This window comes from Cellulomonas sp. T2.31MG-18 (assembly GCF_964266755.1).
Lineage (GTDB): Bacteria > Actinomycetota > Actinomycetes > Actinomycetales > Cellulomonadaceae > Cellulomonas.
Genome location: NZ_CAXWGW010000004.1, coordinates 114,805 through 290,952 on the forward strand (window position 1 = coordinate 114,805; position 176,148 = coordinate 290,952).

Genomic DNA, 176,148 nt, shown 5'->3' on the forward strand with positions numbered 1-176,148 from the left:
GTCAGCGGGTCCGCCACGGGGGCTCGCAGGGTTCATGCCCGGAGCATACGGGCGCACTTGTGGGGAGTCGACAAACTGCCCCGAACGCGTCGTCGGGCGGCGGAAGTCACGGCGGGCACCAGGCGGCCCTGCACGGGCTCCGCGTGGCCGGGTGCGGCGAGACGCCCTCGGCTATGGTCGCTGCATGGCACTCCTGCCTCGTCTCCGTCAGCTGATCCGACGCCCGTCGTCGGCATCACGCGTCGGAGCGCGTCGTCCGACCTCGAGCCAGCGTCGCGGCGACACCCTCCACGAGGACGCGCTGCGGTCCATGCTGGCGGACGACCCGAACAACGAGCGGGCCTTCCAGGCGCTCGCCGAGATCGTCCGACGCCGGGCGGCGGAGTCGGTCGCCGACCAGGACCCGCTGACGGCGCCGGCCGACGAGCAGGAGCGGCGGCACGCCGCCGACCTCGCCGTCTGGGCGCTCGCCGAGGAGTTCGCCGGCAACCCGCGCGGGTGGTACCCGCTCATCGAGCTGGCCCGGCTGTCGGTGCACGACGACCACGACGGGACCATGCGGCGCGTCGTGACGGCCGCCGAGCGCGACCCCTCCGGACGCGCCCTGGCCCAAGGCCTGGCGCTGCTGCGCGAGGCCGGTCAGCCGGTCGAGGCTCTCGGGCTCGGCGTGGGTCACTGGCGGCCGCGCGAGCACGATCCGGAGGTGGCGCGCGAGCTGGTGCTCGCGTCCATCGAGGCCGGGCGGCCGCTGGACGCCAAGCAGCACCTCGACGCGTTGTCGCTCTACCCCGACCAGGCAGCCGTGCAGGCGATGCGGGCGGAGCTCACGCAGGCGGTCGCCGAGGCGGAGCAGGCCCTCCCGGGCACCTGATCCCCGTGTCACGCCGCCCTGGCGCCCGTGCGGCTTGCCGGAGGCGCGGTCCGTGGTGCGCTGCCGCCGACAGCACCGCGGCCCGCCCGGATGCACCGGACGGGCCGCGGCGTAGGACGGGTACGGATCAGCTGTCGCCGCCAGTGGTGCCCGAGGTGCCGGCCGTCACGTCGTAGAGCCGGTACCGCTCGATGGCCTGGGCCGGCAGGGACGGGTCCACCGCACCCTCGGCGACCAGCTGCTGCAGCACCCGCACGGCGACCGACGGACCGTCGATCTTGAAGTGGCGGCGTGCGGCGGCGCGCGTGTCCGAGAACCCGAACCCGTCGGCACCGAGGGTGGCGTACCGGCCGGGGATCCACGCGCGCACCTGGTCGGGGACCAGGTGGTCGAAGTCCGACGTCGCGACGAACGGGCCCTCCGCACCGGCGAGCTTGGCGGTCAGGTACGGCACACGTGCCGGCTCGCCGGGGTGCAGGAAGGCGTGCTCGTCCGCGGCGAGGCCGTCGCGGCGCAGCTCGTTCCAGCTGGTCACCGACCAGACCGCGGCGCGCACGCCCCAGTCCTGGGCGAGCAGCTGCTGCGCCTCGAGCGCCCACGGGACGCCCACGCCGGAGGCGAGGATCTGGGCGCGCGGTCCGTCGCCCTCGGCCGGGCTGACCAGGTAGATGCCCCGCAGGATGCCCTCGACGTCCACGTTCTCCGGCTCCGCTGGCTGCGGCATCGGCTCGTTGTAGACGGTCAGGTAGTAGACGACGTTCGGGTCGCGCCCGTCGCTCCCGTCGCCGTACATCCGCTCGATGCCGTCCCGCACGATGTGCCGGATCTCGTACCCGTACGCCGGGTCGTAGTGGACGACGTGCGGCATGGTCGCCGCGATCACCGGCGAGTGGCCGTCGGCGTGCTGCAGCCCCTCACCGGTCAGGGTGGTCCGGCCCGCGGTGGCGCCGATCAGGAACCCGCGGGCCATCTGGTCGCCTGCGGCCCAGAACTGGTCGCCGGTGCGCTGGAACCCGAACATCGAGTAGTAGAAGTAGAACGGGATCAGCGGCTCGCCGTGCGTGGCGTAGCTGGTGCCGGTCGCCTGGAAGGCGGAGGCGGACCCGGCCTCGTTGATGCCGGTGTGCATGATCTGGCCGGACGGCGACTCCTTGTAGGAGAGCATCAGCTCGCGGTCGACCGCCATGTAGTGCTGCCCGAGCGTGTTGAAGATCTTGGCGCTCGGGAACAGGGCGTCGAGGCCGAACGTGCGGGCCTCGTCCGGGACGATCGGCACCAGGCGGGAGCCGATGGCCTTGTCCTTGACCAGGTCCTTGAACAGCTGGACCAGGGCCATCGTCGTGGCGACCTGCTGCGTGCCCGAGCCCTTGGCCAGCCGCTCGTACACCTTGGGCTCCGGCAGGACCAGCGGCTTGTACGTCGCGCGGCGCTCCGGGACGAAGCCGCCCAGCTGACGACGCCGCTCCAGCATGTACTGGATCGCCTCGTCGTCCGGACCCGGGTTGTAGTACGGCGGCAGGTACGGGTTCTCCTCGAGCTGCGCGTCGGTGATCGGCAGGTGCAGCGTGTCGCGGAGGGTCTTCAGCTCGTCGACCTTGAGCTTCTTCATCTGGTGCGTCGCGTTGCGGCCGGCGAACCCGGAGCCCAGGCCGTAGCCCTTGATGGTGTGGGCGAGGATGACCGTCGGCTGACCGGTGTGCTCGCGGGCCGCCTTGTAGGCCGCGTACACCTTGCGGTAGTCGTGGCCGCCACGCTTGAGCGCCCAGATGTCGTCGTCCGTCATGTTCTCGACGAGCTTCTTGGTCCGCGGGTCACGGCCGAAGAAGTGCTCGCGGATGAACGCGCCGTCCTCCGCCCGGTACGTCTGGAAGTCGCCGTCCGGGGTGACGTTCATCAGGTTGACCAGCGCGCGGTCCTTGTCGGCGTTGAGCAGGACGTCCCACTCGCGGCCCCAGATCACCTTGATGACGTTCCAGCCGGCGCCGCGGAACTGCGCCTCGAGCTCCTGGATGATCTTGCCGTTGCCGCGCACCGGACCGTCCAGCCGCTGCAGGTTGCAGTTGACGACGAACGTCAGGTTGTCCAGGCCCTGCGACGAGGCGAGCTGCAGCATGCCGCGCGACTCCGGCTCGTCCATCTCGCCGTCGCCGAGGAACGCCCACACGTCCTGCTGGCTGGTGTCCTTGATGCCGCGCTCGTGCAGGTAGCGGTTGGTCCACGCCTGGTAGATCGCCGACGACGGGCCGAGGCCCATGGACACGGTCGGGAACTCCCACAGGTCGGGCAGCAGGCGGGGGTGCGGGTAGGACGGCAGACCGCCGCCCGGGTGGGACAGCTCCTGGCGGAACCCGTCGAGCTGCTCGGCGCTCAGACGGCCCTCGAGGAAGGCGCGGGCGTACACGCCGGGGGAGGCGTGGCCCTGGAAGTAGACCTGGTCACCGCCGCCCGGGTGGTCCTTGCCCCGGAAGAAGTGGTTGAGGCCGACCTCGTAGAGCGTCGCGACGGACGCGTACGACGAGATGTGCCCGCCGACGGCGACGCCGGGCCGCTGCGCACGGGTCACCATCACGGCGGCGTTCCAGCGGATCAGGCGCCGGTACTGGCGCTCCATCACCTCGTCGCCGGGGAAGTACGGCTCGTTGTGCACCGCGATCGTGTTCACGTACGGCGTATTGAGCGAGGCCGGGATCGCGACGTTCCGCTGCCGGGCGTGCCGCAGCATGCTCATCAGCACGTAGCGGGCGCGGGGACCGCCCTCGGAGTCGATCAGCCCGTCCAGCGACTCGAGCCACTCCCCGGTCTCCTCGGGGTCGATGTCCGGAACCTGGCTGAGAAGTCCGCCGATGAGGGGACCCGTCTCGTCGATCGACGCCACCTTCGCTCCTTGCGCTCTCGTGCGCGCCGGGACGTTGGTCGCCCCGGTGCGCATCCGGTCCCTCCGCGGGTGGCGGCTGTGGCCGCGGCGCATCGGGCAGTGCCCCACATTCTCCGCCGTCCGTGGGCCGAAAGTCACACGAGGACCCGTGCAGCAGCGTGACGTCGGCGACACCGGGCGGCGCGCGGCGCCTGAGACCTCTTGTCGGGGCCAACCGGAGGTGCGTGGGCTAGCGTGTGCGGTCATCAGCAGGTCGGCCCGAAGGGAGCAGTCAGGTCGTGTCATCCACCGCGGACGACGCAGCCGCGCAGGCGGCGCATCTGGGTTTCATCTCCGGGCAGGTGATCCAGGAGTTCGGTTACGACGACGACGTCGACGAGGACCTGCGCCGGGGGCTCGAGGCCCTGACGGGTTCGGAGCTGGTCGACGAGGACTACGACGACGTCACCGACGGCGCCCTGATCTGGTTCCGGGAGGACGACGGCGACCTGACCGACGCCCTGGTGGACGCCATGACGGTGCTGGACGGTGCCGGACCGATCTGGGTGCTGACGCCCAAGGCCGGCCGCGCGGGTCACGTGTCGCACAGCGACATCGAGGAGGCCGCCACGACGTCGGGCCTGCACGCGATGTCGACCTTCTCGATCGCCCCGGACTGGTCCGCCACTCGGCTGGCGACCCGCGGCCGGGGTCGCTGACCGTTCCGCAGGGAAGCGGAGCGGCGACCACGGAGCGACGAGGGTGGGCCCGGCCGGTCTCGAACCGACGACCTCCGCGGTGTAAGCGCGGCGCTCTGACCAACTGAGCTACAGGCCCCGAGGACGCCACAGCCTAGCGGTGCCCCGGCTGGGCGATAGGTTGGCGGCGATGAGCGTCTCGAGCCCGCCGCCCCCAGGTACGCCGACGCTGGCGCAGGTGGTCCGCGCGCTCGACCGGCGGTACCCGCCTGGGACGGCACAGTCGTGGGACTCGGTGGGCCTCGTCGTCGGGGACCCGGAACAGGCCGTGCGGCGGGTGCTGTTCGCCGTCGACCCCGTCGCCGCCGTCGTGGACGAGGCGCTGGAGTGGGGCGCCGATCTGGTCGTCACCCACCACCCCCTCTTCCTGCGGCCCGTGCACTCCGTCGCAGCGACGACCTTCAAGGGGTCGGTCGTGCACCGGCTGCTGCGCAGCGGCGCGGCGCTGTACAACGCCCACACGAACGCCGACGCGGCCGCCGACGGCGTCGCGGACGCCCTGGCGGCGGCGGTCGGCCTCGTGGAGACCCGGCCTCTGGTCGCGGACCCGGGACCCGCGCTCGACAAGCACGTGGTGTTCGTGCCCGTGGGCGATGCGGAGCACGTGGTCGACGCGATGGCAGCCGCGGGCGCGGGAGCGTTGGGCGAGTACAGCCGGTGCGCGTGGTCGAGCACGGGCGAGGGCACGTTCGTGCCGTCCGGGGAGGCGCACCCGGCTGTCGGGGCACCGGGGGAACGGGCGCACGTCGTGGAGGCGCGGGTCGAGATGGTCGCGAGCCGCGACCGGCGCGCGGCCGTGGTGGCCGCGATGCGCTCCGCGCACCCGTACGAGGAGCCGGCGTTCGACGTGCTGGAGCTCGCGGCACTGCCGGGCGGCACGGGTCTCGGTCGGGTCGGGCGACTGCCCATCCCGATGAGCCTCGACGCCTTCGCACGAGCGGTCGCGGCGGCCCTGCCGGCCACACCCCAGGGTGTGCGGTACGCCGGTGCGCCCGACCTTCGCGTCGAGAGTGTCGCGGTGCTCGGCGGCTCGGGCGACAGCGAGCTCGATGCCGTCCGCGCGGCCGGGGTCGACGTGTACGTGACGTCCGACCTGCGCCACCACCCCGCCTCCGAGCAGCGCGAGCGCGCGCTGTTCGAGTCGCCGACGGGCGTCCCCGCGCTGGTCGACACCGCGCACTTCGCCTCGGAGTGGCCGTGGTTGCGCCGCGCCGCAGCGGCGCTCGAGCGAGACCTCGGCGCGGTGGGCGCTACCGTGAGCACCCGCGTCAGCACCCTGCGTACCGATCCGTGGACCGCCCGTGTGGACGGTCCGGCGCCGCTGGCCGGCGCACCCGAAGGAGACTCGTGACCACAGCCCCCGCCGCCGACCAGCACCGCCTCCTCGAGGTGCAGGAGCTCGACACGCGTCTGGACCAGAACGCGCACCGCCGCCGGACCCTGCCGGTGCTCGAGCGGATCAGCGAGCTGGCGGCACAGCTCGCGGACCTGGACACGGCGCTCGTCACGTCACGCACGGCGGCCGGAGACCTGCGCCGGGAGCTGTCGAAGGCGGAGACCGACGTCGAGCAGGTGCGCAGCCGGGCCGTGCGGGACCAGGCGCGCCTGCAGGCGGGCGCCGGTGCCAAGGACGCGCAGGCGCTGACCAGCGAGATCGAGAGCCTGGCCCGGCGGCAGGCCGACCTGGAGGAGGTCGAGCTCGCGGTGATGGAGCGCCTGGAGGCGCACACGGCCGCGCTGGCCGAGCTCGAGAAGGCGCACGCGGCGCTGGTCGAGCAGCAGTCCGCGTCGGCGGCCGAGCGGGAACAGGCGGAGCGCGAGCTGGACGACGAGGCAGGCCGGCTGCGGGCGGAGCGCCAGAACGCGGCGGCCGGCCTGGATGCCGGTCTGCTCGCGTTGTACGAGCGGCTCCGCGGGCAGCTCGGAGGTCGCGGGGCGGCGGCGCTGCGCGGCCGGCAGTGCGACGGGTGCCGGATGGAGCTCAACCCGCTCGACCTGGAGCGGATCCGGTCGGCGGCGGAGGACCAGGTGGTCCGGTGCGAGGAGTGCGGGCGGATCCTCGTCCGCTGACGGGTGCCGGCGCACGGCCCGGGCGCGGGGTGGCGTCGCCGCCCGACCGACGTCAGAGTTCCTCCGTGAGCTCCCTGCTCCCCGCGTCTGGGGACCCCTCGTCGTCCTCCGCGGCGGCCGGCACTCCGGCAGCCGACAGCTCCTCGGCTCGGCGCGCACCTCGCCCGTCCGGGGCGGGCGTGCGGTTCGACGAGGAGGAACCGGTCACCGTCGTGCTCGTGCGGCACGGGCAGACGGCGATGACCGTCTCACGCGGGTACTCCGGCTCGAGCGAGCCGGGACCGCCGCTGGACGAGACGGGCCGGCGCCAGGCGGCCGACGTGGCGGCGCTCGTCGACCGGGTCGGGCGGGACCTGTGGGGTGACATCGCCTACCCGAGCCGGGTGATCGCGTCGCCGATGGTGCGCACGCAGCAGACCGCGGCTGTGGTGGCGGAACGGCTCGGGCTGCACGTCGAGACCGACGCCACCTTCCGGGAGGCCGACTTCGGAGCGTGGCAGGGGCTGACCGCGGAACAGGTCGAGGAGCGGTGGCCGGGCCGGCTCGAGCCGTGGCACACCCTCGGCACGGTCCGACCGCCCGACGGCGAGTCGATCGCGGACGTCGGTGAGCGGGTGCGCGCCGGGCTGGACCGGCTCCAGGCGGCCGGCGAGGGTCGCACCGTGGTGGTGGTCAGCCACGCGGTGGCCATCCGGGCGATGCTCGGCGTGACGATGGGGGCCGCACCGGGGTCGTGGTCGCAGCTGCGCGTGGCACCGGCCTCCGTCAGCATCGTCCGGCTGTTCAGCGACAAGCGCGACGAGATCGCGGTGGCCGGGGTGCCGAGCGAGGGCTGGGCGCGCTGAGCGCGACCACTCCTTCTCGTGGAGCCTCGCGCGCCGCGACCGCGCCCGCCGCCCGCGCCCGTCGCCCGCCGTCGTGGGTACGCGTCCCGCACCGTGCCGGGCACCGGCCCGCCAGGTTGCCCCGGGACGGCCGGTGGACGCGCCCCCTGTCGCGCCACCGGCCGCCGTTCCGGCTACTCCTGCGCGACGGCGTCCAGCACCGGGAGCCGCGCCGCGCGCACGGCGGGCCAGACCGCGGCGACCACGCCGACGAGCACGGCCAGCACCAGCATCCCGGCCAGGCTCGACCCCGGCACCGAGAGCTGCGACAGCCCCTGGTCGGCGTAGAGCCGGGGCAGCGAGGCGGCCAGGCCGATGCCGACCGCGAGACCGATCACCGTGCCGCAGACCGCGGTCAGGACGGACTCCACGGTGATCACCCCCGACAGCTGCAGCCGTCCCAGACCCACCGCCCGCAGCAGCCCGATCTCACGGGTCCGCTCGATCACCGACAGCGCCAGGGTGTTGACGATCCCGAGGACGGCGATCGCCACCGACAGGCCGAGCAGCGCGTACAGGATGGCCAGCATCTGGTTGACCTGCGCCGCGAGGCCGTCGACGAACTGCTTCGAGTCCGTGACGGACACCACGTAGTAGGGGCGCGAGAGGTCGGTCAGCTGCGTCCGCAAGGCGTTCAGGTCCGCGCCGGCGGCCGCCTTGACCAGGACGGTCGTGTCCGGCTGCTGCGCGGCGGGCACCAGCGTGTCGACCACCGAGGGGGAGGCCCAGAGCGCCTGCCCGACGGCCCCCGACCGTGCGATCGCCCCGATCCGCAGGGACTTCTCGCCCAGCGGCCCCGTGACGGACACCGTGTCGCCGATCTTCCAGCCCTTGTCCTTGGCGAGCAGCTTGTCGGCGACGAGCTCGCCGCCGGTGAGGGCCTGTGTCACCGAACCCTCGGTCGACGACGGTCGCAGCAGCGACCCGACCATCGTCGGCGCGACGGCGACGAGCGCCTGCCCGTCCGTGCCCGTCGGCGCGCGACCCACGGCGGCCAGCACGTGCGTCCACGGGAAGCCCTCCGCCTGCTGCACGGACGGCAGCGCCCGCACCTTCTGCAGCAGCGCGGGTGCGACCGTGTCGCTCATGCCGGTCCGCAGCACGTAGTCCGCGCTGACCTCCGAGCTGACCAGCGATCCGACCGACGCCTGGGTGCTCGCCGCGATGACGGCGGCCGCACCGACCAGCGCCATGCCGATGGTCAGCGCTCCCGCGGTGTTGGCGGCGCGGCGCGGGTTCCGCACCACGTTCCCGCGGGCGAGCCGGCCGACCGGACGCAGCCACGCCACCGCGGGCGCGGCGAGCAGCCGCACCACGGCCGGCACGACGACCGGTCCGACCACGAGCGTCCCGATCAGGACGAACCCTGCCCCGACGCCCAGCAGGGTGCCGGCGGAACCGAGGTGCGGGCGGACGGCCGCCACCACCACGGCGGCCGCACCGGCGGCGACGAGAACCAGGCCGGCCCAGGCGCGCAGCCGCAGGGACCGCTCGTTCACGGTCACCTCGTCCCGCATCGCCTCGACGGGCGGGACGACGGCGGCGCGCCGGGCGGGCAGCGAGGCCGCGGCGACGGAGACGCCAGTACCGACCACCAGACCGATCAGCACGGTCGACGTGGACATCGGCACGCGGGTGGACAGCGTCATGTCCATCCGCTGCAGCACCACGCCGATCAGCTCGACCAGCCCGAGGCCGCCGAGGACGCCGATGGCCGAGCCGACCACCCCGACGAGGGCGGACTGTGTGAGGATCGACCCGAACACCTGCTGCGGCGACGCGCCGACGGCCCGGAGCAGGGCGAACTCCCGCATCCGCTGCCGCACGGACATGGTGAAGGTGTTCGCGATGATGAAGGCCCCGACGAACAGCGCGAGCAGCGCGAAGACGAGCAGGAACGTCGACACGAAGCCGAGCTGCTTGGAGATCTGCGAGCTGGTCTCCGTGCGCATCGCCGCACCGGTCAGCGCCTGGGCGTGGGCATCGCTCGCGACGGGCGCCAGGCGGTCCACCAGCTGCTGCTCGGTCAGCCCGGCCGACCTGTCGGCGTACACCTGGAACGACGACGTCGTCCCCGCCGGCGCGAACGCGGCCTCCTCCACGCTGGGGTCGAGCAGCACGATCGTCGCCCCGGCCATCGGCGCACCGAAGTCGACGGCTCCGACCACCGTCACGTCGTGGACGTCCCCGAGGAGCACGACCTTGGTGCGGTCACCGACGTGCAGGCCGGAGGAGTCCAGCGTGTGCCGCTCGACCGCGATCTCGTCGCGTCCGACGGGCGCCCGGCCGGTCAGCCCGGCGACCGAGGGGTCCCGGCGGTCGTAGGCCAGCGCGAAGCTGGGCGCCTGCGTGCTCCGGACGGCGGTGCCGCTCGCGCCGACCAGCGTGATCGGCCCGGACAGCGACGGGATCACCGCCTGCACACCGGGGACCCACTCCAGCGTGTCGGCGAGGGAGAGCGGGAGGCCGGGGGCGGCCGACCGCTCGCCGGACACGACGTTCGAGCCGTCGTCGGGCACCCGGACGTAGGCGTCGGCGGTGGTGGAGGCGCCGACGATCTCGTCGAACGTCGACGAGAGCATCTCGCGCAGCGAGAAGGTGCCGGTGACGAACGCGACGCCGAGGGCCACCGCGACGATCGACATGGCGAACTGCCCGAGGTGCGCACGCACGGCGCGCCAGGCGATGCGCCTCATGACCGCGACCGCGCGGCGAGGCCCTCGAGGCCGGCCAGCGTGTCCAGCACGCTGGCGGCGGTCGGGTCGGTCAGCTCGGCGACGAACAGCCCGTCCGCGAGGAACAGGACGCGGTGGGCGTACGAGGCCGCGCGCGGGTCGTGCGTCACCATGACGACCGACTGGCCGAGGGTGTCCACGCTGCGCCGCAGGAAGCCGAGCACCTCGGCCGACGCGTGCGAGTCGAGGTTGCCGGTCGGCTCGTCGGCGAAGACGACCGCCGGACGGGACACCAGCGCGCGTGCGCACGCGACGCGCTGCTGCTGCCCGCCGGACAGCTCGGCCGGCTTGTGGGTCAGCCTGTCCCGCAGGCTGACGGCGTCCACGACCTCGTCGAACAGGCCGCGGTCGACCGGCCGCCGCGCGATGTCCAGCGGGAGCGTGATGTTCTCGGCCGCCGTCAGGGTCGGCACCAGGTTGAACGCCTGGAAGATGAAGCCCACCCGGTCCCGCCGCAGCTTGGTGAGCCGGCGCTCGGACATCGCCGAGACCTCCTGCCCGTCCACGACCACCGTGCCGGAGGTCGGCCGGTCGAGGCCGGCGAGGCAGTGCATCAGCGTCGACTTGCCCGATCCCGACGGCCCCATGATCGCGGTGAGCTCGCCACGGCCCAGGTCGACGTCGATGCCGCGCAGGGCGTGCACCTCGGTGGACCCCGATCCGTAGACCTTGGTCAGCGCGCGGGCGGAGGCGATGGCGTCGGTGGCCGGTGCGGCCGCAGGCGCAGGGGAGAGCTCGGAGCTCGTCATGGGGGTCACGGGGCCATCCTTCCGGTGGCGGCGCCCGCGATGGATCCGGGAAGTCCCTGGACGAACCCTGAGATCGCCGTCGGCTACCCTGGTCAGCGCGGATGAGTCAGTCAGGCGGCCGCGTCGGGACTCCGCAGGGAGGCCCGCCGAGGAACGTCCGGGCTCCGTAGGGCAGGGTGGTGGGTAACACCCACCCGGGGTGACCCGCGGGACAGTGCCACAGAGAACAGACCGCCGGCCCCTCCGGGGACCGGCAAGGGTGAAACGGCGGTGCAAGAGACCACCAGCGCACCGGGCGACCGGTGCGGCTCGGCAAACCCCACCCGGAGCAAGGCCAGACAGGGAGCGTTCGAGGGCTGCCCGCCCGAGCTCCCGGGTAGGCCGCTGGAGGCGTGCGGCAACGTACGTCGTAGATGGATGGCCGCCACCCGGTCGCGGGAGACCGTGACCGGGCACAGAACCCGGCGTATCGACTGACTCATCCGCAGCACCCCCGGCCGCGACCGGCGGCGCACGCCGCCGCGCGGTGGACGCTGTCGTTCGCCGGCCATTCGGCGCGCGAGGATATGCGGGTGCACGAGCTTGCCGGCTGCCGGGTCGCGACGCCGAGCGGCGACGTCGGCGGCTACGTCACCGAGTACGCCGACGGCGTGCTGCGGATGCGTGCCGACGGCGCCCTGCCCGGCCTGCAGCCCGGCGACTCCATCGGGGTGACGGTGCTGGACCCGGTCCGGGGCGTGTGCTCGTACGCCGGCCTGGTGGCGGCCGTCGAGGCACGTGACGACGGTGCCGCGGTCGACGTCGTCGTCGTGGAGGACCTCGCCCGTCACCAGCGCCGGGCGGCGGCTCGGGCCGCCTACCGGTTCAGCTGCGTGGCGACCCTCGAGGGCGGGGCGAGCCCGGCGAGCCTGCGGGTCACCGTGCTCGACGTCTCGGCGACGGGCGCGCGCTTCATGGCGCCCGAGGAGCTGCACGAGGGTGCGACGCTCCGGCTGGGACTGCCTGTGGGCGAGGAGCTGGTCGACCTCCGGCTGCGCGTGGTGCGGCACGAGGTGTCCAGCAGCGGGACGCGCTACGGCGCGACGCTCGTCGACCCCTCGGAGCGCACCCGGGACGCGCTGTACCGGCTCGTGCTGCGGCTGCAGCGGGAGCAGGCCCGGCACGCGGCCGAGCACCGGTAGGTCCCGGGCCCGGCCGGCCGGGGTCCGCTCAGTGCGCCCGGGCAGCCAGCCGGGCGGCGCCGACGATGCCCGCCGCGTTGCGCAGGGCAGCCGGCACGATCGGCGCCCGCAGCGTCAGGCGGGGGAGGAACTCCTGGTACTTCTTGCTCACGCCGCCGCCGACCACGAAGAGGTCGGGCCAGAAGAGCTTCTCGACCACCGAGAAGTACCTCTGCAGGCGTTCGGACCACTGCTCCCAGCTCAGGTCCTCGCGGTCGCGCGCCGCGTCGGACGCGCGGACCTCCGCGTCGAACCCGTCGATCTCCAGGTGGCCGAGCTCCGTGTTCGGCACCAGCACGCCGTCGTTGATCAGCGCGGTGCCGATCCCTGTTCCGAGCGTGACGACGATGACGAGACCCGGCACCCCGCGTGCGGCGCCGTACTCGACCTCCGCGAAGCCTGCGGCGTCCGCGTCGTTGACGGCCAGCACGCGCCGACCGGTGGCCGCCCGGAGCGTCTTCTCGATGTCGGTGCCGATCCACGACGGGTCGACGTTGGCTGCGGACTGCGCGACGCCGTGCAGCACCACCGCCGGGAAGGTGACGCCGATCGGCACCGTCCGGCGCAGCTTGAAGGAGTCCACCACCTCGGCCACCGTGGCCGCGACCGCATCCGGGGTGGCGGGCTGCGGCGTCGGGATCCGCACCCGGTCTGCGGCGAACTCGCCCGTCCGCAGGTCAACCGGGGCGCCCTTGATGCCGGACCCGCCGATGTCGATGCCGAAGGCTGTGTGGATCTTGCTCTTGCCGAGGATCGAGGTGTCGCTCATGGCAGCGTCAGGATCTCCGCTCCGGTGTCGGTGACCAGCAGGGTGTGCTCGAACTGCGCGCTGCGCCGGCCGTCGGCCGTGACGACCGTCCAGTCGTCGTCCCACATCAGCCAGTCCGGGGTGCCGAGGTTGAGCATCGGTTCGATGGTGAACACCATGCCGGGCTCGATCACGGTGTCGTACGCCGGCGCCGCGTCGTAGTGCGGCACCACCAGACCGGTGTGGAAGGCCGGCCCGACACCGTGGCCGGTGTAGTCGCGCACCACGCCGTACCCGAACCGGGCTGCGTACCGCTCGATCACCCGGCCGATCACGTTGAGCTCGCGCCCCGGTGCGACGGCCTTGATGCCACGGGCGAGCGCCTCACGCGTCCGCTCGATGAGCAGCCGTGACTCCTCGTCCACGTCCCCCGCCCGGAACGTCGCGTTGGTGTCGCCGTGCACGCCGCCGACGTAGGCGGTGATGTCGATGTTGACGATGTCGCCGTCCTCGACGACCGTCGAGTCCGGGATGCCGTGGCAGATCACCTCGTTGAGCGACGTGCACAGCGACTTGGGGAAGCCGCGGTAGCCGAGCGTCGACGGGTACGCCCCGTGGTCGAGGAGGAACTCGTGCCCGACGGCGTCGAGCTCGTCCGTCGTCACACCGGGCACCACGTGGCGGCCGACCTCCTGGAGCGCCTGCGCCGCGATGCGCGAGGCGGTGCGGACGCGGTCGACCGTCTCCGGCTCCAGCACGTTGCTGCCCGTCCAGGGTCGAGGTCCCGGCCGACCGACGTACTCCGGCCGCTCGATGGATCCGGGGACGGTCCGGCGTGGGCCCAGCCGCCCCGGGGTCAGGGGGGCTCGTGACGCGTGCACCGGCGGCATACCTGGCAGTCTACGAAAGACGACCCCACCGCCGATCCCTCGGAGGGAGCCCGCCATGGCCACCGAGTTCTACTTCAACACCCAGACGCACGAGGTGGAGGAGGGACGGCACAGCGACTGGAGCGTGCTGATGGGTCCCTACCCGACGCGCGAGGCAGCGGCCCGGGCCCTGCAGACCGCCCACGAGCGCACCGAGGCGTGGGACCGGCAGGACGAGGCCGATCGCAGCTGACGGGTACGACCGCGGCTGACGCGTCCGGCGCTCAGGCGCCGAACTCGTGGTCCGCGTCCGGGAAGGCGCCGCCCCGGACGTCCTCGGCGAACGCGCGTGCAGCAGCACCCAGGGCGGCGCCGAGCTCGCCGTAGCGCTTGGCGAACCGGGGCGTCCACTCGGTCATGCCGGCCATGTCGACCCACACCAGCACCTGGCCGTCGCAGCCAGCCCCGGCGCCGATGCCGATGGTGGGCACGCGCAGCATCGAGGTGACCGACGCGGCCACCGGGGCGGGCACCATCTCGAGCACCACGGCGACGGCCCCCGCGTCGACCACCGCGACGGCGTCGTCTCGCAGCCGGTCGGCCCCGTCGTCACCGCGGCCCTGCACCCGCGGACCGCCGAGCAGGTTCTCGGACTGCGGCGTGTAGCCCAGGTGCGCCACCACCGGGATGCCGGCGTCCGTCAGCGCCCGGATCTGCGGTGCGACGCGGCGACCGCCCTCGAGCTTGACCGCGGCGGCACCGGTCTCCTTGAGGACGCGGACGCCGGTGGCGAGGGCCTGCGCAGGGCCCGCCTCGTAGGTGCCGAACGGCAGGTCCACGACGACGAAGGCGCGGCGGACCGCGCCGGCGACCGCTCGGCCGGCGACCACCATCTCGTCGAGCGTGACCGGCAGCGTGCTGGCGTACCCGTGCATGGTGTTGCCGATCGAGTCGCCGACCAGCAGCAGGTCGACGCCCGCCTCGTCGAAGATGCGCGCCGTGACGGCGTCGTAGGCGGTGAGCATCACCAGGCGCTCGCCGCGGTCCTTGGCAGCCTGCAGGTGCTGGACCCGCACGCGCTGCGGGGCGTTCACAGCTCGCGCCAACGGGTGGTGACGGGCAGGCGCCGGTCGCGCCCGAACGCCAGCGCGGTCACCTTGGGACCGAGCGGGTACTGCCGGCGCTTCCACTCGGCTCTGTCGGTCAGCTGCAGCACCTTGTCCACCACCTCCGGCGCGAAACCACGAGCGAGGAGCTCGGCCCGTCCCTCGGCGTTCTCGACGTAGGCGTCGAGCACCGTGTCCAGCAGGTCGTACGGGGGCAGCGAGTCCTGGTCGACCTGTCCCGGGCGCAGCTCCGCCGACGGCGGCTTGGTGATCGACGACTCGGGGATCGGCGGCACCTCGTCGGGCCGGAACACGCCGTCGAGCGCGGCGTGGTTGCGCCAACGGGCGAGGGCCCAGACGCGCGACTTGTCCACGTCCTTCAGGGGGGCGAAGCCGCCGACCGCGTCGCCGTAGATCGTCGAGTAGCCGACGGCCAGCTCGGTCTTGTTGCCCGTGGCGAGCACCAGGTGGCCCTCGGCGTTGGAGAGGGCCATCAGCGTGACGCCGCGGACCCGGGCCTGCAGGTTCTCCTCGGCGAGCCCCTCGAGGTGCAGCTGCCCCTGGAAGGCGTCCACCATCGGCGCGATCGGCTGCACGCGGTAGTCGGCGCCGATCCGTTGCGCGAGGTCCGCGGCATCGTCCTTGGAGTGCCCGCTGGAGTACACCGAGGGCATCGAGACGCCGACGACGTGCTCCCCGCCGATCGCGTCGGCGGCGATGGCGGCGCACAGCGCCGAGTCGATGCCACCGGACATCCCGAGCACCACGGAGCGGAAGCCGTTCTTGCGGACGTAGTCCGCCAGGCCCAGGACGAGCGCCCGGTACACCTCCTCGTCGGCGGTGAGCCGTGCCGCGCGCGGGCCCGGCACCTCGGGCTCGTCGTCCTCCGCCAGGTCCCAGAGGAGCAGGTGCTCCACGAACTGCGGCGCGTAGGCCAGCACCTGCCCGTCGCGCCCGACCACGAACGAGCCGCCGTCGAACACCAGGTCGTCCTGGCCGGCGACGAGGTTGACGTAGGCGACCGGCGCGCCGACCTCGTGCGCCCGACGGGCCGCCAGCGCCGTGCGGACGTGCCCCTTGCCCTCCTCGTACGGGGACGCGTTCAGCACGAGGAGCAGCGAGAGGTCCTCGTCCGCGAGGGCCGTCACGGGTCCGCCGTCCTGCCAGATGTCCTCGCAGATCACCACGGCGACACGTCGGTCCAGGACGTCCAGCACGCACACCTCGTGCCCCGGGGTGAAGATCCGGCTCTCGTCGAACACGCCGTACTCGGGCAGGTGGTGCTTGTCGTACCGGGCCAGCACCTCCCCGTCCCGCAGCACCACCGCCCGGTTGGTGGCCCGGACCGCGGCCCGAGCGGCGGCATCCGCCTGGGCGTCGTTGCGTGGGCCGAGCCGCCGTTCGCCGATGGTGCCGACCACCACGGTCAGCTCGCCCAGCCCCTCCTCGACGAGCCGGGAGGCGAGACGTTCGAGCCCCGCCTGGGCCCCGCGTCGGAAGGACGCCCGCAGCGCGAGGTCCTCGATCGGGTAGCCGGTGAGGGTCATCTCGGGGAAGACGACCACGTGGGCGCCGGCCTCGGCAGCGCGGCGGGACCAGGCGAGCACCGCCTCGACGTTCCCGTCGACGTCCCCGACGCACGTGTCGATCTGGGCCAGGGCGATGCGAGGTCGGGCCATGGCTGGGAGCCTATCGAGGGGTCCGGACGGTGACCGCCGCGCCGATGTGCCGGGGGCGGCTGCACGCCTGGTCATAGGGAAGGATGTGCCCCATGGACAGGCAGCAGGAATTCGTGCTCCGGACGGTCGAGGAGCGGGACATCCGGTTCGTCCGGCTGTGGTTCACGGACGTGCTCGGCATCCTCAAGTCGGTCGCCGTCGCGCCGGCCGAGCTGGAGCAGGCGTTCTCCGAGGGCATCGGGTTCGACGGCTCGGCGATCGAGGGCCTGACCCGGGTGTACGAGGCGGACATGATCGCCCGCCCGGACCCGTCCACGTTCCAGGTGCTGCCGTGGCGCGGTGAGCGGCACGGCACCGCCCGCATGTTCTGCGACCTGCTCACCCCGGACGGCGCACCGTCGCTCGCGGACAGCCGCCAGGTGCTCAAGCGCGCGCTGGACCGCGCCAGCGACAAGGGGTTCACCTTCTACACGCACCCCGAGGTCGAGTTCTACCTGTTCGAGGCGCCGGCCGACCCGGCGCAGACGCTCGTGCCGGTCGACCAGGGCGGCTACTTCGACCACGTCCCACGGGGCACCGCCCACGACTTCCGCCGGGCCGCGATCACGATGCTGGAGTCCATGGGCATCTCGGTGGAGTTCTCCCACCACGAGGCCGGCCCGGGCCAGAACGAGATCGACCTGCGCTACGCGGACGCGCTGACCACCGCGGACAACATCATGACCTTCCGCACGGTGGTCAAGGAGGTGGCCCTCGAGCAGGGGGTGTTCGCGTCCTTCATGCCGAAGCCGCTGTTCGCGGCGCCTGGGTCGGGGATGCACACGCACCTGTCCCTGTTCCAGGGCGACAAGAACGCGTTCCACGAGGCCGGCGCCGACCTCGAGCTCTCCAAGATCGGCCGGTCCTTCATCGCCGGACTGCTGCGGCACGCCGCCGAGATCACCGCGGTGACCAACCAGTTCGTCAACTCCTACAAGCGGCTGTGGGGCGGCGCCGAGGCGCCGAGCTACATCTGCTGGGGCCACAACAACCGGTCCGCGCTCGTGCGGGTGCCGCTGTACAAGCCGGGCAAAGGCAACTCGAGCCGGGTGGAGTACCGGGCGGTCGACTCGGCGGCGAACCCCTACCTGGCGTTCGCGGTGCTGCTCGCCGCCGGGCTCAAGGGCATCGAGGAGGGCTACGAGCTGCCGGAGGGTGCCGAGGACGACGTCTGGGAGCTGACCGACGCGGAGCGGCGTGCGCTCGGCATCGAACCGCTGCCGACGTCGCTCGAGGCCGCCATCGAGGTGATGGAGCGGTCCGAGCTGGTCGCCGAGGCGCTGGGGGAGCACGTCTTCGACTACTTCCTGCGCAACAAGCGCGAGGAGTGGCGCGAGTACCGCGCGCAGGTCACGCCGTTCGAGCTGCAGCGGTTCCTGCCCCTGGTCTGACCGATGACCGTCGGCAGCACGCACGGCCGGGGCGCGTCCCTCGCCGCCCGGCTGTCCCGGGCAGGCGTTGCCGACGTGCCACGAGGCGAGCGGCTGCTGACGGACCGGGCGCTGCTCGCCGTGTGGCCGCAGGCGCCCGACGACCTGCCGGAGCTGCTGGGTGCGGTCGCGGACCCGGACCAGGCGCTCCTCACCCTCGCGAAGGTGGCAGGTGCGGTCGGTCCGCACCCGGACCTGACGGAGGCCCTGGTCGCCGCCGTGACGGGGGCCGGCCCTGCGCGTGAGCGTCTGCTCTCCCTGGCCGGCGCGTCGGCGGCGCTGGGCGACGTCGTGGTCGCGCGGCCGGAGAGCCTGCGCGTCGTGCTCGACGACGCGCCGGGCGTCGACGTCGATGCCAGCTCCGTCCGCGCCGACCTGCTGCGCGCGGTGGAGGCGGACCCGTCCGCCGCGGTCCCGGTCGCCGGTCTGGCCGGTGCGCCGGGGGTCGACGCGATGCGTCGGGCCTACCGCCGGCACCTGCTCGGCATCGCCGCGGCGGACGTCACCAGCGCTGACCCGCAGAGCCGGTTGCCTGCGGTGGCGGCCGCGCTCGCCGACCTCGCCGGCGCCGCCCTCGAGGCCGGTCTCGCGCTGGCACGGGCGGAGTACCCGGACGGAGCGCCCGGCGTGCGGCTGGCCGTCATCGGCATGGGCAAGGGCGGCGGCCGGGAGCTCAACTACATCTCCGACGTCGACGTGGTGTACGTCGTCGAGCCGGCGGAGGGTACCGCCGAGGACGAGGCGATCGCGGTCGGTGCCCGGCTTGCCGCGGGGCTCGCACGGGCGTGCTCGACGCCCTCCGGAGAACCCGCGCTGTGGGCGGTCGACGCCGCGCTCCGCCCGGAGGGCAAGGACGGGCCGCTGGTCAGGACCCTGGCCAGCCACCGCGCCTACTACGAGCGGTGGGCCCGCACCTGGGAGTTCCAGGCGCTGCTGAAGGCACGGCCGGTCGCGGGGGACGTCGAGCTGGGGCGCGCGTACGTCGAGATGACGCAGCCGATGGTCTGGGCCGCCGTGCGGCGCGAGAACTTCGTCGAGGACGCGCAGGCGATGCGGCGCCGGGTGGAGCGCCACGTGCCCGCCGCGGAGGCGGACCGCCAGATCAAGCTGGGTGTCGGGGGTCTGCGCGACGTCGAGTTCACCGTCCAGCTGCTGCAGCTGGTGCACGGTCGGGCCGACGAGTCGATCCGCAGCGGCAGCACGCTGACCGCGCTCGCCGCGCTGGCCGCGGGCGGCTACGTCGGCCGCGAGCACGCCGCGCAGCTCGCTGCCTGCTACCGGTTCCTGCGGGTCCTCGAGCACCGCGTGCAGATGTGGCGGATGCAGCGGACCCACCTGCTCCCGCAGGCCGAGCCGGACCTGCGCCGGTTGGCTCGCTCGGTCGGGATGCGTACCGAGGGCGCCGAGGGTCTCCTCGAGCGGTGGCGGTCCGTGCGTCGCGACGTGCGGCGCCTTCACGAGGAGCTGTTCTACCGGCCGTTGCTCCCCGCCACCGCGCGGCTGTCCGAGGCGGACGTCACCTTGGCGCCGGAAGCGGCGCGGCACCGGCTGGAGGCGATCGGCTACCGGGACCCCGGCGGTGCCCTGCGGCACATCGCCGCCCTCAGCGAGGGGCTGTCCCGACGGGCCGCCATCCAGCGCCAGCTGCTGCCCGTGATGCTCGGGTGGTTCGCCGCGGGGCCGGACCCGGACGGGGGCCTGCTCGCGTTCCGCCGGCTGTCGGACGAGCTCGGCAGCACCCACTGGTTCCTCAAGCTGCTGCGCGACTCCGGCACGGCGGCCGAGCGGCTGGCCCGCGTGCTGTCGACGTCCCGCTACGTCGCCGACGCGTTGACGCGATCGCCCGAGTCGGTCGTCTGGCTGGACGACGACGCCGAGCTGGAGCCGCGCGACGCCCAGCGTCTCGCGGGGGAGGCCGACGCGATCCTGACCAGGTCGTACGAGCGCGTCGCGGCAGCCACGGCGCTCCGCGCGCTGCGCCGACGGGAGCTGGCCCGCACGGCGACGGCCGACGTGCTCGGCGTGACCACGGGGACCAGGGCGTCGCACAGCCTCACGGTGGCGGCCGACGCGGTGCTGGCGGGTGCCCTGCGGGTCAGCCGGTGGGAGGCACGTGCCGAGCGTGGCCTGGACGCGGACCCGACGCGGATGCTCGTGGTCGCCATGGGTCGCCTCGGCGGGCGCGAGATGGGCTACTCGTCGGACGCCGACGTCCTCTTCGTCCACGACCCGCTCCCGGGGGTCGACCCCACCCTTGCTCAGGACTTCGCCACCGGCGTGGCCAGCCAGCTGCGCGCCCTGCTCGGTGACGTCGGCCCGGAGCCGTCGCTCGCCGTGGACGCGGACCTGCGGCCCGAAGGTCGCAACGGGCCGCTGGTCCGCACGCTCGACTCCTATGCGGAGTACTACGGCCGCTGGTCCGCGACGTGGGAGGCGCAGGCACTGCTCCGAGCGCGACCGGTCGCGGGCGACGTCGAGCTCGCCGGGCGGTTCTGCGCCCTGATCGACCGCGTGCGGTACCCCGCCGGGGGTCTGGACCCGGCGGCGGTGCGCGAGGTCCGGCGCATCAAGGCGCGGGTGGAGGCGGAGCGGCTGCCGCGCGGCGTCAGCCCGGCACGGCATCTCAAGCTCGGGCGGGGCGGGATCAGCGACGTCGAGTGGAGCGCGCAGCTGCTCCAGCTGCAGCACGCGCACCAGGTCGAGGGCTTGCGGACCACGTCGACGCTCGAGGCGCTCACGGCCGCGACCGCTGCCGGTCTGCTGGCCGAGGAGGACCGTGCGGTGCTCGCGGCAGCGTGGGAGCTCGCCTCCCGGCTGCGCGACGCGAACGTGCTGTGGTCCGGACGCACCGACGGCCCGCACACGGACGTGCTGCCGCACGACCACACCGCGCTGTCCGGCGTCGCCCGCGTGATGGGGTACCCCGCCGGCTCCGGGGCGACGCTCGAGGAGGAGTACCTGCGCACCGCCCGGCGGGCCCGCGCGGTCGTCGAGCGGGTCTTCTACGGCTGACCGCCAGAGGTCCCGTTGATGCGCCGAGGTTTGGTGGTGTCGTCGCCGATCCTACGACTCGTTGGCGTGGTGACGTCAGACGCCGTATTGGTCACCGAAGTGCGATCCGAATGGGACGTCGACGGGGCAGGGTCGCCCTACAGTGAGGCGCGACAGCGGGACACGCGGGCTGGTTTGTGTCCGGTTCACCTGCGCCACAGAAGAGGGGGCCATCGTGCCTGCGTCGCGGTGCGACAACGGATTGAGGCGCGCACTTCTCGCCGCCATGTCATTCGCACTTGTCGTGGCCGCTGCCGTGGCTGGCGCGAGACCCGCGGAGGCGGGGTCCGGCATCGACGGTGTCTCAGTGCCGGTCGCAACGCCCGAGGCGGCGGACCTCTGGTACTCATGGGGTGGGGCAATGTCCTATATCCCCACCGTTCCCGTCGGCGCATCCTCCGTCAGGATCTCCTTTCCGCAGGACGTGCGCGCGACGGATGTCGATCCTGCTGCACTGGCACTGCTCGCGGGCGGGGCGGGGTCGTTCATGATGTGCCGGAACACGAAGGCCGGGCTGCACATGGAGGGATGGGACCTGGTGGTGGACCTGCCGACCATCTCGACGGCCCTGGCAGGGTGCGTCAGCGACGGGTGGTATGGCTTCGAGCTTGACGGCAAGGGCGCCGTCGACACGATTCATCTCTTTGCGGCGTTCCAGACGGAGCCGGTCAATTCCGCGAACCAGGTGAGCGTTGCTCTTGGGACCGTGAGCCCTTACCAGCGCACACGCTCGTACACCACATCGCCTGTGCATGCGGCTCCCGGCGTGACGATCGACATTCTCGCGGAGCCTCTGTTCTTCGACGCCTACCCGAATCGACCGCATGTTGACATCGTGGAAGGTAGCCAGCTCGTGGACGTGGCGGGGGCGGCGGTGCTGTCGGCCGATAGCAGCAGAATCGCACTCACGCTTCCCACTGACATGTCGCCGACCGCGACCGCCGTCCGGGTGCGGAACTACTCCTGGACCGGCCAAGCCGAGGACGTCGTGGTGCCGTTCGGCTCTCCGGTCCCTGATCTTGTCGATGGCTACGTCACCAGCGTCTACGAGGACTTGTTCGGCCGAGAACCAGAAGCAGCGGGACTTGCCGGCTGGGCCGCCACGCTTCGCGCCGGAACCCCCTACTCCGCCGTGGCCGATGCCATCACCTCGTCCGCGGAGTTCCGCAGCACCCTGATCGGGACGGTCTACCGAGACGTCCTGCACCGCTCACCGGAGCCCGGCGGTCTCGCCTCCTGGTTGGGGGCGATGAACGTCGGGATGCGTATCCAGGACATGGAGGCCGGGATCCTTGCGTCCCCCGAGTGCTACGCCACGTCGGGCGGCTCGGCCGAGTCCTGGATCAGATGGCTGTACTGGATCGTGCTAGGCCGCACCCCGACCGACTCGGAGATCGGCGGTTGGAGCGCCGCGCTCGGACGGGGTGTCTCTCGCTTCGACGTCGCCAAGGGATTCGTCTACTCGACCGAAGGTCTTTCGCGGGTGGTCGACGGGTACTACGTGGACTATCTCCACCGGCACGCCGACCCCGGTGGCGTGGCTGGTTGGGTGCGCGCGATCCAGAGCGGCATGCGCAGCGAGCAAATCGTCGTGGGAATCGTCGGAAGCGCCGAGTACCGGCAGAACGTGCCGCGCGCCTGAGGCCCACGCGCGGCGACGATGCGACGTTGCGATGGTGTTGCCGAGCAGGGAGAGGTACGTCCGCACGACCCGCCGTTCTGACGGCAGTGCCAGCGGGCTGGGCAACGGTCGGTCCCGGGCGTGCCGCACGAGTCGGGACGCACGCCGGCCCGGGCACCACGAGGGTGACCGGGCCGGCGGTACCGCTGGTCAGGGGCTCACGGGAGCAGCCGTGGCCCCTGACGATCAGACGTCGTAGTAGAGCTCGAACTCGTGCGGGTGCGGCCGCAGCCGGATCGGGTCGACCTCGGCGGACCGCTTGTAGTCGATCCAGGTCTCGATCAGGTCCGGCGTGAACACGTTGCCGGCGGTCAGCCAGTCGTGGTCCGCCTCGAGGTTGTCGAGCACCTCGGGGAGCGAGCCCGGCACCTGCTGGATGAGGGCGTGCTCCTCCGGGGGCAGCTCGTACAGGTCCTTGTCGACCGGCTCCGGCGGCTCGATCCGGTTCTGGATGCCGTCGAGACCGGCCATCAGCATCGCCGAGAAGGCGAGGTACGGGTTGCTCGACGGGTCTGGGACGCGGAACTCGATGCGCTTGGCCTTGGGGCTCGAGCCGGTGACCGGGATACGGATGCACGCGGAGCGGTTGCGCGCCGAGTAGACCAGGTTGACGGGAGCCTCGAAGCCCGGCACCAGGCGGTGGTAGCTGTTCACCGTCGGGTTGGTGAAGGCCAGCAGCGACGGCGCGTGCTTCAGCAGGCCGCCGATGTACCAGCGGGCGAGGTCGGACAGGCCGCCGTAGCCCTTCTCGTCGAAGAACAGCGGCTCGCCGTCCTTCCACAGCGACTGGTGCACGTGCATGCCCGAGCCGTTGTCGCCGAACAGCGGCTTCGGCATGAAGGTCGCCGTGCGGCCGTTCTGGTGGGCGACGTTCTTCACCACGTACTTGAACAGCTGCACCTTGTCGGCTGACTTGGCGAGGGTGTCGAAGCGGTAGTTGATCTCCGCCTGACCCGCGGTGCCGACCTCGTGGTGCGCGCGCTCGACCTGCAGGCCGAGCTCGTCGAGCAGCAGCGAGATCTCGTCGCGGATGTCGCCGAACTGGTCCACGGGCGCGACGGGGAAGTAGCCACCCTTGTAGGGCGTCTTGTGCCCGAGGTTGCCACCCTCCTCCTCGCGGCCGCTGTTCCACGCGGCCTCGATGGAGTCGATGAAGTAGAACCCGGCGTCCTGGCGCGTCTGGAAGCGCACGGAGTCGAAGATGTAGAACTCCGCCTCCGGCGCGAAGAAGGCGGTGTCCGCGATGCCGGTCGAGCGCAGGTACGCCTCCGCCTTGGCGGCGATCTGGCGCGGGTCGCGGCTGTAGGGCTCGTCGGTGTAGGGGTCGACAATCGACATGTTGATGTTCAGCGTCTTCTCCACGCGGAACGGGTCGACGTAGGCCGTCGTCACGTCCGGGATCAGCTTCATGTCCGACTCGTGGATCGCCTGGAAGCCGCGGATCGACGAACCGTCGAACATCTGACCGTTGACGAAGAAGTCGTCGTCGACGGACGCCGCGGGGACGTTGAAGTGCTGCATGACGCCGGGCAGGTCACAGAACCGGACGTCGACGAACTTGACGTCCTCGCTCTTGATGAACGCCAGGACTTCCTCTGGCTTGCTGAACATCCGCTGCTCCTCGGTTGAGTCCAGCCCGTGTGCTCGGGCCTGCGCAGAGGCTAGGCGCACGTGATGACGCGCCGGTGCCACGTCTGTTTCGGCGGTGTTACGTGACGGCGCCCGGTGTGACCGCCGTGCGACGACCCGGACGGTCGTCCGGGACCTTTCTCCTAGGCTGGCGGCGTGGCGCGACGTGAGGACATGGGCCCGTGGCTCGAGGGCGACGCGGTTGCGGGGGCCGGTGCCGGCACCAGGCTCGGGCTGCCCGTGTCCGGTCCGGGATCGCCGGCACGGACCGGGCGCCGGGCGCTCGCGCTGGCTGTGGACTGGCTCGCCTGCCTGCTGATCTCGGGGGCGTTGTTCCCCGGCCCGCAGGCCGCGGCCTTCTCCCTGGTGCGCGGCGACCCCGTGGCCACGCTCGGCATCTTCGCGCTGGAGAACCTGCTCCTGGTCGGCACGGTCGGCCACACCCTGGGGCACCGGCTGTGCAACCTGCGCGTCAGGACGGCGCCGGTCGTCAGGCCGGGACCGGACGCCGACGGCCCGACCCGGTCAGGCAGCGGCCTCGACGTCGGTCGCGCACCAGGGCTCCTGCGGGCCGCCGTGCGGACCGTCCTGCTGCTCCTCGTGATCCCCGCCGTCGTGCAGGACGGCGACGGCCGGGGCCTGCACGACCGCGCGGCCGGAACGGTGATCGTCCGGCGCTGAGCCGGTCGGTCAGCGCCCGCGCAGACCGCGCCGGTCGGGGCGCATCCGGGTCGGGTCGATGCCCTTCGGCATCGGCAGGCGCATCCCGCCCAGTGCGGTGAGCCGCTTGCTGACCTCGGCGACCTCCGCCTTGGTGAGCTGGGGACGCAGCTTCTGCACCGCGCGGGGGAGCTTGCGCAGCGGCACCTGGCCGGGCTCGTCGCCCATCTGCATGAGGGTGATCGGGGCACCCGAGATAACCCGCGCGGTCCGCTTGCGCTCCTGCTCGAGCAGCTTGCCGGCCCGGCTCGCCGGCCCCTCGCTGACCAGCACGACACCGGCTCGGCCGAGCCCGCGGAACACGAGGTCCTGCGTGCGGGGGTCCACCGCCACGGGCTCCTCGGTGAAGGTCCAGCCCTTGCGGATCGTGCCGAGCGCGGCGCGCGACGCACCGGGCTGGCCTTCGATCTGGGTGTAGGCAGCCGTCTCCGCGCGCCTCGCCAGCACGAACATGGCGCCCAGCGCCGCGAACGGGATGCTGAGCACGAGCATGTAGACCAGCGAGTGCACGAGCAGGCCCACCACGAGGCCGATCGCGACGATCCCGAAGAACACCGCGAGGATCAACCAGGTGATCGCCGGGTCGTGCTTGCGCGTCATCTGGTAGGCGGTCCAGACCTGGGTGTACCAGCGGACCTTCTTGGGGGCGGTGTCGGTGGTGCCGGCGGCGCCCTTGGCAGGGCGTGACGGCGGTGTGCTCGCGCGGGCCATGGGACGCGAGTCTACCGACGGCCGAAGGGCCTCCTGCGCAGCGGAGCGGGTCAGCGACCGGCGGTGCGGGCGAGCACCGAGGCCGCCTCCTGGCGCGCCGTCGTGGGCTCCGCCAGGTGCTCGAGACCGGCCGGGACGGTCGCGCCGCGCCGCGCCAGGGCCTGGGCCCACAGTCGCCCGGCCCGGTACGACGAGCGCACCAGAGGGCCGGCCATCACGCCGGCGAAGCCGATCCGGCGCGCCTCGTCGGACAGCTCGACGAACTCCTCGGGCCGCACCCACCGGTCCACCGGGTGGTGCCGCACCGACGGCCGCAGGTACTGGGTGATGGTGATCAGGTCGCACCCGGCCTCGTGCAGAGCGACCAGTGCCTCCCGCACCTCGTCCGTCGTCTCGCCCATGCCGAGGATCAGGTTGGACTTGGTGACCAGCCCGGCCTCGCGGGCCGCGGTGAGCACGGACAGCGACCGCTCGTAGCGGAAGCCGGGCCGGATGGTCTTGAAGATCCGCGGCACCGTCTCCAGGTTGTGCGCGAGCACCTGCGGGGCGGAGCCGAACACCTCGGCGAGCCGCTCCGGCCGCGCGTCGAAGTCCGGGATCAGCAGCTCGACGCCCGTGCCGGGGTTCACAGCACGGATGCGGCGCACCGTCTCGGCGTAGAGCCACGCACCGCCGTCCGGCAGGTCGTCACGGGCGACGCCCGTGACCGTGGCGTACTTCAGGCCCATCGCCTGCACGGACTCGGCCACCCGGCGCGGCTCGTCGGCGTCGAAGGGCTCCGGCCTGCCCGAGTCGATCTGGCAGAAGTCGCATCGCCGGGTGCACGTGCCGCCTCCGATGAGGAACGTCGCCTCGCGGTCCTCCCAGCACTCGAAGATGTTGGGGCAGCCGGCCTCCTCGCACACCGTGTGGAGTCCCTCACGGCGGACGAGGTGCTTCAGCTCGTCGTACTGCGGACCCATCGTGGCGCGGGTGCGGATCCACTCCGGTTTGCGCTCGATCGGCGTCTCCGCGTTCCGGGCCTCGACCCGCAGCATCCGGCGTCCCTCGGGTGCGATCGTCACGAAGGTCAGACTAACGCCGGCCTCGGCCGTGCCTTCCCGCGGTCCGCGGCCCGGACCCGTCGCAGGGACCTGGGTCCCGCGCACCCCGCCCCACCTCACGACACGCTGGGGAGGTTGGGCGCGGCGTCAGGGGAGGCCGAGCGGGGGGATCGCCCGGAAGGAGGCACGCATGCGCGTCTTGGTGTCGGTGTCGTCGCGCCACGGCGGTACGCGGGAGATGGGCCAGGTGGTCGCCGCGGTGCTGCGCGACGCGGGTCACGACGTCGCGGAGATCGGTCCGGACGAGGTCGAGGACGTGGCCGGCTACGACGCCGCGGTGCTCGGCTCCGCCGTCTACGTCGGCCGTCTCGCGCTCGGTGTGCGTGACCTCGTCGACCGGCGCGCCGGGCAGCTGCGGGAGCGACCCGTGTGGCTGTTCTGGTCCGGCCCTGTCGGAGAGCCGGCGACGGCCCCGGTGGTCCCGGACGACGTGACGGAGGTGGCCAAGGCCGTCGGCGCCCGTGGTGTGCGGATGTTCGCGGGCCGCCTCGAACGCGCCGAGCTGAACATCTCCGAGCGCGCGCTCGTGGCGCTGGTGCACGCCCAGCCGGGCGACTACCGCGACCTGGAGGAGGTCCGCGACTGGGCGCTCGGCATCGACGAGGAGCTTCGGGCGCTCGCGCGGGACGCCGACAGCGACGCCTTCTGAGGCGGCGCCGACCGGTGGTCCGGAGCGGACCGCCGGGCCGAGGCGGTCGCACCAGGCGACGATCTACCCCCGTGCGAGAGCAGGCGCCGCGAGGAGCGGCTCGAGCACGGTGACCAGGTGACGGCCTACCAGGAGGGTCACCTCGTCGATCGTCACGGTGCGACCGGCCTCGGCCGAAAGGCTGGTCACGTCGGCGTCCGCGATGCCGCACGGCACGATCCGGTCGAACTGGTGCAGGTCGCAGCAGCAGTTCAGCGCGAAGCCGTGCATCGTCACTCCGCGGGCCACCCGGACCCCGATCGCCGCGACCTTCCGCTCGCGCCGGGCCGACGGCGTACCGGCTGGATCGGCCGGGAACCACACGCCGCTGCGCCCCTCTACGCGGACCGCGGTGAGACCGAGGTCCGCACAGGTGCGGATGAGCGCCTCCTCCAGCGCACGGACGTACGCGACGACGTCGACCGGCTCCGCCAGCCGGACGATCGGGTAGCCGGTGAGCTGACCAGGTCCGTGCCAGGTGATGCGGCCGCCGCGGTCGACGTCGACCACCGGGGTGCCGTCGACAGGGCGGTCCGCCGTGGCGGTGCGCTTGCCGGCGGTGTACACCGGCTCGTGCTCGACCAGGAGGACCGTGTCCTCCTGGTCCCCGTCGGCCACGCGGGCGTGCACCTGGCGCTGCAGGTCCCACGTCGGGACGTAGGGAGAGAGGGTGCCACCGAGGTCCAGGGGTTCGAACCGCATGCGGGCAGGCTAACCCGCGCCACGCGCCGGACCGTGCGCGGGTCCCCGTAGGGTGGGCGGATGGAGTCCTTGCGGGTCGGTCTGGTCGGTTACGGCGGCTCGGGTCGGGGCATCCACGGGCGTCTGCTGCGGGAGCTCGGGCAGCGGGTGACGTGCGTGGTGACCCGCGGACGGGCGGAGCAGGTGCACGCGGACTGGCCCGGTGCCCGCGTGGTTCCGGACGTCGCCTCCCTGGTGCAGCACGCCGCCGAGCTCGACCTGGTCGTCGTCGCGAGCCCGACGGGCGACCACGTCAGCAACGTCGCGCCGCTGCTGCAGGCACGGCTGCCCGTCGTGGTGGACAAGCCGCTCGCACCGAGGGAGCACGAGGCGGCGGAGCTGGTGCGGCTGGCCAACGAGCTGGGTGGACGGCTGACCGTGTTCCAGAACCGACGGTGGGACGCCGAGCAGCTCACGCTGCGCGCAGTGCTGGCCGCCGGGGAGCTGGGCCGCGTGCACAGGTTCGAGCGCCGGTGGGAACGGTTCCGACCGCAGCCCCAGCACCGCTGGAAGGAGCAGGACGTCCAGGCGGGCGGTCTGCTGCTGGACCTCGGTGCGCATCTTGTCGACTCCGCGATCCAGCTGTTCGGCCCCGCGGTCTCCGTGACGGCGGAGCTCCGCACGCTGACCACGCCCGCGTTCGACGACGTCTTCCTGGCGCTGACGCACGCCCCGGACGCCGATGGGCACTCGGTCATCAGCCACCTGCAGGCCGGCAGCCTCGTCGGTGCACCTGGCCCGCGTACCCGGGTGCTCGGTGACGAGGCTGCGTACCTCGTGACGCACTACGAGGGCGAGCCGACCCCGTTCGAGCTCCTCGACCTGTCCGTGGGCCGCCCGGGCTTCGAGGGCTGGCTGGTGCGCGGCAACGAGCGGACGCCGGTCCCGCGGGCGCCCGGTGGTCATGGGGACCTGTACCGGGACGTGGTCCGTTGGGTGACCGACGGAGGCCCGCCGCCGGTCGACCCGTGGGACGCCGTCCGCACCGCACGGGTGCTGGACGCCGCGCTCGTGTCGGCGCGCGAGCACCGGGCCGTGCCGCTCGCCTGAGCTCGAACCCTGTGGACGAATGGCTCCGTCCCGGTCGGCGCTTCGCTTTCATGTCGGCGTGCCGGACATGCCCCCGATCGACGTCGACCGTGCCCTGACGACGCTCGGACTGCTCGCGACGGGCGGGACGGGCACGGCCGGCGGGTGGCTCGCGCGGCGACCCGAGGACGAGTCGCCGGCGTTCGAGCTGCTGGTCCTGATGGCGGCCGTCGACGAGCGGCTGGTCGACCGCGTCGAGCGGTTCGTGGGTCTCGAGCACCCGCACCTGGGTCAGGTGCGGGCCGTGACACCGATCGATCCCGGCCGTACGGGCGTGCTCGTCGACCACGTCGTCGGGGTCAGCCTCGGTGCGATCCGGCGTGCGCGCGCCCCGATGACGGACGGGGAGTGCGTGACGCTGCTCGTCCCCTTGTGCCAGGCGCTGTCGGCGCTCGACGCCGCCGGTCTGGCGCACGGTGCCGTGGAGGCGGACAACGTCGTGGTCCAGCCGGACGGTCGGCCCGTGCTCGTCGCACCACGACCGGGCCTGGTGGGCACCGCGCTGCCCGGAGACGACCTGCCACGGCTGCTCTCGACGGTGGTCGGCGTGATGCCCGAGGAGGACGGTGCCCTGCTCGCGGGGCCCGCGTCCGTCCCGCGGCTTCGACCGGTGCTCGACCAGCTGCTGGCCGGCGGGTGCTCGGCGAACGAGGTCGTGGCACGGTGCTTCGCCACCGCGGAGCCCGAGGCCGTGCGGCTGCCGGACGCCGCGGCGCTGGCGGGTGCCTCTCTCGCAGGGATGCGGCGTCCGTTCCCGGTGTCGGCAGGGACGGAGCGCCGACCGTTGCCGCGCGAGTCGGGCGCCACGCGGACCGCCCGACGTCGACGGACTGCCCCGCGGTCCGCGCGGCGCCGAGTCACCGTCGCAGTCGCCGCCGGCGTGCTGCTGGTCGTCGCCGTCGGGATCGGCCGGCACGTCCTCGCGCACCCCCCGACGGCAGATGCCTCGACGACTCGGGAGCCCTTGCTGGACCGTAGCGACCCTGCCGGGGCGGCAGCAGAGCTCACCCGGCGCAGGGCCGACGTGCTGCGATCGGGTTCGGCCGAGCGGGTGGCGGACGTCGCGGTGACGGGCGGGCCGGCGGCTCGTGCCGACTCCGAGGTGATCGCATCGCTCGGCGTGGGCGGTGCCGAGGGGCTCAGCGCGCGCGTCGACTCCGCCTCGGTGACCGGGACGCCGACGCAGGACGAGGCCGACGTGTCGGTCAGCTCGGCGACGTCCGGCTACGTGGTCCTCGGGGCGGACGGACGACGGAGCACCGCCGCTGCGGCGGCACCCCGAACCGTGCTGCTCCACCTGCGGTGGACGAACGCCGGGTGGCGGGTGTGGTCCGTCAGCCAGCCGGGAGCTGCGCCCTGAGCCACGAGGCGGCCGTGGCGATGTCGGGGTGCTCCGGCAGGAAGCCCGACGCCGCGAGAGTCGTCGGAACAGCTCGCACCGAACCGAGGACCTCGGGGGCGAAGTCGCCGAGGATCAGCCGCAGGGCCCACGCCGGTGCGGGCAGGACCGCGGGCCGGTGCCACTCCGCCGCGAGGGCGGCGACCACCTCGCGGTTGCGCGCCGGCTCCGCGACCAGGTTCGCCGGCCCCGCGACGTCGCTGCTCAGCAGGTGGGTGATCGCCCGGACCTCGTCGAGCAGGGTGATCCAGGCCCAGAACTGCCGTCCGGAGCCGAGCGGACCGCCCAGCCCCCACCGGATGAGGGGGAGCAGCCGCCCGAGCGCCCCGCCGTTCGGGCTGAGGACGATGCCGGTCCGCAGGTGGACGACCCGCACGCCCGCGTCCGTCGCCGGCTGCGTCGCCGCCTCCCAACGGCGCACCACCTCGGCGAAGAAGGTGCCGCCGAACGGCTCGGCCTCGCTGAGCACGTCGTCACCGCGGTCGCCGTAGGCGCCGATCCCGGAGGCCTGCAGCAGGATCCGCGGCGTGTCCGGGTTCGCGGCCAGCGTCGCGGAGATCAGGCCGGTGGTGCGCAGCCGCGAGCCGATCACCTGACGCTTACGAGCCGCGGTCAGCGGTCGGCTGCCGACGTTGACGCCGGCCAGGTTCACCACCGCGTCGACGCCGCGCAGCAGCGCCGGGTCGAGACGGCCGCCGTCCGGGTCCCACGGCAGCTCGTCGGGGCCGGCGGGGCGTCCGCGGACCAGGCGGAGCACCTCGTGGCCCGAGTCCACGAGGTGGGGGAGCAGGGCGGTGCCGATCAGCCCGTGCGAACCGGCGACGAGGACGCGCACGCCCTGCTCCTCCCTCGTCCGTCGGTTCCTACAGCCCCACCTCGGCCTCGAACGCGCCCTCCTCGATGCGGCGCTTGATCGCCATCAGGTAGCGGGACGCGTCCGCGCCGTCGACCAGCCGGTGGTCGTACGACAGGCACAGGTAGCACATCGAGCGGATGGCGATGACGTCCGCGCCGTCCTCGCCAGCGACGACGACGGGGCGCTTGACGATCGCGCCGGTGCCGAGGATCGCCGACGTGCCGCCGGGGACGATCGGCGTGTCGATGACGGCACCGCCGGAACCGGTGTTCGTCACCGTGAAGGTGGCCCCGCTCAGCTCGTCCGGGCCGACCTTGTTCGCCCGGGTGCGACCTGCGAGGTCGGCGATCTTGCGCGCCACGCCCGCGAGGTTCAGGTCACCGGCGTCACGGATCACCGGCACCACGAGCCCACGCTCGGTGTCCACGGCGATGCCGACGTTCTCGCTGCCGTGGTAGGTGATCTGGTTGCCCTCGAGGACCCCGTTGACCTTCGGGTAGGCCTTCAGCGCCTCGACGGCGGCCAGCACGAAGAACGGCAGGAACGTCAGGTTGACGCCTTCCCGTGCCTTGAACGAGTCCTTGGCTCGTGCGCGCAGCCGGGCCACCTTGGTGACGTCGACCTCCACGACCGTGGTCAGCTGCGCCTGCGTGTGCAGCGCCTCGACCATCCGCTCGGCGATGATCTGCCGCAGCCGGCTCGCCTTCTCCGTGGTGCCGCGCAGCGGCGAGACGGCCGGGACCGTCGCGGCCGCCGCGGGGGCGGGCGCTGCTGCTGCAGCGGCCGGCGCTGCAGCTGGTGCGGCGGCCTGCTCCGCGGCACGCCGCGCTGCCTCCGCACGCTCCGCCTCGGCACGGGCCGCGGCCTCCAGGACGTCCTCCTTGCGGATGCGGCCTCCGACCCCGGTGCCACGCAGTGCTGCCGTGTCGACGCCCTTCTCGGCGGCGAGCTTGCGCACCAGCGGTGTCAGGTAGGCGCCCGACGCCGTCTGCTCCACCGCGGGGGCGCTGACGGCGGGAGCCGGTGCAGCCGGGACCGGTGCCGGGGTCTGCACGGGTGCAGCACTCGGGACCGGTGCGGCACTCGGAGCGGGCGCGGCACTCGGAGCAGGTGCGGATGCCGGAGCCGAGGGCTCGGGTGTGCCGGCGACAGGTGCGGCTGCGGGCGCCTGCGCACCCTCGGGGCCCGCGGGAGCCGCTGCAGGCGCACCGGCGCCGCTGCCGATCACCGCGAGGACCGCGCCGACCTGCGCCGTCTCGTCCTCCTGGACCAGGATCTGCTGGACGGTGCCGGCGAACGGCGACGGGACCTCGGTGTCCACCTTGTCGGTGGAGATCTCCAGCAGCGGCTCGTCCACCTCGACGGAGTCGCCGACCTGCTTGAGCCACCGCGTGACGGTGCCCTCGGTGACGGACTCGCCGAGCGCCGGCAGCCGCACCTCCTGGCCCGGACCACCGGTCGACGGAGCCTCCTCGGCCGCCGGCGCCGCGGCCGGCTCGGGGGTGCCGGCAGGCGCCGACTCCTCGTGCTGCTCCGCCGGCTGCTGCGGCGGCTCCTGTGCCGTCGGCTGCTCCGCGGCGGGCTCCTCGGCCGGCGCCTGCGTGGCACCCTCACCGGCGTCGCCGCTCGGTGCGGGGGCCGACCCGGTGCCGTCGCCGATCACGGCGAGGACCGCGCCGACCTGGGCCGTCTCGTCCTCCGGGACCAGGATCTGCTCCACGACGCCGGCGAACGGCGACGGGATCTCGGTGTCCACCTTGTCGGTGGAGATCTCGAGCAGGGGCTCGTCGACCTCGACGCGGTCGCCGACGTTCTTCAGCCAGCGGGTGACGGTGCCCTCGGTGACCGACTCACCGAGTGCGGGAAGCTGCACGTTCTGGGACATGACGACTCCGGTCTCCTTCGACTCTGCTCAGTTGTGCGCGTGCAGCGGCTTGCCGGCCAGCGCGAGGAACGCCTCGCCGATGGCCTCGTCCTGCGTCGGGTGGGCGTGCACCAGGGAGGCGACGTCCTCCGGGTAGGCCTCCCAGTTGACGATCAGCTGGGCCTCTCCGACCAGCTCACCGACGCGGGCCCCGATCATGTGGACGCCGACCACCGGGCCGTCGACCTTCCGGACCAGCTTCACGAATCCCTGGGTCCCGAGGATCTGGCTCTTGCCGTTGCCGCCCAGGTTGTACTCGAGCGTCACGACGTTGTCGGCGCCGTAGAGCTCGCGCGCCTTCGCCTCGTTGACGCCGACGGAGGCCACCTCGGGGTTGGAGTAGGTGACGCGCGGGATGCCGGACTCGACGATCGGCGCGGGGTTGAGCCCGGCGATCTCCTCGGCGACGAAGATGCCCTGGGCGAACCCGCGGTGCGCCAGCTGCAGCCCGGGAACGATGTCGCCGACGGCGTAGATGTTCGCGACACCGGTGTGCAGCCGCTCGTCGGTGAGGACGAAACCGCGGTCCACCCGCACGCCCTGCTCCTCGTAGCCGAGGCCGGAGGTGGCCGGTCCACGGCCCACGGCCACCAGCAGCACGTCGGCGTCGAACGTCTTGCCGTCCTCGAGCCACACGTGCACGCCGTCGTCGTTCTGCGTCACGCCGGCGAACCGGACGCCGACGGAGAAGTTGATCCCGCGCTTGCGGAACGCGCGCTCGAACGCCTTGCAGACGGCCTCGTCCTCGTTGGGCACCAGGTGCGGCAGTGCCTCGATGATCGTCACCTCAGCACCGAACGACTTCCACACGCTGGCGAACTCCGAGCCGATGACGCCGCCGCCCAGGATGATCGCGCTCTTCGGGATCCAGTCCAGCTGCAGCGCCTGGTCGGACGTGATCACCCGGCCGCCGATCTCCAGCCCCGGCAGCGAGCGGGCGTAGGAGCCCGAGGCGAGCACGATGTGCTCACCGGTGAGCGTGCGGTCGCCGACCTGGACGGTGTTCGGACCGGTCAGCGTGCCCCAGCCCTGCACCACCTCGATCTTGCGCGAGGACACCAGCCCCTGCAGGCCTTTGTACAGGCGGGAGATCACGCCGTCCTTGTACTGGTTGACCTCGCCCATGTCGATGCGCTCGAGCGTCGCGTGCACGCCGACGTGCGCCCCGTCACGCGCCTCGTCGGCGACCTCGGCTGCGTGCAGCAGCGCCTTGGTGGGGATGCAACCGCGGTGCAGGCACGTGCCGCCGACCTTTTCCGCCTCGACGAGCGCCACGCTCTTGCCGAGCTCCGCAGCGCGCAGGGCAGCGGCGTAGCCGCCACTCCCTGCGCCTAGGACGACGATGTCGAAAGCGTGGGTGTCGGCCACAGGCTTGCTCCTCGGTTGACAAGGGATCTAGGTCCAACGTCCATCTTGTCATCACCGACCCTGGTGATCGAACCGGCGTCGGACCCGTCCTGGTGTGATCCCTGAGACATTCGTCCCATGTGTTTCTACCACCGGGAACGCCCGAAGTGCGCGCGTTGCGCCGTTACGCTCGCCGCATGGCCTGGTTCCGTCGATCTCACCCGGCGCGCGGCACGGGACCTGCGACGGCGCCCACCGACCGCAAGGCGCGCGAGGCGACGGTGGCCTACCTGCGCGAGTTCGTCGCGACCCGGGTCGGCGTCGAGGCGTACGTCGAGCCGGCGACCCACGTGACCCCGAGCACCGTGATGCTCGTGGCGACGGACGGTGAGTGGACCCGGCGGCGCGTCCCCGACGCTCGTGCGGCGGGCGCGATCGCCCGGGAGCTCGGTATCCCGGTGTACGACGTGCAGCGAACGGGGTATCCGCAGCGCATGCGGGACTGGACCTCCCGGACCAGGGCGGCGCAGCGCCGCGGCGGCGACCAGCCGGCGGAGCGTCCGGGCAGCTGATCGGCCGCCGTCCGCGTGCCGCCCGGACCTCACCGGCCGGCGCGTGCCTCGATCAGCGCCAGGAGCGTCCGGATCCCGGCGCCCGTCCCGCCGAGCGGTGTGTAGCCGTGCGGTTCGCGGGAGTTGAAGGCGGGGCCAGCCACGTCGAGGTGCGCCCACGGGGTGCTCCCGACGAACTCCCGCAGGAAGATCCCCGCCGTCAGCATGCCGCCGAACCGCTCGCCGATGTTGGACAGGTCGGCGACCTGCGACTTCAGGCCTGCGCGGAGCTCGACGGGCAGCGGCATCGGCCAGAACGGCTCGCCGGACCGGTCCGCGGCCGCCACGACCTCGCCACGGACCTCGTCGGAGCCCATCACCGCCGACACCCGGTCGCCGAGCGCGACCACCTGGGCACCGGTGAGCGTGGCGATGTCGAGCACCACGTCCGGCTTCTCCTCGACGGCCGCCACCAACGCGTCCGCCATCACCAGCCGGCCCTCGGCGTCGGTGTTGAGCACCTCGACGGTGGTGCCGCCCCGCATCGTCAGCACGTCCGAGGGGCGCTGCGCGGTGCCGGAAGGCATGTTCTCGGCGACGGCGAGCCAACCCGTCACCGCGACCGGCAGCCCGAGGCGCGCTGCCGCCAGCACGGTGTGCAGCACGGCGGCCGCGCCGGCCATGTCGGACTTCATGCCGACCATGCCCTCCGCCGTCTTGATCGACAGCCCGCCGGAGTCGAACGTGATGCCCTTGCCGACCAGGGCCACGTGGCCGCGCGCCCGGGACGGTGCGTAGGTCACCTTCACCAGACGGGGAGGTCGCACCGATCCCTGACCGACGCCCAGGATGCCGCCGAAGCCACCGGCGGCCAGGGCCTTCTCGTCCAGGACCGTCACCTTGACGCCCTTGACCTCCCGCCCCGCGGTGCGTGCCGCATCGGCGAGCGCCGCGGGGTAGAGCTCGTTCGGCGGCATGTTGACCAGGTCGCGCGCGGCGTGGACGGCGGCCGCGAGCACCTGCGCACGGTCCAGCGCGGCTGCGGCCGCCTTGTCCTTCGCCAGCCCGGTGACCACCTGGATCTCGGCGACGGGCGACGCGGCGGACGCCGCGGTGGCCGTGCCCCGGTAGCGGGTGAAGGTGTAGGCGCCGAGCAGCGCACCCTCGGCGACCGCGGCGACCCGTGCGACGTCGTCCGCGGGCAGCGCCAGCGCGACCGAGCCGACCCCGGCGAGCTCGCGGGTCGCTGCCCCGGCCGCGCGGCGCAGGGCCTCGGCGTCCGGAGCCGCCGTCCCCGTCCCGGTCAGGACGAGCACGCGAGCCGACAGCCCCGTCGCCGGGACGCGCCGCACCTCACCCGTCGCACCCGTGATGCCGAGCGCCCGGGCGTCCGAGGACAGCGCGGCGCGCAGCTGCTCGGGCAGCCAGTCGGCGCCGAGCAGCTGGGGAGCGCCGTTACGCTCGGCGGTGGCGACCACCAGGGCGTCGACGGACAGGCGTGCGGGGTCCTTGCCGGTCAGCGAGATCACCCCCGCATGCTAGTGCGGGCGTCGCAGCGGTCCCCGTCCTGAGGACGGGTACCGTGAGCCGCCGTGAGCATCCCTCTGGTCGTCCTGCTGGGCGCGCTGTGCCTGCTCCTGGCCTTGTGGGCGGGCTGGTACACGGTCCGCGACCGGCCGGTGGTCGCCCGGCAGCTGCTCGCTGCCGCCACGGTCGAGCTGGTGCTCCTGGTCCAGGCCGCGATCGCGGGCGCGCGCTGGTCCGGGGTCGCGGCCCACGTCTCGCCGGGGTTGTTCTGGACCTACGTGGCCGTGCAGCTGTTCGTCCTGCCCCTGGCGGCGACCTGGGCGTTCGCCGAGCGGACCCGGTGGAGCTCCGTGGTGCTGCTCGCGGCAGCGGTGACCGTCGGCGTGATGGAGTGGCGGCAGTGGCAGATCTGGAGCGTCGCATGAGGCGCACCTCGACCGGACCGGGCCGCGCCCTGGTGGCCGTGTACGGCGTGCTCGCGCTGTCCGCCACGGCACGTGCCGTGTTCCAGGTGGCCACCAAGCTGTCGCAGGCGCCGGTGGCCTACCTGCTCTCGTTGTTCGCGGCGCTCGTCTACATCGTCGCGACGGTGGCGCTGGCCACGTCGCGGCGGCGGCTCGCCTGGGCCGCCGTGCTGACCGAGCTGACCGGCGTGCTGGTGGTCGGCACCGTCTCGCTCGTCGCGCGCCAGGAGTTCCCTGATGCGACCGTCTGGTCCGCGTACGGGCAGGGCTACGGCTACGTCCCTTTGCTGCTGCCCTTCCTGGGCGTGCTTTGGCTGGTGCGCACGGGTCGTGGCGACGCCCGATAGGTTGGGGCCGTGTACCGGCTGCTCTTCGACCTCGTCCTGCGGCGGCTGGATCCCGAACGGGCGCACGCCTGGAGCTTCGCGCTGATCCGTGGCGTCTCCGACCTGCCTGGCCTGCGGTGGCTGGTCGGCCGGGTGCTGGGCGGACCGTCAACGGGCGCGCTGACCCTGTGGGGTCGGCGATGGCCGTCCCGGCTGGGGCTGGCGGCGGGCTTCGACAAGGACGGGCACGGCGTCCTCGGCATGACGATGCTCGGCTTCGGGTTCGTCGAGGTCGGCACCGTGACCGCGCAGCCGCAGCCGGGCAACGAGCCGCCCCGGCTCTGGCGCGTGCTCGACCAGCAGGCGTTGCGCAACCGGATGGGGTTCAACAACGAGGGGTCGGCGGTGGTGGCCGAGCGCCTGCGCCGGCTGCGTGCGACCCGTCGCGGCCGGGCCGCGGTCATCGGCGTCAACATCGGCAAGTCACGCGTGACGCCCGTCGAGCACGCGGCGACCGACTACGCGACCAGCGCCGGCCGGCTGGCGCCGTACGCCGACTACCTGGTGGTCAACGTCTCGTCGCCGAACACGCCCGGCCTGCGGGACCTGCAGGCCGTCGACGCGCTGCGACCGGTGCTCGAGGCGACGCGGGTCGCCGCGGACGAGGCGACGGTTCGCGCGGGTCGGGCACCGTGCCCGCTCCTGGTGAAGATCGCGCCCGACCTGTCGGACGACGACGTGGACGCCGTGGCCGAGCTCGTCGCGGAGCTCGGGCTTGACGGCGTGGTGGCCGTCAACACCACCATCGCGCACGACCTCGGACCCGGTGGGCTGTCCGGACCGCCGCTGCTCAGCCGCGGCCTCGACGTCGTCGCACGGTTGCGCGACCGTCTCGGGCCGGAAGCGGTGATCATCGGGGTCGGTGGCATCAGCACCCCGGCCGATGCGCGGGAGTACCTCGCGGTCGGCGCGACGCTGGTGCAGGCCTACACCGGCCTGATCTACCGCGGTCCGTTCTTCGCGGCGCGCATCTGCCGGGCGCTCGGCGCCGACGCGAGCCGGTCGCGGACGGAGGTCTGATCCGTGCGACCACGGTGGCAGTGGCAGCTGCTCGACGACACGGGCGTGGAGCTGGACCGGCCCTCGAGCCCCGTCTTCACGGCTCGGTTCGACGCCGAGACGTGGCTCGGCGAGCACTGGCGCGGATTGTCGGCGCAGGGTGCCCGGACGGCGCGACTGCTGCACGAGGGCGAGCCGGTACCCCCCGACGTCCCGCTGCCGGCCGTCTGACGGCCGTCGTCCGACGCCGTCCGGCGTCGGGACGGAGCGCCCGCGTCAGGCGGGGTACTGCCCGTGCTTGACCAGGGCCTTCGGCAGTCGGGTGGGGCGCAGCTGGAAGGCCCGCAGGGCGGCGTACATCGCCAGCCCCTTCGGGATCGCGGCCACGCCGAACTTGGCGACCAGCTTCTTGCGCAGGCCGCGCCACAGGACGTAGCCGTCGATGAAGGCGGCGATGACGTACACGTAGAGCGCGAGCGTCACGATCGTGAAGAACGCGGCGTTGATCCGCGCACCCACGGCGGCGAGCACCAGGAACGCCGCCGCGACCGGCATGAAGAACTCGCCGAGGCTCCACCGGGCATCGACGTGGTCGCGCGTGTAGCGGCGGACCGGCCCGCGGTCCCGAGGCGGCAGGTGGCGCTCGTCGCCCGTCTGCATGGCCTTGTACTCGAGGTCCCGCTGGACGCGTGCCTTGGTCCGGGCGTCCTTGGCGGCGGCCTTGCGATCGGTCGGCACGAGCGGGCGCTTGTTGGCCGCCTCGGCCTCCTTGCGGGACGGCGTCGGCCGACCCTTGCCGCTGCCCACACCCGGGTCCGTGGCGGAGGGCGCGCGCGTTGCTGCCGGTTCGGCGTCGCGCTGGTCCTTGCTGCGTCCGATCACCCCGCAAGGGTAGTCGAGTACGGTGGCGGCTCGTGACCTCCGACGTGCCTCCCGCACCCTCCGCAGACTCCTCGACCAGGGCGGAGCACGTGCCCTCCGCGGAGCGTGTCGCCGCGCTGCGGGCGCGGGTGCACGACCTGTTCGGTGGGCTGCGGAGCGACCTGGAGGCGCTGGTCCGCATCCCCAGCGTCTCCAACCGGGAGTTCGACCAGGCCTTCGTCGAGCAGAGCGCCGAGGCCGTCGCCGCGCTGCTGCGGGGCGCCGGGCTGGAGGACGCGACGGTGCTGCGCGTGCCGGGGGGCGCTCCGGCGGTGGTGGGTCACCACGCCGCTCCGGCCGGCGCGCCCACGGTGCTGCTCTACGCGCACCACGACGTGCAGCCCGTCGGCGACGTGGGGGAGTGGCAGACGGCGCCGTTCGAGCCGACGGTGCGCGGCGACCGGCTGTTCGGTCGCGGGGCCGCGGACGACAAGGCGGGCGTGGTGGCGCACGTCGGCGCGCTGCGCGCGCTGGCCGGTGAGCTCGGCGTCGGCGTGACCGTGTTCGTCGAGGGGGAGGAGGAGGTCGGCTCCCCGACGTTCCTCGAGTTCCTGCGCACGCACCGGGAGGCGCTCGCGGCGGACGTCGTCGTCGTCGCCGACGCGACCAACTGGAAGGTGGGCGTCCCGGGGTTGACGACGTCGCTGCGTGGTCTGGTGTCGGCGGTGGTCGAGGTCGCCGTGCTCGACCACCCGATCCACTCGGGGATGTACGGCGGACCGGTGCTCGACGCCCCGACGCTGCTCGCGCGGCTGATCGCCACGCTCCACGACGTCGAGGGCGCCGTCGCGGTCGCCGGCCTGCTGCAGGGCCCGGACCCGGTGGTCGACGACGACGAGGACACGTTCCGCGCCGACGCCGGACTCCTGGACGGCGTGCGGCTGGCAGGCAGCGGGCCGATCACCGCACGCCTGTGGACCAGGCCCGCGCTGGGCGTGATCGGCCTGGACGCACCGCGGGTCGCCACCGCGTCCAACACGATCGCACCGCGTGCGTCGGCGTTGCTGTCGTTGCGCGTGGCCCCCGGTCAGGACCCGGACGCCGCACTCGCGGCGCTCGAGCGGCACGTGCGCGAGCACGCCCCGTTCGGCGCCCCCGTGACGTTCACCGCCGTCGACCGCGGCCGAGCGTTCCAGGCGCCCGCCGACTCACCGGCGATGCGGACCGTGCGTTGGGCGCTCGGCGAGGCGTGGGGCGCCGAACCGGCCGACATCGGCGTCGGCGGGTCGATCCCGTTCATCGCCGAGCTGCTCGAGGCGTTCCCCGACGCGGCGATCCTGGTCACCGGTGTCGAAGACCCGGACAGCCGTGCGCACGGCCCGAACGAGTCGGTGCACCTGGGTGAGCTGGAGCGTGCGGTGCTGGCCGAGGTGCTGCTGCTGGAGCGGCTCGCCGGACGGTGACCCGTCGCTAACTGCCCACCCGGGCTCAGACGGGCGGGTGCGGGTCGTACTGGATGCCGCGACGGACCCGTCGGGCCATCTGCGGCGACTCCAGCCGGGCGACGAGGTGGAGCGCCATGTCGATGCCCGCCGACACCCCGGCCGAGGTGACGACGTCGCCGTCGTCGACGAACCTCGCCTCGGTGTCGGCGAGCACGCTGGGGTCGAGGGCGGCCAGCTCGTCGAAGGCGTCCCAGTACGTCGTGGCGGGCCGGCCCGCCAGCAACCCGGCCGCGGCGAGCACCAGCGCGCCGGTGCACACGCTCGCCATCAGCGGCGTCGTCGCGCGCATCTGCCGCACCCAGGCGAGGTGCTCCGGGCTCGCTGCGAGGGCATGGGTGCCGCGCCCGCCGGGGTAGACGAGGACGTGCAGGGGACCGAGCTCACCGGCGGGCAGGTCGGGGACGAGCGAGAGACCGTGCGCGCAGCGCACGCCCGCCCCGTCGAGGGAGAACGTGACGACCTCGGGGTGCAGCTCCGAGTGCGCCGCCCACCATGCCAGCACCTCGAAGGGGCCGACGACGTCGAGCTCCTCCGCACCGTCGAAGACGAACAGCCCGATCCGCAGCGGGTGCCCGGTGCCCACGTCGACCTCCGTCAGTAGCCCGGCAGGGCCAGCATCTGGTCGAGGGCGACACGGGCCCAGTGCGCGTCGTCCGGGTCGACCACGATCCGGTGCGGCACCCGACCTGCCGCCAACGACTCCAGCGCCCAGGTGAGGTGCGGGAGGTCGATGCGGTTCATGGTCGAGCAGAAGCAGACGGTCGAGTCGAGGTAGTGCACGGTCTTGTCCGGGTGGGCCAGTGCGAGGCGCCGGACCAGGTTCAGCTCGGTGCCGATCGCCCACGAGGTTCCCGGGGCGGCCGCGTCGAGCGCCTTGATGATGTACTCGGTCGAGCCGACCATGTCGGCCGCCTCCACCACCTCGTGCTTGCACTCCGGGTGCACGATCACCGTCGTCGCCGGGTCTGCCGCGCGGACCGCCGCGACGTTCTGCGCAGAGAAGCGCCCGTGCACGGAGCAGTGCCCCCGCCAGAGGATCATCCGGGCGTCGCGCAGCTGCTGCGGGGTCAGGCCGCCGCCCGGCTTGCGGGGGTCGAACACGACGCAGTCGTCCAGGCTGAGACCCAGCTGCCGCACGGCGGTGTTGCGGCCCAGGTGCTGGTCCGGCATGAACAGCACCTTGCCGGTGCCGTCCACGCCACCGACCCGGTCGAAGGCCCACCACAGGGCGACGTGCGCGTTGGACGACGTGCAGACGGTGCCGCCGTGCCGGCCCGTGAAGGCCTTGATCGCCGCGGTGGAGTTCATGTAGGTCACCGGCACCGTGGACTCGGCGACACCGGCGTCGGCCAGCACGTCCCAGGCGTCCTCCACCTGGTCGATGGCGGCCATGTCGGCCATCGAGCACCCGGCGGCGAGGTCCGGCAGCACCACCTGCTGGTGGTCGGCGGTCAGGATGTCGGCCGACTCCGCCATGAAGTGCACGCCGCAGAAGACGATGAACTCCGCGTCCGGCCGGGCGGCGGCCTCACGAGCGAGCTTGAACGAGTCGCCCGTGACGTCCGCGAACGCGATGACCTCGTCGCGCTGGTAGTGGTGGCCGAGGACGAAGGCGCGGTCCCCGAGCTGCGCGCGGGCCGCGCGCGCCCGTTCGACGAGGTCGGGGTCGCTCGCGGCCGGCAGCGCGCCGACGCACTCGACCCCGCGCTCGGACTGCAGGTCCGAGCCGCGGCCGAGGAGCAGGAGAGCGGACGGCATGGGCTCGACGAACGCACCACGCTCGGGCGTGACCAGGCTCATCGGCCGATCTTCCCATACCGCCGGGCGGCCCCTCGAGCAGGTCCGGTTGCCGACGTGCCACCATCGCGGCGTGCGCGTGCTGCTGGCTCCTGACAGCTTCGGGTCCTCCCTGACGGCCCGGGAGGCGGCGGAGGCTCTGCGGACCGGGTGGTCGGCGGGGGCCCCGCACGACGAGGTCTCCACCTGCCCGCTGGCCGACGGCGGTCCCGGCTTCCTCGAGACGATCCACAGCTCGCTCGGGGGCCGGCTGATGCCGGTCACCGTCACCGGGCCGTTGGGAGCTCCGGTGCCCGCGGTCGTGCTGCTCGTGCCGGCGCACGACGAGGCGCGCAGCACCGCCTACGTCGAGACGGCCCAGGTGATCGGCCTGCCGCTGGTGCCGTCGGACCAGCGCGACCCCGGCCGGACGACCACCCGAGGGGTCGGGGAGCTCCTGACGCACGCCCGTGCGACCGGCGCGGCACGGGTGGTGGTGGGTCTGGGTGGGTCCTCCACCAACGACGGCGGAGCCGGGATGCTCGTCGGCCTCGGGCTGCCGGACGAGGCGGGCCGGCTCGGCTCGGGCGGTGCGGCGCTGGCCGGGCTTCTCGCCGAGGACGTCGCCGGGCTGCCCGAGCTGCGCCGCGAGTGGGCGGACGTCGAGCTGGTCGCCGCGTGCGACGTCGACGTGCCCCTCCTCGGTCTGCAGGGTGCGAGCGCGGGCTTCGCTGCGCAGAAGGGGGCGTCGGTGCAGCAGGCGCAGGAGCTCGAGGCGGCGCTGGCCCACCTGTCCCGGCTGGTCGGCGAGGCTCTGCGGCGCGACGAGCGCCCCGACCTGCTGTCCGGCGCTGCGGGGGCCGCGCGCCTCGCGGCGGTTCCGGGTGCCGGGGCGGCCGGTGGTCTGGGGTTCGGTCTCGCCGCGCTCGGAGCGCGACTGGTGCCCGGTGCGGCTCTGGTCGCCGACCAGGTCGGCCTCGCGGGCCGGATCGCGGAGGCGGACGTCGTCGTCACGGGCGAGGGCCGCTTCGACTGGCAGTCGTTGCACGGCAAGGTGGTGTCCGAGGTGGCAGCCCGGGCGGTGCCCTTCGCGGTCCCGGTGGTCGTCGTCGCCGGCGAGGTGCTGGTCGGCCGGCACGAGCTCGCCGAGGCCGGTGTGGCCGCCGCCTACGCGGTCGCCGGCGCCCCGGGGGAGGTCGAGCGGGCGCTCGCCGATCCGGCCGCCACCTTGGCGGCGCGCACGCTGAGGGTGGCGCGGACGTGGTCGCCGACGCCACGCTGAGGTGCGGCGGTGGGCCGGCGCGGCGCGCCGCGGAGGGCGTCGTACGCTGACGGGGAACATCAGCGCGCAGCCCGGTGTTGCGCGGAAGGTCGAGGCCGAGACCGGCCGCGCCGAGCACGCACCCTTTCGGGAGACAGCATGACCGAGACAACCCAGACCGCGACGCACGGCGTCCAGCTGACCGACGTGGCTGCCGCCAAGGTGCACAGCCTGCTGGAGCAGGAGGGTCGCGACGACCTGCGCCTGCGCGTGGCCGTGCAGCCCGGTGGCTGCTCCGGCCTGATCTACCAGCTCTACTTCGACGAGCGGATCCTCGACGGCGACGCCGTCAAGGACTTCGGCGGCGTCGAGGTGGTCGTCGACCGCATGAGCGTGCCGTACCTCGAGGGCGCGACGATCGACTTCGCGGACACGATCGAGAAGCAGGGCTTCACGATCGACAACCCGAACGCCGGCAGCTCCTGCGCGTGCGGCGGCTCCTTCAGCTGATCGGCGCACCAGCGGCTCGACGGGCCCGGCACCTCGCGGTGCCGGGCCCGTCTGCGTCCGCCCTCAGGCTGGTCGCTCGTCCGTCACGCCCCGCCGATCCGTACCGTCACGGCGAGCACACCGTCGTCCGTGCGCTCGGTGCGCACCACCGTGTGCCCTCGCATCCGTGCCCAGGCCGGGACGTCCACCTCGGCGGCGGGATCGGTCGCGAGCACCGTCACCAGCGTGCCGGCGGCAGCAGCGCGCGCGACGCGGGCCAGCCGCACGATCGGTGCGGGACACACCAGCCCGCGGGCGTCGACGACCTCACCGGTCTCGGCAGCCTCGGTCACAGTCCCACCACGCCGGCGCGGTCGCGCAGCTGCCCCACGACCTCGGGGACGACGTCGCAGAACCGTTGGACGTCGTCCCGTGTGGTGCCGCGAGGCAGGGCGATGCGCACGTTCCCGTGGGTGAGCACCCCCATGGCGGCGAGCACGTGGCTCGGCTCGAGGGCGCTCGAGGTGCAGGCCGATCCCGAGCCGACGGCGAAGCCGCGCGCGTCGAGCTCCCTCACCAGAGACTCTCCGTCGAGGTAGAGGAACGAGAAGGTCACCACGTGCGGCAGCCGGTCCGTCGGCTCTCCCACCACCTCGACGTCGGGCACCTGGGTCGCGACGCGGTGGCGGATCACGTCCACCAGCTCGCGTCGAGCGGCATCAGCCCGGTCCCGGTCCGCGACCGCGGCCTGGAGCGCCACGGCTGCGGCGAGGGCAGCCGGGACGCTCACGCCGCCGGGGAACCACCGGTCCTCGTCCTCCGGGCGGTCCGGCGTGCGACGGACGCCGCTGCGGGTCACGAGCACGCCGATCCCGCCTGGACCGCCGAAGTCGGCCGCCCCGGCGGCCAGCAGGTCCCAGTGCGGCCCCACGTCGACGTGCCCGAGGCTCGACCCGGCGTCGACCAGCAGGGGGACGCCGGCCGCTCGCGCCGCGGCGTGCACCGGCGCCACCGGCTGCAGGGTGCCGACCTCACCGTTCGCGTGCTGGAGCGCCGCCAGCGCGACGCCGGGCTGGGCCAGGGCGCCGATGAACGCGTCCTCGTCGACCCGTCCCGACCGGTCGACGGGCACCGTCACGCGCCGGCCTCCGGAGCGGGCCGCGACGAAGTCGGCGGCGTTGAGCACCGCGGCACGTTCCACGGCACCGGCCACGACGTGGGGTCCGGCCCGACGTCGCCCGAGTGCGACGTCCCGGACGGCGGCGTGCAGGGCCTCCGTGTGCGACGGAGCGAGGGCGACCTCGTCCGTACGGGCGCCGACCACGGCCGCGATCGCCTCGCGGGCACCGTCCAGCAGCAGGCGGGCCCGGCGACCCTCGGCGTGCAGCCTCCGCGGGTCGGCCCAGCCCTCGTCGATCGCGGCGACGAAGGCCTCGCGCGCGACCGGCAGCAGCGGCGCCTGTCCACCCGCGTCGAGCACCACCCGAGACGTCGTGTCGTCCACGACGTGCACGGTAACGGGGTTCGAAGCCGCATCGATCATGCTGACACGGCGTCGTCATATCGCGTCGCCGGGCACGACGAGGGCCCGCCCGCGCGCTACGCTGCACGCGTCGAAAGGACCAAGGTCCCAGGTGGCCGTCGTACGCGCGCCGTGCACCCACCCGGAACCGTGAGTGGAAGGTTGCCCGTGCACCCGGAAAACCACCGCCGGACGCGCCGCAGGGCCCTCGTGGGCACCGGGCTGGTGCTCACGGCAGCGGTCGCCCTGAGCGGCTGCTCGGACACCGTGTACCGAGGCTGGCTGCCCGGCAGCACCCAGCACGAGGTCACGGACCAGACCGGTCGTGTCGCCAGCCTGTGGCGCGGCTCGTGGATCGCGGCCCTGCTCGTCGGCCTGCTCGTCTGGGGTCTGATCCTGTGGTGCGTCGCGGTGTACCGGAAGCGCAAGGCGGACAGCACGCTGCCCGTGCAGCTGAGGTACCACGTGCCCCTCGAGGTGATGTACGTGATCCTGCCGATCGTCATGGTCGGCGTGCTCTTCTACTACACCAACCGCGACATGACGGCGATCAACACCAAGACGGGCGACGCCAAGGTCCACGTCCAGGTGATCGGCAAGCAGTGGAGCTGGGACGTCAACTACCAGGACGCAGGCGTGTACGACAGCGGCCAGCAGGTCCAGGACCTGCAGGCGCCGGGTGCGCTCGAGACGCCGGTGACGATCTGGCTCCCGGTGGACGAGAAGGTGCTGTTCACGCTGAACTCGCGCGACGTCATCCACTCGTTCTGGGTGCCGGCGTTCCTGTACAAGCTCGACGTGATCCCCGGACGGACCAACCAGTTCGAGGTGACGCCGAAGACGGTGGGCGAGTACCGCGGCAAGTGCGCCGAGCTCTGCGGTGAGTACCACTCGCGGATGCTGTTCAACGTGAAGGTCGTGACACGCGCCGAGTACGACGCGCACATCGCCGACCTGAAGGCGAAGGGCCAGACCGGTCAGCTCGGGCTCGACGTGAGCCGGGCGCAGGACCTCAACAGCGTGGGGAGTGCAGGCTGATGGTGGCGACGACCGAGCTGATCCCGGGCCTGGCGCCGCGTCGGCAGACCCTGGGCCGGACCGTCGTGAAGGTGATCACCTCCACCGACCACAAGACGATCGGGTACATGTACCTGATCACGTCCTTCGTGTGGTTCATCGTGGGCGGGATCCTGGCGCTGCTGATCCGCAGCGAGCTGTTCGCGCCCGGGATGCAGGTGTTCTCCACGCCGGAGCAGTACAACCAGGCGTTCACGATGCACGGCACGATCATGCTGCTGCTGTTCGCGACGCCGTTGTTCGCCGGTTTTGCGAACGTGCTGATGCCGCTGCAGATCGGCGCCCCGGACGTCGCGTTCCCGCGGCTGAACATGTTCGCGTACTGGCTGTACCTGCTCGGCGGCCTGATCGCGGCCGCGGGCTTCCTCACCCCGCAGGGCGCCGCCTCGTTCGGGTGGTTCGCCTACGCCCCGCTGTCCAACCAGGTGTACTCGCCCGGGGTCGGTGGCGACCTGTGGGTGTTCGGCCTGGCGCTGACCGGTTTCGGCACCATTCTCGGTGCCGTCAACTTCATCACCACGATCGTCACCATGCGGGCCCCCGGGATGACGATGTTCCGGATGCCGATCTTCACCTGGAACACCCTGGTGACGTCGCTGCTGGTGCTGATGGCGTTCCCGCCCCTGGCCGCGGCCCTGTTCGCGCTCGGTGCCGACCGGCGGCTGGGCGCCCAGGTGTTCAACCCGGACAACGGCGGAGCCATCCTCTGGCAGCACCTTTTCTGGTTCTTCGGGCACCCGGAGGTGTACATCATCGCGCTGCCGTTCTTCGGCATCGTGACGGAGATCCTGCCGGTGTTCAGCCGCAAGCCGGTGTTCGGCTACAAGGGCCTGGTCTACGCGACCATCTCGATCGCCGCGCTGTCCGTCACCGTGTGGGCGCACCACATGTACGTGACCGGCGCGGTGCTGCTGCCGTTCTTCTCGTTCATGACGATGCTCATCGCGGTGCCGACCGGCGTGAAGTTCTTCAACTGGATCGGCACCATGTGGCGCGGCAAGCTCACCTTCGAGACGCCGATGCTGTGGACGATCGGCTTCCTGGTGACCTTCCTGTTCGGCGGGCTGACGGGCGTGATCCTGTCCAGCCCGGCGCTGGACTTCCACCTGTCCGACACGTACTTCGTCGTGGCGCACTTCCACTACGTGGTCTTCGGCACGGTGGTGTTCGCGATGTTCGCCGGCTTCTACTTCTGGTGGCCCAAGTTCACCGGGAAGATGCTGAACGAGCGGCTGGGCAAGATCCACTTCTGGCTGCTGTTCATCGGCTTCCACACGACCTTCCTCATCCAGCACTGGCTGGGTGTGCGGGGCATGCCGCGCCGCTACGCGGACTACTCGCCGGCGGACGGGTTCACGTGGATGAACCAGGTGTCGACCATCGGCGCCGCCATCCTCGCGATCTCGACGCTGCCGTTCCTGTACAACGTCTACACGACGTGGCGGAACGCGCCGAAGGTCGCCGTCGACGACCCGTGGGGGTACGGCAACTCGCTCGAGTGGGCCACCAGCTGCCCGCCGCCGCGCCACAACTTCGTCTCCCTGCCGCGGATCCGCTCGGAGCGTCCCGCGTTCGACCTGCACCACCCCGAGGTCGCCGCGATGGACCACGTCGAGCCGGAGCCCGGTCTGCTCGACTGGGAGGCGCAACGCACGGGCAACCCGGGCGACGCCCGCCGGCGTATGGCCGAGGGCACCGCGCAGCCGGAGCAGTCCAGCACAACGGTGATCGACGACCTTCAGGACCCGGAGGCTGACCGGTGAGGTTCGAGGCTCGACTCTTCGCGCTCGGTGTGCTCTTCTTCGTGCCGGTCGGGCTGGTCTACGCCTACTTCAGCCACGGGGAAGCGGTCGGCACCGTCGGGATCCCGCTGCTGGGTGGCCTGGTCGGGATGATCGGGGCGTACTTCGCCCTGCTGTCCCGCCGCATCGACCCCCGCCCCGAGGACGACGAGCTGGGCGAGGTCTCGCAGGGCGCCGGCGACCAGGGCGTCTTCAGCCCGTGGTCCTGGTGGCCGCTGGTGATCGGCGCTGCGGCCGCGCTGGCGTTCCTCGGTCTCGCCGTGGGCTGGTGGCTGCTCGCGATCGCCGTCCCCGTCGGAGTGATCGGCCTGGTCGGCTGGGTCTTCGAGTTCTCCCGCGGTCAGCACGCCCACTGAGCGGTCCGGGTCCCGAGTCAGCCGGGCAGTCGCGTCGCCGCTGCGACGAAGATCGGCACGTGCCGCACCGTGCCGCGCACCGGCTTGGGGTCGACGTACGCGGTGACGAGCCGGTCGACGTGCAGCCCCGCGACCCCGCACCACGACGAGACCTGCTCGTGGCTGAACCCGTCGTGACCGTCGAACGACGGGTGGTCGGCGTGGTAGAGACCGCCGTCCGGCTCCAGGTCGGCCACGACGAGCCTGCCGCCCGGGCGTAGCAGACCGGCGACGGTCCGCAGCAGGTGCGGGACGTCGCGCACGTGGTGCAGCGCCATGGCGCTGTAGGCGACGTCGAGCGGCCCGAGGACGGCGGCGTGCGGCGCGGCTTCGGCGATGGACAGGTCGATCCGTGCGGTGCGGACGTGCGTGCCGCAGCCGACCGCCGTGGCGGCGGCCGAGACGTTGGCGCGGGCCAGCTCCAGGGCGTCCTCGTCGACGTCGAGGAGAACCAGCTCGTCGAAGAGGTCCACCAGGTGGGGGCTGACTCCGCCGGCCCCCGAGCCGATGTCCAACCCGCGTCGACGGTGGCCGTCGCCGAGCACCACCCGGATGTGGGCGGCCAGTGCCGCGCTGCGGCGTGCCCGGCGGTCGGCGTCGGGATCGTCCGTCGGCGGCTGAGCGGGCCGGGGCGCGGGGGGACCGCCGGGCTGGCCGCGGTGCGCCGGGAGGTCGGTCGTCATGTCCCGCGACCCTAGCGGGCCGTGGGACGGCGACAGGGATCGAGCCCGGCCGGGTATGTGCCCCGGCCGGGCTCGATCGTCGTCCTGCGCCCGCGCACGTCCTCGCGGGGAGTGCTCGTCGTCAGGCGGGCAGGATCAGGCTCGTCGCACGGGCGCGGGCCAGGCGTGCCGCGGCGTCCGTCCAGTTGACGATGTTCCACCAGGCCTTGACGTAGTCGGCCTTCACGTTGACGTAGTCGAGGTAGAAGGCGTGCTCCCACATGTCGAGCACCACGATCGGGATCACGCCGAGCGGGAAGTTCGACTGCTGGTCGTACAGCTGGAACATCACGAGCTTCGAGCCGAGCGTGTCCCAGGCGAGGATCGACCAGCCGGAGCCCTGGATCCCGACTGCGTTCGCGGCGAAGTGCGCCTGGAACTTCTCGAAGGAGCCGAAGAACTCGTCGATCGCGGCAGCCAGCTCACCGGTGGGGCGGTCGCCGCCGTCGGGAGAGAGGTTCTGCCAGAACACCGAGTGGTTGACGTGCCCGCCGAGGTTGAAGGCGAGGTTCTTCTCGTGCAGGTTCACCGCGGCGAGGTCGCCCGAGTCGCGGGCGGCAGCGAGCTTCTCGAGGGCGGTGTTGGCGCCCGTCACGTAGGCGGCGTGGTGCTTGTCGTGGTGCAGCTCCATGATCCGCCCGGAGATGTGCGGCTCGAGGGCCGCGTAGTCGTAGGGGAGGTCCGGGAGCGTGTAGTCAGCCATCGATCAGTGCCTTCCGTGCGTCGGACCGCGGTCGGTGCCGCGGGTGTGCGCGCGACGGCGGGCGTCGCCGAGGGCGGCGACCACCGTGCGCCTGTTCCACTCTCGCGCAGGAACCGTGATCCTGCCCGAGGTTCTGCTGTCGGCGTCCAGCGACGTGCCGCGGGACACCGGTCAGTGCACGCCGGCGCTGATCTGGGCGGCCTCCTCGGCCGGTTCCAGCACCGGATGGGCACCGTGCTCGTGGGCCGCGGCCAGCTCGCGGGGGGTGACGGGCTCGACGCGGTCCTCGTAGAACAGCTGCGACAGGCGCTGCCGTCGGCGGTCCGCCGCGTACCCCTTGCGGCGCACACCGCGCGAGTCCTCGGCGGGCGCGATCTGCAGCGGGCGGACGGGCTCCTGCTGCACCCGCAGCCAGCGCTCGTCCTCGTCGAGGGGCGCGTGCACCTCGATGTACTCGCCGCTGGCGAACCGGACGATGCGGCCGGTCTCGTGACCGTGCAGCACCAGCTCGCGGTCCCGGCGCTGCAGGCCGAGGCAGATGCGCTTGGTCACCAGGAACGCGATCGTGGGTGCGACGAACAGCATGACGCGGAAGGTCCACGTGATGTCGTTGATCGACAGGTGGAACTGGGTGGCGATCAGGTCGTTCGAGCCGGCCAGCACCAGGACGAAGAACGCCGTCAGCAGCGAGACGCCGAACGAGGTCCGGAACGTCGCGTTGCGGGGCCGGTCGAGCAGGTGGTGCTCGCGGTGGTCACCGCTCGCGTACGCCTCGACGAACGGGTACAGCGCCAGCGCCCCGAGCAGGATCCCCGGCAGGATCATCGCCGGGATGATGATGTTGAGCGGCACCGTGAAGGAGCCGAGCACCACCTCGGCCTGGCCGGGCATCAGTCGCAGGGCGCCCTCGAGGAAGAGCATGTACCAGTCGGGCTGGGCGCCGGCGGAGACCGGTGACGGGTCGTACGAGCCGTAGTTCCACACCGGGTTGATCTGCATCGTCGCGCCGAGCAGGGCGATCACGCCGAAGACGACGAAGAAGAAGCCGCCGGCCTTGGCGACGTACACCGGGAACAGCGGGTAGCCGACCACGTTGGTGTTGGTCCGGCCGGAGCCGGGGAACTGCGTGTGCTTGTGCAGGAACACGAACGCGAGGTGCAGCCCGACGAGGGCGAGCAGCAGGCCGGGGATCAGCAGCACGTGCACGGTGAACAGGCGGGGGATGAGCGCCGTCCCCGGGAACTCGCCGCCGAACAGGGCGTACGAGGCGTAGGTACCGATGATCGGTACCGCCAGGGTGATGCCCTGGGCGATGCGCAGGCCGTTGCCCGACAGGACGTCGTCCGGCAGGGAGTAGCCGGAGAACCCGGCAGCCATCCCGAGCACCAGCAGCGTGAAACCGATCACCCAGTTGATCTCACGTGGCTTGCGGAAGGCACCGGTGAAGAAGATGCGCATCATGTGCGTGACGATCGCGGCCATGAAGATCAGGGCGGCCCAGTGGTGGATCTGCCGCATCAGCAGGCCGCCGCGCACCTCGAACGACAGCCGCAGCGTCGAGGCGTACGCCTCCGACATCCGCGTGCCCTGCAGAGCCGTCCACGGTCCGTTGTAGGTGACCTCGTTGGTGCTCGGGACGAAGAACATCGTGAGGAACACGCCCGAGATCAGCAGCGTGATGAAGGAGTAGAGGGCGACCTCGCCGAGCATGAAGGACCAGTGGTCCGGGAAGATCTTGCGCGCCAGGCCCTTGACGGCGACCGCGATGCCGGTGCGCTGGTCCAGCCAGTCGGCGGAGGCCGCCGCCGGACCCTGCGAACCGCGGGTCGCCGTGCGGCGGGATGTGGTCGTGGAGGTCGTCGTCACCGCAGCCGCTCCCAGAAGCTCGGACCGATGGGCTCGTGGAAGTCGCTCTGCGCCACGAGGTAGCCCTCGCTGTCCACCGTGATCGGCAGCTGCGGCAGGGGCCGCTTCGCGGGGCCGAACACCACCTTCGCGCCGTTGGCCACGTCGAACGTCGACTGGTGGCACGGGCACAGGAGGTGGTGCGTCTGCTGCTCGTACAGGGCCACGGGGCAGCCGACGTGGGTGCACACCTTGGAGTAGGCGACGATGCCGTTGTACGACCAGCCCTTGCGGTCGTCGGCCTCGTGCAGGTCCCGCGGGTCCAGCCGGATCAGCAGGACGATCGCCTTGGCCTTCTCGTCCATCGGGTCCGCGGCCTTGTCCAGGCCGTCGGGGATGACGTGCACCACCGAACCGATGGTGACGTCCGCCGCGCGGATCGGCCGGCCGGAGGGGTCGGACGTCAGGCGCAGCCCCTTCTTCCACATCGTGTGCTTGAACGTCGAGACGTTCCAGTTCCCGCCGATGTTGCCGATCAGGGGAACCACGATGGTGAGCGGGAACAGCGCGAGGGAGCCGATCATCGCGCTCTTGAGCAGGCCTCGCCGGCTCAGCCCGGAGTCGGCGGCGCCCGCCTCGAGGTTCGCGATCGCGCCCTCGCGCACGGCCGGGCTCGACTCCATCCGGTGTCGTTCCTCGACCCGCTCGTGGTCGTTCATGATCGACTTCGCCCACTGGATCGCGGCGGTGCCGATGCCGAGCAGCGCGAAGGCGAGCGCGAGCCCGAGCGTCATCGTCGACCGCTGGATGCCCCCGGCGTCGGTCCCGGTCGGCAGCGCGAAGTACGCGACGAGGAACCCGATGGTGCCCAGCGTCGACAGCCCGAACAGGGCGAGCACGATGCGCTCGGACGTCTTGTTGGCCCGCGGGTCGAGGTCGCCACGGCGCGGCCGGTGCGGCGGCAGGCCGGGGTTCTGGAACCGGTCGGGCAGTTCCTCGGGTGCCGAGAGCTCGTCAGAGCTGCCGCTGTACCTGTCGATGGTGCTCACGAGGACTTCGCTCCGATCCAGACGGCTGCGCCGATCAGCAGCCCGATGCCGACGACCCACGCCCACAGGCCCTCGGTCACGGGGCCGAGGCTGCCGAGGCTCAGGCCACCCGGCTGCGTGCCGCCCTGCTGACGGATGAAGGCGATGATGTCCCGCTTCTCCTGCGACGTGATGTTCGCGTCGTTGAACACCGGCATCGACTGCGGGCCGGTCAGCATCGCCTCGTAGAGGTGGGTGTTGCTGGTGCTCCACAGGTTGGGGGCGAACTTGCCCTGGCTCAGGGCACCACCGGCGCCGACGGCGTTGTGGCACATCGCGCAGTTGGTGCGGAAGATCGCCATGCCGTTCGCGGGGTCACCCTTGCTCGCGTCGACCTGCTCGGCGGTCGGGATGGCCGGGCCGGGGCCGAGGCTCGCGACGTAGGCCGCCAGCTGCGAGATCTGCTCCGGGGTGAAGACGACCGGCTTGCGCTGGGCCTGCGGGCCGCTCATCGCCAGCGGCATGCGGCCGGTTCCCACCTGGAAGTCCACCGCTGCCGCACCGACGCCCACCAGGGACGGAGCCGCGTTCGTGCCGGTGGCGCCCATGCCGTGGCAGGTGGCGCAGTTGGCCGCGAACAGCTTCTCGCCGTTGGTGACGTCGTTCGCCGATGCTGCCTGCGGTGCTGCGCTTGCCGGAGCGGGTTGCAGGGCGGCGTAGAGCCCGCCCACGAGCAGCAGCGCCAGCAGGAGCAGCACCACCGGCGCGCGCCGGTCGTGCCTGCGGGCCGCGAGTGCCTTCACTGATGGGTCCTCGTCTCGCGTGGGGGAACGGGTGTCACAGGTGCACCAGCGGTCACTGGAGCAGGTAGATGATCGAGAACAGCGCGATCCAGACCACGTCGACGAAGTGCCAGTAGTACGACACGACGATCGCGGTGGTGGCCTCGTGGTGGCCGAAGCTCTTCGCGGCGAACGAGCGCCCGAGCAGGAACAGGAACGCGATCAGACCACCGATCACGTGCAGGCCGTGGAAGCCGGTGGTCAGGTAGAAGACGGAGCCGTAGGGCGTCGAGGAGATGGAGATGCCCTCGTGCACCAGGGAGGCGTACTCGTAGACCTGGCCGCCGATGAACACCGCGCCCATCAGGTACGTCAGCGCGATCCACTCGTTCAGGCCCCAGCGGTTCACCTGCCACAGCGCCCCGGAGCGACGGGGCTGGAAGCGCTCGGCGGCCCACACGCCCATCTGGCAGGTCACGGAGGACAGCAGCAGGACGGTGGTGTTGACCACCGCGTAGGGCACGTTCAGGTGCGCCGCACCCTCGGCGAACACCTTCGGGACGGCCGCCCGCGTGGAGAAGTACATGGCGAAGAGCCCGGCGAAGAACATCAGCTCGGACGCGAGCCACACGATCGTGCCGACCGACACCGGGTTCGGGCGGTTGACGGTCACATGAGGTGTGGTGCGCGGGGCAGCCGTGGCGGTCGACACCGCGCCATTATGGCGGATCAGCGCTTCGCATGGGTCCTAAGGCCCACGACGGATGCCCGCAAAGTGTCACCTCGTCAGAATCCGGACGATGCCCGGGACGCGGCCGGACGGCGGAGCCTGCGATCGGGCGGGCGTGCCAAGATTCGCCTATCCCGCACGACGACGAACGAGGACGGCCCATGAGCAGCGTCGAGCCTGAGAACGAGGAGACCGTGACCGGTCCCCGGATCCTGCTGTACAGCGACGACATCGACGCCCGCGGTCAGGTGCGGCTCGGCGTCGGCCGTCGTCTCGGGCGCGGCGAGCCGGACATCGAGTGGCTCGAGGTCGCCACCGCCGAGGCGGTCTACGGGGCCGTCGAGGCCGGCGGGCTCGACCTGGTGATCCTCGACGGCGAGGCGGACAAGGTCGGCGGGATGGGTGTCGCGCGCCAGCTCAAGGAGGAGGTGTACGACTGCCCGCCCGTGCTGGTGCTGACCGGCCGCCCGCAGGACGCATGGCTCGCCTCGTGGTCCAACGCCGACGCGGTGATCAGCCGCCCGCTCGACCCGGTGCTGCTGCACCGTGCCGTGCAGTCCCTGCTGACGGGCAGCGCGCTCGCCCGATGACCGAGACCGCCGCGACCTTCACGTGGCCGGACGTCCTCGCGGAGCTGATCGCGGGCCGCGACCTCGGCGCCGACCAGACGCGCTGGGCCATGGGCGAGATCATGCGCGGCGAGGCGCCGACCGCGTGCATGGCGGGGTTCCTCGTCGCGCTGCGCGCCAAGGGCGAGACCGTGGAGGAGCTGACCGGTCTCGCGGACGAGATGCTGGCGCACTCCCAGCGGTTCGTCGTACCCGGTCGCTCGCTCGACATCGTCGGGACCGGTGGCGACCGCGCGTTCACGGTCAACGTGTCCACGATGGCCGCGCTGGTGATCGCCGGGGCGGGCGTCACCGTGGTCAAGCACGGGAACCGGGCCGCGTCCTCGGCGTCCGGGTCCGCCGACGTGCTGGAGGCGCTCGGCATCCGCCTCGACCAGCCGCTGGACCGGGTCGGTCCGATCGCCACCGAGGTGGGCATCACCTTCTGCTTCGCGGGGCTGTTCCACCCCTCGATGCGGCACGCCGGACCGGTGCGCCGCGCTCTGGGCGTGGCGACGGCGTTCAACTTCCTCGGTCCGCTGACCAACCCGGCGCAGCCGCAGGCCGCCGCGATCGGCGTGGCCGATGCGCGGATGGCCCCACTGGTCGCCGGCGTGCTCGCCACCCGGGGGACCGACGCGCTGGTGTTCCGGGGGGAGCGCGACGGTCTGGACGAGCTCGCGGCTACCGGCCCGTCGCGGGTCTGGGAGGTGCGCGACGGCGTCGTGACGGAGAGCGTCGTCGACTGGGTGGCGGACCTCGGCCTCGCGCCCGTCACGCTCAGCGACCTGCGTGGTGGCGACCCGCAGCACAACGCCGGCGTCGTCCTGGAGCTGCTGGACGGCAAGCGCGGGCCCGTGCGCGAGACCGTGCTGCTCAACGCGTCGGCCGGCCTGGTCGCCGACGGCACGCTGCCCGGCACCGCCGACGGCACGCTGACCGAGCGCTTCCGAGCGGCCATGGGCCATGCGGAGCGGTCGGTGGACGACGGCTCCGCAGCCGGTGTGCTGGACCGCTGGCGCAAGGTGGGCGTCTGAGCGGACGGCTCTGCGTCCTAGGCGCTGGCTCGTGCACGTCCGGCCGGTGTCAGGTCGGCCGGCCGCGGTACGGCCCGCGGTGAGGTGCGGAGCTCAGTCCTCGAGGCCGAGGGCGAAGGCCTTGTCCAGGTCGTGCTCGGAGTAGGTCCGGAAGGCGATGTACGTCTGCGTCCGCAGGACGCCTTCGACCTTGCTCACCTTGTCCGCGATGACGTCCGCCAGCTCGTCGTGCTCCCGCACCCGCACCATGGCGATGAGGTCCACCTCGCCGGTGACGGAGTAGACCTCGGTCACCCCGTGGATCTCCGCGATCGCGGCTGCGACCTCCGGGATCCGGGCTGCGTCGGTGTCGATGAGGACGATCGCGGTGAGCATGTCGTCATCATGCCGTGCGACGGGCGCCCTCCGCCGCACGCGAGCGCGTCGGACGGCCGGGCGGTCTCGCGCCGCCCGTCGCGGCCTCGGTGAGGTCGCCGACGAGGGTCTGGTCGCCGGTCGGCGGCACGGCGAGCGCGACCGCCACTGCCGCCGCCGCGTCCCGGACGGCCTGGGCCGAGGGGAGGGGGCACGACCACTCGTCGGAGATCTCCACGAGCCGGACCCCGGGCTGCTCGAGCCAGGCGAGCAGCAGGTCCGTCTCCTCCGGGTGCGCGGCGCCCGCCGGCGCCACGGGAGCGTCGACGTGCTCGCCGGTCGCCTGCAGGGTGGCGATCGCCGGGCGCGGGTCGGCACGGCGATCGACGTGGGCCGTCCCTGCGAGCCGTCCGTGGCGGACGAGCACGATCTCCCAGCCGTGGTCGTCCGTCCGACGGGCCGCGACCAGCTCGGCGCACCGGGCCAGCGGCGTGGTGCGCTGCACGCGGGTGGCGCCGCGCAGGTAGGCCGTCAACCGGTCCCGCTCGGCGGCTGCCTCCTCGAACCGCTCCTGTGCGACCAGGTTGCCGATGCGGGTCCCGACGTGGCGGACGACGGCACCGGGGTCTCCCGTCATCGCGGTGCGCAGGGGCTCGGTCGCAGCGGCGTACTGGGCCACGTCCTGCGAGCCGATGCAGGGCGCACCGCACCGGCCGAGCTCCGCCAGCACGCACGCGGACGCGTCGGGCGCTGCGACCGCGGGCAGCCGGCGGGTGCACCGGCGGACCGGGAAGGCCTCGTGCAGCGCCTCGACGGCGAGCTGCGCGGCGGCACCGGAGGCGAAGGGGCCGAGGTAGGCGGCTCCCGGCTCGTCCCGCACCTGGCGCACCACCGAGAGCCGCGGGAACGGCTCCGACGTCAGCCGGACCCATGGCATGCGCTCGGGGGAGCGCGACCGCCGGTTGTACCGGGGGGCGTGCTCGGCGATCAGCCGGAGCTCGCGCACCCGGGCCTCGAGCGGCGTGGCGCAGACGACGGGGTCGACGCGTACCGCCAGCCGCACCATCTCGGACATGCGCGCACGCCGTTCGGCGGAGGTGAAGTACGTGCGGACCCGGCGGCGCAGGGAGGTGGTCGAGGTCCCGACGTAGAGCACCTCGTCACGCGGACCGCGGAACAGGTACACGCCCGGCTCGTCCGGCAGACCGTCCGCCAGCGTCCGCTTGCGACGGACGTCGGCCGGCACCGGGTCGGCGGCGTCGGCCAGGTCCTCCAGATGGGTGACACCGAGCGGCCCCAACCGGCCGAGCAGCGCATGCAGCACGTCCACGGTCGCCCGTGCGTCGTCGAGCGCGCGGTGGTTCGGCGTGGTCGTGGCCCGGAACAGCGCCGCGAGGGAGGAGAGCTTGTGGTTCGGGGCCTCGTCCCGGGTCACCACGCGACGGGCGAGCCGGACGGTGTCGACCACGCGGAACCCGGGCCACGCATGTCCCGTCGCCGAGGCGGCGGCCCGCAGGAACCCCACGTCGAACGGGGCGTTGTGCGCCACCAGCACGGTGCCCCGGGCGAACTCGAGGAACGACGGCAGCACCTCCTCGATGCGCGGTGCGCCGATCAGCATCGACGTCGTGATGCCCGTCAGCACCTGGATGTAGGGCGGCACCGGACCGCCGGGGTCGACGAGCGTCTGGAGCTCGCCGAGCACCTCGCCGCCCCGAACCTTGACGGCGCCGATCTCGGTGATCGCGCTGTCGCCCGGGCGGCCGCCGGTGGTCTCCAGGTCCACCACGACGAACGTGACCTCGGCCAGCGGGGTGCCGACGTCGTCGAGCGTCGGCTGCGTCGCCGTGGTCCCGGCCGGACGCGGGCCGACGGCCGCGGGACCGGCCCACAACGGTCGCGGGCGGTGGTCCGTGTGCATGGCCGGCACGCTAGCCAGGGGCACCGACAGCCCGCCGAGGCGCGCCGGAAGGACGTGTCGGTGGCTCTCGCTAGCGTCGCGCCATGATCATCGACTGCGACGCGTGCACGGCGGGCCCCGCCGCGTGCGCCGACTGCGTGGTGACGTTCCTGATGGTCCCGGCCGGAACGCCGGCGGGCGTCGGGGGCCCGGTCGAGCTCGACGCCGGCGAGCGTGCCGCTCTCGACGTGCTGGCCGCCTCGGGGTTGGTGCCGCCGCTCCGCATCGACCTGACCGGCTGAGCGCACGGCACGTTCAGCCGTGCACCGGACCCTCGTACAGGGCGTCGACCTCGTGCGCGAAGTCCTTGAGGACCTCGGCGCGTCGCACGCTGAGCTTCGGGGTCAGGTAGCCGTTCGCGATGGTGAGGTCGCCCTCGAGGATGCGGTACTTGCGGATCGACTCCGCGCGCGACACCGCCTGGTTGGTCCGCGCGACGGCCTTGTCCAGCGAGGCCAGCACGTCGGGATCCTTGGCCGCGTCCTGCAGGGACATCGCCGGCTTCCCGTGCGCGGCGAGCCACCCCGGGACCCCTTCGGCGTCGAGCGTGATGAGGGCTCCGATGAACGGTCGCTGGTCGCCGACCACCACGACCTGGCTGACCAACGGGTGCCCGCGCAGCCTGTCCTCCAGCACCGCAGGCGCGACGTTCTTGCCGCCGGCGGTGACGATGATCTCCTTCTTCCGGCCCGTGATCCGCAGGTAGCCCTCGTCGTCGAGGGCGCCGAGGTCACCGGTGCGGAACCAGCCGTCGACCAGCGCCGCGGCCGTCGCCTCGGGGTTGTTGTGGTACCCGCGGAAGACGCCGATGCCGCGGACCTCCACCTCGCCGTCGGCCGCGATCCGCACCGACGTGCCGGGAAGGGCGGGCCCCACGGTGCCGATCTTCGACCGGTCCGGCAGGTTCACGGTCGCCGGCGCGGTGGTCTCGGTCAGCCCGTACCCCTCGAGCACGTGCAGCCCGGTACCGCGGAAGAAGTGCCCCAGCCGCTCACCGAGCGGTGCGCCGCCGGAGATCGCCCAGCGCGCCTGGCCGCCGAGCGCCGCCCGGATCCGCCGCAGCACGAGGAGGTCGGCCACGAGGTGCTGGAGCTGCAACCACCGGCTCGGTCCGCCCGGGGTGTCGAGCGCCCGGGAGTAGACGATCGCCGTCTTCGCGGCGCGCTGGAAGATCTCGCCCTTGCCGCCGGTCGCCGCCTTCTGCTCCGCCGAGTTGTAGACCTTCTCGAACACTCGCGGCACCGACAGCACGAAGGTGGGCCGGAACGCCTCGAGGTCGGGCAGCAGCGTCTTGGTGTCGGCCGTGTGCCCGAGCGTCGCTCCCGCCGCGACGGTGAGCACGTGCACGAACCGCGCGAACACGTGCGCGAGCGGCATGAAGAGCAGGGTCCGTGAACCGTCGCCCTGCACCACCACGTTCAGCTTCTCGACGGCGTTGACCGTGAGCTCGTAGAAGTTGCCGTGCGTCAGCTCCGCACCCTTGGGGCGGCCGGTGGTTCCCGACGTGTAGATGATCGTGGCCAGGTCGTCCAGGTGAGCGAGGTGGCGGCGCTGCTCGACCTCCTCGACCGGCACCTGGGCGCCCTCACGCACCAGCGCGGCCATCGCGTCGTGGTCGATCACCAGCACGTCGCGCAGCTGCGGCACCTCGGCGCGGACCTGGTCGACCAGCTCGGCGTGGGCGGCGGTCTCCACCACGAGGAACGAGACGGTGGAGTCGGAGAGGATCCAGTGCACCTGCTCGGCCGAGGACGTCTCGTAGACCGGCACGGTGACGGCGCCCGCCCGCCAGATGGCCCAGTCGAGGAGCGACCACTCGTAGCGGGTGCGGGACATGATGCCGACCCGGTCGCCCGGTTCGACGCCGCGGGCGATGAGGCCCCGGGCGACGGCGGTGATCTCGGCGTCGAGCTGGAGGGCCGTCCTCGTGGCCCACGGACCGCCGTCCGGTGACCGCCGCTCCATGAGGACCCGGTCCGGCGTCGCCGCGACGCGCTCCGCGAAGAGGTCGTTCAGGTTCCGCGACCGATCGACCTCGACCACGAGCGGGGTGGAGGACTCGTCCATGCTGACTCCAGTGGCAGACGACGACGTGTATCGCGAGGATACGGGACGTTCGACCCCCTCTCTCGGGCAGACCTGGCACTTGCCGCGGGGGGCCGCACGTCGTCGACGGCAGGCTGCGGCTCGCCCCACCTCGCGGGCGCTAGCGTGGGCCCGCGCATCGGGACGTCGGTGCGGACGGACGAGGGAACGGGCACCACATGCACGCCATCGGTGTGGACATCGGCGGGACCAAGATCGCTGCGGGCGTCGTCGACGACGACGGTCGGATCCTGGCGCAGACCCGGCGGGACACGGACCCGACCGATGCGGCCACCGTGGACCGGGGTGTCGTGGACGTCTGCCGGGAGCTGATGGCCGACTACGAGGTGGGTGCGATCGGGCTCGCCGCCCCCGGGTTCATCGGCGCCGACCGTGCGACGGTGGGCTTCACGCCCAACCTCCCCTGGCGTGACCACCCGCTGCGCGACTCGGTCGCGACCGCCCTGCGGACCGACGTACCGATCGTCGTCGAGAACGACGCCAACGCTGCCGGCTGGGCCGAGTACCGGTTCGGGGTTGCCGACGGGGTCACCGACATGGTGACGCTCACGCTGGGCACGGGGCTCGGCGGAGCCATCGTGTCGGGCGGCCGCCTGGTGCGCGGTCGGTGGGGTGTCGCCGCGGAGATCGGCCACCTCCGTGTGGTGCCCGACGGGCACGTGTGCGGCTGCGGGCAGCGCGGCTGCTGGGAGCAGTACGTGTCCGGCAGTGCGCTGGTGCGGGACGCCCAGGCGATCGCGCAGCAGCGCCCGGACCGAGCGGCCCGGCTGCTCGAGCTCGCGGGTGGGAAGTGGCGCAAGATCGCGGGCGTGCACGTCACGCAGGCCGCCGAGGAGGGCGACGAGCTGGCCATCGAGCTGCTCACCGACATCGGCCGGTGGGTCGGGCAGGGCGCCGCCTCCGTCGCGGCGCTCCTCGACCCCGAGCTCTTCGTGGTCGGCGGTGGGCTGTCCGCGGCTGGGGATCTGGTGATGGCGCCGGCGCGCACCGCCTTCGTCGAGCACCTGTCAGCGCGCGGGTATCACCCGGAGGCCAGCTTCGCCATCGCCTCGATGGGCAACGAGGCCGGAATGGTGGGCGCGGCGGACCTGGCGCGCCTCGAGTCCTAGCGGTTCGAGTCCCTCAGACGACGGCCCCGGAGTCGTCGTCCTCGTCGCGCCGGTGCGGCATCCGCCAGACGAGCACGGCGAGGCCGGCGGCGAAGACCGCGGCCGCAACCGCGAGCAACCAGCCGGGCGCGTCGGGCCAGGCCAGCACCAGGACGACGAAGAGCACCGGTACGCCGATCGTGGCCGTCCACGCCAGGGTGAGCAGCGGGTCACCACCGAGCACGGGTCCGGGGTCCGGCGGGACGAAGTGGTCGGCGGCGTCGACCGCGGCCTCGGCCGCGTCCTGCTGGGCGGTACCGTCCCAGTCCCGCCCCGTCATATCCGCGGGTCCGAGCGGTTCGTGACCGTCGGTCGTGCGGTGCTCCCGGGCCGCACCGGTCCCGCGGGTGTCCGCTCCCAGCGGGTCCCCGGGCGGGTCGGTGGGTGCGGCCGGCGCGTCGAGGTCGGCGAGCTCCGCGACGATCTGCGCCCAGCGTGCGTCGACGGCGGCCTGGTCCGGCTCGCCGGCGTCGGCGTCGTCGTCGGGACGCTGCGGCATGGATGCACTCTAGAGTCGGACCCAGCAGTCGGCGTGGTGCCCCAGGGCATCGCGACAGGGACGTCGAGCTGCGCCGCTGCCCGGTCGAGGAGTTGAGCGTTGTTCTACTGGTTGATGAAGCGCATCTTCGTCGGACCTCTGCTGCGCCTGGTGTACCGGCCGTGGGTCCGTGGCGTGGAGAACGTGCCGACGGATGGTCCGGCCATCCTGGCGAGCAACCACCTGGCCGTGATCGACTCGTTCTTCCTGCCGCTCGTCCTGTCGCGCGAGATCGTCTTCATCGGCAAGCAGGAGTACTTCACGGGTCGCGGCGTGAAGGGACGGCTGACCGCAGGCTTCATGCGCGGGGTGGGGACCATCCCGGTGGACCGGGGGGGCGGCAAGGCGGGGGAGGCGGCGCTGCGCACGGGACTGCGCCGGCTGGGTGAAGGCGGCCTCTTCGGGATCTACCCCGAGGGCACGCGGAGCCCCGACGGCCGCCTCTACCGGGGGAAGACGGGTGTGGCCCGGCTGGCGCTGGAGTCCGGCGCTCCGGTGATCCCCGTCGCGATGGTCGGCACCAACATCGCCCAGCCGATCGGTCGCACCATCCCCAAGGTGATGCGGATCGGCATCGTGATCGGCGAGCCGCTCGACTTCAGTCGCTACCAGGGCATGGAGAACGACCGCTTCATCCTGCGCTCGGTCACCGACGAGATCATGTACGCCCTGATGAGCATCTCTGGCCAGGAGTACGTGGACGTCTACGCGGCGACCCAGAAGGCGCGGATCGCCACCGGCCACCCGGCGGTGACGGGGGACGCGACGGACCACCTGCCGGCCGCTCCCGGCGGGCGTCCGGTGCCCGACGTCCAGGTACCGGTCGAGCCGCCGACCGCGGAGCCCGGTCAGTAGGATGGCCGGCGCGCCTGGCGCGTCCCCGTGCAGCCTGCTGCTGCAGACCCGTGCTCGATCGAGAGGTGTTCCCCCATGTCGGTCCGTCGCGTCGCCCTCCTCACCGCAGGCGGCTTCGCCCCGTGCCTGTCCTCGGCCGTCGGCGGGCTGATCGAGCGCTACACGGAGATCGCCCCCGAGATCGAGATCATCGCCTACCAGCACGGCTACTACGGCCTGCTGCGCGGGGAGAAGATCGTGGTGGACGAGGAGGGCCGCAAGAAGGCCGGCATGCTGCACCGCTTCGGCGGCTCGCCCATCGGCAACTCCCGGGTGAAGCTGACCAACGCGAAGGACTGCGTCAAGCGCGGCCTGGTCAAGGAGGGTGAGAACCCGCTGCACGTCGCGGCCGAGCAGCTCAAGGCCGACGGGGTCGACGTGCTGCACACCATCGGTGGCGACGACACGAACACGACGGCCGCGGACCTGGCCGCCTACCTCGCCGAGAACGACTACCCGCTCACGGTCGTGGGGCTGCCCAAGACGATCGACAACGACGTCGTACCGATCCGCCAGTCCCTGGGCGCCTGGACCGCCGCCGAGGAGGCGGCCGGCTTCGCGGCGAACATCATCGGCGAGCACCGCTCCGGCCCCCGGATGCTGATCGTGCACGAGGTGATGGGCCGTCACTGCGGGTGGCTGACCGCCGCTGCCGCGTCCGAGTACCGCAAGTGGCTGGACCTGCAGGAGTGGGTGCCGAGCCTGGGCCTGACGCGCGAGCGCTGGGACATCCACGCCGTCTTCCTGCCCGAGCTGGCCCTCGACATCGACGCCGAGGCCGCGCGCCTCAAGGCGATCATGGACACCCAGGGGAACGTGAACATCTTCCTGTCCGAGGGCGCGGGGATGAACGAGATCGTCGCCCAGAAGGAGGCCGCGGGCGAGGAGGTCGCGCGGGACGCCTTCGGTCACGTCAAGCTCGACACGATCAACCCGGGCCAGTGGTTCGCCAAGCAGTTCGCCGCGAAGCTCGGCGCCGAGAAGGTCATGGTCCAGAAGTCGGGCTACTACTCGCGCGCCGCGGCTGCGAACGCCGAGGACCTGCGCCTCATCAAGTCGATGACGGACCTCGCGGTCGAGTGCGCCCTGCGCGGCGAGGCCGGCGTGATCGGTCACGACGAGGAGAACGGCGACCGTCTGCGCGCGATCGAGTTCCCGCGGATCGCCGGCGGCAAGGCGTTCGACGTCACGCAGCCCTGGTTCGGCCGGCTGCTGGCGGACATCGGCCAGCCGCTGGTCGCAGCAGGTTCGCACGCATGAGCGTGGAGCCGGACCCCGGGGTTCTGGAGGGTCTGGACGCCTGGGAGGGCCTCTCGGCCGAGCAGCAGCCCTCGTGGCCGGACGCCACGCGGCTGAGGCAGGTGCGCGAGAAGCTCGCGACCCTGCCGCCGCTCGTCTTCGCGGGCGAGGCCGATGCGCTGCGCGCCAAGCTCGCCGCGGCGGGCCGTGGCGAGGCGTTCCTGCTCCAGGGCGGGGACTGCGCCGAGATCTTCGCCGAGGCGACCGCGGACCGCATCCGCCACAAGATCATGACGGTCCTCCAGATGGCCGTCGTGCTCACGTACGGCGCCAGCCTGCCCGTCATCAAGATGGGCCGGATGGCCGGTCAGTACGCCAAGCCGCGCAGCGCCGACACCGAGACGCGCGACGGCGTCACGTTGCCGGCGTTCCGTGGGGACATCGTCAACGGCTACGCGTTCACGCCAGCCGACCGCACCCCGGACCCGGAACGTCTGCTCGAGGCGTACCACACGTCGGCGTCCACCCTGAACCTGATCAGGGCGTTCACCACCGGTGGCTTCGCCTCGCTCCTGCGTGTGCACGAGTGGAACCGCGGCTTCACCGCCAACCCGGCGTACTCGCGCTACGAGGAGATCGCGGCCGAGATCGACCGGGCGATCCGGTTCATGGCTGCCTGCGGTGCCGACTTCGACGCCCTGCGGGCCGTCGACTTCTACGCCAGCCACGAGGGTCTGCTGCTGGACTACGAGCGGCCCCTGACGCGGATCGACTCCCGCACCGGCCTGCCGTACGACTGCTCGGGCCACTTCCTGTGGATCGGGGAGCGCACCCGCAAGCTGGACGGTGCGCACATCGACTACTTCTCCCGCGTGCAGAACCCGCTCGGGGTCAAGCTCGGCCCGACGACCACGGGTGACGAGGCGCTGGCGCTGATGGACCGGCTGAACCCGAACGGCGAGCCGGGCCGCCTGACCTTCATCACACGGATGGGCGCGGGCCTGATCCGCGACCGGCTGCCCGCCCTGGTGGAGAAGGTGACGGCCGACGGTCGGCCGATCACGTGGGTCTGCGACCCGATGCACGGCAACGGCATCGTCTCGTCGTCCGGCTACAAGACGAGGCGGTTCGCCGACGTGATCGACGAGGTCGCCGGCTTCTTCGAGGTGCACCGGGCCCTCGGGACGGTCCCCGGAGGGCTGCACATCGAGCTGACCGGCGACGACGTCACCGAGGTGCTCGGCGGCACCGAGGAGATCGACGAGGAAGGGCTGTCGCGGCGCTACGAGACCCGCGTCGACCCCCGGCTGAACCATCAGCAGTCGCTCGAGCTGGCCTTCCAGGTGGTGGAGCTGCTCCGCCGCTCGTGATCGCCGCTGGTACGCCGAGGCCCCGTTTCCCTGGTGGGGAGCGGGGCCTCGTCGTAGTGGTGGACCGTCGTCGGTGAGGGTGGCCCGGTCCGGCAGCGGCTGGGTCAGACCACGGACAGCGTGATCGTGGAGCCGCGCGGGGCCGTCTTCCCGTTTCCGCCGGACGGTGTCTGGTCGTAGACGGTGTTCAACGGGTGCGCGCCCAACGGATAGGTGACCGCCACGGTGAAGCCTGCGTCCTGCAGGGTCTTTGTCGCCTTGTCGGCCTTCATCTGGATCACGTTGGGGACCGGAAGCATCTCCTGACCCTTGCTGACGGTGACCTGGACGGTGTCCCCGCGGTGTGCCGTGCTGCCCGCCTTCGGCGACTGGTCCATCACGGTGCCGGCCGGCACGGTGTCGCTGAACGCCTCGCTGGCGGCCACCTTCAGGCCGTCGGCGGCGAGCTGTGCGGTGGCCTGGTCGAGGGTCGCACCGACGACGGTGGTCACCGTCACCGGTGCCGGCCCCTTGGACAGGGACAGGGTCACCGTGGTGCCGCGCTTCACCTGGGCCTTCGGGTCCGCGGCGGCACCGTCGGGCAGCGTCGCCGACAGCACCGACCCGACCGCAGCGGTGTCGTGCCACTGCTCCGGTCCGTAGGCGACCGCGAGGCCGGCCGCCTTCAGGGCCTTCTCGGCATCCGCCTGCATGGCACCGACGACGCCGTCGGGGATCGTGACCAGGTCGACGCCGCGCGAGACGGTGTAGGTGACGGTGCCGGCCTTGCGCACCGGCTGCCCGACCGCGGGGTTCGACCTGAACACCTGGCCGGCCGGAGCGACGTCGTCGTAGGCCTCGGTCCGGACGCCGTGCAGACCGTGGCTCGCGAGGACGGCGAGCGCCTGCTGCTCCGACTGGGCGGTGATCGGCGGGACGGTCGTGTAGGCGCCGGGCCCCTGCTCGACGTACCACCAGCCGCCGTACGCGATGCCGCCGATCAGCAGCACCGCGAGCAGGAGCGCCGGCCAGCGGCGCCACCGTGACCGCCGTTGCGCGGCGACGTCCGTCGCAGCCGGCGACCCCCCGGACCCGCCGGCGGTCGGGCCGGGCGCCGCCGTCCCCAGCCCGATGGGCAGGGCGACGGTGCTGCCCGCCCCGTTGACCGTGGCCAGGGTCGTGGTGACCTGCTCGTCGCGGCCGGCCGCGACGCCGAGGCGACCGCCGCCCTCGCCCTCGCTGCCGAACCCGCCCAGTGCCGACGCCAGGTCCTCGTCGGAGCTCTCCGGCGCGTGCTGCGTCGGGAGGGCGGGGGACACGTCCGCGTGCCGGCCCAGCACCGCCGGGTCCAGCGCGGCGCGCGTGCGCCGCAGGAGCGCCAGGGCAGCACCCGCGTCGACGGGCCGGTCGGCCGGGTCACGGGCCGTGAGCGCCGCGACGAGCTCGTCGACCTCGCTCGGCAGCCACTGCACCAGGTCGGACGGCGCCGGCACGTCGCTGTTCACGTGCTGGAACGCCACCTGGATCGGGGTCGCGCCGGTGAAGGGCTGGCGCCCGGTGAGCATCTCGTAGAGCAGGATGCCCGTGGCGTACACGTCCGTCCGGGCGTCGCTGGCGCCGCGGACGACGAGCTCGGGAGCGAGGTAGGCCACGGTCCCCAGCACCGTCCCCGTGGTGGTGGACGTCACCTCCGTGACCGCGCGCGCCAGACCGAAGTCGGCGAGCTTGACGCGGTCGTCCTCGGCTGCCAGCAGCACGTTCTCCGGTTTGACGTCCCGGTGGACCAGGCCGTTCCGGTGCGCCGCGGTCAGCGCGTCGAGGACCGCCTCGCCGATCCGCAACGCCTCACCCACGGTCAGGGCACCCTGCTCGCCGATCCGGCGGCGCAGGTTCACGCCCGTGACGAGCTCCATCGTCAGGTAGCTCGTCTCGCCGTCGACGCCCTGGTCGAAGACGCTGACCAGGCCGGGATGGGCCAGCCGTGCCGCGGTGCGGGCCTCCCGCCGGAACCGGGCGATGAAGTCCGCGCCGGACGCGCCATCGGCCAGGTGCGGGTGCATCACCTTGAGCGCGACGTCGCGGTCCAGGCGGCGGTCGACCGCCACGTAGACCGTCGCCATGCCACCGCGGGCGAGGCGGGAGACCACCTCGTACCGCCCGTCGACCAGGCGGCCGACGAGCGGATCGGTGACGGTGGCTCCCACGGTGGCGAGTCTACGGGCGCGTTCCGCGGCCCCGGGGGAGGCGTGCAGCGCGGGCGCGGTCAGCGGAAGCGCGTCATCAGGGTCTGGACGTTGGCCACGTAGCGGCGCGTGTCGGGGAACATCCCGCTCTTCTGCACGGACGTGAGCCCCTGGTAGTAGCCGGCGATGGCGCTCGGCAGGTCCGGGGCGGTGCGGACGAGCGAGCGCAGGATCAGCACGCCGGCCGTGACGTTGTCCTTGGGGTCAAGCAGGTTGAGGGACCGGCCCGCCATCTGCGACGCCCACTCGCCCGACGACGGGATCACCTGCATGGTGCCGATGGCATTGGCGGGCGACACGGACGTCTGGTCGAACCCCGACTCCTGGTAGGCCACGGCGAGCGCGAGCGCCGGGTCCACACCGAGGGTGCGCGCGGTGGATGCCACCAGGGCGCGCATCTGGGCGGGCGAGGGCACGCCGGTCGCGAGCAGCGCGGCCTTGTTCACGTTCGCCGCGCCGACGACGACGGCCGGGTAGGTCCGGCCGGCGAAGGTGTCGCCGACCAGCGGCTTCGCGGTGGCGACCGTGGCGCCCGGCACGTCCAGACCCTGCCCGATGCGGATCAGCCCGCGAGAGTCCAGCCCGTTGGCCGCCGCGACGGCCGCCACCGTGGTGCCGAACCGGGAGGCGATCGCCGACAGGGTGTCGCCGGCCGCGACGGTGTACCGGCTGACCGAGGTCGGGGCGCTGACGGCCTTGACCGTCGGGACGGTCGCGACCGTCGCCGAGACCGTGGCCACCGCGGCAGCCGGACCGCCGCTCGCGGACGGGATGGTCAGGACCTGGCCGATCCGGATGAACGCCCGTCCGTCGAGGTGGTTCGCGGCGACGATGGCCGCCACCGAGCTACCGGTGCGCGCGGCGATGTGGGACACCGTGTCGCCCTTGACCACCGTGTACGTGGTGCGGACCGTGCCGGTGGTCGCCGGGGCCACGGCGCGGGGTGCCGGGCCGGGCGACGCGGCAGCCGCGGACCCGGGGATGCTGAGGACCTGCCCGGCGCGGATGCGCGAGGCGTCGGCGAGCGCGTTGGCCCGGCTGATCGCCGCCACGCTGACGCCTGCACGCTGCGCGATGTGGCTCACGGTGTCGCCGGTCCGCACCGTGTACTGCGTGTCGGCGTGGGCGGGCGCGGCCACGGCGACCGTGACGGCGGTCAGCGCGAGGGTGGCTCCCGTGCCGGTCGCGGCACGTCGGCGTGCCGTGGCACGCGCTGTTGCTGTGTCGGTCATGGCGAAGGACCCCCGGCGACAAGATGGTCGGCGCCCCGTGACGCCTGTGACAGATGTGACAGATGTGCACGCTAGTGGAGGGTGAGCCGGTGTGAAAGGTCGAGGTCCGAAGCGTCCCGGTTCGCGGCGTCAGAAGGGTCGCGAGGCAGCGTCACGCGCTGCTCGCCACCTCCGCTCTCGTAGGCTGACCTCGTGACTGACGCGCCTGCTGCGCCCGACGACCTGGTCGACGAGTGGCTGACCCTTCCCGACGTGGCCGACCGGCTGGGAGAGGACGTGGCCAAGGTGCGGCGCCTCGTCCAGGAGCGGCGGCTGATCGCGGTCCGTCGCGGGGAACCGCCCGTCCTCTGCGTCCCTGCACGCTTCCTCGTGCCGGGTCACCTCGCCAACCCGGCCAACGCCGGCGTCCCGGGCACCGGGGCGGCGTGGACCGTGCTGGCGGCGCTGCAGGGCACCTTCACCGTCCTGGCTGACGTCGGTTTCACCGACGAGCAGGCGATCGTCTGGCTGTTCACGCCGACGGACGAGCTGCCCGGCACCCCGATGGACGCCCTGCTCGCAGGACGCAAGACGTTGGTCAGGCGGCTCGCCCAGGCCGAGCTCTGAGCGCGTCCGCCGCGGGCACCCGTTCGGCGCCACGGCGCGGGGCCGGCCTCCTCAGCGCCGACGGTCGACCGCCTGCCGCGCCAGCTCCACCAGGTGGGAACGGGCCGGTTCGCGCCAGCCGCTCGACTCGATGAGTCCGAAGGCACGCCTCGACAGCTCGTCGATCAGTCCTTCCACCTGGGCGGGTGCCCCTGAGGCGGCGATGGCGTCCGCCAGCTGCGACGTCCGCGACGCGTCCATCGTCGCGTCGCCCAGATGCTCCGTGAGCATCCGGCGGGTCGTCTCGTCCCCGGAGGCGAGGGCACGGGCGACCAGGACCGTCCGCTTGCCCTCTCGCAGGTCGTCACCGGCCGGCTTGCCCGTCACCGCCGGATCGCCGAAGACACCGAGCAGGTCGTCGCGCAGCTGGAACGCCTCGCCCAGCGGGAGGCCGATCGCCGCGCAGCGGTCGAGAGCAGCGGCGTCGGCGCCCGCGACCGCCGCGCCGAGCAGCATGGGCTGCTCGACGCTGTAGCGCGCCGACTTCGCCCGCAGGACCTGCCACGCGCGGCGCTCGATCGCCGCGGGGTCGTCGCCCCAGGGCTGGACCTGTGCGGCCAGGTCCAGGTACTGGCCGACCGTCACACCCGACGTCATGCGGGAGAAGAACGAGCGGACGGTAGCCGCGTCCGCCTCGGGCAAGGGTTCGACGGCTTCGGAGAGCTCGGCGTCGCAGGCGACGAGCGCGAGGTCGCCGAGCAGGATCGCGGCGGACATCCCGTACCGGTCGCCGTCGCCGGCCAGGTGGAGCAGCGCGTGCCGCGCCGCGAACGCCCGGTGCGCGGTCGGGCATCCGCGCCGGGTGTCGGAGTCGTCCATCACGTCGTCGTGGAACAGCGCCGCCGCCTGGAAGAGCTCGAGGGCCGCGCCGACGCGCAGGGCGCAGAGCTCCTCAGGGCTGCCCGTGACGCCACCGTGCGCGCGCCAGGACCAGTACGCGAACGCTGCCCGGAGGCGCTTGCCACCGCCGAGCATCGTGCGCAGACCCTCGACGAGGGGCGCCGCCTCGTGCCCCGTCTCGGCCAGGTCGGCCTCGAGCCGGTCGAGGTGCGCCCGCAGCAGGCCGTCCACCTGGCGCCGCACGTCCTCGTCGTCGAGCAGGGGCGGTGCCGAGGCGCTCACCAGGTCAGCGTAGGGGAGCGGCGACCCGCCCCGGGCGGCTCAGACGTGCACGCGGCCGCCGAGCGTGAGCGTGCGCACGCCGTCCCGGTCGAGCACGCCGACCAGGACCAGCTCGGTGCCGTCGGAACGGGAGAACGAGCTCTGAGCCGCGAGCCCGGGGTCGGGCTGGGCCGGCGGCGCCTCGTGGAAGCCCGCGGCGAGCAGCGGCCCGCGTACTGCCGCCAGCAGTCCCGCCGCGTCCTGGGCGCTGCGCAGGTTCAGGCTGATCTGCGTCAGGCCGCCGTCGATCGGCTGCGCCGACGAGACGAGCACGGTGGCCCCGTCCGGCACGGGGACCAGCTGGGTAGGGAAGCCCTTCACGAGGGCGCCGACGCTCGTCCCGCTGCCCGCCTGCTCCGTGAGCAGCGGTTCGGTCGGCGAGGGAGACGATGCGCTGGAAGGTGACCCGAGTCGTGCCGGCGCGCTCGACGCGCACCCGGTCAGGGTCAAGGCCGTCGCGATCAGCGCACCGGCCACGACGATCCTCCGGGCCCCGGGCTGGGGTCCCGGGGCGGTCGTGTGAGGCACCGGGACAGGCTACGCGGCGGGCCCACCGGGTACCGCCGCGAGGCGTCGCAGGACGCCGGTCCGGCGGGGCCGCGACACGTCCGGGGCCGAGCGCTGCGCCGCCGTGCGAGACGACCTTGACACCTGTGCACGACGGGGTGGCCGCCGAACCCTGTGGACAGAGCGTGGTCAGCTGGCGGGCCCGGTGTGGGCTGACCGCATGAGCCTCTCCACCCTGCGCGTGTCCGAGCCCCGTGAGCTCTTGGCGCTGATCCCGCACCAGCTCGGCTTCCGCCCCGCGCACAGCGCCGTCGCCATCAGCCTCCGTCCGCCGCGCGGGCAGGTCGGCCTGGTGATCCGGGTCGACCTGGCCGACCTCGCCGAGCGAGCCGACGGCCCACGCCTCGCTCGGGCTCTCGTCTCCCACCTGGACCGGGACGGTGCGGACCGCTGCGTCCTGGTGCTCTACACCGGCACGGATCCGAGGAGCGGCAGCGAGCCCGCCGTCGCCCCGGCCGTCGAGCACTTCCGGGAGGCCGCGGCGGCGCCCTTCGGCGAGGTACCCGTGTGGGTGGTCACCGATCGCGGCTACCTCGCCCTCGACTGCGCCGACCCCTGCTGTCCCGTCGGGGGGCGTCCGCTCGCGGAGCTGGACGCCACGCAGGTGGGCGCGCAGATGGTGCTCGCCGGTTCGGCCGTCGCCGGTTCCCGGGACGACGTGGCGAGGATCAGGTCGGCCGGTGCCGAGGCACGGAAGGCCGTGGCGCGGGTGCGGCGCCGATGGGTGGCGAGACGGGCCGCCGCGACGTCGGACGCGGCGCTGGAACGATGGCGGCTGGACAGCGTCGGGGCCTGGCGACGTGCGGTGGCCGAGGCCGGCGACAGCACCGTGCGGATCGGTGGTTCCGCGCTCGGGCGCCTCGAGGCCGGTCTGGTCGACCCGCGCGTGCGGGACGCGGTGCTCGTGGCACTCGTCCCCGGGACGGGGTCGCTGCCCGAACGCTCGGTCACGGGAGCGCGGACGTCGGCGGAGGCGGATGCCGGTCTGGCGGACGCGCTCGCGCTGGTGGTCGATCCCAGCCTCGGTGTCAGACCGCCCTCCGGTGCCACGAGGATCCACGAACGCGCGCTCGAGCGCGTGGTGGCGCACGGAGAGCGTGGGCACCAGGAACCGGCGCTGACGTTGCTCGCGCTGCTCGCGTGGTGGCGCGGCGACGGTGCGCGGGCTCAGCTCCTGCTCGCGCGAGCCTTCGAGAGCGATCCGGCGTACCGCCTGGCACACCTGATCGACGATGCCGTCGCCCAGGGGGTCCCGCCCGGATGGGTCCGCGCCGAGGCCTGATCCTGCCGGGCGCGACGCCGCGGGACCGGCTCGTCGTCGGGTCGGTGAACCGGTACCGTCGCCGCAGGTGGCGCGGTGGCCGCCGGTGTTCCGAGGAGGGCGCATGGCGATCGTGGTCGGGTACCTGGCGACGACGGAGGGTCGGGCAGCGCTCGAGGCGGCGGTTCGGGAGTCCCACCTGCGCTCCGAGCGGATCGTCGTGGTGGTCAGCACGCGGCAGGACGAGCCACCGGCGCAGCGCGCCGAGGTGGAGCAGGCGCTCGCGGCAGTCGACCGCCAGCTGGACTCAGACGGCGTGGAGCACGAGATCAGGTTGTTGGACGGTGGCGACGTCGCGGACGACCTGATCGGCACGGCGGAGGAGACCGGCGCGCACCTGGTGGTGATCGGCCTGCGTCGCCGGAGCCCGGTAGGCAAGCTGATCCTCGGCGCCAACGCGCAGCGTGTGCTGTTCGACGCGCCGTGCCCCGTCCTCACCGTGAAGCCCGACCCCGCGTAGACGCCCGATCGTCGGCCGTGGCGATCGTGTGGTTCCGGTGGGAATCCTCGGGGGGCTCCGGCCGTTGGACTCGGAGGCCGCAGGTTCGCCGCCGTCGATCGCCGCCATGAGCGCGGTCACCGGGCCGTGCCCGACGACGGTGGTCGGTACAATATCCATCTGTCTCCACGGATCCGTGACTCGCGGCGCTGCCGCTGAAGTCGCCGAAAGGTCGTTCGTGTCGCCCCAGACCCCGCATCCCGCGCTCCCTCGCGAGTTCGAGCACCCTGCCCTGCAGCAGCTGGTGCGTAACGGCCGTACCCATGGAGCCGTGGACGCCGTCGAGCTGCGCACCGCCTGCGAGCAGGCGGACGTGCAGGACGCACGGCGCCTGAAGGCGGTGGTCCGCGCGCTCGGCACCGTCGGTATCGAGGTTCGCCACGAGCCTCCCGCTGCTGCTCGGCGTGCCGTGGCAGCCACGAGCGCCAAGACCCGTCCTGCCGCGACCGCGACCGTCGATGCCGACGCACCGAAGCCGGCCCGCTCCCGGGCGGCGGGGAAGAAGCCGGCGGCAGCCAAGGCCGCTCGGCCGGTCGCGCCCGTGAAGTCCGCGCCCGCCGACGAGGTGGACGAGGACGAGATCGAGGAAACGGACCTCGAGCCGGGCGCCGAGCTCGAGGTCGGCGACGTCGAGGACATCGCGGTGGAGGTGACCGAGGTCGACGCCGACGAGGTGCCGGCGGAGGTCGTCGCGGACGAGGAGGACGACTCCGAGACTGCAGCACCTGCCGCTGCCGCCGAGGAGGAGACCAGCGAGGACAGCGGCTTCGTCTACTCCGACGCGGACGACGACGACGCGCCGGCCCAGCAGGTCGTCACCGCAGGCGCGACCGCCGACCCGGTCAAGGACTACCTGAAGCAGATCGGCAAGGTCGCTCTGCTGAACGCGGAGCAGGAGGTGGAGCTCGCCAAGCGCATCGAGGCAGGTCTGTTCGCCGAGGAGCGCCTGAACTCCGGCATCGAGATGGATGCCAAGCTCAAGCGCGACCTGCAGTGGATCGCCCACGACGGCCGCCGCGCCAAGAACCACCTGCTCGAGGCGAACCTGCGTCTCGTCGTCTCGCTCGCCAAGCGCTACACGGGCCGCGGAATGCTCTTCCTCGACCTGATCCAGGAGGGCAACCTCGGCCTGATCCGCGCGGTCGAGAAGTTCGACTACACCAAGGGCTACAAGTTCTCGACGTACGCCACGTGGTGGATCCGGCAGGCGATCACCCGCGCGATGGCCGACCAGGCGCGCACCATCCGCATCCCGGTGCACATGGTCGAGGTGATCAACAAGCTGGCACGGGTGCAGCGCCAGATGCTGCAGGACCTCGGTCGCGAACCGACCCCGGAGGAGCTCGCCAAGGAGCTCGACATGACGCCCGAGAAGGTCGTCGAGGTCCAGAAGTACGGCCGGGAGCCCATCTCGCTGCACACGCCGCTCGGCGAGGACGGCGACAGCGAGTTCGGCGACCTGATCGAGGACTCGGAGGCCGTCGTCCCGGCGGACGCCGTGAGCTTCACGCTCCTGCAGGAGCAGCTGCACCAGGTGCTGGACACGCTGTCCGAGCGCGAGGCGGGCGTGGTGTCGATGCGGTTCGGCCTCACCGACGGCCAGCCCAAGACGCTCGACGAGATCGGCAAGGTCTACGGCGTGACGCGTGAGCGGATCCGCCAGATCGAGTCCAAGACGATGTCGAAGCTGCGGCACCCGTCGCGGTCGCAGGTGCTGCGGGACTACCTCGACTGACGCGTACGAGCGAGCACGACGGAGGCCCGGAACCGGATGGTCCGGGCCTCCGTCGTGCCGGCCACCTCCTGAGCCTCCTGGGCGCGGACGGCGTCTGTGCGCCGACATGGCACGAGGCCCGGACCGTGATGGTCCGGGCCTCGTCGTCTGTGGTCGAGAGGCCTGCTCAGGCCGCGGTCAGGCGGTTGCCGCTCCCGCCCCCGCGCCGTGCTCGGCGAGGAGTCGGTCGGTCTCGTCCTGGACGTGCGTCGCCACCGACGCCAGCTTGTCCGCGTGCTCGCGCGCGTGGTGCGCGCAGAACAGCAGCTCGCCGACGGGCAGCAGGACGCGGACGTAGGCCTGGGCACCACACCTGTCGCAGCGGTCGGCTGCGGTCAGCGGGGCGTGCGTCTGGGTCGCGTTCACAAACCCATAGAACCATCCCGCGACAGGATCCATACCGCCGGGACCGGGTGGTTCGCTCATCGCGTACAGAATCGACCGAGGATGTGACCGAGGCGTGACGTCACCGTGACGCCGAAGTGACGTGTGCCACATGACGGACGACGACGTACCGGACTCCGAGACGGTCGGCGCCGGGCGATCCGGGCGCTGCGCGTCACGGCGGGCCTGAACGGGGCCGTCGGAGGCCGCAAGTACCATCGCCCCCGTGACGACCGTCTCCTCGCAGTCCGGCTACACAGCCCGGCACCTGTCCGTGCTGGAGGGCCTGGAGGCCGTCCGCAAGCGTCCTGGCATGTACATCGGCACCACGGACAGCCGCGGGCTGATGCACTGCCTCTGGGAGATCATCGACAACGCCGTGGACGAGGCGCTCGGCGGCTTCTGCCGGCACATCGAGGTCGTGCTGCACGCCGACTCCTCGGTGGAGGTGCGCGACGACGGTCGCGGCATCCCGGTGGACGTCGAGCCGAAGACCGGACTGACCGGCGTCGAGGTGGTCTTCACCAAGCTGCACGCCGGCGGCAAGTTCGGTGGTGGGTCCTACGCCGCGTCGGGCGGTCTGCACGGCGTCGGTGCCTCCGTGGTGAACGCCCTGTCGGCGCGGCTCGACGTCGAGGTGGACCGCCACGGTCGGACCCATCTGATGACCTTCCACCGCGGCGAGCCGGGCCTGTTCGACGACTCGGCCGGACGCGGTCCCGAGTCGCCGTTCCAGCCCTTCGTCTCCGGCTCCGACCTGGCGGTGACCGGCAAGGTGGGCAAGGCGGTGACGGGGACGCGGGTCCGGTACTGGGCGGATCCGCAGATCTTCCCGTCCACGGCGGCGTTCTCCTACGACGAGCTCGCGACGCGGGCCCGGCAGACGAGCTTCCTGGTCCCCGGGCTGGAGATCGTGCTCCGCGACGAGCGGGGGCTTGTCGGCACGCCGGGGGAGCACGGCCCGCACACCGAGACCTTCGTGCACACCGGCGGCGTTGTCGACTTCGTCGAGCACCTCGCACCGGACCAGCCGGTGACGGACATCTGGCGCCTGGTGGGCTCGGGAGACTTCGTCGAGACGGTGCCGGTGCTGGACGAGCGTGGGCACATGGTGCCGCGCGAGGTGACCCGCACGTGCGACGTCGAGGTGGCGGTGCGGTGGGGCACCGGTTACGAGACCGACGTGCGCTCGTTCGTCAACATCATCGCCACACCCAAGGGCGGCACCCACGTCGCCGGGTTCGAGCAGGCGCTGCTGAAGACCCTTCGGGAGCAGGTGGCGGCGAACGCCCGACGGCTGAAGGTGTCCAGCAAGGACACCACCGAGCGGCTCGAGAAGGACGACATCATGGCCGGGCTGACGGCGGTGGTCACCGTCCGGCTGGCCGAGCCGCAGTTCGAGGGGCAGACCAAGGAGGTGCTGGGCACCGGTCCGGTGCGGGGGATCGTGGCGAAGGTGGTCGCCACCGAGCTGGGCGCGATGCTCACATCGACGCGCAACCCCGCCAAGACGCAGGCCGCGACCCTGCTGGACAAGCTGGTGGGCGAGATGCACGCCCGCCTCTCGGCGCGCAAGCAGAAGGAGATCAGCCGGCGGAAGACGGCGCTGGAGTCGTCGTCGCTGCCGCCGAAGCTGGCCGACTGCCGGATCGACGACGTGGCGCGGTCGGAGCTGTTCATCGTCGAGGGCGACAGCGCGCTCGGCACCGCCAAGCTGGCACGCTCCAGCGACTACCAGGCGCTGCTGCCGATCCGGGGCAAGATCCTCAACGTCCAGAAGGCCTCGGTCTCGGACATGCTGAAGAACGCCGAGTGCGCGGCGATCCTCCAGGTGGTCGGTGCCGGGTCCGGTCGGACGTTCGACCTCGAGGCCGCGCGCTACGGGAAGATCATCCTGATGACGGACGCGGACGTGGACGGCGCCCACATCCGGACGCTGCTGCTCACGCTGTTCTTCCGCTACATGCGGCCGCTGGTGGCCGACGGTCGGGTGTACGCAGCGGTGCCTCCGCTGCACCGGATCGAGCTGCTCGGCGGTCGCCGGGACGATCCCGAGCGGTACGTGTACACGTACTCCGAGGCGGAGCTGGCGACCACGCTGAAGAAGCTGGACCGCGCCGGGAAGCGGTACTCGCCGGACATCCAGCGGTACAAGGGCCTCGGTGAGATGGACGCGCAGCAGCTGGCGGAGACGACGATGGACCCGAGACGGCGGACCCTGCGCCGGGTGACGGTCGCGGCCGCCGAGCGCGCCGAGCAGGTGTTCGAGCTGCTGATGGGATCCGAGGTCGGCCCCCGCAAGGACTTCATCGTGGCCGGCGCCGACGCCCTCGACCGCAACCGGATCGACGCATGACCGCATGCGTCTGCCACGATAGGTGCCCGTGCCCATGACCCCCGTCCTCGACCTGCAGTCCGTGACCATCGTCAGAGGCGCGACCACCATCCTCGACGAGCTGTCGTGGACGGTGCAGGAGGGTGAGCGCTGGGTCGTCCTGGGCCGCAACGGAGCCGGCAAGACGACCCTGCTGCAGGTGGCGTCGGGCCGGATGCACCCGACGCAGGGCTCGGTCGACGTGCTGGGATCACGGCTGGGGCGGGTGGACGTCTTCGAGCTGCGGCCGCGGATCGGGCTGTCGAGCGCGGCGCTCGCGGAGCAGATCCCGTCGGGAGAGACCGTGCGTGACGTGGTGCTCACCGCTGCGTACGGCATGACCGGCCGGTGGAAGGAGAGCTACGAGGACGTCGACGAGGCCCGTGCTGCCGACCTGCTGACCGTGTTCGGCGTCGACCACCTGGCCAACCGGTGGTTCGGCACCCTGAGCGAAGGTGAGCGCAAGCGCGTGCAGGTCGCCCGCTCGCTGATGGCGGACCCCGAGCTCCTGCTGCTGGACGAGCCGGCCGCCGGCCTCGACCTCGGCGGCCGGGAGGAGCTGGTCGGTGCGCTTGCGGAGCTCGCGCGGGACCACCGGTCCCCGGTGCTGGTGCTGGTGACGCACCACGTCGAGGAGATCCCGCCCGGCTTCACGCATGCGCTGCTGCTGCGTGCGGGCAAGGCCCTCGCCGCGGGGCCGCTGGCCGAGGTGCTCACCGCGGCGAACCTCTCGGCGGCGTTCGACCTCGACCTCGACCTCGACCACACCGCGGGGCGCTGGAGCGCCCGTGCGCTCGTGGCGGAGGAGCACACGGGCGCCCACTGACGCGCACGTCCGAGCACCGAACCCACCGACGGGTGGGCCCCGGCCGCCTAGGATCGACTGTGCGGCACCCGGCACCGCCGGGCGCTCGTGGGCGCCGAGGGGGTTGCTGTCATGAGCTGGCTGTGGTGGATCGGCATTGCCCTCGTCCTCGGCATCCTCGAGATGGTGTCCGTGGCCCTGGTGCTGGTGATGCTGGCCGGCGGCGCGCTGGCCGGGGCGCTGGCAGCCGCGCTGGGTGCCTCGCTCGGGCTGCAGGTCGTGGTGGCCGGCGTCGTCTCGGCGCTGCTGCTCGCCACCCTGCGGCCGTGGCTGCTGCGGCACTGGCGCAACCGGGTGCCGCTCACCGAGACCAATGCGACCGCGTACGTGGGTCGCGCCGCCCAGGTGGTCTCGCCGGTGACGGACACCGAGGGCCGGATCAAGATCGGCGGGGTGGTCTGGACCGCACGATCCGCCTCCGGCGCCCGTATCGAGCCCGGCGAGGACGCCGTGGTCGTCCGCATCGACGGCGCGACAGCGCTCGTCGAACCTTCCGACCGGGCGGCAGGGTCCGGGTCGGACCGCGATCGTCAGACTCCCACCCGCCCGTGACAGCAGCCTCGCTCACCAGCCAGGTCGATCCAGGAGGATCCATGAACGGCACCAACCTCGGCCAGGCCGCACTCATCGCGGTGGCGGCCCTGGTGGCCATCTTCTTCGTCACGGCGCTGTTCCGGGCCGTGCGGATCGTGCCGCAGGCATCGGCGCTCATCATCGAACGTCTGGGTCGCTACTCGCGCACCCTCGAGCCCGGTCTGCACCTGCTGATCCCCTTCGTCGACCGGGTGCGAGCATCCGTCGACCTGCGTGAGCAGGTGGTGACGTTCCCGCCGCAACCGGTGATCACCTCCGACAACCTGGTGGTCGGCATCGATACGGTCATCTACTTCCAGGTCACGTCGCCGAAGGACGCGGTCTACGAGATCTTCGACTACATCCGCGGCATCGAGCAGCTGACCGTCACCACGCTGCGCAACGTGATCGGGTCGATGGACCTCGAGCAGACCCTGACCAGTCGTGACCAGATCAACGGACGGCTCAACGGGGTGCTCGACGAGGCCACCGGCCGGTGGGGGATCAAGGTCAACCGCGTGGAGCTGAAGGCGATCGACCCGCCGGCGTCCGTGCAGGGGTCGATGGAGCAGCAGATGCGCGCCGAGCGCGACCGCCGCGCGACCATCCTCACCGCCGAGGGTGTCAAGCAGTCGAAGATCCTCACGGCGGAGGGTGAGAAGCAGGCGGCGATCCTGCGGGCCGAGGGCGAGGCGCAGGCCACGATCCTGCGGGCCGAGGGCGACGCACGAGCGATCCTGCAGGTGTTCGACGCGGTGCACCGTGGCGACGCCGATCCCAAGCTGCTGGCCTACCAGTACCTGCAGGTGCTCCCGAAGGTGGCGGCGAGCCCCTCGAACACGATGTGGTTCCTCCCCGCCGAGCTGTCGGGCGCGCTCGGTGCGCTGTCCCGGGCGTTCGGCGGCCCGGCCGTCCCGCCCGCCGAGGGGCCCGCGGGCACCGGTCGGCCGCAGGACTACAACTTCGTGCCGCTGAGCGCCGAGCTGCCGCCCGTCTCGCTGCCCGATCCCAAGGAGGCCCTCGCAGAGGCCCGTCGCGAGTCGGCGGCAGCGACCGCGGACGCCACCGGTGCCGGCGTGATGTCCGGCGTGCCGTTCGACCCGGACGCGGAGGCCGGGCAGCGACCCGGTAGCGCTACGCCCCCACGCACGGCGCCCGGTGCTCCGCTGCCGACCTCGGAGCCCGCCGGCGGCGAACCGGCCGGTGGGGGGACAGAGCTCGGGGGCGAGCGGACCGAGGACGACCCGCGGCCGTAGCCGCCGGGGACCGCTCGCGGCCGAGGAGCAAGGTGACCTGAGAGGTTGCTGAGTGAGTGCTCACTCACTTAGTGTGACCGGCATGACCTCTGCAGAGCCGCACGCGACCGGGCCGGCCGTCGAGCGGAACCGCCCGCGCCGCGCCGCGCCGCTCCCGCCCGACGAGCGGCGGCAGGCGATCCTGCGAGCCGTGCTGCCGGTGGTCCGCGAGCGCGGGGCGGACGTGACCACACGGGAGCTCGCCGAGGCGGCCGGCGTGGCCGAGGGGACGCTGTTCCGGGTGTTCGAGGACAAGGCGAGCCTGGTGCGGGAGGCCGTCGGTGCCGCGGTGGACCCCTCCGACCTCTTCGAGCTCATGGACGGGATGGATCTCGGCACCCCGCTGGAGGACCGGCTCGACGTGCTCGTCTCGTCGTGGCTGCGCCGGATGCAGGACGTCATGCTCTGGATGACCCTGCTGCACCAGCTCCGGAAGGAGGTGGCCGGCCTGCACGGCGACGGGCCGCACGGGCACCAGGAGTGGGCGCGCCGCCAGGGCGAGTTCGCCACGGGCTTCCGCGAGCGCCTGCGCCGGCTGCTGGAGCCCGAGGCGGACCGGCTCGCTCAGCCGGTGCCGATCGCCGCCGGCCTGCTGGAGGTCGCCCTGATCGGCGCCGCGGCGCGGACCGCCGGCGCCGCCCGCACGGGTCAGCACGTGGACCCGCTGCCCACCGAGGCCCTCGTGGAGTTCGTCCTGAACGGCATCCTCACCTGCCCGGGCCGCGCGCGGCCCGCTCCTCGGCCCTGACCGAGCACCGCACCACCCCGACCCAGCCCGCACGGCACAGCCCATACCCAGGGGGAGTCCTGCATGTTGATCCGACTGCTCCGCGAGCACCTGCGTCCCTACCGGGGCGCGGCCGTCGCGGTGCTGCTGCTCCAGGTGGCCCAGGTGGTCGCCACGCTCTACCTGCCCTCGCTCAACGCCGACATCATCGACAACGGCGTCGCGAAGGGTGACACCCACGAGATCTGGCGGCTCGGCCTCATCATGGTCGCCGTCAGCCTCGCCCAGGTCGTCTGCTCGATCGGCGCCGTGTACTACGGCGCCCGGACCGCGATGGCGCTCGGCCGGGACCTGCGCGGACGGCTGTTCGCGCAGGTGCAGTCCTTCTCGCAGCAGGAGATGGGCAAGTTCGGCGCCCCGACGCTGATCACCCGCACCACCAACGACGTGCAGCAGGTGCAGATGGTGGTGCTGATGTCGTTCACGCTCATGCTGATGGCCCCGATCATGCTGGTCGGCGGCGTGATCATGGCGCTGCGGCAGGACGTGGTGCTGTCCGGGGTGCTGCTCGTGGTGGTGCCCGTGCTCGTCGTCATCGTCGCGCTGATCGTCAGCCGGATGGTGCCGTACTTCCGGCAGATGCAGGGCCGGATCGACGCGATCAACCGCGTGATGCGGGAGCAGCTGACCGGCGTCCGGGTGATCCGGGCGTTCGTCCGCGAGCGCCGCGAGGCGGAGCGGTTCGACGTGGCCAACACCAACCTGTTCGAGGCCTCGCTGCGCACCGGCCTGCTGATGGCGCTGATGTTCCCCGTGGTGATGTTCGTGATGAACGCGACCACCGTGTCGGTGCAGTGGTTCGGTGCCCGGCGGATCGATGCGGGCGACATGCAGATCGGCGCCCTGACCGCCTTCATCACCTACATCATGTTCATCCTGATGGCGGTGATGATGAGCTCGTTCATGTTCGTCATGATCCCCAGGGCGATGGTCTCGGCCGAGCGGATCGCCGAGGTGGTCGACACCCCGACCACCGTGGTGCCGCCCCTCGTGCCGGTCCCGCTCCCGGGCGGGGTCGCCGGACGGCGCCTCGAGCTGCGGGACGTGGAGTTCCGCTACCCGGGCGCGGAGGACGCGGTGCTCCAGGGCGTCGATCTGGTGGCGGAGCCCGGGCAGACGACGGCGATCATCGGGTCGACCGGCTCGGGCAAGACGACGCTGCTCAACCTGGTGCCGCGGCTGTACGACGTCACGGGTGGCCGCGTGCTGATCGGTGGGGTCGACGTGCGCGACCTCGCGGCCGACCAGCTGTGGGGGCAGATCGGCCTCGTGCCGCAGAAGCCCTACCTGTTCTCGGGCACGGTGCGCTCCAACCTGCAGTTCGGCACGCCGGACGCCGACGACGACGCCCTCTGGCACGCCCTCGAGGTGGCGCAGGCGCGCGACTTCGTCGAGGCGCTCGAGGGTGGTCTGGACGCGCCGATCGCGCAGGGCGGCACCAACGTGTCGGGCGGGCAGCGACAACGGCTCGCGATCGCCAGGGCCCTGGTGCGACGACCGGGCATCTACCTGTTCGACGACTCGTTCTCCGCGCTCGACTACGCGACGGACGCGGCGCTGCGGACGGCGCTCGTGCCGGAGACGCAGGACGCGACCGTGCTCGTCGTCGCGCAGCGGGTGGCCACCATCCGCAACGCGGACCGGATCGTCGTCATGGACGAAGGACGGGTCGTGGGCGTCGGGACGCACTCCGAGCTGCTGGAGGGCAACCCGACCTACCAGGAGATCGTGTACTCCCAGCTGAGCGTGGAGGAGGCGGCGTGAGCGGGCAGACGCAGGACCGGGCGCCCGTGGCACCGCCGCGGCGCGGGCCGATGGGCGGGCACGGCCCGATGGGGATGGGCATGCCGGGGGAGAAGTCGAAGGACTTCGGCAGCTCGGCGAAGCGGCTCGCGCGGCGGCTCGGGCCCGAGCGGGTGCGGCTGACCGGCGTGATCGTCCTCGGCGTGCTGTCCGTCGCGGCCGCCGTCGCAGGCCCCAAGCTGCTGGGCCGTGCGACCAACGTGATCTTCGAGGGGCTCGTCGGACGCCGCCTGCCCGCCGGGGTGAGCAAGGAGCAGGCCGTCGCCGCCCTGCGTGCGCAAGGGCAGGGCAAGGTCGCGGACATGCTGGCGGCGATGACGCACGTCGTGCCGGGCCAGGGCGTCGACTTCACGAGGCTGGGCAAGATCCTCGTCGTCGTCATGGCGGTCTACGTCGCCTCGTTCCTGTTCGGCTGGGTGCAGGGCCGGCTGACCGCGCGGATCGTGCAGAACACCGTGCTGAGGATGCGCGCGGACGTGGAGAGCAAGCTCTCCCGGCTGCCGCTGTCGTACTTCGACAAGCAGCCGCGCGGCGAGCTGCTGTCCCGGGTGACCAACGACATCGACAATGTCGCGCAGACGATGCAGCAGACGCTGTCGCAGCTGATCACCTCGGTGCTCACGGTGGTCGGCGTGCTGGTGATGATGCTGACCATCTCGTGGCAGCTGACGCTCATCGCGCTGGTCACCATCCCGCTGACCATCGGCATCGCCGGCGCGATCGCCGCGCGGTCCAAGCCGCAGTTCATCCAGCAGTGGCGGTGGACCGGCGAGCTGAACGCCCACATCGAGGAGATGTTCACCGGCCACGCGCTGGTCACGGTGTTCGGTCGGCAGAAGGAGGCGGCCGCGACGTTCGAGGACCGCAACGGCAAGTTGTTCGACTCCTCGTTCCGGGCACAGTTCATCTCCGGGATCATCCAGCCGGCCCTCGGGTTCGTCGCGAACCTCAACTACCTGCTGGTGGCCGTGGTCGGGGCGCTGCGCATCACGTCCGGCGCGATGACGCTGGGCGACGTCCAGGCCTTCATCCAGTACAGCCGGCAGTTCAGCCAGCCGATCACGCAGATCGCCTCGATGGCGAACCTGCTGCAGTCCGGCGTCGCGTCGGCCGAGCGGGTGTTCGAGCTGCTGGACGCGCCGGAGCAGGGGCCCGACCCGGTCCCCGCTGCGACGCTGCCGACGCCGGTGCGCGGCCGGGTGGCCTTCGAGCACGTGTCCTTCCGGTACGACCCGGAGACGCCGTTGATCGACGACCTGTCCCTGGTGGCGGAGCCGGGTCAGACGATCGCGATCGTCGGCCCGACGGGCGCCGGCAAGACGACGCTGGTCAACCTGCTGATGCGGTTCTACGAGGTGGACGGCGGGCGGATCACGCTCGACGGAGTGGACACCCGGACGCTGACGCGGGACGAGCTGCGCTCGCAGATGGGCATGGTGCTGCAGGACACCTGGCTGTACGAGGGGACGATCGAGGACAACATCGGCTACGGCGTGGACTCCGCGACGCACGAGCAGGTGGTGGAGGCGGCGGCCGCCACGCACGTCGACCGGTTCGTGCGGACCCTGCCCGACGGCTACGCGACGACGATCGACGACGAGGGCGGCACGGTCTCCGCCGGTGAGAAGCAGCTGCTGACCATCGCACGGGCGTTCCTGTCCGACCCGACGATCCTGATCCTCGACGAGGCGACCAGCTCGGTGGACACCCGCACGGAGGTGCTGGTGCAGCACGCGATGAACGCGCTGCGCGCCGGGCGGACGTCGTTCGTCATCGCGCACCGGCTGTCGACCATCCGGGACGCCGACCTGATCCTGGTGATGGAGCACGGCGCCATCGTCGAGCAGGGCAGCCACGAGGAGCTCCTCGCGGCAGGCGGCGCCTACGCCCGGCTGTACGCCAGCCAGTTCGCGGCGGCGACCAGTCCGGTCGACTGACGCCGTCACGGTGGACGCGAGAGGGGCCCGGTCGGCGGACCGGGTCCCTCTCGCGCGTCCGCCAGGGATGTGGGCGCCGGCGCGCGGGGCACTAGGCTGCCCGCGTGGCAGTCGCATCGTTTCGACCTGAGGACGGGACGGTCCCTCGCCTGCGTCGCGACCGGCTGACGGTCACGCTCTACGGCTCGTTCGTCACGTGGGGCTGGCTGCTGTACAGCTTCAACCCGAGCGTGCCGCTGCTGGCCCACGAGCGCGGGCTCAGCTCGGCGCAGGCCGGCCTGCACGGCACCGCGATGGCGCTCGGCGGGCTGGTGGCGGCCGTGCTGGCACCGCGCTCGGTCCAGTGGTGGGGGCGGCGCACCGCCGTCGTGGCGGCCGGGGTGACCGTTGCCGTCGGCGTCGTCGGGCTGGTGCTGGGGCCGGCGCTGGTGTGGACGCTGCTGGCGATGCTGGTCCTGGCGACGGGCGGCAACGTGCTGATCGCGTCGAGCCAGGTGGGTCTGGCCCTGCGGCACGGACGGGTGGCGACGGCGGCGATCACCGAGGCGAACGGCGTGGGATCCGGGGTGGGGCTGTTCGGTCCGCTCGCCGTCGGTGCCGCGGTGGCAGTCGGCTGGGGATGGCGGCCGGCCGTGCTGGTCACCGCCGGGATCGCCCTGGCGGGAGCGGTCTTCGTGCTCCGGTTGCCGAGCTCCGCCGCGCTCAGCACGCGCGGCTCGCGGTCCAGGGCGCCGTCGTCGGACGGGCCCGTGCTCCCGCTCACCGCACCGGTGCCGGTGGCGGTCGGAGCGGAGGCCGGGGCGCTGGACGAGGAGACCTTGCTGCTGACCCACGACGAGCCGGCGGTGCTGCCGAGCTCGGCCGTGCTGCCGCCGAGCGCCGTCCCGCACGTGCGCTACCGCCCGGCGGCGGCCGCGCTGCTCTTCATCGTCTCCCTGGTGGCCGCCATCGCCATCGAGAACGCGACGACCTACTGGGCCACCGCCCTGCTGATCGACCGCACCGGCGCCCGTGCCGGCATCGCGACGGCTGCCACCGCCGGGCTGGTCGCGGGCATGACGGCGACGAGGTTCGTCGTCGGGCCCCTGTCGCTGCGGATGCGGCCTGCGGTGCTGCTGACCGGTGCCTTCCTGGTGGCGATCGCCGGCTGGGCCGTGGTGTGGAGCACGACGTCGACCGCGGTCGCGATGGCGGGACTGGTGCTGGCGGGACTCGGGTACGGAGCGCAGTACCCGCTGTCGATCGCGTTGATGCTCGGTGCGTCGCCCGGCCACGGTGACCGGGTGCAGGGCTACGCCACCCTCGCGGGCGGCGCCGCGATCGGGGTGGCCCCCTTGCTGCTCGGTGCGCTGGCCGACGCCTTCGGCATGCACACGGCCTTCGTCATCGTCCCGCTGCTGGCCTGCGCCGGGGCAGTCGCCGCGGCGCTGGGCGGCCGTGCGCTGCGTAGGGCCGAGGGCTGACAGGATCACGGTGTGCTGCACCCGGAGCTGCTGACCGTCGAGGACCCCGCCGATCCACGGCTGGACGACTACGTCTCCTTGACCGACGTCGCGCTGCGGTCCCGGCACGAGCCGGCCAAGGGGCTGTACATCGCGGAGAGCTCGACGGTGCTGGCCCGGGCGCTGGCCGCCGGGCACCGGCCCCGCTCCGTGCTGGCCGCGCCGCGGTGGGTGCCGGAGGTCGAGCGGATGCTCGCGGACGCGCCCGGCGCTGCGGATGCCGCGGTGCCGGTGTACGTCGCCGCCGAGCCCGTGCTGGAGGCGATCACCGGGTTCCACGTGCACCGGGGGGCGCTCGCCGCGATGCACCGCCCGCCGTTGCCCACCGTGGACGACGTGGTGGCGGGTGCGCGCCGGGTGGCGGTGCTCGAGGACATCGTCGACCACACCAACGTCGGTGCGGCGTTCCGCTCGGCCGCCGCGCTGGGGGTCGACGCGGTGCTGGTCACCCCGCGGTGCGCCGACCCGCTGTACCGGCGGTCGGTGCGGGTGTCGATGGGGACGGTGTTCCAGGTGCCGTGGACGCGGGTCGACCCGTGGCCGGACGGTGTCGCCGCGTTGCGGGCCGCCGGCTTCGTCACGGCGGCGCTGGCGCTGGACGACTCCGCGATCAGCCTCGACGAGCTGGTGGCGGACCCACCGGACCGGCTCGCCATGGTGCTCGGTGCCGAGGGGGACGGGCTGAAGGCGCGCACCGTCGCGGCGTGCGACCTGGTGGTGCGCATCCCGATGGCGGGCGGGGTGGACTCGTTGAACGTCGCGGCCGCGGCGGCCGTGGCGTTCTGGGCGACGCGGGTCGGACGTCCGGCGTAGCGACCCCGCCGCCCGTCCGGATCCGCACGCCGGTAGGGCGAGCGGGTGCCGCGGTGCCCGTGGGGCTCAGCCGAGGGCGAGCCCGTCGACCACCTCGACGCCGGGAGCGGACGCCAGCAGCGCGCCCGGGAGCAGCAGCTTCGAGCGACGCAAGCCGCTGCCGATGATCACCGGCTCCCCGCTCTCGGGGTGCGGCTGCTGCACCGACGCGTCAACGAGCACGCGGTACTCGGGCGGCAGGCCGAGAGGCGTGATGCCGCCGTACTCCATCCCGGAGTCGGCCACCGCCCGGTCCATCGGGAGGAACGAGGCCTTGCGCACGTCGAGCAGCCGCTTCACGGCGTTGTTCACGTCGGCACGGGTGGTGGCGCGCACGGCCGCCGCCGCGATGCGCTCGTCGCCCGCGCGCCGTCCGGCCACGAGCACGCAGTTCACCGACGCGGAGAGCGGCAGGCCGTACGCCTCGGTCATGGCGGCGGTGTCCGCCAGGTCGGGGTCGATCTCGGCGACCCGGACCTCGTCCGCGACCTCGGGACGCGTCGACGCCCAGGACGTGAGGGCCGCGGCCGTCGAGGGTGCGAGCAGGTCGGGTCGGTCCAGGGCGCGCAGCCAGGTGAGCGAGACGGTGGCCATGGCGGGAGGGTAGCCGCCCGGTTCAGCGCTGGTAGGTGCCGACCAGGACGGCACGGGCGATCGTGTGGAACACGAGCGCGCAGCTGGCGGCACCGGGCGGGGTGTCGGCCGCGAGGCCGAGGTCGGCAGTGTCCAGCGCGTGCACGACGAAGTAGTAGCGGTGCACCTGGTCACCGGGCGGTGGGGCGGCACCGACGTACCCGGGGACACCGTCGTCACCACGCAGCTGGATCGCGCCGGAGGGGAGGCCGTGGCCGTCAGGACGGCCCGCGCCGCGGTCGAGAGACGTGACGTCGGCCGGCACGCCGAGCACGGTCCAGTGCCACCAGCCGGCGACGCCCGGGGCGTCGGGGTCGAAGCAGCTGACGGCGAAGGCGGCGGTCTCCGGTGGGAAGCCGGACCAGCTCAGCTGCGGCGAGACGTTGTCGCCACGAGGGGTGTTGGTCGCGGCGTCGGGCAGTCGGGCGCCGTCGGTGACGTCGTCCGAGCGCAGCGTGAACGCCGGGACCTGCGGGAGGAGGGCGTAGGGATCGGGCGCGACGGGCCGGTTCAGGGAGAGTGCCACGGTCCCATGGTGGCCGGTCGGTGGACGGTCCGCGCGGTGGCGCGGCGTCGGGGCGTCGGGGGTGTCCACAGGGGCTGAGCAGGCGGATTGACACCCAGGTCGGGACGGCGTGTACTGGTGCTGTTCGAACACACGTTCGAACGCATGACCGGCTGCAGTGCTGCACGCGGTCGGGAGGAGGAATTCTGACATGCCAGTCGCCCAGGATCGCGAGGAGCGGGCGGCTCGGGCCCGCGCCGCGCTGGCGAGGGCGGAGCTGCGCACCGGTGCGCGCAGCGTGCTCGGCATCGGTGGCGGGGTCGCGGCCGACGACGAGGGCCGTCCCGTGCAGCCGACGGCCTCGTTGCTCACCACCGAACGGCCACCGATGGACGTTCCTGCGGAGCTGGCGCCGGTGCTCCCCGGCGGCCTGCGCCGCGGCGACACCACGGTGGTGACGGGGTCGACCTCCCTGGTGCTGACGATGCTGGCGCACGCCTGCCGGCACGGGGCGTGGGCGGCTGCGGTGGGACGGCCGGACCTGGGGCTGCTCGCTGCCGCGCAGGCGGGGGTGGACCTCGCGCGTCTCGCGATGGTGCCGGACCCGGGAGCACAGGCGGCGACGGTGGTGGCGGCGCTGCTCGACGGGATCGACGTGGTGGTCGTCGGAGCGGCGGCGGTGCTCACCGACACCGAGCGGCGGCAGCTGTCGGCTCGCGCCCGGGAGCGCGGCACCGTGCTGCTGCCCACCTGTGCCTGGCCGGGCGCGAGCACCGTGCTCTCCGTGCGCGAGCTCGGCTGGACGGGTGTCGGGGCCGGCGAGGGTCGTCTGCGCTCGCACCGGCTGCGGGTGCAGCGCTCCGGACGTGGTGGGGCCGCGGTGCCGCGCTCGCTGGACGTGGTGCTGCCGCTGGGCGCGCCCGATCCGGACGGGCCGGTGCCGGTGCGCAGCCCGGCCGTGGTTCCTGCGGGTGCCGGCACCGAGGAGCGGACCGACCTGAGGCTGGTCGGATGAGCACCCGGACGACGGTCGTGTGGGTGCCGGACTGGCCGGTGGTGGCAGCCGCCGCGGTCGCGCAGGTGCCGGGGCACGTGCCCGTCGCCGTGCACGACGGGCGGGCGGTGACCGCCGTGTCCGCGCTGGCACGTGCGGAAGGTGTGCGGCGGGGCATGCGCCGCCGCCAGGCGCAGGGATGCTGCCCCGAGCTGGTGCTGCTGCCCGCGGACGACGCGCGTGACGTGCGGCTGTTCGAGCCCGTGGCCGCAGCGGCGCAGACGGTGGTCGCCGGCGTCGAGGTGGCCCGGCCGGGACTGCTGCTGCTGCCGGCCGGTGGGGCCAGCCGCTACCACGGCTCGGAGGACGTGCTGGCGGCACGGCTGGTCGACGCCGTGGCGGCCGGCACCGGGTACGAGTGCGGCGTCGGCACCGCCGACGGGCTGCTCGCCGCCGTGCTCGCCGCCCGCACCGGGGCCGTCGTGGAGCCCGGTGCCTCGCCGGTGTTCCTCGCGGCGCACGGGGTGGGTGAGCTGGTGCACGCCGCCGTCACCGACGAGCAGGCGACCGCGGTCGGCGAGCTGGTGGACCTGCTGCACCGGTTGGGGCTGCGCACGCTCGGTGAGCTGGCGGCGCTGCCCGCGGCGGCGGTGCACGCGCGGTTCGGCCGGCTCGGCAGCTGGGCGCACCTGCTGGCACGAGGCTCGGACGAGCGACCGCCGGTGCGGCACCGGCCCGAGCCGGACCTCGAGGTCAGCGCCGAGCTGGACCCCCCGCTGCACCGGGTGGACGCGGCGGCGTTCGCCGGCCGACGGCTGGCGGAGCAGCTGCACGAGGACCTGGTCAGGCGTGGCGTCAGCTGTGGACGGCTGCAGATCGCCGCACGTACCGACGAGGGTGTTGACCTGGTGCGGACCTGGCGCACCGATCTCGGCGGATGGGGCGGGCTGACGCCGGCGCGCATCACCGACCGGGTGCGCTGGCAGCTGGACGGCTGGCTGACCGCCACCGCGGTCGCCACGGCACGTGACCACGCCCGGGACCGGTACCGCGGCCGGGCGGGCACGGTGCCCGACGGCCTCGCAGAGCCCGGCAGCCAGGTGCACGGGCGATCGTGGTCGGACCGGCAGCGCGACGACGAACCGGCACCGGACCTGCCTGGGACGGACGACGACCGACCCGTGGGCCTGGTCCGACTGACCCTCACCGCGCTGGACGTCGCCGCCGCCGGCGCCGAGCAGGGGCGGCTGTGGGGTGGTCCGTCCGGCGGCGACCTGCGCGCGCACCGGGCGCTGGACCGGGCGCAGTCCCTGGTGGGCGGCAGCGGGGTGCTCACGGGGGTGCTGCAGGGCGGCCGGGACGTGCGGGAGCAGGTCCACCTGCAGCCCTGGGGCGAGCACACCGTCCCGCACCGGGCGGCGGACCTGCCGTGGCCGGGCAGGTTGCCCGAGCCGGCTCCGGCCAGCGTGCCGGCGGAGCCGGTGCCCGTGCGGCTCGCCGACCCCGCCGGTCTGGAGGTGCGGGTGGACGAGCGGGCCCGGATGAGCGGGCCACCCGCTCGGGTGCACTGGCCGACCGACGGCGCCGGGACGGTGGTGGGCTGGGCGGGGCCGTGGATGCTCACCGAGCGGTGGTGGCAGCACCCCGACCGTCCTGCGCAGGTGCGCGTCCACCTGCAGGTGACGCTCGAGGACGGCCGGGCGCTGCTCCTCGCCGGTGCGGGGGACGGCTGGGTGTGCGAGGCGACGTATGACTGAGCGGTACGCCGAGCTGCACGCCCACTCGGCGTTCAGCTTCCTGGACGGCGCCAGCCAGCCGGAGGAGCTGGCCGCCGAGGCGGCCCGGCTCGGGCTGACCGCGCTGGCGCTCACCGACCACGACGGCCTGTACGGCGTGGTGCGGTTCTCCCAGGCGGCCCGGGCCGTCGGGCTGCCGACCGTGTTCGGCGCCGAGCTGCACCTGCCGGCACCGGACGGTCGCCGCCACCCGCGCGAGCGCACCCGTGCCACCCCCGGTCGACCGGTGCTCGACCCGCCGACCGGTGTGCCGGACCCTCGGTCCACCCATCTGCTGGTGCTCGCCCGGGGACCGGACGGCTACCGGGCGCTGTCGCGGGCGATCGCCGAGGCGCACCTACGCACCGGGGTCAAGGGTGCCGCCGACCACCGGCTCGAGGAGCTGGCGGCCGTGGCGGACGGGCAGTGGCTGGTGCTCACCGGCTGCCGCAAGGGTGCGGTACGGCGGGCCCTGTCCGGAGGAGACCCGTCCGGGGTGACCGGGGTGGCGCCGGGGGGACCGGCGGCAGCCCGTGCCGAGCTCGACCGGCTGGTGGCGCTGTTCGGACGTGACAACGTCGCTGTCGAGGTCACCGCGGCCCACGACGCGTACGACGACGACCGGGCCGACGCCCTGGCCGCGCTCGCGGCCGACGTCGGCCTGCCGCTGGTCGCCACCGGCGGGGTGCACTACGCCACACCGCGCGACGGTGACCTCGCCGCCGCACTGGCCGCGGTGCGGGCACGCTCGTCGCTGGACGACCTGGACGGCTGGCTGCCCGGTGCACCCGCCGCGCACCTGCGTTCCGCGGCAGAGATGACCGTGCTGCACCGTCGGCACCCCATCGCGGTGCCGACGGCCGCGGCGCTGGCCGCCGAGTGCGCGTTCGACCTGTCCCTGGTCGCCCCGAAGCTGCCGCCGTACCCGGTGCCGCCCGGTCACACGGAGGCGAGCTGGCTGCGCGAGCTGGTGCGACGCGGGGCCGCGGAGCTGTACGGGCCGCCCGAGGCGGAGCGGGTGCCGGGCGCCTACGCCCAGCTGGAGCACGAGCTGCGCGTGATCGAGGACCTGGGGTTCCCGGGCTACTTCCTCGTCGTCTACGAGCTGGTCGACTTCTGCCACCGCAAGGGGATCCTCGCGCAGGGCCGAGGGTCGGCTGCCAACTCCGCGGTCTGCTACGCGCTGCGGATCACCGCCGTGGACGCGGTGCGGCACGGGCTGCTGTTCGAGCGGTTCCTCGCTCCCGAGCGGGACGGTCCGCCGGACATCGACGTGGACATCGAGTCGGCGCGTCGCGAGGAGGTGATCCAGCACGTCTACGCCATGCACGGGCGCACCCACGCCGCCCAGGTGGCCAACGTCATCTCCTACCGGCCGCGCTCGGCGGTGCGGGACGCGGCCCGGGCGCTGGGGTACGACGTCGGTCAGCAGGACGCCTGGAGCACGTCGATCGAACGCTGGGGGAGCCTGCGCGGACCGCAGGCTCCGAGCCCGTGGTGGACCCTGTCGCGGTCGCAGCCGGTGGCGGCCGAGGCGGTCGCCGGAACGGTGACGGCGGACGGCCACGACGTGGTCCCGGCGCAGCGGCCACCGTCGGCCGCGGAGCTGGAGGAGATCCCCGACCAGGTGATCGACCTGGCCGAGCGGTTCCTGCGGCTGCCGCGGCACCTGGGCATCCACTCGGGCGGGATGGTGATGTGCGACAGGCCGGTGATCGAGGTGTGCCCGGTGGAGTGGGCCCGGATGGAGGGCCGCACCGTGCTGCAGTGGGACAAGGAGGACTGCGCCGACGCCGGGCTGGTGAAGTTCGACCTGCTCGGCCTGGGCATGCTCACCGCCCTGCGGCTGGCGTTCACGCAGGTGCGCGAGCACGAGGGGATCGAGCTCGACCTGCACGGGCTGCCGCACGAGGACCCGGGCGTGTACCGCCTGCTGTCCGCGGCGGACACCGTCGGGGTGTTCCAGGTGGAGTCCCGCGCCCAGATGGCCACGCTGCCGCGGCTGGCGCCGAAGAGCTTCTACGACATCGTCGTCGAGGTCGCCCTGATCCGTCCCGGACCCATCCAGGGCGGATCGGTGCATCCCTACATCGAACGAGCCCGAGGACGGCAGAAGGTCGACTACCTGCACCCGCTGCTGGAACCGGCGCTGTCCAAGACGCTGGGCGTACCGCTGTTCCAGGAGCAGCTGATGCAGATGGCCATCGACGCCGCCGGGTTCAGCGCCGCGGAGGCGGACCAGCTGCGACGCGCGATGGGGTCGAAGCGGTCGATGGAGCGGATGGAGGCGTTGCACGCGCGCCTGCTGGACGGCATGGCCGAACGAGGGATCGACCGCGGGACGGGTGAGCAGATCTTCGACAAGCTCAAGGCCTTCGCCGACTTCGGGTTCCCGGAGTCGCACGCGTACTCGTTCGCCTTCCTGGTGTACGCCAGCGCGTGGCTGAAGATGTACCACCCGGCCGCGTTCTACGCGGGTCTCCTCGCGGCCCAGCCGATGGGGTTCTACTCACCGCAGAGCCTGGTGGCGGACGCGCGCCGGCACGGCCTGCAGGTGCTGCGGCCGGACGTGCAGGCATCGGACGCGCTCGCCGTGGTGGAACGGCTCGGACCCACGCCCGCGGAGGGCGAGCCGCCGCTGGTGCCGCGGCCGAGCGGCACCGACGCGATGGCCCCCGTGGGGGAGCGGATCGGTGCCGATCGCTCGTTGGCCGTCCGCCTCGGCCTGGCGTCCGTGCGGTCGGTCGGTACCGAGGTGGCCGAAGCGCTGGTCGCCGAGCGGTCGGCGAACGGCCCGTTCGCCGACCTGCGCGACCTGGTCCGTCGGGTCCGGCTCAGCACCGCCCAGCTCGAGGCGCTGGCGACCGCCGGCGCCCTCGAGTGTCTGGGGACCACCCGGCGGGAGGGACTCTGGGCGGCCGGCGCGCTGGCCCAGGAGAGCCCGGACACCCTGCCCGGGGTCAGCGTGGGCGTGACGGCCCCGACGCTGCCCGGGCTGGAGGCGGTCGAGGTGGCGACCGCCGACGTGTGGGCCACCGGTGTCTCGGTGGACTCGTACCCGACGCAGTTCGTCCGTGAGGGCCTGGACGCTGCCGGGGTGCTGCGGGTGGAGCAGGTGTACCGCGACCCGGTGCCGACCGGACGCGTGGCGGTCGCCGGCGTGGTGACCCACCGGCAGCGGCCGGGCACCGCGGGCGGGGTGACGTTCCTGTCCCTGGAGGACGAGACCGGGCTGCTCAACGTCATCTGCTCGGCGGGGCTGTGGCAACGGTTCCGCCGCGCGGCGAGGACGTCCAAGGCGCTCGTCGTGCGCGGTCGGCTGGAGCGGGCCGACGAGACGACCAACCTGGTGGCGGAGCACCTGAGCCCGTTGTCGTTGCGGGTGCGAACCGCCTCGCGGGACTTCCGGTGAGCCGCCCGCCGGCGGTCCGGCGCCCGCTGCCGGCGGTCCGGCCGCAGGACAGCGACCTGCGTCGCTACTGCTCCTTGACCGGCTCGTCGTCCTCGATGTGCTCCGCCTGCTCCACCGGACGCGCCTCGGCCTCCGCCTCCGCCTCGTCGACCATCGGCGGGTCCATCGTGCGCAGCTTGCTGAACACCGCCCAGCTCACCGCCACGAGCGGCACCGCGATCACGGCGCCGAGGATGCCGGCCGACAGCGTGCCGGTCGCAACCGCGATCGCGACGGCCACCGGGTGCAGCGACACCTGCTTGCCCATCACCAGCGGCTGGAGCACGTGGCCCTCGAACTGACCGATGCCGGCGATGCCCAGGCCGACGATGCCGGCCTGGATGGGACCGAGCGCGGCCAGCGCGACGATCATCGCCACGGCCATCGCCGTGGGCGCCCCGATCAGCGGGATGAACGCGCCCATCAGCACCAGCACGGCCAGGGGCGCCGCGAGCGGCACCTGCACCACGGTCAGCAGGATGAAGGCGAGCAGCCCGTCCACCAGGGCGATGATCACGGTGCCCCGGGTATACCCCGAGAAGGTGTACCAACCGGCCCCGCCGGCGGTCTGCCAGCTCTCGCGCACCCGGGCCGGCAGCTGGTTGAGGAACCAGGTCCACATGTCCGCGCCGCGAGCCAGGAAGAAGATCGAGCAGAAGATCGCCAGGGCCAGTGCGGTGAACACCTCCACCACCGACGTGGCGCTGGCCGCGGCCTGCCCCGCCAGCTGTCCGGCGTGGTCCTGCACCCACTTGACCCCTTGGTCGATCCACGCCGCGGTCTGTGCGTTGGTGACCTGGAACGGCAGCCGGCCGCTCTGCAGGAAGTCGATGATCTGCTGGATGCCCGTGCCGAACTGCTTCGACAGCTGCTGCCACTGGTTCGCGACGGAGTAGACGACGTACGTCAGCATCCCGACGAACACCAGGATGCCCGTCAGCAGCGAGAGCGCCGTTGCCAGACCGCGCGGCATGATGCGCGACATCGCGCTGACCAGCGGCCGCAGCACCGCGGTGAACACGAAGGCCAGGAACAGCGCGATGAACACGAGCTGCACCTTGGAGGTCGCGAAGAACACGACGGCGATGGCCGCGACCAGCACGAGCAGCCGCCACGACACCCCGGCGGCCTTCTGCAGCCAGCGCGGCGCGGTCTCGTCGTCACCGGTGACGTGCGGGTTGTGCCGGCCTCCCGCGACGCGCCGCGCAACGGGGCTGACCTGGGACGGCGGGATCCGCGGGCCCCGGTCGCCGGTGCTCGTGCTGTCCGTCATGAACCCCCCTGGAGGTGCGCCGAGGCTCTGCGCGGCCGGCTGCGATGCCGCAAGTCTGCACCGCCCTCCGGATGCGGGGGCGGCAGACGCTCCGTGCTATCTTTACCGCCGCACCCGGGCGCCGAGCGCTCGAGGTGTCCACCTGTCCGGGTGGCGGAATGGCAGACGCGCTAGCTTGAGGTGCTAGTGCCCGTATAGGGCGTGGGGGTTCAAGTCCCCCTCCGGACACTCGTTGAGACAGCGACCATCAAGGGCCTGAACCGCGCCACGTGCCGGTCCAGGCCCTTCGTGGTTCCGGCACGCCGCCCCGCCTCGCCTCGCCCGGGCCGGCCGCCGCGCCGCCCGTGCGTCCCCAGGCGTTCACCTCCCGCCTGTTCACTTCTGCCCGTTTCGGTGCGACCGTGGGCGGCGTCGTGTGCAGTAACGGCCCCTCTTGCTGGATGAGGAGACACCTGTGACTCGCGTCTCGAAGCATCGGATCGTCTCGGCCGCCATGGCGGCGGTCGCTGGGCTGGCGCTCGTCGCGCCGGTCACCTCGGCGTCGGCGGCGCCGCCCGCCCCGGCCGACGAGCGGCGCCCCGCGGTGGCGTCGGGCTGCGACCTGGGCAACGGCGTCAAGCACGTCGTCAGCCTGGTCTTCGACAACGTGCACCTCGCGCGGGACAACCCGGACGTCCCCTCGGACCTCGAGCAGATGCCGCACCTGATGGCCTTCCTGCAGGGCAACGGCACGCTCATGTCCAACGTGCACACGCCCCTGATCGCCCACACGGCCGACGACTCGTTGTCGATCTACACCGGTCTGTACGGGGACCGTCACGGGCAGCCGGTGACCAACTCGTACCGGACCTACAACCCGGACGGCAGCAGCGACCCGGCGGGTTCCTTCGCCTACTGGACCAGCCCCGTGTACGACACCGCGCCGACACCGTCGCCGGGTCACGACACCACTCCGACGATGGTGTACTCCGACACCCCGGGCTCGACCGGCACGAGCCGGCAGACACCCGCCCCGTGGGCGGCGTTCACCAAGGCCGGCTGCTCCGTCGGCGACTTCTCGACGGCGAACATGGTCCTGGAGAACACCAAGCTGGACCTGCCGACCGTCTTCGGCGCCGGTTCGCCGGAGGTCGCGCAGTACACCGCGAACCCCGACAGCTACAAGAACCAGGAGACGGCGGACTACGTCGGCGTCGCCCTGCACTGCGCATCGGGTGACCGGCTGTGCGCGGATGCGACGGCCGTGAAGTACGGCCAGACGGCACCGTCCCCGAGCGCCGTCGCCGACACGCTGCCCACCGAGCCAGGCGGGTACGCCGGCTTCAGCGCGCTGTTCGGGCACAAGTACGTGGCGCCGGTGCTCGGCGCGGGCACGGCGAACCTGACGAGCCACGGCTACCCCGTCACGGACTCGCAGGGCCGTCTGACCGACCTGGACGGCAACGCCCTGATCAACCAGTACTCCCACACGCCGGGGTTCCCCGGCTTCAACCCGACGGCTACCCAGTCGCTGGCCTACTTGGCCGACATGCTCGAGGCTGGCGTCCCGGTCACCTACGGCTACATCTCGGACCTGCACGAGCGGAAGCCGGGGACCACCGGTTGCACCACCGCGACCGCGACGGCCGCCGGCAAGCCCGTCGGACCGGGTGACGCCTGCTACGTGGCCAACGCCAAGGCCTACGACGCGGCGTTCGCGACGTTCTTCGACAGGCTGACAAAGGACGGCATCACCAAGGACAACACGCTGTTCCTGATCAGCTCGGAGGAGAACGACCAGTTCGCCGGCGCCAACGTGGGGCGCGCGACGGTCCCGACGCCCGCCGGGTGCGACGGGGTCACGGTCCCGTGCACGTACGCCGCCGGTCAGATCGGCGAGCTCCAGACCAACATCAAGGCCTTGCTCTCGACGACCGCAAGCGCCGGCACGCCGTTCCAGATCGAGCCGCAGGGTGCGTCGATCTACGTCGACGGCCGTCCGTCGCCGTCGGCGCCGGCCGTGCGGCAGCTCCAGCGGGACACCGCCGCGATGACGGCGGACAACCCGTACAGCGGCGCGACCGGTCAGAAGATCGTCACGTACCAGGCCGGCGCCGTGGAGCAGCGGATCCTGCACATGCAGACCGCCGACACGCTGCGCACCCCGACGTACTCCCTGTTCCCGGTGCCGGACTACTACTTCTCCACGACCGGTCCGAACGTGAGCATCAACCCGAGCTACGCCTACGACCACGGGTACTACTCACCGAACATCGACATCACGTGGGCCGGTCTGGTCGGTCCCGGCGTCGCGGCCAAGGGTCTGGACGGCCCGGCCCCGGCCGACGGCAACCAGGCGCACGACCCGAACTCCACCCGGACGGTGCCGCAGGCGAGCACGGTGGGCACGTGGGTCGAGGAGGTGGACCTGCGCCCCACCCTGATGTACCTCGCCGGCCTGCATGACGCCTACACCAGTGACGGGCGGGTGATCTCCGAGCTGCTGTCGCACCCGACCACGGCGCTCGTGGCGACGCAGGGGCTGGCGTCCGCCTACCACGCGATCAACTCGTCGGTCGGCCCGCTCGCCACGCTCACGCTGAAGGCCGACTCGGCCGCGCTGGCCAGCGGCTCGGCGACCGACGACGCCCGCTACCAGGCGACGGAGGCGGCACTCACCCGGATCCTGCGGGAGCGTGACGCACTGGCGACGCAGATGAAGGCGGTGCTGGACGCGGCGGCGCGCGGGGAGGACCGCGCCCGGGGGCCCGAGCTGGCGTTCGGCACGTCGCGGAGCCTCATGGCCCGCGCGGACAACCTCCTGCGGGAGGTGGACCGGCTCGGCTGAGACGGTCCGGGAGGCGCGGCCGGTTCAGCACGGCCGGTTCAGGCGGTCGGCTTGAACCCGTTGACCGTCGACCCGAGCCACGTCAGCGCCGTCGGCACCGCATCGGCCCACACGCTGATGCGGTGCCCGGCGCTGATGTCCACCTGGGACTGGATCGACAGCGGCGCGTGGGCGGCCTTCAGCATCTCGGCGCTGCTCGAGTAGGAGAGGGAGTCCGCCTTGCTCGTCTGCAGCCACAGCGCGACGGGTGGGGGTGCCGTGGTGGCCAGCGAGACGAGCTGGTACCGCTTCGCCGCCGGGTCGCTCGGGTGGAACGGCACGTAGCTGTTGCCGAAGATCGGTGCGAAGTACCCGCCGAGGATCACGCCGGCGCCGAAGACGTCCGGGTGCAGCATCGACGTCATCGCGGCGCACCAGCCACCCGAGGAGAACCCGAGCGCCGCCCAGCCGGTGCGGTCCCGGGACACCCGCAGCAGCGTCGCGAGGTGCTGGGGGACGTCGTCGGCGAGCCACGTCTCGACCTGCGGCTGACCTGTGCCTCCGTTGACGCACTCCGTGTCGGCTCCGGCCGGGAACTCGAGCTGCGGCGCGACGACGACGACGTCCGAGATCTTGTGCTGGCCGGCGAGCGAGTCGAGGGACGGTACGAGGTTGACGCCCTGCATCCACACGTCAGGAGCTCCCGGGTAGCCGTGGAACGCCATGATGACCGGGTACGTCTTGCGGGCGTTCGCCGGGTCCTCGTAGCCGACCGGAAGGCTGACCATCACCCGGCCGCTGAGACCGCTGCGCGATCCGGTGAACGTGAACGTCTGGACGCGCTGCCCGGGCGAGGGGAGCGGTGGCAGGCTCGCGACCGGCACCGGGCTGCCGAGACCGGGCCCCTTGGGCGTGTCCTGCAGCGCGGCCTCCGCACTCGTGCCGCCCGAGCTCTGCCGCACAGTCGACGTCCCGCCGGTCCCGAAGAGGTCGCCCCAGCTCGCGTACCACCCGTTCTGGTTGTTCATCACCACGGCGACGGACAGCAGCACGAGCGCGCTCACCCCCAGCTGCGTGAGCAGGCGGGTCACGACGGTGGCGACGGTGCGGCGGCGCGCGGGCAGGCGCACCGCTCCCCAGACGAGCGCGGCCACCGTCAGCACGAGGACGACCAGGAGGAACGGCAGACCAGTCAACGACATCAGCAAGTCCCGAGCAGGAAGGGCGTGAGGGCACGAGCGGCACGAGCGACCGTCCGGACGGGCGACCTCCGGAAGGCTACGGGTCCCGAGCCGTCCCCGACCCTCTCGCCGGCGCGTGCCGGGTGAGGACTCGGTGCACGCTCGGTGAAGTGTGGACGTCCAGCTCCGGGCCGCCTCGCGCGCCGACGACTGTCGCCGCTATACGACGAAGGTCCTCGGACCGGCCTCTGACCAGGCACTGCCCGGTGCGAAATCGGTCGGGGTCGGGGCAGCGCAGCGGCCGGACGACTCAGAGGCCAGGTTCGTCGGCCGATCGGCAGGGTGATGCCGCCGCAGGGGAGGCCTCGAGCACCTGCAAGGGAGCACCATGTCGTCCACCGCGTCCGCGTCCTCGTCCCGCCTGCACGGCGCCGTCCGGTGGTGGACCGACCGCGGTGTCAGCACCCGGATCCTGACCGCCGTGCTGGTCGCCGCGTTCGTCGCGCTCGCGGTGGGGCTCGTCGGCATCGTCTCGATGGCGCGCAGCAACGCCGCGACGGCCGAGCTGTTCCGGAACCACGTCCAGGGCGTCGAGCAGGCCTCCACCCTTCGCCGCGCCATGGTGCAGATGCGGCTGGACGTCAGCGACCAGGCTCTGGCCCTGGGGGCGACGGAGAAGAAGGAGGACGAGCGCGCGGTCGCGGACGACGAGAAGGAGGCGACCGACGCCCTCGCGGCCCTGAAGGCCCTGGATCTGTCGAGCACCCAACGTGGGTACGTCGCCGACGTCGAGCAGCAGCTCGCCGCGTACGTCGCCGTCCGGGACGGCAAGCTCCTGCCGGCGGGCCGTGCCAACGACATCGCCACGTGGACCAACACGAGCAACGACCAGGCGACGGCGATCGTGATGGCGATGAACGCCGCGGTCACCAACCTGGTGGCGGACGAGAAGGCGGCCGCGCAGGCGGCGACGGATGCCGTGGCGGCCGAGTACCGGACCAGCCGGCTGCTCATGCTCGGCGCGCTGGCGATCGGCCTGAGCGCAGCCGTCGCCCTGGGCCTGTTCGTCGCCCGCGGCATCGTGCGCGGCCTCGGCCGGGTGAAGGCGGTGTGCACCGCGCTCGAGCGCGCCGACCTCACGGTGACGACGGGCCTGACCTCGCACGACGAGGTCGGGCAGATGGGCCACGCGCTGGACGCGGCGATCGCCACGCTGCGGCTGACCGTGGGGACGATCGACGCGTCCTCCACCTCGCTGGCGAACGCGACGGAGCAGATGGCGGCGTCCGGCGAGCAGATCGGGTCCAGCGCCGAGGAGACGGCTGCGCAGGCCGGCGTGGTGTCCGCCTCGGCGGGCGAGGTGTCGCGCAACGTGCAGGCGGTGGCGGCCGGGTCGGAGCAGATGGGCGCGTCGATCCTGGAGATCGCGCAGAACGCGACGGAGGCGGCGCGGGTGGCCGGCCAGGCGGTCGCGGCGGCTGCGGCGACCACCGAGACGGTGACCCGGTTGGGCGACTCCTCGCGCGAGATCGGCAACGTGGTGAAGCTGATCACCTCGATCGCGGAGCAGACCAACCTCCTGGCCCTGAACGCCACCATCGAGGCGGCGCGCGCCGGTGAGGCGGGCAAGGGGTTCGCGGTGGTCGCCGGGGAGGTCAAGGACCTGGCGCGGGAGACGGCCAAGGCGACCGAGGACATCGCCCGGCGCGTCGAGGCGATCCAGGCGGACACCGACGGGGCGGTGACCGCGATCGAGGAGATCACCGCGGTGATCGGTGCGATCAACGACTACCAGACCACCATCGCCGCCGCCGTGGAGGAGCAGACGGCCACCACCAACGAGATGAACCGGGGCGTCACCAAGGCCGCCACCGGGGCCGAGGCGATCGCCGCCACGATCTCCGGCGTGGCCGACGCGGCCGACCTGACGACCCAGAACGTCACACAGGCTCAGCAGTCGGTCACCGACATCGCCCGCATGTCGGTGGAGCTCCGCGAGCTGGTCGGACGGTTCACCGTCTGACGTCCGCGCCTGACGCCCGACCGCGCGGCCGGGTCTCGGGTCAGGCGCCCCCGGTCGGCACGCCGCCCGACGGCAGCTCGCCGGAAGGTGCCGTGCCGGAGGGCAGCTCGTCGGAGGGCGCGTCGACCGCCTCGACCTCGCCGTCGTCGTCGGCTGCGCGGCCGTCCCCGGACCGGCGCACCAGCAGGAACGCCATCGCACCGAGGAAGACCACCAGGCTGGTCCAGTCGTTCAGGCGCAGACCCAGGAAGTGGTTCGCGTGGTCGACGCGAAGAGCCTCCACCCAGGCGCGCCCGACCGTGTAGGCCGCGACGTACAGGGCGAACAGGCGGCCGCGGCGCAGCTGGAACCGTCGGCCGGCCCACACCAGCAGCAGCGCCACGCCGACGTCCCACAGCGACTCGTACAGGAAGGTCGGCTGGTAGGTCGCGATGTCCGGGGTGTCCGCCGGCCGGTGCGCCGGGTCGATCAGCAGGCCCCACGGGAGGGTGGTCGGGCCGCCGAACAGCTCCTGGTTGAAGTAGTTGCCCCACCGTCCGATCGCCTGGGCGAGCACCAGGGCGGGCGCGACGGCGTCCGCGAAGTCCGCCAGCCGGACGCCGTGCTTGCGGCACCCGATCCACGCGCCGACCGCGCCGAGGGCCACCGCCCCCCAGATCCCCAGGCCGCCGTCCCAGATGTACAGGGCCTTGATCGGCTGCCGTCCGGGCGCGAAGTACAGCTCCGGGTCGGTGATGAGGTGGTAGAGCCGGCCGCCGACGATGCCGAACGGCACCGCCCAGAACACGATGTCGAGCACCTGCTCGGGGTCACGGCCGCGAGCCGCCCAGCGTCGCTGCGTCCACAGCGTCGCGATCACGATGCCGAGCAGGATGCACAGCGCGTAGGCCCTGATCGGCACGGGACCGAGGTACCAGACGCCCTGCGACGGGCTGGGGATGTACGTCGGTCGCATCGTTCCTCACCACGCTGGGCCTCGACCGTCGGGTCCGCCGGTCACCGGATGCTCGCACATCGACCCCTGAGCCCCGCAACGGCGCGGCTCAGGGGAGCAGCGAACGCAGCGTGATGAAGGAGTACCCCCGCTCGCGCAGCCCCTCGATCACCGAGCCGAGCGCTGCGGCGTCGAGCGTGCTGCCGTCGTCCGGGTTGGCGCCGACGTGCATCAGGACGATCTCGCCGGGCTGCGCGGCACCGAGCACCCGTGCCCGGACCGACTCCACCGACTGCCCGCCGCTCGTGCCCTTCCAGCCGAGCGTGTCCACGGTCCAGCGGAACGGGACGTAGCCCGCGTCGTTCACCACGTGGATGTCCTCCGCGGTCCGGGCGCCGTACGGGAAGCGGAACAGCGGCTTGGCGGCGTGGCCGGTCGCGGCGCTGATCGACGCCTCCGCGGCGGAGAGCTGACGCTGGATCTCCGCGGTGGTGGTCTGCGTGAAGTCCGGGTGCGAGTCGCTGTGGTTGCCCACGGGGTAACCCGCCGCGCTGATCGCCCGGACGTCCGCCGGGTAGCGCCGGGCGAACTGGCCGGTGACGAAGAACGTGGCCGGCACGTCGTAGCGGGCCAGTGTCGCCAGCACCGAGGCGACCCCGGCGTTCGACGAACCGGCGTCGAACGTCAGCGCCACCACGACTCGGCCGGTGGCGACTCGGCTGACGTCCACGCCGCGCCAGGCGGCGGGGACACCGGTCGGAGGCGCGGGCGGAGGGACGGTGGGCGGTGCCGGCGGCTGTGGCGGCGGAACGGAGGGAGCGGGGGACGGGGACGACGGCGACGGGACGGGTGTCGTCGGCGTCGTCGGTGGGCCGGTGGTCGGTGTCGGTGTCGGTGTCGGTGTTCCGGGTCCGGTGCTCGGGGTGGGGGTCGAGGAGGCGGTCGGCACCGGGGTGCTCGTCGGTGCCTGCGGCGGCGTGGTCGACGTCGTGCAGCCGGCTGCCAGCAGGACCGTCAGCAGCATCCCGACGAGCGGGAGCGCTCTGCCGCGCCAGCGGCCTGGACCGGCGCCGACGACGCCGGAAGACAGGACGACCGTGTCGACGCCCATGACGACCTCCACGTCCAGGGTGTCGCGCCCGGGATGTGCCGTCCAGGGACCTCCGGCCGATCGCACGTCGTCAGGTCGCCCACCGGGACCCGACCTGGCCGCTCAGACCAGGGCAGGCACCTCGTGGTGACGCAGCTCCGCGATCGCCTCGAACAGCGCGCGGTTGAACGCCGCCGGGGCGTGGCTGTTGACGTCGTGCCCGGCGCCGGGCACGACCGTCAGCCGCGTGCCGGGGCGGGCCCGCAGGTAGCGGCGCTCGTCCAGACGCAGGGGGTCGCGGGCGCCGTTGACCAGCCAGACGGGCAGCGTGAGCCGTCGCAGGTCCGCCAAAGGGGAGTACCCGGCGACGGCGGCGAGCATGTCCGTCACCACGTGCCAGGACTCGCCGCCGACGCTCAGCAGCCGGTTCGCGTGGTGCGCCAGCCGCCGGTAGACGCCGATGGGCTTGCCGCGCAGCTCCGTCGAGCACCCGGCCAGCACCACACCGGCGAGCCGGTGCTCGTGGCGGCCGGCGTAGGCGAGGGACGTGTAGCCACCCAGCGAGAGCCCGACCAGGAGCGGCGGGGTGAGGCACCCGGCGACGGCGTCGTCGATCGCCTGGATCGCTCCCTCGAGGGTGAACCGCTCGCCCCGGCGGGTGCCGTGGCCGGGGAGGTCGACGGCGATCGTGTGGTGCCCCCGCGCGCGGAGCGCGGCGACCTGGGGGTCCCAGATGGACGACGACGTGCGGGTGCCGTGCACGAGCACGATGGGGTGCGAGATGACGTCTCCTGCGAGGTCCGGCGCGCCGGGACGGTCCCGGCGGTCACGCTCGGCGCTGAGCGATCAACCGACGGTACGTGCCGAACCTGGGAACCGCCTTGGGACGGTGGTGGGGCTCACAGGTGCGCTTGGTCACAGTCCCGGCACGCACGGCCCCGTGCCGAGGTGCGCCAGGCCGGCCCGGTCGCCGTCGGCGAGGGAGGTGACGTTCACCGCCGCCGTCGGGTTCATCAGCTGGGTCGGGTCGTTCACGTGGCCCAGCCCCACCAGGTGGGCGAGCTCGTGCGTCACGACGCCCTGGGCGAGCGCGGTGCCGTTGGCCGAGCCGAGCAGCTGGGTGATCGCCGGCCCGTCGAGCACGACGATGCCGCTCACGTAGTGCGCCGTCCCGTGCAGCGTCACGGAGGAGGAGCCGGCGCTCCCGGCGACGTCGCCGGCGAGCTCCGGCGTCTCTGTCGGGGTGGACCACGCGATCAGGACGGGTGCCCAGCGCCGCCCGTAGCGTTCAGGCTGGTACACCGGCCGGTGCTCCATGGGCGCCTCGGTGGTGCTGCCGTCGGCGACGAACTGCAGCCCGGTCGCCTCGGAGATGCGTGCCAGTCCCGTGGCGATCAGCACGTCCCCGCCGACAGGCGCGCCGTCCGTGCGGACCACGTAGTGGAGGGGGCGGCACGGGTCGTAGGTGACGGGTGAGACGCCGTCGGACTGCGTCTGCAGGAAGCTGTACGGCCCGGTGGTCGGCGCACCGAGCGGGGGAGTGCCGAGCGGGACCGCGGACTCCTCCCGCCCCGGCGGAGGTGCGTTGCGGGCGGCGGCGGCGGCGCCGAGCCGTCCGCTGAGCCATACGGTCGTCAGGGCCAGCACCAGCACGAGGACCACGGCCAGCGACCCCCGACGCCGACGGCTGCCGAGCGGGACGGCGAGAGCCTCCGTGACCGGCGGAGCGCTCGACGCCCGGGACCAGTCCGACGGTGGGATGTCCCCGGAAGCGGTCCACGCGCGCTGCGCGTCGCGTGGTCGGCGCTCCGGCCACCACGGTGGCTCGCTCATCGCTCCCCCGCCCGGACGAGCGCGCGCAGCTGCTCCACGTAGCCGCCACCGAACAGGAGGGCGTGCACGCCGACCGGGTAGAGCTGGTGCAGCCTCATGCGGTGCTGCCAGCCGCGACGCAGCGGATGGACGTCCTGGTATGCCGCAAGAACGAGGTCGAGGTGCGGCAGGCCGAACAGCGCCAGCATCGCGAGGTCGGTCTCCCGGTGACCGCCGTGCGCGGCGGGATCGACGAGCGTCGCGCCCGCGGCGGTCCACACGACGTTGCCCGACCACAGGTCGCCGTGCAGGCGGGCCGGGGTGTCGTCGTCGTCGAGCGCACCGCTGCGCAGCCGGTCGGCGAGCCGTGCCAGGCCGTCGAGGGTCGTGGCGTCGACGCTCGACGCGCGGCGCAGCTCGGCCCCGAGCGGGAGGAGACGGCACTCCGCGAGGAAGGCGCCCCAGGACGCGTACCGGCCGGACGCCATGGGCAGCGGGTGCTCGAGCGGACCGAAGAAGCCGTCACCCGACCACCCGTCGGGCGGTGCACCGAAGGCGTCGGCGCCGGCGTCGTGCAGGGCGGCGAGGCCGCGCCCCAGGTCACGTGCCGCGCGGGGTGACGCCGGTGCGGGCTCCAGCCGCACGAGGTCGAGGTGGTCCTCCGCCACGTCGAGCACCTCCACCACCGGTACGGCGTCGGCTGCGCGCAACCACCGCAGTCCCGCCGCCTCGCAGGCGAAGAAGCCGCGAGGCGCGCCCGCACGTGCCTTGCGGTGCACGCCTGGGGTCATCGGGCGTCCGCCGGAAGGTGCAGGTGCTCGAACACCAGGCTGGTCTGGGTGTGGGCGACCTCCTGGCGCGTGGACAGGTGCTCGACGACGAAGGCGCGCAGGGCCTGCGAGTCGGCCACGGCCACGTGCACGAGCACGTCGTCCGAACCGCCCAGCAGGTACACGTCCTGCACCTCCGGACGTTCGGCCAGGGCACGCGCGAACCGGCCGAGCCGCGCTCGGGCGGCCGCCTGCAACCGGACGGCGATGATCGCCTGCAGCCCGCGTCCCAGCGCCTGGGGGTCCACCTGCGCGGTGAAGCCGCGCAGCACACCGGACTCGCGCAGGGCCCGGACACGCGCGTGGCACGTGGACGGCGCGATGCCGACGCGGGCGGCGAGGTCCTTGTTGGACTGTCGGCCGTCGCGCTCCAGCTCGTGCAGGATCGCCCTGTCGACGTCGTCGAGGACCGCCGAGGATTCGGTCGACGCAGAGCGTCGCGCGGAGCTCGACGACGACGATCCGACTGACATGGCGCGAACCTACCGAAGATCCTGCGGTGGTGACGCGCCGGAAACACGTGAAGTTCACAATCGTCTGTGACGTGAACCACACGGTGCACGTCCGGCCGGGACCGACCGGCCGCAGCCCGGGCGACCAGGAGCACGTCGATGAAGGTGGGCATCCCCCGCGAGGTCAAGAACCGTGAGTACCGCGTCGCCGCCACCCCCGCAGGGGTGCACCGGCTGACCACCGCGGGCCACCAGGTGCTGGTCGAGGCCGGCGCCGGCCTCGGGTCGGCGATCGACGACGAGCAGTACCGGGCGGCCGGCGCCGTCGTCGTGCCGGACGCCGCCGCGGTGTGGACCGAGGCGGACGTCGTCTGCAAGGTCAAGGAGCCGGTGGAGTCCGAGTACGGGTACCTGCGGGACGACCTCGTCCTGTTCACGTACCTGCACCTGGCCGCCGACCGTCCCGCCACGGACGCGCTGCTCGCCGCGGGGACCACCTCGATCGCGTACGAGACCGTGCGGCTCACCGACGGCTCCCTCCCGCTGCTCGCGCCGATGAGCGAGGTCGCCGGCCGGCTCGCCACCCAGGTGGGCGCCTACCACCTGATGCGGAACGAGGGCGGCCGCGGGGTGCTGCTCGGCGGCGTACCGGGGGTGGACGGCGCCCGTGTGGTGGTGCTGGGCGGCGGGACCGTCGGCTTCCACGCGGCGACGATCGCGGTCGGCATGCGTGCGCAGGTCACCGTGCTGGACGTGTCGGTGCCCCGGCTGCGGCGCCTCGACGTCGAGCTCGGGGGCGCCGTGCGGACCGTTGCCTCCAGCGCCTGGGCGGTGGAGGAGGCCCTGCTCGAGGCGGACCTGGTGATCGGTGCCGTGCTGGTGCCGGGCGCGCGGGCCCCCCACCTGGTCAGCAACGAGCTGGTGTCCCGGATGCAGCGCGGGTCGGTGCTCGTGGACGTCGCGGTGGACCAGGGCGGGTGCTTCGAGGACACCCGGCCGACCACGCACGACGAGCCGACGTTCCCCGTGCACGGTTCGGTGTTCTACTGCGTCGCCAACATGCCGGGCGCCGTGCCGGTCACGTCGACGCGTGCGCTGACCAACGTGACCATGCCGTACCTCGGCGCGCTGGCGGACGACGGCTGGCGCGCTGCGCTCGCGGCGGACCCGGCGCTCGCCGCGGGCCTGACCACCCACGCCGGTCGGCTGTACAGCGAGCCGGTGGGCTCGGCGCACGGCTACCCGGTGGCCTCGCCCGCTGACGTCCTGCGGAGCACGACGGTCTAGAAGCGGTCGGGGGCGTTGCGTCGACCGCCTGCGACGATGACGTCGTGACCGACGCCCCCCGCCCGACCGCCGACGACGCCGTGCTCGACCCGAGCAACCCGTTCGCGTCGCGGTCGCCGCTGCCCTACGGCCTGCCGGACTACCACGCCATCCGCGAGGAGCACTACCGACCGGCGCTCCTGGCGGGCATGGCGCAGCAACGTGCGGAGCTCGAGGCGATCGCGACGGACGCAGAGCCTCCGTCGATCGAGAACACGGTGGTGGCGCTCGAACGGTCGGGTCGGCTGCTCGACCGGGTCACGGCCGCGTTCGACAACCAGCTCGGTGCCGATTCGACCGAAGCCCTGGAGCAGCTCGAGGAGGAGGTGGCGCCGCTGCTCGCGGCGCACCACGACGCGATGCTCCTCGACCGACGGCTCTACGACCGGGTCCGGACGCTGGCGCAGGAGGTGGCCGACGGCCGCCTGGCGGTCGAGCCGGACACGCGCTGGCTGCTGCACCGGCTCGACCTCGACTTCCGTCGGTCCGGCGTCGGGCTGGGCCCTGCGGACCAGGAGCGGCTGCGGGCGCTGAACGAGCGGATCACCGCCCTGGACGCCCGTTTCGGTCGCGAGCTGCTCGCCGCCTCCAACGCCGCTGCGGTGCTCGTCACCGACGAGGCCCAGCTGGCCGGTCTCGCGTCGGACGCGGTGGCCGCCGCCGCGGCGGCAGCGGCGCACCGGGGGCACGCCGGTGCCTGGCTGCTCGAGCTGGTCCTGCCCACGACGCAGCCGGTGCTGGCGAGCCTGCACGACCGGGCGCTGCGGGAACGCGTGCATCGAGCGGCGGTGACGCGTGGGCTCGGCCCCGACCACGACACGCGGCCGATCCTGCTGGAGCTGGCCCGCCTCCGCGCCGAGCGCGCGCGGCTGCTCGGCTACGTGCACCACGCGGACTACGTGGCCCAGGACGGGACGGCGACCACGTCGGAGGCGGTGACGGACCTGCTCACGGGGCTGGCACCCGCCGCCGTGGCGAACGCGCGGCGCGAGGCGGACGACCTCGCGGCCGCCCTGGCGGTGGACGTGCCGGGCGCCACCTTCGAGGTGTGGGACTGGCCGTACTACGCGGAGGCCGTCCGGCGCCGCCGTCGGTCGCTGGACGAGTCCCTGCTCCGCCCGTACCTCGAGCTCGACCGCGTGCTGGTCGACGGGGTGTTCTGGGCGGCGAACCAGCTGTACGGGCTGACCTTCAGGGAGCGGACCGACCTCGCCGGCTACCACCCCGACGTCCGCGTGTTCGAGGTGCTCGACGCCGACGGCGTGGGCATCGGCCTGTTCCTCGCGGACCCGTGGGCACGGGAGAGCAAGCGCGGCGGCGCCTGGATGAACACCCTCGTCGACCAGTCGCGCCTGCTGGGCCAACGCTGCGTCGTCGTGAACAACGCCAACATCCCGCGTCCTGCGCCGGGCCGGCCGGCCCTGCTGACGTGGGACCACGTGATCACCCTGTTCCACGAGTTCGGCCACGCGCTGCACGCCCTGGTGTCGGACGTGCACTACCCGTCCCAGTCCGGCACGGCCGTGCCGCGCGACTTCGTCGAGTACCCGTCGCAGGTCAACGAGATGTGGGCCTGGGACCCCTCCGTGATCCAACGGTTCGCCGTGCACCACGAGACCGGCGAGCCCATGCCGGCGCAGTGGCTCGCCACGCTGGTCGAGGGCCGGCAGGACGGCGAGGGCTTCGCCACCACGGAGTACCTGGCCGCAGCGCTGCTGGACCAGGCGTGGCACCGCCTGGCGCCCGACGAGGTCCCGGCGGATCCGGCCGAGGTCGAGGCCTTCGAGGCCGCCGCGCTCGAGGCGGCGGGCGTGGCGCTGCCGACGGTGCCGCCCCGCTACCGCAGCTCCTACTTCAACCACGTGTTCGGGGGCGGCTACGCCGCCGGCTACTACTCCTACCTCTGGTCGGAGGTGCTGGACGCCGACACGGTCGACTGGTTCACCGCGAACGGCGGCCTGCGGCGCGCGAACGGTGATCGCCTCCGTGCGGCCGTGCTCTCGCGCGGCGGGTCCCTCGACCCGATGCAGGCGTTCCGGGAGCTGGTCGGCCACGAGCCGCGGCTGGAACCCCTCCTCGTGCGCCGCGGGCTGACCCTCTGACGGTCCTGCTCGGCCGTGCCGCACCGCTGACCGGAGGCGTCGGCACACTCCCGCGGCGACGTTCCGCGTCCCCGGTACCGTGACCTCATGCCCGAGCCCGTGCCCACCGCCGGCGACGCCCCCACCATCGCCTCCGGCACACCGGCGGAGGCCGAGGTCGCCCGGATCTGCGCGGAGCTGATCCGGATCGACACCTCCAACTACGGCGATTCGAGCGGCCCGGGGGAGCGGCTGGCCGCCGAGTACGTCGTCGGCCTGCTGGAGGAGGTCGGCCTCGAGCCGGAGCTCTTCGAGAGCACGCCGGGCCGAGCCAACGTGGTGGTGCGGCTCGAGGGACGCGACCAGGACCGGCCCGCGCTCGTCCTGCACGGCCACACGGACGTGGTGCCGGCGCAGGCGGCCGACTGGTCCGTCGACCCGTTCGCGGGCGTCGAGGTCGGCGGCGTCCTCTGGGGCCGTGGGGCCGTGGACATGAAGGACATGGACGCGATGGTGCTGGCGGTGGTGCGCCAGATGGTCCGCGAGGGTCGGCGGCCGGCCCGTGACGTCGTGCTCGCGATGTTCGCCGACGAGGAGGCGGGCGGCGTGCACGGCGCCCGCTGGGCGGTGGACAACCGGCCCGAGCTGTTCGCCGGTGCGACCGAGGCGATCAGCGAGGTCGGCGGCTTCTCGGTCGAGGTCGGGGGCCAGCGCGCGTACCTGCTCCAGACGGCCGAGAAGGGGCTGGCGTGGCTCCAGCTCGTCGCCGAGGGGCGTGCCGGCCACGGCAGCCAGGTCAACCCGGACAACGCGGTGACCCACCTCGCGGCGGCGGTCGCCCGCATCGGCGCCTACCGCTGGCCCTACCAGCTCACCCCGACGGTCCGTCGGCTGCTGGAGGGCGTCGCGGACCTGACCGGCCTGCCCTTCGACCCGGAGGACGAGCGGGCGGTCGACGCCCTGGTCGACGCCCTCGGCCCGGCCTCGCGGTTCGTCGGCGCGACCCTGCGCAGCACCACCAACCCGACGCAGCTCGCCTCGGGCTACAAGGCCAACGTCATCCCGGGTTCGGCACGGGCCACCGTCGACGGTCGGTTCCTGCCCGCGCACGAGGCCGAGTTCGACGCCACGCTGCAGCAGCTGCTCGGTGAGCACGTCCGCATCGAGTCGCAGCATCGTGACATCGGGCCGGAGGCGCCCTTCGACACCGACCTCGTCGGCGCGATGACGGCCGCGGTCCAGGCCGAGGACCCGGGTGCCGTAGTCCTGCCGTACATGCTCTCCGCCGGCACCGACAACAAGTCGCTCGCACGGCTGGGCATCCACGGGTACGGGTTCGCACCGCTGCGGCTGCCGGCGGACCTCGACTTCCCGGCGATGTTCCACGGGGTCGACGAGCGCGTTCCGGTTGACGCCCTGCGGTTCGGCACCCGCGTGCTGGACCGCCTGCTGCAGACCTGCTGAGCCCGCGCCCTCGACGGGCGTGGCCGCTCAGTCGAGGTCTGCGCCGAGAGTGCTCTGCACCCGGATGATCTTGCGACGCAGCAGCACGCGACGCTCGCCGCCCACGTACATCCGGGTCCGGGCGAGCTCCCAGCGGCCGTACTCCGCCTCGTACGTCAGCAACCGGCGGGCGTCGTTCCCGTCGGTGGTCCGCGGGATCGTCAGGGTGCGGTACTCGTACTGGCCGCCCCGGGACAGGAAGTCGCCCCGGCCGGCCGTCGTTCGTTCGGCCACCCGCTCACCTCGTCTCTCGTCGCGTGGGTCGTACGGCGGTCCACCACTGCCGGCGCTGCACCCGCGCAACGACCGGCGCGGTGCCATTGTGCCCTGCGCGGCGATACGGTCTACGGCATGACCGTCGACCCCCGCGCTGCGCTCGACCGGCTGATCGCCGCGCTCGAGGCCCACTACCACGCCGTGGAGAGCCGCCACGGCGAGGACGACCCGGCGGTCGACGACGCGTACGACGTCCTCGCCGACGCCTTCGAGGTCTACGACGACGCCCTCGGCACCGTCTTCGGGGAGGCGACGCCGTTCTACCTCGGTGAGGAGGAGGACGAGTCCGAGGACGACGAGGACGAGGACGACGACGCCGACGACGAGTCGGACGAGGACTGGTCAGCCGAGGACGAGGACGACGAGGCGCCCGTCTCGCGCTGACTCCGGGCCACGCGGCGGGACGTCAGCCGGCCGGTCGCTCGGGATAGCCGACCGGCGGGGCGCTGACCTCGGTCAACGCCCGCACGATCTCCTCCGGCAGCGTCAGGTCGTCCGCCGCCAGGCACGCGCGCAGCTGCGCCGGCGTCCGCGCGCCCAGCACCGCGCACGCCAGTGCGGGACGCGTGCGCAGCCACGCGAGCGCGACCTCGGCGGGGGAGCGCTGCAGCCCCGTCGCCGCGGTCGCGGTCGCCTCGACGACGGCCGACGCCGGACGCGTGAGGTAGGGCTCGACGAAGCCCGCCAGGTGCGCGGACGCAGCGCGCGAGTCGGCGGGCACCGTCCTTCGGTACTTGCCGGTGAGGACGCCGCGCCCCAACGGTGACCAGGCGAGCAGTCCGGCGCCGAGAGCGGCGGCGGCCGGCACCACCTCGCGCTCGACGCCGCGCTGCAGCAGCGAGTACTCGGCCTGCAGCACCCCGAGGCCGACGTCGGGCTCGAGCAGCGTCGCCGCGCGCCCCACCTGCCAGCCGGCGTGGTTGGACAGGCCCACGTACCGAGCCCGTCCCGAGCTCACCGCGAGGCGGAGGGCCGAGCACGTCTCCTCGAGCGGGGTCCGGGGGTCGGGGTTCTGCACCAGCCAGACGTCGACGTGGTCCGTTCCGAGCCGCCGCAGCGACGCGTCCAGGCTGTCGAGCAGCGCGCCACGAGAGGCGTCCACCACCGAACCGTCGGAGGTGTGGCGGACACCCGCCTTGGTGCACAGCTGCACCTCGTCACGGGCGACCGCACCGCGCAGCAGGTTGCCGATCAGCTCCTCGGCGCCGCCGTCGGCGTAGGACGCGGAGGTGTCCAGGAGGGTGCCACCCGCCTCGACGAACTCCCGCAGCAGCTGCGCCGCGTCGTGCTCGTCGGTGTCCCGGCTCCAGGTCATCGTGCCGAGGCCCAGCCACGACACGTGCAGGCCGGTACGTCCGACCCGGCGCTGCTCCATGACTGGTCACCCTAACCGCGGGGCGTCGGGGGCCCGGCACGCCGCGCAGGATATGGTGCGCCCCGTGGCGAGCGGCATGGGCGGCGGCGAGGCGATCCTGCTCGGACTGGTGCAGGGCCTGACGGAGTTCCTCCCGGTCTCGTCCAGCGCGCACATCCGGATCATCAGCGAGCTGATCGGCGGCCGGGACGCGGGTGCCGCGTTCACCGCGGTGATTCAGCTCGGCACGGAGTCGGCCGTGCTGCTGTACTTCCGCCGCGACATCGTGCGGATCGTCTCCGCCTGGTGGCGGGCGCTGCGCGGCGACCGCGGCACGGACTGGCGGTCGCGTGCCGGCATGCCCGAGGGCGCCAGGGCCGACCACGACGCGCTGATGGCGTGGTTCATCGTCATCGGGTCGCTGCCGATCGTCATCCTCGGCGTGCTGTTCCAGCACTCGATCGAGAACGTGCTGCGCAACCTCTGGATCACGGTGCTCACGCTGGTCGGGTTCGCGCTGCTGCTCGGCTGGGCGGACCGGGTGGGCCGCAAGGAGCGACCGCTCGACACGCTGACGCCGCGCCACGCCGTCCAGTTCGGCTTCTGGCAGGCGCTGGCCCTGATCCCCGGCGTCTCCCGCTCGGGTGGGACGATCACCGGCGGTCTGCTGATGGGCTACACCCGCGAGGCCGCCGCCCGGTACTCGTTCCTCCTGGCGATCCCGGCGGTGTTCGGCTCCGGGCTCTACGAGCTGGTGACCAACCTCGACGGGTTCGGGCACGCCGGGGTACCGGGTCTGGGACTGACGCTGGTCGCGACGATCGTGGCGTTCGTCGTCGGGTACCTCGTGATCATCGTGTTCCTGAAGATCGTCTCGACCTACAGCTACCGCCCCTTCGTGCTGTACCGGATCGGGCTGGCAGCCGTCGTCGTGCTGCTGCTCGTCACCGGAGCCCTGGACCCCAGCGTGCCGGTCACGCCCTGACCCGTCACGGCAGGAGCGTCGCGCGCCGGCAGCGGCCCGGTCGCTACAGCCAGCCGCTGCGCTTGAACGCGCGGTACAGCCACAGGCAGGCGGCTCCCATGACGACCACCGCGAGCGGGTAGCCGTACGTCCAGCTCAGCTCCGGCATGTGGTGGAAGTTCATGCCGTAGAGGCCGACGATCAGCGTCGGCACGGCGATCATCGCCGCCCACGCGGAGATCTTCCGCATGTCCTCGTTCTGCCGGACCGACACCTGCGACAGGTGCACCTCGAGCATCGCTCCGAGCAGCGAGTCGTGGGCGTCGAGGTGGCGGTCCAGACGGTCGACCGACGCCTGCAGCCGGTGCAGCCACTGGCTGGTGCGCGCCGCGTGGCGGTCCTCGTCGTCCTCCAGCTCGGGAAGCACCGCCATCAGCGGGCTGAGGCTGCGGCGCGCCTCGGCGATCTCGCGCTTCAGGTCGTAGATGCGCTCCACCGGGTCCGAGCTGCCCGAGCTGAACACCAGGCGTTCGGTGTGCCCGACGGCGTCGCCGAGCCCGAGCTCCACCTCGCTGGCGCGCGCCAGGATCGTGAACAGCAGGGCGGCCAGCGCCTCACGCACGCCGCGGTCGGGGGTGGGGGCGCCCGTGGTCAGCCGTTCGGCCGCGATGTCGTGGACGTGCGCACTGCCCTGCTCGACCGAGAGCAGCAGGTCGTCGCAGGCCACGGCGGTCAGGTCGCCGGTGTGCACGTCCCTGGTCGTGTCGTCGTACCACATCGTCGGGATCGACAGCAGGACGTCCCCCGTGCGCGCATGGTCCACGTGCGCGAACAGCGCGGTGGTCGGGCGCCCGGTCTCCAGCCGCCGGACCCGCTGCTGCGCCAGCGCCACGGTCACCTCGTCTGCGCCCCACGCCCGTGCAGCCGGGGCGAGGTCGGCCAGCCGCTCGAGCACCACCCAGGTGGGTGTGCCGCGGGTCCCGGGGCGGACGACGAGCCCGGGATCCCACGGGACCCGGGCCCATGCACCGTCCTGCTGCTGGTAGATCGCGAGCGGGACGACCTGGCGTCCCGGGTCGTCGGCGGCGGTCGTCACGTCGGCATTCTGGCTCTTCCGCCCGCGCGGCCCGTCCCGCCGAGCCGGTTAGGCTTCCGGACGTGCTCACCTGGCCTGCCCCGCACGTCCCGCGGCTCCCGGGTGAGGGCCCCGTCGTCCGGGTCCACGACAGCTCCACCGGCGAGATGGTGCCGGCGTCGTCCGGACCGACCGCGACGCTGTACGTCTGCGGAATCACGCCGTACGACGCGACGCACCTGGGGCACGCTGCGACCGCCGTCGCGTTCGACGTGCTCAACCGCGCGTGGCGCGACTCCGGTCTGAGCGTCCGGTTCGCGTCGAACGTCACGGACGTCGACGACCCTCTGCTCGAGCGAGCGACCGCGACCGGCGTCGACTGGCGCTCGCTCGCCGACGACCAGATCGCCCTCTACGCGGAGGACATGACCGCGCTGGGCGTCATCCCGCCCGACGTCTACCGGGGCGTCGTCGAGGTGCTCCCGGACGTGGTGGTGGCGGTCGAGGCGCTGCTCGAGGCAGGGGCGGCCTACCGCGTGCCCACGCCCGACGCGGTGGACGACGGGACCGGCCTGGGCGATGTGTACGCGGACCTCACGGCGGACCACGGCTTCGGGGCCGTCGCCGGCCTCGACCGGGACACGATGCTCGCCCTCTCCGCCGAGCGGGGCGGGGATCCGGAGCGGCCCGGCAAGCGGGACCCGCTGGATCCGCTGCTGTGGCGGCGCGAGCGTGCCGGCGAGCCGGCGTGGGACGGCGGGACGCTCGGCCGGGGTCGTCCCGGCTGGCACATCGAGTGCGCGGTGATCGCCCGGGACGGCCTCGGGCTGCCCTTCGACGTCCAGGGTGGTGGGTCCGACCTGCTGTTCCCCCACCACGAGATGAGCACCTCGCACGCGCGGCTGCTGGACGCGGGCCACGGCGCACGGGTCCACGTGCACGCCGGGATGGTGGGTCTGGACTGCGAGAAGATGAGCAAGTCCAGGGGCAACCTGGTGCTCGTCTCCACCCTCCGGAACCAGGGCGAGGACCCGATGGCGATCCGGCTGGCGCTGCTGGCGCACCGGTACCGGCACGACTGGGAGTGGTCGGCGGACCAGCTCGCACAGGCGCGGACGCGGTTGGCGTCCTGGCGGCGTGCGGTCTCGGGCAACGGCGGACCGGACGCGACGGCGACCCTGACCGCCGTGCGTGCGGCGGTGGCGGACGACCTCGACACGCCCACGGCCCTCCAGGCGGTCGACGACTGGGTGGCACGTGCGGCGCGCGGGGCCGAGGAGCCGGTCGAGGGCGCACCCGGGGTGGTGGCCCGCGCGGTGGACGCCCTGCTGGGCGTGCGCCTCTAGGGACTGCAGCGCGGTGCCTGCAGCCGGACCGGTCGTGCGTCAGCCGCCGTTTCCGGTGTCGCGCCGACGCAGGTAGCGCTCGAACTCCTGCGCGATCGCCTCGCCGCTCGCCTCGGGCAGCTCGGCGGTGTCCTTCGCCTGCTCCAGCTGGCGCACGTAGTCGCCGATCTCGGAGTCCTCGCCCGCCAGCTCGTCGACCCCCGCCTGCCAGGCCGCGGCGTCGTCCGGGAGCTCGCCCAGCGGGATCGACTCCCCGAGCAGCTGCTCGATCCGGTGCAGGATCGCCAGGGACGCCTTGGGCGACGGGGGGTGCGCGACGTAGTGCGGCACGGCCGCCCACAGCGAGAGGGACTGCATGCCACGCGCGGCCGCCTCGTGCTGGAGCACCCCCACGATTCCGGTGGGGCCCTCGTAGGTGCTGGCCTCCAGGCCGAGGGCGGCGCGGACGACGGCGTCCTCACTGGTGGCGTTCACCGGGATCGGGCGGGTGTGCGGCACGTCCGCTAGCAGCGCACCGACGGTGACGACGGTCCGCACGCCCAAGCCCGCGGCGATGTCGAGCAGCTCGTTGCAGTAGCGCCGCCACCGCATCGAGGGCTCGATGCCGTGCACCAGCACCACCTGCCGTCCCGTGCGCGGGCCCCGTGCAACCGCGACGGAGGTGCTGGGCCAGCTGATCCGGCGGACGCCGTCCTCGTCGACGGCGATCACCGGACGGTTCACCTGGAAGTCGTGGTATTCCTCGGGGTCCAGCTCGTCGATCTGCTCGGCGTCCCAGGCCTGGTGGAGGTGGGTCAGCGCCTCCGTCGCCGCGGAGCCAGCATCGTTCCAGCCCTCGAACGCCGCCAGCATGACGGTGTCGTCACCGGGCAGGTCCGCCGTCACGTCGCTCACCCCGACAGCCTAGGCGGGGGCGGCCCGGGCGCAGGGGCTGCGCCAGCTCCGGTGTGGGCGTCGACGGCTCCGTACGATGGTCCGGTGCTCGAGCTGCCCGCCGCCGTCCTCTGGGACATGGACGGCACCCTCATCGACACCGAGCCGTACTGGATGGCCGCGGAGACCGAGCTGGTCGAGGCGTACTCCGGGGTCTGGACGCCCGCCGACGCGGCGGAAATGATCGGGTCGTCGATGACGGTGTGCGCCGCTGCCCTCCAGGCGCGGGGCGTCACCCTGACCGCGCTCGAGATCGCCGAGGCGCTGAACTCCCGCGTCGGGGCCGCGGTGGCCGCCGGCATCCCGTGGAAGCCGGGGGCGGTCGAGCTGCTCACGGAGCTGAACGGTGCCGGTGTGCCGCAGGCCCTGGTCACGTCGTCGCAGGCCGTTCTCGCCGCTCCGTTCGCCGAGGCGGTGGGCTTGTTCGACGTCGTGGTCGCCGGTGACCACGTCGCGAACTCCAAACCGCATCCGGAGCCGTACCTGACGGCTGCGCGCCTGCTCGGCGTCGAGCCAGGCCTGTGCGTGGCCGTCGAGGACTCACCGTCCGGCGTGGCGGCGGCCCTCGCCGCGGGTGCCCGGGTGGTGGCCCTGGCCTCACCGTCGACGGTGCCGCCGGCACCGGAGCTCAGCCGGGTCTCCGGGCTGACGGATCTCGACCTGGCCGCGCTGGCCCGGGTCGGGGCCGGGCACGTGCTCGACCTGCGCGCCGCCTGACCGTCAGGCGACGGCCGCCCGGTCGGGCCGTACGCCGGTCGCCCGCTCGACCGCGTCGTCCGACACCTCGGGCGTCGTGCCGCCGAACGCCGGGCAGAGCTGGCGGAACGAGCACCAGTCGCACAGCTTGGAGGTCCGCGGGCGCCAGTCGCCGCTGCGCGCCGTCTCATGCACGCCCGCCCAGATGGACCGCACCCGCGACTCGAGGGTCAGCATCTCGGACTCGGTCGGTTCGTGTCGCAGCACGGTCCCGTCACCGAGGTACTCCAGCTGCAGCAGGCGGGGGAGCGTGCCGCGCGTGCGCCAGACGACGTAGGCGTAGAACCGCATCTGGAACAGCGCGTCGCCCTCGTAGCCGGGGCGCGGAGAGCGGCCGGTCTTGTAGTCCACGACCCGCACCCATCCGTTGGGTGCGACGTCGACCCGGTCGATCACGCCCCGCAGCTGCGGACCGCCCTCGAGCTCCGCGCTCACCTTCAGCTCACGGGCGCGTGGTTCGAGGCGGGTCGGGTCCTCGAGCGTGAAGTACGTGCCGAGGAGCTCCTCGGCGGACACGAGCCAGGTGTCGCGCGCCGCGTCGTCCGCGAACAGGCCGGCGTACGCCTCGGACCTTTCGCACAGCGCCGTCCATCGCGGCAGCAGCAGCGCCCGGGCGGCGTCCATGGTCCGTTCGGATGCCGGCAGGTCGAAGAGGTGCTCGAGGACGGAGTGCACCAGCGTGCCGCGAGCGGCCGCCTCGGTGGTGGGCTCCGGAAGGCGGTCGACGACGCGGAGGCGGAACAGCAGCGGGCACTGCAGGAAGTCGTGCGCGCGAGAGGGTGACAGCCCGGGCGGCATGCGAGACGCCGACCGGTTCGAGCTGTCCGCGGCGTCCTCGATGGTCTCCTCGACCGCGACCTCCACGGCGGCGGACGCGACCTCCAGAGCGTCGACCGCGCCGTCGAGCTCCGTGATCTGCTCGGGAGCCGTCTCGTCCTGGTCGATGCTCACTTGCCGAGGGTAGGCGGCACCACCGACATCCCGACCTCGGCACGCGGCTGCCGCACGGTGCGCGCTGCCGGGCCACCTACGCTGAGCCGGTGAGCAGCCCGTCGGACCCGCGCCCGCCCCGCCAGCCCGGCTGGGTGATCGGCCACGTGGCCGGCGCGCCCGTGGTGCTGGCGCCCTCGTCGTTGCTCGCCGTGGTGGTGCTGACGGCGGCCTACGCGCCGTCGGTGCGGAGCGCCACCCGGCTCGGCGCCGGTGCGTACCTCGTCGCGGCGGTGTTCGTCGTGCTGCTCTTCGCCTCCGTGCTGGCGCACGAGCTGGCCCACGGCATCGTGGCCAAGCGGCGTGGGCAGCAGCCGACGGCGTTCGTGCTGACGTTGTGGGGCGGGCACACGTCGTTCGTCGGCGGCAGCGCGTCACCGGCGACGTCCGCCCTGGTCGCCGTCGTCGGCCCGCTGGCGAACCTGCTCCTCGCCGGGGCGTTCGCCGGCCTGAGAGCGGTCGCGCCGGCCGGGTCGCTGGCGGAGTACCTCGCCTGGGCGGGCGCACTGAGCAACGGCTTCGTCGGCGTCTTCAACCTGCTGCCGGGTCTGCCGCTCGACGGTGGCCGCCTGCTCGAGGCGGCGGTCTGGGCCGGGACCCGTGACCGTTCGCGTGGCACGGAGGTGGCCGGCTGGGTCGGGCGAGCCGTCGCCGCCGGCCTGGTGCTGCTCGCCGTGGTGCTGCCGCTCGCGCAGGGCCTGCCGCCGTCGGTGTTCACCCTCATCTGGGCGCTGCTGATCGCGGCCTTCCTCTGGAACGGGGCGACGGCATCGATCCGCTCCGCGCGGCAGCAGCGGGTGGTGCACGGCCTGACCCTGGCGTCGGTCGCCAGGCCGGCGCTGGTCGTCGCGCCCGAGGAGACCGTCGCCGTGGCCGGTCAGCACGCCGTCGCGGCCGGGGCGAGCGAGGTGGTGCTCGTCGCGCCGGACGGTCGGCCTGCCGCCTACGTCGACGTCGACGCGGCGGGTCGCGTCCCGGCCTCCGCTGCGGCGACTACCCCGGTGAGCGCCGTGGCCGTGCCGCTGCCCGTGGGGGCGTGGATCGACGGACGGCTGGCGGGCGAGGCGCTGCTGGAGGCGCTGTCCCAGGCGTCCCGGCTGTCGCCGGTCGTCGCCGTGCTCGTGGACGGCCGCGTCGCGGGGCTCGTCCGGACGGCCGACGTCGTGGCGATGCTGCGGGTCTAGCACCGGCTCGCCGGCACCGGACGATGCGCGCGCCACCCTAGACTCGGGCGCCGTGACCGACCTGCCTGCAGCCAGCGGACCCGCGCCGACGGGCGCCACCCGCCACACCGGACCCTTCCGGTACGGCGACCGCGTGCAGCTGACGGACCCCCGCGGCCACCTGCACACGATCACGCTGACCGAGGGCGGCACCTTCCACACCCACAAGGGTTGGTTCGCGCACGCCGGCCTCGCCGGTCAGCCCGAGGGGTCGGTGGTGCGCTCCTCCGGCGGCGTTGAGTACCTGGCGCTGCGGCCGCTCCTGGCGGACTACGTCGTCTCGATGCCCCGCGGTGCCGCCGTCGTCTACCCCAAGGACGCCGGGCAGGTCGTGGCGATGGCCGACATCTTCCCGGGGGCCCGTGTCGTCGAGGCAGGTGTCGGGTCCGGTGCCCTGACGCTGTTCCTGCTGCGCGCGGTGGGTGACGGCGGGCAGCTGCACTCGATCGAGCGGCGCGAGGACTTCGCGGCCGTCGCCCGGGGCAACGTCGAGGGCTTCTTCGACGGCCCGCACCCGGCGTGGCGTCTCTCGGTCGGGGACCTCGCCGACGTGCTCCCGCGGGTGGCCGAGCGCGGCACGGTCGACCGGGTCGTGCTCGACATGCTCGCCCCCTGGGAGAACATCGAGGTCGTCGCGGACGCACTCGTGCCGGGGGGAGTGCTGGTCTGCTACGTCGCGACGACGACCCAGCTGTCCCGGCTGGCCGAGGACCTGCGCACCGACGGGCGGTTCACCGAGCCCGCCGCCTGGGAGTCGATGGTCCGCACCTGGCACCTCGAGGGCCTGGCCGTGCGTCCGGACCACCGGATGATCGGCCACACCGGCTTCCTCCTGACGGCTCGTCGCCTGGCGGACGGCGTGCAGGCGCCGCTCCGGCGCCGCCGCCCCGCCAAGGGCGCCTATCCCGTGGCGGCCGACGGTGCGCCCGTTGCCGACGCCGAGCTGTGGACCGCCGAGGAGCTCGGCGAGCAGCCGGTGTCGGACAAGAAGGTCCGGCGTGCGCGTCGGGAGGTCGGTCAGCCGCCGGAGACGCCCGCGACGCCCTGACGGTCACGTCCGGTCCGGGTGCTGAGACGGACCGGCCTCTGCGACGCGTCACAGGTGCGGTGTCCGGCCGGGTGGTTACTGTTGCCGGACCAGCAGGCACAGCGCCGTGCAGGATGGCTCCGAGCCAGACCAGCGACGTGCGAACGGAGGCCGACATGAGCGACCCGGTTGCTCCTGGACGCGACCTGCCCCGCGAGGTGGCGGTCCTCGCCGCGAAGAACGAGCGGCTGACCGAGGCTCTCGTCGCGGCACGGGAGCAGATCGTCGAGCTCAAGCGGCAGGTTGACGAGCTGGCGAAGCCGCCCGGCACCTACGCGGTGTTCCTCGGCGCCCGCGACGACGGGACCGTGGACATCATCTCCGCCGGCCGCAAGATGCACGTCGGGGCCAGCCCGTCGCTGGACATCGGTCAGCTGCAGCCCGGCCAGGAGGTCATGCTCAACGAGGCCCTGACCGTCGTCGAGGCGGGCGGGTACGAGAAGGTCGGCGAGCTCGTCACCATCAAGGAGATGCTCGGCGAGGGGCGTGCGCTCGTCGTCGGGCGCGGCGACGAGGAGCGGGTCGTCCGCTTCGCCGGCCAGGTGGCGTCGAGCGGCGTGCGGGTGGGCGACGCGCTGACGATCGACTCGCGCAGCGGGTTCGTCTTCGAGGTGATCCCGCGGGCCGAGGTCGAGGAGCTGGTCCTCGAGGAGGTCCCGGACATCGACTACTCGGACATCGGAGGCCTCGGCGTGCAGATCGAGGCGATCCGCGACGCGGTCGAGCTTCCCTTCCTGCACCCGGAGCTGTTCCGCGAGCACGGGCTCAAGCCGCCCAAGGGCGTCCTGCTCTACGGTCCTCCCGGCTGTGGCAAGACGCTGATCGCGAAGGCGGTGGCCCACTCGTTGGCGGCCACGGCGGCGTCGGCGCGCGGCGACGACCCCAACGCCGCCCGGTCGTACTTCCTCAACGTCAAGGGCCCCGAGCTGCTGAACAAGTACGTGGGGGAGACGGAGCGGCACATCCGCCTCATCTTCGCCCGCGCCCGGGAGAAGGCGTCGCAGGGGCATCCGGTCGTCGTGTTCTTCGACGAGATGGAGTCGCTGTTCCGCACCCGCGGGACCGGCGTCTCGTCGGACGTGGAGACGACGATCGTGCCGCAGCTCCTCGCCGAGATCGACGGTGTCGAGCGGCTCGAGAACGTCATCGTGATCGGGGCCTCCAACCGCGAGGACATGATCGACCCGGCGATCCTGCGACCTGGCCGCCTCGACGTGAAGATCAAGATCGAACGTCCCGACGCCGAGGGTGCCCGCGAGATCTTCGCCAAGTACCTGACCCCCGACCTGCCCATCCACGCGGACGACATCGCCGAGCACGGCGGGTCCGAGGTGGCCGCCGTGGAGGCGATGATCGCGCGGGTCGTCGAGCGGATGTACTCCGAGAGCGACGAGAACCGGTTCCTGGAGGTCACCTACGCGAGCGGCGACAAGGAGGTCCTGTACTTCAAGGACTTCAACTCCGGCGCGATGATCCAGAACATCGTCGACCGGGCGAAGAAGTCGGCGATCAAGGACTTCCTGTCGACGGGTCACCGCGGCATCCGGGTCGACCACCTGCTGGCGTCCTGCGTCGAGGAGTTCCGCGAGAACGAGGACCTGCCCAACACGACGAACCCCGACGACTGGGCGCGCATCTCCGGCAAGAAGGGGGAGCGCATCGTCTTCATCCGGACGATCGTGCAGGGCAAGAAGGGCGTCGACACCTCACGCACCATCGAGACGGTCACCAGCACGGGTCAGTACCTCTGAGGAGCCGAGCGGCACGGCACCGGTGGCATCCGGTCGCCCACGTTCGGCGCCCTAGGGTGAGGACGTGACCGTCCGGCGCATCATGGGGATCGAGACCGAGTACGGCGTCCTCCAGCCCGGGCGTCCGCTCGCCAACCCGATGCTGCTGTCGAGCCACGTCGTCGCAGTGCACGCCGCCGCCCGCGAGGGTGCCCGGGCGAAGGCGCGCTGGGACTACGACGACGAGGACCCGCTGCACGACGCTCGCGGCTTCCGGCTGCAGCGCGCCTCGGCGCACCCGTCGCTGCTGACGGACGACCCGGCCGCTCCGGCACCGTCGGGCGACGCCCCCCACCCGATGCCGCGCTCGACCGTCGAGGAGTACGAGGACCCCGGCGCCGCGAACGTGATCCTGACCAACGGGGCGCGCCTCTACGTCGACCACGCGCACCCCGAGTACTCCAGCCCCGAGGTCACCAACCCGCTCGACGCCGTGCGCTGGGACCGTGCCGGGGAGCTGGTGATGCTCGCCTCCGTCCGCGCGCTCGCCTCCATGCCCGCGCTGCCGGACGTCGTCCTGTACAAGAACAACGTCGACGGCAAGGGCGCGACGTACGGGACGCACGAGAACTACCTGGTCGAACGGTCAGTCCCGTTCGCCGATCTCGTCCACCGCCTGACGCCGTTCCTGGTGACGCGGCAGGTGTTCACCGGGGCGGGACGGGTGGGCATCGGGCAGCGCGGCGAGCTGCCGGGCTTCCAGCTCTCGCAGCGCGCCGACTACATCGAGGCCGAGGTGGGGCTCGAGACCACGCTGCGGCGTCCGATCGTCAACACGCGGGACGAGCCGCACGCCGACCCGGCGCGCTGGCGTCGCCTGCACGTGATCATCGGCGACGCCACGATGCTGGAGCCGGCCACCTACCTCCGCCTGGGCACCACCTCCCTGGTCCTGTGGCTGATCGAGCAGGCGTTGGTGGACGGCGGCCCGGCTGCGCTCGCGGCCGTCGACCAGCTCGCGCTCGCCGACCCGGTCGGTGCCGTGCACCTGGTCAGTCACGACCTCACGCTCACCGAGCGGTTGGAGCTGGCGGACGGTCGGCGGTTGACCGCCCTGGAGGTCCAGCGGGTCTACCTCGACTCGGTGCTCGGTGCGCTGGAACCGACGGGCCGGATCGACCCGCAGACCCGTGACGTGCTGGACCGGTGGACGTCGCTGCTCGACCGGCTCGGCACGGACCCGGCGTCGTGCGCCCGCGAGGTGGAGTGGCTGGCGAAGCTGCGGCTGCTCGAGGGGATGCGTCGGCGCGACCAGCTCGCGTGGGACCACCCTCGTCTGGCCGCCGTGGACCTGCAGTGGTCGGACGTGCGGCCGGAGCGCGGCCTCTACCACCGGCTCGCCGCCGCCGGCGCGGTCGAGCTCCTCGTGCCCGACGACGACGTCGCGCAGGCGGTGCGGCACGCACCCGAGGACACGCGCGCGTACTTCCGCGGCGAGGCGGTGGCGCGGTACCCGGGGCAGGTGTCGGCGGCGTCATGGGACTCCGTCGTCTTCGACGTCCCGGGATCGCACTCCCTGCAGCGGGTGCCGATGCGGGACCCGGCACGAGGGACGCGGGCCCACGTCGGCGACCTGCTGGACCGCAGTCCGGACGCCGCGACGCTGCTTGCTGCCCTAGGAGCCTGACCTCGCCCTCGGCGGCCACGGACCAGCTTGTCAGCGCATCGTCGCCACGAACCGCACCGCCTCGCGGGCCTGTGCCAGCCGGCGCTCGTAGCGCAGGCCCAGTGCGAGCAGCAGCGTGCCGCAGAGAGCCAGGAGCACCCAGCCCTGCGTCTGCACGAGCACCCGGCCCGCCCACGGGCCGACCTGCAGCGCCGTGACCAGGACCAGCGTGGCCGCGCCGACCACGAAGGGCGCCTGCCAGCGCAGGGTGGCACCCAGCACGGTCGCGGCGACCGCGAGGACGACCACGACGACTGGCCGCCAGGCCGCGCCGTCCGTCGCGCTGACGAGCGCCGGGAGGACGACGGCCAGGAGGAGACCAGGACCGAGGGTCGGCCACGTGCCGGCGGCAGGCTCCTGCGTCGTTCGGAGGAGCCCGAGCGCGGTGAGGAGCAGGCCGAACGCGATGATCGGCGCGTCCCACGACCACGGACCGGCCGCCGCCGCGACGAACGCTGCTGCGCCTGCGACCGCCGTCCCGACGCCGACCCCCCAGCGTGCGTCCTGCGCCACGGCAGAGCGCGACGCTCCAGAGCGCCGCAGCTGGGCGACGAGTGCCAGCGCACCTCCGACGGTCACGACCGCCAGGAGCCGCACGGTCCCTGCCGCCGTCGCGTCGGACACCAGCAAGGTGGGCAGCGCTGCGAGGCCGAGCGCCGGCGTGACGAGGGTCAGCCGGGACGGGATCCCGTCCCGCCGCGGCCAGCCCAGCAGGCCCGCGGCCAGCACCAGCGCAGCCGCTGGGAGGGCCCAGCGCTCGGGCGGACCGCTCGTCGGTCCGGCGGAGTCCAGCCGGGGCGCAACGACGTACCACCACGGCCCGGCCGTCGCGAGTGCCGCAGCGAGCGCCGCGACGTACCGCACCGTCGTGGCGCGCCGCTGCTGCGCGCGGACCAGCCATCCGGCGGTCAGGAGCACGGCCGCGACTCCCGCCCAGGCAGCCGGCCGCCATGCCTCCGACCTCGACAGCAGGCTCGGGACCAGCAGCAGAGCGCTGGACAGCGTCCGGGCGAGGTCGGCCGGCCTGGACCAGCTGGGTGGCCGTAGGAAGAGCGTCGTCACCAGAAGCAGGCCGAGCGCCGCCGGCACGACACCGCCGGGCGCTGCCGTGAGGTTGCGGACGGCGACCAGAGCGCCCGCGGAGGTGATGAGGATCCCGACCCCCATCAGGTGACGGCCCCACGGGTCGTTCGCCCGGGCCGGTACCGTGGAACCTGCGACCGCAAGACCCGCACCGACCACCACGAGGACGCACAGCCGCAGGCGGCCGGCCGGATCCGGCTCGGCCGCGAGCACGCTCGGCAGCACCGCGGCAGTCGTGACCAGCCAGGGCTCCGCCGCCCGCACCGGGCCTTGCACGGGACCGGGAGCGTCCGTGCCGACCGCGCGGCAGGCAGTGAGCAGCAGGACGGCGGCGAGAGTCCCGAGCAGCTCGGGCAGCGCGCCGCTGCCCCTCGTACCGGCAGCGTCGACGGCCGCGCGCGCCGGGCCCAGGACGCTCAGGCAGAGGCCGAGACCGGCGAGCACCGTCGTCACCCCGGCCGGGCGTCGAGCGGAGCGGTGTGCGGCGAGGAGGACCAGGACGACGGCGGCTGCGGTGGTGAGCACGCGACGGTCGCCGTGCAGCTGTGCGGTCAACGGAACGGCGCCGCCCAGGACCGCCGTCGGGAGCAGGCTCAGGGTCAGGCCGGCAGCCAGGAGCGTGACGCCGTCCGAGCGGCCCCGTCGTGCACGCCTGGCGCCCACCACGGCGACGACCACCGCGGTGGGCGCGGTGAACAGCTCCGGGGTGCCCTGCCCACCCGCGGCCAACAGGGTCCACGACGCTGCGGTCGCCAGTGCCAGCGCTCCCCAGCGCAGCTCGGGACGCCGGTCGCGAACACCCGTGACGAGCGCCGCGACCGCGGCGACGAGGAGCACCGTGGCGGCGACCTGCGCCGACTGCAGGACAGCCGCGAGAAGCGCCGCCGCGAGCGTCGTCCAGCCCCCTGCCGCTGCGGCGCGACCGGCGCGGGCGCCGCGGTGGTCCCGCGCGACGACCGAGAGCATGACCGCGGCCGCACCGCCGTTCGCGGCGACGAGGACGACTCCGGCCGCGGCCTGCGTCGGATGCAGCACGACCGCCGTGGACAGAGCTGCGAGAGCCAGGACCAGGGGGGCTGCACCGGCGCCGAGAACGGCACCCCACTCTCCGACGCGGTCGGCGCCCGAGACGAGTGCTAGCACGACGAGGCCGCACGCCGCCACGACGACGAGCAGGATCGAGCGGTCCCACCGCCCCGGCACGACGGCGAGCAACAACCAGCCGATCCCGGCCGAGCATGCCGCCGCCGTGAGGGCGACCTGGCGTTCGTCGCGTCGTCGGTCGGGTGCAGCCACGACGAACGAGAGGAGCGCGGCACCGCCCGTCGCGGCGATCGCGACGACATCCCGGACGCCCGCTCCCGCGGCGTTCGCCGCGACCCCGATCGCCGCGACGGTCAAGGGGGCCGCGGCAGCGGTCGACCTCGCGGCCCATGATCGGAGGACCCCCCACGTGCGTGCCCACACCGCGACGGCGGCGCACGCGGCGAGCCCCACGGCGGTCGCCCAGCTCCCGCCGTGCGCAGCCACCAGCGCGACCAACGGGCTGGAGACGACCGCGATGCGGGCGGCCACGGAGCGAGCACCGACGCCGAGGGCATCGCCCGACCGGCGGTCGACGACTGCGGCCGCGACGGTGAGCAGCAGGAGGAGGACCACCGCGAAGGGCCCACCGGGAACGAGCGCACCGGCGCCGACCGAGATCAGCAGGGCGGCGGCGGGCAGCAGCGTCACAGCTGGTCGACCGAGGATCGCGCCGGCACCGGCCGCCCGCGCAGGTCCGGTGCCGACCGCCTGGTCGATCCGACTGTCCCGGGACATGGCCCCGACCAGGCCGGAGACGAATCCGGCCGCGACGAGAGCCAGCGCCGCCCCGGTCGCGGGTCGGGCCACAGCGGCGCCCGCGACGACGTCCACAGAGGCTGCGCCGACGAACGCGCACTGCCAGACGATCGCCATCGACTCCTCGTGGGGAGCGGGAGCCGTCGCGCACAGCCAGGCCTGCGCGGCGGCGGCCACGGCCGCTGCACTGAGCAGCACGAGACCGTCCCCGGGCGTGGTGCCGAGCGACGCCAGCGCGATCAGTGCCGCGACCGCCCACGCGAGAACAGCGCCGCCGGAGAGGAGCAGGCTCGCCGTCGCCGTTGCGTGGTCGTTCCCACTCCGGGCGCGGACCTGCGGGACGTGCCGGACCCACCCCATCACGACGCTGCTCAGCAGCACCCAGACCCAGCTCCGGGCCGACGGGTCCAGCGTCGCCAACGGGAGCGGAGCGGCGAACCACAGCACCGCGGCCCCGACGGTCCCGACCCGCAGGCGCGCCGCCGTGCCCCATCCCGCGAGCAGGACGGCGCAGACGAGCGAAGCCACGCTGGCATAGACGCCCGGCGCACCCGACCCGACGATCCCCGTGGTCCGCAGCGCCCAGGCGTCGAGGAGCAGGAGGACCGCCGCCACCGCCCCCACGGCTTCGGCGCCCTGCTTCAGACCCCGCCGTGCGAGGACCTGGGCGGCGCCGAAGACCACGACGGTCCCGAGGGCCACGATCGCCGCACGCGCCTGAAGGTTGAGCACGCCCCACGAGAAGACGAGGAAGACGATCCCGGCCGCCGACAGGAGCCCCGCGCCGAGCGCCTGGAGCACCGACTGCACCCGCCATCGCGGGGTGCTGGCGGTGCGGCGCTCGCGCGGGGGAGGGCCCCAGGTGGGAGCCCCGGCTCGCTGGGCTCGTGGTGCCCGGCGTGCGGCGACGCTCGGTGCCGCGACACGTCCTGCCGAGGAGGGCGGCGGACGGAGCGGCGAACGCGGTGTCCCTGCCTCGACGGGTGGTGCGGCGCCCCTCGACTGCTGGCTGAAGCGCGCGTCTCGCTCGGCGTACAGGGCGCGGACTCCGACCTCACGGTTGGCGATGGCCTCCGCGGCCGTCACCGAGAGTCGCAGGACCGCCTGTGCGGCAGGGCCGTCCAGCGGGACGCCGCACCACAGGCAACGCGGGCCGGACAGAGGCGCGCCGCAGGCCGGGCACAGCGAACGGTCGAGCAGGCTCGCACGCAGGGCGTCGAACCGGCCGGTCGTCGGAGCGGTCATGCCGGGATACTCACAGGTCAGGCGGCCCGCCGCGGGACGTTGTGCACACACGTCAGGGGTGTGTCCGCGCCGCACCGGGGTGCGCGGCCGTCACCGGGCGGTGTCGGCGCCAGGGCCTAGGGTGGGCACGAGCAGGCCACAGCAGGAGTCCACCCCCGGGAGGTCACCATGGCGGGAACCGAGCACGTCAACCGGCACCAGGACGACGTATCGGGCGACGAGCCCGAGGCCCCCACGCCCGCGGCACCGTCGGCCCAGGCGCGGGACGCGGAGGTCGATGCGCTGCTGGAGGAGATCGACGACGTCCTGGAGTCCAACGCCGAGCAGTTCGTCCGTGGGTTCGTGCAGAAGGGTGGTCAGTGAGCACCGACGCCCATCCGGCCGGGCGGCTGCCGGCAGCCTTCACCACGCCGGGGACCTCGTCCTTCGTCGAGTTCCTCGGCGGGTACGCCCCGCAGCTGCTGCCCGCCTCCCGAGCGGTCGAGGCGGGCGCTCCCGCCGCCGTCCTGAACGCACCGCACGGCACTACCATCGTGGCCCTGGTCTTCGACGGCGGTGTCGTGCTCGCGGGTGACCGACGAGCGACCATGGGATCGATGATCGCCAGCCGGCACATCGAGAAGGTCTTCCCGGCAGACGACTACTCCGCCGTGGGCATCGCCGGCACGGCGGGCCTGGCGGTCGAGCTGGTGCGGCTGTTCCAGCTGGAGCTCGAGCACTACGAGAAGATCGAGGGTTCGCTCCTGTCGCTGGACGGCAAGGCGAACCGGCTCGCCACCATCATCAGGGGGCAGCTCCCGCTGGCGCTCCAGGGGCTCGCTGTCGTGCCGCTCTTCGCCGGTTTCGACCTGGACCGACGCGTCGGCCGGATCTTCTCCTACGACGTGACGGGCGGTCGGTACGAGGAGCAGGAGCACCACGCGGTCGGGTCCGGGTCCGTCTTCGCACGTGGCTCGCTGAAGAAGCGGTGGCGCTCCGGCATGACGGCGGACGAGGCGGTGCGCGTCGCCGTGGAGGCCCTCGTCGACGCGGCGGACGACGACTCGGCGACGGGTGGCCCCGACAGCGACCGCGGGATCTACCCCGTCGTCGCGACGGTCACCGAGGCCGGCTACCTGCGGGTGCCCGACTCGGAGCTGGCGGCGGCGACGGACGAGGTCCGCGCCGCTCGGCGCGAGGGACGAGGAGGACCGGCCCGATGAGCATGCCCTTCTACGTCTCACCCGAGCAGCTGATGAAGGACCGCGCGGACTACGCCCGCAAGGGCATCGCGCGGGGGCGCTCGGTCGTGGTGCTGCAGTACGACGACGGTGTCGCGTTCGCGACGGAGAACCCGTCCCGCGCGCTGCACAAGGTCTCGGAGATCTACGACCGGATCGCGTTCGCCGCCGTCGGCAAGTACAACGAGTTCGAGAACCTGCGGGTGGCCGGCGTGCGGTACGCGGACCTGCGCGGGTACTCCTACGACCGCGTCGACGTCACGGCGCGGGGCCTCGCGAACGCCTACGCGCAGACGCTGGGAACGGTCTTCACCACCGAGTCGAAGCCGCTCGAGGTCGAGCTCGTCGTCGTCGAGGTCGGCCGCGAGCCGGCCGGGGACCAGATCTACCGCCTCAGCTACGACGGATCGGTCGCCGACGAGCACGGCTGGGTGGCGATGGGCGGGCAGTCGGACAGGCTGGCGGCGATCATCGGTGAGCACTGGCGACCCGGCATGAGCCTCGCCGAGGTCCTCGAGCTCGGCGTCCGTGCCCTCGGCGCGCCGGCAGAGGACGGTGCAGCGCCTCGGGCTCTCGGCGCGTCGAGCCTCGAGGTCGCGGTGCTCGACCGCACGCGACCGCGGCGCGCCTTCCGTCGCCTGACGGGGGCGCTGCTGGAGGACGTCCTGGGCACCGGACCGACCGGACCGACCGAGGCGCCCCGGCCGGCGCCGGGCTCGGCCGAGGCAGGCGGGGACGAGCACCCGCCTGGTCCGGAGGACGGACCGGGCGCCGAGCAGCCGGAGGACTCCGCTCGCTGAGCGGCACGAGCAGTCCGGACCCGACGAAGGGAGGAGCCGCCGTGGACCGACGGATCTTCGGCCTGGAGACCGAGTACGGCGTCACGTGCGCCGCGGTGGACGGGCGCGGCCTCTCGGCGGACGAGGTGGCGCGCTACCTGTTCCGCAAGGTGGTGGCCTGGGGGCGTTCCTCGAACGTGTTCCTGCGCAACGGGTCGCGGCTGTACCTCGACGTCGGGTCCCACCCGGAGTACGCGACGGCGGAGTGCGACGACTGGCGGCAGCTGGTCACCCACGACCGGGCGGGGGAGCGGATCCTCGAGGGACTGGTGCAGGACGCCCAGCAGCGGCTGGAGCACGAGGGTCTGCCCGGCAGCATCCACCTGTTCAAGAACAACACCGACTCCGCGGGCAACTCCTACGGCTGCCACGAGAACTACCTGGTGCGCCGAAAGGGTGACTTCGCCCGGCTCTCCGACGTGCTGGTGCCGTTCCTGATCACCCGTCAGATCCTGACCGGCGCCGGGAAGGTGCTGGCGACCCCGCGGGGGGCGGTGTACTGCCTCTCGCAGCGCGCCGACCACATCTGGGAGGCGGTCTCCAGCGCGACGACCCGGTCCCGGCCCATCATCAACACGCGCGACGAGCCGCATGCGGACGCGGAGCACTTCCGCCGCCTGCACGTGATCGTCGGGGACTCGTCGATGGCCGAGACGACGACGATGCTCAAGGTCGGTGCCACCGACATGCTGCTGCGTCTGGTCGAGGCCGGTGTCCCCATCCGGGACATGGCGCTGGAGAACCCCATCCGGGCCATCCGCGAGATCAGCCACGACATGACGGGGCGGCACCCCATCACGCTGGCGTCCGGCCGGACCGTGACGGCGATCGACCTGCAGGAGGAGTACCTCGCGCGGGTCGCCGACTTCGTCGGTTCGGAGGTGGGTCCCTCGCCCGAGACCAAGCAGGTCCTCGACCTCTGGGAGCGGGGGCTGCGCGCGCTGCGCACCGGTGACCTCTCACTGGTGGACCGCGAGCTGGACTGGGCGATCAAGTACCGCATGATCGAGCGGTACCGCGCCAAGCACGGCCTGGAGCTGTCGGACGTGCGGGTGCAGCGCCTCGACCTCGCGTACCACGACATCTCTCGCACCGAGGGCCTGTACAACCTGCTCGCCGCCCGTGGCCTCGTCGAGCGGGTGACCACCGACGTGGAGGTGTTCGAGGCGACCGAGCAGCCGCCCCAGACGACACGGGCCAAGCTGCGCGGCGACTTCGTGCGGGCGGCCCAGGACGCTCGGCGTGACTACACGGTGGACTGGGTGCACCTGAAGCTGAACGACCAGGCGCAGCGGACGGTCCTGTGCAAGGACCCGTTCCGGAGCGTCGACGAGCGGGTGGACCGGCTCATCGAGTCGATGTGAGGACCCGTACAGTGGACGGCCGGGCCGCGAGGTGGCCGTTGTCCGCACGGTGGACGAAGGAGGGACGAGGTGCGCCTGCGCGCTGCGCTGCTCGCGCTCCTCGCGCTGCTGCTCACGGCCTGCGCCGGACCGGCGTCGTCGGCCCCTGAGGTCTCCGTCTCCGGTGAGCCGGGCAGCAAGCCGATCCTCACCTACGTCGCCCCGCTCGACCCGGGACGGACCTACCGGTCCACCATCTGGCCCGGCACGGGGCCTGAGCTGCGCGACGGTGAGCCGGTGCTGCTGAACTACTGGGTGGAGAACGCCCGGACGGCCACCGTCGTCGCGGAGAGCTACTCGGCGAGCCCCGTGACGCGCGAGCTGACCCCTGCCGCACTCGGCGCAGACCTGTACCGGACGCTGTCCGGCGCTCACATCGGCGCCCGGCTGCTGCAGGTGAGCCCGCCGGGGACCGGCGCCGGGAACGACGTGCCCACCGTCACCGTGGTCGACGTCCTGCCGCTGCGCGCCACCGGCCAGCACGTCGACCCGCCCCAGGGCCTTCCCACCGTGAAGCTCGCCGCGGACGGTGCGCCGACGCTGACGCCGACCGGGACGGACCCGCCCACCTCGCTGGTCGCCCAGCCGCTGATCCGTGGCTCCGGTCGCCAGGTGACGCGGAGCGACACGGTGACGGTCCAGTACGTCGGCTTCTCCTGGAAGACGGGCGAGGCGTTCGACTCCACCTGGAGCCGGGGCTCGCCGTCGTCGTTCTCTCTCGTGGACGTCCCCGCCTGGGCCGACGGCCTGGCCGACCAGCCGGTCGGCTCGCAGCTGCTGCTCGTGGTCCCGCCGACGTACGCGCTGGGTGCGACGCAGAGCCAGGAGCTGTCCGGACAGACCGTCGTGTTCGTCGTCGACATCCTGGCGGTCGCCGCCGGAGGGACCTCATGAGCCTCGCCCTACGTGTCATCCCGTGCCTCGACGTGGACGCCGGCCGCGTCGTCAAGGGCGTGAACTTCGAGAACCTTCGCGATGCCGGCGACCCGGTGGAGCTCGCGCGTCGTTACGACGCGGAGGGTGCCGACGAGGTCACGTTCCTCGACGTGTCGGCGTCGTCCGCCGGACGGGAGACGACGTACGACGTGGTGCGGCGCACCGCCGAGCAGGTGTTCGTGCCGCTGACCGTGGGCGGCGGCGTGCGCTCGGCGGAGGACGTGGACCGGCTGCTCCGGGCCGGTGCAGACAAGGTGGGCGTCAACACCGCGGCGATCGACCGGCCCGAGCTCATCGCGGAGATCGCGCAGCGCTTCGGCTCGCAGGTCCTCGTCCTGTCCGTCGACGCCCGGCGTTGCACCGGCGAGACCCGGACGCCGTCGGGCTACGAGGTGACCACCCACGGCGGTCGGCGCGGAACGGGGATCGACGCCGTGGAGTGGGCCGCCCGTGCCGCCGAGCTCGGCGCCGGAGAGATCCTGCTCAACTCGATGGACGCGGACGGCACGGAGGCAGGGTTCGACCTCCAGATGCTGACCGATGTGCGTGCAGCGGTCAGCGTGCCGCTGATCGCGAGCGGCGGGGCCGGTACGCCGGCTCACTTCGTGGAGGCGGCGCGGGCGGGCGCTGACGCGGTGCTCGCGGCGAGCGTGTTCCACTTCGGGCAGCTGACGGTCCGCCAGGTCAAGGACGCGCTGCGCGCTGCGGGGGTCACGGTCCGCTGACGTTGAGCAACCGCTCCCGGGTGCTCCTGATGGACCGGGACCCGGCTGCCCGGCGTCGCCGTGGCAGGATCCTGGGGTGCCCGCTGAGCCCTTCGCCGCCCCGGCCGTCCCTGGTTCCACCGGTCTCGACCCGGCCGTCTCGGCGCGCCTCGCGCACGACGCGGCAGGTCTGGTCGCCGCCGTCATCCAGCAGCACGACACGCACGAGGTGCTGATGCTGGGCTGGATGGACGACGAGGCGCTGCACCGGACGCTCACCACGGGACGCGTCACGTTCTGGAGCCGTTCCAGGCGTGAGTACTGGCGCAAGGGCGACACGTCCGGCCACGTCCAGCTGGTCCGTTCGGTCGACCTCGACTGCGACGGTGACGCCCTGCTGGTGCAGGTCGAGCAGGTCGGCGCCGCGTGCCACACCGGGGCTCGTTCGTGCTTCGACGCCGGAGGTCCGCTCCCCGCCGTGGTGGGCGAATGAGCGCGCCCGACCCGGCCGTCCCGGGGGAGACAGCGCCGGTCGACGCCGTCGAGGTCCCGTGGGGGTCCACCTGGCCGACGCTGGACGGGTTCCGGGAGCTGGCGCGGGACAACCGCGTGATCCCGGTGGTCCGGAGGCTGCTGGCCGACGCGACGACGCCCGTGGGCCTCTACCGTGCGCTGGCGGGCGGGCGTCCGGGAACGTTCGTGCTGGAGTCGGCCGAGGCGGACGGCACCTGGGGGCGGTGGTCGTTCGTCGGCGTGCGGTCGCGCGCCAGCCTCGGGGTGGTGGACGGCCAAGCCGTCTGGTCGGGTGACGTACCGGTCGGTGTGCCGCGGGACGGCGACGTCCTCGACGTGCTGGGCGCGACGCTCGAGGTGCTGCGGACACCGCCCGTACCGGGTCTTCCACCGCTGACGGGCGGCCTCGTGGGTGCGCTGGGGTGGGACGTCGTGCGCCACTGGGAGCCGACCCTGCCGGCGAGGGCGCCCGACGAGCTCGGGGTCCCGGAGGTGACGCTGCTGCTCGCCACCGACCTGGCAGCGGTCGACCACCAGGACGGTTCGGTCTGGCTGGTGGCCAACGCGATCAACTTCGACGCGACGGACGACCGCGTCGACGAGGCGTACACCGACGCGCTCGCCCGGCTCGAGGCGATGCAGGCCGGCCTCGTAGGAGCCGCGGAGCCCGCCGTCGCGGTGCTCGACCCGTCGCTGCCCGAGCCGGAGCTCCGCTTCCGCACCAGCCGCCCGGACTTCGAGGCGGCGGTCCGCACGGGGAAGGACGCGATCAGGGACGGTGAGGTGTTCCAGGTCGTGCTGTCGCAGCGCCTCGACCTCGACTGCCCGGCCGACCCGCTCGACGTCTATCGCGTGCTGAGGACCGTGAACCCGAGCCCCTACATGTACTACCTGCAGCTCCAGGATCCTCGCGGCGACGACTTCGCCGTCGTGGGCTCCAGCCCGGAGACGCTGGTCAAGGTGACCGACGGCCAGGTGGTCACCTTCCCGATCGCAGGGTCGCGTCCCCGAGGGCGGACCCCGGACGAGGACAGGGCCCTGGCGGACGAGGTCCTCGCGGACCCGAAGGAGCGGGCCGAGCACATCATGCTGGTCGACCTGGCGCGCAACGATCTCGCGAAGGTGTGCGAGCCGACGTCCGTCGACGTGGTGGAGTTCATGTCGGTCCGCCGGTACTCGCACATCATGCACATCTGCTCGACGGTGGTCGGCAGCCTCCGGGCCGGGGCGACGGCGTTGCAGACCTTCGTCGCGACCTTCCCCGCCGGCACTCTCTCCGGCGCGCCGAAGCCCCGTGCCATCGCGCTGATCGACGCCGTGGAACCCGCGCGCCGGGGGATCTACGGCGGCACGGTGGGCTACTTCGACTTCGCCGGAGACATGGACATGGCGATCGCGATCCGTACCGCTCTCCTGCGGGGCGGCACCGCGAGCGTCCAGGCCGGAGCGGGCATCGTGGCGGACTCGGTCCCGGAGGTTGAGTACGCCGAGACCCGCGCCAAGGCTGCCGCCGCCGTCCGAGCGGTGCAGATCGCGGCACGGCTACGTCCGGCGCAACGATGACCGCCCCCGCGGGACGCGGGCGGTGGGTGGTCGTCCTGCTGCTCCTCGCCGTCCTCGTCTGGACCGCCGCCGTCCCCACGTGGGTGAGCGCAGCCGGGACGTCCGTGCTGACCGGGACCGTGCGGGTGCACGTCCCCGGTACGAGGGCCGCACCGGGGATGGTGGGCGCTGCGCTAGCCCTGGCCGCCGCCGGTGCGGCGCTCGCGCTGGCCGGTCGGCTCGGTCGGTGGGTCGTGATGGCGGTCGTGCTGCTGTGCGGTGTCGTGGTCGCCTGGTCGGCCGTCGGGCTGCTGGCAGACCCCGGACCCGTCGCTCGACAGGCTGTGGCGGCTGCGACCGGCGTGGACCACCTCGTCGGGACGCCGCGGACGACGGCGGGCCCGTGGGTCGCGACGCTCGTCGCGGCCGTCGTGCTCGTGTGCGGTGCCGCCCTCGGCCGCGCTTCGGTCCGATGGTCCGTCACGAGCGGCCGCCACGAGCCGGCACCTGCCCGCGCAGCGACGGAACGCGACGTCGCAACGATGCGCCCCGAGGCTGGGGCTGTCGTCGGAGACAGCCCGGACCCGACGTCTGCGCGCACCGCCGCGGCAGCGCCGGAGCGCGCGCTGCCTCCGTCGCAACCGGCGCCCGGCGAGCGGTCCGACGAGCCCGACGAGCGAGCCGACTGGGATGCTCTGACCCGCGGGGAGGACCCGACGTGATCGCCGCCGGCTCCGCCGGTGGGCCTCTCAGCTCTCCGCTACTGTGTCCGACAGCCGAGCACGAAGGGTACGAACCGATGGCAGACCAGCCTCTCGACGACCAGCCGAGCGACCGCATGCTCGGTGCCGGCCGCACCGAGGCGGTCCACCTGCCACCGGCGGCGGCGCCCCGCAACCACGGCCGCACGGTCGCGGCGTGGACGACGACGCTGATCGTGGTGGTGGGTGCCGTGGTGGCAGGCCTTGGAGTCGCTCTCGCGGAGCCCTGGTTGGCGTGGGTCGGCGGCGGGGTGGTCCTCGCCGGGCTCATCGTCGGCAAGGTGCTCCAGGTGATGGGCCTGGGCCAGCCGGGCAGTGCCCGGGCCCGCGGCGGCGACTGAGCCACCGCATCGGCGCAGCGGCCGGGGAACGTCCGGCCGAGGACGACCAGGAGGACGAATGTCCAGCCCCGAGGGACCCGACGGCGGCGCCGGTTCCGACCAGCCGCCCGTAGTGCCGGCGCAGCCGCAGGCACCCGCCTACGGAGCCCAGCCCCCGGAGGGCCCGGCGCAGCCCCACCCCGGGTCGCCGACCGCGTACCCCGGTCAGCACGCGCCGGGGTACCCCGTCGAGGCTCCGACGGGGGCGGACGCCCCCTACGGTGGCGGCTACCCTGCCCCGGGTCAGACCTACGGGGCCGAGCCCTACGGGAGCCAGCCCTACGGGAGCCAGCCCTACGGGGCCCAGTCGCAGGCAGCCCAGCCGTACGCGGGCCAGCCCTACGGGGCCCAGCCGCAGGCAGCCCAGCCGTACGCGGGCCAGCCGTACGGTTCGGCGCCCTACGGCGCTCCCTACCCGGGATACCCGGGATACGGCCAGGTGTACCCGCGCAACGACCTGGGGATCTGGTCGCTGGTCCTCGCGCTGGCGGGGATCGTCCTCGGCTTCACGCTGCTGACCGGCATCCCCGCCGTGATCGTGGGCAGGCGAGCCCGGCAGGCGGTGGCTCGCGGTGAGGCGAACAACGACGGGATCGCCGTCGCCGGCATCGTGATCGGCTGGATCGCCACGGCACTCGGGGCGCTCCTCGCCATTCTGTTCATCGGAGCGATCGTCTTCGGCATCTTCGCCTCGACGTCCGGTCGCACGTACTGACGAGTACCCGCCGCGCGGAGACTGACCCCGCTCACCGGCCACCCGGCCGCACTGCCGTGGTCGGTGCGGGCGGCCCGGCGCCTCGAAGTAATCGGGTGGTACGCACCGTTCCATCCCATGACCCGCGGACGGTCCCCCGGCGGGCCGCCTTTACGATGGCCGCAACCGGACGGACCGGGCGGGAGGGGTGGGGGCCATGACCGTGCTGGACGACATCGTCGCCGGTGTCCGCCAGGACCTGGCCGAGCGCCAGGCGCTGACGTCGCTGGACGAGCTCAAGGAGCGGGCGCAGCGTCGGCCCTCAGCCCTCGAGTGCGTCTCTCGGCTGAAGGTCGAGGACGCCGTCACGGTCATCGCCGAGGTGAAGCGCTCGAGCCCGAGCAAGGGTGCGCTCGCCAGCATCGACGACCCGGCAGCCCTGGCCGCCGAGTACGAGAAGGGGGGAGCCGCCGCGATCTCGGTGCTGACCGAGCAGCGGCGCTTCCGGGGCTCGTTGGCGGACCTGGACTCGGTGCGGGCACGGGTGGACATCCCCGTGCTGCGCAAGGACTTCATCGTCACGCCGTACCAGGTGTGGGAGGCGCGGGCGCACGGCGCGGACCTGCTGCTGCTCATCGTGGCCGCGCTGGAGCAGACGGTGCTGGAGTCGCTGATCGACCGGGTGCACTCGTTGGGCATGACGGCGCTGGTCGAGGTGCACGACTCCGAGGAGGCGCGCCGCGCGGTCGACGCCGGCGCCCGCGTGGTCGGCGTGAACGCGCGGGACCTGCGGTCCCTCGAGGTGGACCGCGGCACGTTCGCGCGGGTGGCCCCGAGCATCCCGAACCACGTCGTCAAGGTCGCCGAGTCCGGGGTCCGCGGACCGCACGACGTCATGGACTACGCGCGAGCGGGTGCCGACGTCGTGCTGGTGGGGGAGGCCCTCGTCACGGACGACGCTCCCCGCCGGTCGGTGGCGGACCTCGTCGCGGCCGGTGCCCACCCCTCCCTGCGGGCGGTCCGGCAGTGAGCCCGTCCAGCGGCGGCCGTCCGGTTCCGTCGGACGCCCACGGCTCTGCGACCACGGGGCCGCTGTCCACGCACCAGGGACCGTACTTCGGTCAGTTCGGCGGCCGCTTCGTCCCGGAGGCGCTGATCGCGGCGCTCGACGAGCTGGACACCGCCTACCACAAGGCGCAGGCGGACCCGGCGTTCGGCGCCGCTCTGGCGCGGTTGCACCGCACCTACACCGGGCGGCCGAGCCCCCTCACGGAGGTCGAGCGGTTCGCCCGGCACGTGGGCGGCGGGGCGCGGGTGTTCCTGAAGCGCGAGGACCTCAACCACACGGGGTCCCACAAGATCAACAACGTGCTCGGGCAGGCCCTGCTGGTGAAGCGGATGGGCAAGACCCGGGTGATCGCGGAGACCGGCGCCGGCCAGCACGGGGTCGCCACGGCGACCGCAGCAGCGCTGATGGACCTCGAGTGCACGGTCTACATGGGCGAGGAGGACACCCGGCGGCAGGCGCTGAACGTCGCACGGATGCGCCTGCTCGGGGCGGAGGTGGTGCCGGTCCGGCAGGGCAGCCGCACCTTGAAGGACGCGATCAACGAGGCGCTGCGGGACTGGGTCACCAACGTCGAGACGACGCACTACCTGCTCGGCACGGTGACGGGCCCGCACCCGTTCCCCGAGATGGTGCGCGACTTCCACAAGATCATCGGCGAGGAGGCGCGCGCCCAGCTGTTCGACGAGATCGGGCGGCTGCCGGACGCCGTCGCCGCGTGCGTCGGTGGGGGGTCCAACGCGATGGGCATCTTCAACGCGTTCCTCGACGAGCCCTCCGTCCGGCTGTTCGGTTTCGAGGCCGGCGGTCACGGGATCTCCTCCGGCCAGCACGCCGCCCGGTTCTCCGGTGGTGAGCCCGGCGTGCTGCAGGGCGCGAGGTCGTACCTGCTGCAGGACGACGACGGCCAGACGCGCCCCAGCCACTCCGTCTCGGCAGGGCTGGACTACCCGAGCGTCGGCCCGGAGCACGCGTGGTTGCACGACATCGGGCGGGCCGAGTACCGGCCGGTGGACGACGACCAGGCGATGGAGGCGTTCCGCCTGCTGTGCCGCACCGAGGGCATCATCCCGGCGATCGAGTCGGCGCACGCGCTGGCGGGTGCCCTGCAGCTGGGGCCGGAGCTCGGGCAGTGGGGCGTCGAGGAGCCGGTGCTGCTGGTGAACCTCTCGGGCCGTGGGGACAAGGACGTGGCGACGGCGGGTGCATGGTTCGGGCTGCTGGCCGAGGAGCCCACGGTGCTGGCGGACCAGGGAGAGCAGCTGTGACCGGCACGGACGTCGTCTCGTCGACCGGATCCCTGCTCGACGCGTTGGCGGAGCGCGAGAACCGCGCGGCGCTGGTCGGCTACCTGCCGGTCGGCTACCCGAGCGTGCCGGCGTCGGTCGACGCGGTGCGGACGATGGTCGACGCAGGCGTGGACGTCGTCGAGCTGGGCATGCCCTACTCCGACCCCGTGATGGACGGACCGGTGATCCAGCGCGCGGTCGAGGCCGCCCTCGCCCGCGGCACGCGCGTGCGCGACACGCTGCTGGCGGTGGAGCAGGTGGCCGGTCGGGGCGCCCCGATCCTCGTCATGACGTACTGGAACCTCGTGCTGCGGTACGGCGTGGAGGCCTACGCGCGTGATCTGGCCGCGGCCGGCGGTGCCGGCCTGATCACCCCCGACCTCGTCCCGGACGAGGCCGCTGAGTGGATCGCGGCGTCTGACCGCCACGGGCTCGACAGGGTGTTCCTCGTCGCACCCAGCTCGACCCCGGAGCGCCTCGCGCTGACCGCCGCGTCGTCTCGCGGGTTCGTCTACGCGGCCTCGACGATGGGTGTGACGGGGGAGCGGTCGACGGTCGGCTCGCGGGCGCAGCAGCTGGTCTCGGACACCCGCGCGGCCGGCGCTCGCCACGTGTGCGTGGGCCTCGGTGTCTCCCGTCCGGAGCAGGCGGCCGAGGTCGGCGCCTACGCGGACGGCGTCATCGTCGGCTCGGCGCTCGTCCGCGCCCTGGTCGACGCACCCGACGAGCGGGCCGGGCTCGCGGCGCTGACCGCGGTCACGCAGAGCCTGGCGGCAGGTGTGCGGAGCGCGAGATGACGTTCGCCGCCGTGACGGCGGCGATCCCCAGCCCGTCGCGCGGCGTGTGGCACCTCGGACCGCTGCCTCTGCGCGCGTACGCGTTCGCGATCCTGCTCGGGATCGTCGTCGGCGTGGTGATCGCGCGACGTCGCTGGGTGGAGCGCGGTGGTGACGGCGACACCGCCCTCGAGATCGTCTACTGGGCGGTGCCGTTCGGGATCGTCGGAGGCCGGCTGTACCACGTGATCAGCTCGCCGGACGCCTACTTCGGACGTGGGGGAGACCCGGTCCGTGCCCTCTTCGTCTGGGAAGGCGGGCTGGGCATCTGGGGGGCCGTCGCGCTGGGTGGCCTCGGTGCGTGGATCGGCGCCCGCCGGCAGGGGGTCCGGCTCGCGCCGTTCGCCGACGCGCTGGCGCCCGGGCTGCTCGTCGCTCAGGCGATCGGCCGGCTCGGCAACTGGTTCAACCAGGAGCTCTTCGGCGGCCCGACGACACTGCCCTGGGGCCTGCGCATCGACGACGCGCACCTGCCGGCCGGCTACCCGTCCGGGACGCTCTTCCACCCCACCTTCCTGTACGAGCTGATCTGGAACCTGCTGGCGGCGGCCCTCCTCGTCTGGCTGGACCGGCGCTACCGGTTCGGTCACGGGCGTGCGTTCTGGCTCTACGTCGCGCTGTACTGCGCGGGCCGGCTGTGGATCGAGATGCTGCGGATCGACCCGGCGCACCAGGTCCTGGGCCTGCGGCTCAACGTCTGGACGGCCATCGTGGTCGGTCTCGGTGCGCTGGTAGCGTTCACCGTGGTCGGCCGCCGGCACCCCGGGCGCGACACGACCCTCCTGCTGGCCTCACCGGTGCGGCAGGACGACGAGAGGAACGCGTCGGACCCGACGCGGTGACCGCACCGCACCGTGGGACCACGCCTTGGTGTGCGATGCGGCCCCGGTACGACCGGTTGGTAGTGTCACCCCACGCATGCGGGCCAACGACGTCCCACACGCACCAGCTGTACGTGCGACCTTGTGAGGACGGTTTGATGTCGACATCGCACGTGACCCCAGGGAGCCTGCGGGCGCCCCTGGCCCACGGGCTGTACGACCCCGACGCCGAGCGCGACGCCTGCGGGTTCGCGTTCGTCGCCACGCTGCGCGGCACGCCGGGGCGCGACATCGTCGACGCCGGGCTCACCGCGCTGCTCAACCTCGACCACCGCGGTGCGGTAGGCGCCGAGGAGGACAGCGGCGACGGCGCGGGCATCCTCACGCAGATCCCCGACGCGTTCCTGCGGGACGTGGTGGACGCCGAGCTGCCGCCGGCCGGTCACTACGCGATCGGTCTCGCCTTCCTGCCCGTCGACGCCGACGAGCGCGAGCGTGTCGTCGCAGCGGTGGAGTCGATCGCGGCGGAGGAGAAGCTCGACGTGCTCGCGTGGCGCGACGTCGTGGTCACCGCCGACCTCGTCGGCCCCACGGCGCGTGCCTCGATGCCCGTGTTCCGCCAGCTCGTCGTCGCGGACCCTGTGCGTGAGCTCTCCGGGATCGACCTGGACCGCCGCACGTTCCGCCTGCGCCGGCGTGCCGAGCGCCAGGCCGGTCTCTACTTCGCCTCGCTGTCCGCCCGCACGCTGACGTACAAGGGCATGCTGACCACCGGGCAGCTGGAGCCGTTCTTCGCGGACCTGTCGGACCCGCGGTACGCCTCGGAGATCGTGCTGGTCCACTCGCGCTTCTCCACCAACACGTTCCCGTCCTGGGAGCTCGCGCAGCCGTTCCGGATCATCGCCCACAACGGTGAGATCAACACGGTGCGCGGCAACCGGAACTGGGTCGCCGCCCGCGAGGGCATGATGCACAGCGACCTGCTGGGCGACCTCGCGCCGCTGCTGCCGGTGTGCACGCCCGGTGGTTCGGACTCCGGCAGCTTCGACGAGGTCCTGGAGCTGCTGCACCTCGCCGGACGGTCCCTGCCGCACGCGATGATGATGATGATCCCGGAGGCATGGGAGAACCACGCCCAGATGGATCCCGAGCGGCGGGCGTTCTACGCCTACCACTCCACGCTGATCGAGCCGTGGGACGGCCCGGCGGCGATGACGTTCACCGACGGGACGCTGATCGGCTCGATGCAGGACCGCAACGGTCTGCGTCCCGGCCGGTACTGGGTCACCGAGGACGGGCTCGTGGTCTGCGCGAGCGAGGCCGGCGTGCTCGACCTCGACCCGGCGACGGTGGTGGCCAAGGGTCGCCTCGAGCCCGGGAAGATGTTCCTGGTCGACACCCGCCGCGGCCGGATCGTGGCGGACGAGGTGATCAAGGGCGAGCTGGCGGCCCAGCGGCCCTACGCCGAGTGGATGCGGGACAACGCGGTCCACCTCGAGCAGCTGCCGGAGCGCGAGCACGTGGCCCACTCGACCGCCTCCGTGCGGCGTCGGCAGCGGACCTTCGGGTACACCGAGGAAGAGCTGAAGATCATCCTGGCGCCGATGGGCACCAACGCCGCCGAGCCGCTCGGGGCGATGGGGTCCGACACGCCGGTCGCGGTGCTGTCGTCCCGTCCGCGGCTGCTGTTCGACTACTTCACGCAGATGTTCGCCCAGGTGACCAACCCGCCGCTGGACGCGATCCGTGAGGAGCTGGTCACGGCCATCGGTGGGGCCATCGGTCCGGAGCCGAACCTGCTGACCGACGGACCGGAGCACGCGCGCAAGCTGGTGCTGCCGTTCCCCGTGATCGACAACGACCAGCTCGCCAAGATCGTGCACGTCGCACGGCAGCCGGACCTCGGGTTCCGGGCCACGACGATCCGCGGCCTGTACCGGGTCGACGGTGGCGGTGCCGCGCTGCAGGCGCGGCTGGAGGAGATCTTCGCCGAGGTCGACGCGGCGATCGCCGACGGCGTGAGCTTCCTCGTGCTGTCCGACCGCAACTCGGACGCGGACCACGCGCCGATCCCGTCGCTCCTGCTCCTCTCGGCCGTGCACCACCACACGCTGCGCCGGCACACCCGCACGCAGATCTCGCTGGTCGTCGAGGCCGGTGACGTCCGCGAGGTGCACCACGTGGCGCTGCTGATCGGCTACGGCGCCGCTGCGGTGAACCCGTACCTGGCGATGGAGACGGTCGAGGACATGGCGCGCCGCGGCTACCTGCCGGGCGTCGCCCCCGAGAAGGCCGTCGCCAACCTGATCAAGGCGCTGGGCAAGGGCGTGCTGAAGGTGATGTCCAAGATGGGCATCTCCACGATGGCCTCCTACCGCGGCGCGCAGGTGTTCGAGGCGATCGGCCTGTCCCACGCGCTCGTCGAGCGGTACTTCACCGGCACGACCAGCCGGCTGGACGGCGTCGGGCTCGACGTGATCGCGGCGGAGGTCGCCGCACGGCACGCCGACGCCTACCCGGCGTCGGGCAACCGGCAGCCGCACCAGTCCCTCGCGGTGGGTGGCGAGTACCAGTGGCGCCGCGGTGGTGAGGAGCACCTGTTCGACCCGGAGACGGTGTTCCGTCTGCAGCACTCGACCCGGACGCGGCAGTACGACGTGTTCCGGCAGTACACCCAGCGGGTGGACGACCAGTCCTCGCGGCTGATGACGCTGCGAGGCCTCCTGCGCTTCAAGGACGGCGTGCGCCAGCCGGTGCCGATCGACGAGGTCGAGTCCGTCGAGTCGATCATCAAGCGGTTCTCGACCGGAGCGATGTCCTACGGCTCCATCTCGGCGGAGGCGCACGAGACCCTCGCCGTGGCGATGAACCACCTCGGCGCCCGCTCCAACACGGGCGAGGGTGGCGAGGACCCGGAGCGTCTGCACGACCCGGAGCGTCGCTCCCGCATCAAGCAGGTCGCGTCCGGCCGGTTCGGCGTGACGAGCGAGTACCTGACCTTCGCCGACGACCTGCAGATCAAGCTCGCGCAGGGCGCCAAGCCCGGCGAGGGCGGTCAGCTGCCGGGTCACAAGGTGTACCCGTGGGTCGCCCAGACGCGGCACTCGACACCCGGCGTCGGCTTGATCTCCCCGCCCCCGCACCACGACATCTACTCGATCGAGGATCTCAAGCAGCTGATCCACGACCTCAAGAACGCCAACCCGAAGGCCCGCGTCCACACCAAGCTCGTCAGCGAGTTCGGCGTCGGCACGGTCGCCGCCGGCTGCGCGAAGGCGCACGCGGACGTCGTGCTCATCTCCGGTCATGACGGCGGCACGGGTGCGAGCCCGCTGACCTCGCTCAAGCACGCGGGTACCCCGTGGGAGATCGGCCTGGCGGAGACCCAGCAGACGCTGGTGCTGAACGACCTGCGCGACCGCGTCGTCGTCCAGGTGGACGGTCAGCTGAAGACGGGTCGTGACGTGGTGATCGGCGCCCTGCTCGGTGCTGAGGAGTTCGGCTTCGCCACCGCGCCGCTGGTCGTCTCGGGCTGCGTCATGATGCGCGTCTGCCACCTCGACACCTGTCCGGTCGGCGTCGCCACGCAGAACCCCGAGCTGCGCGCCCGGTTCACGGGCAAGCCCGAGTTCGTCGAGACCTTCTTCGAGTACATCGCCCAGGAGGTGCGGGAGCACCTCGCGTCGATCGGCTTCCGGTCGATCGAGGAGGCGGTGGGCCACGTCGAGCTGCTCGACACCACGGCGGCGGTCGACCACTGGAAGGCTGCCGGGCTGGACCTCGGCCCGGTGCTGGCGGTGCCGGAGCCGAGGCCGGGTTCGTCGCTGCACCACGTCAAGGACCAGGACCACGGTCTGGAGCGGGCGCTGGACAACCAGCTGATCGCGATGGCAGCCGAGGCCCTCGAGCACGGTGAGCCCGTCCGCATCGCCCTGCCGGTCCGCAACGTCAACCGCACCGTCGGCACGCTGCTCGGCCACGAGGTGACCCGGCGGTACAGCGGTGCCGGCCTGCCGGACGACACGATCGACGTGACGCTGACCGGGTCGGCCGGTCAGTCCTTCGGCGCCTTCCTGCCCAAGGGCGTGACCCTGCGCCTGTTCGGCGACGCGAACGACTACGTCGGGAAGGGCCTGTCGGGCGGTCGCCTCGTCGTCCGGCCGCACCGCAGCTCCGTGCTGTCGGGCCGGAACAACGTCGTCGCCGGCAACGTCATCGGGTACGGCGCGACCTCGGGTGAGGCCTTCCTGCGCGGGTTGGTCGGGGAGCGCTTCGGTGTGCGCAACTCCGGCGCGACGCTCGTCGTGGAAGGGGTGGGTGACCACGCCTGCGAGTACATGACGGGCGGAACCGTCGTCGTGCTCGGCCCGACCGGGCGCAACCTCGCGGCCGGCATGTCGGGCGGCACGGCGTACGTCCTGGACCTGCAGCCGGCGCTGGTCAACACGCAGGCGGTCGCCAGCGGTGAGCTCGCGCTCCAGCCGCTGGACGACGCCGACGTCGTGCTGGTCACGGGCCTGCTGCGCCGGCACCTCGACGAGACCGGTTCGCCGGTGGCGGCGCAGCTGCTCGAGGACCCCGAGGCGGTGCGCACGCGGTTCACCCGGCTGCTGCCGACCGAGTACGCACGCGTCCGCGAAGCCCTGTCCAAGGCGGCCGCCGAGGGGCTCGACCCCACGGCCCCGGGTGTGTGGGAGCGGATCCTGGAGGTGGCGCATGGCTGACCCGCGCGGGTTCCTCAAGGTGCGCGACCGCCAGCTGCCGCCGAACCGGCCGGTCGAGGTGCGCATCCAGGACTGGAAGGACGTGCACGAGCAGCTCCCCGAAGGTCAGCCGTTCTTGCGCGCCCAGGCGGGTCGCTGCATGGACTGCGGCATCCCGTTCTGCCACAACGGCTGCCCGCTGGGGAACCTGATCCCCGAGTGGAACGACCTGGTCTGGCGCGGGCAGTGGGCGGACGCGATCGAGCGCCTGCACGCGACCAACAACTTCCCGGAGTTCACCGGCCGCATCTGCCCGGCGCCCTGCGAGTCGTCCTGCGTGCTCGGCATCAGCCAGCCGCCGGTCACCATCAAGAACGTCGAGGTGTCGATCATCGACGAGGCGTTCGAGCGCGGGTACGTGACCCCGCAGGTGCCGCAGCGCCTCACCGGTCACACGGTCGCGGTGGTCGGGTCCGGGCCGGCCGGCCTCGCCGCGGCCCAGCAGCTGACGCGTGCCGGCCACACGGTGGCGGTGTACGAGCGTGACGACGCGATCGGCGGCCTGCTCCGCTACGGGGTGCCGGACTTCAAGCTCGAGAAGCGGCACATCGACCGCCGGCTCACGCAGATGACGGCGGAGGGCACCCGCTTCCGGCCCAACGTCGAGATCGGTCGTGACATCACCTGGGACGACCTCCGGGCCCGGTACGACGCGGTGGTCGTGGCCACGGGTGCGACGGTGCCCCGCGACCTGCCGCTGCCGGGCCGTGAGCTCGACGGCATCCACGTCGCGATGGACTACCTGCACCAGGCCAACGTCGTGGCCGCGGGTGGGACCGTGCCGGACCAGATCACCGCCGAGGGCAAGCACGTGGTGATCATCGGCGGCGGCGACACCGGCTCCGACTGCCTGGGTACGGCGCTGCGGCAGGGTGCCGCCTCCGTGACGACGCTCGCGATCGGCAAGCGTCCGCCGTCGCACCGGACCGCGGAGCAGCCGTGGCCGACCGACCCCGTGCTGTTCGAGGTGTCGTCCTCGCACGAGGAAGGCGGCGAGCGCGCGTACCTCGCCTCGACCGTCGCCTTCATCGGCGGCGAGGGCGACGACGCCGGCGCCGTCCGTCACCTGCGCCTGGCGCGCACCGAGTACCTGCCGGACGGGACCCGGGCACCGACCCCGGGCACGGAGCAGGACGTGCCGGCGGACCTGGTGCTGATCTGCCTGGGCTTCTCCGGTCCCGAGACGAGTGCGCTGGTCGACCAGATCGGCGTCCGGGTGACGCGGCGGTCCACCATCCAGCGCTCGGCCGACTTCGCCGTCGGGCTGCCGGGCGTGTTCGTCGCGGGCGACGCCGGCCGTGGTCAGTCGCTCGTGGTGTGGGCGATCGCCGAGGGTCGAGCCGCTGCGGCCTCGGTCGACGCCTACCTCAACGGCCTGTCGGAGCTGCCAGCACCGATCGAGGCCAGCACCCAGGCGCTGCGTCCCTGACCAGCAGACGAACGCCGCACGACCAGCACGTGACACATCACACCCGTGACCGCGGATAACCCCTGCCCACGAGGCGGGGCCAGGACGTTCGGCTGCGGCCCGAAAACCGAGAGGGAATAGGCTCGAAACATGCGTAGAGCGAAGATCGTCTGCACCATCGGCCCCGCGACGGAGTCGCCCGAGCAGATCCAGGCACTGGTCGACGCGGGTATGGACGTGGCGCGACTGAACCGCAGCCACGGTGAGACCGAGGTGCACCAGCGCGTCTACAACAACGTGCGGGCCGCGGCGAAGGCGTCGGGCCGCTCGGTCGCCGTCCTGGTCGACCTGCAGGGCCCCAAGATCCGCCTCGGCCGGTTCGTCGAGGGCAAGCACTTCCTCGAGGTCGGTGACGTGTTCACCATCACCACCGAGGACGTCGAGGGCACCAAGGAGCTCGTCTCCACCACCTTCAAGGGCCTGCCGGGCGACGTGAAGCCGGGCGACCCGATCCTCATCGACGACGGCAAGGTGCTGGTCCGCGTCACCGAGGTGGACGGCCCCCGTGTGGTCACCCGCGTCGAGGTGCCGGGCCCGGTCTCCAACAACAAGGGCCTCAACCTGCCGGGCGTCGCGGTGTCGGTCCCCGCGCTGAGCGACAAGGACGAGGAGGACCTGCGCTGGGCCGTCCGCGTCGGTGCCGACCTCATCGCGCTGTCCTTCGTCCGGAACGCCCGCGACTACGACGACGTGCGCCGGATCATGGAGGAGGAGGGCCGGGTCGTCCCGGTCATCGCCAAGATCGAGAAGCCGCAGGCCGTCGAGAACCTCAACGAGATCGTGCAGACGTTCGACGGCATCATGGTCGCCCGCGGCGACCTGGGCGTCGAGCTGCCGCTCGAGCAGGTGCCGCTGGTCCAGAAGCGCGCCGTCGAGCTGGCGCGCCGCAACGCGAAGCCGGTGATCGTCGCGACGCAGGTGCTCGAGTCGATGATCACCAGCCCGCGACCGACCCGAGCCGAGGCCTCCGACTGCGCCAACGCGGTCCTCGACGGTGCCGACGCGGTGATGCTGTCCGGCGAGACGAGCGTCGGCGACTACCCGATCGAGGCGGTCCGCACCATGGCCCGCATCATCGAGGTGACCGAGGAGCTGGGACGCGAGCGCATCGCGCCGCTCGGCTCGACCCCGCAGACCCGTGGTGGTGCCATCACGCGTGCGGCCGCCGAGGTGGGCGACGCGCTCGGGGTGAAGTACCTGGTCACGTTCACGCAGTCGGGTGACTCCGCCCGGCGGATGTCGCGCCTGCGGTCGGCGATCCCGCTGCTCGCCTTCACCCCGCTGGAGGCGGTCCGGAACGTGCTGTCGCTCAGCTGGGGCGTGCAGACGTATCTCGTGCCGAAGGTCGAGAGCACGGACGTGATGGTCTACCAGGTGGACCAGACGCTGCGCGCGCAGGGCCTGGCCGAGATCGGCGACGTGGTCGTTGTCGTGGCGGGTACGCCGGTCGGCGTGACCGGGTCCACCAACTCCGTGGTGGTGCACCGCATCGGCGGCGAGGAGCCGGAGCGCCTGCGCGTCCTGTGACGTCGGCGTCCTTCGACGCACCACAGCAACGAGAAGAGCTCGCCGCGCGGCCCCAGACGGGGCTCGTGCGGCGAGCTCTCCTCGTTCAGCGCCCGCTGAGGGCGACCGGGCGGTGGGCGTCGATCGACACGCAGTACTCGCAGCGCGGACGTTCGTCCGTGCCCAGCTGCTTGTTCCACCAGGGGATCTCGCGACCCGCAGGGCACTCGTCGTCGTCGTGGAAGACCTGGGGGTCGGACGGGTGTGCCGAGTGGTACGCCTTGACCTTCATCGCGCCGGCCTCCTTGCCGTCGAGACGTCTGACCTGCACGGCCAGTGGATGGGACGACGTTAGGGCCCTCTGCCGAGCGGGGCTGAGACTTAGGGCCCTGGTCCCGTGGACGGCCCGCACGGCGGTGGTCGGGTCGCCGCACAGCCTGCGTGCCGACAGGATCTCGGCATGAGCGGCGACGGTCGGACGGGAGCGCGGGTGGACGACATCGAGGTGCGGGACACGGCGGCGGAGCGGCGTTACGAGGCGCGGCAGGGAGAGACGGTCGTCGGGGTGCTGCTCTACGAGCTGGACGGTGGCCTGGTGACCTTCACGCACACGGAGGTGGACCCGCAGGCCGAGGGCACCGGCGTGGGGTCGGCGCTGGCCCGTCGTGCCCTGGACGATGCCCGGGCGTCGGGACGACGGGTGGTTCCGGCGTGCCCTTTCGTCAAGGCGTGGATCGACCGGCATCGCGAGTACGCGGACCTGGTGCAGCCCTCGGGCCCGGTGCGATGACCTTGGGGCGCGGCGTCGGCCGTCAGTCCCGGACGGCGAACGTGGCGTGCAGCAGGTCGCGGTCCCGTGAGGACGGGCCGACGAGCAGCTCGAACTCGCCGGGCTCGACGACCCGCGTCGCGTCCGCGTCGACCAGCGTGCAGTCCCGTACCGGCAGCTCGAGCTCGACGACCCGTCGCTCACCGGGTGCCAGCGCCACCTGCCGGTAGGCCTTGAGCTCCTTCTGTGCCCAGGTCACCGACGTGACGACGTCGTGCAGGTAGACCTGGACGGTCTCGAGGACGGGTCGGCCCCCGGTGTTCGTGACGGTGACGCGCGCTCGCACGGCGTCGTCCCGGCCGACCACCGGCGTGGAGACGACGAGGTCGTCGTACACCACGCTCGTGTAGCTGAGGCCCTCGCCGAACGCGAAGGCGGGGTCCTGGGTCAGGTCGGCGTACCGCGTGCCGTGCTGGCCGGGCAGCTGGTTGTAGTACGTGGGTTGCTGGCCGACGTGCCGGGCGAACGAGATCGGCAGCCGGCCGCTCGGCTCCACCAGGCCGAGCAGCAGCTCCGCGATCGCCTGGCCGCCGCGCATGCCCGGGTTGGCCGCCCACACGAGTGCGGCGGCCTCCAGGGCGGGCGGCGGCAGGACGAGCGGCTTCGAGGCGACGAGGACGACGACCATCGGTGTGCCCGTCGCCGCGAGGGCGTCGAGCAGGGCGATCTGCCCGCCGACCAGCTCGAGGGTGGCCGTGGAGCGGCCCTCGCCGACCAGCTCGATGCGGTCGCCGACCACGGCGACGACCACGTCGGCGTCTCGGGCCGCCTGGACCGCCTCGGCGATCAGCGTGTCGTCGGGCGGGCAGGGCACCGCGACCGCCGGACGCGGCTGACCGTCAGGGAAGAAGGCACCTTCCGGGTCCGGTCCGACGGTGACGACGTCCGCACCGCGGGCGTGCGTCACGGTCCAGCTGCTCGGCGCGTGCGCGCGCAGGCCGTCGAGCACCGTGGTGGTCAGGTGCCGCGGGTGGCCGTCGGGCAGCCAGTCCGCCTGGCCGGACGCCCCGGCCCAGTCGCCGAGCTGCGCGTGCTGGTCGTCGGCGTTGGGGCCGACGACCGCGACGCGGTACGGGCGGTCGGTGGGGTCCGCGGCGCGTCCGGTCGCGTCGGCGGTGAACCCACCGGCCAGGGGCAGCGTGCCGTCGTTGCGGAGCAGCACCAGCGACCGGCGGGCCGTCTCGAGGTTGACGGCGGTGTGCTCGGGGGCGCCCACGACGGCGCGCTGGCGTGCGGGCTCGGGGCGGCGTGGGTCCTCGAAGAGACCGAGCTCGAACTTCAGCGTGAGGATGCGACCGACCGCTGCGTCGATCTCGCTCTCGGCGAGCAGGCCTCGGGCCACCGCGTCCTGGGCGCCGGCGAAGAACTGCGGCGTCGTCATCACCATGTCGTTGCCCGCCCGGACCGCGCGGGCCGCGGCGTGGGTGTGGTCCGGCTCGATCCGCTGCTCCCACACCATGCGGCCGACGTTGTCCCAGTCGGTGACCAGCGTGCCGGTGTACCCCCACTCGCCGCGGAGGACCTCGTTCAGCAGCCAGTGGTTGACGGTGATCGGGACACCGTCGGTGGACTGGTAGCCGAGCATGAACGTGCGGCAGCCCTCACGTGCCACGCGTTCGAACGGCGGCAGGAACCAGGACCGCAGCTTGCGGCGGGAGATGTCGGCCTCGCTGGCGTCCCGCCCGCCCTGCGTCTCCGAGTAGCCGGCGAAGTGCTTGGCGGTGGCGAGGATCGCGGTCGGGTCGGTGAGGCCGTCGCCCTGGTAGCCGCGGACCATGGCCGAGGCGAGCTCGCCGATCAGGAACGGGTCCTCGCCGAACGTCTCGTCGACGCGGCCCCAGCGCAGGTCCCGCGCGATGCACAGCACGGGGGAGAACGTCCAGTGGATGCCGGTGGCGGCGACCTCCACGGCCGTCGCTCGCGCCGCTCGCTCGAGGAGGTCGGGGTCCCAGGTGGCCGCCATGCCGAGCTGGGTGGGGAAGATCGTCGCGCCCTCGAAGAACGAGTGCCCGTGGATGCAGTCCTCGGCGACGAGGAGCGGGATGCGCAGCCGCGTCCCGTCGGTGAGGTCGTGGGCCTGCAGCACGTTGTCGGGGGAGGCGTGCAGGATCGAGCCGACGTGGAAGTCCCTGACGAGCGGCTCGACGCCGTCCTTGGCGTTGAGCTGCAGCATCTGCCCGACCTTCTCGGGCAGCGTCATCCGGGCGAGCAGGTCGGCCACCCGGGCAGGGACTTCGAGGCTGGGGTCCTGGTAGGGCAGGAGCGCGGTCACAGTGACGGGTCCTCTCTCAGCCTCGGGGTCAGTCTCGAATCGATTCGACGGCGATTCGGCCGCCACTGTATCCGTTTCCGAGGGTTGCGTGGGAGCGTTCCCGCACGGCGTGCCGTCGCCGTTCGCGACGGCTGTCGGAGGCGCAGGCATGATGCGCGTGTGCGCGGGTTCACGTGGGTCGTCGTGGTGCTGCTGACCGGCAGCCTCGGCGCCTGCACCGCGGGCACGCAGCCCGTCCCCGACAGCACCTCGGCTTCGCTCGGCACCGGCGCGGGGTCCGCGTCCTCGGGGAGCGGGACCTCGAGCGCGACCGGGGCGCCGACGGCCGGCCCGCCGCCGACGTCGTCCCCCTCCGCGCCGGCCGGTGGCGCGAACGGCGTCGACCCCCTGGCCGGGTGGAGTCTGGAGGAGAAGGTCGGTCAGATCGTCATGGTCGGCGTGAGCACGTCCGCTCCGCAGCGGTCGAGCCACGACCTCGTCGCGTCGGCGCACGTCGGGAACGTGTTCCTGCAGGGACGCACGTCGGCGGGCCGGCAACGCGTCGCCGCGCTGGTGCACTGGTTCACCGACCAGGTGCCGTCGGGCGCCACGCACGGCGCCCCCATGATCGTCGCGACGGACCAGGAGGGCGGTCTGGTGCAGACCCTCTCGGGTGACGGGTTCAGCACCATCCCGTCCGCGCTGGAGCAGGGCGGGCTGCCGCCCTCCGAGCTGCGCTCCGCTGCCGCGACCTGGGGTTCGGAGCTCGCGGCGGCGGGGGTGACGCTGGACCTCGCGCCCGTCGTCGACGTGCCGACCGAGGGCGGGGCGGCGGGCAACGCACCGGTCGGGGCGCTGCGCCGCGCGTACGGGTTCACCGCCGCAGACGTGGAGGCCCACGCCGATGCGTTCACGGACGGGCTCGCGGGCGCAGGGGTCGCGGTGGCGCCCAAGCACTTCCCCGGACTGGGGCGGGTCACCGGCAGCACCGACTCCGCGGCCGGCGTGGTCGACGACCTGACGGACGCGTACTCGGAGCAGGTGCAGGTGTTCCGCCACGAGGTCGCCCGCGGCGCACGGTTCGTCATGGTCGGGACCGCGAGCTACGCGCGTCTGGACCCCGGGACGCCGGCCGCCTTCTCGCCCGCGGTCGTCCAGGGGCTGCTGCGGGGGCAGCTGGGGTTCGGTGGCGTCGTGATCACCGACGACCTCTCGGGTGCGGCCCAGGTGGCGGCGTGGAGCCCGGGCGACCGCGCCGTCAAGGCGATCGAGGCGGGGTGCGACATCGTGCTCGCCTCCAAGGACCCCGGCGTGGTCCCCGCGATGGTGAGCGCCCTGGTGGAGCGCGCACGCACCGACCCAGCGTTCGCTGCCACGGTGGACCGGGCAGCCCGCCGGGTGCTCGCCGCCAAGGGCATCGCGTGACGGGCACCGGCGCACGGTCCGCTGCGCGCAGCCGTTCCACGGCCCTGGCGCGCGAGGTCGATGTCTCGGCAGCGGTAGCGAGGCCTGCGGCAACGGGTGAAGCATCACCCCCGAGGCTGACCGGTAGAGGCGGCCCGGGGGACGACGCCACACCAGACAAGGGAGCAGCAGCCATGAAGGGCTTCAAGGACTTCGTCATGAGGGGCAACCTCGTCGAGCTCGCCGTCGCCTTCATCATGGGCGCCGCGTTCGGCGCCGTGGTGACCGCCTTCACCAAGGTGATCATCGAGCTGCTGGCGAAGGCCGGCGGTGCTCCGAACTTCGACCAGTGGAAGCCGGGCGGACTGGTGTCGGTGGGGCCCTTCCTCACCGCGCTGGTCGCGTTCCTGATCCTGGCGTTCGTCGTCTACTTCTTCATCGTCAAGCCGTACGAGGCGGCCAAGCGGCGGTTCGTCCGCAAGGAGGAGGTCGACGCGACGCCCGACGAGGACACGTTGCTGCTGCGGGAGATCCGCGACGCGCTCGTGCGCGGCGGTGAGGGTCCGGCGCGCGTGTAGCGGGTCGCTGAGCGGCGCGGTGCGCCGACCGGGCTGCGGTTGGCGAACCGCGTCCCGGTCGGCCGCCCGAGGGTCCGGCCGTCGAGGCATCGGCCGGCCCGGCACGGTCCCGCCGGACGCCATCGGGACTAGTTTCGAGGTGTGGCCCGCGCAGCGGCGGGACCGTCTCGGCGGACCGACGCTCGCACGGGTGTCCGTGAGCGTCAGTCCCGCCTCGAAGGGGTCGTCATGGCCGACATCGTCGTACTCGGCGCCGGGGTCTCCGGCCACACCGCCGCGCTGCACCTCGCTCGACAGCTGGGGCGGACCGGTCCCGGCAGCGCCCACACCATCACCGTCGTCTCCCCGAACTCCCGCTGGAACTGGATCCCGTCCAACATCTGGGTCGGGGTGGGGAAGATGCGCAAGGAGCAGGTGGTGTTCCCGCTCGAACCCGTCTACCGCCGCAAGGGGATCGAGTTCCGGCAGGCGCGCGCGGTGGCGATCCGGCCGATGGGCGACGAGGACGACCCGCGCGGTGCGGTCGACGTCGTCTACACGGGCCAGGGCCGGGTGGGCGAGGAGCAGCGGCTGCGCTACGACTACCTGATCAACGCCACCGGGCCCCGGCTGCGGTTCGAGGCGACCGAGGGGCTGGGACCGGAGGGTCACAGCGTCTCCGTCTGCACCGCCGACCACGCCGCCGAGGCTGCGCGGCTCCTCGACGCGGTGGTGCAGCGGCTGCGCGCCGGCGAGCGGCAGACGTTGGTCGTCGGGATGGGGCACGGCACCTGCACCTGTGAGGGTGCCGCCTTCGAGTACGTGTTCAACGTGGACCACGTGCTCCGGGACGCCGGTGTCCGGGACCGCGCGACGCTGTACTACCTGACCAACGAGGCGCACCTCGGCGACTTCGGCGTCGACGGCATGACGTTCGAGGACAAGGGCTTCCAGACCTCCAGCGAGCTGTGGACGTCGTCGCTGTTCCGGGAGCGTGACGTCAGGCCGATCCTCGGGGCGCACGTGGAGCGGGTGGAGGAGGGCCTGGTGCACTACGAGACCCTCGACGGGAGCCACCACTCACTGGGCTTCGACTTCGCGATGCTGCTGCCGCCGTTCGGTGGGGTGGGCCTGGCGGCCTACGACCGGGAGGGGCAGGACATCACCGCGGAGCTCTTCGCGCCGAGCGGATTCATGAAGGTCGACGCCGACTACACCGCCCGGCCCTACGAGGAGTGGAGGGCGGCTGACTGGCCCTCGACGTACGAGGTGCCGGGGTACCGGAACGTCTTCGCCGTCGGTATCGCGTTCGCGCCGCCGCACCCGATCTCACGACCCCGCAAGAGCGTGAACGGAACCGTGATCGCCCCGTCGCCCCCGCGGACCGGCATGCCGTCAGGCGTGATGGGCCGCAACGTCGCGATGACAATCGTCGACCGCATCCACCAGGGCCCGGCCGCCCTGCCGCACCGGGCGTCGATGGCGAGCATGGGCGCAGCGTGCGTGGCGTCCGCGGGCTCCGACCTGCGCACCGGTTCCGCCGCGGCGATGACGATGATGCCGATCGTGCCCGACTACGACCGCTACCCGACGGGCCGGGTGCTCACCGACACCCGCGGCGAGATCGGGCTCAGCGGGCACTGGGTGAAGCTGATGCTGCACTTCCTGTTCATCTACAAGGCCAAGGGTCGTCCTGGCTGGTTCCTGATCCCGGAGTGAGAGATGACGAGCCTCAACCCCCTGCCCGACGACCAGCCGGTCGTGGACCTGACCACAGCACCGTTGCCCACCGCGGGCACCCTCCGGCGTCGACGCAACGTGCCCTATCAGCTCACGCGGTTCGTGGTGTTCAACGCGCGCATCATGCGGATGGTGCTGCGGGGGAGCCACTGACCTGACGGCCGTTCAGGCGGGTGCGCCGTCCGGCGGGGTCGCCGCGCGCTCGGTCGTGCGCGACCGCGGTGCCAGCATGCCCGGGCTCGGCGACCGCCGCTCGGCGTTCCTCCAGGCAGGGGAGAGCCGGACGACGTCGCCGACGACCGTGACGGCGGGCGATCGCACGCCGACCCGTGCGGCCAGCTCGGCGATCGTCGCGAGGGTCCCGACCGTCGTGCGCTCACCCGGACCGAAGCCGTCCTCGACGATCCCGACGGGTGTGTCGTCGGCGCGGCCCGCGGCCCGCAGCGCCTCGCACGCCCTGCCGAGGCCGGCCACCGCCATGAGGAGGACGACCGTGTGGTCGCGTGCCGCGGGGACGGCGGCGATGTCGTCGTGCCCCGTCACCACCGTGAAGCCGGTCGCCACACCGCGGTGGGTGACCGGGATGCCCGCGACGGCCGGGACCGCCACGGCGCTGGTCACGCCGGGCACCACCTCCACCGGCACGCCGGCGTGCCGGCAGACCTCGGCCTCCTCGGAGCCACGACCGAAGACGTAGGGGTCGCCGCCCTTGAGGCGGACGACCCGGCGACCGGCCAGCGCGTGCTCGACGAGAAGGGCGTTGATCTGGTCCTGCGGCACGGCGTGGTGGCCTGGGGTCTTGCCGACGTCGACCACCAGCACGTCCGGGTCGAGCTCGGCCAGGACGGCGTGCGGGGCGAGCCGGTCGACGACCACGACGTCCGCCTCGGCGAGCAGCCGTCGCCCGCGGACCGTGAGAAGACCGGGGTCGCCCGGGCCGCCCCCGACGAGGGCGACCGTGCCCACGGCGTTCGGGGCCTGGCTCGCGCCGGGTGTGGTGCGGCGTCGCCTGCGCAGCGGCAGAGCGCCCGCCCTCAGGCGCGCGCCGATGGCGTCCCGCAGCACGCTCGCGCGCCGAGGGTCGCCGCCCGCGTTCACCGCGACCACGACGTCGTCCACCGTCGCGACCGCCGGCACCCAGGCCGTCGCCTGCGCGGCATCGCCGGCGTGCACGCACCAGACCCGGGCGGCGTCCGCATCGGCGAGCACCTGCCGGTCGACGTCCGGATCTCCCGTCGCGGTGTGGACCAGCCACGCACCGTCCAGGTCACGGGCCTGGTAGCGGCGGCCCGACCAGGTGATGGCGCCCTCGGCGGCGAGCGTCTCCAACGAGGGGTCCGCCTGCGGCGCGACGACGTGGACGGCGGCACCGGCGTCGACCAGGGTGCGCGCGCGCCGCGCGGCGACCGGTCCACCGCCGACCACCACCACGCGGCGTCCCGCGACGGACAGGGTGAGCGGGTACTGCGGCAGCTCCGTCACCGTGCGGTCTCCGCCGACAGCCCGCGCCGACGCAGCAGGCCGCGCTCGACCGGGGCGAAGAATGCGAGCTCGACGGTGACGCCCACCACGAGGATCAGCACGATCGCGGCGATCACGGTCGTCATGTCGCTCAGCTCGCGCCCCTGCTCCAGGAGGGAGCCGAGCCCGAAGCCGATCTTGCCGCCGACCGCGATGATCTCGGCCGCCATGAGGGAGCGCCACGAGAACGCCCAGCCCTGCCGCAGGCCCGCGACGTACCCCGGGAGCGCCGCCGGCAGCAGGATGTAGCGGACCTGCTGCCACGGGCCGGCGCCGAGCACACGCCCCACCCGTCGGAACAGCGGCGGGACCTGGTCGACCCCCGAGACGAGGCCGTTGACGACCGAGGGCACGGCACCCATCAGCACGACGAAGTACACCGTGGCGTCGGACAGCCCGAACCAGATGATCGCGGCAGGTACCCAGGCGACGGACGGCAGCACCTGAAGGCCCGAGATCAGCGGGCCCAGAGACACCCGCAACCAGCGCACCCGTGCGACCAGCAGCCCGACGGGGGTGGCGATCGTCACCGCGACGACGAAACCGGCGAGGCCACGTCCCAGGCTGGTCAGCAGGGCGGTCTGCGCATCACCCGCGTGCCACAGGCCCAGCAGCGTGCCCGCGACGTCGGTAGGTCCCGGCACCACGTACCGAGGCTTGAGCCCGAGCGCGACGAAACCCTGCCAGCCGGCGAGGAGCAGCAGCAGCGCGAGGGCCGGCGGCCACGCCCCGGTCAGCCGACGGCGGACGCGACCGGCGCGGTCCTGGTCCACCGTCTGCAGCGCGTCGAGCCCGGCCTCGAGCCGGCGGTCCACGTCGGAGGGCTCGGTGGCCGGTGCGGGGAGCGCCGTCCGGACGGTGCTGTCAGACGGCATGGCGGCGGATCTCCTTACGCAGGTGGTCGGTGATCTCGACAGCGAGAGCGGCGACCTGGGGCGCCTCGATGCGCCGATGACCCTCGATGTCGACGGTCCACTCGCGCACGATGCGCCCGGGGCGGCTCGACATCAGGAGCACCCGCTGCCCGAGGCGAACCGCCTCGCGGACGTTGTGGGTGACGAAGACGACCGTCCGGCCCGTCCGCTGCCAGATCCGCTCGAGCTCGTCGTGCAGCAGGTCGCGGGTGATCGCGTCGAGTGCGGCGAACGGCTCGTCCATCAGCAGCACCGGGCGGTCCTGGGCCAGCGCCCGCGCCAGTGCGACCCGCTGGCGCATGCCCCCCGACAGCTCGTGCACCCGCTTGGTGCCGGCACCGGCGAGGTGCACCAGCTCGAGCAGCTCCGCCGCGCGGGTCGACCGCTGGGCGGCGGGCACGCCGTTCAGCCGCAGGGCGAGCTCGATGTTGCGCGTGGCGGTGAGCCACGGGAGCAGCGCGGGTTCCTGGAACATCAGGGCGGCGCTGCCACCGGGCACGTGCACCGTGCCGGTCGTCGGCCGCTCCAGGCCGGCCAGGATCGACAGGAGCGTCGACTTGCCGCAGCCCGAGGCCCCGAGCAGGCACACGAACTCGCCCGGACGCAGGGTGAGGTCGATGCCGTCCAGCACGGGTGCGCCGGACCCGGCGAACTGCTTGCTGACGCCCTCGACGCGAAGGGCGTCCGCACGGACGGGACGCGCGTCCTGGGAGGTGGCGGTCGAGGTCATGGGTCACTCCTTCCCGAGGCCGGCGGCAGACACCGGTGCGGTGCCGGACTGCCTGCGCAGCTCGTTGAGCAGGCGCAGGTCGTAGATGCCGTCGATCGAGGCCTGGTGCGCGGTGCCGGCGGCGACGGCGTGCGCGAGCGACGCATTCAGGGTCGCGGCGAGCGGATCGGTGGAGAAGGCGGTCTCGGCGAACGCGCGTGCCAGCACCTGGTCGGACAGGGGCTTGCCGCCGGTGGCGACGAGCTGGGCGTTGACGGCGCTGGCTGCGGAACCAGGGTTGGCGTGCAACCAGTCCACCGAGTCCTGCAGGCCCTGCCGCAGCGCGCGGACCGTGTCGGGGTGGGCGGCCAGGTAGCGGCGCGACACGATCAGGTGCGTGGTGACGAAGCTGCCGCCCGGCCACAGGTCCTTCTCGTCGACCAGCACGTGGGCGCCGCCCTCGAGCACCAGCCGGGACGCCCACGGCTCGGGCAGCCACGCCCCGTCGATCCGGTGGTCGGCGAACAGCTGGAACGTCTGCGCGTTGTCCGTGGGTGTGATCGTCACGTCTCCGCCGCCGCTGAGGGGGCTGCGGAGCCCCTGGTCGTGCAGCCAGGACCGCAGCGCGACGTCCTGCGTGCCGCCGAGCTGCGGCGTGGCGAGGTCGGTGCCCACCAGGTCGTGCACCGAGGTGATCCCGGTGCGGACGACCAGCTGGGCGCCTCCCGACGTGCTGCCGGCGACGATCCGCAGCGCGTCGCCGCCGGACTGGATGAAACCGTTGATCGCCGAGTTCGGTCCGACGAAGGCGGCGTCCACCGCGCCGGCGTTGAGCGCCTCGATCGCGGCGGGACCGGCGTTGAACACCTGGGTGGTCAGGGTCGGGGTGCCGGCTGCCTTCAGCCGGGCGGCGAACAGGCCGCGCCCGACGCCGACGAGCGCGGGGGCGTGGGTGACGTTGGCGAAGTAGCCGAGGCGCAGCTCGCCGGCCGGGCCGGTCTGCGCCGGCGTCGCGGCGCCGACGGCGGGGCTGCAGGCCGCGAGCGTGGCGGCCACGACGGTGACGGCAGCACCGGTCAGGAGGCGGCGCAGCCGAGGCCGTGACGATCTGCGCTGCATCGCGCGCCCGGTGGGGACGTTGGTGCGGGACATGGAGGTGCCTCTCGGTGGGTGTGCTCGGGCAGCAGGGACCCGCCTCAGATCGCGTCCGGATCAGATCGCGTACTGGACGGGCCGTGCGCCCGGACACCGCGCCGCGCTCAGCGGGTCACCGACCATCCCGGCGGCGAGCGTCATGCCGTCGTGGGCGTCGACCAGCAGGAACGCCCCCGTGCGGCGCGCCACGACGTACTCCTCGGCGGCGACCGGCGAGGCGAGGCGCAGCCGGACCTGGCCGATGTCGTTCAGCTCCAGCGAATCGGCCGGGTCGACCTGCGCGGTGTCGAGGTCGAGACGTCCGTCGACCTCGCGGACCACGGCCTGCACGGTCCTGGTGGTGTGCTTGACCAGCACACGAGCGCCCGGCCGGAGCGGCCGGTCCGACAGCCAGGAGACGGTCGCCTGCAGGTCCTGCGTCGTGGTCGGTGCGTCCACCGCGGCGGCGAGCAGGTCACCGCGGGCGATGTCGAGGTCGTCCGCCAGGCGCAGCGTGACCGACTGAGGCGCGAAGGCGACCTCGAGGGGACCGTCCGCGGTGTCGATGGCCTGCACGGTGCTGGTGCGACCGGACGGCAGCGCGACGACGGGGTCGCCGACCGCCACCACGCCGGCGGCGATCTGACCGGCGTACCCGCGGTAGTCCCGCAGCAGGGGGTCGCGCGCCGCGTCCTGCGGGCGCAGCACCACCTGGACGGGGAACCGGAAGGCCTCCGTCACCGGATCGACGCCGGCAGGCAGCTCCTCGAGCAGCTCGAGCAGGCTCGGTCCGGTGTACCAGGGGGTGCGCGCCGACCGGTCGACGACGTTGTCGCCGTCCAGGGCGGACACCGGCAGGGTGCGGACGTCGTCCAGGCCGAGATCGGCCGCGGCGGCCTGCACCTGCGCCGAGACGTCGGCGAACACCGCCTCGTCGAAGCCGACCAGGTCGATCTTGTTCACCGCGACGACGACGTGCGGCACCCGCAGCAGGGACGCGACGGCGAGGTGCCGGCGGGTCTGCTCCAGCAGGCCCTTGCGCGCGTCGACGAGCAGGACGACGACGTCTGCGGTGCTCGCACCCGTCACCGTGTTGCGGGTGTACTGCACGTGACCCGGGCAGTCGGCCAGGATGAACGACCGGCGCGCGGTGGCGAAGTACCGGTACGCCACGTCGATGGTGATGCCCTGCTCGCGCTCGGCACGCAGGCCGTCGGTCAGCAGCGCCAGGTCGGTCGCCTCGAGCCCGCGGTCACGGCTGACCCGCGCCACGGCGTCGAGCTGGTCGGTCAGCACGGACTTGGAGTCGTAGAGCAGCCGGCCGACCAGGGTCGACTTGCCGTCGTCCACGGATCCGGCGGTGGCCAGGCGCAGCAGCGTCGCCATCAGAAGTACCCCTCCTTCTTGCGGTCCTCCATGGCGGCCTCCGACAGGCGGTCGTCGGCGCGGGTCGCGCCTCGTTCGGTCAGCCGCGTGGCGGCGACCTCGTCGACCACGTCCTGCACGTCGGCCGCGTCGCTCTCCACCGCGCCGGTGCAGGACATGTCGCCGACGGTCCGGTAGCGGACCCTCCGGACGGTGACGGGCTCGTCCTCCCGGGGCTGGGTGTGCGGACCGACGGCGATCCACATGCCGTCGCGCCGGAACACCTCGCGGTCGTGCGCGTAGTACAGAGCGGGCAGCTCGATGCGCTCGGCCGCGATGTAGCGCCAGATGTCCAGCTCGGTCCAGTTGCTGAGCGGGAACACCCGGACGTGCTCACCGGGTGCGTGGCGGCCGTTGTACAGGTTCCACAGCTCGGGTCGCTGGTTGCGCGGGTCCCACTGGCCGAACTCGTCCCGGAGGCTGTAGATCCGCTCCTTGGCCCGTGCCTTCTCCTCGTCCCGCCGGCCGCCGCCGAAGACGGCGTCGAAACGATGGTCGCGGATCGCGTCGAGCAAGGGGAGCGTCTGCAGTGGGTTGCGGGTGCCGTCGGTGCGCTCCCGCAGCCGGCCGTCGTCCAGGTAGTCCTGCACCCGGGCCACCTCCAGACGCAGGCCGAGGCGGTCGACCGTCGCATCCCGGTACGCCAGCACCTCGGGGAAGTTGTGCCCGGTGTCCACGTGCAGCACGGGGAAGGGCACGGGTGCCGGCCAGAACGCCTTCAGCGCCAGGTGCAGCATCACCACGGAGTCCTTGCCGCCGCTGAAGAGCAGCACCGGGCGCTCGAACTCGGCGGCGACCTCGCGGAAGATGTGGACGGACTCGCTCTCGAGGGTCTGCAGCTGCGTCAGCCTGCGCGGCGGCAGCGCCTGCTCGCCGATCCGGGCGGCAGCAGGGGCGGCCGTGGCCGTGGTCGTGGTCGTGGTGCTCATCGGTGGATCCCGCATTCGGTCTTGGCGAGGCCGGCCCAGCGGCCGGACCGGGGGTCGTCGCCCGGGGCGACCCGGGCCGTGCACGGCTGGCAGCCGATCGAGGGGTAGCCGTCGCTGAGCAGCGGGTTGAGGGGCACCTCGTTGGCCCACGCGTAGGTCAGGAGCTCGTCGAACGTCCACGCCGCGAGCGGGTTGATCTTCACCAGCCCGTGCGCCGCGTCCCAGGTGACGATCTGTGTGCTCGTCCTGGTGGGGGCCTCCTCGCGGCGCACGCCGGTCACCCAGGCCTCGTAACCGGCGAGCTGCTCGGCGAGCGGCTCCATCTTGCGCAGCCGGCAGCACGCTGCCGGGTCCCGGGCGAACAGGTCCTTGCCGTGCGCGGCGTCCTGCTCCGCGACGGTCTGCCTGGGCAGCACGTCGATGACGCGCACCGGCAGCCGTTCGGCCACCACCTGCCGCGTCTGCAGGGTCTCGGGGAAGTGGTAGCCGGTCTCGAGGAACAGCACGTCCACGCCCGGCGCGGCCTGCGCGACCAGGTGGGGGAGGACGGCGTCGGCCATCGAGCACGCCACCGCGAGCAGCGGGCCGAACTCCTGCGCGGCCCAGGCGGCGACCTCCGTGGCGGGCGCCTCGGCCAGCCGGGGCGCGGCCTCCTCGACCACCGCGCGGAGCTCGTCGTCGGTGCGGCGGGTGCGGGTCGGTGCGGTCACTGCAGTGCCTCTTCGTCGGCGCGGTGGGCCCACTCCGCGAAGGTCTCGGGCCGGTCGGGACCATCGGCGCGGTCGGCGACGTAACGCCGGACCACGCGCTCGACGTACTCGGCGACACCGTCGACGGTCACCTTGAGGCCCCGGACGGTGCGGCCGAGCCCCGGCTCCTCGCGGTCCGCGGACGCCAGGCCGCCCCCGAGGTGAACCTGGTAGCCGGGCACCTGCCGGCCCTCCTCGTCCTGCACCAGCTGACCCTTCAGGCCGATGTCGGCGGTCTGGATCCGGGCGCAGGAGTTGGGGCAACCGTTGATGTGCAGGGCGATCGGGGTCAGGGCGTCGAGGTCCCCGAGCCGTTCCTCGAGCGAGTCGACGACGCGCACGGCCGCCGCCTTGGTCTCGACGATCGCGAGCTTGCAGAACTCGATGCCCGTGCACGCGATGGTCGACCGGCGGAAGGGGCTCGGCTCCGCCTCGAGGCCGTTGGCGCGCAGCCCGTCGACGACGGTGCCGACGTGCTCGGCCGGGACGTCCAGCACCAGGAGCTTCTGGTAGGGCGTCAGGCGCAAGCGGGTCGAGCCGACGCTCTCCGCCAGGTCGGCGATGGCCAGCAGGGACGGCCCGGAGACGCGGCCGACGTACGGTGCCGCACCGACGTAGAACCGGCCGTCCTTCTGCTCGTGGACGCCCACGTGGTCCCCGGACCGGGTCGGCGGAGGGGCGGGCGGACCGTCGGGCAGGGCGTACCCGAGGAACTCGTCCTGCAGCACCTGACGGAAGCGCTCGGCCCCCCAGTCCGCGAGCAGGAACTTCAGCCGCGCCCGGTTACGCAGGCGTCGGTAGCCGTAGTCCCGGAACAGGCGGGTGACGGCGAGCCACACCTCGGGCACGCGCTCCTCGCTGACGAACGCCCCGAGCCGCTCCCCGAGCCGCGGCGCGACGCTCAGGCCGCCGCCGACCCACAGGTCGAAACCGGGGCCGAGCTCCGGGTGCACCACGCCGACGAACGCGACGTCGTTGATCTCGTGCACCACGTCCTGGCTCGGGTGGCCGGTGAGGGCCGTCTTGTACTTGCGCGGCAGGTTCGACAGCCCGGGGTCGCCGATGTAGCGGCGGGCGATCTCGTTGATGGCCCAGGTCGGGTCGATGATCTCGTCGGCCGCGATGCCGGCGACGGGGCTGCCCAGGATGACGCGCGGCACGTCGCCGCAGGCCTCCGTGGTGCTCAGACCGACCGCCTCGAGGCGGCGCCAGATCTCCGGCACGTCCTCGATCTGCACCCAGTGCAGCTGGATGTTGTGCCGGTCGGTGATGTCGGCCGTGCCCCGCGCGAACTCGGTGGAGATGCGGCCGACCGTCCGCAGCTGCTCGGTGGTCAGCGCCCCGCCGTCCACGCGTACCCGCAGCATGAAGTAGCGGTCCTCGAGCTCCTGCGGCTCCAACGTGGCGGTGCGGCCGCCGTCGATCCCGGGCTTTCGCTGGGTGTACAGGCCCCACCAGCGGAACCGCCCGTGCAGGTCGTCGTCGGCGATCGAGTCGAAGCCCTGCTGGGCGTAGACCTGCTCGATCCGCTCCCGGACGTTGAGGCCGTTGTCCTGCGCCTTCATCGCCTCGTTGCCGTTGAGCGGCTCGCGGCCGTCGACCGCCCACTGCCCGTTGGGCTTGGACGACTGGTGGGCCGGACGAGCGGTGCGGGGTGCTCGGACGGTGCTGGTGGGGGACGAGGTGGACATGGATCTCCTCGGGTGACGAGCGGTTCAGCGCACACGTGGCCCGTCCACCGGATCGGGGGCGGAGCGTGCGGGTGCAGCCGGCGAGGGGCTGCTGCGGCACAGCGGCAGGCGCACGACGGCGCTGCGGTCCTGGCCGAGGACGCGGACGAGAGCCGCGTCAGGGGGTGGTCAGCGACAGAGCTGACACGAGCGCCGAGGCGCGCAGACGGCGCGGCCCGGCGCCGGTCGACAGCACGCCGTGGGCACGAAGGTGCTCACGGCGGCGGCGCGGGACGCGCTGGGTCGACCGGTCATGCTGAGAGGCTAGGAGCGGTGTCCACGATGTGTCCATGAGTGCCCACGGAGTGGGACGTCCGGCTCTTGTGGCCGAACTCGAGCGCGCGGGCCCCGGGACACAGGGAGCGGACCGCGTCCGCACAGGCGGGCTCCAGGACCCGGTGCGAGGGTGCCTCGATGCGTCCCTCGATCACACCCGGTGCCGGTTGGTCGCTCGCAGCCCTCCTGACCGTGGCGCTGACCGGTTGGGCGCCGGCGGTCCAGCACCCGACGGCGGTCACCCCGACGCCTACCTCGTCCGCCGTGACCAAGGCACCGGCTCGGCACTACGTGTCCCGCCCGGACCTCACGCCGCCCGTCATCACGGCCACCACCACCGACGCGGGCCTGGCGCTGGCGCCTGCCGCCGAGAGCGCGGACGTGTTCCTCGGCCCGAAGGACCTGGACACGGGCGTCGCCATGCAGGGCGAGCTGATCGTCGACGCGCACGGCCAGCCGGTGTGGGTCGACGGCTCGAGCACTGGCACGTTCGACTTCCGCGAGCAGACGTACCAGGGCAGGCCCGTGCTGACCTACTGGGCGGGGGCGTCCTCCTCGTACGGCCACGGGGACGTCGTCGTCCTGGACCAGACGTACACGCGGGTCGCCACGGTCACCACGGGTGGCGACCTCGGCGCCCACCAGGCCGACATGCACGAGAGCACCATCACGCCGCAGGGCACGATGCTGCTGACGTCCTACCCGGAGGTCCGTGCCGACCTGAGCAGCATCGGCGGTCCGAAGGACGGCTCGGTGCTCGAGGGCGTCGCCCAGGAGGTCGACATCGCCACCGGACGGGTCCTGTTCGAGTGGCGCTCGCTGGACCACGTACCGATCTCCGACACCTTCCAGCCGCTGTCGCCCGGTCAGGGCACGCAGGCGAACCCCTTCGACTACCTGCACATGAACTCGGTGTCGCAGGACGGGCCCGACCACCTGCTGATCTCGGCGCGCAACACGCACACGGTGTACGAGGTCGCCCGCGCGACAGGTGCCGTCACGTGGCAGCTCGGCGGCCGGCACAGCAGCTTCACCTTCGGGCCGGGGGCCGCGTTCGCGTGGCAGCACGATGCGCGGCGGCAGGCCGACGGCACCGTCACGCTCTTCGACAACGAGGCCCCGCCGACGTCTTCCCGGGGCCTGCGACTGTCGCTCGACACGTCGACCATGACGGCGACGCTCGTCGTGCAGTACCTCCCACCCGCTGCCAGGGCGGCGGCCACGCAGGGTGACGTACAGGTGCTGCCGGACGGCAACGTGATGGTCGGCTGGGGTCAGGAGCCGTACTACTCCGAGTACACCGGCGCCGGTCAGCTGCTCTCGGACGCCACCTTCACCGCCGGCTCGAGCTACCGGGCGTTCGTCGCGCCGTGGACGGGCACACCGACGGCGCCGCCGGATGCCGTGCTGCGGCGCAGCGGGTCGGCGGGGACGGTCTACGTGAGCTGGAACGGGGCGACGCAGGTGGCGTCGTGGCGCGTGCTCACCGGGAGCGACGCCTCCGATGCCGCGCCGGCCGCCACCGTGCCACGAGCGGGGTTCGAGACCGCGATCCCGGTGAAGCACCCGGGCGGCTACGTCGAGGTCCAGGCCCTCGACGCCGCGGGGACGGTGCTCCGCAGCGTCGTCGTCGGGTAGGGCGCCAGGCCGCCTCGACGGGGCGGCTCAGTCCCGGGCCCGGCTGCTCAGCCGGACGCAGCAGAAGCCGCGGACCACGGGGCCGACTTCGGGGGCTGATCGACGAGGCGTTGGCGGCCACGGACGCCCCACCCACTGCGACGGGCCCACGGGATCAGCGGCATGCCGATGACATGATGAGCCGTGCCGAGCGTGAGTGTCGTCGTCACTGCCCATGACCAGGGGACTCTCGTCGCCGAAGCCGTCGCCTCGGCGTGGGCGCAGAGCCGGCCGCCGCACGAGGTGATCGTCGTCGACGACGGTTCGACCGACCCTGAGTCACGACGAGTCCTGGGCGAGCTGTCCGCATCAGGCCGGGCAACGGTCGTGCATCAGACGAATGCCGGAGTGAGCGCTGCCCGCAACGCGGGCATCGCGGCGGCCGGAACGGAGCTCGTCGTCGTGCTGGACGGCGACGACCGGATCAGCCCCGCATTCGTGGAGCGCACGGTTTCCCTGCTGGAGAGCGATTCGGCGATCGTCGCCGCCTCGGCATTCCTGAAGCTGCACGGGGCCGTCGAAGCGGTCGTGCGCCCACGTGGAGGCACGGTGGCGGACTTCCTGCACCGCAACGCATGCCCCGCAACCGCCCTGGTGCGGCGCTTGTCAACGACGGGTTGGAATTGACCCTGTGGCGACGGGGTGGGATTGACCCTCTGCTGGAAGCGCCTCGCGGCAGGTCAACGATGGTGGCTTTGGCCGCGGCCCGGAGGTGAGGGCAGCACTCGACTGTCAGCGGTTGTCTTCGAACGCCCGAGGTTTGCTCTTGGCGCCGGGTCAGTTTCCGTCACGCAGTTGGCGGTGGTGGTCGATGGCTTGTTCGACGAGGGTGGCGATGTGGGGGTCGTCCAGGCTGTAGACCTGGCGCTTGCCGTCGCGGTTGGCGGTGACTAGGTCGGCGAGGCGGAGCTTGGCCAGGTGCTGGCTGATGGCGGGGACGCTGGCGTCGACCAGGTCGGCCAGGGTGCTCACGTCGTGGGGTTGGCGGGCCAGGTGCCACAGGAGCTGGAGCCGCACTGGCGAGGCCAGGATCGCGAATGTCTCGGCGGCCTCGTCGAGCAGCTCGTCGTCCGGGCCGGTGGTATCGGGAGGCTCTGCCTGGTCGGAGTCGGCGGCGCTTGACGCGTTGGCGTCTGCGGGCGCCGGTTTGCGGTTGGGCATGGTTCAGTATGCCTTACCTCATCGCTTGCGTAACTGTTTGACTGTCGGCGTCGGTGGTGCCATCCTTGAGAGGGCCCGCGCGGAAGCGCCGGGCGCTGTCGGCCGCCCGAGGTGGCCTGGACGGAGGGAGGTGGGCCGCGATGGATACGCCTGGCGATAGTCCGGTGCTCCGGCTCTCCTCATCCGTTCGTGACGCGCGACCCTGATGTTCTGACCTGATCCGGTCGGGCTTGGTCTTGTGCGCGTCACCCGATCCCTGCCTGTCGGCGGGACGGGAGGTTCGTCATGTCGACCGAGACCAACACGGTGCAGCAGAACACGGCGGTGCTGGACAGCGCCCACGTCGGTGACATCGAGGGCGCGCTGGGCACGATCCGGCTGGGCGAGGCGCCGTCCGGCGCCCGGGGTCGACTGTCGCGGCGGCTGAAGATCCTGGCGGCGATCGTCGGGCCTGGGCTGATCGTGATGGTCGGGGACAACGATGCCGGCGCATTCGGCACCTACACGCAGGCCGGTCAGAACTACGGCACCCGGCTGCTGTGGACGCTGCTGCTGCTCATCCCGGTGATCTATGTCAACCAGGAGATGGTGCTGCGCCTGGGCGCGGTCACCGGGGTCGGCCACGCCCGCCTGATCACCGAGCGGTTCGGCAAGTTCTGGGGCGCGTTCTCCGTCATCGACCTGTTCGTCCTGAACGCGCTGACCATCGTGACGGAGTTCATTGGCATCGCGCTCGGCTTGGCATACCTCGGGCTGCCGAAGGTGCCCGGGGTGATCACCGCCCTGGTGCTGGTTGTGGCGGCGACCTCGACGGGTTCGTTCCGCCGCTTCGAGCGGGTCTGCCTGGCCCTGGTGGCCGGCTCGTTCGCCCTGGTCCCGATCGTGTTCATGGTGCACCCGGCGATCGGGCAGGTCGCACACGACTTCGTCGTGCCGGGCCTGCCGGGTGGGGCCTCGCAGCTGTCGACGGTGATGCTGCTGGTCATCGCCATCGTCGGCACGACGGTGGCGCCGTGGCAGCTGTTCTTCCAGCAGTCGTACGTCATCGACAAGCGCATCACCCCGGCGTACATGCGCTACGAGAAGGTCGACCTGTGGCTCGGGATCGTCATCGTCGTGGTCGGGGCAGCGGCGATGATGGCCTTCAGCGCGGCCGCGTTCGCCGGCACCAGCGGCGCCGGACAGTTCACCGACGCCGCGGGCATCGCCTCCGGGTTGGCCGCCGCCGGCGGCAAGGTCGCCGGCATCCTGTTCGCGGTGGCCCTGATCGACGCCTCGATCATCGGCGCGGCAGCGGTGGGCCTGTCGACCTCCTACGCCGTGGGCGACGTGCTGGGCATGAACCACTCGCTGCACCGCAAGCCGAAGGAGGCCAAGGCGTTCTACGCCGTCTTCGGGCTGCTCATGGTTGGTGCGGCGGTGATCGTCCTGATCCCGGGCAGCCCGCTGGGGCTGCTGACCGAGGGGGTGCAGACCCTGGCCGGGGTGCTGCTGCCGTCGGCGACCGTGTTCCTGCTGCTGCTGTGCAACGACAAGGCCGTCCTCGGGCCGTGGGCCAACAAGAGGGCCACCAACGTGTTCACCACGTTCGTCATCGCCATCCTTGTGCTGCTGTCGGTGATCTTGACCGCCTCGGTGCTGTTCCCGCAGATGAGCGGCCAGGCGATGGTGGGCATCCTCGGAGTGGGCACCGCGGTCGTCGTGGTGGCGGGACTGGTTAGCGGCGTGCTGCGGCGCATGAAGCGCCGGGCCGGGGTCGTGCCAGCCGCGGACGTCGTCGACGCCGAGGCCAAGGCAACCTGGCGGATGCCGCCACTGGCGCTGCTCGCACGACCGGAGATGTCGCTGGCGCGTCGCGTGGGCCTGGGTGTCATGCGGCTGTACCTGGTGCTGATGTGCGTGCTCGTCGTCGTCAAGATCGTGCAGAGCGCGATCGGCTAGCCTGGACAGGCGGACTGACCATGGATGACCTCGGCTTGGACCTGTCGGATCTGCTGCGACGCGCTGTCGTCGAACCCACCGGCCGCACCGTCGGACGCGTCCGGGACGTCGTCATGCGCCTACGCGGCCAGGACTACCCCCCGGTCGCCGGCCTCGTCACGGACCTCGGGGGGCGGTCGGTGTTCCTCCCGATCGAGCAGGTCTCGTCCTGGGCCGACGCCCACGTCGCCGTACGCACCGCCCACCTGGACGTCCGCGGCTTCGAACGTCGAGGCGGTGAGGTGCTGCTGCGGGCCGACGTGCTCGGCCACCGCCTCGTCGACATCGCCCATGCCCGCCTGGTGCGCGCCTACGACGTGCACCTGGCCCCCCGCGGCGGCGAGCTCGTCGTCGCCGGACTGCGCACCACCCGATCTGCGCACCGACGCAGCGGGGACGCCTCGTTCCACGACTGGCGCTCCTTCGAGGCCCTCATCGGACACGAACCCACCGTCCTGGTGCGGTCCACCTTCGGTCGGCTGCGGTCGCTGCGAGCTGCCGAGCTGGCCGACATCCTGCAGGACGCCTCCGACCGGGAGCAGGCCGAGATCCTGGCCGTCGTGCACCAGGACCCCGAGCTGGAAGCCGACGTCTACGAGGAGCTCGACGAACAGCGCGGCACGCTGCTGGCGGCCCGACCCGACAGCGACATCGCCGACGTCCTGTCCCGGATGCGGACCGACGACGCCGCCGACGCCCTGATGGACCTGCCCCAACCACGCCGCGCCAGGGTCATCGCCCAGCTGCCACCCCACCTACGCGCCGCCCTGACCGACCTGCTCAGCTACAACGAGGCCACCGCCGGCGGGCTCATGGGCCTGGAGTACCTGGCCGTCCCCGAACAGGTCACCGCCGGGCAGGCGCTGGCGATCACGCGCGCTGCGCGCAACGCCACCCTCGAGACCTCCGTCACCTTGCACCTGCTCGATGCGGCCGGCCGACTGACCGGCACCGTGCCGCTGCTGCGGATCGTGCAGGCCGATCCCGCCACGCCCCTGCTCGACCTGGCCGACCACGACCCCATCCGCGTCACCCCCGACACCGACCTGGCCGACCTGGCCGTCCTCATGGCCGACCACAACCTGCCCACCCTGCCCGTCGTCGGCCCCGACGGGCACCTGCTCGGCGTCGTCACCATCGACGACGTGCTGCCCGCCACCATCCCCGCCGCCTGGCGGCTGCGCGACCCCGACACCCGCCCCGAATCGGAGCCCGGGGCCGTGACGTCGAGGCCGTCATGACCCGCACCGCCCAGCACCCCGAGCCCCGCCAGCCGAGCCAGGAACGGCCAGACGCTCTCTGGGTCCCCGATGCCCTGCGCGGCTTCCCGGCTGACGAGCTCGCCGCCCTCGGCCACACCCCGACAGAGGCCACCTACGCCGCGTGGAGCCTCGCCCGACGAGGCCACGGCACCGACTGGCTCGCACGACACTTCGACCTTTCTCGCGACGTGGCCGGCGCCCTCGTACGCGCCAGCCAGCAGAGGCAAGCCGTCAAGGCCACCGACACCCCAGCACCAGCGGCGCCGGACGTGATCGCGCCCTAGCGGCGCTGCTCCTAGGTGTCGCGGTCTTTGGCGAGCAGATCGCGGCGGGCTCGGGTGCGGTAGGACTCCCCGGCCAGGGTCAGGACTTCGGCGTGGTGGACGAGGCGGTCGATCATGGCGGCGGCGACGACTTCGTCGCCGAAGACTTCGCCCCAGCGTCCGAACGGCAGGTTGGACGTGACGAGGATGGAGCCGGTCTCGTAGCGGGAGGCGACGAGCTGGAAGAACAGGTTGGCGGCGTCGGTGTCGAAGGGGATGTAGCCGACCTCGTCGATGATGATCAGCTTGTAGCGGCGGATCTTCTTCAGCTCGGCCTCCAGCGCGCCGGCGTGGTGGGCGCGGGCCAGGCGGTCGATCCAGTTCGTCGCGGTGTCGAACAGCACCGAGTAGCCGGACTGCGCGGCCCGGATGCCCAGGCCGATGGCCAGGTGCGTCTTTCCCAGGCCGGGTGGGCCGAGCAGGATCACGTTCTCGGCCTTGGGCACGAACGTGGCTGTGGCCAGGTGCGCGAGCACGTCCTTGCGCAGCGAGGGCAGGTGCTCGAGGTTGAAGTCCTCCAGGGTCTTGATCGCCGGGAAGTGCGCGGTGCGGATCCGCATCGTGGTGCCAGCTGACTCCCGGTCGGCGACCTGGCGTTCCAGGACCGCGGCCAGGTACTCCTCGTGCGACCAGTTCTGCTCCCGGGCCGCTTCGGCGAGGGTGTCCCAGGTCCTCCCGATCGTGGGGGTCTTGAGCACGCGGGTCAGGTAGGCCAGCTTGGAGCCCAGGCCCTCGGGGGCCGGTCTGGTCTTCGTCGTGGTGGTCATCTACTTCCCTTCAGCGGTCACCGCTCCCAGGTCGGGGCGGGGGTCGAAGTCGACGCCGAACAAGGCGTCGTAGTCCGGCAGCGCCCGGATCGCCACGACGTGCCCGTCCGCGTGCGTGCGGGTCGAGCGCTGCTGGGCCTGGCGACGGGCGGCCAGGTCCGCGCGCAGCGAGCGGGCCGTCTCCTGGTGGGCCGGGTCGGTGATCGTGCGGGCGTGGCCCCAGTCGCGGGCGTGGTCGGCCACGACCTGCCCCGCGCATGAGGCCACCACCCGAGCCGGGGTGGCGATCACGTCAACGAACCGGCCGATGACGCGCGGGTCGACGGAATAGTCGTTGGCGTCGATCCGCACGTAGTAGTCCCGACCCAGCCGGACCCGGTGCGTCAGGCCGATCGCCGGCGCCAGCGGCGGCAGGGCGACCATCGCCGCCCGGTCGGCCGTCCACCGCTGGGCTGGGCTGACCGAACCGATCGCTCGCAGCACCCGCGTGTTCGCTCGATCGGCCAGCCAGTGGCCGATCTGGTCGGTGAAGTCGAACGGGCCGGTGAACGTTCGACCGGGCAGGAACGACGTCTCGAAGAACCCGTTGCGCCGCTCGACCAGGCCCTTGAACTCCGGATCCCGCGGCGGAGCGAGCTTGATGCGCACCCCGATCGTCCCGGCGAAGCTGGCCGCCTCGACCGTCGGCTTGCCGGGCCCGCCGATCGCCGACTCCCGGTCCCAGACCAGGGTGCGCGGGCAGGCACCCCAGCTGGCGAGGATCTGCCACATCCCGGCCAAGATGTCCCCGGCCTTGCGCGAGGGGATCATCACCGCGCCGGTGACCCGTGAGTACCCGCAGGTCATCGTCAGCACCGGCAAGACCCGCTCGACCCCGCCACCGACGGGGATCGGGGCCGGTGGGAACCACAGGTCGCACTGGGCGACCTCGCCGGGCGAGTACTCGACCCGGTCGGTCGGGTCCGGTGGGGTGAACAACGGCCGCAGCTCACGGACCCGGTCCTTCAGGATCGTCAACGACCGCCTCCACCCGATCCGCTCGGCGATCACCGTCGCCGGCATCCGCGGGAACTCGGCCAGCAGCGCCCGGATCGCCGGCTCGACCTCGTCAACCGCCGATCCCCGCGGCCCGCGCTCCCGCGACGGCGGCGCCTCAGCCCGCAACGCCGCCCGGACGGTGTTGCGCGCCAACCCGAGCCGACGCGCGATCTCCTTGATCGGCATCCCCTCGGCCCGATGCAGCCGACGGATCTCCGCCCAATCCTCCAGTGCGATCACCCCTCCAGAGTCCCGGAGGGGTCAGCCCCAATCCGTCGTCAGAGGGTCAGTCTCAACGCGTCGTCGACA

Annotated in this window: 154 protein-coding genes, 2 tRNA genes and 1 other RNA gene (1 of these 157 only partly in view); 91 read left to right on the forward strand and 66 right to left on the reverse strand. The window is 72.9% G+C overall.

The genetic code is table 11. From position 1 onward, the window contains the following. Positions 1-36, reverse strand: the beginning of a protein-coding gene (locus tag ACFQTY_RS15240) for a PucR family transcriptional regulator (RefSeq protein WP_378102093.1). The gene continues 1,236 nt to the left of window position 1, outside the view; only the first 36 of its 1,272 coding nucleotides appear in the window; the start codon lies at positions 34-36; the stop codon falls past the left edge of the window. 148 nt (positions 37-184) lie between these two features. Here ACFQTY_RS15240 and ACFQTY_RS15245 point away from each other — a divergent pair, with 148 nt between their 5' ends. Then, the gene (locus tag ACFQTY_RS15245) at positions 185-871 is read left to right on the forward strand and encodes a hypothetical protein (RefSeq protein WP_378102095.1); all 687 of its coding nucleotides are present in this window, start codon (positions 185-187) and stop codon (positions 869-871) included. Positions 872-998: 127 nt separating this feature from the next. On the opposite strand, the gene aceE is transcribed toward ACFQTY_RS15245, so the two are convergent. After that, positions 999-3,746, reverse strand: coding sequence for a pyruvate dehydrogenase (acetyl-transferring), homodimeric type (gene aceE / locus ACFQTY_RS15250; RefSeq protein WP_378102097.1), 2,748 nt, complete (start codon positions 3,744-3,746; stop codon positions 999-1,001). A 278-nt stretch (positions 3,747-4,024) separates the two neighbouring features. On the opposite strand from aceE, the gene ACFQTY_RS15255 reads away from it, so the two are divergent. Continuing rightward, positions 4,025-4,444 carry a DUF3052 domain-containing protein gene (locus ACFQTY_RS15255; protein WP_263730295.1) on the forward strand — a complete coding sequence of 140 codons (420 nt, stop codon included), beginning with the start codon at positions 4,025-4,027 and terminating at the stop codon, positions 4,442-4,444. Positions 4,445-4,488: 44 nt separating this feature from the next. Here the strand turns inward: ACFQTY_RS15255 and ACFQTY_RS15260 are convergent. Continuing rightward, positions 4,489-4,562: transfer RNA gene (locus tag ACFQTY_RS15260), tRNA-Val, on the reverse strand. 51 nt (positions 4,563-4,613) lie between these two features. Here ACFQTY_RS15260 and ACFQTY_RS15265 point away from each other — a divergent pair. The 3 genes from ACFQTY_RS15265 to ACFQTY_RS15275 all read left to right on the forward strand — a co-directional run bounded on the left by ACFQTY_RS15265 (position 4,614) and on the right by ACFQTY_RS15275 (position 7,398). Then, entirely contained in the window at positions 4,614-5,834 is a 1,221-nt protein-coding gene (locus tag ACFQTY_RS15265) for a Nif3-like dinuclear metal center hexameric protein (protein WP_378102100.1), read from the forward strand. Next, the gene (locus tag ACFQTY_RS15270) at positions 5,831-6,553 is read left to right on the forward strand and encodes a zinc ribbon domain-containing protein (protein ID WP_378102102.1); all 723 of its coding nucleotides are present in this window, start codon (positions 5,831-5,833) and stop codon (positions 6,551-6,553) included. Before ACFQTY_RS15265 ends, ACFQTY_RS15270 begins: the two co-directional genes overlap by 4 nt. 65 nt (positions 6,554-6,618) lie before the next feature. Beyond that, entirely contained in the window at positions 6,619-7,398 is a 780-nt protein-coding gene (locus tag ACFQTY_RS15275; RefSeq protein ID WP_291762393.1) for a histidine phosphatase family protein, read from the forward strand. 173 nt (positions 7,399-7,571) lie between these two features. On the opposite strand, the gene ACFQTY_RS15280 is transcribed toward ACFQTY_RS15275, so the two are convergent. Next, positions 7,572-10,133 carry an ABC transporter permease gene (locus ACFQTY_RS15280; protein WP_378102104.1) on the reverse strand — a complete coding sequence of 854 codons (2,562 nt, stop codon included), beginning with the start codon at positions 10,131-10,133 and terminating at the stop codon, positions 7,572-7,574. After that, on the reverse strand, positions 10,130-10,921 hold the full coding sequence (locus tag ACFQTY_RS15285; protein WP_378102434.1) for an ABC transporter ATP-binding protein: 792 nt from the start codon (positions 10,919-10,921) through the stop codon (positions 10,130-10,132). The genes ACFQTY_RS15280 and ACFQTY_RS15285 overlap by 4 nt, the downstream gene beginning before the upstream one ends. Before the next feature lie 102 nt (positions 10,922-11,023). Between ACFQTY_RS15285 and rnpB the strand changes: the two genes are divergently transcribed. Further along, positions 11,024-11,406: RNase P RNA component class A (gene rnpB / locus ACFQTY_RS15290), an RNA gene on the forward strand. Positions 11,407-11,493: 87 nt separating this feature from the next. Beyond that, entirely contained in the window at positions 11,494-12,102 is a 609-nt protein-coding gene (locus ACFQTY_RS15295) for a PilZ domain-containing protein (RefSeq protein WP_378102106.1), read from the forward strand. Between the two features lie 28 nt (positions 12,103-12,130). On the opposite strand, the gene ppgK is transcribed toward ACFQTY_RS15295, so the two are convergent. Continuing rightward, positions 12,131-12,910 (reverse strand): polyphosphate--glucose phosphotransferase, encoded by a 780-nt coding sequence (gene ppgK / locus ACFQTY_RS15300; RefSeq protein WP_378102109.1) that lies wholly within the window; start codon positions 12,908-12,910, stop codon positions 12,131-12,133. Next, positions 12,907-13,779, reverse strand: a complete 873-nt coding sequence (gene map, locus ACFQTY_RS15305; RefSeq protein ID WP_378102112.1) for a type I methionyl aminopeptidase — start codon at positions 13,777-13,779, stop codon at positions 12,907-12,909. Before map ends, ppgK begins: the two co-directional genes overlap by 4 nt. 55 nt (positions 13,780-13,834) lie before the next feature. On the opposite strand from map, the gene ACFQTY_RS15310 reads away from it, so the two are divergent. Then, positions 13,835-14,011, forward strand: a complete 177-nt coding sequence (locus ACFQTY_RS15310; RefSeq protein WP_337975292.1) for an SPOR domain-containing protein — start codon at positions 13,835-13,837, stop codon at positions 14,009-14,011. Between the two features lie 31 nt (positions 14,012-14,042). Here ACFQTY_RS15310 and panB read toward each other — a convergent pair whose 3' ends face one another. Together panB and ACFQTY_RS15320 are read right to left on the reverse strand one after the other, a co-directional pair. Next, positions 14,043-14,852: a 3-methyl-2-oxobutanoate hydroxymethyltransferase gene (gene panB / locus ACFQTY_RS15315; RefSeq protein WP_378102116.1), complete on the reverse strand. Its 810-nt coding sequence runs from the start codon at positions 14,850-14,852 to the stop codon at positions 14,043-14,045. Continuing rightward, entirely contained in the window at positions 14,849-16,543 is a 1,695-nt protein-coding gene (locus tag ACFQTY_RS15320; protein WP_378102119.1) for an NAD+ synthase, read from the reverse strand. The genes panB and ACFQTY_RS15320 overlap by 4 nt, the downstream gene beginning before the upstream one ends. Positions 16,544-16,635: 92 nt before the next feature. Between ACFQTY_RS15320 and ACFQTY_RS15325 the strand changes: the two genes are divergently transcribed. The 3 genes from ACFQTY_RS15325 (at position 16,636) to ACFQTY_RS15335 (ending at position 22,705) form a co-directional block, all read left to right on the forward strand. Continuing rightward, positions 16,636-17,973 carry a glutamine synthetase family protein gene (locus tag ACFQTY_RS15325; RefSeq protein ID WP_378102121.1) on the forward strand — a complete coding sequence of 446 codons (1,338 nt, stop codon included), beginning with the start codon at positions 16,636-16,638 and terminating at the stop codon, positions 17,971-17,973. Positions 17,974-17,976: 3 nt separating this feature from the next. After that, positions 17,977-21,024 (forward strand): bifunctional [glutamine synthetase] adenylyltransferase/[glutamine synthetase]-adenylyl-L-tyrosine phosphorylase, encoded by a 3,048-nt coding sequence (locus ACFQTY_RS15330; protein WP_378102123.1) that lies wholly within the window; start codon positions 17,977-17,979, stop codon positions 21,022-21,024. Between the two features lie 400 nt (positions 21,025-21,424). Then, positions 21,425-22,705 (forward strand): DUF4214 domain-containing protein, encoded by a 1,281-nt coding sequence (locus tag ACFQTY_RS15335; protein WP_378102126.1) that lies wholly within the window; start codon positions 21,425-21,427, stop codon positions 22,703-22,705. 225 nt (positions 22,706-22,930) lie between these two features. On the opposite strand, the gene glnA is transcribed toward ACFQTY_RS15335, so the two are convergent. Next, positions 22,931-24,355, reverse strand: a complete 1,425-nt coding sequence (gene glnA, locus ACFQTY_RS15340; protein ID WP_291762421.1) for a type I glutamate--ammonia ligase — start codon at positions 24,353-24,355, stop codon at positions 22,931-22,933. Between the two features lie 174 nt (positions 24,356-24,529). On the opposite strand from glnA, the gene ACFQTY_RS15345 reads away from it, so the two are divergent. Then, positions 24,530-25,054 carry an RDD family protein gene (locus ACFQTY_RS15345; RefSeq protein ID WP_378102129.1) on the forward strand — a complete coding sequence of 175 codons (525 nt, stop codon included), beginning with the start codon at positions 24,530-24,532 and terminating at the stop codon, positions 25,052-25,054. A 9-nt stretch (positions 25,055-25,063) separates the two neighbouring features. Here ACFQTY_RS15345 and ACFQTY_RS15350 read toward each other — a convergent pair whose 3' ends face one another. Both ACFQTY_RS15350 and lipA read right to left on the reverse strand, forming a co-directional pair. Next, positions 25,064-25,804, reverse strand: coding sequence for a DUF4191 domain-containing protein (locus ACFQTY_RS15350; RefSeq protein ID WP_378102132.1), 741 nt, complete (start codon positions 25,802-25,804; stop codon positions 25,064-25,066). A gap of 50 nt (positions 25,805-25,854) precedes the next feature. Next, positions 25,855-26,868 (reverse strand): lipoyl synthase, encoded by a 1,014-nt coding sequence (lipA, locus tag ACFQTY_RS15355; RefSeq protein ID WP_378102135.1) that lies wholly within the window; start codon positions 26,866-26,868, stop codon positions 25,855-25,857. A gap of 169 nt (positions 26,869-27,037) precedes the next feature. On the opposite strand from lipA, the gene ACFQTY_RS15360 reads away from it, so the two are divergent. After that, positions 27,038-27,556, forward strand: coding sequence for a flavodoxin domain-containing protein (locus tag ACFQTY_RS15360; protein WP_378102138.1), 519 nt, complete (start codon positions 27,038-27,040; stop codon positions 27,554-27,556). Between the two features lie 63 nt (positions 27,557-27,619). Here the strand turns inward: ACFQTY_RS15360 and lipB are convergent, their stop codons facing one another. Continuing rightward, entirely contained in the window at positions 27,620-28,297 is a 678-nt protein-coding gene (gene lipB, locus ACFQTY_RS15365) for a lipoyl(octanoyl) transferase LipB (RefSeq protein WP_378102140.1), read from the reverse strand. A 60-nt stretch (positions 28,298-28,357) separates the two neighbouring features. Between lipB and ACFQTY_RS15370 the strand changes: the two genes are divergently transcribed. Continuing rightward, positions 28,358-29,386, forward strand: coding sequence for a Gfo/Idh/MocA family oxidoreductase (locus ACFQTY_RS15370; protein WP_378102143.1), 1,029 nt, complete (start codon positions 28,358-28,360; stop codon positions 29,384-29,386). A gap of 58 nt (positions 29,387-29,444) precedes the next feature. Further along, positions 29,445-30,785, forward strand: a complete 1,341-nt coding sequence (locus ACFQTY_RS15375; RefSeq protein WP_378102146.1) for a hypothetical protein — start codon at positions 29,445-29,447, stop codon at positions 30,783-30,785. Here ACFQTY_RS15375 and ACFQTY_RS15380 read toward each other — a convergent pair. Genes ACFQTY_RS15380 through lpdA form a run of 3 tightly spaced genes read right to left on the reverse strand, consistent with a single transcriptional unit; the run spans position 30,760 to position 34,972 of the window. Then, positions 30,760-31,659 carry a TIGR01777 family oxidoreductase gene (locus ACFQTY_RS15380; RefSeq protein WP_378102149.1) on the reverse strand — a complete coding sequence of 300 codons (900 nt, stop codon included), beginning with the start codon at positions 31,657-31,659 and terminating at the stop codon, positions 30,760-30,762. The genes ACFQTY_RS15375 and ACFQTY_RS15380 overlap by 26 nt on opposite strands. A gap of 28 nt (positions 31,660-31,687) precedes the next feature. Next, a complete protein-coding gene (gene sucB / locus ACFQTY_RS15385; RefSeq protein ID WP_378102151.1) occupies positions 31,688-33,565 on the reverse strand; it encodes a 2-oxoglutarate dehydrogenase, E2 component, dihydrolipoamide succinyltransferase in 1,878 nt (625 codons plus the stop codon). Between the two features lie 27 nt (positions 33,566-33,592). Next, complete coding sequence (gene lpdA, locus ACFQTY_RS15390; RefSeq protein WP_378102154.1) at positions 33,593-34,972, reverse strand: dihydrolipoyl dehydrogenase; 1,380 nt, start codon at positions 34,970-34,972, stop codon at positions 33,593-33,595. Between the two features lie 176 nt (positions 34,973-35,148). On the opposite strand from lpdA, the gene ACFQTY_RS15395 reads away from it, so the two are divergent. Beyond that, positions 35,149-35,523, forward strand: a complete 375-nt coding sequence (locus ACFQTY_RS15395) for an oxidoreductase (RefSeq protein WP_378102156.1) — start codon at positions 35,149-35,151, stop codon at positions 35,521-35,523. A 29-nt stretch (positions 35,524-35,552) separates the two neighbouring features. On the opposite strand, the gene ACFQTY_RS15400 is transcribed toward ACFQTY_RS15395, so the two are convergent. Further along, the gene (locus ACFQTY_RS15400) at positions 35,553-37,031 is read right to left on the reverse strand and encodes a leucyl aminopeptidase (RefSeq protein WP_378102158.1); all 1,479 of its coding nucleotides are present in this window, start codon (positions 37,029-37,031) and stop codon (positions 35,553-35,555) included. 63 nt (positions 37,032-37,094) lie between these two features. Here ACFQTY_RS15400 and ACFQTY_RS15405 point away from each other — a divergent pair, with 63 nt between their 5' ends. The 4 genes from ACFQTY_RS15405 to ACFQTY_RS15420 are packed head-to-tail and all read left to right on the forward strand — an operon-like array spanning position 37,095 to position 39,109. After that, complete coding sequence (locus ACFQTY_RS15405) at positions 37,095-37,454, forward strand: hypothetical protein (RefSeq protein WP_378102161.1); 360 nt, start codon at positions 37,095-37,097, stop codon at positions 37,452-37,454. After that, a complete protein-coding gene (locus ACFQTY_RS15410) occupies positions 37,451-37,840 on the forward strand; it encodes a hypothetical protein (RefSeq protein ID WP_378102163.1) in 390 nt (129 codons plus the stop codon). Before ACFQTY_RS15405 ends, ACFQTY_RS15410 begins: the two co-directional genes overlap by 4 nt. 9 nt (positions 37,841-37,849) lie before the next feature. Continuing rightward, a complete protein-coding gene (locus ACFQTY_RS15415; RefSeq protein ID WP_378102165.1) occupies positions 37,850-38,899 on the forward strand; it encodes a quinone-dependent dihydroorotate dehydrogenase in 1,050 nt (349 codons plus the stop codon). A gap of 3 nt (positions 38,900-38,902) precedes the next feature. Beyond that, positions 38,903-39,109, forward strand: coding sequence for a hypothetical protein (locus tag ACFQTY_RS15420; RefSeq protein WP_378102167.1), 207 nt, complete (start codon positions 38,903-38,905; stop codon positions 39,107-39,109). Positions 39,110-39,154: 45 nt separating this feature from the next. Here ACFQTY_RS15420 and ACFQTY_RS15425 read toward each other — a convergent pair whose 3' ends face one another. Then, on the reverse strand, positions 39,155-39,760 hold the full coding sequence (locus tag ACFQTY_RS15425; RefSeq protein ID WP_378102169.1) for a DUF3043 domain-containing protein: 606 nt from the start codon (positions 39,758-39,760) through the stop codon (positions 39,155-39,157). Between the two features lie 32 nt (positions 39,761-39,792). On the opposite strand from ACFQTY_RS15425, the gene ACFQTY_RS15430 reads away from it, so the two are divergent. Beyond that, complete coding sequence (locus tag ACFQTY_RS15430) at positions 39,793-41,202, forward strand: dipeptidase (RefSeq protein ID WP_378102171.1); 1,410 nt, start codon at positions 39,793-39,795, stop codon at positions 41,200-41,202. A 25-nt stretch (positions 41,203-41,227) separates the two neighbouring features. Here ACFQTY_RS15430 and ACFQTY_RS15435 read toward each other — a convergent pair whose 3' ends face one another. Together ACFQTY_RS15435 and nadA are read right to left on the reverse strand one after the other, a co-directional pair. Continuing rightward, a complete protein-coding gene (locus ACFQTY_RS15435) occupies positions 41,228-41,827 on the reverse strand; it encodes a DJ-1/PfpI family protein (RefSeq protein WP_378102174.1) in 600 nt (199 codons plus the stop codon). A gap of 11 nt (positions 41,828-41,838) precedes the next feature. Next, positions 41,839-43,044 (reverse strand): quinolinate synthase NadA, encoded by a 1,206-nt coding sequence (gene nadA / locus ACFQTY_RS15440; protein ID WP_378102176.1) that lies wholly within the window; start codon positions 43,042-43,044, stop codon positions 41,839-41,841. Positions 43,045-43,114: 70 nt separating this feature from the next. On the opposite strand from nadA, the gene ACFQTY_RS15445 reads away from it, so the two are divergent. Both ACFQTY_RS15445 and erpA read left to right on the forward strand, forming a co-directional pair. Further along, the gene (locus ACFQTY_RS15445) at positions 43,115-44,302 is read left to right on the forward strand and encodes a glycerate kinase (protein WP_378102179.1); all 1,188 of its coding nucleotides are present in this window, start codon (positions 43,115-43,117) and stop codon (positions 44,300-44,302) included. Positions 44,303-44,440: 138 nt separating this feature from the next. Next, positions 44,441-44,791 (forward strand): iron-sulfur cluster insertion protein ErpA, encoded by a 351-nt coding sequence (erpA, locus tag ACFQTY_RS15450; RefSeq protein ID WP_291762482.1) that lies wholly within the window; start codon positions 44,441-44,443, stop codon positions 44,789-44,791. Between the two features lie 83 nt (positions 44,792-44,874). Here erpA and ACFQTY_RS15455 read toward each other — a convergent pair whose 3' ends face one another. Together ACFQTY_RS15455 and ACFQTY_RS15460 are read right to left on the reverse strand one after the other, a co-directional pair. Beyond that, on the reverse strand, positions 44,875-45,123 hold the full coding sequence (locus tag ACFQTY_RS15455) for a sulfurtransferase TusA family protein (protein WP_378102183.1): 249 nt from the start codon (positions 45,121-45,123) through the stop codon (positions 44,875-44,877). Further along, the gene (locus tag ACFQTY_RS15460) at positions 45,120-46,274 is read right to left on the reverse strand and encodes a cysteine desulfurase family protein (protein ID WP_378102185.1); all 1,155 of its coding nucleotides are present in this window, start codon (positions 46,272-46,274) and stop codon (positions 45,120-45,122) included. The genes ACFQTY_RS15455 and ACFQTY_RS15460 overlap by 4 nt, the downstream gene beginning before the upstream one ends. 186 nt (positions 46,275-46,460) lie before the next feature. On the opposite strand from ACFQTY_RS15460, the gene coxB reads away from it, so the two are divergent. From coxB to ACFQTY_RS15475, 3 genes are read left to right on the forward strand one after another with little or no spacing between them, the layout of a single operon-like run. Continuing rightward, complete coding sequence (gene coxB / locus ACFQTY_RS15465; protein WP_378102188.1) at positions 46,461-47,330, forward strand: cytochrome c oxidase subunit II; 870 nt, start codon at positions 46,461-46,463, stop codon at positions 47,328-47,330. Further along, positions 47,330-49,132, forward strand: a complete 1,803-nt coding sequence (ctaD, locus tag ACFQTY_RS15470) for a cytochrome c oxidase subunit I (RefSeq protein ID WP_337975319.1) — start codon at positions 47,330-47,332, stop codon at positions 49,130-49,132. Before coxB ends, ctaD begins: the two co-directional genes overlap by 1 nt. Beyond that, on the forward strand, positions 49,129-49,527 hold the full coding sequence (locus tag ACFQTY_RS15475) for a cytochrome c oxidase subunit 4 (protein ID WP_337975320.1): 399 nt from the start codon (positions 49,129-49,131) through the stop codon (positions 49,525-49,527). Before ctaD ends, ACFQTY_RS15475 begins: the two co-directional genes overlap by 4 nt. A gap of 17 nt (positions 49,528-49,544) precedes the next feature. Here ACFQTY_RS15475 and ACFQTY_RS15480 read toward each other — a convergent pair whose 3' ends face one another. The 6 genes from ACFQTY_RS15480 to ACFQTY_RS15505 form a co-directional block, all read right to left on the reverse strand. Next, a complete protein-coding gene (locus ACFQTY_RS15480) occupies positions 49,545-50,249 on the reverse strand; it encodes a class I SAM-dependent methyltransferase (protein ID WP_378102192.1) in 705 nt (234 codons plus the stop codon). A gap of 121 nt (positions 50,250-50,370) precedes the next feature. Then, a complete protein-coding gene (locus ACFQTY_RS15485; protein ID WP_378102195.1) occupies positions 50,371-50,991 on the reverse strand; it encodes a superoxide dismutase in 621 nt (206 codons plus the stop codon). A 171-nt stretch (positions 50,992-51,162) separates the two neighbouring features. Further along, on the reverse strand, positions 51,163-52,857 hold the full coding sequence (locus ACFQTY_RS15490; protein ID WP_378102197.1) for a cytochrome bc complex cytochrome b subunit: 1,695 nt from the start codon (positions 52,855-52,857) through the stop codon (positions 51,163-51,165). Next, complete coding sequence (locus ACFQTY_RS15495; protein WP_378102437.1) at positions 52,854-53,876, reverse strand: Rieske 2Fe-2S domain-containing protein; 1,023 nt, start codon at positions 53,874-53,876, stop codon at positions 52,854-52,856. The genes ACFQTY_RS15490 and ACFQTY_RS15495 overlap by 4 nt, the downstream gene beginning before the upstream one ends. 5 nt (positions 53,877-53,881) lie before the next feature. After that, positions 53,882-54,667, reverse strand: a complete 786-nt coding sequence (locus tag ACFQTY_RS15500; protein WP_337975323.1) for a c-type cytochrome — start codon at positions 54,665-54,667, stop codon at positions 53,882-53,884. 52 nt (positions 54,668-54,719) lie between these two features. Next, positions 54,720-55,358, reverse strand: coding sequence for a heme-copper oxidase subunit III (locus ACFQTY_RS15505; protein ID WP_291762509.1), 639 nt, complete (start codon positions 55,356-55,358; stop codon positions 54,720-54,722). Between the two features lie 179 nt (positions 55,359-55,537). Between ACFQTY_RS15505 and ACFQTY_RS15510 the strand changes: the two genes are divergently transcribed. Both ACFQTY_RS15510 and trpD read left to right on the forward strand, forming a co-directional pair. Next, positions 55,538-55,966, forward strand: a complete 429-nt coding sequence (locus ACFQTY_RS15510) for a hypothetical protein (RefSeq protein WP_378102199.1) — start codon at positions 55,538-55,540, stop codon at positions 55,964-55,966. Beyond that, positions 55,963-57,021, forward strand: coding sequence for an anthranilate phosphoribosyltransferase (gene trpD, locus ACFQTY_RS15515; protein ID WP_378102201.1), 1,059 nt, complete (start codon positions 55,963-55,965; stop codon positions 57,019-57,021). Before ACFQTY_RS15510 ends, trpD begins: the two co-directional genes overlap by 4 nt. A gap of 93 nt (positions 57,022-57,114) precedes the next feature. Here trpD and ACFQTY_RS15520 read toward each other — a convergent pair whose 3' ends face one another. Both ACFQTY_RS15520 and ACFQTY_RS15525 read right to left on the reverse strand, forming a co-directional pair. After that, complete coding sequence (locus tag ACFQTY_RS15520; RefSeq protein WP_263730346.1) at positions 57,115-57,396, reverse strand: Lrp/AsnC family transcriptional regulator; 282 nt, start codon at positions 57,394-57,396, stop codon at positions 57,115-57,117. Positions 57,397-57,403: 7 nt separating this feature from the next. Beyond that, on the reverse strand, positions 57,404-59,296 hold the full coding sequence (locus ACFQTY_RS15525; RefSeq protein ID WP_378102204.1) for a DEDD exonuclease domain-containing protein: 1,893 nt from the start codon (positions 59,294-59,296) through the stop codon (positions 57,404-57,406). Positions 59,297-59,379: 83 nt separating this feature from the next. Between ACFQTY_RS15525 and ACFQTY_RS15530 the strand changes: the two genes are divergently transcribed. Further along, a complete protein-coding gene (locus ACFQTY_RS15530) occupies positions 59,380-59,577 on the forward strand; it encodes a hypothetical protein (protein WP_291762525.1) in 198 nt (65 codons plus the stop codon). A gap of 13 nt (positions 59,578-59,590) precedes the next feature. Here ACFQTY_RS15530 and ACFQTY_RS15535 read toward each other — a convergent pair whose 3' ends face one another. Continuing rightward, entirely contained in the window at positions 59,591-61,402 is a 1,812-nt protein-coding gene (locus ACFQTY_RS15535; RefSeq protein WP_378102208.1) for an AMP-dependent synthetase/ligase, read from the reverse strand. A 197-nt stretch (positions 61,403-61,599) separates the two neighbouring features. Here ACFQTY_RS15535 and ACFQTY_RS15540 point away from each other — a divergent pair, with 197 nt between their 5' ends. After that, positions 61,600-62,550 carry an ROK family glucokinase gene (locus tag ACFQTY_RS15540; RefSeq protein ID WP_378102211.1) on the forward strand — a complete coding sequence of 317 codons (951 nt, stop codon included), beginning with the start codon at positions 61,600-61,602 and terminating at the stop codon, positions 62,548-62,550. Positions 62,551-62,563: 13 nt separating this feature from the next. On the opposite strand, the gene ACFQTY_RS15545 is transcribed toward ACFQTY_RS15540, so the two are convergent. Next, a complete protein-coding gene (locus ACFQTY_RS15545) occupies positions 62,564-63,088 on the reverse strand; it encodes a hypothetical protein (protein WP_378102214.1) in 525 nt (174 codons plus the stop codon). A gap of 99 nt (positions 63,089-63,187) precedes the next feature. Here ACFQTY_RS15545 and ACFQTY_RS15550 point away from each other — a divergent pair, with 99 nt between their 5' ends. From ACFQTY_RS15550 to ACFQTY_RS15560, 3 genes are all read left to right on the forward strand, one after another. Then, the gene (locus ACFQTY_RS15550; RefSeq protein WP_291762536.1) at positions 63,188-63,982 is read left to right on the forward strand and encodes a 1-acyl-sn-glycerol-3-phosphate acyltransferase; all 795 of its coding nucleotides are present in this window, start codon (positions 63,188-63,190) and stop codon (positions 63,980-63,982) included. 75 nt (positions 63,983-64,057) lie between these two features. Continuing rightward, positions 64,058-65,281 carry a pyrophosphate--fructose-6-phosphate 1-phosphotransferase gene (locus tag ACFQTY_RS15555; RefSeq protein WP_378102217.1) on the forward strand — a complete coding sequence of 408 codons (1,224 nt, stop codon included), beginning with the start codon at positions 64,058-64,060 and terminating at the stop codon, positions 65,279-65,281. Next, positions 65,278-66,630: a class II 3-deoxy-7-phosphoheptulonate synthase gene (locus ACFQTY_RS15560; protein WP_378102220.1), complete on the forward strand. Its 1,353-nt coding sequence runs from the start codon at positions 65,278-65,280 to the stop codon at positions 66,628-66,630. The genes ACFQTY_RS15555 and ACFQTY_RS15560 overlap by 4 nt, the downstream gene beginning before the upstream one ends. A gap of 104 nt (positions 66,631-66,734) precedes the next feature. On the opposite strand, the gene ACFQTY_RS15565 is transcribed toward ACFQTY_RS15560, so the two are convergent. Further along, complete coding sequence (locus ACFQTY_RS15565; protein ID WP_378102222.1) at positions 66,735-68,813, reverse strand: PASTA domain-containing protein; 2,079 nt, start codon at positions 68,811-68,813, stop codon at positions 66,735-66,737. 59 nt (positions 68,814-68,872) lie between these two features. Then, positions 68,873-70,084 carry a LysM peptidoglycan-binding domain-containing protein gene (locus tag ACFQTY_RS15570; protein WP_378102225.1) on the reverse strand — a complete coding sequence of 404 codons (1,212 nt, stop codon included), beginning with the start codon at positions 70,082-70,084 and terminating at the stop codon, positions 68,873-68,875. A 192-nt stretch (positions 70,085-70,276) separates the two neighbouring features. Here ACFQTY_RS15570 and ACFQTY_RS15575 point away from each other — a divergent pair, with 192 nt between their 5' ends. Further along, a complete protein-coding gene (locus tag ACFQTY_RS15575) occupies positions 70,277-70,690 on the forward strand; it encodes an Rv2175c family DNA-binding protein (protein ID WP_378102228.1) in 414 nt (137 codons plus the stop codon). Positions 70,691-70,741: 51 nt separating this feature from the next. On the opposite strand, the gene ACFQTY_RS15580 is transcribed toward ACFQTY_RS15575, so the two are convergent. Continuing rightward, positions 70,742-71,851, reverse strand: coding sequence for a polyprenyl synthetase family protein (locus tag ACFQTY_RS15580; protein WP_378102231.1), 1,110 nt, complete (start codon positions 71,849-71,851; stop codon positions 70,742-70,744). A gap of 39 nt (positions 71,852-71,890) precedes the next feature. Next, a complete protein-coding gene (locus ACFQTY_RS15585) occupies positions 71,891-72,418 on the reverse strand; it encodes a hypothetical protein (RefSeq protein WP_378102234.1) in 528 nt (175 codons plus the stop codon). A gap of 199 nt (positions 72,419-72,617) precedes the next feature. Between ACFQTY_RS15585 and ACFQTY_RS15590 the strand changes: the two genes are divergently transcribed. The 3 genes from ACFQTY_RS15590 to ACFQTY_RS15600 all read left to right on the forward strand — a co-directional run bounded on the left by ACFQTY_RS15590 (position 72,618) and on the right by ACFQTY_RS15600 (position 76,012). Then, positions 72,618-73,739 (forward strand): DUF4192 domain-containing protein, encoded by a 1,122-nt coding sequence (locus ACFQTY_RS15590; protein WP_378102237.1) that lies wholly within the window; start codon positions 72,618-72,620, stop codon positions 73,737-73,739. A 103-nt stretch (positions 73,740-73,842) separates the two neighbouring features. Beyond that, positions 73,843-74,238: a universal stress protein gene (locus tag ACFQTY_RS15595; RefSeq protein ID WP_378102240.1), complete on the forward strand. Its 396-nt coding sequence runs from the start codon at positions 73,843-73,845 to the stop codon at positions 74,236-74,238. A gap of 217 nt (positions 74,239-74,455) precedes the next feature. Then, complete coding sequence (locus ACFQTY_RS15600; protein ID WP_378102242.1) at positions 74,456-76,012, forward strand: RNA polymerase sigma factor; 1,557 nt, start codon at positions 74,456-74,458, stop codon at positions 76,010-76,012. Positions 76,013-76,189: 177 nt separating this feature from the next. Here the strand turns inward: ACFQTY_RS15600 and ACFQTY_RS15605 are convergent, their stop codons facing one another. Further along, a complete protein-coding gene (locus tag ACFQTY_RS15605; RefSeq protein ID WP_378102440.1) occupies positions 76,190-76,450 on the reverse strand; it encodes a hypothetical protein in 261 nt (86 codons plus the stop codon). Between the two features lie 211 nt (positions 76,451-76,661). On the opposite strand from ACFQTY_RS15605, the gene ACFQTY_RS15610 reads away from it, so the two are divergent. From ACFQTY_RS15610 to ACFQTY_RS15650, 9 genes are all read left to right on the forward strand, one after another. Further along, a complete protein-coding gene (locus ACFQTY_RS15610; RefSeq protein WP_378102245.1) occupies positions 76,662-78,791 on the forward strand; it encodes a type IIA DNA topoisomerase subunit B in 2,130 nt (709 codons plus the stop codon). Positions 78,792-78,825: 34 nt separating this feature from the next. Then, the gene (locus ACFQTY_RS15615; RefSeq protein WP_378102247.1) at positions 78,826-79,635 is read left to right on the forward strand and encodes an ABC transporter ATP-binding protein; all 810 of its coding nucleotides are present in this window, start codon (positions 78,826-78,828) and stop codon (positions 79,633-79,635) included. 111 nt (positions 79,636-79,746) lie between these two features. Further along, positions 79,747-80,226: an NfeD family protein gene (locus ACFQTY_RS15620; RefSeq protein WP_378102249.1), complete on the forward strand. Its 480-nt coding sequence runs from the start codon at positions 79,747-79,749 to the stop codon at positions 80,224-80,226. A gap of 41 nt (positions 80,227-80,267) precedes the next feature. Then, positions 80,268-81,503 (forward strand): SPFH domain-containing protein, encoded by a 1,236-nt coding sequence (locus ACFQTY_RS15625; protein WP_378102252.1) that lies wholly within the window; start codon positions 80,268-80,270, stop codon positions 81,501-81,503. Between the two features lie 82 nt (positions 81,504-81,585). Beyond that, positions 81,586-82,290, forward strand: coding sequence for a TetR/AcrR family transcriptional regulator (locus tag ACFQTY_RS15630; RefSeq protein ID WP_378102254.1), 705 nt, complete (start codon positions 81,586-81,588; stop codon positions 82,288-82,290). A gap of 63 nt (positions 82,291-82,353) precedes the next feature. Next, positions 82,354-84,093 carry an ABC transporter ATP-binding protein gene (locus ACFQTY_RS15635; RefSeq protein ID WP_378102257.1) on the forward strand — a complete coding sequence of 580 codons (1,740 nt, stop codon included), beginning with the start codon at positions 82,354-82,356 and terminating at the stop codon, positions 84,091-84,093. 50 nt (positions 84,094-84,143) lie between these two features. Then, on the forward strand, positions 84,144-86,069 hold the full coding sequence (locus ACFQTY_RS15640) for an ABC transporter ATP-binding protein (protein WP_378102442.1): 1,926 nt from the start codon (positions 84,144-84,146) through the stop codon (positions 86,067-86,069). A gap of 104 nt (positions 86,070-86,173) precedes the next feature. Continuing rightward, entirely contained in the window at positions 86,174-87,532 is a 1,359-nt protein-coding gene (locus ACFQTY_RS15645; protein WP_378102259.1) for an MFS transporter, read from the forward strand. Between the two features lie 12 nt (positions 87,533-87,544). Beyond that, positions 87,545-88,384 (forward strand): TrmH family RNA methyltransferase, encoded by an 840-nt coding sequence (locus tag ACFQTY_RS15650; protein WP_378102262.1) that lies wholly within the window; start codon positions 87,545-87,547, stop codon positions 88,382-88,384. A 66-nt stretch (positions 88,385-88,450) separates the two neighbouring features. Here ACFQTY_RS15650 and ACFQTY_RS15655 read toward each other — a convergent pair whose 3' ends face one another. Further along, positions 88,451-89,017: a YbaK/EbsC family protein gene (locus tag ACFQTY_RS15655; protein ID WP_378102264.1), complete on the reverse strand. Its 567-nt coding sequence runs from the start codon at positions 89,015-89,017 to the stop codon at positions 88,451-88,453. Positions 89,018-89,039: 22 nt separating this feature from the next. Beyond that, positions 89,040-89,582: a YbhB/YbcL family Raf kinase inhibitor-like protein gene (locus ACFQTY_RS15660; protein ID WP_291762579.1), complete on the reverse strand. Its 543-nt coding sequence runs from the start codon at positions 89,580-89,582 to the stop codon at positions 89,040-89,042. A 190-nt stretch (positions 89,583-89,772) separates the two neighbouring features. Between ACFQTY_RS15660 and ACFQTY_RS15665 the strand changes: the two genes are divergently transcribed. From ACFQTY_RS15665 to dnaE, 3 genes are read left to right on the forward strand one after another with little or no spacing between them, the layout of a single operon-like run. Beyond that, positions 89,773-90,576: a hypothetical protein gene (locus ACFQTY_RS15665; RefSeq protein WP_378102267.1), complete on the forward strand. Its 804-nt coding sequence runs from the start codon at positions 89,773-89,775 to the stop codon at positions 90,574-90,576. Next, on the forward strand, positions 90,573-92,312 hold the full coding sequence (locus ACFQTY_RS15670; RefSeq protein ID WP_378102270.1) for a DNA polymerase Y family protein: 1,740 nt from the start codon (positions 90,573-90,575) through the stop codon (positions 92,310-92,312). Before ACFQTY_RS15665 ends, ACFQTY_RS15670 begins: the two co-directional genes overlap by 4 nt. Beyond that, a complete protein-coding gene (gene dnaE, locus ACFQTY_RS15675; protein ID WP_378102272.1) occupies positions 92,305-95,742 on the forward strand; it encodes a DNA polymerase III subunit alpha in 3,438 nt (1,145 codons plus the stop codon). The genes ACFQTY_RS15670 and dnaE overlap by 8 nt, the downstream gene beginning before the upstream one ends. 64 nt (positions 95,743-95,806) lie before the next feature. On the opposite strand, the gene ACFQTY_RS15680 is transcribed toward dnaE, so the two are convergent. Continuing rightward, entirely contained in the window at positions 95,807-97,054 is a 1,248-nt protein-coding gene (locus tag ACFQTY_RS15680) for an AI-2E family transporter (RefSeq protein ID WP_378102275.1), read from the reverse strand. A 144-nt stretch (positions 97,055-97,198) separates the two neighbouring features. Here ACFQTY_RS15680 and ACFQTY_RS15685 point away from each other — a divergent pair. After that, a tRNA-Leu gene (locus ACFQTY_RS15685) sits at positions 97,199-97,282 on the forward strand. A 226-nt stretch (positions 97,283-97,508) separates the two neighbouring features. Next, positions 97,509-99,881: a hypothetical protein gene (locus ACFQTY_RS15690; protein WP_378102277.1), complete on the forward strand. Its 2,373-nt coding sequence runs from the start codon at positions 97,509-97,511 to the stop codon at positions 99,879-99,881. Positions 99,882-99,919: 38 nt separating this feature from the next. Here ACFQTY_RS15690 and ACFQTY_RS15695 read toward each other — a convergent pair whose 3' ends face one another. Continuing rightward, complete coding sequence (locus ACFQTY_RS15695) at positions 99,920-101,062, reverse strand: alpha/beta hydrolase (protein WP_378102280.1); 1,143 nt, start codon at positions 101,060-101,062, stop codon at positions 99,920-99,922. Positions 101,063-101,429: 367 nt separating this feature from the next. Between ACFQTY_RS15695 and ACFQTY_RS15700 the strand changes: the two genes are divergently transcribed. After that, positions 101,430-103,064, forward strand: coding sequence for a methyl-accepting chemotaxis protein (locus ACFQTY_RS15700; protein ID WP_378102282.1), 1,635 nt, complete (start codon positions 101,430-101,432; stop codon positions 103,062-103,064). 40 nt (positions 103,065-103,104) lie between these two features. Here the strand turns inward: ACFQTY_RS15700 and lgt (ACFQTY_RS15705) are convergent, their stop codons facing one another. The 6 genes from lgt (ACFQTY_RS15705) to ACFQTY_RS15730 form a co-directional block, all read right to left on the reverse strand. Next, the gene (gene lgt / locus ACFQTY_RS15705; RefSeq protein ID WP_378102285.1) at positions 103,105-104,019 is read right to left on the reverse strand and encodes a prolipoprotein diacylglyceryl transferase; all 915 of its coding nucleotides are present in this window, start codon (positions 104,017-104,019) and stop codon (positions 103,105-103,107) included. Positions 104,020-104,107: 88 nt separating this feature from the next. Then, on the reverse strand, positions 104,108-104,728 hold the full coding sequence (locus ACFQTY_RS15710; RefSeq protein WP_378102287.1) for a polysaccharide deacetylase family protein: 621 nt from the start codon (positions 104,726-104,728) through the stop codon (positions 104,108-104,110). A 483-nt stretch (positions 104,729-105,211) separates the two neighbouring features. Beyond that, entirely contained in the window at positions 105,212-105,850 is a 639-nt protein-coding gene (locus ACFQTY_RS15715) for an alpha/beta fold hydrolase (protein ID WP_378102289.1), read from the reverse strand. 153 nt (positions 105,851-106,003) lie between these two features. After that, on the reverse strand, positions 106,004-106,921 hold the full coding sequence (locus tag ACFQTY_RS15720; protein WP_378102291.1) for a matrixin family metalloprotease: 918 nt from the start codon (positions 106,919-106,921) through the stop codon (positions 106,004-106,006). Then, a complete protein-coding gene (locus tag ACFQTY_RS15725; RefSeq protein WP_378102293.1) occupies positions 106,918-107,691 on the reverse strand; it encodes a fructosamine kinase family protein in 774 nt (257 codons plus the stop codon). The genes ACFQTY_RS15720 and ACFQTY_RS15725 overlap by 4 nt, the downstream gene beginning before the upstream one ends. Then, positions 107,688-108,203, reverse strand: a complete 516-nt coding sequence (locus ACFQTY_RS15730; RefSeq protein ID WP_378102296.1) for an Lrp/AsnC family transcriptional regulator — start codon at positions 108,201-108,203, stop codon at positions 107,688-107,690. The genes ACFQTY_RS15725 and ACFQTY_RS15730 overlap by 4 nt, the downstream gene beginning before the upstream one ends. A 138-nt stretch (positions 108,204-108,341) precedes the next feature. Between ACFQTY_RS15730 and ald the strand changes: the two genes are divergently transcribed. The 3 genes from ald (at position 108,342) to ACFQTY_RS15745 (ending at position 113,053) form a co-directional block, all read left to right on the forward strand. Next, the gene (gene ald, locus ACFQTY_RS15735) at positions 108,342-109,469 is read left to right on the forward strand and encodes an alanine dehydrogenase (RefSeq protein WP_378102299.1); all 1,128 of its coding nucleotides are present in this window, start codon (positions 108,342-108,344) and stop codon (positions 109,467-109,469) included. 44 nt (positions 109,470-109,513) lie between these two features. Further along, positions 109,514-111,610, forward strand: coding sequence for a M3 family metallopeptidase (locus ACFQTY_RS15740; protein ID WP_378102302.1), 2,097 nt, complete (start codon positions 109,514-109,516; stop codon positions 111,608-111,610). Between the two features lie 87 nt (positions 111,611-111,697). Next, a complete protein-coding gene (locus ACFQTY_RS15745) occupies positions 111,698-113,053 on the forward strand; it encodes a M20/M25/M40 family metallo-hydrolase (RefSeq protein ID WP_378102304.1) in 1,356 nt (451 codons plus the stop codon). Between the two features lie 27 nt (positions 113,054-113,080). Here ACFQTY_RS15745 and ACFQTY_RS15750 read toward each other — a convergent pair whose 3' ends face one another. Beyond that, the gene (locus ACFQTY_RS15750; protein WP_291762622.1) at positions 113,081-113,326 is read right to left on the reverse strand and encodes a DUF5703 family protein; all 246 of its coding nucleotides are present in this window, start codon (positions 113,324-113,326) and stop codon (positions 113,081-113,083) included. Between the two features lie 117 nt (positions 113,327-113,443). Between ACFQTY_RS15750 and ACFQTY_RS15755 the strand changes: the two genes are divergently transcribed. After that, the gene (locus tag ACFQTY_RS15755) at positions 113,444-113,752 is read left to right on the forward strand and encodes a primosomal protein (RefSeq protein WP_378102307.1); all 309 of its coding nucleotides are present in this window, start codon (positions 113,444-113,446) and stop codon (positions 113,750-113,752) included. A 22-nt stretch (positions 113,753-113,774) separates the two neighbouring features. Here the strand turns inward: ACFQTY_RS15755 and ACFQTY_RS15760 are convergent, their stop codons facing one another. Continuing rightward, the gene (locus ACFQTY_RS15760) at positions 113,775-114,743 is read right to left on the reverse strand and encodes an aldo/keto reductase (protein WP_378102310.1); all 969 of its coding nucleotides are present in this window, start codon (positions 114,741-114,743) and stop codon (positions 113,775-113,777) included. Between the two features lie 76 nt (positions 114,744-114,819). Between ACFQTY_RS15760 and ACFQTY_RS15765 the strand changes: the two genes are divergently transcribed. After that, entirely contained in the window at positions 114,820-115,707 is an 888-nt protein-coding gene (locus tag ACFQTY_RS15765) for an undecaprenyl-diphosphate phosphatase (RefSeq protein ID WP_291762735.1), read from the forward strand. A 43-nt stretch (positions 115,708-115,750) separates the two neighbouring features. Here ACFQTY_RS15765 and ACFQTY_RS15770 read toward each other — a convergent pair whose 3' ends face one another. Continuing rightward, a complete protein-coding gene (locus ACFQTY_RS15770) occupies positions 115,751-116,782 on the reverse strand; it encodes a magnesium and cobalt transport protein CorA (RefSeq protein WP_378102312.1) in 1,032 nt (343 codons plus the stop codon). 62 nt (positions 116,783-116,844) lie between these two features. Between ACFQTY_RS15770 and mshC the strand changes: the two genes are divergently transcribed. Beyond that, a complete protein-coding gene (gene mshC, locus ACFQTY_RS15775) occupies positions 116,845-118,107 on the forward strand; it encodes a cysteine--1-D-myo-inosityl 2-amino-2-deoxy-alpha-D-glucopyranoside ligase (RefSeq protein WP_378102314.1) in 1,263 nt (420 codons plus the stop codon). Positions 118,108-118,146: 39 nt separating this feature from the next. Here mshC and ACFQTY_RS15780 read toward each other — a convergent pair whose 3' ends face one another. Continuing rightward, entirely contained in the window at positions 118,147-118,959 is an 813-nt protein-coding gene (locus ACFQTY_RS15780) for a PAC2 family protein (RefSeq protein ID WP_378102444.1), read from the reverse strand. Positions 118,960-119,085: 126 nt separating this feature from the next. Here ACFQTY_RS15780 and ACFQTY_RS15785 point away from each other — a divergent pair, with 126 nt between their 5' ends. Next, positions 119,086-119,757: an HAD family hydrolase gene (locus ACFQTY_RS15785; protein ID WP_378102317.1), complete on the forward strand. Its 672-nt coding sequence runs from the start codon at positions 119,086-119,088 to the stop codon at positions 119,755-119,757. 3 nt (positions 119,758-119,760) lie between these two features. Here the strand turns inward: ACFQTY_RS15785 and ACFQTY_RS15790 are convergent, their stop codons facing one another. After that, on the reverse strand, positions 119,761-120,594 hold the full coding sequence (locus tag ACFQTY_RS15790; protein WP_378102447.1) for a RecB family exonuclease: 834 nt from the start codon (positions 120,592-120,594) through the stop codon (positions 119,761-119,763). 242 nt (positions 120,595-120,836) lie between these two features. Between ACFQTY_RS15790 and ACFQTY_RS15795 the strand changes: the two genes are divergently transcribed. The 4 genes from ACFQTY_RS15795 to dop all read left to right on the forward strand — a co-directional run bounded on the left by ACFQTY_RS15795 (position 120,837) and on the right by dop (position 126,513). Then, positions 120,837-121,970 (forward strand): site-2 protease family protein, encoded by a 1,134-nt coding sequence (locus ACFQTY_RS15795; protein ID WP_378102319.1) that lies wholly within the window; start codon positions 120,837-120,839, stop codon positions 121,968-121,970. A gap of 52 nt (positions 121,971-122,022) precedes the next feature. Then, positions 122,023-123,057, forward strand: coding sequence for a tRNA (adenine-N1)-methyltransferase (locus ACFQTY_RS15800; RefSeq protein ID WP_378102322.1), 1,035 nt, complete (start codon positions 122,023-122,025; stop codon positions 123,055-123,057). A gap of 155 nt (positions 123,058-123,212) precedes the next feature. Further along, the gene (arc, locus tag ACFQTY_RS15805) at positions 123,213-124,847 is read left to right on the forward strand and encodes a proteasome ATPase (protein ID WP_378102324.1); all 1,635 of its coding nucleotides are present in this window, start codon (positions 123,213-123,215) and stop codon (positions 124,845-124,847) included. A 64-nt stretch (positions 124,848-124,911) separates the two neighbouring features. Continuing rightward, the gene (gene dop / locus ACFQTY_RS15810) at positions 124,912-126,513 is read left to right on the forward strand and encodes a depupylase/deamidase Dop (protein WP_378102327.1); all 1,602 of its coding nucleotides are present in this window, start codon (positions 124,912-124,914) and stop codon (positions 126,511-126,513) included. A gap of 30 nt (positions 126,514-126,543) precedes the next feature. Here dop and ACFQTY_RS15815 read toward each other — a convergent pair whose 3' ends face one another. Further along, positions 126,544-130,722, reverse strand: a complete 4,179-nt coding sequence (locus ACFQTY_RS15815) for an SCO7613 C-terminal domain-containing membrane protein (RefSeq protein WP_378102330.1) — start codon at positions 130,720-130,722, stop codon at positions 126,544-126,546. 168 nt (positions 130,723-130,890) lie between these two features. On the opposite strand from ACFQTY_RS15815, the gene ACFQTY_RS15820 reads away from it, so the two are divergent. The 18 genes from ACFQTY_RS15820 to pyk all read left to right on the forward strand — a co-directional run bounded on the left by ACFQTY_RS15820 (position 130,891) and on the right by pyk (position 151,484). Then, positions 130,891-131,085, forward strand: coding sequence for a ubiquitin-like protein Pup (locus ACFQTY_RS15820; RefSeq protein WP_378102333.1), 195 nt, complete (start codon positions 130,891-130,893; stop codon positions 131,083-131,085). Then, entirely contained in the window at positions 131,082-131,924 is an 843-nt protein-coding gene (gene prcB / locus ACFQTY_RS15825) for a proteasome subunit beta (RefSeq protein ID WP_378102335.1), read from the forward strand. The genes ACFQTY_RS15820 and prcB overlap by 4 nt, the downstream gene beginning before the upstream one ends. After that, the gene (gene prcA, locus ACFQTY_RS15830) at positions 131,921-132,742 is read left to right on the forward strand and encodes a proteasome subunit alpha (protein WP_378102337.1); all 822 of its coding nucleotides are present in this window, start codon (positions 131,921-131,923) and stop codon (positions 132,740-132,742) included. Before prcB ends, prcA begins: the two co-directional genes overlap by 4 nt. Positions 132,743-132,783: 41 nt before the next feature. Then, a complete protein-coding gene (gene pafA, locus ACFQTY_RS15835; RefSeq protein WP_378102340.1) occupies positions 132,784-134,145 on the forward strand; it encodes a Pup--protein ligase in 1,362 nt (453 codons plus the stop codon). Positions 134,146-134,214: 69 nt separating this feature from the next. After that, positions 134,215-135,078, forward strand: coding sequence for an FKBP-type peptidyl-prolyl cis-trans isomerase (locus ACFQTY_RS15840; protein ID WP_337975375.1), 864 nt, complete (start codon positions 134,215-134,217; stop codon positions 135,076-135,078). Continuing rightward, a complete protein-coding gene (hisF, locus tag ACFQTY_RS15845; RefSeq protein WP_378102344.1) occupies positions 135,075-135,845 on the forward strand; it encodes an imidazole glycerol phosphate synthase subunit HisF in 771 nt (256 codons plus the stop codon). Before ACFQTY_RS15840 ends, hisF begins: the two co-directional genes overlap by 4 nt. Positions 135,846-135,921: 76 nt before the next feature. After that, positions 135,922-136,317, forward strand: coding sequence for a phosphoribosyl-AMP cyclohydrolase (gene hisI, locus ACFQTY_RS15850; RefSeq protein ID WP_378102347.1), 396 nt, complete (start codon positions 135,922-135,924; stop codon positions 136,315-136,317). Then, positions 136,314-137,900: an anthranilate synthase component I gene (locus tag ACFQTY_RS15855; RefSeq protein WP_378102351.1), complete on the forward strand. Its 1,587-nt coding sequence runs from the start codon at positions 136,314-136,316 to the stop codon at positions 137,898-137,900. Before hisI ends, ACFQTY_RS15855 begins: the two co-directional genes overlap by 4 nt. Further along, positions 137,897-138,601 (forward strand): Trp biosynthesis-associated membrane protein, encoded by a 705-nt coding sequence (locus ACFQTY_RS15860; RefSeq protein WP_378102353.1) that lies wholly within the window; start codon positions 137,897-137,899, stop codon positions 138,599-138,601. Before ACFQTY_RS15855 ends, ACFQTY_RS15860 begins: the two co-directional genes overlap by 4 nt. A 77-nt stretch (positions 138,602-138,678) precedes the next feature. Continuing rightward, positions 138,679-138,981, forward strand: a complete 303-nt coding sequence (locus ACFQTY_RS15865; RefSeq protein WP_378102356.1) for an HGxxPAAW family protein — start codon at positions 138,679-138,681, stop codon at positions 138,979-138,981. Positions 138,982-139,039: 58 nt separating this feature from the next. Continuing rightward, entirely contained in the window at positions 139,040-139,735 is a 696-nt protein-coding gene (locus ACFQTY_RS15870; protein ID WP_378102358.1) for a DUF4190 domain-containing protein, read from the forward strand. 196 nt (positions 139,736-139,931) lie between these two features. After that, positions 139,932-140,744 carry an indole-3-glycerol phosphate synthase TrpC gene (trpC, locus tag ACFQTY_RS15875; protein ID WP_337975381.1) on the forward strand — a complete coding sequence of 271 codons (813 nt, stop codon included), beginning with the start codon at positions 139,932-139,934 and terminating at the stop codon, positions 140,742-140,744. Further along, complete coding sequence (gene trpB / locus ACFQTY_RS15880; RefSeq protein WP_378102361.1) at positions 140,741-142,048, forward strand: tryptophan synthase subunit beta; 1,308 nt, start codon at positions 140,741-140,743, stop codon at positions 142,046-142,048. The genes trpC and trpB overlap by 4 nt, the downstream gene beginning before the upstream one ends. After that, positions 142,045-142,866 carry a tryptophan synthase subunit alpha gene (trpA, locus tag ACFQTY_RS15885; protein WP_378102364.1) on the forward strand — a complete coding sequence of 274 codons (822 nt, stop codon included), beginning with the start codon at positions 142,045-142,047 and terminating at the stop codon, positions 142,864-142,866. Before trpB ends, trpA begins: the two co-directional genes overlap by 4 nt. Beyond that, positions 142,863-143,747, forward strand: a complete 885-nt coding sequence (gene lgt, locus ACFQTY_RS15890) for a prolipoprotein diacylglyceryl transferase (RefSeq protein WP_378102366.1) — start codon at positions 142,863-142,865, stop codon at positions 143,745-143,747. The genes trpA and lgt (ACFQTY_RS15890) overlap by 4 nt, the downstream gene beginning before the upstream one ends. A 137-nt stretch (positions 143,748-143,884) precedes the next feature. Beyond that, positions 143,885-148,450 (forward strand): glutamate synthase large subunit, encoded by a 4,566-nt coding sequence (gltB, locus tag ACFQTY_RS15895; RefSeq protein WP_378102368.1) that lies wholly within the window; start codon positions 143,885-143,887, stop codon positions 148,448-148,450. Then, positions 148,443-149,918, forward strand: coding sequence for a glutamate synthase subunit beta (locus tag ACFQTY_RS15900; protein ID WP_378102370.1), 1,476 nt, complete (start codon positions 148,443-148,445; stop codon positions 149,916-149,918). Before gltB ends, ACFQTY_RS15900 begins: the two co-directional genes overlap by 8 nt. A gap of 129 nt (positions 149,919-150,047) precedes the next feature. Next, positions 150,048-151,484 (forward strand): pyruvate kinase, encoded by a 1,437-nt coding sequence (gene pyk, locus ACFQTY_RS15905; protein WP_378102373.1) that lies wholly within the window; start codon positions 150,048-150,050, stop codon positions 151,482-151,484. A gap of 85 nt (positions 151,485-151,569) precedes the next feature. On the opposite strand, the gene ACFQTY_RS15910 is transcribed toward pyk, so the two are convergent. Beyond that, positions 151,570-151,794 (reverse strand): hypothetical protein, encoded by a 225-nt coding sequence (locus tag ACFQTY_RS15910; RefSeq protein ID WP_263730414.1) that lies wholly within the window; start codon positions 151,792-151,794, stop codon positions 151,570-151,572. 129 nt (positions 151,795-151,923) lie between these two features. On the opposite strand from ACFQTY_RS15910, the gene ACFQTY_RS15915 reads away from it, so the two are divergent. After that, a complete protein-coding gene (locus tag ACFQTY_RS15915; protein WP_378102376.1) occupies positions 151,924-152,253 on the forward strand; it encodes a GNAT family N-acetyltransferase in 330 nt (109 codons plus the stop codon). A 22-nt stretch (positions 152,254-152,275) separates the two neighbouring features. On the opposite strand, the gene ACFQTY_RS15920 is transcribed toward ACFQTY_RS15915, so the two are convergent. Then, positions 152,276-154,564: a glycoside hydrolase family 3 N-terminal domain-containing protein gene (locus ACFQTY_RS15920; protein WP_378102378.1), complete on the reverse strand. Its 2,289-nt coding sequence runs from the start codon at positions 154,562-154,564 to the stop codon at positions 152,276-152,278. A 159-nt stretch (positions 154,565-154,723) separates the two neighbouring features. Between ACFQTY_RS15920 and ACFQTY_RS15925 the strand changes: the two genes are divergently transcribed. The 4 genes from ACFQTY_RS15925 to ACFQTY_RS15940 all read left to right on the forward strand — a co-directional run bounded on the left by ACFQTY_RS15925 (position 154,724) and on the right by ACFQTY_RS15940 (position 158,397). Next, positions 154,724-155,968 carry a glycoside hydrolase family 3 N-terminal domain-containing protein gene (locus ACFQTY_RS15925; protein ID WP_378102381.1) on the forward strand — a complete coding sequence of 415 codons (1,245 nt, stop codon included), beginning with the start codon at positions 154,724-154,726 and terminating at the stop codon, positions 155,966-155,968. Positions 155,969-156,141: 173 nt separating this feature from the next. Beyond that, positions 156,142-156,525, forward strand: coding sequence for a large conductance mechanosensitive channel protein MscL (gene mscL / locus ACFQTY_RS15930; RefSeq protein WP_378102384.1), 384 nt, complete (start codon positions 156,142-156,144; stop codon positions 156,523-156,525). Between the two features lie 228 nt (positions 156,526-156,753). Next, entirely contained in the window at positions 156,754-158,223 is a 1,470-nt protein-coding gene (locus ACFQTY_RS15935) for an NAD(P)/FAD-dependent oxidoreductase (RefSeq protein WP_378102387.1), read from the forward strand. A 3-nt stretch (positions 158,224-158,226) separates the two neighbouring features. Beyond that, entirely contained in the window at positions 158,227-158,397 is a 171-nt protein-coding gene (locus ACFQTY_RS15940; protein ID WP_378102390.1) for a hypothetical protein, read from the forward strand. A 12-nt stretch (positions 158,398-158,409) separates the two neighbouring features. Here ACFQTY_RS15940 and cobA read toward each other — a convergent pair whose 3' ends face one another. The 8 genes from cobA to ACFQTY_RS15980 are packed head-to-tail and all read right to left on the reverse strand — an operon-like array spanning position 158,410 to position 167,316. Then, the gene (gene cobA, locus ACFQTY_RS15945; RefSeq protein ID WP_378102393.1) at positions 158,410-159,726 is read right to left on the reverse strand and encodes a uroporphyrinogen-III C-methyltransferase; all 1,317 of its coding nucleotides are present in this window, start codon (positions 159,724-159,726) and stop codon (positions 158,410-158,412) included. After that, the gene (locus ACFQTY_RS15950) at positions 159,723-160,640 is read right to left on the reverse strand and encodes an ABC transporter permease (RefSeq protein ID WP_378102396.1); all 918 of its coding nucleotides are present in this window, start codon (positions 160,638-160,640) and stop codon (positions 159,723-159,725) included. Before ACFQTY_RS15950 ends, cobA begins: the two co-directional genes overlap by 4 nt. After that, positions 160,630-161,409, reverse strand: a complete 780-nt coding sequence (locus tag ACFQTY_RS15955) for an ABC transporter ATP-binding protein (protein ID WP_378102399.1) — start codon at positions 161,407-161,409, stop codon at positions 160,630-160,632. The genes ACFQTY_RS15950 and ACFQTY_RS15955 overlap by 11 nt, the downstream gene beginning before the upstream one ends. A gap of 3 nt (positions 161,410-161,412) precedes the next feature. Then, positions 161,413-162,540 (reverse strand): ABC transporter substrate-binding protein, encoded by a 1,128-nt coding sequence (locus ACFQTY_RS15960; protein ID WP_378102401.1) that lies wholly within the window; start codon positions 162,538-162,540, stop codon positions 161,413-161,415. A gap of 60 nt (positions 162,541-162,600) precedes the next feature. Further along, positions 162,601-163,908, reverse strand: a complete 1,308-nt coding sequence (locus ACFQTY_RS15965) for a sulfate adenylyltransferase subunit 1 (RefSeq protein WP_378102404.1) — start codon at positions 163,906-163,908, stop codon at positions 162,601-162,603. Then, positions 163,908-164,891: a sulfate adenylyltransferase subunit CysD gene (cysD, locus tag ACFQTY_RS15970; RefSeq protein ID WP_378102407.1), complete on the reverse strand. Its 984-nt coding sequence runs from the start codon at positions 164,889-164,891 to the stop codon at positions 163,908-163,910. Before cysD ends, ACFQTY_RS15965 begins: the two co-directional genes overlap by 1 nt. Continuing rightward, complete coding sequence (locus ACFQTY_RS15975; protein ID WP_378102410.1) at positions 164,873-165,586, reverse strand: phosphoadenylyl-sulfate reductase; 714 nt, start codon at positions 165,584-165,586, stop codon at positions 164,873-164,875. Before ACFQTY_RS15975 ends, cysD begins: the two co-directional genes overlap by 19 nt. Continuing rightward, the gene (locus ACFQTY_RS15980; protein WP_378102413.1) at positions 165,583-167,316 is read right to left on the reverse strand and encodes a nitrite/sulfite reductase; all 1,734 of its coding nucleotides are present in this window, start codon (positions 167,314-167,316) and stop codon (positions 165,583-165,585) included. Before ACFQTY_RS15980 ends, ACFQTY_RS15975 begins: the two co-directional genes overlap by 4 nt. Positions 167,317-167,769: 453 nt before the next feature. Here ACFQTY_RS15980 and ACFQTY_RS15985 point away from each other — a divergent pair, with 453 nt between their 5' ends. Beyond that, on the forward strand, positions 167,770-169,269 hold the full coding sequence (locus ACFQTY_RS15985; protein WP_378102415.1) for an arylsulfotransferase family protein: 1,500 nt from the start codon (positions 167,770-167,772) through the stop codon (positions 169,267-169,269). A gap of 192 nt (positions 169,270-169,461) precedes the next feature. Then, entirely contained in the window at positions 169,462-169,935 is a 474-nt protein-coding gene (locus ACFQTY_RS15990; protein WP_378102418.1) for a glycosyltransferase family 2 protein, read from the forward strand. A gap of 150 nt (positions 169,936-170,085) precedes the next feature. Here the strand turns inward: ACFQTY_RS15990 and ACFQTY_RS15995 are convergent, their stop codons facing one another. Further along, entirely contained in the window at positions 170,086-170,469 is a 384-nt protein-coding gene (locus tag ACFQTY_RS15995) for an ArsR/SmtB family transcription factor (protein ID WP_378102420.1), read from the reverse strand. Between the two features lie 285 nt (positions 170,470-170,754). Here ACFQTY_RS15995 and ACFQTY_RS16000 point away from each other — a divergent pair, with 285 nt between their 5' ends. From ACFQTY_RS16000 to ACFQTY_RS16010, 3 genes are read left to right on the forward strand one after another with little or no spacing between them, the layout of a single operon-like run. Next, the gene (locus tag ACFQTY_RS16000) at positions 170,755-172,410 is read left to right on the forward strand and encodes an NRAMP family divalent metal transporter (protein WP_378102422.1); all 1,656 of its coding nucleotides are present in this window, start codon (positions 170,755-170,757) and stop codon (positions 172,408-172,410) included. Between the two features lie 20 nt (positions 172,411-172,430). Next, on the forward strand, positions 172,431-173,690 hold the full coding sequence (locus ACFQTY_RS16005) for a magnesium transporter MgtE N-terminal domain-containing protein (RefSeq protein WP_378102425.1): 1,260 nt from the start codon (positions 172,431-172,433) through the stop codon (positions 173,688-173,690). Beyond that, a complete protein-coding gene (locus ACFQTY_RS16010; RefSeq protein ID WP_378102427.1) occupies positions 173,687-173,995 on the forward strand; it encodes a hypothetical protein in 309 nt (102 codons plus the stop codon). Before ACFQTY_RS16005 ends, ACFQTY_RS16010 begins: the two co-directional genes overlap by 4 nt. Before the next feature lie 11 nt (positions 173,996-174,006). Here the strand turns inward: ACFQTY_RS16010 and istB are convergent, their stop codons facing one another. After that, positions 174,007-174,801 carry an IS21-like element helper ATPase IstB gene (gene istB, locus ACFQTY_RS16015; protein WP_378102429.1) on the reverse strand — a complete coding sequence of 265 codons (795 nt, stop codon included), beginning with the start codon at positions 174,799-174,801 and terminating at the stop codon, positions 174,007-174,009. Beyond that, a complete protein-coding gene (gene istA, locus ACFQTY_RS16020) occupies positions 174,802-176,079 on the reverse strand; it encodes an IS21 family transposase (protein ID WP_263732652.1) in 1,278 nt (425 codons plus the stop codon). Positions 176,080-176,148 lie beyond the last annotated feature (69 nt).

Coding starts and splice junctions, on each gene's coding strand:
- ACFQTY_RS15960 (WP_378102401.1), bottom strand. CDS start 162,540: ATGTCCCGCACCAACGTCCCCACCGGGCGCGCGATGCAGCGCAGATCG.
- ACFQTY_RS15510 (WP_378102199.1), top strand. CDS start 55,538: ATGAGCAGCGTCGAGCCTGAGAACGAGGAGACCGTGACCGGTCCCCGG.
- mscL (WP_378102384.1), top strand. CDS start 156,142: ATGAAGGGCTTCAAGGACTTCGTCATGAGGGGCAACCTCGTCGAGCTC.
- ACFQTY_RS15680 (WP_378102275.1), bottom strand. CDS start 97,054: ATGACGGACAGCACGAGCACCGGCGACCGGGGCCCGCGGATCCCGCCG.
- ppgK (WP_378102109.1), bottom strand. CDS start 12,910: ATGAGCGACACCTCGATCCTCGGCAAGAGCAAGATCCACACAGCCTTC.
- ACFQTY_RS15955 (WP_378102399.1), bottom strand. CDS start 161,409: ATGACCTCGACCGCCACCTCCCAGGACGCGCGTCCCGTCCGTGCGGAC.
- trpC (WP_337975381.1), top strand. CDS start 139,932: ATGACCGTGCTGGACGACATCGTCGCCGGTGTCCGCCAGGACCTGGCC.
- ACFQTY_RS15725 (WP_378102293.1), bottom strand. CDS start 107,691: ATGACCCCAGGCGTGCACCGCAAGGCACGTGCGGGCGCGCCTCGCGGC.
- cysD (WP_378102407.1), bottom strand. CDS start 164,891: ATGCGGGATCCACCGATGAGCACCACGACCACGACCACGGCCACGGCC.
- arc (WP_378102324.1), top strand. CDS start 123,213: ATGAGCGACCCGGTTGCTCCTGGACGCGACCTGCCCCGCGAGGTGGCG.
- ACFQTY_RS15980 (WP_378102413.1), bottom strand. CDS start 167,316: ATGTCCACCTCGTCCCCCACCAGCACCGTCCGAGCACCCCGCACCGCT.
- ACFQTY_RS15965 (WP_378102404.1), bottom strand. CDS start 163,908: ATGGCGACGCTGCTGCGCCTGGCCACCGCCGGATCCGTGGACGACGGC.
- dnaE (WP_378102272.1), top strand. CDS start 92,305: ATGACTGAGCGGTACGCCGAGCTGCACGCCCACTCGGCGTTCAGCTTC.
- ACFQTY_RS15535 (WP_378102208.1), bottom strand. CDS start 61,402: ATGGACGAGTCCTCCACCCCGCTCGTGGTCGAGGTCGATCGGTCGCGG.
- ACFQTY_RS16010 (WP_378102427.1), top strand. CDS start 173,687: ATGACCCGCACCGCCCAGCACCCCGAGCCCCGCCAGCCGAGCCAGGAA.
- ACFQTY_RS15485 (WP_378102195.1), bottom strand. CDS start 50,991: ATGGCTGACTACACGCTCCCGGACCTCCCCTACGACTACGCGGCCCTC.
- ACFQTY_RS15730 (WP_378102296.1), bottom strand. CDS start 108,203: ATGTCAGTCGGATCGTCGTCGTCGAGCTCCGCGCGACGCTCTGCGTCG.
- ACFQTY_RS15540 (WP_378102211.1), top strand. CDS start 61,600: ATGCACGCCATCGGTGTGGACATCGGCGGGACCAAGATCGCTGCGGGC.
- ACFQTY_RS15865 (WP_378102356.1), top strand. CDS start 138,679: ATGGCAGACCAGCCTCTCGACGACCAGCCGAGCGACCGCATGCTCGGT.
- lipB (WP_378102140.1), bottom strand. CDS start 28,297: ATGCGGTTCGAACCCCTGGACCTCGGTGGCACCCTCTCTCCCTACGTC.
- ACFQTY_RS15360 (WP_378102138.1), top strand. CDS start 27,038: ATGCGCGTCTTGGTGTCGGTGTCGTCGCGCCACGGCGGTACGCGGGAG.
- ACFQTY_RS15940 (WP_378102390.1), top strand. CDS start 158,227: ATGACGAGCCTCAACCCCCTGCCCGACGACCAGCCGGTCGTGGACCTG.
- ctaD (WP_337975319.1), top strand. CDS start 47,330: ATGGTGGCGACGACCGAGCTGATCCCGGGCCTGGCGCCGCGTCGGCAG.
- ACFQTY_RS15590 (WP_378102237.1), top strand. CDS start 72,618: ATGAGCCTCTCCACCCTGCGCGTGTCCGAGCCCCGTGAGCTCTTGGCG.
- ACFQTY_RS15320 (WP_378102119.1), bottom strand. CDS start 16,543: ATGGCCCGACCTCGCATCGCCCTGGCCCAGATCGACACGTGCGTCGGG.
- ACFQTY_RS15545 (WP_378102214.1), bottom strand. CDS start 63,088: ATGCCGCAGCGTCCCGACGACGACGCCGACGCCGGCGAGCCGGACCAG.
- ald (WP_378102299.1), top strand. CDS start 108,342: ATGAAGGTGGGCATCCCCCGCGAGGTCAAGAACCGTGAGTACCGCGTC.
- ACFQTY_RS15330 (WP_378102123.1), top strand. CDS start 17,977: ATGACCGTCGGCAGCACGCACGGCCGGGGCGCGTCCCTCGCCGCCCGG.
- ACFQTY_RS15765 (WP_291762735.1), top strand. CDS start 114,820: ATGGGCGGCGGCGAGGCGATCCTGCTCGGACTGGTGCAGGGCCTGACG.
- ACFQTY_RS15285 (WP_378102434.1), bottom strand. CDS start 10,921: ATGACGAGCTCCGAGCTCTCCCCTGCGCCTGCGGCCGCACCGGCCACC.
- ACFQTY_RS15395 (WP_378102156.1), top strand. CDS start 35,149: ATGGCCTGGTTCCGTCGATCTCACCCGGCGCGCGGCACGGGACCTGCG.
- ACFQTY_RS15640 (WP_378102442.1), top strand. CDS start 84,144: ATGGGCGGGCACGGCCCGATGGGGATGGGCATGCCGGGGGAGAAGTCG.
- ACFQTY_RS15570 (WP_378102225.1), bottom strand. CDS start 70,084: ATGACCGACACAGCAACAGCGCGTGCCACGGCACGCCGACGTGCCGCG.
- ACFQTY_RS15995 (WP_378102420.1), bottom strand. CDS start 170,469: ATGCCCAACCGCAAACCGGCGCCCGCAGACGCCAACGCGTCAAGCGCC.
- ACFQTY_RS15700 (WP_378102282.1), top strand. CDS start 101,430: ATGTCGTCCACCGCGTCCGCGTCCTCGTCCCGCCTGCACGGCGCCGTC.
- ACFQTY_RS15815 (WP_378102330.1), bottom strand. CDS start 130,722: ATGACCGCTCCGACGACCGGCCGGTTCGACGCCCTGCGTGCGAGCCTG.
- ACFQTY_RS15520 (WP_263730346.1), bottom strand. CDS start 57,396: ATGCTCACCGCGATCGTCCTCATCGACACCGACGCAGCCCGGATCCCG.
- trpD (WP_378102201.1), top strand. CDS start 55,963: ATGACCGAGACCGCCGCGACCTTCACGTGGCCGGACGTCCTCGCGGAG.
- ACFQTY_RS15855 (WP_378102351.1), top strand. CDS start 136,314: ATGAGCGCGCCCGACCCGGCCGTCCCGGGGGAGACAGCGCCGGTCGAC.
- ACFQTY_RS15310 (WP_337975292.1), top strand. CDS start 13,835: ATGGCCACCGAGTTCTACTTCAACACCCAGACGCACGAGGTGGAGGAG.
- ACFQTY_RS15410 (WP_378102163.1), top strand. CDS start 37,451: ATGAGGCGCACCTCGACCGGACCGGGCCGCGCCCTGGTGGCCGTGTAC.
- ACFQTY_RS15605 (WP_378102440.1), bottom strand. CDS start 76,450: ATGGATCCTGTCGCGGGATGGTTCTATGGGTTTGTGAACGCGACCCAG.
- sucB (WP_378102151.1), bottom strand. CDS start 33,565: ATGTCCCAGAACGTGCAGCTTCCCGCACTCGGTGAGTCGGTCACCGAG.
- map (WP_378102112.1), bottom strand. CDS start 13,779: ATGCCGCCGGTGCACGCGTCACGAGCCCCCCTGACCCCGGGGCGGCTG.
- ACFQTY_RS15635 (WP_378102257.1), top strand. CDS start 82,354: ATGTTGATCCGACTGCTCCGCGAGCACCTGCGTCCCTACCGGGGCGCG.
- ACFQTY_RS15820 (WP_378102333.1), top strand. CDS start 130,891: ATGGCGGGAACCGAGCACGTCAACCGGCACCAGGACGACGTATCGGGC.
- ACFQTY_RS16005 (WP_378102425.1), top strand. CDS start 172,431: ATGGATGACCTCGGCTTGGACCTGTCGGATCTGCTGCGACGCGCTGTC.
- ACFQTY_RS15335 (WP_378102126.1), top strand. CDS start 21,425: ATGTCCTATATCCCCACCGTTCCCGTCGGCGCATCCTCCGTCAGGATC.
- nadA (WP_378102176.1), bottom strand. CDS start 43,044: ATGAGCCTGGTCACGCCCGAGCGTGGTGCGTTCGTCGAGCCCATGCCG.
- ACFQTY_RS15870 (WP_378102358.1), top strand. CDS start 139,040: ATGTCCAGCCCCGAGGGACCCGACGGCGGCGCCGGTTCCGACCAGCCG.
- ACFQTY_RS15670 (WP_378102270.1), top strand. CDS start 90,573: ATGAGCACCCGGACGACGGTCGTGTGGGTGCCGGACTGGCCGGTGGTG.
- ACFQTY_RS15620 (WP_378102249.1), top strand. CDS start 79,747: ATGAGCTGGCTGTGGTGGATCGGCATTGCCCTCGTCCTCGGCATCCTC.
- ACFQTY_RS15745 (WP_378102304.1), top strand. CDS start 111,698: ATGCCCGAGCCCGTGCCCACCGCCGGCGACGCCCCCACCATCGCCTCC.
- ACFQTY_RS16000 (WP_378102422.1), top strand. CDS start 170,755: ATGTCGACCGAGACCAACACGGTGCAGCAGAACACGGCGGTGCTGGAC.
- ACFQTY_RS15325 (WP_378102121.1), top strand. CDS start 16,636: ATGGACAGGCAGCAGGAATTCGTGCTCCGGACGGTCGAGGAGCGGGAC.
- ACFQTY_RS15525 (WP_378102204.1), bottom strand. CDS start 59,296: ATGCACACGGACCACCGCCCGCGACCGTTGTGGGCCGGTCCCGCGGCC.
- ACFQTY_RS15950 (WP_378102396.1), bottom strand. CDS start 160,640: ATGCCGTCTGACAGCACCGTCCGGACGGCGCTCCCCGCACCGGCCACC.
- ACFQTY_RS15790 (WP_378102447.1), bottom strand. CDS start 120,594: ATGCCGCCCGGGCTGTCACCCTCTCGCGCGCACGACTTCCTGCAGTGC.
- pyk (WP_378102373.1), top strand. CDS start 150,048: ATGCGTAGAGCGAAGATCGTCTGCACCATCGGCCCCGCGACGGAGTCG.
- ACFQTY_RS15555 (WP_378102217.1), top strand. CDS start 64,058: ATGTCGGTCCGTCGCGTCGCCCTCCTCACCGCAGGCGGCTTCGCCCCG.
- ACFQTY_RS15665 (WP_378102267.1), top strand. CDS start 89,773: ATGCCAGTCGCCCAGGATCGCGAGGAGCGGGCGGCTCGGGCCCGCGCC.
- ACFQTY_RS15695 (WP_378102280.1), bottom strand. CDS start 101,062: ATGTCGTTGACTGGTCTGCCGTTCCTCCTGGTCGTCCTCGTGCTGACG.
- ACFQTY_RS15755 (WP_378102307.1), top strand. CDS start 113,444: ATGACCGTCGACCCCCGCGCTGCGCTCGACCGGCTGATCGCCGCGCTC.
- ACFQTY_RS15720 (WP_378102291.1), bottom strand. CDS start 106,921: ATGAGCGAGCCACCGTGGTGGCCGGAGCGCCGACCACGCGACGCGCAG.
- ACFQTY_RS15480 (WP_378102192.1), bottom strand. CDS start 50,249: ATGACGACCGACCTCCCGGCGCACCGCGGCCAGCCCGGCGGTCCCCCC.
- ACFQTY_RS15245 (WP_378102095.1), top strand. CDS start 185: ATGGCACTCCTGCCTCGTCTCCGTCAGCTGATCCGACGCCCGTCGTCG.
- ACFQTY_RS15985 (WP_378102415.1), top strand. CDS start 167,770: ATGCGTCCCTCGATCACACCCGGTGCCGGTTGGTCGCTCGCAGCCCTC.
- ACFQTY_RS15860 (WP_378102353.1), top strand. CDS start 137,897: ATGACCGCCCCCGCGGGACGCGGGCGGTGGGTGGTCGTCCTGCTGCTC.
- glnA (WP_291762421.1), bottom strand. CDS start 24,355: ATGTTCAGCAAGCCAGAGGAAGTCCTGGCGTTCATCAAGAGCGAGGAC.
- ACFQTY_RS15265 (WP_378102100.1), top strand. CDS start 4,614: ATGAGCGTCTCGAGCCCGCCGCCCCCAGGTACGCCGACGCTGGCGCAG.
- ACFQTY_RS15615 (WP_378102247.1), top strand. CDS start 78,826: ATGACCCCCGTCCTCGACCTGCAGTCCGTGACCATCGTCAGAGGCGCG.
- ACFQTY_RS15560 (WP_378102220.1), top strand. CDS start 65,278: ATGAGCGTGGAGCCGGACCCCGGGGTTCTGGAGGGTCTGGACGCCTGG.
- ACFQTY_RS15530 (WP_291762525.1), top strand. CDS start 59,380: ATGATCATCGACTGCGACGCGTGCACGGCGGGCCCCGCCGCGTGCGCC.
- ACFQTY_RS15915 (WP_378102376.1), top strand. CDS start 151,924: ATGAGCGGCGACGGTCGGACGGGAGCGCGGGTGGACGACATCGAGGTG.
- ACFQTY_RS15935 (WP_378102387.1), top strand. CDS start 156,754: ATGGCCGACATCGTCGTACTCGGCGCCGGGGTCTCCGGCCACACCGCC.
- gltB (WP_378102368.1), top strand. CDS start 143,885: ATGTCGACATCGCACGTGACCCCAGGGAGCCTGCGGGCGCCCCTGGCC.
- ACFQTY_RS15780 (WP_378102444.1), bottom strand. CDS start 118,959: ATGCTGGCGGCGTTCGAGGGCTGGAACGATGCTGGCTCCGCGGCGACG.
- ACFQTY_RS15350 (WP_378102132.1), bottom strand. CDS start 25,804: ATGGCCCGCGCGAGCACACCGCCGTCACGCCCTGCCAAGGGCGCCGCC.
- ACFQTY_RS15900 (WP_378102370.1), top strand. CDS start 148,443: ATGGCTGACCCGCGCGGGTTCCTCAAGGTGCGCGACCGCCAGCTGCCG.
- ACFQTY_RS15625 (WP_378102252.1), top strand. CDS start 80,268: ATGAACGGCACCAACCTCGGCCAGGCCGCACTCATCGCGGTGGCGGCC.
- lgt (WP_378102366.1), top strand. CDS start 142,863: ATGACGTTCGCCGCCGTGACGGCGGCGATCCCCAGCCCGTCGCGCGGC.
- ACFQTY_RS15280 (WP_378102104.1), bottom strand. CDS start 10,133: ATGAGGCGCATCGCCTGGCGCGCCGTGCGTGCGCACCTCGGGCAGTTC.
- prcA (WP_378102337.1), top strand. CDS start 131,921: ATGAGCATGCCCTTCTACGTCTCACCCGAGCAGCTGATGAAGGACCGC.
- istB (WP_378102429.1), bottom strand. CDS start 174,801: ATGACCACCACGACGAAGACCAGACCGGCCCCCGAGGGCCTGGGCTCC.
- hisF (WP_378102344.1), top strand. CDS start 135,075: ATGAGCCTCGCCCTACGTGTCATCCCGTGCCTCGACGTGGACGCCGGC.
- lgt (WP_378102285.1), bottom strand. CDS start 104,019: ATGCGACCGACGTACATCCCCAGCCCGTCGCAGGGCGTCTGGTACCTC.
- ACFQTY_RS15370 (WP_378102143.1), top strand. CDS start 28,358: ATGGAGTCCTTGCGGGTCGGTCTGGTCGGTTACGGCGGCTCGGGTCGG.
- ACFQTY_RS15630 (WP_378102254.1), top strand. CDS start 81,586: ATGACCTCTGCAGAGCCGCACGCGACCGGGCCGGCCGTCGAGCGGAAC.
- erpA (WP_291762482.1), top strand. CDS start 44,441: ATGACCGAGACAACCCAGACCGCGACGCACGGCGTCCAGCTGACCGAC.
- ACFQTY_RS15760 (WP_378102310.1), bottom strand. CDS start 114,743: ATGGAGCAGCGCCGGGTCGGACGTACCGGCCTGCACGTGTCGTGGCTG.
- ACFQTY_RS15655 (WP_378102264.1), bottom strand. CDS start 89,017: ATGGCCACCGTCTCGCTCACCTGGCTGCGCGCCCTGGACCGACCCGAC.
- ACFQTY_RS15595 (WP_378102240.1), top strand. CDS start 73,843: ATGGCGATCGTGGTCGGGTACCTGGCGACGACGGAGGGTCGGGCAGCG.